This window comes from Nocardia iowensis (assembly GCF_019222765.1).
In the GTDB taxonomy this organism is placed as follows: Bacteria; Actinomycetota; Actinomycetes; order Mycobacteriales; family Mycobacteriaceae; genus Nocardia; species Nocardia iowensis.
The window spans coordinates 7,568,978-7,797,124 of the sequence record NZ_CP078145.1 but is presented as its reverse complement, the minus strand read 5'-3'; the positions used below and the strand labels follow the sequence as shown (position 1 = coordinate 7,797,124).

Here is a 228,147-nt window from a genome sequence, read left to right as displayed (position 1 = left end):
ACCACGGCGCACACGATTCGGCCGCTGCCCTGCTCTGCGACGGCGTCCTGGTAGCGGCGACCGAACAGGAACGATTCACCCGGCGCAAACGGGCCATCGATCAGCCGCCGGTGGATGCGCTGGCCTGGTGCCTCGAGCACGCCGGGATCACCCTCGCCGACCTCGACGCGGTCGCCTTGGGAAGCGATCTGGACGTTCTCGGCGCCTGGATGGGCCTGAGCCCGGAGCAGCGTCGCGCCGAACTGCCGCTGGACGACCCGGACCGGCTCTTCCCGACGGAGCTGTTCGGCTCCGAGCAGCGGCCGCCGGTGATTCCGGTCCGCCACCACCTCGCCCACGCAGCCAGTTGCTTCTGGCCGAGCGGTTTCGAGGAAGCCGCGATCTTGGTCCTGGACAATCGCGGCGAGGACTCGGCGACCACGCTGGCGTACGGCACCCGCGACGGCATCCAGACGCTGGTGTCCTATCCGGTGGAGCACTCGCTCGGGCTGTTCTACCGAATCGCCACCCAGTACGTCGGGCTGTACAGCAAGGACGGCAACGCGGGAAAGCTGATGGGACTCGCCTCCTACGGTAAGCCTCGCTACCCGGTCGCACTGCGGCACTCGGCCGACGGGCCGATCTGGGATGGAGTGCCCGCGGCCACGGCTTCGGGGCGCGAACTGCCGCCGCAGCGCACCCAACAGTTGCTGTCCTACTTCGCCGAGCACGCCTATCCCTACGCGATCGGGTTGTCCGACGACATCACCGCGTACGTGGACTTCGCGGCTTCGGTGCAGTCGGCGGTGGAGGAGACGATCCTGGGATTGGCCGCCGAGCTGCGCGATCGGACCGGCTCGCGCAACATCTGCCTCGCCGGCGGGGTCGCGCTGAACTGCACCGCCAACGGCCGACTGGCCGGTTCCGGCCTGTTCGACAACGTCTTCGTCCAGCCCATGGCACACGACGCCGGCGTCGGCCTCGGCGCGGCTTACGAGGTCGCCCGTCAGATAGCGGCCGACGATTTCGCTCCCCAGCGGATGACTCATGCGTTGTGGGGCCCGGAATTCTCCGACGACCAGATCGCGGCGGCACTCGCCGCGCGCGGGCTCGACGCGCGGCGGCTGGACGAAGACGAGCTGGTGTCGCAGGTGGCCCGCATCGTGTCGGCCGGCGGGGTGGCGGGCTGGCATCAGGGCCGCAGCGAGGTCGGCCCCCGGGCACTGGGCGGCCGCAGCCTGATCGGCGACCCGCGCCGGCGGGAGACGCTGGTGCGCTTGAACCAGGTCAAGAACCGGGAGATGTGGCGGCCCCTGGCTCCGAGCGTGCTGGCCACCAGTTTCGACAAATACTTCACCGGAACGCCGAACCCGTTCATGATCATGGCCGCCTCGGTGCGGGAGGAGGTCCGGTCGCAGATTCCGGCCGTCGTACACATCGACGGCAGCGCCCGTCCGCAGGTGGTGGACGAGGCCGACCAGCCGCGCTACGCGGCACTGCTGCGGGCCTTCGAAACCGAGACGGGCATCCCCGTGCTGGTCAACACCTCCTACAACACCGCGGGCATGCCGCTGGTGAACCGCCCCGAGGAGTCGATCGATGTGTTCATGAACACCGATCTGGACGCGCTTGCCATCGGGTCCTACCTCGTCACCCGGCGCTGACCGGCAGCGGAAACGGGCTGTCACTCATGGGTTCACGGCGATCGGCAAAGCTGGTTCCGGAGGTCCTGCGGGAGCGGAACTTCGCCTGGTACTACCTCGGTGAGGTGACCTCGCTGCTCGGCGACGCGGTCCTGCCGATCGCGCTGACCTTCGCGGTGCTCGAGACCACCGGCTCGATGACCGCGATCGGTCTCGTATTCGCAGCCGGGCTGGTGCCCGAGGCGATCCTGTTGATGGTCGGCGGGGTGATCGCGGACTCGAAGGATCGGCGCAAGGTGATGATCATCTGTGACGTCGGTCGGATGATCGCCCAGGCCGTGCAAGGTGTGCTGCTCCTGACCGGGCATTCCAGCCTGCTCACCTTGATCGCCCTGCAATTGGTGTGCGGCACCGGAATGGCATTCTTCCGTCCCGCGCTGAGCGGACTGGTTCGCCAGATCGTCGGTTCGGAGCGGCTGACCCAGGCCAACGCCCTGGTCAGCTTGGGTGACAACACCGCCCATTCGGTCGGCCCTGCGCTGGGCGGGGTGCTGGTCGTCGCGGTCGGACCCGGCGGCGCCCTACTCGTCGATGCCGTGGCGTCCGCGGTCAGCGCGCTCGCGCTGACCGCGGTGCGCACGGACCGCCCGGCTCCGGACCCGGAGCAACCGTCGAGCTCGATCCTGAAGGATCTGGTCGAGGGCTGGCGGGAGTTCCGTGGCCACGGCTGGCTGGCGGGCTTGGTGCTGTGGATGTCGAGTTTCTATCTGCTCGGCATGCCGGCGATGCTGGTCCTCGGCCCGGTGGTGGCCAGCGAGCGGCTCGGTGGCGTCGCCGCGTGGTCGGCGATCTCGGTCTGCGCCGGCGTCGGTGGCGTGGTCGGCAGTCTGCTCGCGATCCGGATTCAACCGCGATTCCCGCTGCGGCTCGCGGTCCCGGCGATGGCCTGTTACGGGTTGCCGCTGCTCCTGCTCGGCTGGTCCGACCGGTTGTGGCCGGTCGTGCTGGCCGCGCTGCCGGGCAGCGTGGGATTCGCGCTGCTCAGTATTTACCTGACCACCGCGATACAGCGCCATATCCCCGAAGCCATGCTTTCCCGGGTCAGCGTTTACAACTGGTCCGGCAATGTGGTCGTGCTGCCGATCGGTCTTGCCGTGATCGGCCCGCTGGCCGAAATGTTCTCTCCCACAGCCGTACTCGTAGCCACCGGCAGCTGGGTTGTCGCGACCCCGATGCTGTTGCTCGCGGTCGGCTCGATTCGAAATCTTCCCGCATCTCCATCGTCTGCGGACACTAGAGAGGATCCGACAGTGAACAAACCGTTTGAGTCCAACCCTGCGACGGAAATTGAATCCAGGCCTGTCCGAGTGGCGATTGCCGGGGTAGGAAACTGCGCGGCGTCCTTGGTGCAGGGAGTCCAGTACTACCGGGACGCGCCACCGGATGCCCAGGTGCCGGGTCTGATGCATGTCCAATTCGGCGACTATCACGTTCGCGATATCACATTCGTCGCGGCTTTCGATGTCGATGCGAAAAAGGTCGGTGTGGACCTGTCCGAGGCCATTGTCGCGAGCGAGAACAACACCATCGCGATCGCCGAGGTGCCGCCGTTGGGGGTGATTGTGCAGCGTGGCGAGACGAAGGATGGTCTGGGTCGTTACTACCGCGAGACCATTACCGAGTCCGACGCCCGCCCGGTCGATGTGGCCGCGGTGCTGCGGGAGGTCGAAGCCGATGTACTGGTCTCGTATCTTCCGGTCGGTTCTATGGAGGCGGACTACTTCTATGCCCAAGCCGCACTGGATGCGGGGGTGGCTTTCGTCAACGCGCTACCGGTCTTCATCGCCTCGGACCCGGAGTGGGCCGCGAAGTTCGAACGGGCTGGCGTGCCGATCATCGGCGACGATATCAAGTCGCAGGTCGGCGCCACCATCACCCATCGGGTACTGGCGAAACTGTTCGAGGATCGCGGCGTCGCGTTGGATCGCACCATGCAGCTCAACGTGGGCGGCAATATGGACTTCAAGAACATGTTGGAACGCGATCGACTGGAATCGAAGAAGATATCCAAGACCCAAGCGGTCACGTCGCAGGTGCCGCGGGAATTGGGAGCGCGGAATGTTCATATCGGCCCCTCGGATTACGTCGAGTGGCTGGACGACCGGAAATGGGCTTACGTCCGCTTGGAGGGCCGGGCCTTCGGCGATGTGCCACTCAATCTGGAGTACAAGCTCGAGGTGTGGGACTCGCCGAACTCGGCCGGCATCGTCATCGACGCAGTCCGAGCGGCGAAGATCGCCCTGGATCGAGGCATCGGCGGGCCGATCGACTCGGTGTCGTCGTACCTGATGAAATCGCCGCCGCGGCAGGTATCCGATTCCGCGGCCCGGGATGCGGTGGAACGCTTCATCGGCGGTGAGCAGGACGAATGACCGCGCCGTTACACCCCGGCCTGGCGGTGACGGTCGTCGACGACGGCGGTCGCACGCGCGCCCGATTGAGCTCGGGCCCGGACGGGTTGCGCATCGAGGCCGGCGGTGACTCGTGCGTGGTCACCGCTGTGGATCAGGCGCGGGAACCGTTGCGCACGTTGGGGGAACTCGGTGAACTCCGGGTACTCGCGACCGCGCAGCTGTGGCCGGTCGAGCGCTACGACGGCCTGCTGTTGTTGGCGGTCGCCGCGCACTGGCCCGAACTGCTGCTGCCCGATGGGACCCGCCTGCACGTAGTGCTCGGCTACGCGCTGCCGGTCGCCTTGCACCCGGACTGGCTCGGCTGGGCGGAACGGAACTTGGCTGCCCTGATCGAGGCCGATCAGCTCGGCACCGTGGCGGCGGCCGATCTTGTCGCCGTCGAGCCGGAACCGAGCCTGCGGCGCAAGCACAAGCGCCTGTTGCGCATGCACGCCGAGACCGTGGTGGTCGAGGACGGCGACGTGGACGAGTTCCTTTCGCACTGGCAGTCGTTCAGCGCCGAGCGCTACCGCGATGAATCTGCGGCTCGGAGTTCGGCGTTGCGGGACCTGCTCCAGATGAGCGGTAGCCGGATTCGGCGGTTTTCGAATTCCGGAAAGGTTATTTGCCGCTCGGCGGTGTGCACCGATCCGGATGGTCGAGCGCTTTTCGACATAATGGCCAGCTGGGATTCCGAGGCGGCCCGTCTCCGGCCTGGAATCTACGCGGCTGTCCACAATCTTATTGACGCCGGAGAGCGAGGTTTATATTATTCGCTCTGTTACGGCAACTATCCGTACAAAGACATTGTGGTCGGGACCTCTCCGCGATTGACGCTGCCCGATCTCATTTCACGCTGACCCAACGGTCGCATCTCTCTCGATGATTGGAGTTCCCTCATGCTCAAGCGTGCGCTCGACGACGTGCTCGGTACCCAGAACGATGTCGAATGGGGTAATGGGACGAGCCGGCGGCTGCTCACCGACGCAGACAACCGCGGCTTCACCCTGACCGAGACATATGTGCGGCCGGGTACCGAATCCCATCTCCGATACGACAATCACATCGAGGCGTGCTATTGCATCGAGGGTTCCGGTTCGGTAGAGAACGCCGACGGTTCGTTCGCGATCACGGTCGGCACGGTTTACGCACCCGACAAAGGCGAGGAGCACATTCTGCGCTCGGCGCACGGAATGCGCTTGGTCTGCGTTTTCTCCCCGGCGCTGAAGGGGTCGGAACAGCATTCGCTCGACCTTAACGAATATTCCAGTTACTGACCGGTTCTTTCCGCATTCTCCTGAGATAGGCGTTCGATGGCAGAATACATCGACCTGGTGGTTCCCAATATCACGGAATTCAACCTCCGGCATCCCACGCTCGGTACGGACCCCGGTCTCGAGCGCACATTCCTCGAAGTCGGAGACTGGTTCACCGACCAAGCCGTGCTGTGGACCGAGGGCCCGGCCGTCCTGCTGATGGCCGACGGGTTCGATCGGCAGTGGTTCGACGATCTACACGAGGTCCTCGGCCGCCGACCGCCAGCGGTGGTGAGCCCGCGGCGCACCACCGGCCTGCTGCTCAGGGATACCTTGGCCGACGCCGAGGCATTGCGGCGCCTGCAAGACCGGTTGGCCGGGCATCAGGTGGTTCGATTCCGGTCGTTCGGAGCGTCACCCGAGCTCTATCGGCTGGCCGCGATAGTTCGCAGCTGGGGACATCGCATCGAACTGGATGTGCCTACCGAGCAGCACTATTGGGCCAGCCTGTACCTGGAGTCCAAGATGAGCTGCCTCGACCTCGCCGGATACCTTCCCGGCTTCCGGGTGCCTCGCGGTGTCACCGTCGGGACTTGGGCGGAACTCACCGGGGCGGTCGCGCGAATTCTGGCGGAGGCCGACCGGGTGATCGTGAAAGCGATGCACGGAGTGGGCGGTGAAGGATCCGCGGTGATCGACACCACCGACGCGTCCCTGGAAAAATTCTGGCAAGCGACCGAGGCGGATCCTTTCCTGCGTAGCTTCCCGCTGAGTGTTCAGGAATATGTCGAACATGCGCCGGAGTTCGGTTGCCCCGCTGTCGATGTGCTGATCGATGAGGACGGGGTGGCCGAGATGGTCGGCAGTGTGCTCACCGTGGACGAGCATCGCTACCGCAACTTGACCATCGGCGCCGGGGTGCTCGACCGCGGCGTGGAGAAGCGGATCCTCGATCTCGGACATCAGGTCGCGGCGTTGGCCAGCGCTTGGGGCTACCGGGGGTGGTTCGGAATCGACTGCGTGCTCAGCCGGGACGACCTGCTTTATGTCACCGAGATCAATGCGCGACGGACCGGCGCGATCCAAGCCATCGAGTTGCGACGCACGGCCGGCTCGACCGGTTCGGTCGCGTACTCGCACGACACGATTCGGGTTCGAGACGATGCTCCGGTCAGTTACACCGACGTTGTCCGTCCGATATTTCGGGAGCTCTGGCGGGACGGGGTCAAAGCGTTCCCGACCACCGTCCGCGCGCTCGACCACCATGAGCCGATGATCGGCCTGGTGACGGTCGCGTCGACAGCGGCCGAAGCGGAACGAATCGCAACCGGTATTCGCGCCGATCTCGGCGACATCGTGGCCGACCGGGGCGGACCGCTGCATCCGGTGGCCGTGCACAACACGCCCTGACGCTGCGCCAGTGGGGGTTCAGGCTCGGGGTCGGCGCGGCTCGCGTGCGCCCGGCGTGCTTCTCGTATCCGTCCCGAGTACGCGATCGAGGAGATGGTCGACGAGTTCGACTGCCCCCGCTGTGGTGCCGTAACCCTGGAGCATGCCCTGGGCGAGTCCGGCGATCGCCATGGCGATGAGCTCGGCGTCCAGTTCCGGGTCGTTCGGATCCGAGATTGCCGGACGCTGAGCTCGCCGGAGTTGATCTGCGACGATCGTGACCAAAGCTCTTGGTGCGGCGAAGGTTTCCTCCGCGGTGATGCCTCGGCCGACGATCGCTGCCCAGCCGAAGGCGCCGAGCACAAGGGTTTCCTCCCGGCGTTGGTCGTCGAGCGGCAGCAGTTCGGTCAATACCGCGCGGATGGCTTCGCGGGGTTCGGCGTCCGGTCCGAGCGCGGTCCACCGTTGCATGAACCGGGCACCGGCGTCCGCCATGACCGATCGGTGGGTCGCCAGGAGGAAATCCTTCTTGGTGCCGAAGTAGTACTGCACGAGCCGAACCGAGATCCCGGCCTCGGCGGCGACGGTTTGAAAGGTCACCGCTTCCAGGCCGCCGCTGACGATGACTCGCCGAACGGCATCGGTGATCTGGCGTCGCCGCACCTCATGGTCGACCAATCGTGGCACGAGAACTGCCGCCTTCCTCTCCTGTCGAAGAACCTCTAGATGGTACGCACGTATCGCATCCGTGATACGTCGTGATACGGCCATACCACCAGAACGCGGCCGGAGGCGGAGATCGGTGCCAGGTACCGTTGGACGGTGAACCCAGCTGATGCGCGATGCCTCAAAGACGGTGATCTCGACACCCGCGAGGAAAATCTGCGGCTGCTGCTGGTGCGGGCTGCTGACGGCGACACCTCCGCCAAGGAAGCGCTGTGTGCGCTCGTCCGGGACTATCCGGATTACCACCGGTCGCTGTACAGCCGGGCGTTGAACCGGGCGGCGGTCTTCGGCGATAACACGCTGCGGGCACCGCTGCTCGCGTCACTGGCCGATACTCGGTACAACTGCCAGGCATGGGCCGCGATGGGCTGCGCGGCGCTCGGCTTCCGCGACGCGGTTCCCGGCTTGATCGCGATGCTGGACCACCCGCAGCAGATGGCGCGTGAGCAAGCGGTGATCGCGCTGGGCACCCTCGGTGACGAATCGGTCGTCCCGGCGCTCACCCCGGTGCTGCGGGACTCGATCGCAGGAATGCGCGAACGTGCCGCCGAGGCCCTCGGCCTGATCGGCGGCGATGCGGCCCTGGCCGCACTATGGGACGAATTCGAGAACCGCCGGTACTACCGCATCGGCTATATCGCCAGCGCGCTGGCCAAATTCGCCCCGGACGTCATCCCGAGGTTGTCTGCGGCGGCCGACAGCGACGACCCGGACCAGCGATACTGGGCTGCGGTCGCGCTCGGTTCGACCGGTGACGATCGTGCCGTGCCGACGCTGGAACGGCTGATGGCCCACGACCGGGGCGCAACAGTTTTCGACGGCATGGTGAGCGTCGCCGCGAAGAAGGGCCTGCGCACGCTGCGACGCATCCAAGCCGCAATCGCAGCCCGCGAATCCTGAAAGTTCAACTGCCGCAGGCCAGTGGCCGCGCTGGTGAAACCGCTCCGAACCCCAATCTTTATTGGTAGCAGCATCGAATCCAGTAGCAGCGCAGTGAACTCAAAGGGAGGCATATGTTGTCCAAGTCATGGAAGACCCGTACTGGTGCCGCTGCGGCACTGGCGCTTGCCTGCTGGACCGCCAGTGCCGCGGCCGAAGCCACGGCAGCCACGACACCCACCATCAAACCGGACAGCGCCGAAGCTGCTGACCCGGGATCGGGATCCTCCGGCTGGCGGGCTTTGATTGTCACGGTGAAATACACCTGCGACAAAGATGCAGCCGACACGGTCGTGGTCGCCGCCGAGTCCGCCGATGACGAGTATATAAGCGGCGTGGATCGCGTGGCGGCCAAGTGTGACGGTAAGGAACAGACTGTCAAGGTCAAGCTGCCCACCGACGACCCCATGGGTAGGGGGTGGGATCCTGCCTCGAAGGTCAAGGCTGCCGCGGCCTTATTCAAGGACAAAGAGAAAGTGGCCGGGGAACAGGCGACCCTCACGATCGAAAAGCCAGAAGAGTAGACAGAGGTGCAGCTGGTCCGGCGATGCGACGGCCGCATCACCGGACCAGTTGCGGCGTCTACCAGCGGATGCATCTTCGCCGCGGGCGCGGGCTCGAGACCGACCTCACGCGCCTAATTTCGGCACCGGACGTTGAGCGTCTGGGCGGAGTCACCATGGGGGCACTCAACACCAGGTCAGGGCTGGTGTCGCGCGTAGGGCGGGGCCGACGAGGCGCGCTTGCCGTCGGGCAAGCGGTGCCCACGGTGACGGCGATGCCAGGAGAGCGAGTTGAGCCGCGGGTTCGCGCGGCATTCCAAATGTCACCTTTGCACCCCGGCTCGGCACAATGCGGCCATATTCATCGCTGCGCACAATGTGCATGAATATTGAATCCCGGGCTTAACTGGTTTATAGAATGGCTAATTTCCCGGCCTCCTGCGGGCAATTTACCCTACACTTTCGGCTGGGAAGTGGGAATTCGATCGGGCAAGTGAGACCGACTCGTTACCGATCGAAAGTCGGGCAGCGCCTTTCCATTATGGAGTCATAACAACTCATTCCGAGTGCCGAGGTACGCCTGTGCCCACCTCCCGGCGGCCATTTCGGCCTATCGATCGATCAGCACGACCGACGAAGAAAGTTGCCTTACATTGAGATGGACAAATCCATGCCGCAGCGGCGGTTGGATATTTCCGAGTGCAGTCACCACCCTCGTCATCGCGACCGCCATCGGCATGGCGGTGACCATCGGCCCGGTCAGCGCCGAACCCACCGCCGACGGCCTGGACGACGCGATCAGCGACAGCCTCGCGACGCAGCAGATCGAACCCGCCACCGACGAGCCGCCGGTCATCGACCGCATGCGCAGCGACGGTGAATGGGTCTTCGGCGCCGCGACCGTCCCGGAGGACAGCGAGAGCGAGGAGACACCGAAATCGTCGCTGTATGTGGCGAAGCTGGACGACGACGGGGACTGGCAGGTCGCGCTGGAAGGCACCCCCGAGTTCGGCCACATGGTCAGTGACGCACCGGAATCGGTGGTCAGCGGCAGCGAGAAGGCGGCACTTACCGCGCCACAACCACGTTCGGGAAACAGTGCGCTCTCGCTCCCGTGGAAAGAGGGCCAAGCCTGGTTCATGGGCGGTGGGCCGCACGGTATCAGCGGCTCCAGTCGACCGTACAACTCACTGGACTTCAATGGCGGCGACGGCCGGGTTGTGGCGCCCGCATCCGGCCACGTCTACAAGACCTGTGTCCGCAACGGCAGTGCCGAGGTGAAACTGGTCCACAACAATGGTTTCACCACCACCTACTACCACATGACCGACATCATCGGCGCCGCCGACGGCACCGAGATCGCGGCGGGAACTTACCTGGGCCGGGCCAGTACTCAGCTGCCGTGCGGCGGCTTCGCCAGCGGCGCGCATGTGCACATGTCGCTCTATCAGGGCAAGCAGCCGGTGCCCGTCGACGGTGTGACCATCGGCGGCTGGACCTTCCACGAGGGGCCGAACGCCTACGGCGGATTCGCCGAGCGCAATGGTCAGCAGGTGCGGGCCGGCGGCAGGCTGATGAACTACGGCGGCGGTGACAACTCGAACCCACCGAAGCCGCCCACTCCGACGGACCCCAAGCCGCCGACGCCGACCGACCCGAAGCCGCCGACGGACCCGAAGCCGCCGACGGACCCGAAGCCACCGACCACGACGAACCCGAAGCCACCGAACCCCACCCAGGCCAAGGGCACCGTCCGTCCACATCCCGACCGGAATCGGAACGTCAACCTGCGGTCCGGTCCGGGAACGTGGAATTCGGTCGTCGGCGCGGCCCGCAATGGTGATGTCCTGACCATCGTCTGCACGGCGCGCGGTGAGTGGCTCAATGGCAAGTGGGGCGCCACCGACCTGTGGAACAAACTCGACAATGGAAAATGGATCAGCGACGGCTTCCTCGACACCGGAAGCAATGGACCGGTAGCGCCCGCATGTCAGCAGAATGGTCCCCCGAATTCCGCCGACCCAGGCCGCGGTTCGGACAGTGAAATTCCCGACAACGAAGGCACCGAAGGTGAATGGACAGAGAACGACGAAGCCGAGGGCGAATGGTCGGACAGTGAGTGGCCCGACGATGAATGGTCGGACGATGAATGGTCCGAGGAAGAATGGCTGGAAGACGGCTGGTAGCTAGCCGTTTCAGCAGGCCAGCTCGGTGCGGCGCGGAGTGCGGGTCGGCGCGGTAGCGCGTACCGCGGCGGCGATCGCGACCACCGGTGGTATCCAGCGGGACTCGCTGGGGGAGATCTCCCAGCAGGCCGAGCCGTTCGCCAGTCTGGTCGGCGGCAGGGGGATGCTCGCGCCGCCGGTGTGCACGGTCGCGCCCGCGCCGCGCAGCGCCGCTATCGCCATTTCCGCCTTGGTGAGGCCGCGGACCAGGTGGATCTCGCGGCGCTGGGTGCCCGGAATGGCGATGATCGGACCGGACAGGTTGTTCGCTCGGAGGAATCGGCGCACGCCGGCGGCGAGCGCGCCGGTGAGTTCGACGGCCGCGACCTGCTCGTCGGTGATCAGGCAAGTGCCATTGGCTGTTTCGGCGACCGTCCACCCGCGGCTGCGGTAGTCCTGCATAGCATCGGGTGTTGCCGTAGCGCCGGAACTCGGGTACGTCGCGGGCACTGCCTTCTCCTTTCACCAGGTAGTTCGAGATGTCGCGGTCGGTGCGGCCGGTTCCGATCGCCACCGCGAGCCCGACCGCACCTCCGCACCCGTCAGCAAAGCCGTTGCCGCTAAGCGTTTCCCTACAGAATGCTTGTGGTCATGAACCGCACCAGTGATTCTGCTTGGTTCTCGCAGCAGGGACATCGCCCCGCGGGCGCTTCCCCTGTCATCCTTTGGTCGGACCTATCCGCACCGGAGTCATCCCCGGTCGGTACCCCGACCCTGAGGCGTACCGCCGTTCGACGGAGCCGCCGAGACTGTTCGGTGCGGGCTCGCCGCTGACCGCGCACGTATTCTGCGACTGTGACAAGTCAGTCGGCGCATCCGTCCACCCGGTGGCGTGTGGCGTTGCTGACCTGCGGCGTGCTGCTGGCGGCGGGTGGCGCGGGCACGCGGCCGTTCAGCGCGGCGGCGGCAATGCTGGTGCTGGTCGCTGCCGTCGCGGTCTCGGTGCGTGCGATCCGGCCGCGCCCGGCGCGGTCACCCGGCACGCCCCGGGTGCGGCGTGGCATCGCGCTCTGGACGGCGCTGCTGCTCGCGATCGCCGCGTGGGAAGCGTATGCCTATGTGCGTCAACCAGATTGGCTGCACCCCAGCACCGACCACCCGACCCTGTCGACATTGCTGGACCCGGCATTGGAGCAAGGTCCGCTGCGATTCGCGGGCTGGCTGGTCTGGCTGGGCGTCGGCTGGTGGCTGGTGTCGCGATGAGCGACCGTGCGGTGATCATTATCGGGTTCGCCGTGCTGCTGGCTGCCGTACTCGGCGCGCTGATGGTGGCGCGGCTGCGCCGCGCCTCGGTCGCGTCCTTGGCGGATACAGTCGCCTATGCGATGAGTTACCGAGCCGTGCGGATCGTCGCCGTGCTGGGCTGGGCCTGGCTCGGCTGGCACTTCCTGGCGCGGTAGGGCCCGCGACTACCGTGCATTCCTGGCTAGGCTGGGTCCGGCAGTGCGGTCCTGGCTCGGCCGCGGGTGAGCAGCCAGCCGACGGCGGTGGCAATCGGGAACATCAACACGCCGTAAACCGCTGCGGGAACAGCCATTTCGGTGCTGTCCAGGACGCTGATGGCGATCGTGATGGCGATGGTGCTGTTGTGGATTCCGATCTCCATCGAGCAGGCGATCGCCTGGCGGTCCTCGACGCCGAGGCGGCGCGGGACGAAGTAGCCCGCGGACAAGCTGAGCACGCAGAACAGCACGGTGACGGGGCCGACGTCGATGAGATAGTCGATGATGTTGGAACGTTCGGCGATCATCGTTCCCACGATCACCAGCACCAGCGTCAGCGCCGACCCGATGCGCACCGGCCGGTCCATTCGGTCGGCGAACTCGGCCGACAACCGCCGCACCGCCATCCCGATCGCGACGGGGATCAGCACGATCGCGAATACCTGAACCACCTTGCCGAACTGCAAGCCGACCGCGCCGGAGCCGTGCTCGGGTTCGAAGTAGTCGATGGCGAAGTTGGTCACCAAAGGAAGCGTCACTGCGGCGATGACCGAATTGACCGCGGTGAGTGAGACATTCAGCGCGACATCGCCACGGAACAGGTGGCTGAACAGATTAGCCGTCGTGCCGCCCGGTGAGGCGGCGAGCAGCATCATCCCGACCGCGAGCAGCGGTGGCAGGTCGAACAACAGCACCAGACCGAAGGCGACGGCGGGCAACAGCAGCAGCTGACACGCCAGCGCGATCGCGACGGTTTTGGGGGTTCGGGCGATGCGAGTGAAGTCCGCCACCGTCAGAGACAGCCCGAGCCCGAACATTATAACGGCCAAAGCCAATGGTAGAGCGACCGATACAAGCGGAGAATCCATAAAACTTCCTTCAAACTTTCGGCCGCGCCTATGCGCATGGTGCGAACAGCTTAGACGGTTCCCGCGCCGCGCATCGGCAACTCGGCGGTTGTGCGTCCGCGCAGGTCGGGGCCTCGCGGTGGGGGTCGCGTAGCGATTCGGGTCGGCCATCGATGCGGTGCCGCTTTCCGGTGGTCGAGTCCGGGTCGACGCTTTCTGGTCCGGGTCGTGCGACCCGTGTTAGCGTTCGCCTCGAAGCGCGAACTTCGTGGGTAATTCGCCTGTCGCACAGGCTAATTCGGCATGTCCCGGCTACTCGGCCGGGTGGCGCACCGCGTGAGCTGCCATCACTCTCGAATCGACCGGAATCAGCGTAGGAGAATTTTCGATGATCGTTCTGGGTTACAACGGTTTCACCCACAGCAGTGAGATCAGGATTTCTGATCACGGTAGCCAAGATATCGACAGATATAACGTGCTCGGCCATGACGCCGCGGTCTCCGTCACCATCGACGGCACCGTTGTCGCGGCCGTCGAGGAAGAACGGCTCAACCGCGAGAAGAAGACGTCACAATTCCCGACCAACGCCATCGACTGGTGTCTGCGCAAGAGCGGGATCGAGCTGAAGGATGTCGACTACTTCGCCTTCCCGTGGGCGGTCACCGACGAGGTGATCAAATCCATTGTGCTGGATATCTTCACCCTCGCACCGACTCCGACGATGGCCTTCGGGATGACGGCGGAAATCGGTGAGCTCTACACCAAGCTGCTCACGCACGAGGCGATTGCTCAGGATTTCCGGGAGCGCACCGGCTTCGACATCCCCGCGGAGAAGCTGATCCTCGTTCCGCACCACCTGGCGCACTTGATGTGCGGCTACCAGATCCGCGGCGGCGGCGACTCCGCCTTCTTCATCAGCGACGGCCGTGGTGAACGGGAATCGGCGATCGCCGGGCAGATCGTGGGTGGAAAGATCACCCTCTTCGATCAGATGACAATGACAAGCACCAACTCCGTTGGGCTCTTCTACAACAACATCACCCGCTATCTCGGCTTCCTGCCCAACAACGACGAGTACAAGGTCATGGGCCTGTCGGCGTACTGCCAGACGCCGACCGACAAGAGCATTATCGACCGGTTCATTTCCCTCCAGGACGACGGCCGGATCGAATTCACCGTCACCACCGATAATGCGCGGGGCGAACACCCTTATCGCGACTTCTTCGACGATATTTTCGGTGGTAACGACGGCAACCGGGAATCATTCGAATTCCGTGCCAGGGTCGCTCGTGCCGCGCAGGATGTCACCGAGATCGCCACCGCCCACCAGGTCGCGGCCCTGTCGAAGTTGACCGAACTCTCGAATCTGATCATCGAGGGTGGCGTCGCCCTGAACTGCGTGAACAACACGAAGCTGTTGGAGAACAGCAGTTTCGACAGCGTGGATGTGAGCTTCGGCGCCAGCGACACCGGCCTCGCGATCGGCGCCGCGGCATTCGTCGGAAACCAGTACGGCGGCGTGCGGCCCACTCCCACCGGCACCTACCTCGGCCCGGACTACACCCACGAGGAAATGCTGGCGGCGACCCACTCGTACGCGGACCGCATCACCGTCAAGGAGCTGGCTGCGGGCGAGGTCCCGGCCAAGACCGCGGAATTGCTGGCGGAGAAGGTGGTCATCGGCTGGTTCCAGGGAGCCGCCGAATACGGCCCCCGGGCACTGGGCGCGCGCAGTATCTTGGCGAACCCGATGTTCGAGGACATCAAGGACATCATCAATATCCGGGTCAAGCACCGTGAGCCGTTCCGCCCATTCGCCCCGATGGTGCTGGAATCGACCGCCGAGAAGCTTTTCGAAATGGGCAAGCTGCCGACGTCGCCCTACATGACGTTCGTGGTTCCGGTCCGGGAAGAATTCCAGGACAAGATTCCGGGTGCCTGCCATGTCGACGGCACCTCGCGGGTCCAGACGGTGTCCGATGCGCAGAACCCGATTGTTGCCGAGCTGCTGCGGGAGGTCGAGAAGACCACCGGCGTCGCGTGCGTGATCAACACATCGTTCAATGTCGCGGGCGAGCCGATTGTCTGCTCGCCGACCGACGCCATCGAATGCTTCCTCGGCACCGAGATCGATTATCTGGTCCTCGGCCGTTTGCTGATTCAGAAGACGGCGAGCTGAACGTGCGCCGGGCATGCCCGGGTGAATGTCACCCTGGCATGCCCGGTATGGCGAGTGTCGAATATCCGTCAAGACGCCAGCTGCGCGCGCATGCTGGCTTCCATGCGGTCGGCAATGGTGTCGACCGCGGACAGCCCGGCCAGCTCGCGCCGCAGGTCTTGCGCCCTGGTGCGGTAAGACGCGGTGCCGAGCACCTTGTCGACGGCCTTGCGGATCGCCTTCGGCTTCGGCGACCCGGTACGCAGATTGATCCCGGTTCCCGACCAGGCCACCAAAGCGGCCGCGTCCTGTTTGCCCTCACTGTCGCCGCCGACGATCAACGGCACACCGTGCGACAGCGCGTAATGCAGTCCGCCGTAGCCGCCATTACTGACCATCACGTCGACCTTCGGCAGCAGGTACGCATACGGAATGAACTCCGCGACACGGGCATTGGCGGGAACGTCGCCCGTCAACTGCTTTCCGCCGGTCGTCGCGACGGTGATGACGTCCGCGTCGGCGAGTGCGTGCAGCGTCGGCAGCAGCAGCCGCGAGTGGTCGCTGTTGTCGATCGTCCCCTGCGTCACCAGCACCACCGGCTTACCGGAATCCAGATCCGCCCACCAGGCCGGCGGTTCGAAGGTGGCCGGCGGTGGCGGCAGGACGGGACCGACGAAGCTCACCAGCCCCGGCCGCAGATCGCTGCGCGGAAACTCGAACGACGGGCAGGTCAGCTGCAGGATGCCATCGGTGAGGGTGGTCCCGTCCATGAAGTACCCCGGCAGTTCGGCGCCAGAGGCCTCGCGCAGCCGATCGGCGAACACCCGGTGGCACGGCGCGAATATCACCTTGCGAACCAGCATTTCGAGCACCGCATTGCGAATCCTCCCGAAGACATTCGGGATCGGTTGCAGGCCGAGTCCGATCGGCGGGGTATCGCGGCTGGACACATACATCGGCACCACACCCGCGGTGAACACCGCGGGTCGTTCCGACTTGGGTTGTAGCGCCAGCGGGAGCACGCCACAGAACGCCGAGTCGACGAGTACCGCGTCGACCCGGCTCTTCGCCAGCAGTGACTGCAGTGCTCGATACTGATGCGGCATCGGGTTGGAGAAGAGGTTGTCGATGTCGAAACGCAGCTTCGCCAAGCCCTTCTTGGTCGTCCGTTCCGGAAAGGCGGCGTCGAGATCGCTCGCGTCGAAGTCGCATTCGGCGGGCATCACCACATGCTCCAGACCCGCGGCGGCGACCTGTTCCGCGAACCGGCTGCCTGTCAATACCTGCACGCGATGACCACGCCGGACGAGCTCGGTTCCGACCGGCAATAGTGGTGCCAAATGCCCGATAATCGGCGAACTACTCAGAATGAAATGTCCCATTGCCGAAGGATACGCACGGATATCGCGTCGAGGCAGCGGACAATTCGACGGAGCGACCCCGGCGAAATGTCGGCAGCGTAACGCAAAGACGTCGGTCGGATACGCTGGGCACCCACCCGCGGATAGCGGCCTATCATTGGGTCGGTGTTATAAGCCGTCCGCTTGCAGTTAGGGTCATCCTATGTCCAGTGGTTCCAGGCGCGCCTACCGAACCGGGCTGTCTCCCGGCGTGATCATCGATGCCGCCCTGGCCCTGACGGTCGAGCGCGGACTCGACGCCTGGAGCATGCGGGACCTCGCGGCCCGCCTGGACACCTCGCTGTCGGTGATCTACCACCACGTCGGCGACCGGGATCGAGTGTGTGCTGCCGTCGTCGACCGGGTCTACGCGGGCATGGACCTGAACATCGATGAAATGGATTGGCGGAAACTACTTTACGGTGTGCTGTCCGCGATGATCGATCATCTGGCGCACTATCCCGGCGTCGCCGCGTGGCTGCTGCGCAACGGTCCGCAGACCGAGGAACTGGTGCCGGTCCTCGACGCCGGTGTGGCGCGGATGCTCGACGCGGGCTGGGGTGAGGAATCGGCCACCGCCTACTCCGTCGCGTTCAACACCTGCCTCGGCCTGATCGCCCTCGGTGACCAGCAGGTGAGCGGCACCGATCCCGGCTTGGCCGGCCTGCTGCACCTGCTGGAGACGTATCCGTCGGCCGGCTCCGGCGCCAAGCAGATGCAGCAGATGGTCGCCCGGTTCACCACCGACGACGAGGGGCTTGCCGCCACCCGCCGCGACTACTGCCTGTACGCGCTCGACCGCGTGCTCGACGGCCTGGAAGCCCGGCTGAACCAGCTGACGAACAGGACGACCACAGCGCGGTAAGGCGTTGTCGCGGTGGCCGCTTGCGGATTCTCCGCGGGCGGCGGCGGTCCATCGGCCCGGACCCCTTGGGCGAACAAAATAATCGCCGTACGATCCGAACCGGATTCCACGCATTGTCGTGACCGAGCGGATTCTGCGCGTAGCCGGACAACTACTCGGTGGCACATGCCCTTCGCGACGGCATACGCAGCAGCAGATGAGGAATTAGGGTGAGTCGTGCGTTATCGAATTTCTGCCAGGAATAGGAACAGGTGAACCATGGCGATTCACGCAATTGCCCCTTATCCGATTCCCGAAGAGCAGCGGCTGCCGGTGAACAGCATGCCGTGGCAGTTGGATCCCGGACGGTGCGCGCTGCTTATCCATGATATGCAACGCTATTTTCTGGATCCTTTCGCGGATTCGAAATGGGCGCTTATCGAGCGCATCGCGCTGTTGCGCAAAACCTGCGAGGCTGCGGGCATACCGGTGATCTTCACGGTGCAGCCAGGGCACCAGGATCGGTCGGAGCGCGGGTTGTTGTTCGATCTGTGGGGCTCGGGTCCGGACGCACGCGTCGACATCCCCGCCGAACTGGATCCGGCCGGCGCGATGATTCTCACCAAACGCCGGTACAGTGCCTTTCACCGGACCGAGCTGCTGGATCTGCTCGGCGAACACCGGCGCGATCAGTTGCTCGTCTGTGGTGTGTACGCCCACATTGGTTGCCTCGCAACGGTTCTCGACGCTTTCATGAATGACATCCAGGCCTTCGCGGTCGCCGACGCCATGGGTGACTTCTCGCTGCGCCACCACATGACCGCGCTCGAGCACATCGCCACCCGCTGCGGTGTGGTGATCACCTCGGCCGCGGTGCGGCAGGCGCTGGAGCGCACGCCATGACCGAGTCCGATTCGCGGGGCCTCACGGGCCGGGTCGCCGTGGTGACCGGCGCGGCACGCGGCATCGGTGCGGCCGTGGCGGCCGCGCTGAGCGAGGAGGGCGCCGTGGTAGCGGCGCTGGACCGGGACGAGGCCGAGCTCGAAGCGATGGCCGGTCGGGTCGGCTCGGGGGTTTACCCCTATCGCCTCGATGTCGCCGACGAGGCCGAGGTCGAGGCAGTCGGCGCGAAGATCGAGTCCGATATCGGCCCGGTCGCGGTGCTGGTGAATGTCGCGGGCGTGCTGCGCACGGGCGAGGTCACCGAGCTGACGACCGAGGACTGGGCGGCGACGTTCGCGGCGAACACCTCTGGGGTCTTCCACCTGTGCCGGTTCGCGGCACGCACCATGCGCAGCCGGCGCGCCGGTGCGATCGTGACCGTCGGCTCCAACGCCGCCGAGACGCCGCGCGTCGGGATGGCGGCGTACGCCGCGTCCAAGGCGGCGGCCACCCAGTTCACCAAGTGTCTCGGGCTCGAACTCGCGCCGTACAACGTCCGCTGCAACGTGGTGTCGCCGGGTTCGACCAATACCGCCATGCAGCACGCCCTGTGGCAGAGCCCGGACGGATACGCCAAAGCCGTTGCCGGCGACCTGGAATCGTTCCGCACCGGGATCCCGTTGGGCCGGATCGCCGAACCCGAGGACGTCGCGCGGCTGGTCACCTTCCTGGTCTCCGACCACGCGCGGCACATCACCATGCAGAACATCTACGTCGACGGCGGCGGTTCGCTGCGTTGACGCCGAGCCTGATTCGAGGCCGACATGACGCCCTCTCAATTCACCCCCTGGCCACCCGAATTCGCCGCGCGCTACCGCGCCGCGGGGCTCTGGACCGGCACCACCTTCGGTCGCATGCTGGCCGACTCCGCTGTGCTGCACGGCGATCGCACGGCGCTCGTCGACGCCACCGGCAGTTGGACCTATCGGCGCCTCGACGCTGACGCGCACCGGCTGGCCAGTGGCTTCTCGGGGCTCGGCATCCGGCGTGGCGACCGCGTGGTGGTGCAGCTGCCGAACGTCGCCGAGTTCGTCATCGCCTGCTTCGCGTTGTTCCGGATCGGCGCCATCCCGGTCATGGCGCAGCCGACCCATCGCGAGCACGAGATCTCACACGTGTGCGCACACAGTGAGGCGGTGGCGCACATCATCCCGGACCGGCACTTCGGGTTCGATTTCCGGGAGCTGAGCGCCCGGATCAGGGCCCGATGCCCGAGTCTGCGGCACACCATCGTGCACGGGGACGCCGGTGCCGACGTCGCCCTCGCCGATCTGTTCGCGGAACCGGTGCCGATGCCGGATCCCGACCCGGGGGACATCGCGCTGTTGCAGCTTTCCGGCGGCACCACCGCGGTATCGAAGCTGATCCCGCGGACGCACGACGACTACGCCTACAGCGTGCGCGCGAGTCTGGATTTCTGCCCGCTCGGCGTCGACGACGCGTACCTGACGGTGCTGCCGGTGGCGCACAATTTTCCGCTCAGCTCGCCGGGCATCCTCGGCGCGCTCTACGCGGGAGCGACGGTCGTGCTGTCCCCGAGCCCCAGCGTGGACGACGCCTTCGCGCTGATCGAGCGGCACCGGGTGACCGTCACCGCGGTGGTTCCGCCGATCGCGATGCTGTGGCTCGGCGCCGCGGCCACCACCGAGTACGACCTGTCCAGCCTGCGGGTTCTGCAAGTCGGTGGCGCGCGGCTCAAGCCAGCGGTCGCCGTGCAGGTGCAGACGGTATTCGGCTGCCGTCTCCAGCAGGTGTTCGGGATGGCGGAGGGACTGGTGAACTACACCCGCCTGGACGATCCCGACGAGATCGTCACCGAAACGCAGGGGCGGCCCATGTCGCCGATGGACGAGGTGCGCGTCGTCGACGACGACGATCAGCCGGTGCCCACCGGGACACCGGGGCACCTGCTGACCCGCGGTCCTTACACCATTCGCGGATATTTCCTGGCACCGGAACACAACGCTCGCGCCTTCACGTCGGACGGCTTCTATCGCACCGGCGACATCGTGCGCCTGCTGCCGTCCGGGAACCTGGTCGTGGTCGACCGAGCGAAGGACGTGGTTAACCGCGGCGGCGAAAAGGTGGCCAGCGAAGAGGTGGAAGAGCAACTGGCCGCCCACCCCGGTGTGCGTGACGTTGCGATTGTCGGCGAACCCGACGACGTGGTCGGCGAGCGGGTATGCGCGTTCATCGTTCCGCACGCCGAGCCGCCCAAGCCGAAAGAACTGAAATCCTTTCTGCGCGACCGAGGATTGGCCGCGTACAAGATCCCCGAGCGGTACGAGTTCATCGACTCGCTACCGCTCACGGCGGTCGGGAAGGTGAGCAAGAAGGCTTTACGACAACGGCTTACGACTGGGTGACAGTCCGCGTTCGGCATTGCGGCGGTCGGTTCCATGGGTAGAATCAGAAAATTGGAACACTGATCTAAACTGACCGTTAGGGGGCCCATGAGTACAGCGGTTCTGGATTCGGTACCGACCGAGGACGCGCGGCCGAAAGAGCCGAGCGGACTGGGTGTGCTCCTCGCGCCTGTGAAGTTCCGGCTGGCGGTGGCGGCCGCGTTACAGCTGGTCGGGGCGCTGGTCGGGCTCGCGCCGTACATCGCGGTGGTCGAGATCGCCCGGGAATTCCTCGGCAACGACCGGGTGGATCGCGGCGCGGTCTGGCTGTGGGTCGTGGTGGCGGCCGTCGGCTTCCTCGTCCGCATGGTGTGTGCGGCCATTGCCTACACGATCAGTCATATCGCCGATGCCGACGTCGGTTTGCAGATTCGCCGCCGGATGGCCGAGCGGTTGGGCAGGGTTCCGCTCGGCTGGTTCACCGACCGCAGTTCCGGCCGGGTGAAGCGGGTGCTCTCCGACGATGTCGCCTCGGTCCATCACGCGGTCGCGCACGTGGTCAACGATGTGGTGGCCGCCGTCGTCACGCCCGTTGTCGCGCTGGCCTACCTGTTCGTGCTCGACTGGCGGCTCGCGCTGATCTGCCTTGCGCCACTTGTCCTCTGGTTCGGGCTGGTGGCCTACATGATGCGCGACGAAGAGGCCAGGATGGCGCGCTGGAGTGCCGAACTGGACAAGGTGAACACCGCCGTCGTCGAATTCGTCGACGGCATCGCGGTGGTGAAGGCGTTCGGCCAGGCGGGACGGGCGCAGGATCGGTATCGCAAGGCGGGCGACGATCTCGCGCGCTTCCTCGGCGAGTGGGCGGGCCCCATGCGCCGCCTGGATGCCATTGCCTCGCTGATCATCTCGCCCCCGGTGCTGCTGCTCGTAGCACTCGGCGGCGGGGTGTGGCTCGACGCCGATCCCGCCGAGGTCATCGCGTTCGTCATGCTGGCGGTCGGGCTCGGGGCGCCGGTACTGGCCCTCGGCTTCGGCGCCGCGGCGATGCAGGTGGCGACCGACGCCGCCAAACGGGTGGCCGAGCTGCTCGCGACCCCGGAGCTGAGTCGCACGTCCCAGACCAAGACACCCAAGGGTGCCCGCGTCGAGTTCGATGCCGTGCGTTTCTCCTACGACGGACGCACCACCGTGCTCGACGGCATCGACCTCGTGCTGGAGCCGGGCACGGTCACCGCACTCGTCGGTGCGTCCGGTTCGGGCAAGTCGACGCTGGGGCGACTGCTACCGCGCTTCTGGGACGTCGACGAGGGCGCCGTGCGCATCGGCGGCGTCGACGTGCGGGAGATGTCGGAGCGCGACCTCTACCGTCATGTCGGATTCGTCTTCCAGGAAACGTTGTTGCTGCGCACCAGTATTCGCGACAACATCGCCCTCGGCCGGCCCGAGGCCGACATCACCGAGATCGAGGCGGCGGCCAGGGCAGCGCAGATCCACGATCGCATCATGGCGCTGCCACGCGGTTACGACAGCGCGGTCGGCACCGACGCACATTTGTCCGGCGGTGAGGCGCAACGGATTTCGATCGCCCGCGCGATACTGGCCGATACCCCCGTCCTGGTACTGGACGAAGCGACGGCCTTCGCCGATCCGGAATCCGAAGCGGCGGTGCAGGATGCGCTGTCGCAGCTGACCACCGGCCGGACCCTGCTGGTGATCGCCCACCGACTGCACACGATCCGCGGCGCCGACCGCATCGTGACGCTCTCGGGCGGCCGGATCGTCGCGGCGGGACGCCATGATGACCTGATCGCGGCCGGTGGCGCGTACGCACGCATGTGGGACGCGCAGTCGGCCGTTCGGGAGGAAACAGCATGATTCGCAAGCTATTTCGTATCGTAGATCCGGATGACCGACCGCGGTTCGTGCGCTGGATCGGCCTGATCGCCGCCTTCTCGGTGCTACAGGGCATCTGCGTTTTGCTCGTGGTTCCCGTGCTGCGCCCGCTGCTCGAGGGCGATCGGGACGCCGCGGTGCCGTGGCTCACCGCGCTCGCGGTGGCCACGGTCGCGACCTGTGCGGTGTTCTACGCGCAGGCGATGCACGGCCAGCAGATCGCCGACGATCTGCTGCTCGGCATGCACCACCGGGTCGGTGACCATCTGGCCCGGCTGCCGCTGAGCTGGTTCGGCACCGACCGGACGGGTCGGCTCACGCAATCCATGTCGCAGGGAACGCAGAACATCATCGGCGTGCCTGCCCACCTGATGCAGCCGGTAGTCAGTGGTGCGCTGACACCGGCCGTGGTAGCCATCGGCATGTTCGTATTCGATTGGCGACTCGGTGCGGCACTACTCGTTTCGGGCTTGGTGCTGCTCGCCACGCACAACTGGGCGCAGACCGCCATCGCCCGGAGTTTCGGTGCGATCGATCGAGCCGCTGTCGAGTCGGCGAGCCGGGTGGTCGAATTCGCCCAGTGTCAGCCGGTGCTGCGGGCATTCGGTCGCACGGGTGCGGACAACGTGCTGCTCGACGATGCCCTCACCGGACAGCGTCGCGCCTATGACGAAATGAATCGCAACGCCGTCTCCGCACTGATGGCGTTCTCCGTCGTCGTGCAGGCCGCCTTCGTCGCGCTGATCGCCATCGGGGTGGCGCTGGCGTTGGGCGGCTCGCTCGACGCCGCCGAACTGATCGCGCTGCTGGTGCTGGTCACCCGCTTCGTCGGTCCATTGATCGAGATCGTGGATCATGCGGCCGCGTTGCGGATGGCGTCCGAGGACATCGACCGGATCGACGAGGTGCTCGCCGTCGAGCCGCTGCCGGAGGGCGCCACGGTGCATCCGACCACCTCCGGCGGGGTCAGCTTCAAGAATGTGGCCTTCGGATACGGCGATCGGCAGGTGCTGCGGGACGTCAGCTTCGAAGCGAAGCCGGGCACGCTGACCGCGATCGTCGGGCCGTCGGGTGCGGGTAAGACGACGCTGCTGCGGTTGGCGGCGCGCTTCTGGGACGTCGATGCGGGCGTGGTTCAGGTCGGCGGTACCGATGTGCGCGAGCTCGCCACCGAGGCGTTGATGAACCAGCTGGCCATGGTGTTCCAGGACGTGTACTTGTTCGACGACACCATCGAGGCAAACATCCGGCTGGGCCGGCCGGATGCCTCGCTGGACGAAATCCGCGACGCCGCCAGGCTGGCGCGGGTCGACGAGATCGTCGACCGGCTGCCCGACGGCTGGAACACCCGCGTCGGCGAGGGCGGGGTCAGCCTGTCCGGCGGTGAGCGCCAACGGGTTTCGATTGCCAGGGCGCTGGTCAAGCAGGCGCCGATCGTGCTGCTCGACGAGGCGACGGCGGCACTCGATCCGGACAACGAGGCGGCGGTTTCCGCGGCGATGCGCGCACTCGCCGAGCAGCGGACGCTGCTCGTCGTCGCGCACCGCCTGCCCACCGTCGCGTCGGCCGATCAGATCCTGGTGCTCGACGAGGGGCGGATCGTGCAGAGCGGCACGCACGACGAGCTGATCGACGCACCCGGCCGCTATCAGGACTTCTGGCGGGAACGGGAAAGAGCGAAGGGTTGGCGGTTGACAGTATGAAGCCCAATTACGGCCTGCTTGCGGCACTGTACGTAAGTCAGTATTTAGGATTTTCCTTCTTCGGTGTCGGGCTGGTCGCCATCCTGCGGGATCGCGGGGCTTCGCTCGACGAGATCGCGACGCTCGAGTCGCTGCTGCTGATCTGGGTCGCCAAGCCGCTGTGGGCGCCGCTGGTCGACCGGATCGGCTCGTATCGCAGGTGGCTGCTCGTCCTGCAGCCGCTGCTCGCCGGCGTGCTGCTGCTGGCGACGCCGCTGGATCCGGTGCGCGACCTCGGGTTGTTGATGGTGGTCGTCGGAGTGGTCGCGCTGCTGTCCGCCACCCAGGACATCGCGACCGACGCCATCGCGGTGCGGATGCTCGAATCGGAGCAGCGCGGTATCGGCAACGGCGTGCAGACCGCGGGCGGCTACCTCGGTGGCGTGCTCGGCGGTGGCCTGACCCTCGTCGTCTACGACCAGTTCGGTTGGGCGGCGGCCATTGTCACGCTCGCGGTGGCGACGGTGCTGCCGCTGCCGCAGATCCTGCGGTTCCGCGAACCCGCGGCCCGGCCGGTGGCTCGCCGGGCGAGTCTGCGTGCGGTGTTCCGCCGTCCGGGGATGCTGCGCTGGATTCTGCTGGTGCTGCCACCCTGTGTTGTCGGGCTGCACGGCAGCTATGCGTTGATCACGCCGATGCTCGTCGACCTCGGTTGGTCGCTGACCTCGGTCGGCATCACCACCAACGCACTCGGTGGGTTCGTCGGCATCTTCTTCGGTATCGCGGTGGGGGTGCTGGTTTCCCGCTTCCGGCGCCGCTCGATGCTGGTCTGGACGCAGTGCGCACAGGTCCCCGCGATCTTGCTGCTGGCCGTGGCCTGGTTCGTATCATCGTCGCCCGCGGTGCTCATCGCCGCGATGGCCGTGCAGGCCGCGATGGCGGCGACCATCACCATCGTCTTCACCGTCACCATGGATCTGTGCGCGAAAGAAAGCGCGGCAACCGATTTCACGGTGGTCAGCAGTTTCGTGATGATGGTCGGCATCGTCGGAGGCATCATTCTGACCGCGCTCGCCGAGCCGCTGGGATACACCACCACGCTCGCCGGTGCGGCGGCCATCGCGCTCGTCGGAGTGGTCGTCGCGCTGCGGTACTACCAGGACAGCAGTCCCGATGCGGTGGCCGAGCCCGCGGTCGTGCGGCAGGTCTAGCGCCCGAGGTTCCGATCGGCGGCGACCCGGTCGCCGCCGATCGGCGTCAGCGCCTCGGGGTCGGGACCAGGAAGCGGACCACGCTGTCGAACTTCTCGCAGGTCTCCTCGAATTCGCGATCCGGGTCCGACTGCCCGACAATCCCGGCTCCGGCCTGCAGCCAGGTCGTGCCGTTCTCGCGATACACCCCGCGCAACACCAGTGCGGCATCCATCGTTCCGTCATAGCCAACGGTGAGCACCGATCCGCTGTACAACCTGCGCGGACCATCCTCGACGTCCCGAATGCATTGGTAAGCAGCGTCTTTCGGCACGCCCGAGGCGGTAACAGCGGGGAATACGGCACCGAACGCGTCCCACGCGGTGCGGCCGGGAGTGAGCAGACCGGTCACCCGGGAGCTGATGTGCTGGACCGATCCACGCTCGCGCACCACCATGAAGTCCTTGACCGCGATCGACTCCGGCGCGCAGGCGCGGCTGAGATCCTCGACCGCCACCTTGACCGAAATCGCGTGCTCGTAAACCTCTTTGGGATCGCTGAGCAGGTTCGCACGCAGTAACTCGTTGTGCGCGTTGTCATCGGCGTCGAGCGCTCGCGTGCCCGCGAGCGCGTGGGTGGCGGCCCGGCCGTCCGCGCCCACCCCGAGCACGATCTCCGGGCTGAACCCGGTCGCCTCGATGCCACCGAGCCGCAAGAGAAATGAGCGGGCGGGCGTATTGCCGCGTCGGCCCGCGAGGTAGGTGCCGACGAGATCGACCTCACCTTCGACGGTTATCCTGCGCGACAGAATGACCTTTTCCAGGGCGCCCTCGCTGATCATCTGGATCGCCCGTGCCACCTGGCGCCGGTATTCCGCTGCGCCCTGCTCACGGACTCGGATCGGCTCCGACGGTGCGCCGAAAGTCCCTGGCCGTCCGAGTACTGCCGCCACGGCGGCGTCAGCGGCGGCCGGATCTGTCGACCTGATGTGGGCGTATCCGTCGCGCAGCCGGACCTCGGTGCGGGGAATCACCAGATGCAGCACCCGGTGATCGTGGGTCAGCGTGCCGCGAGCCGCTTCGGGGAGCTCGAACGCGGCCCACCCGTACGCCCGCCACTGCGCAACACCCGCACTGTCCAGCAGCTCCTGGATGCGAGCCAGCGGTGCCTCATGCCATGGCAGTTCGGTCTGCCGTGGTCCGGTCAGTCTGATGCCGGTGCGATCGGCGACGACCTCGGCCAGCGCGCCACCGGCGAATGTCCATTCCTGGCCCGCCTCGTACACGACGAATTCGTCGTGTACCCCGGCCGAGGCCAAACGCGCCACCGCGGCCAGAGGTTCGTCCGGCAGTGAAATCGTCCGATCCAGGTAATTCGTAGAGAACGGTGGATTCACCATGATTCCCCATCTGCTCTGTGCTGTGCGCAGCCACGCGGTGACCTCTGTGATCGCGCCGTTGGCAGGCGTGTACAGAACCCTCGAGTCGGCGACGACGTGGGACGCCGAATCGAAATCCTATGGCGGGCAACGAGTTGGTCCAAGGGTCAGTCGGCTGGGCGAAGCCACCGCACGGCGTATCGCGGTCTTCGGCGACGCCGCCGCGGCGGGGACGACGGCTCACCCGGCGGATCCCGGTTGCCGCCGCGCACCGACGTTGTCGACCAAAAGTGCTGTTGCACAGTCGATCTCATCCATAATAGAGCCGTGATCGTGGACCGCTCGACTGGCTCCCGACCTTCGGACGCGGGAATGCCCGACTCGGCCGAGGTCGACAGCGCGATCTTGTCGCGGACGGCCGCGGATATTCCGCGGCCGACCGATCGGCCGGATCTGGTAAGCGCGGCCAGGGTCATGCTGCTCGGCCTCATCGAGGCGCGCCCCGGCGTTCAGGTGATGTACGTCCTCCGGTTCATCGTCGGCGGAATGCTGAGCCAGCCCGCTGATCTCGATATCGGGGTCGGCATCGGCTGCGCCGCGTGGTTCTGCGCGATCGCGTGCGCCTACATCTGGAACGGCTACTCCGACATCGTTGCCGACCGGATCAACGGATCGACCAGGCCGTTGGCCGCAGGCAGGCTGCGGCCCGCTGTCGCACTACGGATTGCGACCTCGCTCGCCGCCGTGAGTGTGCTCTCGAGCATCGCGTGTTCGATCAGCTTGCTGCTGCACACAATCGGCGCGCTGGTGCTGGGGTATGCCTACTCGTTCGGGCGGCACGCACTCAAACGCAGCCCGTACGGTGTCACCGTCACCGTTACGCTGATCGGCCTGCTGACCTTCGACGCGGGCCGGGTCGCGTTCGGCGGATCGGTGACGGTCGGATTCGTTGCCTTCGCGACGAGCATGGTGCTGTGGATGGTGGTCGGCGGCGTGGTCAAAGACCTGGATCACCTGCCAGGCGATATCGCTACCGGCCGTCGTCCGCTCTTCGCGCAGGTCGACTACCGGCACGGTTGCATCGGCGTCGGTGCGGTGGCCGTGCTGCCCGCGGCCTGCCTGGTGTCGGTCGCCGCGGCGACCCCGCTGCCCCTGCACGCCCCGGCGGGCGGGTTGATGGCCGGTGCACTCGTGCTGTGCCTGTGTCTGCGGCGCGGTTCGGGCGCGAATACCGCACGCGCGCGGCGGCGTCCGTACCGCACCTTCATGTACACCCAGTACCTCGTTCACCTGGGGTGCGTCGCCGAGTTTCGGTTGATCGTCTGAAAGACACCGGTTTCATGTCTGAAAGACACCAATTCTATTGTCCCGCAATGGTGATGCTGCGGCGGTATGATGGCATTACTTTCTGGGGGAGAGGTGGATGGAGTCGGAAGATCACCAACGTTTGCTCGTCGCCATCAGCGCTCGCGCTGATGCGATCGTCACTGGCTATATCGCGGAATTACAGGCCATCCGGAGTCCGCTCGCGCTCCCCGACGTGGTGGACGGTGTGGTAGAGCAAGCGCACTCGATCCTGCACAGTCTCGCCGAAGATCGTGCCGTCGAGGCCGTCGAGCTGAGCCGCCGAATCGGTCAAGCCAGGGCAGCTGCCCGCGTGCGTCCGGTGGATTCGATGCGCGCGGCCGCGGTGCTGTTCAATACCGCTCTTCCGGTGGTGCACGAAGTGCTCCGGGAGGCCGACGCCATGGACGACTTCGTCGAGGTCGTCGCCGAATTACACGACGCCATCTACGCCAGGGTGGTGGCCGCGGCTGTTCCGTATGTGAACTTCCTGCTCCGGCAGCTGTACGAATCGCACATCAACGAGCGGCGCCGGGTCGGTCGCGAATTGCACGACCGGGTGGCGCACGCGATCGCGGTCGGGCTACAGCAGCTGGATCTGCGGGAGATCGACCTCTCCCGGCGGGACAGCGTCAATGCGGACGAACGGCTCGAGACGCTGCGGGAATCACTGGTCGAAGCCCTCGTCATCGTCCGCGAACTGGCGGGTGTGCTGCGGCGTTCGCAGACGCCCGACGGGCTCGACGTCGCGCTCTATCGCTACGCCGACACGGTCGCCGCACTGGGGGTCGATATCCGGCTCAGCGTCGACGGCGATCTCGAGTCGATTGCCATCGAGGTCAGGGACGAGCTGTATTTCGTTGTCCGCGAAGCCATCCGCAACGCGGTGGCACATTCCTACACCTCGGAGATCCTCGCCCACGTCGGCATGTCGGACGGCATCTTCGAGGCGATCGTTGAGGATTTCGGCAACGGATTCGACGCGGAGAAACAGTTGCTCGACGAGCGCAGAGGTGGCAGCGGCTTGACGTCCATGCGAGAACGAATGGAGATTCTGGGGGGCACACTGAAAATTGTGAGTACGCCCGGTCTCGGTACACGAGTGACGGCTTCCGTTCGTTTGTAGTCCACAGTAAGGAGGAACGATGACCTCCGAGCGTTCCGAGCGATACCGGGTCGTCATTGCCGACGATCACACGCTGTTCCGGCAGGGTGTGTGCCAGATTCTCGCGGCCGAACCGGATTTCCACATCGTCGGCGACGGCGCGTCCGGCCACGATGCCGTCGCGCTGGCCGCCGAGCACCGGCCGGACGTCTTGCTGCTCGACGTGGAAATGCCGGGCGAGGGCGCGGTGACCACGATTCGGCAGATCCGGGGTGTCTCGCCGGATACCCGGGTGGTTGTGCTGTCCATGCATGCGAGTACCGATCTGGTGCAAGAGCTGACGTCCGTCGGCGCGTCCGCCTATATCGCGAAAACCTCTGGGCGAGAAGAGCTGTGTGCCGGTATCCGGTCGGTGGTCGGGGACGGCCAGATGGTGATGTGGTACGTGCCCCGATGGGCGATGCCCTCCGCGGGCGAGGCGGAAGGTCCCACATTGTCGTCCCGCGAATTGGAAATTCTCAAATTGGTAGCTCGCGCGTTCAGTAATTCTCAGATCGCCGCACAGCTATATGTCAGCGAAGCCACCGTCAAACGACATTTGACCCGTGTTTACGCAAAATTGCGAGCGCGCTCGCGCCTGGACGCCGTCCATCGCGCCGTCGCGCTCGGACTGCTTTCGTCGCCGGGTGGCCGTCGGCAATAGCCGCTGAATTCTCCTCGACTGCCCCGGCGCACAGTGCCGGTCGGCGGTCGATTCGGCATGCCCGCCGCCCCGCGATCGGTGCGGCGGCCGCGACCTGACCCGGTGCGCTCGCCGACGAGCGAGCCGATCGGTACCGGGTGCACGTTTTCCCCGGCTCTGCCGGAAAGCCCGCGCTCACCAGCAATTCGGCTCTGCTGCCAGTCCTAGCACGTCTGCGGAGCCGCCGTGGCGTTTAGCGAATCCATGGCCGATTCCGGTCAGCCGGTGAGCCGAAAGTAGTAACGGTGGATCACCTTATCGCTTGCCTTGTTGATCGACCGGGTGCACCCCTCCCATTACCTATTGCCCAATAGTTCGTCGGTTATGCATGCTGGCGCCTAGCTCAATCGAAATGGGCAACGCAGGAAGGATGGGGCCGGATATGGGTACGGTTACCAGCATCGATTCGACAAGCGTTCTCGCTGAGGGCGAAAGAATCGAAATTCCGATCACCGAGTTACTTTTCGGTGATTCGCCAAGAAAAGCCGAAAACGCCGCCCACATCCAGACCCTTGCCGCGGTGAAGGCCCCGCTCCCGCCGATCATCGTGCACCGGGCGTCGATGCGGGTGATCGATGGCGCACACCGCTTGCGGGCAGCCGAGCTGCGTGGCGACGACACCATCGAGGTCCAATTCTTCGACGGCGACGAGCGCGATGCCTTCGTGCTCGCGGTCCGGCTCAACAGCGCGCACGGCCTGCCGCTCACCCTGGCCGACCGCAAGGCCGCCGCCGCGCGAATCATCGAGTACCACCCGGAATGGTCCGATCGAGCGATCGCTGCGGTCGCGGGCATCTCGGACAAGACCGTCGCCTCGCTGCGCGGCGAGTCGGGCAACGTGCCGCCGTCCGAGCGACTCGGCCGCGATGGCCGGTATCACCCGCGCAACCGGGTCGACGGTCGCATCCGGGCGAGCGAGATCTTCGCCGAGAATCCCACGGCATCGGCTCGTGAAGTCGCGCGTGCGGCAGGCATCTCGGCCACCACCGCCAAGGATGTCCGGGCGCGGATGCGCCGCGGGGAGAATCCGGTGCCCTCGCAGCAACGTGCTCGCGCCGCGGTCGAGACCTCGGTCGCCCCCGTCCCGGTTCTGCCTACCGTCGATCGACGCGCGGTCGTGCGCCGGCTTCGGTCCGATCCATCGATACGTTTCTCCGAGTCCGGCCGCACCCTGCTGCGCTGGCTGGAGGCACCGGGCGCCGACGACACGGAATGGGATGCGGTCACTCGCAACATCCCCGGGCACTGCACCCGCGCCATCGTCGAGCTCGCCCGGCTGTGTGCCGCGGACTGGCAGCGGTTTGCCGAGGCGCTGGAAAGCCGCAGCGACCAAGCCTGTTGACGGTTCGACAACGATTTTTTTACTGGGAGAATCATGGTTTTCAACGGATCTGTGCCCCCGGTCGCGGCCACCGCGACATTCGAATCGAGAATCCCGGACAGCCAGCGCGACCTCGTGCTACTTGTCGCGACGCTGCTCGGCGAGGCTCCGGAGGACATCGATCCGGCGGAGAACCTGATCGAATGCGGTATCGACTCGCTCAATGTCATGCGGGTCGTCGATTCCTGGAACCGGCGCGGTCTCGGCATCAAGTTCGCGGAGCTGTTCGAACGGCCGACGATCGCCGACTGGTGGCAGCTGGTTTGCGCACGGACCCCGGAGATTTCGCCGGAGGCCGTCGTCGCCGCCGTGGTGGACGAATCGGCCCCGTTCGACCTGAGCCCCATTCAGCACGCGTATTGGGTCGGCCGGGGCGACGACCAGCCGCTCGGCGGCGTCGGCTGCCACGTGTACCTCGAGATCGATGGCGGCGGTGTCGATCCCGCTCGCCTCGAGCACTCGGTCCGCGCGGTGGCCGAACGGCACGCGATGTTGCGGGTGCGCATTCTCGGCGACGGTACGCAGCAGATCGTGCCGCGACCGGACTGGCCCGGCCTGCGGGTGCACGATCTGCGCGACTCCGACCGGGCCGCGGCCGAGCTGAGCACACTGCGTGATGCGTTGTCGCACCGCAGACTCGACGTCGAGCACGGCGAGGTGTTCGACGTGCAGTTGTCGCTGCTGCCGAATGGCTCGACCCGCCTGCACGTCGAACTGGACCTGCTGGTCGCGGACGTATTGAGCTTCAACATCTTCCTCAACGACCTCGCCGCGGCCTATCGCGGCGACCCCGAAGCGCTGCGCCCACTGTCGTATTCGTTCCCGCGTTACCGGACGGAGCTGACCGCACAGCGCGCGGCCGCCGTCGAGGGTGACCGGGCGTACTGGACGTCCCGGCTGGCGGATCTGCCTGCCGCGCCGCCGCTTCCGCTCGCCGTCGATCCCGAACGAGTCGTGGGACCGCGGTTCCGCCGGATCGCGCGCTGGCTCGAGCCTGCCGCATACCTTCGTCTCACCGAACGGGCGCGCGAGCACCAGGTGACCGTCGCGATGATGCTCGCGACCGCCTTCGCCGAGGTGCTCGGCCGGTGGAGCGGCACGTCGCGGTTGCTGCTCAATGTTCCTGTCTTCGACCGGAAAACGTTGCACCCGGACGTCTCCGAGATGATCGCCGACTTCACCAACCTCGTCCTGCTCGAGGTGGACCTCGGCGCGCCGGGTTTCGCCGACCGCGTCCGGCGTACCCAGCGGCAGTTCCAGACCGACATCTCACACACGGCGTACTCGGGCCTCGATGTGCTGCGCGACCTCGCGCGCAACGGTGACGGACATGCCGGTGCGCCAGTGGTTTTCGCCAGCAACCTGAACAGCGGGGACCTGCTCAGCCCCGACTTCCGGGAGTCCTTCGGCGAACTCGGCTTCATGGTTTCGCAGACACCGCAGGTATGGCTGGACCACCAGCTGATGGAGATGGACGGCGGGCTGTACCTGAACTGGGACTACGTCCCCGAGCTGTTCGCCGAGGGCGTCGTCGAGGGCATGTTCGACGCGTACTGCGGTGTGCTGGAGTGGCTTTCGTACGGTGACTGGTCGGCGCCGGTGCCGATCGAACTGCCGCAGGACCAGCGGGCGGTGCGCGGCGTAGTCGGCGCGACCGAGGGCCTGGAGTCCGGGCGGCTGCTGCACGAGGCGTTCTTCCAGCGGGCCGAAGCGGATCCCGCGCGTCCGGCGTTGCTGTGGGACGAGGACGGCGAGATGTCCTACGGCGAACTGGCCGACTGGGCATTGCGGGTGGCCGGTGGGTTGGTGGCCGACGGCGTGCGGCCCGGTGACCTGGTCGGCGTGACGGTACCGAAGGGTCCGGCTCAGGTCGCGGCGATCTTCGGTGTGCTGGCCGCGGGCGCTGGCTACGTACCGGTTGGCATCGATCAACCGGCCGTGCGTCGCGAACTCATGCTGGGTGCTGCCGGGGTTCAGCATGTGGTGGCCGACGCGGCGCGGGGCCCGTGGCCCGCGGGCGTGCGGGTGATCTCGCCGACGGAACCGGGTGGCACTCCCTTGCCTGGTCCGGTGGGTGTCGGCGTATCCGGTTCGGCCTACGTGATTTTCACGTCCGGCTCGACGGGTCAACCCAAGGGCGTAGAGGTTTCGCACCGGGCGGCGGTGAACACCGTCGAGGACGTCAACGAACGGTTCGGCGTGGACGCCGACGACCGGGTGCTCGCGGTCTCGGCAGCGGATTTCGACCTTTCGGTCTACGACCTGTTCGGCTTGCTCGGTGTCGGCGGCGCGCTGGTGCTGGTCGGCGAGCAGGACCGCAGGGAGGCCCGCCGCTGGGTCGAGCTGTGTCGACGCCACGACGTGACCGTGTGGAACAGCGCACCCGCGTTGTTCGACATGTACCTGACCACCGCCGAGGCCGAGGCGGGCGAGGTGGCCGATCGGATTCGGTTGGTACTGGTCTCGGGTGACTGGGTGGGCTTGGATCTGCCCGGTCGGTACCGGAGCCGTTGTGCCGGTGGCCGATTCGTCGCGTTGGGCGGCGCCACCGAGGCCGCGATCTGGTCGAACGCCTTCGAGGTAGATCAGGTCGGTCCCGAATGGCGCTCTATCCCTTACGGTTTCCCGTTGCGCAACCAGTGCTATCGGGTGGTGGACACCCAGGGCCGGGATTGCCCGGACTGGGTGGCGGGCGAGTTGTGGATCGGCGGCGTCGGTCTGGCGGAGGGGTATCGGGGCGACGCGGCGAAGACCGAGGAAAAGTTCGTCTGGTGGCAGGGCCGACGGTGGTATCGCACCGGTGACATGGGGCGATTCTGGGCGGACGGCACGCTCGAATTCCTCGGTCGGTTCGATCATCAGATCAAGGTGCGCGGTCATCGAATCGAGCTGGGCGAGATCGAATCCGCGCTCGAAGCCCACCCGCACATCGATCGCGCGGTCGCGACCACCATCGGTACCGGTGCCCATCGCAAACTCGCCGCGGCCGTCACCGCCGCCGAGACCGCCGAGCCCGCCACCGACGAGGTGGAGCTGTGGCTGCGCGATCGGCTTCCGGCGCACATGGTTCCCGAACAATTCGCCGTCATCGCGGTGCTGCCACTGACGCCGAACGGCAAGGTGGATCGTGCCGCCGTCGCCACCGTGCTCGAGCAGCAAGACATCACGACCGGCCAGGAGGCCGAACCGCCGCGGGGGCGCATGGAGCAACTCGTCGCCGAGCTGTGGGTCGAACTGCTGCCGATCGACCGCGCGACGCGAACCGACAACTTCTTCCGCTGCGGCGGCGACAGCCTCATCGGCACCCGTCTCGTCGCGCGGCTGGGCGCCGCCGGGATCGAGGGCGCGGAGCTTCGCGGACTGTTCGCGAACCCGACGCTGGCCGGTTTCGCGGCAACGCTGGAACTCGGCAACGCGAACGTGGTCGGCTTCGAGCCGGACCCGGCGGCCCGCTACGACCCCTTCCCGGTGACCGACGTGCAGCTCGCCTACCTGATGGGTCGGCGACCGGAGTTCACTCTCGGCGGTATCGGCTGCCACTTCTACAGCGAATTCGACGGCAGCGACATCGATCTCGCCCGGCTGCAACAGGCCTGGAACACGCTGATCGAGCGGCACGACATGCTTCGCACGATCTTCGACGGGAACGTGCACCAGTGGGTGCTGCCCAGCGTCCCCGAGTTCGTCATCGAGGTCACCGACGCCGATGCGGCCGACGCCGACACGGCGCTCGCCGAACTGCGTGAAGACATGGCACACCGGACCTTCGAGCCCGGTGAATGGCCGCTGTTCGATGTGCGCGCCGTGCGGTACGGCGACCGGGTCCGCATCGGCGTCGGCCTGGACAACCTGATCGTCGACGCACTCAGCATCTTCATCCTGTTCGCGGAACTGGAACTGCTGTACTGGGATCCGGCGGCACCGCTGCGGCCGGTCGGCATCACCTTCCGCGACTACGAGCTCAACACCCGGCCGAGCGCGGAGGACATCGCCGCGGCGCGCGACTACTGGCTCGACCTGATCGACCGGCTACCACCGCCACCGGAACTTCCGCTCGCCATCGAGCCGGGCCGCATCGAGACGCCACGCTTCGCCCGCCGGGAGACCCACATCGACCAGGCCAGCTGGGCGAGGATCACCGAGCGGACCCGCGAATACGAGATCACGCCGTCGGCGCTGTTGCTGGCGTGCTACGCCGAAGTCCTCGGTGCCTGGAGCACGCAGCAGGATATGACGTTGACGCTCACCACCTTCCAGCGCGACCCGGTCCACCCCGACATCGACAACATCCTCGGCGAGTTCACCTCGCTCTTGCTGGTCGCGTACGAGCCGGAACCGGGCTCGGGACTGGCCGCACGGGCGCGCGGTCTGCAGGAACAGATCTGGCGCGGCCTCGACCATCAGGCGGTGTCCGCGACCTGGGCGCTGCGCGAGATGGGGCGGCGCGCCGGGGTGGCCGAGGTGAGCATGCCGGTCGTGTTCACCAGTGCGCTCGGCGTGCTCGACGGCATGGACACCAGTGGTGCGTCCGCCTTCGCCGAGGTCTCCTGGGAAATCTCGCATACGCCGCAGGTGTCGCTCGACCTTCAGGTTCGCGAATATGCCGACGGCGTCTCGGTCAGTTGGGATTTCGTGGAGGGACTGTTCGCCGACGGCGTGATCGACCAGATGTTCGCCGCCTACTGCGCCGCGCTCGACTGGGTGGCCGGGGGTGACTGGGCAACGCCGCTGCCGCTGCGGCTGCCTCAGCGGAACTCGCTGCCGATACCGCGCGCGGAGAGCGGCAGGCCGTTGCACGGCGGGTTCTTCGAATGGGCCGAGCGTGAGCCGGGCCGGGTGGCCTTGGTGTGGGGCGAGGACGGCGAGTTGTCCTACGGGACGTTGGCCGCGTGGGCGCTACAGGTGGCCGGTGGCTTGGTGGCCTGCGGCGTGCGTCGCGGTGACGTTGTCGGGGTGACGCTGCCGAAGGGCCCGGCCCAGGTTGCTTCGATTCTCGGTGTGCTGGCCGCGGGTGCGGCGTACGTACCGGTGGGTGTCGACCAGCCGGTGGCACGACGGGATCGGATGTTCGCTTCGGCGGGCGTCCGGTACGTGGTGGCCGACGAGGCCAGCGGCGGGTGGCCCGAAAACATGCGGGTGATCTCCCCGGCGGCACCGGACGGTACCCCGTTGCCAGGCCCGGTCGGCGTCGACGTATCCGGTTCGGCCTACGTGATCTTCACGTCCGGGTCGACGGGTGAGCCCAAGGGCGTAGAGGTTTCGCACCGGGCGGCGATGAACACCTTGGACGACATCAACGAACGGTTCGGCGTCGGTGCCGACGATCGGGCATTGGCGCTGTCGGCGGCGGATTTCGATCTGTCGGTGTACGACCTGTTCGGCTTGCTGAGCGTCGGCGGTGCGCTGGTGCTGATCGGTGAGCAGGATCGCCGCGAGGCCCGCCGCTGGGTGGAGCTGTGCCGTCGCCATGAGGTGACGGTCTGGAACAGCGTGCCCGCGCTGTTCGACATGTACCTGACCGCGGCCGAGGCCGACGGTACGGCCGACCAGATCCGGTTGGTGCTGCTGGCCGGCGACTGGGTGGGCATGGATCTGCCCGTGCGATACCGGGCGCGCTCTGCCGCAGGCCGATTCGTCGCGCTCGGCGGGCCGACCGAGACGGCGATCTGGTCCAACGCGTACGAAGTCACCGAAATGGATCCCGAATGGCGTTCCATCCCCTACGGATTCGCCCTGCACAACCAGTGCCACCGAGTGGTGGACACCCAGGGCCGGGATTGCCCGGACTGGGTGGCCGGTGAACTGTGGATCGGCGGAGTTTGCGTCGCACAGGGATACCGGGGCGACGCGGCCAAGACCGCGGAGAAGTTCGTGTCCTGGCAGGGCCAGCGCTGGTATCGCAGCGGTGACGTGGCGCGGTTCTGGCCGGACGGCACGCTGGAATTCCTCGGTCGGCTGGACCATCAGGTCAAGGTACGTGGCCATCGAATCGAGCTGGGCGAGATCGAATCCGCGCTCGAGGCGCATCCGTACATCGATAGCGCGGTCGCGACCACCGTCGGTACCGGCGTCCACCGCAAACTCGCCGCGGCCGTCACCGCCGCACACAGCGGGGCGACCCCGGCCACCGACGGCATGGCGGAGCTGGACCGAGTGCTCGACGGCGGTGTCGATGAGGCACTCACCACCGGTGGCGATGTCGAAGCGGCGATCGTCGAGGCGCGGATCGCGGCATTGCTCGCCGCCGGGCTCGAGTCCGGCCCCGCTCCGGTGGACGACATCGCAGCGGCGCTCGGCGTCGCAGACGACTTCCGCAATCTGCTGGTGCTCTGGCTCGACTGGCTCGTCGAGCGGGACGTGCTCACCGCGCACTCCGGCCGCTTCGGTACCGGAGCACGCTGGGACGAGGCCCGTGATCCGGCCGTCTTGGCGGCGAATGTCGCTGCGGCCGAGGGCACGTGGATGCACTCCGTGGCCGAACGGTTGGCCGTCGCCGATGCTGAAGTCACCGAGATCCTGCGCGGCGATCGGTCACCGCTCACCCTGCTGGAGGATCCGGTGCTCGCGCCGGAGTCGCTGGTCGCCGGGCAGCCGGATGTCGGGGCCGCGATCGGCCGGATCGCCAGAACGATCACCGGGCTCGCCGCCCGGCTCGGCCGTCCGGTCCGCGTCGCCGAACTCGGTTGCCGCACCGGCATGGCCGCGCGCCACCTGCTCGACGGCCTTGACAGCGAGCACATCGAGCTGACCTTGCTCGACCCGTCGCCCCGACTGCTCGACCTCGCCGCGCAGCGGCTCGACGGGCTGCCGCACAGCAGGCAGTTCCGCGCGATGACCGGTGGGGTGCTGCCGCAGGACCTGCGCAACCACTTCGACGTCGTCGTGACAGTCGTTGCGCTGCACCGATACCGCGATCCGGTGGACGGCGCGCTGGAGGCGGCCGACCTGCTCGTCCCGCGCGGTCTGCTGGTCGGCATCGAGCACAGTGAGCTGGCACCGATCGGGTTGCTCACCGCGGCCCTGCTCGAGCGCGGGTTCGGCGGTGGCCGCCGCAGCCCGATGCTGGACAAGGCCCGCTGGGCCGACGTGCTGACCGCGGCGGACCTGTCCGAGATCGACATTGCCGAGCGGGACGATTCCGCGCTGCTGCTGCTCACCGCGCGCTCGGCGGTGGACCGCCCGGTGCTCGATGCGGAGCAGGTGCTGGCCAGGCTGCGCGGCGAACTGCCGACGCACATGGTGCCCGATCGGTTGACCGTGCTGCCGCGGCTGCCGCTGAGCGCCCGCGACAAGGTCGACCGCAAGCGGGTGGCCGAGTTGCTCAGCTCGATCGGTGACGGCGAGGAGGCAGGCGAACCGCCGCGCACCGAGGTGGAAAAGGCCATCGCGGAGCTGTGGGCCGGGCTGCTGCCCGGCGCGGGCGCCGACATCGGCAGGCACACCAACTTCTTCGCCATCGGTGGCGACAGCTTGACGGCAACGCATTTCGCCGAGGCGGTGCGCCGCCAGTTCGGTGTGGTCTTGCGGCTGCGGCAGATGTTCGCCGAACCCACCGTGGCCGCGGTCGCCGACACGATCTCGGCCCAGCTCGACGAATCAATGGAGGACGGCGAGATATGAGTCCCAATCAAGTTATCGCGGAACTGGAAAAGGCCGGGGTGCATCTCTGGGAAGAATCGGGCAAGCTCCGATTCCGCGCCCCGAAAGGGGTGATGACCGGCGAACGCGTCGCGGTCCTCCGGGAGCAGAAGGAGGCGATCCTCGCCGCCCTGCGCAGCGCGGGACTGCCCACCGTCGTCGCCGATCCCGCGCACGCACACGATCCGTTCCCGCTCACCGACGTGCAGACCGCGTACGTGATGGGCCGCAGGCACCGATACGCCTACGGCGGCATCGCCTGCCACATGTACGTCGAAGTCGAGTACGACGAACTCGATCCCGTCCGGGTGGAGCAGGCCTGGAATCGCCTGATCGCGCACCACGACATGCTCCGTGCCGTCGTCTCCGACGAGGGCTTTCAGCAAGTGCTGCCGGAGGTTCCGCATTACCCGATCCCGGTCGCCGACCTGCGCACCGGCACCGACGAGGCCGTCGAAACGTTCCTGACCAAGGTCCGGGACGAGCTCGGTCATCAGCAGATCAGCACCGACAAGTGGCCGCTGTTCGAGTTGCGCCTCACCCTGGCCCCGGCCAGGGCCGTGCTGCACGTGTCGGTGGACTTCCTGCTCGCCGACTGGGCCAGCATCTCGATGCTGCTCGATCAACTCGAACGATTGCAGCGGGACCCGGATTACGCACTGCCGCAGACCGATGTGTCGTTCCGCGACTACGTGCTCGCCGAGCGCGGCATGCGGGACGCGGCCCAGTACCAACTCGACCGCGACTACTGGCTCGACCGCGTCGACGACTTGCCGCCCGCTCCCGAACTGCCCACCTCGTCGCGCGAGGACGACCTGCCGACATTCACCCGCAGGGAGCTGCACCTGGCGCCCGACGACTGGGTCGCCTTCAAACGGCGTGCCGGCGGGGCGGGCGTGACCGCGTCGGGTGCGGTGCTCGCCGCCTACGCCGAGATCATCGGAATGTGGGCGCGGCGACCGGATTTCACGCTGAACCTGACGCTGCTCAACCGGCTGCCGTTGCATCCGCATGTGCCCGTGCTGGTCGGTGACTTCACCTCGGTCACCCTGCTCGAGGTGCGCCCTGGTGGGGCCGCCAGCTTCGCCGAGCGGGCCCAGCGGCTCGGCACGCAACTGTTCGACGACATGGACCACCGGCTGTTCTCCGGCATCGAGGTGATCCGCGAGATCGCTCGTCGGCGCAGCCAGGACGAGGCGCTGATGCCGGTGGTCTTCACCGGCTCGATCGGCCTGGACAGCGGCAACGACGAGGCATCGCTCGGCCGGTTGGGCTACGGCATCAGTCAGACACCGCAGGTGTGGATCGACTGCCAGGCCTTGGAGCGCGACGGCGCCCTGCAATTGAACTGGGATGTGCGCACCGAGGTGTTCCCCGACGGCCTGGTGGACGACATGTTCGCCGCCTTCGAGGACCTGCTCGTCCGCCTGGCCCGCGACGAGGACGTGTGGAATGCGCAAGCGCCGGTGTCATTGTCACCGGAGCAGGCACGGCGCCGCACCGAGGTCAACGCGACGACCGGCCTGATCCCCGACACCCTTTTGCACGAGCCGGTGCTCGCGGCCGCGCGGCGCCACCCGGACCGGGTCGCGGTGATCGACGCCGCGGGCAGCTACACCTATCACCAGCTGTGCGCCCGCGCCCGCGGCATCGCGGACGCCATCGGGCAGGCCGGTGCGGCGCCGGGTGACATCGTCGCCATCGCGGTGGACAAGGGCCTGGATCAGATCGCGGCCGTGCTCGGCGCATTGGCGGCCGGTGGCGTGTACCTGCCCATCGATCCGGGTCAGCCGGTGACGCGGCGGGATCGCATCCTGAGCGACTCCGGTGCCGCGTTCCTCGTCGGCGCGCAGGCCGACACCACCGCGCCGACCTCGGTCCGAGCCATCGGACTCGACGAGATCGCCGCGAACACCGCGACTTTCGAGCTCGCGGCGCGCAACCGCACCCCCGACGACCTGGCCTACGTGATCTACACGTCCGGCTCGACGGGCACGCCGAAGGGCGTGATGATCAGCCACCGGGCCGCGGCGAACACGATCGCCGACATCTCCGAGCGCTTCGAGGTCACGGCCGAGGACCGCGTGCTCGGCCTGGCCAATCTCGGCTTCGACCTGTCGGTCTATGACATCTTCGGCACCCTGGGTGCGGGCGGCACCCTCGTGCTGCCCGACGCGGCTCGGCGGGGCGAACCGTCGCACTGGGCCGAACTGGTTGCGCGCCACGGCATCACGGTATGGAACTCGGTGCCCGCTCAGCTGCAGATGCTGAGCCACTACCTGTCGGCGCACCCCGACCTTGCCTTCCCGTCGCTGCGGTTGGCGCTGCTGTCCGGGGACTGGATTCCGGTCACCCTGCCCGACGAGATCCGGGCCAGGGTGCCGGGTCTGCGGTTGATCAGCCTCGGCGGTGCGACCGAGGCGTCGATCTGGTCGATCCACTACCCCATCGATGCGGTCGATCCGGACGCGTCGAGCATTCCCTACGGCTATCCGTTGCGGAATCAGACCTTCCACGTCTACGACCACGAAATGCGGGACCGTCCCGAGTGGGTAGCGGGGGAGTTGTACATCGGCGGGGTCGGCGTTGCCCTCGGCTACCTCAATGACGAGGAGCGGACCGGGCAGCGTTTCCGACGCCACCCGGTCACCGGTGAAACGCTTTATCGCACGGGTGATTTCGGCCGATACCTGCCGTCGGGGGCGATCGAGTTCCTCGGCCGGGAGGACGACCAGGTCAAGATTCGGGGCCATCGCATCGAGCTGGCGGAGGTGGAGTCGGCGTTGCTGTCGCACCCCGCGGTGTCCGGCGCGGTCGTGCTCGTCGACGGCGGCGAGGCGCTGCGCCGCAGGTTGGCCGCGTTCGTCGCGGCCACCGAGCCGCTGGAGGACCTGCACCTGGACCGCTACCTGCGCGATCTGCTGCCCGGCTATATGTGCCCGTCGGCGGTCCACCCGGTGGCGGCGATACCGGTCACCGCGAACGGGAAGGTCGATCGCGCCGCGCTCGCCTCCGAACTGCGCGGCCTGTCCGGTGTGGCGGCCATGGGCGGCGACGAGCCGGCCGAGGGTCTGGAAACCACGCTGGCACAGCTGTGGGCCGAAGTACTCAAGATCGAGAAGGTCGGTCGGCACGACGATTTCTTCGCACTCGGTGGCAATTCGCTGCTGTCGACGCAGCTGGTGGCGAAGCTGCGCGATCGGGTGCCGGAGGCGGCGGGCATGTACTTCGACACGCTGGTGCGCGAACTGCTCCCGGAGCCGACGGTGGCGGCCATGGCCCGCTATCTGTCGAGCGTTGGTCAGGCGGCGCAGCCGGAACCCGCGCGGCGCAAGATCGTGTCGCCGCTGGTGCATCTCGGCCACGGGACCGCGGACCCGGTTGTGGTGCTCGTGCACGACGGCACCGGCAAGTTCTACAACTTCGCCGCGCTGCCGAACCTGCTCGACCCGGATCGAAAGGTGTTGGGGCTCACCGCCGGTGACGCCGAGACCTATCTGCGCACCGAGCCGGAACTGCTGCTGGAGCGGCGGGCCGCGGCGTACGCGCGCTTCGTCCGCACCGAGCGTCCGGGCCGGGTCCAGGTGGCCGGTTACGGCGCGACCGCGGTGCTCGCGCTCGAGTTGGCTCGCGAAATCGCGGCCGCCGGAACGGAAGTCGACAAGGTGGTGCTGGTCGATCCGTATCGCCTGAGTGATCTCGCCCGCGACGATGCCGAACTCGAGTACCTGTTCGCGAAGGAGATCGGGGTCGCACCGGCGGCGGTGGGCTTCCCGCCGACCCTCGCGCAGGTGGCCGGGCATCCGTGGAGCACGACCTCGGCCGAGCGGATCGCGGCGATCGGCGCGTTGGTCGAGATCGCCACGGACCTGACAACGGCCAAGCGCTACGACATCTTCCGCGCGACGGTAGATGCGTTGCGCGGCTACCGGGTTCAGCCGTACGACGGGCCGGTCGTCGTCGTCGGATCGGCCCCGGAACCGGAGCTGACCGGGTTGGTGGACGAGCTGCGCACCGGTGGCCTCGGCGATGTCACGGTCCATCATCCGTCGCCCGACGAGAAGTTCGCGCTGCTCGCCGCACTCCTGAACGAGGCGCGATCATGACCGCGCGGATCGGGCTGCTCGGCGGCTACGGTGCGGTCGGCGCGCTGATCGCCGAGCGGTTGCACAAGCAGGGGGCAGGCGATCTGCTGATCGCCGGACGGGACGCGACCGCAGGCCGTGCGCTGATCGCCGACCGCCTCGGTGGCGCCGGTGAATTCGCGCAGCTCGACCTGATGGATGCCGACGCGCTCGCGCGCTTCGGCGAACGCTGCACCGTCCTGGTGAACTGCGCGGGACCGACCCGGCTGATCCTGGATCGGGTCGCGCTCGCGGCGCGGCGGGCGGGCGTGCCCTACGTCGACATCGGCGGCGACCACCCCGTGCATGCCCGCCTGGCCGGTGCGCACGACTGGTGCGCGGTGCTTTCCGCGGGCATGATCCCCGGCCTGACCGGTTTGCTGCCGCGGCACCTGGCGCGTGGCTGCGATGTCATCGAATCGCTGACGGTGTACCACGGCGCCCGCGACACCTTCGGGTACTCCTCCGCCTACGACTACGTCGTCGGCATCAGGGACGGCGACGATGTGCCGTTGGCCGCGTGGCGCAACGGTCCGGCCCTCGACGCGGTGCGGCGGCAAACCGATATCCGTTTGCCGCACTTCAGGGAGCCGGTCACCGCGCAGCCGTATCTGTCGCCGGAGGCGCGCCGGAGCGCGACCAACCTCGGGCTCGGGTCGGGTACCTGGTACGCCGTACTCGAAGGCGAGCGGCTGCCCGGCTTGCTCCAGCAGATTCCAGGCAGCGCCGAGTCCGAGGTTCCGTCCCTGACCGAAAAGGTCAGGCAGGCAGCGGAATTCGACGTGCTCGGCCGCGCGCGACACGCCACCATGCTGTTCCAGCTGGATGGCAAGACCGCGGGGCAGCCGGTCACTCGATCGCTGGTGCTGCGTGCCGACAGCGCCGCGGCACTCGTCGCGGCCGCCGCGGTGCCCGCGATCGTCGCGGTGGCCGCGGACCGGATCGGTCCCGGCGTGCATTTCGCGGCCGAAGTCCTCGCGCCCGACCGTGTGGTCGACGACCTGGCCGCCGATCCGGCGGTCGTGCACCTGTCCGAGCACGACACCGCGCTCGACGAGCTCATCGCACTCGATGAAGGAACGATATGAGAGCCACCGACCAGTCCCGTTTCCGGGTGTACCGCCCGGAACCGTCACCGCAGCTGCGGCTCGTGTGTTTTCCGCACGCGGGCGGTTCGGCAAGTTTCTACCGTGGGTGGGTCGAGCATCTTCCCGACGGCATCGAACTTGCGATCGCGATCTATCCGGGCCGCGAGGACCGGTTGGTCGACTCCCACCCGGACACCCTCGAAGGTCTCGCCGACGAATTCGTCGCGGCGCTGCCGGGCGGCCCCATGGTGCTGTTCGGGCACAGCATGGGCGCTGCCGTGGCGTTCGAGGTCGCGCGCCGGACGACCCGGCCGGTCGAACGGCTGATCGTCTCCGGCCATCCGCCGCCGCATCGGCTGCGACCGAACGACGTGCACCTGCGTTCCGAGGAAGGCCTGCTCGATGAGCTGCGCAGTCTCGGCGGTGCGACGACGGCACTGTTCGACCATCCGGAGATCCGCGAGCTCATGCTGCCGATGATCCGCGCGGACTACCGGCTGATCGAGCGATACCAGCCCGGTTCGGTTGCCCCGCTGCACATTCCGCTGTCCGCGGTGATCAGCGACGCCGATCCGGAGATCACCGAGGACGAGGCGCTGGCGTGGCAGGACTGCACGGTGGCCGGCTTCGATCTGCACACCATGCCCGGCGATCACTTCCATCTCGTCGAGAACCAGCGTGCGTTCGTCGGATGGCTCTCGGGGCTGCTGACGACCTCCGACACGCTCTGGCCTTCGACGCCGTGACGACAGCAGAAAGGACGGCGCGATGACTACCGAAGCGATCGATGCCCGCAAACCCGATGTCTTCGACCCGACGGCGGTGGCCGACGAGAGCGAGCTGTTTCTCGCGTCACCGACCTCGACACTGGTCGCCCGCGACGTGATGGCGGCGGCCAACGCGACCCCGCTGGCCGACGCGGCCGAGCACGGCACCGCCCTGCTCGCCGACTGCGCCAGGGACATGACCGCCAAGGACCGGGCGTCCGGCGGACCACTGCTGGTCGGTGCCGTCCCGTTCGCACCGAACGCACCCGCGCGCCTGGTGGTCGCCAGGGATATCCACTGGGGCCCGCCCGCCAGCCGCACGTATACCGGTGGGGCGCCGGAGATTCCGCGCGCGGTGCGGGTGGATCTGATGCCGTGGCCGGATCGGTACATCAACAGTGTCGAACGCGCGCTGGTGAAGCTGGCCGGGTCCGGCCAGCACAAGGTGGTGCTGGCCCGGGCCATCGACGTGATCACCGCCGAACCCGCACGGGCCCGCGACCTTGTGCGCAGCCTGATCCTCGGTGAACCCGACGCGTACGTCTTCGCCGTTCCGGTAGGCACGGTGCGCAACGGCGCGCGCCGGATGCTCGTCGGCGCCAGTCCCGAATTGGTGGTTCGCCGAGTCGGCCGCAGCGTCGTGTCCAACCCGCTTGCCGGGTCGGCCCCGCGCAGTTCGGATCCGGTCGAGGACCGGCGCCGGGCGTGGGAACTGCAACGCTCGGCGAAGGACCTGCGGGAGCACCGGATCGTCGTCGACGCGGTCGCGGATGCGTTGCGTCCGTTCTGCGCCGCGCTCGAGGTGCCCGATCAGCCGTCGGTGATCCACACCAGAACGATGTGGCATCTGTCGACCAGGGTGCGTGGGGTGCTGGCCGATCCGCTGCCCAACGCACTGGAACTCGCCGCCGCACTGCATCCGACCCCGGCGGTCTGCGGCTGGCCCGCGTCCTTCGCGCGGCGGGTGATCGCCGAATCCGAAGCGTTCGACCGGCAGTTCTACTGCGGGTTGACCGGATGGATGAACGAGACCGGCGACGGCGAGTGGGTGCTCGCGCTGCGGTGTGCGGAGGTCGCCGATACCCGGCTGCGGCTGTACGCGGGCGCCGGTGTCGTCGAAGGCTCCGATCCGGCAAGCGAACTCGCCGAAACGAGCGCGAAGTTCCGCACCTTCCTGTCGGCGATCGGCCTGGAGGACGCCGTCGCGATGGATCCGAGCGGGCAAGGGGCGCGCCGATGACCGCCCCGCTGTCACTGACCGGCGTGGGGCGCGACTTCACCCCGTGGCCCGACGATGTTGCCGCCGGGTATCGGGCGGCCGGCTTCTGGACCGGCGCGACGCTCGGCAGTGTGCTCGCTCGGTCCGCCCGCCTGCACGGCGGCCGGACGGCGGTGGTCGATGCGGTGCGCGGCTGGACATATCAGCAGCTCGATCACGAAGCCGACTGTCTTGCAGCCGGTTTCGAGGGTGTCGGGATCGGGCGCGGCGATCGGGTGATCGTGCAGATGCCGAACGTCGGCGAATTCGTCGTCGTGTGCTTCGCGCTGTTCCGGATCGGCGCGATCCCGGTGCTCACCCAGCCCGCCCATCGCGAGCACGAGATCACCCATCTGTGCGCGCAGAGCGACGCGGTCGCCTACGTCATCGCCGATCACTACGCCGGGTTCGACTATCGCGCCATGGCGGAGCGGATCGCGGCGGCCTGCCCGAGCCTGCGGACCACCATCGTGCACGGGGATCCCGGCCCCTACATCGCGCTGGCCGACCTGTATCTGGAACCGGTCGAACGTCCCGAACCGGCGCCGGGCGACATTGCCCTGCTCCAACTCTCGGGCGGGTCGACGGCGGTACCGAAGCTGATTCCACGCACGCACGACGACTACGCCTACAACGCCCGCGCCAGCCTGAGCGCGTGTCCGCTCGGACCCGACGATGTGTACTTGGCGGCGTTGCGGGTGGCACACAACTTCACCCTGTGCGCGCCCGGCATCCTCGGCGCGCTGACCGTCGGCGCCACGGTGGTGCTGTCGCCGAGTCCGAGTGCTGACAACGCCTTTCCGTTGATCGAGCGGCACCGTGTCACCGTTGCCGCGGTGGTGCCGCCGGTGGCCCTGCGCTGGCTCGATGTGGCGGCAACCACCCGGCACGACCTGTCCAGCCTGCGCGTATTGCAGGTCGGGGGTGCGCGATTCAAGCCATCGGCGGCCCGCCGCGTCGGTGCCACCCTCGGCTGCACGCTGCAGCAGGTGTTCGGGATGGCCGAGGGGCTGATCTGTTATACCCGCCTGGACGATTCCGACGAGCTCATCGTCGAGACCCAGGGCCGGCCGATGTCACCGGGTGACGAGGTCCGGATCGTCGACGACGACGACCGGCCGGTGCCCGACGGCACGCCGGGGCATCTGCTCACGCGCGGCCCGTACACGATTCGCGGCTACTACCGCGCGGACGAACACAACCTGCGCGCCTTCACCGCCGCCGGTTTCTACCGCACCGGCGACATCGTGCGCAGGCTGCCGTCCGGCCACCTCGTCGTCGTCGACCGGGCCAAGGACATCGTCAACCGCGGCGGCGAGAAGGTGGCGTGCGAGGAGATCGAGGAGATCCTCATGAACCACCCGCGGGTGCACAATGCCGCGGTCGTCGGCAGGCCCGATGACCTACTCGGCGAACGGATCTGCGCGTTCGTGATCCCGCACGGGCCGCTGCGGCCCCGCGAGCTCACGGAGTTTCTGCGCGACCGCGGCGTCGCCGCGTACAAGATCCCGGACCGATTCGATTTCGTCGAGGAATTTCCACTCACCGCCGTCGGCAAGGTGGACAAGAAGGTGCTGCGGATGCGTGCCGCGCAGGAGGAAGCGCGATGAACGAAAGCTTGTTCTCGGTCCAGGGCAAGGTCGCTCTGGTGACCGGCGGTGCCCGTGGAGTCGGTGCGCTCATCGCTCAGTCGCTCGTCGAAGCGGGCGCACAGGTCTATCTCACCGCCCGCGACGGCATGGCCGCGGAGAAGGCCGCCGCGGCATTGTCGCTGCTCGGTGACTGCCGATCGCTGGTCGCTGACGTGTCCTCGGAAGCGGGCTGCCGGGCGCTGGCCGAGGAATTCGGCACGGAAGAGCAGGCACTGCATCTGCTCGTCAACAACGCGGGGGTATTTCACGCGGCCCCGCTCGACGAGTTCGACGAGACGGGTTGGCGTGACACGCTGGCCGTCAATCTCGAGGCCGTATTCCACATGACGAAATTTCTCCGGCCGCTGCTGGTGGCGGCATCGACACCCGACGACCCGGCCCGTGTCATCAATGTGGGCTCGATCGACGGAATACGCGTGCCCGCCGCGGAAAGCTACTCCTACGGCGCGAGCAAGGCCGCGATGCACCATCTGACAAAGCATTTGGCGAACCGGCTCGCACCACAGATCACCGTCAACGCCATGGCACTCGGGCCGTTCGTCTCCGACATGCTCGAGCGCGACCTGGCGCTGGAAATCGGTGCGCGATTGGCCATGCGCAGGCACGGCGGCATCGACGATATCGCCGGCATTGTCGGTTTCCTCGGTTCACGAGCGTCCTCGTTCATCACCGGCACCGTCATCTCCGTCGACGGCGGAATGGCGGCGGCATGAGGCTGATATTCAACCGTTTCTCCATCAACACAGTCGAAATCGAGGTATGAGGATGTCGGCATCGAAAACCGCGCTCGTCACGGGCGCGTCATCCGGTATCGGGGCGGCATTCGCCCGCCTGCTCGCAGCGGAGGGCTACGCACTGGTCCTGGTCGCCCGGCGCGAGGAAAAGCTGGCCGAACTGGCCACCGAATTGCGGGAAGGCAACGGGGTCAGTTGCGAGGTGCTCGCCATTGATCTGACCGAACCCGGTGCGCCGGAAAAGATCATGGCGAAGATGCACGAACTCGGCCGCGGCATCGATGTGCTGGTCAACAATGCCGGCCTGTGCGCCAATCACACGTTCGCGAACGCGTCGTGGGAGAGCCTCGCGGGTGAGATCCAGCTGATGATCACCGCCGTCACCGAACTCACCCACCGCGCACTGCCACATATGCGCGAGCGTGGCTGGGGCCGGGTCATCAACCTTTCGTCGGTATCAGCGTTCGGGCCGCCAGGGCAGAGCCTGTTGTACACGGGAATCAAGACCTACGTCCTGCACATGTCGCAGTCGCTCAACATGGAACTCGCGCCGCAGGGCATCCACGTCACGGCGCTGTGCCCCGGACAGACCCGCACCGAATTCCACGATGTGATGGGCGTTCGCGAGATCGCCGACGGGATGCCCGGCTTCTTCTGGCAGGACCCCGAGGACGTCGCCGCCGCGGGGTGGAAGGCCGTCTCGAAGGGCAAGCCGGTGTGCGTGCCCGGCGGGGTGAACAAGATCTTCACCTACATGACGCGTCCGATGACGGTGAACATGATCTACCGGTTCGGCCGCGACTTCAATCCCTTCAAGAACACCGCCGCATAGGTCATCATGCTCGACCAATTGACGCTCGACCACCGGATGACGGTCGGTGAATTGCCGACGGCGATAGCCCTCGGCAGCGTCGTCGTCGATATCCGCTCGCAGCGGCAGCGCACGCGCGAGGGCCCGCTGTACGGAGCCCTGGCCATCGGCTCCGATGTGGTCGTAAACCGGCTCGACCCGGCGAGCCCGTCGTGTCTCGCCCTGGCACGCGAGCACACCGGCGGATGGATTCTGGTGTGTTCGTCCGGCGATTGCGCGGACGTCATCGCGGCGGGTCTACGCGGGCGTGGATTGGGAAAGGTGATGAGCCTGGTCGGAGGTTTTCGTGCGTTGTGTGCGGCGAGCAGTCTGACAATCGCCGCGCGCACACCACATTTCGAGCGGAGCGTGGCCATGGTGCTGTGCGGCTGAAGTGGGGAAAGTCAGCAAGAAAAATGCCGGTACGCCGGTAACAGATACCAATGGCAGCCATAGGTGAAAGGTCCACCGCCGCAATGAATGACACGAACAAAAACGAACGTCCGACCATCGCCATGAGCGAGAAATTCTTTTTCGTGGTCGACTCCGCTACCGCGGGTCAGCACGTCGCGATGCTCGCGGTGTTCACACCGCCGAAGGGCGCCGACGCCGACTACGCGACGCAACTGCTCGGACGGCTGCGGGAAATCCGCACCTTCGCACCCCCGTTCAACTACGTGCTGGACCGACCGGCCATGCGCAAGATCAACGCGACGATGAGCATGCTCGCCGACGACGCCGTCGATCTCGACTACCACCTGCGCCATCACCGGCTGCCCGCCCCGGGCGGCCAGCGCCAGCTGGACGATCTGATCGCCGAATTGCACGGGCCTCAGCTGGATTTCGGTAGGCCGCTGTGGGAGTACCACCTGATCGAGGGGCTCGAGGGCGGACGCTTCGCGACCTACGTCAAGTTCCACCACGCGGTGATGGACGGCGTCGGCTGGAATCAGCGCTTCGTGCAGTCGGTCACCGAGGATCCCGGGACGGCGGAGCTGCGTCCGATCTGGACGGTCGGCCCCACCTCCGAGCTGCCCCCGCCGCCGAAACCGGCACCGATGCGGGAGCTGCTGGAGGCGCGAAAGTACATGAAGCGCAATGCGAAGCAGGGTATCGCCGAGGTCGCGGCACCCTATGTGGCGCCGAAGACCGTGTTGAACGGCAGGTTGACGCACCGTCGCCGCGCGACGACGGTCAGCTATCCGCTGGAGCGCATCAGGGGTATCGCCAAGGTCGCGGGCGTCACCGTCAACGACATCCTGGTCAGCAGTGTCGCGGGCGGACTGCGCCGCTATCTCGAAGAGCGGGGCGAGCTGCCGGGCAAACCGCTCATCGCGAGCGTTCCGTTCAATATTCGGGTGCCCGGTGACGACGCCACGCTCAACGCCTACAGCACGATTCTGATCACGATGTTCACCGACATCGCCGATCCGGTCGAGCGATTGCGGGCGGTGGCGCGGTCGAGCACGATCGCCAAGAACGATATTCGCAGCCGCACCCCGGAGGTCGCGGTGATGTACTCGCCGTTGATCGGCGGGAAGTTCGCGCTCAATCAGGCGACCGGTTTGGCAGGCCGGACGGCGCCACCCTTCAGTGCCATCGTCTCGTGCATTCCCGGTCCGGACGCCGATCTCTACCTCGCGGGCGCACATCTCGACGCGATGTTCCCGATCGGCCCGCTGTACCACGGATGCGGGCTCATCGTTGCGGCGCTGACGATTTCGGGGGCATTCGGTATCGGATTCCACTGCTGCCCGGACACCGTGCCCGGTATCGATCGCATCGCCGCGTACACCGGCGCGGCGCTGGACGACCTGGAATCCGAACTGACGGTCAGTGCGAACCTGTAACGAGATGTTGGGACGTCGCCATGTTCGAGGAATTAACCCAGTTCTATGACTGGTTCGCCGCCCGCGAATGCGCCAACGACTATCGGGTGAATGTCCAGTCGCTGGATGCGTTGGACGGTTGGTATACCGATCCGCGGACCGGGAACGTGCACCACCGCAGTGGCAGATTCTTCTCTGTCATCGGTGTCCGGGTGAGTACCGAGAACCGCAGACCGGCGGCCTGGTCCCAGCCGATAATCTTGCAACCGGAAATCGGGATCCTCGGCATCATCGCCAAGCGGATGGGCGACTCGATCTACTGTTTGATGCAGGCCAAGATGGAGCCGGGAAACGTCAATCTGCTCCAACTGTCGCCAACGGTGCAGGCGACGCGGAGCAACTTCACCCGGGTCCATCGCGGCAGCGCCGTGCCGTATCTGGACTACTTCCGCTCGCCGCACCGTGGTCGGCCGGTTTTCGATTCGCTGCAATCGGAACAGGGCTCGTGGTTCCTCGGCAAACGGAACCGCAACATGATCATCGAGGTGGCCGAGGACGTTCCGGTCCTCGACGACTTCTGCTGGCTGAGTGTCGCGCAGCTGGCCGAGCTGATTCGGGTGCCGAACCTGGTGAACATGGACGCCCGCACGGTCTTGTCCGGGATCCCGTTCCTCACCGGCGATTCGGACCGCGCCGGCGCCCCGCTGCACTCGCTCGGTCACATCCTCAGCTGGTTCACCGAGGTCAAGTCGCGCAACCAACTCGACAGGACGGTCGTGCCGCTCGCGCAGTTGCCGGAATGGGAGCGCTCGGGCGGGGTGATCCACCGCCCGGACGGCAGGCATTTCTCGGTGATCGGCGTCGAGGTGCAGGCCAGCAATCGCGAGGTACGGCAGTGGTCGCAGCCCATGTTCCGCCCGGCCGAACGCGGCGTAATCGCCTTCCTCGGCCGACATTTCGCGGGCACATTCCATGTGCTGGTGCACGCGCGAACGGAGGCAGGCACCGCCGACGTCGTCGAAATGTCACCGACGGTGGCGTGCATTCCGGGGAATTACGCCGCCGCGCCGGAAGCGGAACGGCCGCGATATCTGGATCTTGTGCTCGGCGCGTCCGCGACACAGGTGCTCGTCGATGTCGTCCACTCGGAGGAGGGCGGCCGCTTCTATCACGCGGAGAACCGCTATCTCGTCATCGACGTCGGGGACAGCCTGCCCGTGGATGTCCCGCACGACTACTGCTGGATGACCATCGACCAGCTGACCGGATTCATCCGCTATGGGAATCACGTGAATGTCGGCGCGCGCTGTCTGCTCAGCTGCATGACCGATCTAATCCCGCAGGAGGCAACATCATGACCACCCGTGTGTGGGACTACCTCGGCGAGTACGCCAAGGAGAAGGACGACATCCTCAATGCCGTCGAAACCGTGTTCAACTCAGGGCAACTCGTCCTCGGGGCGAGTGTGCAGGGGTTCGAGGCGGAGTTCGCGGCCTACCACGGTCTGCCCTTCGCCACCGGCGTCGACAACGGCACGAACGCGATCAAGCTCGGGCTCGAGGCGATCGGTGTCGGGCCGGGCGACGAGGTGATCACCGTGTCCAATACCGCGGCGCCGACCGTGGTGGCGATCGTCGGTGCGGGCGCGACACCGGTCTTCGTCGACGTGCGGGACGAGGATTTCCTGATGGACACCGATCAGGTGGCCGCCGCGATCACTCCGCGCACCAAGGCGATTGTGCCGGTGCACCTCTACGGGCAGTGCGTGGACATGGCGCCGCTGGAGCGCCTGGCCGCCGAGCACGGCCTGAAGATCCTCGAGGACTGCGCGCAATCCCATGGCGCACGACAGCACGGGCGGATGGCGGGCACGATGTCCGACGTAGCGGCCTTCTCCTTCTATCCGACCAAGGTGCTCGGCGCCTACGGCGACGGCGGCGCGGTGGTCACCGCCGACGAGACGGTTCACCAGAACCTTCGGAAGCTGCGCTACTACGGCATGGAAAAGGTGTATTACGTCGTGCAGTCGCCGGGCCACAACTCCCGGCTCGACGAACTGCAGGCGGAAATCCTGCGACGCAAACTGCGCAGGCTCGACGAGTACATCGACGGCCGCAACCGGGTGGCCCGCCGGTACGAGCAGTACCTCGGCGACCTCGACGGGCTGCGGCTGCCGGTGACGAATCCGGGCAACACCCACGTCTACTACGTCTACGTGGTGCGCCACCCGGCCCGCGACGCCATCATCGAGGCGCTGCACGCGCACGACATATCTCTCAACATCAGCTACCCGTGGCCGGTGCACACGATGAGCGGCTTCGCCCACTTCGGTTGGCGCACTGGGTCATTGCCGGTCACCGAGCGGTTGGCGGGGGAGATCTTCTCGCTGCCGATGTATCCGTCGCTGTCCGAGGCCGAGCAGGATCATGTCATCGAGTCGGTCCGTACGGTGGTCGGGTCGCTATGACGAGGCAGCGAGTCGGTCGCCGGGCCGGGGGCGTCCGGTGATGGAAGGACCGGGGTTCAAGGAATGCGGCATCGAAGGCGCCTTCGAGTTCACCGCGCCCGTCTATCGGGACGGCCGCGGCTTGTTCACCACCCCGTTCCGCGAGTCCGCCTTCCGATCCGCGCTGGGGCGACCGCTGTTTCCGGTGAAAGACATCAGCTTCAACGTCTCCGCGCGTGGGGTGCTCCGTGGCATCCACTACACCACCACGCCGCCGGGACGCGCGAAGTACGTGTACTGCCCGCGCGGTCGAGTCACCGACTACCTGGTCGATTTGCGTGTCGGCTCGCCCACCTTCGGCCAGTGGGACGCAACGGAACTCGGTGGCCCTGGCGGCCGTGCGCTCTACATCCCGGTCGGCGTCGGGCACGCCTTCCTGTCCCGCGCGGACGATTCGGTGATCGTCTACGTGATGTCCGAAGAGTATGTCCCAGAACAGGAGCGCGCTGTCTCACCGCTGGATCCCGAACTGGGCCTGCCCATTCCGTGGGACATGGGGATCGCGCAGTCCAAGCGCGATCTGATCGCTCCCACCCTGGCCCAAGCCGGTGAGCGGGACTTGTTGCCCGACTACCGGGCCTGCCTGAAAGTCGAGGCCGAACTGTGGCAATGACAACCCCGGAACATGTCACGATTCTCGGTGCCAGCGGCTTCGTCGGCTCGGCCGTGCTGCGCGAATTGGCCATGCGTCCCATCCGGATTCGGGCCATCTCCCGCAGGCCCGCGCCCGTGCCCGCCGCCGCCGTCGCCGATATCGAGGTGTGCACGCTCGACCTCACCGCGCCCGGTGCGGTGCGCGCCGCCATCGCGGACACCGACATCGTTGTCCATACGGTCGCGCATATCGCGGGCGCGTCGACCTGGCGGATCGATGCCGGAGACACCGAAGCGGAACGGGTCAATGTGGGTGTGGTCCGCGACCTCATCGACGCCGCGACCGAACACGGCGGCTCCCGCACCCTGCCGCGCGTCGTCTTCGCGGGCACGACAACGCAAGTCGGCGTGACCGAGAAGGAGATCCTCGACGGATCCGAGCCGGACCGGCCCGCCGAGGAATACAGCAGGCAGAAGCTGACCGCCGAGCAATTGCTGCTCGCGGCGACCGACGACGGGGTGCTGACGGCCACCTCGCTGCGGCTGCCGACGATTTTCGGATTCGTCCCGCACGCGGCGGTCAGCGATCGGGGCGTCGTCGCCACGATGGCCCGGCGGGCGCTGGCCGGCCAACCGCTGACGATGTGGCATGACGGATCGGTGCGGCGGGATCTGCTCTTCGTCGAGGATGTCGCTCGAGCCCTGGTGGCGGCGTGCGATCACGTGGACGAATTGTGCGGGCGCGCCTGGCTTGTCGGGTCGGGGACCGGATCTCCGCTCGGCGAGGTGTTCGCCACGATCGCCGATGTCGCGGCCGAGTACACCGGCGCGGCGGTGCCCGTCGTGTCGGTGGCAGCGCCCGACTATGCCGCGCCCGGGGACTTTCGCAGCGTCACGGTCGATTCCTCGGCCTTCCGTGCGGTCACCGGCTGGTCGCCGCGGGTCGACCTGGACGACGCGCTGCGTCGCATGGTCGCCTTCTGCGCCGGTGACCGCGAACAGGTTGCGCCGGTGCTCGTCGAGCAACCGGCGGACTCCCGATGAACGACTTTGTGCAACAGCCATTTTCGACCGATAGAGGAAACATGTGCCGTATTTGTGGTGGAACCGTGCAGGAGTTCATGGACTTCGGCCGCCAGCCGCTCTCCGACGCCTTTCTGACCCCCGAGGAGGTAGCCGACGAGTTCTTCTACCAGCTGCGGGTCGGCGTGTGCGAGTCGTGCGCGATGGTGCAGCAGTTGGAGGAGGTGCCGCGGGAGCGGATGTTCAATGACTCCTATCCCTACGTGTCCTCGGGCTCGAGCCGGATGCGGGACCACTTTTCGCGCACCGCGGCGGGGTTCCTGGAGTCGGAACTGACCGGACCGGACCCGTTCATCGTGGAGATCGGGTCCAACGACGGAACCATGCTCAGCACCATCAAGGCGGCAGGCGTGCGCCACCTCGGCGTCGAACCGTGCGGCGGGGTCGCGGACGTGGCCCGCGCCGCCGGTATCCGGGTGCGCTCGGACTTCTTCGAGGAGTCCGTCGGCGCGGACATCGCCGCGAAAGACGGGCCCGCGAACGTCATCTTCTCGGCGAACACGATCTGCCACATCCCGTATCTGGATTCGATCTTCCGCGGTGTCGATGCGCTGCTGGCCCCCGACGGCGTGTTCGTGTTCGAGGACCCCTACCTGGGTGACATCGTCGAGAAGACCTCGTTCGACCAGATCTACGACGAGCACTTCTACCTGTTCTCGGCGCGGTCGGTGGCGGCGATGGCCCGGCAGTTCGGCTTCGAGCTCGTCGACGTGCTCCGCCTTCCGGTGCACGGGGGCGAGGTGCGGTACACCATCGCGCGGGCCGGTGCGCGCACGCCGACCGATGCGGTCGCCGAGCTCATCGCCGCAGAGGACAAGCACGGCCTGGCCGAGTTGTCGACGCTGCAGAAGTTCGCCGCCGAGGTCGACAAGATCTGTCACGACCTCGTCGACCGGCTCGAGGAGCTGCGCGACAGCGGTGTGCGGGTGGCCGGATACGGCGCCACCGCCAAGAGCGCGACGATGACGAACTACGCGGGTATCGGACCGGATCTCGTGCCGTGCGTGTTCGATACGACCCCGGCCAAGACGGGCCGCCTGATGCCGGGTTCCCATATTCCGGTCCTGCCCGCCGCGCAGTTCGCGGCGTACGGCGCCGAGCGCGTGGTGCTGTTCGCGTGGAACCACGCCGAGGAAATCATCGCCAACGAGCGGGAATTCGCGGCGCGCGGTGGCCGCTGGCTCGTCTACGTACCGGACGTGCGGCTGCTCTGATTCCAGGATTGATCCTTGACTGTGTCTTTACTCTGTGCCGCCGAAGCACTAAATTAGAACAGTGATCTAATACGCGGTCATCTCAGGACGATTGGAGCTCAGAGGATGCTCGGTTCGACGCAACAAGGGGCAGCGCCACCGCCGCGGGCTGCCTCGGCACGCTGGATCGCCCTAACGATCCTGGTCATCCCCGTCGTGCTGGTGGGGATGGACATGTCTGTGCTCTACCTGGCGATTCCGTCCATCGGCAAGGATCTCGCGCCGAGCAGCAGTCAAATGCTCTGGATCATGGACAGTTACGGCTTCGTACTGGCCAGCCTGTTGATCGTGATGGGCAATATCGGTGACCGGATCGGTCGGCGCAGGCTGCTACTCATCGGCGTGGCGATATTCGGCGTGGCGTCGGCGGTCGCCGCCTTCGCGCCGACCACTGCCGTGCTGATCGCGGCCAGGGCCGCGATGGGCATCGGCGGTGCGACCTTGATGCCGTCCACCTTGGCGCTGATCCGCAACATCTTCGAGGACGGCGAGGAACGGACCAAGGCCATCGGCATCTGGACGGCCGCGTTCGTCGGCGGCGGCGCGCTGGGACCGGTTCTCGGCGGTGTGCTGCTGGACTTCTTCAGCTGGGGCTCGGTGTTCCTGATCAACGTGCCGGTGATCGTCGTGTTGCTGGTCCTCGCGCCGTTCTTGGTGCCGGAGTACGCCAACCCGGTGAACTCGCGGTTCGACCTCGTCGGCGCGGTATTGCTGCTGGCGGCGATCTTGTCGAGTGTGTACGCCTTGAAACACAGTGCCGAGATAGCGGGACTCGACCGGGCCAGCGTCGTGTCGCTGCTGGCCGGGCTTGCCCTCATCGCGGTCTTCGTGCTGCAACAACGGCGTACCCCGGTGCCGCTGGTCGATGCCACATTGTTCCGCAACCCGGCATTCCTGGCCGGTGTAGTCGCGGTGACGGTGGGGATGCTGGCGATGATGGGTCCGAACCTGTTCTTCGCGCAGTACCTGCAGTTGATCTTGGATATGGGTCCGTTCGAGTCCGCGCTGTGGATGCTCCCGATGACCGTCGCCGCAGCCATCGGCGCCATGTCGGCGCCGCCACTGCTCAAGGCCATCGGAACCCCGGCGACGCTGTCGGTCGGCTTCGTGATCTCCGGGATCGCCCTACTGGTGCTCAGCGCCAGCCGGGCGTCGGACGGGGTATGGATCCTGTTGGCCGGTGGCATGCTGTTGGGTCTCGGCGCCACCATCGTCATCACCCCGGCCACCGAATCCGTTGTCTCCGAAGCGCCACCGGATCGCGCCGGCGCGGCCTCGGCGATCTCGGAGACCGGATCCGAACTCGGTGGCGCGCTCGGCATCGCGATTCTGGGGTCGATCGGCGCGGCCGTCTACCGCCTGTCGGTGGACGTTCCCGCGGGGCTGCCGGCCGAAGCCAGCGACGCGGCCGAGGACACCCTCGCGGGGGCCCATCAAGTCGCCGGACAGCTCCCCGCGGAGGTGGGAGGTGCGCTGCTGGACAACGCGCGGTCGGCCTTCGCGTCGGGCTTCTCGGTCGCCGCGGTCGCGGCCGCCGCGATCATGTTCGGCTTGGCCGTCGTCGTGCCGCTGCTGGCTCGCCGGTCGATCAAGACCGAAGAAGTGCCGGTGAAAACCGCTCTTTGATCGGTAGCTTTTCTTCCTGGTGTCGACGCTGTGCGTCGGCACCAGGAATTTTGCGTGGGCGCATTCGAGCGTGCCGAGAAATGGTTGTCGAATATCGGCAGCGGTGCGCCGGTGACGCATATCTACCGCGGGCGATGCGTAATCGACTACGCGTCGCGTGCGGAATCGTAATCTCTTGCGGCACAACGTGACTTGGCTATGCTGGCATTAAATATGGCGCGTGCTTGCACATAATTTTTGCTGGCAAGAAGGGAACAAGAATGGCTGCCAAGTCCACCCTGGCCGCAGCTCGGGAAACGACGGAACGTCTGCTTCCAGGGTTGCTCGACGAACTCGACGCGAGCGGCGAATCGATTGCCGATCGCGATGAACGCAGCCTCATTCCGGCGTGGGTTCGAAACGATGGACCGCTCCTCTGCACGCCGCGCGACCTGGGTGGTCTCGGCGCGACGGCGGTCGAGGCGGTGCAGGTGCACATCGCGATCGGCTCGATCGCGCCCGCGCTCGGCGCGGCAACGACCATGCATCATCTGTCCATCGCGGCCCTTGCCGAGTTCGCGGAGCAGGCCACCGAGACCGAGCGGCAAATGATCCGGCAGCTGGCCGTCGACCGGCAGGTGCTCGCCTCCGGTTTCTCCGAGGGCAGGCCGGGCGGTTCCATCTTTCACCCCACCATGCGGGCGACCAAATGCGATGGCGGCTATCTGCTGACCGGTCGTAAGGCGCCGTGCTCGCTGGCGGAATCGATGGATGTGATCGTCGCCAGTGTCGAGCTGGACACGGGCGAGCGGGCGATCGCCTTGGTGCCCGCGAGCGCGGAGAACCTGACCGTGCGGCCGTTCTGGCGCGCTACCACGTTGCGCGGGGCCGAGTCATGCCTTGTCGAACTCGACGGGGTGTTCTGCGCCGAGGAAATGGTGATCAAGAACGCGCTCGACGACACCGGCGAGACCGAATTGCTCGGCTACCAGTGGTTCGGCCTGCTCATCCTCGGCACCTACCTGGGCGCGGCGTACGCGCTGCTGCGGGACACGCTGGCCCGGGAGGGCAATGTCGATCCCAAGGGCGTAGCCGGCATGGCGGGTTTCCTGCCCGCCGTGGAGAACTCGCTGATCGGATTGGCCGCGGAGCTCGACGCGAAGCCGGTCACCGCCGACTCGGCCGCGGAGTTGCTCGCGTTGCGCGAGGCGTTCGACGACTGCATCGATTCCCTCGTCGGGAAGGTCAAAATGGCCGCGGGCGGCATCGCCTATATGCGGAATCCCGATATCGGGTACCTGGCGGAAGTGTGCACTGTCCACCGATTCCATCCGCCATCGATGCGTGACTCGGGTGCGAACCTCGTCGCTTGGCTGCGAAACGAGCGCGAGTTCCGATTCGTGTAATTCTCGGCCCCACATCCGGTTGCTGAATGCTGCCGATCTGTATCAAACTATCGAACGAAAGCATGATTTAGGATGTCGCATAACCTGATCGAACGGCTCGCAGCCAAGTCCCTGCCACGGCTGATCTGTGAGCTCGAGGAGAAGTCCATTTCTCCGTTCTTCCGAACAATGCAGTCCGCCGTCGGAGCCTCCGTGCAGATGGAAGACCGGCAGGTAATGATGTTCGGCTCCAACAACTACCTCGGGTTGGCCGCGGAGACGCGGGTGCTGCATTCGGCGAACCGCGGCATCCACGAGTTCGGCAGCGCGACGACCGGCAGCCGATTGCTCAACGGCACCGTGCAACTGCATGTCGATATCGAAGAGCGACTTGCCCAGTGGTATGGGACCGATGGCGCGCTGGTGTTCACCTCCGGGTATACCGCCAATGTCGGCACGATTGCCGCGCTGCTCGGGCGGGAGGACACCGCCGTCGTCGACGCCTACGCGCACGCTTCGATCATCGATGGCGTACGGCAATCGGGTGCGCGGCTGCGGCGGTTCGAGCACAACAACGTCGACAGCCTGCGCGCGGCCCTCGCCGAGGTCGGCAACACCTCCGGCGACGTACTGGTCATCGTGGACGGGCTCTACTCGATGGAGGGCAGCCTTTCGCCGCTGGCCGATATCGTCGCCGTCACCAAGAGCGCGGGCGCCGCGATCATGGTGGACGAAGCGCATTCGCTCGGCATCTACGGCGAGCACCGCCGCGGCTGGGCCGAGGAATGCGGGGTGCTCCCCGAGGTCGATGTGCTCATGGGGTCGCTGTCGAAAGGGCTCGGCAGCACCGGCGGATTCATCGTCGGTTCAGCGGATCTCATTGCCGGACTGCGGGGCGCGGCGCGCAGTCTGATCTTCAGCACCTCGGCGACACCGGCCAGCGTCGCGGCCGCCAACGAGGCCATCCGCATCGTGATGAGCGAGGAGGGAAAGGTGTTGGCCGCGCGGGTCGAGGACGCGGCGCGCACCCTGACCACCCTGCTCGACGACAAGGGCGTGAAAGTCGAAGGGGCGACCGACCATTGGTCGCCCATCCTGCCCGTTGTCATCGGCGACGACGAACAGGCGATCGCGGTATGGAACGAGATCCTGCGCGGCGGTACCTACGTCGGCATCGCGATGTATCCGGCGGTGCCCAAGGACCGGGCGCTGCTGCGGGTGTGCGTGTCGGCTTCACACGACCGGGATGATCTCGTGAAGGTGGCCGATGTGATCAGCAATGCCTTGGTCACCACGGCGGTCCGGTAACCAGCACAGACGACGGGGCGGCGGCCCGCTATGGGCCGCCGTTTTCGTATTCGAAATTCGACAAGGTGTATTCGCGCTATCGATATTCTGAGAGCTGAAACATGGGACATTACAGGAGTAACGTTCGGGACCTGGAGTTCAACCTGTTCGAGGTACTCGGCCTGAATTCGGTCCTCGATTCCGGCGCCTTCGGTGAGCTGGACGCCGGCACCGTCAAGGAAATGCTGTACGAGGTTCGTCGCCTGGCCGAGGGGCCGCTGGGTGAGCCGTTCGCCGAATCCGACCGAAACCCACCGGTTTTCGATCCGGAAACGCACAGCGTCACCCTGCCCGAGGCCTTCAAGAAGAGCTGCCGCATCGTTCGCGAGGGTGGCTGGGACAAGCTCGTCGTCGCGAAGGAACTCGGCGGTATCGAGGTGCCGCGGGCGGCCATGTGGGCGATCGGCGAACTGATCCTCGGCGCCCAACCGGCGGCGTTCCTCTATGAGATGGCCGGTGCCTCGTTCGCGAACATCTTCTACCACAACGGCACCGAAGAGCAGCAGCGTTGGGCGAAGATCATCGCCGAACAGGGCTGGGGCGCAACCATGGTGCTCACCGAGCCCGACGCCGGTTCCGATGTCGGCGCGGGCCGCACCAAGGCCATCAGGCAGGAGGACGGCTCCTGGCACCTGGAGGGTGTGAAGCGGTTCATCACCTCCGCCGACTCCGATGACCTGTTCCCCAACATCATGCACTTGGTGCTGGCCCGCCCCGAGGGCGCCGAGCCGGGCACCGAGGGCTTGTCGCTGTTCTTCGTGCCGAAGTTCCACTTCGACCGCGAGACCGGCGAACTCGGCGATCGCAACGGCGTCTTCGTCACCAACGTCGAGCACAAGATGGGCCTGAAGGTCTCGGCCACTTGCGAACTCACCTTCGGCGGCAACGGCATTCCGGCCAAGGGCTGGCTGGTCGGCGAGGTGCACAACGGCATCGCGCAGATGTTCGAGATCATCGAGCAGGCCAGAATGATGGTCGGCGTGAAGGCCGCCGCCACGCTGTCCACCGGTTATCTGAATGCGTTGGAATACGCGCGAACTCGGATTCAAGGCCGTGACATCGGCAGCGGCAAAGGCAAAGCCGCGCCCCGCGTTCCGATCATTCGGCATCCGGATGTGCGCCGCAGCCTGGCCATGCAGAAGGCCTACGCGGAAGGTCTGCGCGCGGTGTACCTTTACACCGCCGCGCACCAGGATGTAGCTGTGGCCCAGCAGGTTTCCGGCGCCGACCCCGATCTGGCCGCGCGGGTCAACGACCTGCTGCTGCCGATCGTCAAGGGTGTCGGTTCCGAGCGGGCCTACCAGTTCCTGACCGAATCGCTGCAGACCTTCGGCGGTTCCGGCTTCCTGCAGGACTACCCGATCGAGCAGTACATCCGCGACGCGAAGATCGACTCGCTCTACGAGGGCACCACCGCCATCCAGGCGCAGGACTTCTTCTTCCGCAAGATCGCCCGGGACCGCGGCGGCGCGTTGGGTCACGTGGCGGGCCAGATCCAGCAGTTCATCGAGTCCGAGGCGGGCAACGGTCGGCTCAAGGGTGAGCGCCAATTGCTGGCCACCGCGCTCGAGGACGTGCAGGGCATGGCGGCGGCACTGACCGGACATCTGATGGGTGCGCAGGAGAATCCGTCCGAGCTGTACAAGGTCGGCCTGGGTTCGGTGCGCTTCCTGCTCGCGGTGGGTGATCTGCTCATCGGCTGGCAGCTGCTGCGCCAAGCCGAGGTCGCCGTCGCCGCGCTGGACAACGGTGCCGATGACGCGTTCTATCACGGCAAAATCGCTGTCGCGCAGTTCTTCGCGCGCAACGTGCTGCCGGAGCTGACCGCGGTGCGCGCCGTGCTGTCGAACCTGGACAACGACATCATGGAACTCGACGAAGCCATGTTCTGAATTGAGAATTGCCTGATATGACGGACGCCTTTCTTGCCGAAACCGAACTATTACTTCGTGCCGCCTATGAGAAACTAGATGTGAATTCCGGCAATGAGCCGCTGTCTTCGGCCGCGGCCCGGATCGTGCAATGCGCCATCGAGGCGGTGACCATACTCGATCAGCCGAGCATGGTCTCCGCGGGCGAAATGATTTCCTGTGCCCGTGCGGCCGTCACCGCGGCGACGTACGCGATGCGGGAAGTCGACGGTCGGGATCGACGGCGTCGAGTGCCCGGATATGCCCGGGTTGGCGTCGATGATTCGGCCCTCGGACCCTCCTAACGATGTACTGACCTGCTGATCGATCCTCCGATCGGAGGACGCGGAGTGCCCGCGAGCGGCCGTAATTTGGCCTGCGTACAGGTGCTTTTCGCTGATCGGTAGAGGCAGGCAATGATGGACGTTATCCGGGACAATCCGGTCGCCACGATGATCGTGGTGTCCGAGGCGGGGCTGTGGGTATTGCTGGCCGCCGGGCTGATCGCGGGCTATTTGCTGCGGCTGCGCACGGTGGGTGCGGCGCTGCTCTGGGGCATCCCGCTGCTCGACGTCGCGCTCATCGCCGCGGCGGCGCTCGATCTGCACCGGGGTGCCGAGCCGGGGCTGATCCATGGGCTGGCCGGGGTGTATCTCGGTGTCAGCGTCGCGTTCGGGCCCGCGATAGTGCGCTGGGCGGATGCGCGATTCGCGCACCGCTTCGCCGGTGGGCCCGCGCCGACGAAGCCGGCGAAGGGCACGCCCGAGAAGGTGGCCGCGCTGTGGCGGGAATGGCAGCGCGCCGTGCTCGCGGCGACCATCGCGTCGGTGGCGCTCGGCCTCATCATCCTCACGGTCGCCGCGGGCGACCAGGCAACGAGTTTGTGGTGGTGGGTCGGACGCTCGTGGACCGTGGTCGGCCTCTGGCTGGTCTTCGGCCCGCTGTGGGAGGAGATGTCGTCGCCGCGCTGGACGAAGCAGGCCTAGCGGACTCCGCTGGACACGCCAACGATCGGCGCACTCCTTGTCGCGTGCGCCGATCCAGCACAATCGGTACATGGCCAAGCCCTGTCTGCTGCTCCAGCTGCGGCCCGAGTGCGCCGCGGCCGACGACGAGTACCACGCCATCCTGCGCGCCGCCGATCTTGCCGCCGATGACGTGGTGCGAGTGCAGATGGACCGGGGCTTTCCCGATGTCGAACTCGACGACTACTCGTCGGTCATCGTCGGTGGTGGACCGAGCAATGTCAGCAGCCCGGATGGCGAGAAGTACGACTATCAAAGGCTTTTCGAGCCCGGGCTGAAGAAACTGCTCGCCGAGATCGTCGATCGAGACTTTCCGTATCTCGGCGCCTGCTACGGATTGAGCATCCTGGCGGACGTCCTCGGCGGCGAGGTGAGCGACGAACGATACGGCGAGACAGCGGGCGCGCAAACCATCGAATTGACCGACCAGGCTCGGGCCGACCCGCTGCTGCAAGGCATTCCAGCGTCTTTCCGGGCATTCGTCGGGCACAAGGAGGCGTGCCAAGCGGTTCCGCCCGGCGCGGTGCTGCTGGCCGGTTCGGCCGGCTGCCCGGTGCAGATGATCCGCGTGGGCGAGCACGTGTACGCGACCCAATTCCATCCCGAACTCGACGGCGACGGACTTGCGCTGCGCATCGAAATATACCGCCACGCAGGGTACTTCGACCCGGCCGAGGCGGAATACCTCACCGCACTCGGCCATCGGGAAACGATCACCGCGCCCAAAGAGATCCTGCGCCGATTCGTCACCAGGTACCGAGACGATCGCGACACCGCCGACACCGCTTCGGATTGCCCAGCCAAAGCCTGAGACCATCGGGTGCGGCCGTGATAGCACGAACTTGCCAAGGATCCGCTGCCGATAATTGTCAGCCGGACGACTTGCTGCGCCTGTTGGCGCGCAGGGCGGCGTTGTCGGTGCGCAGGCGGGTGTTGTCGGAATGCAGATCGGCGTTGGCGTCCTCCAGGTCGAGGATGCGGCCGATGCCGGCGAGGTTCACCCCGGCCGCCGCCAGGGTGGCGATCCGTTGCATGCGGGCGAGATCGTCGGTGCTGTAGCGGCGGGTGCCGCCATCGCTGCGCGCGGGAGTGAGCAGGCCGTGGCGTTCGTAGAGCCGCAGCGTCTGCACGCCGATCCCGGCCAGCTCGGCGGCCACCGAGATCCCGTACACCGCCTGCCCCGGCTCGGGCAGGGGCGACCCGTTTCGCGGCTCCTGCGGCATTGCTCTCCTCATGTCTGCGAACTATCAGGTTTTCTATTCTAGATACTTGCACTCTCCTGTCGAGAGTGCTACAACAAATCTATGTCAGATGGCAGAGGTTATCTGACCCCGACTATGAAGAATGGAGTGAGTTGGAGGTGGCGACCATGCTGATGCGTACCGATCCGTTCCGTGATCTGGACCGTTTCACGCAGCAGGTGTTCGGCACAGCGGCCCGTCCCGCGGTGATGCCGATGGACGCCTGGCGCGAAGGTGACGAGTTCCTGGTCGAACTCGACCTGCCCGGCATCGACCCGCAATCGCTGGACCTGGATATCGAGCGCAACGTGTTGACCGTCCGTGCGACACGCCCGGAGCTCGACTCGGGACGGTCGATGATCGCCGCGGAACGTTCCCGTGGCGTATTCAGCCGCCAGTTGTTCCTCGGCGATGGCCTCGACACCGACCACATTCGCGCCGACTACACCGACGGCGTGCTGCGCCTGAGCATCCCGGTCGCGGAGAAGGCCAAGCCGCGCAAGATCGAGATCGAGCACACCGACCGGCGTCAGGCGATCAACGCCTGATCCGTACCGGCCCGACGCTTCTCGGAGGAGGCGGGGTCATGACCGGAATCGACACTCGCTCAGGAACGTTGGCCGACCTCGGGGACGCGCTGCTCGCGCTCGACCCAGACCTCGAGCAATTGTTCGCCGAGGTGGACACGATCCTCTGCGAAGCCAACGCACGGCTGGCGGAGCCGCGCCGAGCGTCGGTTCCGGTGCCGGGCCCGCGACCGCGCGCGAGCCCGCGGGTGTTGCTGCACCCGGACTGGTTGCGCGGTCGTTCCCCCGGCACCGGCCGAGCGACCCAGCGCGGTCCTCCTCCGCCGCGCTGACCAGACCAATTGCACAGTGGGACAGGGGAAGTGAGGTGATGCCCGTATCACGATGACGAATACCACGTCCGCCGGTGGTGCTGCCGCCACCGCCCCGCACCAGGCGCGTTCGAGCACAAGGTGCGACCAGCCACCCGCGCACCGCCACCCTTGTGGCACACCGGGGTAGGACCGGCACCGCCACCGCGGACCTGTCGAAAAAAGTCACGTTCCTCTTCCTCCGGGCGGGCCCGGCAATCGGGCCCGCCCGGTTCACCCGTCCGCAACATCAGTGCGAGGAGGTTCGCCATGACCACGATCCCCGCGGGCAACCCCGCCGACTACGCCGAGCAGCGCATCCCCGTGCACGACCCCGAGGCCGCCGGACTCGACGCCACGGCGCTCACGCCGCTGGCCGAACGCATCCGTCGTGCCTTCGACAGCGCGGACATCGCCGACCGCATCGAGCAGTCGGTGATCACTCCGCTCCCGGATGACGACTACCCCTTCGCCTACTGATACCGACCAGGCCACCGATCCCCGACGTTCACCGGAATGAAAGGCATCCGATGGCAGTCCAGCACGCACACCGCCTTGTCCTCACCCTGCTCACCGGCGTCGCCGCGCTCACCGTCCTCGGCGCTCCGCCGATCGTCCTGCTGATACTTCCGGCCTTGGCGGCCTGTGCGATCCTGGCGATAGTGCTGCGCGACCCGCACCTGGCCCGTTCACCCGCGATCGAGGCGGACATCGATGGGCGTGAGCACCCCGAACCGCTGCTCGATGGCGTCGGCGGCGGCAAGGCATAGATCTTCGCGGTACATCGCGCCGATGAGCTGGACGCCAAGCGGCAGGCCGTCGAATACGCCGACGGGGACTGCCACGGCGGGTGCACCCACCAGGGAACTCGCCGTACACAAGCGCACCGGCCCCATCATTCGCTCGTGCTGTTCGGCATCGGAGGGCACCATCGGCGGCGGTGCCAGTTCGGTCGACACCGGTCCGAGCAGCAAGGGGTAGCGCGTGAAGAACTTCGTCCACGCGCGCTGCACGCCGAGCCGGGCCGCGGTCAACTGGATGTAACCGGCCAAGTCCAGCGGTGGTCTGAGCTGCATGCTCAACTCCATGTGCAGCTGGGTATTCGGTGCCAGCAATGGGCGAATGGCCGGCCAGGCGAGGGAGAACTCGGTGCTGATCAGTCCGGCGTAGACCTCGAGTGCGTCGTCCAATGCGGGGACCGTCACCTCTTCGACGAGATATCCCGCGTCGCGCAAAGCGTCAGCGGCGGCGGTGATCGCGGCCTCGATGTCGGGGTGCACGCCGTGGCCGCCCGGATCGGTGACCACCCCTACCCGCTTGGTCACCACCGGACCGTCGACCGGCACCGGCACCGCGCGCGGGTCCTGCCCGTCGGCGCCTGCCAGAACTTCGCAGACCAGTCTCAGGTCGGCGACCGAGCGGGCGATCGGCCCGTCCACCGGGAGTAATTGGGAGGCCAGCGTCGGCTCGTGATCGCCGAGGCGGTGATCGGCGGCGAATCGGCCGTAGCCGGGCTTGAGCGCGGCGACTCCGTTGAACACCGCGGGGATGCGCAGCGAGCCACCGGAGTCGTTGCCGAGGCCGACCGGTGTCATCCCGGTCGCCACCGCGACAGCGTCGCCGCCGCTGGTGCCGCCGGGTGTTCGTCCGTTCGGATCCCATGGGTTGCGGGTGTCGCCGTAGAGGGTGCTCGTGGTGTGCATGCCGCCGATCGTGAGATCGGGGAGATTGGTCCTGCCGATCGGGATCGCACCGGCGGCCCGTAGCCGCCGCACCGGTGGCGCGTCGGCCGCGGCGACCAGTTCCCGAAACCGCGGCACGCCCATCGTGGTTGCGGACCCCTCGACGTGGATGTTCTCCTTCACGGTGAGTGGCACCCCGGCCAGCGGACCCAATGGCACGCCCGCTGCCCGCTGCTTGTCGACCTCCTCGGCGGCGGCCAGCGCGGTCTCGGCCAGCAAGGTGGTCACCGCGTTCACCGCCGGATTGACTTCGTCGATGCGTGCCAGGTGTTCAGTCATCACCTCGACCGCGGTGACCTCGCCTGCCTTGATCGCGGCGGCTACCTGCGCTGCCGACGCCCGATACATCTCCATGGCGCCGAACATACAGACCTGTATCTGGATACACTACTGAATATGGACCGCCTGACTCGTGAGCAGAGCCGGCAGCAGACCAAGCAACGGTTGCTCGCCGCCGCGGCCGAACTGTTCGCCGAACGGGGGGTCAACGGCACCTCGGTGGAGCAGATCGCCGAGCGCGCGGGTTTCAGCCGAGGCGCCTTCTACGGCAACTTCGCCGACAAGCACGAACTCGCCCTCGATCTGATCGTGCAACGCACCGAGCGCGAACTCGACGAGGTCAGCCAGCTCGACCACAGCACCGGTGAACCGCTGCGACAATTCCACCGCGACCGCGCCCGGCATCACGCCGAATGGCTCACGCTGCGTCTGGAACTCGTGCTGCACGTGCTGCGCAACCCCGAACTGCGGCCCCGCCTGGCCGAACGCGAGCTCTTCGCGCGTGACGCCATCACCTCTGGCATCACCTGCCGTCTGCCCGATCCGCCCGCCGATCCGGCCTTCCTCGCCCTGATCGTGCACGCGCTGGAGGACGGCCTGCTCATCCAGAAACTGCTGACACCCGAGGGGAACCCCGATGATGTGGTGGCGCAGGCTTTCGAATTGCTGATCGCCTCCTGGACCGCCCTCGCCGCGGCGAAACCCCAGGCAGCCGCGGGTGCGGGGGAGACGTAGCGCAGGGGCGACGCGCCCGCGGTCTATCGTGGAGCCGTGGGCGTCATGGGCGAACTGTTCCCGGGTAAGAAGCTGGCCGACGAGGGCAGCGAGGACAGCGATGGGCAAACGCACCACCCCCGCGTCGAGCTCGACCTCGACGCCGGTGTGGTCCGGCTGACCGGCCCCGCCGCACCAACGGCGGAACCGGCCGAAGGCGGCTGAACCCCAGGACTGCCGACGCTGCCCGTAGGCCGGAATATCCGACTCAGGCGCGTTCGTCCTTGATGGCCCGGACCACCTCGGCGATCCGGACATTGATCAGCGCCGTCAGCCGCTGCTCGCACGCGGGCACCGCGATCGGCGTCCACTGATCCGCGATCACGTACCGGCCGTCGTCCTCGAGATCGCGCCACTGTAATCGGCTGCGGGTGATGCCGCGCGGCCCGAACAGCGAACGGCCCTGCACGACGTCGATCGTGCCGACCAGGGTGGCCGGGTGGCGCAGGAACTCGGTCGAGCGTTCCCAGGTCGACCCACCGGCGACGTTGTGCACGATGGATTCGCGGTACCGGTAATCCATTTCGTCGTACTCCGGCTGGGTGAGCAGCTCGACATTCGACCGCGTGCCCGCCGCGACCGGGGGCAGAGCCGCCGCCACCGTGTCGGCCAAAGCCAGTGCGGCACAGGGGGTCACGGTGAAACCCGCGCTGTGACGCACCGTCTCGCCCGGCAGTTGGGTCACCAGGCAGCCCTGCTCGCCCGCGCGTACCGCAAGCATCCGGATACTCGACTCGGGATCCGCACAGCACCGGCCGTTGTGCCCGCGCACTTGGATCGCGATATCCGGATTCGTCAGCATCGCGAAGATGCCGTCGAGCGATTCGTCATTGTGGCGCAACCGCTCTCGCGTCTCAACCTTCTCCCGGAGGAAGTCGCGATAGCCGGGAGTTCGGCTGGTGAAGGTGAGTGGCGCGGGCAGAAAGTCTTGTCGCACACCTTCCCACAGGACCAGGAACTCCAGGTCGGTGAAGGTCAAGGTTCGGCTCATTGCTGCACAACGGCCCGGACCGACGACGGCTCGCCACCGAGTCCTTCTTCCATGTGTTCCTCGGATATCAGGTAGTCGGCCCGCTTGTGTTCGCGGCGCCCGTCGTTCGGTGCCACGCCGCCCATGGGCGGGGCCATGCCGGGTATGCCGGGCGCCGTCGACCCGCTGACACCGGCCAGGCTCATCGGCATCGCGCCGGTGACCGTGGCCCGGGGGAACAGCTTCGACGCCTGGTCGAGCAGGTTGCGCGGCGCCGGTGCGGAGCCGCCGAGCCCGCCGGACGGCTTGGTGCTCGGCCCGCCGGATTTGGCCGGGTCGTGTGCGTCCGGCAGCAGTGACGAAAGAAGCGGTGACAGAGCCGGATTGGTGCTCTTGGTGGTCGGCAGTTGCGGTATCGACTGCAATCCCTGCTGCAGCAGCGAACGAGCCTGGGAGAGTAGCTGATCCTGCGACGACTGCTTGCCGGTGCGTGGGTCGGCTGAGGAATCGGAGCGCACCCGGGATTTCGTCTCCGAACCGGATTTCGAATCCGAGCCCGAACCGGATTTCGAATCGGACGACGATCCTGAACCTGATCCAGACCGTGAATCTTCCGACGAGTCCTCCGAATTCGACCCGCCGGACTCGTCGGATGAGGTCTCCGATTCGGACTCCGAGGACTTCTCCGACTCCTCCTCCGCCGAGCCGTCGGACTCGGACCCCTCGCCCGTCGAAGTCTGCTGAATGGTGAAGTCAGGCGGTGCGCTTCGCGCCTTCGGCAGCACCGGGATCGCGGTGCTTGACGCTTCCAGGCCCGGGATGTACGAACTCTCGAAGCCCGCGATGGCCTTTTGCAGCAGCTGTTCCTCCGCCTCGCTGCCGACTTCGGGCAGCGGGCCGGTCGGCATTGCCGCCTTGGTTTCCGCCAGCCAGCTCGAGGCGTACTGGAGGCTGCTCGCGACCAGTTGCATTCCGCTCGACAGCGATTCGACATTGTCGCGGTAGCCGTTTGCCGCGGTGATGGCGCCGGCGATGCCCTTGCCTGTCCACGCGCCCTTCTTTTCCATCTCGCCGAGTTGGTCGGCGAACTTGGTGAACACCGTGGTCAAGCGCTCCGCCATCCAGCCCCAGGTAGCAGCGGAGCTGGCCGGCAGCGGCGGGTTCATGCCGAGACCCGCCTGAGAGAACCAGGGGAGGTCGTGACCGTACGGGTTCTCCGCTTCGATCGCCTCGGTGGCCTCGCCCGCGGCATCCGGCCGCGGCGGGTCCTGCGGTGGCGGGGTCTTGCCCGGTACGGGTGCGGGGGGATAGCTCGCGGCCCGACTCTCCGCACCGGGCCGCAGCTGATCGAAGGCGGCCTTCGAATCGAATTCGGTGTCCCGGTACAGTTTTCCGGCGGTCACGAAGTGCTCGCCCATCGCACTGAGTATTTTCTTGTGAGCGATCAGGATCTGCCCGAGATCCCGCGACGCCGCATCGAATTTCTTCGCCAGCGCTACACCGGAGTCGAGGTGGCGATTGTCGCTGAACCCCTTGTGCTCCTCGATATCGCCGAGCTTCGCCTCGACCGCGGTCACCGCGTACAGTGCGTCGGCGGCGAAATTCGCCGCATCGCTCGCCGCGTCCGGCGCGAGCCGCAACTCGCCCTCGCGCAACCGTTCGGTCAGTCCGGGCCACGGGTTGACCGGCGAAGGTTCGTTGCCCATCCTCGACTCCTGACTCTCGCGTTGTGCCGCCCCAAATATCGAGCGTCACGTGCGCGAATTCAATCCGAGTCCATCAATTCCGCATCCATAAAAAATCATCGGAGGCAGGAGTCGAGGTGGCGGGCTAGCCGTGGAAGCGGCGAGCTCCCGCGTAGGGCATCGAGGTCATCGGGGACTCCGTGACGCCCGTGCCGTAGGTCGAGGCGTGGATGACCTTGCCGTCGCCCGCGTACAGGGCGGAGTGGCCGCCGCCGTAGAACGACACCAGATCGCCGGGTCGCAAATCCTCCTCGGCCACCGGGGTTCCCGCGGCGAGCTGGTCATAGCTGGTGCGCGGGACCGAGACGCCAGCCTGCTCGTAGGACCACTTGACCAGGCCGGAGCAGTCGAACGCGTCCGGGCCCGCCGAGTTCGCGTAACCGGCGCCGAGCTTGGCACGGGCGGCTTCGACGGCGACTTCGCCGGTGGTCTTCTCCGGCGCGACGCGGGGAAGCACCGGGGCCGGTGACCGGAAGCCGGGAACACCTGCGAGGTCGAAGTGCCCAGGAATGCCGGGGAGCGTGAATTCGGTTCCGGGAGTGGCGAAGTCCGCTCGGGAGGGAGCAGCGGATGGCGCGCTCTCCTGCTGCGGAATCGAGGCGGAGATGCCGGGAAGGCCAGGCGGGATGGCGATTTCGTTCGGCACCTCGAAAGTTCCGATGCCTGCGACGGTTACCGTCTGTGCCGATGCCTCTCCCGCGTTCAACAGGAGGGCGCCGGAGAAAGCTGCTCCCGCGGTGAGTGCCAACCAGAACACCCGGCGGAGCGAGCGGGGATATCGGACGTCGTCGGTCTTCGATGCCATGATCAAGTCCTCCGATGGTCATTTCGAAGGCCTTGGCGGGTCACCTGACGCCGCACGCTATGGCGCACCGGACTTCACCAAGTCTCCGAATAGATTCGAGAACATTCACGGTGATCTGTCAGTCCAAGCGGATCCGATTTCCCATCCTTCGACACAAACGGCGCGGAACAAATTGCGACACACTGGAAAACAATAACGAAACGATAACTAATTATGTCATTTATGCGAAAAGCTGCTGTTGACCTGGGCGAATGTGTCATTCAAACCCGAGTAAATTAATGTGGCTGAGCTCGCGTGGGCGGCTTTGATACCCCGTATTGGTGGCTCTAAACGGCTGATAACGCTTTCTTCCGAGAGTTTTCAGCGATCCCCCGGCTCGGCGAGACCCGGCAGGTCGTCGTGCCTGCGCAGGGCGTCCAGCACTGTCGTGACGGCGGCGCGCGGGGGTACGCCGCGCCGGATCACGGCGGTGATCGTCCGGGTGACCGGGCTGGCGAGGTCCCTGGTCACCACGCGGTAGCGCGGGTCGACGGCAAGGCCGGGCAGCAGGGCGATCGACAGGCCCGCTTCGACGTGTTGCAGCGTCATCATGTAATTGCTGAATCGGCAGATCACCCTCGGCTCGAAACCGGACTCGCGGCAGAGCCGGGTTGCCAGACTTGCCATGTAGGACTTGGGCATATCGAAGACCCACGGTTCATCGGCGTAGGCGGCGAGATCGGCGGGTCCGCGCGCGGCCCGGCCGGGTGGCAGCACGAGCACGATCGGATCGGTGGCCAGCGCCACGATGTCGACGTCCGGGCCGAGTGGCTGTTCGACGAAGTCTGTTGTCGTGATGACGATGTCGGCGTCACCGACGCGTAGCGCACGCATGCTCTCGTGCGGTTCCAGCTCGTGCAGCTCGATGTCCAGGTGCGGGTGGGTGTGCGCCAGCCGGGTCACCGCGGGCACGCACAGCGAGTGGATGGCGCTTTGGAACGCACCGAGCCGGACCAGTCCGACGGGTTCGGCACCGAGGCTGCGCAATTCCGCTTCGACGGTGCCCATGTGGTCGAGGATGGCCCTGGCCCGGCGGGCCAGGATCAGCCCGGCCGGGGTGAGCCGGACCCGTCGGCCGGTCCGTTCCAGCAGCTGCGTATGTGTCTCGGCCTCGAGCACCGCGAGCTGCTGAGACACGCTGGACGCGCTCAGATTCGCCGCCTGCGCGACCGCCCGGACGGTGCCGAGGGAGTCGAGCTGGCTCAGCAGGCGCAGCCGCCAAGGGTTCAGCATGCGTCCATTGTTGTGCGGCTCCGCCGAACAGCACAGCCGGAATTGTGAGATGGACGTGTCGCTCGTGCCGCCCCTACCGTCGGAACATGGCTTCTCCCACCATCACATCGCGATCCACCGAAGACTTCTGGGCCGACGCCGACCGTCACCTCGTGCGCTACGCGGGCACGGGCTCATTCACCCGAGAAATCATCGCCCGCGCCGCCGGAAGCTTCCTGTACACCGAAAGCGGCAGGGAGATACTCGATTTCACCTCGGGGCAGATGAGCGCGATTCTCGGGCACTCGCATCCGGACATCGTGGCGACGGTGCGCCGCCAGGTCGGCGAGCTCGACCATCTGTTCAGCGGCATGCTCAGCCGCCCGGTCGTCGACCTCGCCCGCAGACTGGCGGGCACCGTGCCCGCGCCGCTGGCCAAGGCGCTGCTGCTGACCACCGGCGCCGAGGCGAACGAGGCCGCGATCCGAATGGCCAAGCTGGTCACCGGCAAACACGAGATCGTCTCGTTCGCCCGGTCCTGGCACGGCATGACCCAGGCCGCGGCAAGCGCGACCTACAGCGCGGGCCGTAAGGGTTACGGCCCGGCCGCGCCGGGCAACTTCGCGATCCCGGCGCCGCACCCCTACCGGCCCGACTTCACCACCGCCGCAGGCGAACTCGATTGGCGCAGGCAGCTGGACTTCGCCTTCGACCTGATCGACGCCCAGTCGGTCGGCAGCCTGGCCGCCTGCATCGTCGAGCCGATCCTCAGCTCCGGCGGGGTGATCGAACCGCCGCCCGGCTACTTCGCCGCGCTGCACGAGATGTGCCGGGAACGCGGCATGCTGCTGATCCTCGACGAAGCGCAGACCGGTCTGTGCCGCACCGGATCCTGGTACGCGTTCGAGCGCGACGGCATCGTGCCGGACATTCTCACCCTGTCCAAGACGCTCGGCGCGGGCCTGCCGCTCGCGGCCGTGCTCACCAGCGCCGAGATCGAGCAGGAGGCACACGACCGAGGGTTCCTGTTCTTCACCACCCACGTCGCCGACCCGCTGGTCGCGGCGGTCGGCAATACCGTGCTCGACGTGCTCGTCCGCGATCGGCTCGAGCAGCGGGCGGCTGAGCTCGGCGCATTCCTGCGCCACGGCCTGGCGCGCATTGCCGAGCGACACAACGTCGTCGGCGACATCCGCGGCCGCGGCCTGCTCGCCGGGCTGGAACTCGTCGTCGACCGGGCGACCAAGCAGGGCTCCGACGAACTCGGCGCGCTGGTCACCCGGCGCTGCCTGGAGTTGGGTCTGCACATGAACATCGTGCAACTCCCGGGCATGGGCGGTGTCTTCCGCATCGCCCCACCGCTGACCGCCACCGAGGACGAGCTGTCGCTCGGCCTCGCCATCCTGGACCAGGCGATCGGCGAGGCGGCCGCGCGGATCTGAGCCCGCCGAAAGGCCTCCGGTGCCCGCCGGATCGCCGTGGGAGCGCAGGCCCAAGGAACGTCTGGCCCGACAAGTATGGGCAGCTCGATCGGTAACCGGTGCGCTGTCCACCCCGATGTGCCGAGCAGGAGCCGGTCGGGAAATTGGGGTGTGGAGTGCGTCGTTCTCTGAAAAGCATTGCGGTATCGGTCAGCACGGCCGCCGCGGTGTTGCTCGGCACCGAAATCGTGTGCGGCACGGCCGATGCCGCACCAGCGGACCAGCGGCAGTGCGCGGTCACCGATGGGCGAGAACCGCAGACGGCGACGCCGGAAGAGGTGGGGCTCGACGCGGCCGCGCTACGCAAGGCGGTGGAGTTCGCGGCGGACCCGACTCGGCTCAACGTCCAGGTGTTCCGCAACAACTGTCTGATCGCCGCCGGGCCGCGCAACGACCAGACCGGTGGCGTGCCATGGAATCTGTGGAGCAGTACGAAAAGTGTGGTCTCCATGGTCGCGGGCATCGCCATCGATGAAGGGCGGCTTCGGCTCGACGACCCCATCGACGACTATCTCCCGGCTGGGCTCGGCGACGCGGCGCATCGGGCGATCACCGTCCGCAGCCTGCTCACCGAATCGTCGGGCGTGCAGGTCGCGGTGGCCTCGGAGGGCATCACCGGGTTGGCGCAGGTCGACCCGAACGTGGTCGCGCAGGCGCTGGCGATGCCCATCGAGAAGCCGCAGGGTGTGGAGTGGAAATACAGTCAACGAGCCGTTGATCTGCTCGTCTATGTGGTGCAGCGCGCGGTGGGCACGGACTTTCAGGCGTATGCCCAGCGAAAGTTGTTCGACCCGCTGGGTATTCGGCGGACCGACTACCACTGGGGCCGGGACCGCAGCGGCAACACCTACGGATACGCGCACCTCGTCATGCCGCCCGACGATTTCGCCAAGCTCGGCTTGCTGGTCGTCAATCACGGTGACTGGCAGGGCAAACGGATCATTTCCGCCGACTATCTCCGGCAGGCCAGCCGTCCGACGGCAACCAATCAGTGCTACGGATTCCTCTTCGTGGTCAACGGACCGGGCTGCACCGTCGAGCTGCCGGGCCTGCCGCCGGACGCGGTGAAGATGGGCGGCATGATGCGCCAGGACAACTTCATCGTGCCGAGCCTTGGCCTGCTGGTCAGCTGGACCGGGGTGACCGTTCCCGGTGGCGCGGTGAGCTTTCCGCACGACGTGCTCCGCGGCATCGTCGGCGCCTTCCGCGCACCGCTGCTTCCGGACCCGGGACCCTATGTGCAGCAACCGGATATCAGCCTCGCCGACCCGATGATCTCGAACCCGGACGCGACCTACGGCGCGCTGGGCATCGGTCCCTACGCCTATCCCGGCTGTGGACCGCTCGAGTGCCTCGGCAAGCCGCTCGCGCCGCCCTTCGGCGACTGGCCACCCGGCTGCTTCATCCTCGGCTGTCTGGGGCCGCACCCCGCGACCCCCGGCATCCGATAGCGCCGCTGGGTGAGGACGATCACAGAATTTTGCACTTTCTGAAATTTTGCAGTTTGTGTTAAATTTTGGCCATGCCACCGACCGAGCGGGCGGAGTCACCGATCGGTCTCCGTGCCCAGAAGAAACGCCAAACCCGGCTCGACTTGTGCATGGCCGCACGACGGTTGGCGGTAGAGCACGGGCTCGACGCGACGACCGTCGAGGACATCGCAAAGGTGGTCGGCGTCTCGCCGCGCACGTTCTTCAACTACTACGACACCAAGCTGGACGCGGTGGTCGGCCCGATCGAGGAGATCGGCAACGCGCACGCCCGCGAAGTGTTCATCGGCGGTGGGCCGAGTGGGGTCCTCATCGAGGATCTCACCTGGCTGTTCGCCTCGGCGTTCGAGCCGGAAACGGAAGTGCGCGAGGCGATCTCGCTGGTGATCGAGCTCATCAAAGCCGAGCCGCGGGTATTCGCGGCCTTCATGGCCGCTGGTGTCCGGCAGGAGGCCATTGTCGGTGACCTGTTGTCCGCTCGCGCGGGCGCACCGGTCGCCCCCGAATTCGCCGCGCTCGCAGCGGGAATCATGACCACCCTCACCACCCGGGCCGCGATGACCTCGGCCGCGGATTCGACCAAATCGCTGACCGCGGCGCTGCACGACCACTGCGCGATGGCCGCCCGGCTGTTCGACAAGCCTGACGACGCACAAAGGAGACCCGCCCGATGACCTCGACGGCTGAATCGCCGCCAGTCCCGATTGTCTTGACCCAGAAGCGAATCTGGCTCATCTTCGCCGCGCTGATCGCGGGCATGTTCCTGGCCAGCCTCGATCAGATGATCGTCGGCACCGCCATGCCGACCATTGTCGGCGAGCTCGGCGGCGTCTCACACATGGCCTGGACCGCTACCTCGTACCTGCTGGCCACCACCATCGTGATGCCGATCTACGGAAAATTCGGCGACATGTTCGGCAGGCGTTGGCTTTTCCTGTTCGCGGTCACCGTCTTCACGGCCGCGTCCGTCGGCGCCGCCGCGTCGACCGGTTTCTGGGAGTTCATCGTCTTCCGCGGCCTGCAGGGCGTCGGCGGCGGCGGTCTGATGATCCTGGCGCAGGCCATCATCGCCGATGTGGTGCCCGCGAAGGATCGCGGCAAGTACATGGCCCCGATGGGCGCCGTCTTCGGTATCACTTCGGTGGCCGGGCCGCTGCTCGGTGGCTTTTTCGCCGACACCCTCGGCTGGCGCTGGTGCTTCTGGATCAATGTGCCGATCGGTCTCGCGGCGCTGTTCATCGCGTTCCGCTATTTGAGCGTCCCCAGCCACCGGCCCAAGACCAGGCCGGACTATCTCGGTGTGCTGCTGATGTCGGCCGCGACGACGCTGTTGATCCTGATCACCGACTGGGGCGGCAAGCAGTACGCGTGGGGCTCGACGACGATGGTGACGATGATCGCCGCACTGGTGATCGTGGTCGCGGCCTTCATCGCCGTGGAAGCACGGGCCGAGGAGCCGATGCTGCCGCTGTGGCTGTTCCGCAACCGGACCTTCGTGCTCACCTCCGCGATCGGCCTGCTCGTCGGTCTGGTCATGTTCGCGGCGCTCGCGTTCATCCCGACCTACCTGCAGATGGCCACCGGCGCGTCCGCCTCGGTCTCCGGCCTGCTGTTGATCCCGATGATGGTCGGCCTGATGATCGCCCTGATGGGTTCGATGGCCGCGATCACCAAGACCGGCCGGTACCGGATCTACCCGCCGCTGGGCGCGCTGATCATCATCCTCGGCATGCTGTGGCTGACCCAGTTGACCGCACACACCGCGATGTGGGTCGTCTCGGCGATGCTGTTCGTGATGGGCGCAGGCCTCGGCCTGATCATGCAGATCATCGTGCTCGTCGTGCAGAACGCCGTAGCACCCGATCAGATCGGCACCGCGACCAGCGCCAACAACTACTTCCGGGAAATGGGTGGTGCCATCGGTGTCGCCGTCTTCGGCTCGATCTTCACCAGCCGGCTGACCGAGGGGCTGACCGATGCGTTCGTCTCGCACGGCCCCGAGGTGATGGCGGCGAAACTCGATCCGGGCGCGCTGGTGCCGTCGGTGGTCAAGAACCTGCCCGCGGACCTGCACGACGCGATTGTCGGGGCATACGTACACGCCCTGGTCCCCGGCTTCTGGTACCTGATCCCCGGTGCGATCATCGCCTTCCTGCTCGCGCTGTTCATCCCGCAGCTGAAGCTGTCCGACGAGGCGGGCATGGTCGCCCGCGGCGAAGCGGTAATGGACAAGGCGGAGTCGACCGAGGACGGGAAGCCGGATCCTCGGCTCGTCACCGAACACAGCTGACGGACACACCCGGGCGGTTCGGGCGACAGCCGAACCGCCCGGGTTTCGTCAGTTGTGTCCTGGGCAGGGGTTGCCGGTGTAGTCCGGGTCGAGTGCCTTCTTGACGAGGTAGGCGACGGTCGGCGACTGGGGGAGCGTGCCATGGTCGAAAGTGTCTGTGGGGCACAGGTCTTGGATCCAGACGTTGTCAACCGTCGCGCCGGGACCGGCCTGTAGGAAGGTGGCCTCCGGCGGGGCGGAGGCGTCGTCGAGGGTGCTGGCGATCACGGTGTAGGAGATGCCGGGGTCGGTGTCACCCGCTGCGTTGACGGCGCGCAAGAAATCGCTGCCGACCAGCTGCTGCGCTGCCGCGGTTCCGCCGATCCCCGTCAGTCCGGCGGCGAACCCCGCGGACGCACTGCCGGACGGGAGTCGAGTCGCCACCCCGCGCATGGCCGAGCCGTGATTTGTGCCAGCGAGCGAGATCAGATGGTCGACCTTGGCCGCGCCACCGGCGAAGCGCAGGTACTGGCGCGACAGCAGCGCACCTTGGGAATGGCCGACGAGATCGACCTTCGCCGCGCCGGTGGCCGTGCGCACGCGGTCGACGAAGGCGGCGAGTTCGCCCGCCGACGAGTGGATATCGCCGGTCCCGTACATTCCCGGCAGCGCACCGAGCACGCTCGCGGTGTCGCGGCCGTAATTCAGCGAAAAGACGCAGTAGTCTTCGGCTTTCAGCTGCGGCGCGAGCACGTCCCAATCGTTTTGGTTGCCCCAGGTGCCGTGCACCAGCACGACAGGCCGCGGGTGAACGGCGGCGGGCAGGCAGGTCCAGTCATTGGACCCCTCGGGCGGAATGCTGCCGTCCGGGTTCTTGCCCCAGGCTGGGCCGGGATCGGCGATATCGCTGGCGGCCGCGGTGGATTCGGTAGCGGACCGGTCAGGGACAGCTGGTTGCGGGCCTGCTTGCGCCCCCGGGGCGCAGATGCCGGTCAATAGGCCCACCGCGGCGCTCGCTGCCGCTAGACGCAACTTCGCTGCCATAGAGATTCCTCGGTACTAGATCGTTTCGGGCGTGCCGAGCCGGGACCTCGGCAGACACGCCCGACCCCTGAGGAAACCGTACAGCGCTCGGCTTTGTTGCGTGCGGCGCCGCGTCGGCGACAGCTAACGGCCGGTCGGTGGCCGTCGTTCTCGAGCCGCTGGAGCAATGCGGGCATATCGAGCCGAGGTGTCCGTCACTCGCCCGCCTGCTGCAGGCGGCGCGCCTGCTGCATGGTGGAGATCAGCGCGAGGGTCGACTCGGCACCCTGGTTCTCGTTTCTCCCTGTGGGTTCCAGTCCGTCGCAGCAACCGCCGCTGACCGGGTCGATCAATGGGGTCGAGACGTCGTTCGAGCCGCGGAACCATGCCTCACACAGCAGCACCGCATCCTTCCAGTGATGGTCCTTGGTGTCGTCGTAGGCGCGGGCGCAGGCGTCCGCCAGGGTCGCCACCTCGATGGGTTGCTGGTCGAAACCGGGCCGCTTCTCGCCGGTGGCCCAGCCGTCGACCGGGGTGACCGAGAGGTGGTCGCCCGCTGTCTCCATTTCGAGCAGCCAGCGCAGCATTGCCAAGCCATCGGCGTGCGTGCGTCCCTGGCCAGGCAGCGCGGCGCCGGCCGCCAGCAGCGCTTCGGCCAGCACGGCGTTGGCGTAGTGCAGCCGTGGTTCGGGCCACCGCCAGTCGAGCCGACGGGTCGGCGGACCGATCAACGCGGCGGCGTCGGCCAACAACGCTTGGGCGGTGAGGTTTCCGGGGTCGGATCGCAGCACCTCGGACGCGCCGAGTGCGGCGAACGCCATCGCGCGCGGGAACTGCGAACGCTGCTTCGCGCTGATGGTGAACTGCACCGATGCCTGCTCGGCCAGTTCCGGCCGGCAGGCGACGACGGTACCGAGTGCCCAGAGCGCGCGGCCCCAATGATCCTCAACACTCGGTTCGTCCTGCCAGCTCCGGTCGGCGCCGCGCCGATTGTGGCAACGGCCGTCCTCGGTGCACGCGTCGAGAACGAAGCGCAGGTACACCCGCACCAACGCGTCGAGCTCTTCGGTGGGTTCCGGCTCGCGGACCACGACAACGAGCGCCCGCGCGACATCGTCGACGCAGTAGCCGTTTTCGAGACGGGGGGTGGTGAACTTCGCGTGTTCGAAGATCCCGCAGTCGTCGCTGAGTCGTAACAGATGGGCGTAGGAGATGGTGATCGTATTGCTCATGCCGTGGCCAACTTCGCATCGGCTTGCCGCGTCGCTGCGGCAAGCGCATCGTACTTCCTGCTCACTGCGGGCCAGAGTAGTTCTGGTGCAATGCGTTTCGCTTCGGCGCTCATGCGGGCCGCCAAGCCCGCCTCGGTGAGCACCTGGCGCGGCGTGGCCGCGATGGCGGTCGGCGATTCGCGATCCACCAGCAGGCCCGCGCCGCTCGACAGCACCTCCCGCGCGTGCGGAAAGTCCGTCGATACCACTGGTTTACCCGCTGTGACGGCTTCAATCAGCACGAAAACCGGTTTCGGTAGGCGAGTTCCGCGCACCGACCCGCGAGTCGGTAAAGGTGGCCAACCCGCACTGGGTCGGTGGGTAGGTGCTCAGAACGCCGTAGGACCGAACTGACACAACGTCAGCCTTTCTGATTCGAGCCAGCGCCGACGGTGCCGCTGTCTGCAGCCACTCAATTGGCTGATCGTGTCGCGCTGAAGCGCTTGAGAATCCGCTCCGGAGCACGACACGGGCGGATCGACCACTAGACCTCGATCGTAACACTCAGGTCACACTGGGTCGATGTGATATGGTCGTCGCATCAAGTCCGCCCGTTCGGGACGGCTCTCGGCGATGAATTCGCCAGTAATCGAGGATTTTATGAGAATCGGCGTAATCGCGTCGGTCGCCCACCGTACGCCACCGAAAAACTACGGCCCGTGGGAGAACATCGCATCAACCCTGGCCGAGGGCTTCGTCGCGCGCGGACACGACGTCACGCTGTTCGCGACGGCCGACTCCGAGACGTCGGCGCGACTGGTCTCACCGGTCGCTTCGGGGTACGCGGAAACCGCCGGGGCGGACGCGAAAGTGGCTGAGGCGCTGCATAATTCGGCAGTATTCCAGCAGGCTGGCGACTTCGACGTGCTGGCCAACCACTTCGACTTCATGCCGCTGACCTACAGCCGTCTGGTGCCGACGCCGATGGTCACCACGATTCACGGCTTTTCGTCGCCGAAAATCGTGCCGGTTTATCGGGCATTCGATGACATCGCGCACTATGTGGCGATCAGTGACGCGGACCGGCACTCCGATCTTCGCTATGCGGCGACCATTCATCACGGCATCGACACCGCGCAGTTCACATTCCGGCCCGAGCACGGCGAATATCTGCTCTTTCTCGGGCGAATTCACCCGGACAAGGGAACGCACCTGGCCATCGAGGTGGCCCGGCTGACCGGACTGCCCTTGATCATCGCCGGTGTGATCCAGGACGAGGAATACTTCCGCACGGCGGTCGAACCGCACCTCACCGGCACCGCGGTGACCTATGTCGGACCGGTGGGCCCGGCGCGGCGAGACGAACTGCTCGGCGGCGCTCGCGCGCTGCTGCACCTGATCGGTTTCGCGGAACCGTTCGGCCTCGCGGTCATCGAAGCGCTCGCTACCGGAACACCGGTTATCGCAACGCCATTGGGATCGATGCCGGAAATCATTCGCGATGGCAGCACCGGCTTCCTCGTCACCGACGTGGCCGGTGCGGCGGCCGCGGTAGCCCAGGTCGAGCAGCTCGACCGGCGCGTCGCGCGTGATGACGCGTGCGCGCGCTTCGACGCGGATCGAATGATCGATGACTATCTCGCGCTGTTCGAACGCATCGTGCCCGCGACACCGCAACAGCAGGGCATCGGTTCCCCCGGACTGTTCTCACACGCCGGGCTGTAGCCGGGTTTCGACCATCGGTCAGCGGGAACGTCCGGCACACCAGCCGAAACCGTTCCCATCCGAGGAGTATCGATGTCTACCGATGCCATCGTGCTGTTACGTGAAGACCACAAAGCAATCCGCAAGCTGTTCCGAGACTTCGAGAAGGCGGGCGACACCGCGAAAGCCACCAAGGCCCGCGTCGTCGAGAAGATCATCGAAGCGCTGACCGTGCACACCTATCTCGAGAACGAATGCATGTATCCCGAGGTCCGCAAGCTCGTCCCGGAGCTCGAAGACGACATCCTCGAATCGTATGAAGAGCATCATGTCGCCGACGTGCTCGTGACGGAGCTGGCGACCATGAAGCCCGACGACGAGCACTTCACCGCGAAGACCACCGTGCTGATCGAGAACGTCGACCACCACATCGACGAGGAAGAGAACGAGTGGTTCCCGCAAGTCCGTGAGCACCTGGGGCGCAAGCAACTTCAGGAGATCGGGGCGCGGATGCTCGAGCTGAAGGAGAAGGCGCCCACCTCGCCGGCGCAGCCCTCGGCGGTGAAGAAGGCGGTCGACGCGGTGATCTCCTGACCGGTCCGCACTGATCCGTGGCCGGTTAGGGGCGCCAATTGTATTGTGCGGACATGGGTCTAGCGAAGCTTGCCGAAGAGTTCTGGGACTGGCGGATAGCCACACTGCCGGACTCCAGCGACGATCTGCCGCGGGTGCAGCGGCCGGACGGCTGGCTGCCCGACTGGTCGCCGACGGCGATCGCGGAGCGCAGGACGGTGCTCGCCGAGCTGACCGGCAGGCACCGCGAGCTCGACCTGTCCGACGAGCCGGTCGCGGTGCGGGTCGACGGTAGGCTGCTCGGCTCGGCGCTGGCCAGGGTGCACTGGGAACTGGAGTTGATTCGCGGGTGGGAGCGCAATCCCGAGTTCTATATCCAGCAGAGCCTCAGCCCGATCTATGTGCTTCTGCTGCCGCCACCGCCGTTCGACACCGCTCGGGCGGCGACGATCAGCGCACTGCTGCGGCACGTGCCGCTGGTGCTGGAACAGGCACGGCAGAATCTCGCCGCACACGCGAGCGCACCGTTCGCCCGCAGCGCGGTGCGCCTGCTGGACGAGGTCGGGGGTTCGCTCGAAGCGGCGATGGCCGCGCTGGTTCCCTTCCTGCCGGATGAGTACGCGGCGGAACTACCCGCGGCGACCCGGGTAGCTTCGGAAGCCGTTGCGGCCTACCGGGATTGGCTTACCGAGCAGCTGCCGTCACTGGGCGCTGCCGAACCTGTCGGACCGGAATCGCTGGCCTACTTCTTGCATCGGGTCGCATTGCTGCCGTATTCGGTGCGGCGGCTGCGCGAAATGGGCAGGCAAGAATGGCACCGGGCCGTCGCCACCGAGGCCGTCCTGCGCACCCGGTATCGGGACGCGCCCGCACCGCCACTGCCCGCCGATGCCGTGGAGCATGCCGCTCGCCAGGCTGCCGATGAGCGTGCGGTACGTGAGTTCGCCGAGCAGCGGGGGCTGCTGAGCCAGCCGGATAGCCTGCGGCACTACCGGTTCGCGCCCATCCCGCCGTATCTGGCACCGCTGAGCTGGCTCGGGGTCACCGACGACCTGACCTGTCCTACCCGCAGGGACGAGGACGCCATTCGTTACGTCCGCGACCCGCATCCGGAGCTGCCGTACTTCGACCATGCCGCCGCGTTCGATTCGCGCACCGCGATCGTGCACGAGGGGGTGCACGCCCAGCAGGTCGCGATCGGTTGGCAACACGACAATCCCGCCCGGCAGCGGTTCTACGACTCGGCGCCCAACGAAGGCATCGCGTTTCACTACGAGGAGTTGATGCTCCAGGCCGGGCTGTTCGACGACGCACCGGCCAGCGCGATCTTCGTGGTGAATGCCATGCGGCTGCGGGCATTACGGGTCGAGGTGGACATCGACCTCGCGCTGGGCAATCTCTCCATCGAGCAGGCGGCCGATCGACTTGCGGTCGCTGTGCCGATGGATCGAGAGACGGCGTGGGATGAAGCGGTGTTCTTCGCCGGTAATCCCGGTCAGGCGTTGAGCTATCAGATCGGCAAATTGCAGGTCCAGGACCTGCTCAGTACGGCGGTAAGCGAACTCGGCGACGGCTTCGACCTGAAGGAGTTCCACGACCGGCTCTGGCGCGAAGGGAATGTTCCGCTGGCATTGCAGCGGTGGGAACTGCTCGGCCTGCGTGACCATCTCGACGAGGCGGACCGGCTGGCCGGGTAGGGCCAGCACCGCATGTTCCGGGCCCGGCGCTGCGTTGCGGGTGTGATCGGTGCACTTATCGTGCTCGGCGGGTCGAGTGCCTGTGGGACTGAGGTCGGGACCGCTCCCGCTCCCGGCCAGGGAGACCGCGGCAAGGTCGTGTCCACGACCCCGGTCGCGCAGTTGTCGACCGAGGAGACCGCGGGCTATCTCGCCGAGGGACGCATCAATGCCGCGGTACGCAACGGTGTGGACGCGTATCGGGTGCTCTACCGGACGATTTCGCCGCAGGGAGAGTCGACCACCGCGAGCGGGCTCGTTGTGTTGCCGCGCACGGATTCTCCTCGCTTGCGGGTGGTCGTCTTCGAGCACGGCACCGTGGTGCGCAAGAGTGATGCGCCGTCGGTCAATCGGTGGAACCGTCCCGACCAAGCGCGGACCGTCATGTTCGGAGCAGCCGGGTACGCGGCCGTGGCTCCGGACTACCTCGGTCTCGGCGAGGGGCCGGGGACTCATCCGTACACCCATGCGCCTTCGGAGGTGAGCGCTTCGGCTGACTTGCTTGTTGCCGCGAAAGCCATTGCTGCCAAGCATCATCGTGAATTCGAGCGCGACGTGCTGGTGACCGGGTTCTCCCAGGGCGGCCATGCCGCAATGGCTTTCGGTAAAGCGTTGCAGGCGAATGAGGTTCCCGGCTTCGGTGCCGCGGCGCTGGCCCCGGTCAGCGGGCCCTACGATCTCCAGCACGTCCAAACACCCGCCGGGCTCGACGGTCGGATCGCGCCCGGCCCCGCGGTGTTCTTCTTCGCCTATTGGCTCACCTCGATGAACCGGATCTACCACCTCTACGACGATCCCACCGAAGCGTTCCAGGAACCGTATGCCGAAAAGATCGAGGGACTGTTCGACGGCACCCGCAACGAAATCACCATCGCCACCGCCCTTCCCATCACCCCGGACCTGCTGTTGACGCCGCGATTCATCGAGTGGGCGGCCAAACCCACTGGCGCCGCGCGAAAGGCGATGAGCGACAGCGACACCACCTGCGACTGGGTGCCACACATCCCGGTCCGCCTCTACGCCGCCAGCGGCGACCGCAATGTGCCCTACGCGAACGCCGAGCACTGCCTGCGAGCCATGCGCACCGGCAACGCCACCCTGCACGACCTGGGCGATCTCGACCACGCAGGCTCCGGACGCGCGGCGTTGCCGCAGATTCTGGCCTGGTTCCAGCGGGAGTTTCCGGCCAGTTGAGGCGCGGGGGTCAGGCGTTCGCGGGTAGGTCGGTGCCCGCGCCGCGGCGCCGGATCGCGACCAGGTCGTGGCGGGCGGCGGGGAGGGTGCTCTCGTGCACGCCCTCGATGGTGAAGCCCGCGTCGGCGATCATCACGCGGTCGTCGGCTCCCGGCTGGCCCTCGCTGGTGAGGTAGTCGCCGAGGAACATCGAGTTGGCCAGGTGTAGCGCCAAGGGTTGCAGGGTGCGCAGGTGGATCTCGCGCCCACCCGCCAGCCGCACCTCCACATCGGGGAAGTAGAACCGGAACAGCGCGAGGATGCGCAGGCAGCGGTCCGGTGTGAGCTCCCAGCGGTGGCCGAGCGGTGTTCCCTCGAACGGGATCAGAAAGTTCACCGGCACCGAGTCGGGATCCAGCTCGCGCAGCGCGACCGCGAGATCCACGATGTCGGTATCGGATTCGCCCATGCCGAAGATCGCTCCGGAGCACGGTGACAGTCCCGCGGCCGTCGCCCGGCGCAGGGTGTCCACCCGATCGCCGAAGGTGTGGGTCGAGCAGATGTCCGCGTATCGGGCTTCGCTGGTGTTGAGGTTGTGGCTGTAGGCGTGCGCACCGGCGGCCGCGAGACGCTCGGCCTGGCCATCGGTCAGCAGGCCGAGGCAGACACACACCTCGACCTGCGGGTTGTCCACCTTGATCGCGGCGATCGTGTCCTCGATGCGCCGGATATCGCGCTCGCCAGGGCCCCGGCCGCTGGCCACCAGGCAGACCCGCTTGGCACCGGCTCGGACGGCGTGATCCGCGACTTCCGCGGCCTTGCCCGGGGTGATCCAGGAGTACTTGAGCACCTCCGAGGCTGAGCCGAGGCGCTGCGAGCAATAGCCGCAATCCTCCGGGCACAGTCCGCTTTTCATGTTCACGATGGTGTTCAGCTTTACCCGGCGGCCGAAGAACTTGCGCCGTACGCGCGATCCCGCCGCCACCACGTCGAGCAGTTCCACCGTTTCCGACAGAACGGACAATGCCTCCTCGCGCGTCGGTGCCTCCCGTCGTAATGCCTTGTCCACCAATTGATCCAGCAGTTCAGCAGTCATGAGAGCCAACGTATCAACAAACTTGAACACTGTTCAAGTATTTCCTTGAACGGTGTTCAAGTTCGGTGCTGTGCAGGGAAACCTTGGTTACCGCCAGCCGGTGGCGAACTGCAAGGCGAGGCTGGAGCAGGCCAGGATCACCGCGAGGATGCCGCCGAACAGGAGCGGGCGAGATCCGGCGCTACGGAGTTGCCGCCAACTCAGCGAGGTGCCGATGGCGGCGAGGACCGCGGCGATCAGCCACGCGCTGATGCTCGCCAGGGGAGCGGTCCATGAGCCCGGGACCATCCCGAGTCCGGCAATCACCGATGCGGCGAGAAACAGGGCGACAAAGAGTGGAAATGCCTGCAGAACTGAGCTTTTCGCCGTCGTATCGGCGCGCCGGTTCGCGAGATGCAATCCCAAGCACATCGGAACGATCATCAGGCTGCGGACAAGTTTGACGATCACCGCGAAATGAGCTGCGGCAGGTCCGAAAATGACCCCCGCCGCCAACACGGACGACGTGTCGTTGATGGCCGTGCCCGCCCAGAGCCCGAAAGCCTCCTGGGACAACCCGAGCAGCCGTCCCAACGGTGGATAGACAAGCACGGCAACGACATTGAAGACGAAGATGGTCCCGAGAGCGTAAGCGACCCGATCGCGATCAGGCTTGAGCACCGCCGTGGCAGCGGCAATGGCCGACGCCCCGCAAATCGTGGTACCCACCGCCACCAGAATCGCCGACTCCCGATCCAGCGCAAGCATTCTCCCGACAACCACCGCGGCCACAGCCCCCGCGATCAACGTGCCGACCAGCACCACCGCCGTCTCCCGCCCAACACTCAGCACTGCCCCCACCGGCAACCCGAGCCCGAGCAACACGATGGCAGCGCCCAGCACCCGCTGCCTGGTCAACACCAGCCCTGGCTCGAAACGCCCTGTGTCCGTGCCATACCGGCGCGCCACCGCCCCCACCCCGGCACCCCCGGCCAACGCAAGCACCGGCGCCCCCGCCACCGGCACCATCACCCCCAACAACGTTGCCGCAGTAGCCAACCCAGCCACCAACAACAAACCGGGACCAAAGCGACCAAGGAACCTCACCCCCAAACGATCCCGCCCCACACCCGCCCGAGGTAGCCGCCGAAACAGCAACACCCCATAAGCCAGACGAATGGCTCGCGCCCATGATCAACGGGACATGACGGAGGCCCGACTCGTACTATGCCGCAGCCATGTCCCGTTGATCATGGCGATGGAGGGTCCATACTGGGAGGGTTATGACGCTGCCACCGGGGACGCCTGATCTGGACGTTCTCGATTTGTTGGTTTCGGTTGCTGAGCTCGGGAGTTTGGGGGCGGCCGCGCGGCGGCACGGGATCAGTCAGCCTGCGGCGAGTATGCGGATCAAGGCACTGGAGCGTCGGTTGCGGTTGCGGCTGTTGGATCGCGGACCTACCGGGTCGGTGCTGACGGACCCGGGGCGGTCGGTCGTGGGGCATGCGCGGTTGGTGCTGGAGGCGGCGCGGGCGTTCAGTGCTGGTGTCGCCGCGCTGCATGCCGCCGACGTGCCGAGGCTGCGGGTGGCCGCGTCGAAGACCATTGCCGATCATCGGATTCCGCAGTGGCTCAATGCGTTACGCGTCAGCTGTCCAGAGGTGGCGGTGTCGCTGGAGGTGGACAACACTCGGCATGTCGAGGCGTTGGTTCGGGAAGGTGCGGCCGATATCGGTTTCGTGGAGGGTCCGCATCCGCCGCATGGGCTCGGTAGCCGGGTGCTCGGGGCGGACGAACTGGTGGTGGTTGTCGGGCCCGCGCACCCGTGGGCGCGTCGGCGGAAGCCGGTGACGCTGCGGGAACTGGCGACGACGCCGCTGCTGTGGCGCGAGCCGGGGTCGGGGACCAGGGACACGGTGTGGGAAATCCTCGGCGCCGAATGTCAGCCCGCGCAGCCCGCCGCCGAGCTGGGCTCGGCGGTGGCGATCTCCGCCGCGGCGCGGGCGGCGGTGGCGCCCGCGGTACTGAGCAGGTTGATCGCGGCCGCCGATTTGACCAGTGGCGCGCTCATCGAGGTGCGGGTGGCCGAGCCGGTGGTGCTGAGCAGGAAATTTCGCGCGATCTGGCGACGGCAATCACCGCCGTCGGGACCGGCCGGGATGCTGGCCGAGCATGCCGCGCGGCTCGAATCACATGGCGCTCGTCACTGGTGACCTGGCGATTCAGCACGCCGGATGCGGGTAGGCAGTCCAGGACACGGATCCGAACCAGAAAGGCGGGAATGATGAGCCAGCCCATCACCAGCACTCTCGACACGGAACAGCAGAAGGTCGCGGGGGAGGCCCTGCGGGCAACCGTGATCGACCTGATCGACCTGTCGCTGATCGCCAAGCAGGCCCATTGGAACGTGATCGGCCGCAACTTCCGGTCGGTGCACCTGGCCTTGGACGAGCTGGTTACGGCGGCCAGGGAGTTCACCGATGCCGCGGCCGAGCGGGCGACCGCCGTCGGCGTCAGCCCGGATGGCCGGGCTGACACGGTCGCGAAGGAGACCAGCGCCGTCGGCTTCCCCGAGGGCTGGCAGCAGGACACCGATGTCATCGAGGGGATCGTCGGCAATCTGCACGCCGTGATCCAGCGCCTCCGGGAACGGATCGAGGCGACGGAGAAGGCCGACCCGGTGACTCAGGACCTGCTCATCGGCATCGCCGCCCGGCTCGAGCAGCTGCACTGGATGTGGCAGGCGCAAGTGGCGACGATCTGACGTCGCGCACAGACGGTGTGCAGCGCTAGCGCGACAGTCCGTGCACGCGCGCGATGAGGCGCTCCAGCACCGTGCGCGGCAGCAACCTGCGCACCGCGAACATCACCGGTGCGTTGCTGCCGACGGCGTAGAGGGGCCGCGGCCGATCGGCCTCGACGGCCTGCACGATCGTGTCGGCAACCCGATCGGCCGTGATGCCTTTCCCTTGTGCCTCATCGAGTTTCGCGATGAACTTGGTGAAGTCGGCGGTATGCGGCGAACCGTCGGATAGGTATTTCGTCCGGCGTTCCCGCAGTCCTGTGTTGATCTGTCCCGGTTCGATGGTGGTGATCCACACGCCGAACGGTGACTCCTCGAACCGCGCGGCCACCGCGAACCCCTTCAGCGCCGCCTTCGTTGCCCCATAGGACGACCGATACGGCATCGGGAAGCTGGCGATCATGGACCCCACCATGACCACCCGGCCGTACCCGCGCTCCCGCATGCCAGGCAGCACCGCCTGCGTCAGCGTCACCGGCCCGAGCACATTCAGCCGGAACAACCGCTCCACCGCGTCGGTCGGCAGTTCCGCCAGCGGTCCGGCCTGACTCTCTCCGGCATTGTTGACCAGCACATCGACCTCGCCGAGCTCCGCGACAAATGCCTCGATGGACCCGGTGTCGGTCAAATCGAGCGCCCGGTATTCCACCCCCGCCACCCGAGCCTCGTCACCGATCCCCTCTGGCTTCCGACTCGTCCCGATCACCCGATACCCCCGCCGCACCAGCGCCGCGGCCGTCGCCTTCCCGATCCCCGACGAAGCACCGGTAACAACAGCAGTGCGAGGCATAACCATCTCCTTTAGTCAGCGACTCCAGCCGACGATAGCCCTCCCTCGACCAGCCTCGCAGCTTCGCCACCCCCGATCACGCCACCCGCTGTGCGAAGCCGATCAGGCGGGTGCGGCAAACGTGAGCGCAACGGGGGGTGGCGGGTTGGCGATGGCGTGTTGAATTCTGTGGGTGGGGTCGGTGGACGGGTCGGGGGCTCGGGTTTTCGGGGGCTAGGGTTGGCCGGCGCGATAGGGCGGGACTGCTGTCGCCGGGATGTGTAGGCCGCTGGATGCCGAGGAGATTGTTGTGGTTGTCGACACTGTTCGTGAGGAACAGGCGATCCGTCAGCTGACGGAGCGGTTGGTCGAAAACTTCGGCGGCACTTACTCTGCGGAGTACATCGAGGGAGTCGTGGGGGCCGCGCGCAGGCGGTTCGAGGGACATCCGGTCCGGCAGTTCGTGCCGATCCTGGTTGAGCGGTACGTTCGTCGGGAATTGGAGCCGGTGGGGGATGCGGCGAGCGCGGCTGCCGGGCCGGGAACCGGCAAGGCGCGCAGGGCGATCCCGAAGCACAAGGCCGATTCGGGAGATCGCGGATTGCCGGTCGTGCTCCGCGAAACATGGTCCACCAACAAGCGTTTCGTCTCCGGTGCGGTTGCCGCCGTGGTCGCGGCGCTGGTCGTGGTGACCGTCGTCGCGGTGGTGCTCGCGGTGCGACAGCCCGGCGGCGGACCGGTCACGGCGGCGCCCGCCGCGCCGCTGACGGTGGTGCACGGCGTGGTCGGGTCCGAGAAGATGTCGTTCTTCCAGGACTCGAAGGTCGTCGAGGCGCTGGCGCGCAATGGGTTCGAGGTCGAGGTCGACTCGGCCGGGTCACGACAGATCGCGACCTCGGTCGACCTCGCGAAATACGACTTCGCATTCCCGTCCAGCGAGCAGGCCGCCGAGCGAATTCAGCGGCAGCGCAACGTGAATGCCAAATACATTCCGTTCTCCTCGCCGATGGCGATCGCCACGTTCACGCCGATCGCCGACCTGCTGGCCAAGGCGGGTGTGGTGCGTCCGGGACCGGTGCCGACCTTCGACATGGCGCCTTATCTGCGCATGGTCGGCAACAACACGCGGTGGGATGATCTCGGCGACAACGCCGCGTATTCCGTGCGCAAGAACGTGCTGATTTCTACCACCGACCCGCGCAGTTCCAACTCCGCGGCCATGTACCTGGCGATCGCGGGCTACGTCGCGAACAACAACACCATCGTGCAGGGCACCTCCGCCGAGGAAGACATCCTGCCCACCGTGGCAAGGCTTTTCGTCGGCCAGGGCTACACCCAGAGCAGCAGCGAAGGCCCGTTCGACAGTTACCTCGCGACCGGCATGGGCCCGACGCCGCTGGTCTGGATCTACGAGGCGCAGTTCGTGGACGCCGCGGTGCGCGGCCTGATCAAGCCCGACATGACGTTGCTGTACCCGTCGCCGACCATTCTTTCCCGGCACACGCTGGTGCCGTTCGGCGAGCGGGGCGACCGGATCGGCCGCTTGCTGTCCACCGACCCCGACCTGCAGCGCCTCGCCGCCGAACACGGCTTCCGCACCAGCGACGCCGCCCAGTTCGGCAAAGTCACCTCCGACCACAAGATTCCGGTCGCCAACGACCTCATCGACGTGATCACCACCCCGACTTACGACACGCTGGAGCGCCTGCTCGACGGAGTCACCAAGTCCTACAACTGACCCGCGGACGAACGACGAGCGTGCTGCCGCATTCAGCGCGTGCCGTGGCCCGCGCAGGCGGACAGGGCGGTGTCCTTGGTGGCATTGAACCTATCGATGGTGGCGTTGAGTGTGTCGGTGTCCGCGCGACGGGCCAGCGTGTCGGCGAGGACCCGGCTGTCGTCGCGGTAGGTGTGCAGCACATCCGCGATGTTCGACGGCACCTCTTGCGTCACCTGCTGGTCCACCGCGCTCGCGCCGTCGCGCAACGTGGTGACGGCAACGTCGGCCTTGCTGTTGGCCTCCGGATCGTTGACGCCCTTGACGTTGCTGACCGCGATGTAGTCGTTGAACACCCGGACCGAGTTGCCGTTCGCCTCGTAGAAGGCATCGCACGCCGATCCGGTGGCGCGTTCGATGGCGGCGGCGCGCGCCGCCGATGCGGCGATGGCGGAGGCGGTGACCTCGGAGGTGTGGGCGGCCAGGTCGGTCCGGTTGACCTCGGCGGTGCCGGAAACCTGCTGCGAGCAGGCACCGATGATCAGCACGCCCGCCACGGTCGTCAAGGCGGCGACGGTGAGGCCCGTGCGTTCCAGTCGTCGCATGCCGGTCCCTCTCTCCGCTCGGCAGGTCCGGCCGGGACGGGATGCCGGACATTTCGACCGTACGTCGACGCGGCAGGTGTCGTCATCCGGCTGCACCGATATCGATGACCAACCGATATCTGCGGGCTGTGCCTATCGCACCGGGGCGGCTCGTGGCCCCGGTGCGACAGACCGGTCGGATCAGCTCTGGCCGAGCATGGCGCGCATCTTGTCGATCTCCGCTCGCTGGCTGTCGAGGATGGTGCGGGCCAATGCCTTCGACTCGGTGTTCGTGCCATCGGCGAGCTCGGTCTCGGCCATGGCGACCGCGCCGGTGTGGTGCTCGATCATCATGGTCAGCCACTGGCGATCGAAATCCGGGCCGGACGCGGCCTGCAGGGCATTCATCTGCTCGGCGCTCATCATCCCCGGCATGGCGTGACCGTCGTGGCCGGTGCCCGCGGTGGGAGCGGGCTTGCCGAAACTTTGCAGCAGCGCGGTGATCTGCTGCATCTCCGGCGCCTGGGCCTTCTCCACGTCGGCGGCGAGAGCCAGCAACTGCTGGTTCTGGCTGTGGCTCGGCACCAGCTTCGCCATGTCGACGGCCTGGGCGTGATGGGGGTACATCATCTGCAGGAAGGTGACGTCGGCGTCGTTGAAGTCGGTGCGGGCCGCCGCCGACGTGCTCGACGACGCGGGCGCGGTCGAGGTGCCGTGATCCATTCCGGACATCGGGTCGGAGTCGTTGTCGCTACAGCCCGCGATGAACAGGGCGGCGGCCGCGGTGCTCGCGGTGAGGACGGCGGTGATCCGGGTACGTGTGATGAACATGGTTGTGCTCCTTGCGAATTGGGTTCGATTGGTTTCTGACATGGCAAAGCGGCGACCGTCGCGACGGTCGGCTGCCTGTCAGATCCGCAGAATCGACAACTCGGCTAGGGAGAGCACGGTCCACGGCGGCGACCGTTCGCGCCGTGGGCGCGGATGACGCAGCCGCGCAACACCATTGCCCGGCCGATCAGCCATTCGATACAGCAACACCAGCGCGAGGGCCAGGGCAGCGGCGGCGAGGATGAATACACAGCCGTGCATCCCGCCGTGCAGGCCCCCGCAGCCGTCGCCCGCGCAATCCGCCCCTGCCGCACCGGAACTCCCAGGCATCGCTAGTTGACCGATGGCAACGTCTGTCGGCATCGCCGTCGGACCGAGGTCGCTCCCTCCCGCCCCGGCAGCCTGGTTCAAACCATGGCTGTGCGGCATGGCGCCCGGGCCGAGATCATGGCCGTGCGGCACCGGTTCGAGGGCAGTGCCGGTCCGTAGCGCGAGCATCCGGTCGGTGCCGGTTGCCGCGGCCGCCATCTCGGCGGTGAGTCCGCCACCACCCGCCCCCGCGCTGTGGTCGGAATGCGCCGCCGCGTGACCGGACATCGCGAACACCACTGCGTGCATGGCGACGATCCCGGCCAGCAGCACCAGCACGCCGAGCGCCCTTGCGGGCCCGGTCGCGCGCAGCAGAGGGTGCTGTTCGGCCACGCGGTCAGTGTAATAGCGGCTCATCAGTGCTACGCAATACCCCTTGCTGGTATGGGTACCTACGGGACGGCGATGTCGATAACCAGTCGGGTCGGGTTGGTCAGCGCGGTGACGGTGAACCCGGGCCGGTCGGCATTGACACCGATGAACGACTGTGTGGTGCCCTCGAACACGGTGTTCCGGTACACGCCCGCGATGCCGGGTGCGCTCGGATCGGTCGCGGGGTCGGGTCCCGCGTACGGTGTGACGGCGCTGTCGAACGGATACGCGGACCCGAGGATCTGCACCTCCAGGATCGAGTCACCGGCTACGTCGATGGGCTTGCCGCTGCCGTCCTGCACGGCCCGGTCGGTGTACTGCACGATCCAGCCCGGCGTGCCCTTGCCGCCGAGGTCGTAGACCACGCGGTCGAAGCCGGGCTGGCGGCCGATCCGGACGTCGGTGACGGTGAGGCCCGCGTCGCCGGACGCCGTGCCCCGCTTGGGCAACGCGTCGCGCGGGGCACTCGGCGCTTCGGCGAGGGTTCCGGTGGTCGAAGCCGCGGGGGTGGCGGGGGTATTCGCGGTGGATCCGGCGTCGTCGCCGCAGCCCGCGAGCAATGCCGTCGCAGCGGCGATGGTCAACACCATCCTGTTACGCATGGGGCTGATGGTAAACGGCGAGTGGGGCATCTCGCGGGATTTGCGGGTTTCTCGATGTTTGCCGCCGGGCCTGCCACGCGGTGAACCGGTGGCGAGGCTGCCTCGTTGTTGTGGGTGAGCGGGCGGAAATCGCGCGTCATGATCGATCCGGAGGACCCGAAACATGCTGTCGAACAAGCACTCTCATCGAGCCGCACGGTCATTCGCCGCTGCCTCGGTAGTTCTCGTCGGCTTGCTGAGTGCGTGCGGAAGCACCGATGCGGGACAGCCCACCCCCGTGGTGGCCCCGGCCCCGGCGGCATCCACCTCGGTCGCGGCTCCCGCGGAAGCGCTGCGGAGCCAGGCGCCCGCCAAGACCCAGGGCTGGCTGAAGATCTACCGGGGAATGGCGCCTACCGGCGCAAATGCCATTGAGCTCGGCGTCGCGAACAATATCGCTGCCGGACAGTACGTTACGGCGGCGAACCGTGCGGTGTATCGATTCGACAAGGACACCGCGCAGCCGCCCACCTCGACGTGCGTGGGCGAGTGCGCCGCCAAGTGGCCGCCGTTGATCGCGGAGCGCGGCCAGTCGGTGTCTGTCACGGGCGTCGACCCGCAACTCGTCGGCTTCGTCGAACGAGCCGATGGCGCATGCCAAATCACCATTGCGGGCTGGCCGGTCTACTTGTTCGCCAAAGACGCGAAGTCGGGTGACCTGCTCGGGCAAGGCGTCGGTGGGGTCTGGCACGCGGTGACACCCGTGGGCGGCAAGGCGGCTGCCAACTGAGTCGAATCTCTTGTGCCGCTTATCATCCTGGACGCCGACTCGGCTGCGGCACGGTGTCCGATCACCGGTTTGCCGGGGCCGATGTGACGTGGGGGCAACGATCTAGCACACTTGAGGCGTGGCAGATGTCGAGCACGTACTCAGCCGACTGCGGCGGTATCCGGATGTGGAGGCATTAAATCTCTACGCCGTGGATGCCGCCGATCGGCTGATTCTCGATGTCGCCGATGAAGCGCTCGCCGCCGCTGATAGCGAGAAGGTAGCTATCATCGGCGACGGGTACGGCGCGCTGACCATCGGCGCGATCGCGGCGCACGATCTGCGCGACCTGCGCGTGCACCAGGATCTGCTGACCGGCGAACTCGCCCTGGCCAACAATGCCCGCGCGCTAGGGTTCGCCGATCGCTACACGGCCTACCCGCTCGGCCGTGAGTTGCTCGCCGATGTCCGCGTGGTGTTGCTGCGGCTGCCTCGGGCACTGGCCGGGCTGGCCGAGGTCGCCGACGCCATCGCGCGGTACGCCGATCCCGAGGTGGTGGTGTTCGCCGGCGGCCGGGACAAGTATCTGACCAAGTCGATGAACGACGTTCTGGCCCAATCCTTTTCCGAGGTCAGGGCCAGTCGCGGCCGGCAGAAGTCGCGCACCCTGCTGGTCAGTGGCCCGAAACCGGTCGGCGAGCCGCCGTTCCCGGTACGCGACCGGCTCGACGATCTCGACATCGATGTGGTCGCGCACGGCGCCGCCTTCTCCGGCGCCCGGCTCGACATCGGCACTCGATTCCTGCTGCAGCATCTGAAGTGGATGAAGCCCGACGCGCGGGACGCCATCGACCTCGGTTGCGGCACCGGGATACTGGCCGTCGCGCTGGCCAAGGCGCGGCCGGGCCTCGAGGTGGTCGGCACCGATCAGTCCGCGGCCGCGGTGGCCTCGGCGACGGCCACGATCGCCGTCAACGGCGTCGCGGATCGGGTGACCGCGGTGCGCGACGACGCGATGTCCTCGGTCGCCGACAACAGCGCGGATCTGGTGCTGTGCAACCCGCCCTTCCATGTCGGGGCCGCCGTGCACACCGGGTCGGCGATCAAGATGTTCGCCGAGACCGGCCGGGTACTTCGGCCCGGTGGCGAGCTGTGGACGGTGTTCAACTCGCATCTCAACTATCGTGGCGTCATCGAGCGCATGGTGGGCCACACCGACGTGGTCGGCCGCAACCGCAAGTTCACGGTCACTCGTTCCGTCCGTGGCCTGCACGACGCGCAACAGCGGTAGAGTCCGAATTGTCCGCCTCGGCCGGTTCCCTGGGAACTAGCGCCGGGCAGTAAACGTTGGACTTGGCAGTTGGGTATCGAGCGAAAGCTCGACGAACAGCGGCAACGACCAGAAAGGGACGCAGGTGCGTAGCACAAGCAATCCAGTTTTCCGAAACTTGCCTCGGCAAGAGGGCAGTGGTGGCTACGCCAACTTCGGCTCAGGAGTGACCGGCGCGGGCCAGCTCGGCCAGCAATACGGTAACCAGTACGGCCAGCAGTATCCGCCGCAGCCGTACCAGCAGGCACCGGCCACCACCCGCTCGATGACCATCGACGACGTGGTGACCAAGACCGCCATCACGCTCGGCGTGCTCGCGCTGTCGGCCATCGTCTCCTACGGCCTGAGCAACGCGAACACCTCGCTGGCTCCGCTGTTCGTCATCGGCGGCGGCCTGATCGGCCTGGTGCTGGTACTCGTCGCGACCTTCGCCAACAAGATGGACAACCCGGTCCTCGTGCTGTCGTACGCGGTGTTCGAGGGTCTGTTCGTCGGTGCGCTGTCGTTCATGTTCACCGACATCAGCTTCGGCGGAGTCGGCGGCAGCGCGATGATCGCGCAGGCGGTGCTCGGCACCTTCGGTGTGTTCGCGGGCATGCTGGTCGTCTACAAGACCGGTGCGATCCGCGTGACGCCGCGCTTCACCCGGATGATCGTCGGCGCCATGATCGGCGTGCTGGTTCTCGCGCTCGGCAACCTGGTCGCCAGCTTCTTCATCTCCGGCGGCCTCGGCCTGCGCGACGGCGGCCCGATCGCGATCATCTTCAGCCTGGTGGTCATCGCGATCGCCGCGTTCAGCTTCCTGCTCGACTTCGACGCCGCCGATCAGCTGATCCGCGCCCAGGCACCGGAGCGGGCCGCCTGGGGCGTCGCCCTCGGCCTGACCGTCACCCTGGTCTGGCTGTACGTCGAGATCCTGCGCCTGCTGAGCTACTTCAACAACGACTGAGCGATGGCGGTACACGCCGCCTGAGCTGACAACGGGTGGTTACCGGAGATCCGGCAACCACCCGTTCTGCATCGCACACACGAAAGGGCGGTCACCGGAAAACCGGTGACCGCCCTTTCGGCGTCCTATCTATCTCAGCTGAGACGCTCGATGACCATGGCCATGCCCTGGCCGCCGCCGACACACATGGTCTCCAGACCGAACTGCTTGTCGTGGGTCTGCAGGTTGTTGATGAGCGTGGTGGTGATGCGAGCGCCGGTCATGCCGAACGGATGGCCCAACGCGATGGCGCCGCCCGAGACGTTCAGCTTGTCCTCATCGATCTTCAGCTCGCGAGCCGAGCCGAGCACCTGCACCGCGAACGCCTCGTTGATCTCGACCAGGTCGATGTCGTCGATCGACTTGCCCGCCAAGGCGAGTGCGCGCTTGCACGCCTCGATCGGACCCAGACCCATGATCTCGGGGGACAGACCCGAGACGCCGGTGGAGACGATGCGGGCCAGCGGGGTCAGGCCGAGCTCCTTGGCCTTGGTGTCACTCATGACGACCAGCGCGGCGGCGCCGTCGTTGAGCGGACAGCAGTTGCCCGCGGTGACCGTGCCGTCCGGGCGGAACACCGGCTTCAGCTTGCTGACCGCCTCGTAGGTGACACCGGCGCGCGGGCCGTCGTCCTTCGAGACGACGGAGCCGTCGGGCAGCGTGACCGGGGTGATCTCGCGTTCGAAGAAGCCGTTCTTGATCGCTTCCTCGGCTCGGTTCTGCGAGCGGACACCCCAGTGGTCCTGCTCCTCGCGGGTGATGCCGGTGAAGCTGGCGACGTTCTCCGCGGTCTGGCCCATCGCGATGTAGGCGTCGGGAATCAGGCCGTCCTCGCGCGGATCGTGCCACACGCCCGCGCCGCCCTCCGCGGCCTTCGCGGTGCGCGCCTGCGCCTCGGCGAAGAGCTCGTTCTGGGTGTTCGGCCAGCTGTCGGCGGAACCGTTCTTGTACCGGGACACCGTCTCGACGCCCGCGGAGATGAATACGTCACCTTCACCCGCCTTGATCGCGTGGAACGCCATCCGGGTGGACTGCAGCGAGGACGCGCAGTAGCGGTGCACGGTGGTGCCGGGCACGAAGTCGTAGCCGAGCTGCACCGCGACGATGCGGGCGATATTGAAGCCCTGCTCGCCGCCGGGGGAACCGCAGCCGAGGATCAGGTCATCGATCTGGGCCGGGTCGAGGGCGGGCACCTTGTCGAGCGCCGCGCGGACGATCTGGGTGGTCAGGTCGTCGGGCCGCATGTCGACCAGCGATCCCTTGGCCGCCCGGCCGATGGGGGAGCGGGCGGTCGAGACGATGACAGCCTCAGGCATGAGGACTCCTTTGTCGGTAAGGAACGTGCGAACCGCTGTTGTTACTCGCGGGTTCTTATCGAATCTACGTCGCGGCCCGGGGAACGGAAATCCGGGGTGGCCTCGCCCAGAGCCTCGAGCAGGACCGGAAGCAGTTGCGCCGCGGCAAGTTCATAGCCCGCGGCCGAAGGGTGGAATCCGTCGGCGGAGAAGAGCAGTTCGGGCTGGGCACGGAACTCCGGTGCCAGCAGATAGCCCATCGGCACCGGACGACCGCCCGCGACGCTGGTGGCCACCGTCTGCGCCCGAGCCAGCCGGACACTCCAGTTGTGCACCACCGTGCGCAACGGCTGCGGAATAGCGGTTACCGTGCCGAGATTCGGGCAGGTGCCGACCACGACCACGCTGTCGGCGCTGCGCAGGCGCGCGACCGCGGCGGCCAGCCGGCGCGCGGAGGCGCGGACGGAATGCTTCTTGGTGATGTCGTTGGCGCCGATCAGGATGATCGCGGCGTCCGGTGGTGGACCGGCCACGAACATGGCGTCCACCTGGCCGGACAGTCCCTTGGAGGTGGCGCCGGAGATCGCCTTGGTGCTCAACCGGATTCGCTGCCCGGTGGCCACCGCGAGTCCGCGGGCCAGCCGTACGCCGGGCACTTCGTCGGCGACCACGCAGCCGACACCCGCCGCGGTGGAGTCGCCGAAGATCATCAGATGCAGGTCCGCGTGCTTGCCGGTGCGCCATGGCTCCGGCGTCAGGCAGCCCGCGGTGTAGATGCCGTCGGCCTCAGGCGGTTTCGAGGTGTCCCGGCCGATCACGCCACGCGCCGCGCCTGCCTGCGCCATCAACAGTCGAGACGTCGCCCACCAAGCGCCGCCTGCTCCGGAACCGGCCAAGACCGTCGCGGCACCGGTCACCGCGGCGGTCCGCCAGCCGATGCGTGGTGCGCTCACGACTGCACCTCGCTAACGCTCGGCTCCGTCGTGCGCCCAGGCGCGCTGTATCCCTGGTTCGCTCGCTGACGCTCGCTCACGAATAGAAATGTACCGACTTCACGCAGCTGGGGCAGCCGGAGCGGGAACGTCGAACGAGCCGTAGGCGGGAATGCTCGCCGCGTCGGTGGTGACGGTGACCGCGATGCGGCCGGGGCCGGTGTCCTGGAACTCCGAGTACTGGACGCTGCCGTAGATGCCGGTCACCACGGTGGTCTCGTAGCTGCCCACCGCGCCGGTGGTGGTGTTGCGCCAGGCGACCGTGGTGCGGACCTCGCACAGCGGGGCCAGCGGATAGTCGCCGGGGCCGATCCCCGCGACGGGCAGTGCCCGCACATTGAGGATCGCCCGGCCCGGCCACGCCGGGCTGACATCGGCCCAGGTGCGAATGCTCGTCCCGCACCAGCCGCCGTAGGCGAGCGTGGGCACCTGCGGAAATTCGGTGGTCACCGCGTTTGCCGGGGCTCCTGTCCCGACCAGCGCGGCCACTGCCGCTCCGGCCAGAACAGCGCAGGTCCGGGCACTGTTCGGCTGCCTCATGGGGCGATCCTAAATGCGGGGTTGCTGGTTTCCCGGGTTTGTCGCGGCGGAACCGCTTCCGCGTGGCGTGCGCGGACGCACACCGGAGCCATCTGGAACTATGGGGCGCATGCGCATCGCCGACCATGTCGTGGACCTCATCGGCAATACGCCGTTGGTCCGGTTGAACTCTGTCGTAGGGCCGAACGCCGGATTGGTGGCAGCCAAGATCGAATACTTGAACCCGGGCGGTAGTTCCAAGGACCGTATCGCGGTGAAGATGATCGACGCGGCCGAGAAGTCCGGGGAGCTACGGCCCGGCGGCACCATCGTCGAACCCACCTCGGGCAACACCGGTGTCGGCCTCGCGCTGGTTGCCCAGCAGCGCGGCTACCACTGCGTTTTCGTGTGCCCGGACAAGGTCAGCGAGGACAAGCGCAACGTGCTGCGCGCGTACGGCGCCGAGGTCGTCGTGTGCCCGACCGCCGTGTCGCCGGAAGACCCGGCCAGCTACTACAGCGTCTCCAACCGCCTGGTCGGGGAGATCGACGGCGCGTGGAAGCCGGACCAGTACTCCAATCCCGGCGGCCCGGAAAGCCACTACGAGACGACCGGCCCGGAGATCTGGAACGACACCGACGGCACGGTCACCCACTTCGTCGCGGGCGTCGGCACCGGCGGCACCATCACCGGCGTCGGCCGCTACCTCAAAGAGGTGTCCGGCGGCCAGGTCAAGATCATCGGTGCGGACCCGGAGGGCTCGGTGTACTCCGGCGGCACCGGACGGCCGTACCTGGTCGAGGGTGTCGGCGAAGACTTCTGGCCGTCCGCCTATGACCCGGCCATCCCGGACGAGATCATCGCGGTCTCCGACGCGGACTCGTTCGACATGACCCGGCGCCTCGCCCGCGAGGAGGGCCTGCTGGTCGGCGGCTCGTGCGGCATGGCGGTGGTCGCGGCCATCGAGGTCGCGCGCCGTGACCCGGACGCGGTCGTGGTGGTGTTGCTGCCGGACGGTGGCCGCGGCTACCTGTCCAAGATCTTCAACGACCAGTGGATGAGCTCCTACGGCTTCCTGCGCGAGCGGCTCGACGGCAGCACCGTCGAACCGCTGGTCGGAGATGTGTTGCGCGGCAAGTCCGGTGAGCTGCCCGACCTGGTGCACACCCATCCGTCGGAGACCCTGCGCGATGCCATCGAGATCCTGCGCGAGTACGGCGTCTCGCAGATGCCGGTGGTCGGCGCGGAACCGCCGGTGATGGCGGGCGAGGTCGCGGGCAGCGTCTCCGAGCGCGACCTGCTCTCGGCGGTGTTCGAAGGCCGTGCGCACCTGACCGATTCGGTGGGCAAGCACATGAGCCCGTCGTTCCCGCTGATCGGCGCCGGTGAACCGATCTCCGCCGCGACCAAGGCGCTGTCGGATACCGACGCGCTGATGGTCGTCGAAGAGGGCAAGCCGGTCGGCGTGATCACCCGCCACGACCTGCTCGGCTTCTTGAGCGTAGGCACCCTCGGGCACTGACGCCGGGCTGGCTACTCGAGGCGGCCCGATTGCTCGAACGGGCGCGGTTACTCGAGACGGGCGCGCAGGGCGAGGGCGTCGCGCGGGGCCATGACCTTGGCGTCGTTGTCGAAGTAGCAGAAGACGTCACCGTTGGCGGACCAGGCGCGGATCTTCGCTGCCCACATGTCCAGGCCCTCGTCGGTGTAGCCGCTGACGTAGAGCTCGTCGTGGCCGTGCAGGCGGATGTAGACGAAGTCAGCGGTGACCTCTTCGATCAGCGGGTATTTGCCTGCGGCGTCGGCGATTACCAGCGCGACCTCGTGCTTGGTGAGCAGCTCGGTGAACTCGGGTGTGACGAAACTGGGATGGCGGATCTCCAGTGCGTGCCGCAGCGGCCGGTCGGCGTCGGTGGTCGTGAACGCCGGATCCACCCGATGATCATGCTGGGTCGCGATGTCGGCGGCTTGGCTGGTGGTGCGCGGGAGATGGGTGAAGAACGCGCCGAGCAACTCGGGATCGAACGGGAAGTTCGGCGGCAGCTGCCAGAGGATCGGGCCGAGTTTGGGGCCGAGGGCGAGTAATCCGGACGCCAGGAAGTTCGCCAGCAGCGCGTCGCCGTCGCGTAGCCGCTTCATGTGCGTGATGAATCTGCTGCCCTTCACCGCGAACACGAAGTCGTCCGGCGTCTGGCTCGCCCAGTTCTGGTAGCTCGACGGACGCTGCAGCGCGTAGAACGAGCCGTTGATCTCGACGCTGTTCAGCTGTGCCGACAGATACGCGAGTTCGCGCTTCTGCGTCACGCCCTTGGGATAGAAGACACCACGCCACGGTGGATACACCCAGCCCGACGTGCCGATCCGGATCTCGCCCATGACTCCATCGTGGCAGCCGAGACCGGCAGAACGGGCGCAGCCGGGCGGAACCCGCCGTCAGCCCGCGCATGGCCGGAGCGAATGCGGAGGTACGCAGAATAGGCGCAGCCGGCGGAGCCCGTCATTAGTCCGCGCATGGCCGGAGCGAATGCGGAGGTACGCCTAGGCGGATTTGCCTGCCGTTGCGCGATCTTGCCGCAGCGTCCAGACCCGACCGACCGCCCAGGCGACCAGCACGGCGGCGAGGAACGACAGCAGTGACGCGCTCATCCACGCCTGCTTGGTGAAGTGCAGCCGCTCTTGCACGTCCACCCAGAAGCGGGTCCACGCACCGGCATCGCCCGGATTGATGAGCTGGTAGACCGAGAACCCGGCCAACCACGCGACGATCATTCCCCAGCGCGGCGGTGCGTCGTCGGCGGTGTTCCACTCGCCCTTGGCGCGCAGGAAGAAGTCGGCGACCAGCACGCCGAGCAGCGGCACGAACACCGAACCGATCAGGCCGAGGAAGCCGAAGTAGTTCTGCATGTTCAGCAGCAGCGCGAGCACCGTGATCAGCGTGCCGAGACCGATCGACAGGATGCGCCGGTCCAGCCGCGGCGCGAGGTTCTGGATCGACACGGCGGTGGAATACACATTGGCGAACGACTGATCGGCCTCGCGGAACACGAAGATGAAGAAGAACAGCCCGCCGAGGCTGACCTGAAGGAACGCCGAGTACTGGCCGCCGCCGGTGGCCTGGGCCAAGGCGAAAAGGCCGAGTGCGTAGGCGACGATCTGGGTGAGCGCGTAGGCCCCGCTGGCCGCGCCGAACGCCGATCCGGTGCTGCGCGAGTGGCGCGTGTAGTCGGCGGCGACCGGCACCCAGGAGATCGAAACCGCCAGTGCCGCATCGGTGGCGATCCAGAAGAGGTTCCAGTCGACGCCGAACGGTCCGTCGCCGCGCGGTCCCGGATTGGCCGACAGGTCGGGCAGCCCCGCGCGGAAGAACTGGATATAGAACCAGACCAGCGCGATCACCACGCCTGCCGTGACGAACCGGCGCAACATCCGGACCGAGCCGAGCGGCCAGATCGTCAGCACCGTCGTGAGCACGCCCGCGGCAACCACATACATCCAGTGGGGTCCGCCGCCGAACAGTTCGTCGGCCGCGTCACCGATGACGATCAACTCGAAAGTGCCCCAGCCGATCAGCTGGGCGATGTTCAGCACGGTCGGCAGATAGCTGAGTTTCGCGCCGAACAGTCCGCGCAGCAGGACCATCGATGGTTTGCCGGTTTTCGCACCTGGCACGGCCGCCAAGCCGAGCATCAGTCCACCGACGACCGTCCCGACGATCATCGCGAGAATGCCCGCGGCGATGGAGAGCTGCGGGGCGCCATCGGAATTCGGCGCGAGCACGGTGTAGGCGCCGGAGAAGGCGAACAGGCTGACGCCCAGATTTGCCCAGAATGCGCTCTGGTCCCAGAAGGACAGCACCTTCGGGGCGGGCTCATCGAGGGTGAAGGGTGCCTCGTGCCGTTCGGAGTTGTGCAGGGTCGATGAAGACATGCCCGAAACGCTCTTCCTACGCCGGCATTACCCGGACAGGTTCATGCGGTCGGCGAAGCGCTGGGGTCCGCCCTCTCAGCCCGGCCGTGCCCGAGCTCCCGCGGTGGGGGTGTGGTTCGGGCGAATAGTACACGTGGCAGCTCCGGCGGCCGATCGGATGCGCGTGCTCGCGCGGTGTGCGGGAGATGAGCTTCGAGTTCGCTCGATCGACTATCCAGTAACGCGAACGGATTTCGAGAATCGCACCAGGCGCGGAAATCTCCGCGCTGAACAGGAGATTGGCGATGTGCGTCCGGGATCACACCAACCGTTAACCGCGATAACGGAGACGTAACGGTTTGTTCACTAGCGAGGGCAAGGATTACTAGGTATGACGCGCAGGCAAGTGATCGGATGGGTAGCTCTGCTGGCCTCGGTGCTTGCCGGGGCGGAATTGCTCGATCGGGTGCATTTCCCGGCGCCGCAGATGATTCTAGCGATCGTCGTCGGCGGAGCTCTCGCGTTGGCCGGGCGGTTGCCCGCTCCGATGCCTCGTGAACTATCCATCGGCGTGCAGGCGATGCTCGGTGTCCTGATGGGCAGCTATCTGGAGATCTCGCTGCTGTCCACCATCGGGCTGGCGCTGGTGCCGGTACTCGCGGTCACCGTGGCGACGCTGGTGATCAGTTTGCTGGTCGCGGTGGTGTTCGCGCGAGTCGCCCACGTGGAGTTGCCGACCGCGACACTCGGTCTGCTGGCCGGTGGGTCCGCGGCGGTGGTGGCCTGCGCCGACGACATGGACGCCGATCCGCGCCAGGTGGCGTTCATGCAGTATTTGCGCGTCGCGCTGGTCGCGGTGAGTGCGCCCGCGCTCGGCGCGCTGTTGAACAACAGCAGCGGTAGCTTGACCACCGAGCACGTGACTCTCGGTGGCGCGGTCACCAATCCCGATCTGCCGTACTGGATGATCGTCGGCCGCGGCGATCAGGTCGCCGGATTGTCCATCGCGGTGATGCTGTGCGTCCTCGGCACCAAGCTGGGCAGGCGGCTCAGCCTGCCGAGCCCGGCGCTGATCGGGCCGATGCTGATGACCGCGCTGCTCACCGCGCTCGGCATCAGTCACGGGTACGCGCCGACGAATCTGTTCAAGGATCTGCTGTTCGTGCTCATCGGTTTCGAGGTAGGCACCCGGTTCACCAAAACCGTTGTCACGGAGATGGCCAGGATGATCCCCGGCATGACGGTCACCATCGTCGCCCTGTCGGCCATCGTCGCCGGGCTCGCCTTCGCCGTGGCCACCTTCGTCGACCTCGAACTGTCCGACATCTACCTGGCCACCACACCCGGCGGCATCAATGCCGTGCTGGCCACAGCCGAGTCGATGGACGCCAACCTGCCGTTGATCACCTGTGTGCAGAGCATGCGGTTGCTGTTGATGGTGCTGATGCTGCCCTTGCTGACCAAGGGGATGCGGTGGCTGGCGGCACGACAGCTCGGGCTTCGGGAGCCCGAGCTGGTGATCTGACTTGGTTGGGGCGGAACCGCTAAGCCTTCCGTACCGCGCCGATGATCAGATCCGTCCATTCGTCGGCCAGCGACGCGAGCCGATACCACGCCGCATGGACCCGATCGTCGGAAACCTTTTCGGCGGTGTGCAGCAGATGGCTGGCATGCGCGTGCGCCGCCGCCATGCGATCGACGGTGGCGCCGAGCGAACCGGCGCGCAGGTGGTCGGTGCAGCTGCGGCGGGGCAGCTGAGTGGCCACCCAGGTATCGATGGCGGCGACCAATTCGGCTCGGCGGCAGTCGATTCCGGCGGCAGCCAGCGGATCACCGTGGCGCTGCCGGTGCAGCGTGGCCAAGCTGCGAGCCCAGACGATCAGCGGATGGTCGGTGTTCGGATCACCGTCTTGGCCGCCGAAAGCGGCGACCAGTTCGCGGTGATCCGGCAGTGGCGCGGCGGTGCCGCCGGTGGCGGAGAGAGCACGATCACGCACGAACATCGCGGGCTCCCAGCGGCGTGCGGCTCCCGATATGGGAGATCGACCCTCGATCGACGGGGACGGCTGACAGCGTGTACATCGTGCACCTCCGGGGGTGTCAGGCGGGAGGCATTGCCCTGATGCCGGATCCGAGATAAGCGTGCGCTGTTTACCTTGGCGTGTCGGTGACAGCGAGATGGCACCGCGATGACAGGTCGTAACAATCTTCTCCGCATCCCGTCGGTCCCGGCTGTGAGGAAGACCGACCAGTCCGCGTCGCTCGTCGGCAGCCGATATCGCCCCGCGCGCCGGATCCGTAGCGGTCGCGTCGAATGCTGCAATGTGGCAAATTATCTGCAAACGCGTGATTCGAGTTATGTCGCCGGGGTATAACCGGCTTTGAAGCAGCCTCGGCAAACTGCCATGGCGTAATCGGATAGCGAAGGGATGGGCATGTACACCTCCAGTTTGGCTATCGATTTCCAGAAGGGGTTTTCGGACGCGTGGAGCTCGATCGCCACGTTCGTCCCCAAGCTGGCCGGATTCATCGTCATCTTGCTCATCGGCTGGATCGTTGCGAAGGCCGTGTCGACAATCGTGAACAAGGTGCTCGAGCGGGTCGGCTTCGACCGCCTGGTCGAGCGCGGCGGCCTCAAGCAGATGATGTCGCGCAGTCGCTACGACGCCTCGGATCTGCTGGCGAAGCTGGCGTACTACGCGATCCTGCTGATCGCCCTCCAGCTCGGCTTCGGTGTCTTCGGTCCGAACCCGGTGAGCGATCTGCTCGACGGCATCGTGTCGTGGCTGCCCAAGGCGGCGGTGGCGATCATCATCGTGGTGATCGCGGGCGCGATCGCCTCCGCAGTGCGTGACCTGGTCGGCAACATGCTCGGCGGCCTGTCCTACGGCGCGATGATCGGCCGGGTCGCCGCGGTGTTCATCTGGGGCGTCGGCATCGTCGCCGCGCTGAACCAGATCGGGGTGGCCATGTCGGTCACCATGCCGATCCTCATCGCGGTGCTCGCCACCATCGGCGGCATCCTGGTGGTCGGCGTCGGCGGCGGCATGGTTCGCCCGATGCAGCAGCGCTGGGAGAACTGGCTGAGCGGGCTGGAAGAGGAGATGCCCGCGGTCAAGGGTCACGCGCAGGCGTACTCGCGTGGTCGCGAGGACGCGTCGCGCGAGCAGCTATGGATGGACCAGCAGGCCGCGCGCGGCCAGGGCCAGTCTGCCCAGCAGTGGGACCAGGGCGCGATGCAGGGCGGTGGCGGCGCGTACCAGCAGGGCGGCGGTTCTTACCAGCAGTCCGGCGAGTACATGGGCTACCGCGATCCGGGTGACGTGCGTTAGGAACGCCGCATCCGTCAGGAGTGACAAGTACGTCCGCCGCGGGCTCGACGCCCGCGGCGGACGTGTGTCAGGGCCAGATGTTCAGGCGGGCTGCCGGGATGCGTGCAAGCACACGCTCGCCAGGCGCAGCTGCACCCAGTCGGCGTCCGCCCAGCTGCCGAGGTCACCGGGCGTCGAGCTGGTCATCGCGCCGTGTTCGGCCGCGACCTCACGGACGTGATCGAGGAGTCCGCGCGCGTAACCCGCGAGCAGCACGCTCACCGGAACTCGCGCGGCGCCCTCGACGCCGAGCTCGAGAATGTCGCGGACGGCGGCGGCGTGCTGATCCAGCGCCGCGGACAGCGCCGGTAGCTCCGCGGCGGCGGCAAGCGCCGGTACCCCGTGCGTCTTGTGCAGGCGGTTCAATATCTTGCGTGCCGACACTTCGAGCAACGCGGGGCCCAGCAAAAACATGTTCCTATGCTAGCAACCGGCGTGTCTTTATGAAATTGTGATGCTTGACCCAGTCGGCTTTGTCGGATTAACCGTCCCAGCAAATTCGCCGCGCGAAAATCGTTGTGGGAGAAACGGTTCGCCGGAAGCCGCCCGATCAGGTGCCCGTCGGCTGCGTAGTCAGTCGAGCCGACTCCCCACGGTCAGGAGCTGGTTCGCCTACCGGACCGGGGCTACCTGAAGGCGTTGGCGTCGGTCAGGGCGCGACCGAGCACCAGCTGATGCACCTCCGCGGTGCCCTCGTAGGTGAGCACCGACTCCAGGTTGTTCGCATGGCGCAACACCGGGTAGTCCAGCGTGATGCCATTCGCACCGAGGATGGTGCGGCACTCGCGGGCGATCGCGATGGCCTCCCTGGTGCTGTTCAACTTGCCCGCACTCACCTGTTCGGGAGTCACCACACCGCGATCCTTCAACCGGCCCAGGTGCAGCGCGAGCAGCTGACCCTTGCCGAATTCCAGGACCATGTCCGCGAGCTTCGCCTGGGTCAGCTGGTACGCGGCCAGCGGCTTGTCGAAGACCTCGCGGGTGCGCGCGTATTCGATGGTGGAGGTCAGACAGTCACGGGCCGCGCCGAGCGCGCCGAAGATGATCCCGAACCGCGCTTCGCTCAGGCAGGCCAGCGGCGAGGCCAGCCCACGCGACTCCGGCAACACGGCGTCGGCGGGCAGCCGGACATCGTCGAGGTCGAGTTCGGCGGTCACCGAGGCGCGCAGCGACAGCTTGCGGTGCATCTCGCGCGCACTGAATCCGGCCGTCCCGGCGGGGACCAGGAAGCCGCGGATCACCTGCTTGCCCTCGTCCTCGGTCTGCGCCCACACCACCGCGACATCGGCCACCGAGCCGTTGGTGATCCACATCTTCGAGCCGTTGAGCACCCAGTCGGTGCCGTCGCGCTTGGCTCTGGTCCGCATGCCGCCGGGGTTGGAGCCGAAATCGGGTTCGGTGAGCCCGAAGCAGCCGAGCACGCGGCCCGCCGCCATCTCCGGCAGCCACTGCTGCTTCTGCTCCTCCGAGCCGTACTTGTGGATCGCGGTCATCGCGAGCGAGCCCTGCACCGACACCATGCTGCGCACGCCGGAATCGACCGCCTCCAGTTCCTGGCAGGCCAGCCCGTACATGGTGGCCGACATGCCCGCGCAGCCATAGCCCTCCAGATGCATGCCGAGCAGTCCGACCTCGCCCAGTTGCGGAGCGATCTCGCGGGCCGGGAAGGTCCCTGCCTCGAACCAGTCCGCGATGTGCGGGCGCAGCCGTTGGTTCGCGAAGGTCGCGACGGCAGCGCGGATCTCGCGCTCGTCGTCGGACAGTAGGGAGTCGATCGCGAACAGTTCTTCCACAGTCACCATGCGCTAAGCCTAATTGGGGAGGGGGCCGGTGAGATCGGAGTCATGTCAGGTTCTCGGCACAAAATTTTCGGTCTACACGGCCTAGCTGCGTAACTAGATCGGAGCCGGCGCGGAAACGCCTCTCGGGCGTCGACTGCGGACGACCAGCGGGTTGCCGGAGAATCGCTCCTGATTAGGCTGGGGGCTATGAGTGAGCTGGGGTTCTCCACACGGGCCGTGCACGCAGGATTCGATCCCGATCCGCAGACCGGCGCGGTGAACGTGCCCATCTACGCGAGTTCGACATTCGCCCAGGACGGGGTCGGCGGGCTGCGCGGCGGTTTCGAATACGCCCGCACCGGCAACCCGACCAGGTCCGCGCTGGAAGCGAACCTCGCCGCGCTCGAATCCGGTAGTTACGGCCGGGCCTTCGCGTCGGGCATGGCGGCAACCGACTGTGCCATTCGCGCCACGCTGCGGCCCGGCGACCACATCGTCATCCCGGACGACGCGTACGGCGGCACCTTCCGCCTGATCGACAAGGTGTTCAGCCAATGGGGCATCGAGCACTCCCCCGCGCACGTTTTCGACGTGGACGAGATGCGCGCGGCGATCCGCCCGAACACCAAACTGGTCTGGGTCGAGACCCCGACCAACCCGCTGCTGAGCATCGGCGACATTCCCGCCCTCGCCGATATCGCGCATGCCGCGGGCGCGAAGCTGGTGGTGGACAACACCTTCGCCACGCCGTACCTGCAGCAGCCGCTGCTGCTCGGCGCCGACATCGTCACCCACTCGACCACCAAGTATCTCGGTGGTCACTCCGACGTGGTCGGCGGTGCGCTGATCACCAACGATCCCGAGCTCGACGCCGCGTTCGCGTTCCTGCAGAACGGCGCGGGCGCGGTTCCCGGCCCGTTCGACGCCTTCCTCACCTTGCGCGGCACCAAGACCCTGGCCGTGCGGATGGACCGGCACTGCGACAACGCGGAAACCATGGCCGAGTTCCTGTCCCGGCATCCGGCCATCTCCCAGGTGATCTACCCGGGCCTGCCGGAGCACCCGGGCCACGCGGTCGCCGCCAAGCAGATGCGTCGGTTCGGCGGGATGATCTCGGTGCGGCTGCACGGCGGTCCCGACGCGGCTCGCGACTTCTGCTCGCGCACCAAGGTATTCACGCTGGCCGAGTCGCTCGGCGGGGTGGAGTCGCTGATCGAGCACCCGGCCGCGATGACGCACGCGTCCACCGAGGGCTCCGTGCTGGAGGTGCCCGCGGATCTGGTGCGGCTGTCGGTCGGCATCGAGGACGCCGCCGACCTGCTCGCCGATATCGAGCAGGCGCTCGGAAGCTGAGAGCCGAGATGACGAAACGGCCGCGCCTGGAAATCGGGCGCGGCCGTTCGTGTCTCAGGGGAAGCAGCCGGTCGGGCCGCGCGGGTCGCGCGGCGCCACGGCCGAAGGCGTCAGCTGTGGTAAGGCTCCGCGCTGACCAGGGTGACCTTCATGGTGTTGCCGTTGGGCAGTGTGTACTCGCGGGTCTCGCCGACCTTGGCGTCGATGAGCGCGCCGCCGAGCGGGGAGGCGGGCGAGTAGGTCTCCAGCTTGGAGTCGTTCAAGCCCTCTTCGCGGGTCGCGATGAGGAAGGTTTCGGTGTCGGACTCGTCGCCGTCGTAGTAGACCTTGACGACCGAACCGGGGAGTGCGACGCCGGACTTCGTCGGCGCGACGCCGACCTTGGCGTTGTTCAGCAGCTCCTGCAGTTGGCGAATGCGCGCCTCCTGCTGGCCCTGCTCCTCACGGGCGGCGTGGTATCCGCCGTTCTCCTTGAGGTCGCCCTCTTCACGGCGTTCGTTGATCTCGGCAGCGATGACGGGACGATTGGCGATGAGCGCATCGAGTTCGCCCTTGAGCCTGTCGTGCGACTCCGGGGTCAGCCACGTCACTTGCGTCTCAGTCATCTCGATCACTCCCTAGTAGTTGTTCCCGGCGGGCCGGGATTCCCTGATAACTGCCGCAGTACCCACCCGGTGGGGCGGGCACGACACCAGTCGACGGCTAGAGCGATCCTGGGAAGTTCATCGAACCCCGACAGACCCTGGTTCCGGGCAAAGCTCATAATCCGGAACAGATAGCGCTGGCCGCCAATGCAGCAAACACGGCTCCGAACCCCGGAACCGTGTATCAGGCCATTTTAGCATGAATCACAAACGTGCAGGTCGGAGTTAATTTCGAGGATGGATGGTACGGCAAAAGGGGCAAATCACCCTGCCCGAAGATAGCTGGGCACCTGTCCACTACATCCGTAAATACTGCTGGAGGCGGGTCGCGAGGACGCCTTGACCGTGGTGGTCTGCTCGATCGTGCCGCTGGTAGACGGCGCGATCAAGACCTCTCGACGGCCGACCTCGACACTGTCGCGCGCCATCGCACGGACGAAACATACCGCAGGCTGTTGCGGGTCCTTGCGGGTGACCTTCATCCGGATCGTCATCGTCGAGTCGTCGGTGACGGTGTAGCCCAGCTGCTCGAACTCGATGTCCTTGGGGCCGTACTTCTGGTAGCCGAGGTAAGCGACGCCACACCCGAGCAACACCACGACAACCCCGAGGGCCAGCGGCAGCCACCGGCGATTGACGGCCGGCCTGGTTCCATACCGATCGGTCGGCCTGTGGTTCGTCACCGGAGCCGCGGCATCGCTGCGCTGGATTCCCTGGGTTCCATCGGGCTGGCTCACAAGGTCGCTCCCGGGGGGTACGTCGGAACAAAAGTCGGTCGAATGGAACTATAGGGAACGAAGACCAGACACCCGCGAGCGAGAGCGATGGTGAACGAGACGTGAGTGGCCTTCGCCTCATGGCGGTGCATGCCCACCCCGACGACGAATCCAGCAAGGGTGCCGCCACGACCGCCCGGTACGCCGACGAAGGACACGACGTCCTGGTCGTAACGCTGACCGGTGGCGAACGTGGCAGCATCCTGAACCCCGCGATGGACACCCCCGGTGTCCTCGACCGGATCAACGAGATCCGCCGCGAGGAGATGGCCGCCGCGGCGCGGGCGCTCGGCGTGCGCCAGCACTGGCTCGGTTTCGTCGATTCCGGTCTGCCGGAAGGTGATCCGCTGCCGCCGCTGCCGGAGGGATGTTTCGCGCTGGTCCCGCTGGAAGAGGCCACCGAGGCGCTGGTCCGGGTGGTTCGCGAGTTCAAGCCGCACGTCATGACCACCTACGACGAACTCGGCGGCTACCCGCATCCGGATCACATCCGCTGCCATGAGGTGTCGGTTGCCGCATTCGACGCGTCCGGCGATCCGGAACGGTTCCCCGACGCGGGCGAGCCGTGGACACCGCTGAAGCTGTACTACGACCACGGGTTCACCGCGCGCCGGATGGAGGTCTTCGCCGAGGAGTACGAGCGGATGGGCGAGCCGTTCCCGCTACAGGAATGGCTGGACCGGATGCGCAAGTACGTCCCCGAGCGCGGCGACGTGTTCTCCAGGGTCACCACCCAGATCGACTGCGCCAAATACTTCCCGCAGCGCGACGACGCGCTGCGCGCGCACGCCACCCAGATCGACCCGAACGGCGCGTTCTTCGCCATCCCGCTGGAACTGCAGCAGCGGCTCTGGCCGACCGAGGAATTCGAACTGGCCAAGACCAGGGTCAAGACGGCGCTGCCGGAGACCGACCTGTTCGCCGGCATCGAAGACGAGCAGCGGTGATGCTGGTTCTGCTCGCCCAGACGCCGGGCACGCCGACCGGACCCGAGTTCGGCAAGGCGTCGCCGCTCGGGTTGGTCCTGATCCTGCTGCTGCTGGCAGGCACGGTGCTGCTGGTTCGTTCGATGAACAAGCACATCAAGAACCTGCCCGCGACATTCGAGCCCGACCACCCCGAGCCGGACCAGGAGGCCGACGAGGGGACCGAGCCCGGCATCACCAAGCGGACCGACGAGGTCGAGCCGGACGGCCGGTCCGACAAGACCTGACTTTCGGTCGCTGAGCTGTTGCTTGTTACTTTTTCGCGCGCTGTTTCGTCAATCAGATAGTCGCGGCACGATCCCCGGGTGGATTCGCTGCCGCGTATCTGTTTTCGATCACGAACAGCTGCGAAAGTAGGAATAGGCAATGGCATTCGAAGAACTGCGCGGCGCGTTGACCGGCCGGGTTCTGCTACCAGGCGATGCGGGATTCGACGGCGCGGCGCGGCCGTGGGCGTTGACGGTGACCCAGCCGGTTGCCGCGGTAGTGCAGGCAGCGAACGCGGAGGATGTGGCGGCCGTGGTCGCCTACGCGCGACGAGCGGGCGTGCCGGTGGTCGCGCAACCGACCGGGCACGGCGCGTCGGGTGGCATCAAGGACGCGATCCTGTTGCGCACCGGGCGGCTCGACAGCGTGCATATCGACGCCGAACGGCGGGTGGCGCGGGTCGGGGCCGGAGCGAACTGGGGGCAGGTGCAGGCCGCGGCGGCGGCACACGGGCTGACCGGCTTGGCGGGCAGCAATCCGGTGGTCGGGGTGACCGGATACACCCTCGGTGGTGGACTCAGCTGGTTCGGCCGCAAGTACGGCTGGGCCTCGGATGCCGTGCGCGCCTTCGAGATCGTGGATCCGACGGGGAGTCCGGCGCGGGTCACCGCCGCGAACGACCCCGAGCTGTTCTGGGCGTTGCGCGGTGGTGGCGGTGATTTCGCCGTCGTGACGGCACTGGAGTTCGATCTTTTCCCCGCGCCCGCCCTGTACGGCGGCCGGGTGCTGTGGCCGGGCAACAGGACACGTGCGGTGTTCGAGGCATTCCAGGAGATCACCGCGTCAGCGCCCGACGAGCTGTCGGTGTGGTTCCACCGTCTGCAGTTCCCCGACGCACCGCCCATGGTCGCGCTCGATGCCGCCTACCTCGGCGACGCCGCGGCCGGACGTGCGCTGTTGGCTCGCTTGGACGCGATCGAGGATCCGATTGCCGACACGCGCGGCGTGCTTCCGGTCGCGAGTCTCGGTGACATCACTGCCGAACCCACCGATCCGAGTCCTTCAGTGTCCCGTGCTGAACTGCTCACCGATCTCGGCGACGCTGTGCTGAAAACCCTTGTGGACGAGCCTGTCTCGCCGCTGGTCGATATCCAGATCCGGCACCTGGGCGGCGCGTTGGCGCAGGCCCGCCCGGAAGGTGGGGCGCGTGGCCCGGTGACCGAGCCGTACCTGCTGTATGCCCTCGGTCTCGGTCTCCCGCATCGCACGGCGGCGGTCAAGGCGCGCAATGTTGAGGTCGTCGACGCGATCAGCGGCCACATCAGCGGGTTGAAGCCGTACACGTTCCTGACCCCGGACGAGTCCGCCGCCGCGGCTTTCGACGAGGCGACACTCACTCGGTTGCGCGCCATCAAGCGAGCCCGCGATACGCAGTCGGTGATCCGCGCGAACTATCCTGTGTCGGGTTAGCGCCGAGATCAGGCGCGGCCGAGCAGATCCCAGCGGTTGCCCGCGATATCGCGAAATACCGCGACCCGCCCGTACGGCTCTTGCCTTGGCGCAGTGACGAATTCGACGCCGCACGACACCATTCGGTGGAATGCGGCGTCGAAATCGTCTACCTGTAGGAAGAATCCGACTCGGCCCGCTGTTTGGCTGCCGATCACCTCGGTCTGTTCCGTGCCGTCCGCGCGGGCAAGCAGGAGGCCCGTCTGTGCGCCGGGCGGGCGAACGACGACCCAGCGTTTGGGCCGCCCATCGTTGGTCGTTGCGGGAGTGTCCTCGATGAGTTCGAAGCCGAGCGCTTCGGTGAAGAAGGCGATCGCCGGGTCGTAGTCCTCGACGACGAGGGTGCAGAGGTCGATTCGCATGGTCACGACATAGTAGGCGCGGCCGAACGAAGGTGGCCCGAGGAGCGTGCACGGCGGGGATGTTTGTCTGGTGCGTCGGCGGAAATCGACTGGTCGATCTGCTGAACCCGCAATGTGCGGCTTGCGACATCGGTGTGAATTGAAACGAAGTAGCCGGTTTCGATAACACCGATTGAAAGTGATTGTCAGCTGCACTCCGTGCATAGCGCGCTCTACGGTCGCAACGGTGATGGCGCAACACTTTTCGTGCCCGGAGGGGCGGTCGTTGCGTGCGCTCCCGGCGCATTGCACACTGTAGCGAGATGCATTCGGCTCGCGCATCCGATTAATCCATCGGCCACCGAGAAGCACACTGCTGGCAACCTATTTCGCGGCGAGCAGCTTTCGCAACGGCCTCCGTATGTCGCTCGCCTGTGTTACCAATTCAGCCAGACCGCTCGACCGAAGGAAGCTCATGGACAACGTGATCGGACAGATCGACCGTGCTCTCGACGCGACGAGCGTCATCGTCGCCGCCTTGGACGACGGCACCATGACCGCGCCGACTCCGTGCCGGGAGTGGGACGTGCGCACCGTGCTGAATCACACGGTGGGCGGCATGCACGTCTTCGCGGCCGCGTTGAGCGGCACGGATTCCGGCGCCGATCACGAATCCGATTGGCTCGGCGGCGATCCGCAGGGCGCGTACGCGGCGGCGGCGGAGGTGGATCGGGCGGCCTGGCACCGGCCGGACGCGCTGGACAACACCGTGCACATCTCGCTGGGCGCACTGCCCGCCCAGCTGGCGGCCATGGTGCATCTCACCGAGTTGGTCGTGCACGGCGTCGACCTCGCGGTCGCCATCGACCGGCCCGATCTGGCCGATGACGAGCTCTGCGGCGAACTTCTCGCCACCATGCAGGCCAGGGGCGGCATCGACAAGTTCCGCGCGCCGGGCATCTTCGGCGCCGAAGTGGCTGTCGAGGACGCGGCGCCCGCCCATCGCAGGTTGCTCGGCTACGTCGGCCGCGACGTGCTGGCGCGGACGCCGTAGCGGGTTTCGCTAACGGATCCGCACCATGGTCGAGGCCGCGAGCAGCAAGAGTTCGCGGGCCGCGGCTTGCTGGTAGCCGAGTCGCCCGCCGTGGTGGCGGTGCAGTTCGTGTTGCTCGGCGTGGACCGACGAGGTAGCCGCACCGATATTTCGGAGCGCGTCGTCGTTGCGCCGTGCGATGGTGAATTTGCGCATGGCAATTCCGCCCTTTCCTCCGGATGCAGGTTTATCGGCCCGATTTCATACGCGCCCCACCGTATTTCGGGCACACCAAAGAAACGTGTGCCGTGCACTGTGGGTGCGTGTTCTGCGCGCCGGAATTCGCGGTCGGCACCGAACACCCTCGGCTCGACGGGTATTCGAGCCGACGGAGAGATTCCGACGGTGGTAGCTCTACCGGTCGAGCTACTGGATCCGCCGAACAGCCGCGAATCCACCGTTGTCCGCGCACCGGGCGCGTTTCGAACTGTATCGGGTCGAATTCGACCGGCGCATCCTATTTTTCGGTGAGGCGACGGGCCGGGTGGCGCAGGATGGTCTTGGTCGTCGCGGCCGCGGATCGGCGTGGGTCGGACAGATAGATCTCGTGGTGGCGGCCGTTCATCGTGAGGCCGTGGGCGGACATGAACGCGTCCATCCTGGCCAGTGTCTCCGGTTCGGTCGCGTACGGGCCGACGTGCAGCACCTGAACCGCGTCCCCTTCGGTGATCCGCTCGAAGGTCGCCCCGCGCACCATGTCCGCGGTGACCACATCCGGCATGCGGATCATCAGCTTCCAGTGCCATTGCTCACGGGGCACCGTGAGTGGGGGTTCGTCTGATTCCACCCACCACAGACCCTCCAGCTTCGGTACCACGAAGTCGTGTCCGGCCGACTTCGCGATCTTCTTGGCGCCGTACGCGGCGCGGTACAACGTCTCGACGGCCGAGGTGTACTCAGGGCCCGCCGGGGCGCCTGAACCGGTGACCGTCAGATAGCCGTAGGTGTCGAAGGTGCGCAGCGTCGGTTCTGTCGGTGCGTCGTTGTAGTGCTTGTCGGTCTTGGCCAGGTCGAGTTTCATTCCGCCACCCTGGCCGCTCCAGCAACTAGAGAGTCAAGCGCCACGCCGACTTGCCGGGTGTAGCGCACCACCGGCAGATCCACTGCCTGCTGACCTGGGCACCCCGACTGTGAGACGGTGGAGTCATGAACCGGCTCGGGAACGCGACCTCTCCGTACCTGCGGCAGCACGCGGACAATCCGGTGCACTGGCAGGAGTGGGATGCCCAGGCACTGGCCGAGGCGCGGGAGCGGGATGTCCCGATCCTGCTCTCGGTGGGGTACGCATCGTGCCACTGGTGTCATGTGATGGCGCACGAGTCGTTCGAGGATGTGGCGACCGCCGAGTTGATGAACGAGAACTTCGTCTGTGTGAAGGTGGATCGGGAGGAGCGGCCCGACCTGGACGCGGTCTACATGAACGCCACGGTCGCGATGACCGGTCAGGGCGGGTGGCCGATGACGTGTTTCCTCACGCCGGACGGCGAGCCGTTCTACTGCGGCACCTACTACCCGAAGCTGCCGCGGGGCGGTATGCCGTCGTTCACCCAGTTGCTCACCGCGATCACCGATACCTGGCAGCACCGGCGCGACGAGGTGCACAAGGCGTCCGCCCAGGTGACCGAGGCACTGCAGGCGCAGGCCGCCGGATTGCCCGACTCGGACTTCACCATCACCGCGGAACTGCTCGACCGCGCGGTCGCCGCGGTATTGCGCGACGAGGACCACAAGCACGCCGGATTCGGTGGGGCGCCTAAGTTTCCGCCGTCGGCGCTACTGGAGGGTCTGCTGCGCAGCTGGGAACGCACCGGTGACCCGGCCGTGCTCGCGGCGGTGACCCGGACCGCCGAGGCCATGGCCCGTGGCGGCATCTACGACCAGCTGCGCGGCGGTTTCGCGCGTTACTCAGTCGACGCCGCCTGGGTGATACCGCATTTCGAGAAGATGCTCTACGACAATGCCCAATTGTTGCGCGCGTACGCACATTTGGCGAGACGCACCCCGGAGGGGGAGCGGGAGCCGTTGGCGCGCAGGATAACTCGCGAAACCGCGCAGTTCCTGCTCGATGATCTCGGCACCGAACACGGCGGTTTCGCCTCCGCGCTCGACGCCGACACGCACCTCGAGCCGGGGCGGCCGGGGGTGGAGGGCGCGACCTACGTCTGGACACCCGCCGAGCTGAACGGCGAACTCGGGTCCATCGACGGCGCCTGGGCCGCAGAGGTTTTCGGCGTGACGACCGCAGGGAACTTCGAGCAGGGCACCTCGGTGCTCACCCGATACACCGACCCCGCCGAACACGACCGTCTCGAACGGATCCGGGACGCCCTCCGCACGGCCCGCGACGGCCGCCCCCAACCGGACCGCGACGACAAGGTGGTCACCGCGTGGAACGGCATCGCGATCACCGCGTTGGCCGAGGCGGGTGCCGCGCTTGGTGTGGACGACTGGGTGAGCGCCGCCGCTCGTTGCGCGCGATTCCTGTTGTCCGAGCAGGTAATCGACGGCCGGGTCCGCCGCGCCTCGCTGAACGGGATCGCCGGAACATCTCCCGGCGTGCTGGAGGACTATGCCTGGCTCGTCACCGGCCTGCTCGCCCTGCATCAGGCCACCGGCGAACTCAACTGGCTCGATGAAGCACAACACCTGCTGGACACGGCGATCCAGCACTTCGCCGACCCGAACATCCCCGGCAGCTGGTTCGACACCGCCGATGACGCCGAAACGCTGGTCACCCGCCCCCGCGATCCCATCGATGGCGCCACCCCCGCAGGCGCCTCCTCGCTCGCCGAAGCCCTGCTCACCGCAGCTGCCGCGAGCGACCCCGACCGCGCCGTCCCCTACCGCGCACTGGCCGAGCAAACCCTCCAGCGCGGCGCGGTCGTCCTGGCCCGCGCCCCGCGCTCCGCTGGTCAATGGCTCACGGTCGCCGAAGCCGCCCTCCGCGGCCCCCTCCAGATCGCCATCGCCACCGAGCCAACCAGCGACCCAAGCGAACTCCTCGCCACCGCCCGAACTGCAGCCCCCGGCGGCTCGGTAGTCCTCGCCGCCGCACCCAACTCGGTACCCCTATTGGCCGACCGCCCGCTGATGCACGGCCAGCCAGCCGCCTACGTCTGCCGCGGCTCGGTCTGCGACCTCTCCGTGACAACCGCCGCCGAACTCCGCGCAGCTCTGGAACGCTAGACCCGCCGGCCCGACCCGGGGTCACAGAGACTCTCGACGCGTCACAGCGGTTGTAGTCGCTGTGAGGCGTGCGGAGGGTCTGTGACCCGCCGCCTGCCGGTGACATCCGCCGCCGCGCTTTCGCGCAGCTCTGGAACGCTGGACCCCGGGGAGGCCCGAACCGCGCACAGAGGCTGTCGATGGGCCACAGCGGTTGTAGTCGCTGTGAGGCGTGCGGAGAGTCTGTGATCCGTGGTCCGGCATTGGTGCCGTGGCGGCCAGGGTGCGGAAGGTCTGTGACCCGGTGCCCGCCATGAGTGCCATGGTAGGTCGGTGTGCGAAGGTCTGTGACCCGTACCGCCGTGAGTGCCGTGTCGGGTGAGCATGCGCCAGGCCGGTGACTCAGTCGGTTTCGGTTGCGGCGGTGCGGACTTCGGCTACCGCGCTGCGTTCGGTGTTGGGGTCCGCGGTGCCGCTCGGTGCGGCTGCTTGCGAGCCGTTGACGCTCGGCGTGCTGGTGGGGCGCTGGTGGGTGTCGGTCCAGCAGGCCGTCGGTTTTTTCATGCCGCGCAGCAGGATCGTCTCGTAGAGCGTCCATTTCGCGCGTTCGTGCGGTGCGGCGGCTTCGATGACGGTGCCGCTCACCAGAATTCGCCGGGGAGCCTCTTTGGCCTCGGTGGTGAGGCGCGCGGCCTCGTTGACCGCGTCGCCGATTACGGTGTACTCGAGGCGGGTGTCGGTGCCGACGTCGCCCGCGAAGACCAGTCCATGCGCGACACCGATGCCGACGTCGAGTTCGCCGGTCGCGACCACCTCGTCACGGATCCGGCGCGCGGCGCGCAGTGCGGGAGTGGCGTTGTCGCGCAGGGCGATCGGGGCGCCGAAGATGCACAACGCCGCGTCGCCCTCGAACTTGTTGACCAGCCCGTTGTTCTCCTCGGTGGCGGTGACGACGGTCGCGAGCAGCCGGTTCAGCTTGGCGACGAACTCTTCCGGGGGCAGCCCGGTGGACAGTTCGACCGAGCCGGTCACGTCCACGAACAGCGCGGTCACCTCCCGCACGTCACCGGTCAGATCGACGCCGCCGGCCAGCGCGCGCTCGGCCACCTCGGTGCCGACGTGCCTGCCGAACAGGTCCCGCATCCGTTGCCGCTCACGCAGATTGGCGACCAGCTCGTTGACCGAGTTCTCCAGCCGCCCGATCTCACTGGTGCTGCCCACCGGCACCCGCACATCGAGATCGCCCCTGGTGATGCGGTCGAGCGCGCGACGCAGCGTGCGCATCGGCGTTGCCACCGCGCGGGCAAGGAAGGCGGTGGCCAGCGCACCGACGGCGAGGCCGACCACCGAGAGGTAGATGGCGGTGCGCACCCGGTCGGCCGGATCGGCGACCGGATTGCCCAGCACCACGATCAGCATCAGCAGCGGCAGCGCCGCCGCCACCGCCCAGCTCACCACCACCCGCACCAGCACCGAGGAACTCCAGTGCATGGTCGGGCCGAGCACCGCGGCCACCACCGGAATGGTCGGGCGGATCAGCCGATCCACGATGAGGAAGGTCAGCCCGACCGATTCGAACCCGCCGAAGGTGAACAGGGCCGCCATCACCGCGGGGTCGTTGTCCGGCGTCACCCGCATGAGCGTCACGGTGGCCACGATGACGCCGGTGATCCACACCGCGAACGCGCGAGCGGTGATGATGATCGGCAGGCGCAGCAGCTGCCGCGCCTCCGCCTCGGTCGGTTTGCGGCCCTGATCCAGCCAGCCGAAATGGGAGGACCGGTCCCGGATGGCGAGCGCGACTCCGACCAGGAAGCCGAGGGTGGGATAGATGCCGACCAGTACCGTCGACCGAATCCAATCCGGGCCGAGTCTGCTGAGCGACCCGCTGAGCCACAGCTCGGTAATGATCACCGCGAGACCGCTGAGGTTGGCGGTGATCACCACCGCCGCCAGACCCCCGCGGGCCTTGAGCGCCCAGATGACCAGCCGGGCGATCATGGCGTTCGCCCGCACGCGTGCGCCCGGACCGGCAGCGTCATGCTGCGGCAGGCGTCGATCCTCTGCTGTGCCATCGTTGCTGCCCCGTCTCGTTCCGTTCTCGTTGCCGACTTTATTGCGGGAACGGCGAAAACGGCACAGCCGGGCCGTTGCGTCGGCCGTTCGCCCCGATCAGCGCAGGACGACGAGCCAGACCGCGATGTAGTGGGTGAGGGCGGCGAGCACCGTCGCGGCATGGAAGAACTCGTGATGACCGAAGACGGTCGGCCACGGGTTCGGCCACTTGGTGGCGTAGAGAATGGCGCCGCCACTGTAGAACAGCCCGCCGACCAGCAGCAGGATCAGCGGCGCGATGCCGATCTGGGTGTTCAGCTGGCCGGCGACCGGCACGATCGCCCAGCCGAGCAGCAGGTAGAGCGGCACGCCGACCCAGCGGGGCGCGGTGGGCCACAACAGTTTCAGCGCGACACCGGCCAGCGCACCGGCCCACACCACGATGAGCAGCGTCTGCCCGGTGCGGCCGGGCAGGCCGAGCAGGGCGAAGGGGGTATAGCTGCCCGCGATGAACAGAAAGATCATCGAGTGGTCCGCCCGCTTCATCCGGATCCGGGCCTGCGGGGTCGGCCAGGTCACCCGGTGGTAGACCGCGCTGATGCCGAACAATCCGCACACGGTCAGCCCGTAGACGGCGGTTGACCATCCCGCGGTCGCCGAGATGGTCGCTGCCTTGGCGATCAGCACGATGGCCGCGATGGCCGCGATGCCAACCGCCCAGGTGTGGATCCAGCCGCGCATCCGGGGTTTGCCGAGCGCGGCGGCCAGCGCCTCGCTCGCTGATCCCTGGTCTTCGACCACCCTGGTGTCACCGCCGCCGACAGATTCGGACACGAGCTACCTCCTGGTTCCACTCGCCGGTAACCTACGGAACCGTAGGTTCCGGTCCTCCGTCACTGTACCGGGATACCCGGTCGGTGCCAGGATCCTCGCCCCGGGGCGTAGGGTGGCCGCGTGGAGCTTCCGGTTCAGGTGCGGGGTTTGCCGTATCGCATCTACGAGGCCCGGCTGACCAAGCAGCTGGCCGGCAAACAACATCCCCGGCACGTCGCGGTGATGTGCGATGGTAATCGGCGCTGGGCCCGCGAAAACGGCTTCACCGATGTGAGCCATGGGCATCGGGTCGGCGCGGTGAAGATCGCCGAGCTGGTCGGCTGGTGTCAGGCCGAGGGCATCGAGATGGTCACCGTCTACCTGCTCTCCACCGAGAACTTGCAGCGCGATCCCGACGAGCTGGAGACGCTGTTCGAGGTGATCACCGACGTGGTCGAGGAACTATCGGCGCCGGAACAGAATTGGAGCGTACGGATCGTCGGCTCGCTCGACGGGTTCCCGGAGCTGATCGCGAAACGCCTGCGCACGGCCGCCGAACGCACCGAAGGCCGGGACGGCGTGCACGTCAACGTGGCCGTCGGCTACGGCGGCAGGCAGGAGATCACCGACGCGGTGCGCTCGCTGGTTCGCCAGGAGATCGCCGCGGGGGAGACCGGCGAGGACCTGGTGCAGTCGATCACCGTGAACGCCATCGGCCAGCACCTCTACACCTCCGGCCAGCCGGACCCGGATCTGGTCATTCGTACCTCTGGGGAACAGCGACTCTCCGGATTCCTGCTGTGGCAGAGCGCATACTCGGAGATATGGTTCACCGAGGCATACTGGCCGGAATTTCGGCGTGTGGACTTCCTGCGGGCACTGCGCGACTTCGCCGCACGGCATCGCCGCTTCGGCATCTGACTCCCGGCGGTGCGTCATGAGCGACCTCGACAGCCGCTCCGACGGGCAGCGCGGGGCAGCGCCTGAGGCGGTGCCTTACATCAGCTACGAGGAGTTCGGGCGCCGGTTCCTCGAATACGCCGCTACCGAGCAGCGCATACTCGGCGCGTTCGACCAGTTGACCGGTGCCGCATTCGATTTCGGCCCGATCGGCGTCGGGCCGGGCCGGTTGGCGAAGGCCAGCGCGCAGGTGCAGCTCGGTCAAGCCGAGGTGCGCCGCGATATCGAGGAAGTGATCTCGTTCGCGCTGAAGATCCCGCTGAGCGTGGACATGCTCATTGATCTAGCGCTGGACAAGCATCGCTTCGAGGTCGACGGCAATATCCACCTGCACCTGATCGTGCGCGCCGCCGAGCCGCTACGCGTAGTCATCGACATCGCCACCCCGCGATCCAGCGATGTCCGGATCAACGTCGCCACCGACACCATTCGCGGGCAGCTCCTGCGCATCCTCGCCAGCGTCGACCAGGAGATCCGGCGATTCATCGCCCGCTATATCGCCAAGGAGATCGAGAAACCGCACATTGCCGCGGCCCGCGATATCAATGTGGCAAAACGCCTCGATGAAGCGTGGAAATTGTAAGCGGGATCACAATTTACGCAGTCGCAGTCTATTGATGCTGTGGTCGGCGTCCTTGCGTAACACCAGGGTGGCCCTTGGCCGGGTCGGCAGAATGTTCTCCACCAGATTCGGGCGGTTGGTGTTGTTCCAGATCTCCTGCGCCGCCGCGGTGGCCTGCTCATCGGTGAAGGCGGCGTAGTGGTGGAAATGCGCGTTCGGATTCGCGAACGCGGTCTTGCGCAGCGCGAGAAACCTTTGCACATACCACTTCTCGATGTCCTCGATGCGGGCGTCGACGTAGATCGAGAAGTCGAACAGGTCCGAAACCATCAGCCGCGGCCCGGTCTGCAGCACGTTCAGGCCCTCGACGATGAGAATGTCGGGTTGCCGCACGCAGTGGAACTTGCCGGGCACGATGTTGTAGGAGATGTGCGAATACACCGGCGCGCACACCTCGGGCGCACCGGATTTCACCTCGGTGACGAATCGCAGCAGCTTGCGGCGGTCGTAGCTTTCCGGGAAGCCCTTGCGGTGCATGATGCCGCGGCGGGTGAGTTCCGCGGTGGGATAGAGGAATCCGTCGGTGGTCACCAGATCCACCCGCGGATGGTGATCCCAGCGGGACAGCAGCGCCTGCAGCACGCGCGCCGTGGTGGATTTACCGACCGCGACGCTGCCCGCGACACCGATCACGAAAGGCACCTGCTGATCGGGGTGCGTCTCGCCGAGGAAGGTGGCGGTCGCGGCGAACAATCGCTGGCGCGCGGCGACCTGCAAGTGGATGAGTCGAGCGAGCGGCAGATACACCTCCGCTACTTCTTCGAGGTCGATCTGTTCGCCGAGACCGCGCAGGCCCCGCAGTTCTTCCTCGGTGAGCACCAGGGGAGTCGACTTACGCAGTGTGCGCCACTGTTTGCGGTCGAATTCCACATACGGGCTGGGCTCGCTCATTCGTGCCACTTACCCGACGCTCCACTTCGGCAAACGCGCACACATACCGCGCCGGCTCCGTGTGATTCGGTCTAACTCTCGCCGCATAGCCGAATTCTGCTCTGCGTCAACATCGTGGGAAAAAGGGGGTGCCCATACCGGGTGGTAACCGGGTCGGTGCTGATGCTTTCCGCCGGGCTACCGCATGTCAACGGCACGGGATTGTGCCGCGCGCGGACTGCCGACGAGCGGCTAATGTCGGTCGGATGGAAGCGCATCCACTCGTGACCGAGTACCTGCGGCTCGGCTTGGCATTCGACCGGCTCGAAGACGGGTTCGTCGACGCCTACACCGGCGATCCGGCGTTGCGCCGCGAAGTGGAGAACGCTCCCGCGCCGGAGCCGCGTCAGCTGGCCCGCCGGGCGGCCGAGCTGCGCGGCGGACTGGCCGATGCGGGCCTGACCGCCGAGCGCACCGAATTCCTTGACGTGCACCTGCGCGCGCTGGAATGCTCCGGCCGCAAGTTCGCGGGCGACGACATCGGCTTCGTCGACGAGGTGCGCGCCTACTTCGACGTGCACATCGCGCCCGGTGACGTCGAGGAATACCGGGACGCGCACCGGCAGCTCGACGAGGTGCTCGCCGGGGAAGGCACGCTGGCCGAGCGGATGGCCGCCCATCGCAAGGCCGACGAGATTCCGCCGGAGCGGCTGGCCGACTGCGTCGAAGCGTTCTCCAGCGCGTTGCGCGAGTTGGTCCGGGTGCGCTACCCGCTGCCCGATCACGAGCACGTCACCTACGAGGTGGTCGGCGACAAGCCGTGGTCCGGCTTCAACTACTACCTCGGCAACTACCACTCGCGTGTCGCGATCAACTCCGATCTCAAACAGCACATGGCGCACCTGCCATCACTGATCGCGCACGAGTCGTACCCCGGTCACCACACCGAGCACTGCCGCAAGGAGGCCGGACTGGTCGCCGCCGGACAGGCCGAGCAGACGCTGTTCCTGGTCAACACGCCCCAGTGCCTGATGGCCGAGGGCCTTGCCGACCTCGCACTACGCTCCATCGTCGGGCCCGGCTGGGGCAAGTGGGCCCAGGAAATCTACGCCGACCTCGGCCTGCGCTTCGACGGTGAACGGGCCGAACGACTTTCGACCGCCTCGGCCAAACTGCTCAGCGTGCGTCAGGACGCGGCGCTGCTGCTGCACGACCGGCGGCGCAGTGCGGACGAGGTCGCCGAGTTCCTGCAGACGTGGAACCTGGTCACCCCGGAACGCGCCCGCCAGTCGCTGCGCTTCCTGTCCTCCCCGCTGTGGCGCGCCTATATTTCCACGTATGTGGAGGGCTACCGCCTGCTCGGCGGCTGGCTGGACCAGGCCGCCGACGCGGACGAACGCGCGGACCGCTTCCGCCGCCTGCTGGACGAACCGCTCACCCCGGGCGCACTCCGCCGAGGCTGACCCGCCGCACCCTTTCGGCGGATCCGCGTCCACTACGTGGGGGTGCAGATCCCGAGAAAGGGTGCGGTCGCTGGCGTTTGTGCCGCACGGTGCGATCCCCTCCGGTCCGAGCCGGTCGGCCGAACGTCCGCGGTCATGCTGCCGGGTGGCAGCGGATTCCAGTGCGTTACTGGATGACCGCGCAGCTCTGGCCGGATGAGATGGTGCACATGATCTGGGACAGCTGGCGGAGCAGTCCTTCGATCGGGTTGGTCGGTACCGCGATCAGGCTGAACATAACGACTCCTTCGAGACGTCGGTGTGAACGATGTCACCTGTTAAGCGGTGATATCGGACCGTTATGTTACGTCCCGCAGCGCCCCGAAAACACCTGCCCCCACGGCTCGGGGCAGGCCCGCATGGTGGTGCGGCACAGGGTCATTGCACGCTGCACAACAGGTCTGACCGCTGTGCGGCGTGCAGTAGGTCTGTGGGTCAGGCGTCGAAGGTGATGCGCACCGAGATGGCGTCGCTGGCCAGGGCTTTCATGACCCATTCGGCTGCTGATTCGGGTACGCGGCCGGTGGCCATGCTGCGGGAGCGGGCGACCACGTCGTCGTCGGGAACGAAGGCTGCGGTGCCGGTGTACCAGCGCTTGCCCTGGCGCAGGCGCACTTTCGGGTCGGTGGCGATATTGCGGGCCCAGCCGGAACGGTAGCCGTGCTGGGAGATCAGCCAGGCGCCTTCCTCGTCGAACGCGACGGTGACCGGAACCCGGCGTGGCTGACCGGATTTGGCGCCGGTGGTCTCCAATTCGGAGACGAACCTGGAGCGGATGCCGACCCGGTCGAGCAGGCCGACGGCGGGGTTGGCCAGGTAGCGGCCGACGAAGCGTTCGCGCCGGAATTTGCGCACGGCGGCGGCGGTGCTGCGGTCACGCATGGCGATGCTCCTTGTGCCTCAACGGTTTCCACGGAAGATGACGCAGGTGGTGGTGGCGTGCGCGACCAGGCGGCCCTGTTCGTCGACGACGCGACCTTCCGCGGTCGCGGTGGTGCGGCCGACGTGGATGGTGGTGCCGGTCGCGGTGAGCCGCTGGCCGTCGGTGGGGACGGCGCGAATGTAGTTGATCTTCAGCTCCAGCGTGGTGTAGCCGACGCCCGCCTCCAGGGTGGAGTGCACCGCGCAGCCCATCACCGAGTCGAGCAGGGTGGCGCAGATGCCGCCGTGCGTGGTGCCGAGCGGGTTGGCGAACTCGGGCCGGGTCCGCAGGCCGAAGACGACCTTGCCGTGCTCGAGTTCGTCCACCTCCATGCCGAGCAGGTCGCCGATGAACGGCGGGCGGTTCGCCATCGTCATCGCCGTGCGGAGCAGCTCGAGGCCCGACAGCTGGGCGAGGTCGATCGTGGTTTCCGACATGAATCCGTCCTCTCGGTGAACCGATCGGTCCACATCTGTCATGATTGCAACATGGACCGATCGGTTCACGCAACCGCGCTCGAGGAGGATTGCCGCGTGAAAAGTCGTTCGAGCCGCGCCGGCAACGCCGAAAGCTGCGGCATCCTCGCTCTGCCCCGGCTAGGTGTCTCGAGTCACAATCGAGCGGAGCCCGCCGACTCGACGGGCGCTCGGAACTTTCACGGGACAGGGGTGGCCGGATGACCGTAGGCCCACGAGCCCGGCTGATCGAGAGTGCGATCGAATTGGTCCGCGAGCAAGGTGTGCACGCGGCCGGACTCACCGCCCTGCTCGATCGCAGCAAGGCATCGCGCAATTCGCTGTATCAGCACTTTCCGTCCGGCAAGGGCGAGCTCGTCGCCACCGCCACCAAGATCGCCGGTGCGCGCTTGGGCGCGGTGATCGAGAAGATCACCGCATCGCGTCCGCCGGATCGGTGGCTCGACGCCCTGATCGGCTGGTGGGTCACGGCGCTCGAGGCGAGCTCGTTCCGCACCGGCTGCCCGATCGTCGGCGCGGCACTGGCCGAATCCGAGCCCGGCGTGCAGGCGGCCGCCGGCGCGGCGTTCGCCGAATGGCATGAAAAGCTCGGTGCCGCATTGGCTTCGGCGGGCATGCCGGCGGCGGAGGCGAAGTCCTTCGCGAGCTTCGTGATCAGTGCGATGGAGGGTGCCATCGTGCAGTCGCGTGCGGTGAAATCCACCCAGCCGCTGGATGACGCGCAGAAGCACCTCGCAGTCCTCTTGGCGGGCTACCTACCGGCAGTGGACGGGTAAGGCCCGCGCCGCACACTCTTCGGCGTGACGCACGCGAAATCGCATGCGATTCGGTGTGTGGGAATTCAACGGGTGTGCGGTTCGGAAATTCGGATCTCTGCCGCGATAGCCGCAGTGGCGTGAACCGGGCGGCGGCAAGATAGTGACATGGGACGAACCCCGTGCCGAAGTGTGCACCCTCGGCCCATAGACTGGGGCCGTGACGCAGACGACGGCCTCGGTCAATACTCAGTCTCTCGGTGAGCTCGACCCGGAGCTCGCCGCCGCGATGGCGGGTGAACTCGCCCGCGAGCGCGACACTCTCGAGATGATCGCCTCGGAGAATTTCGTGCCGCGCGCGGTGCTGCAAGCACAGGGCAGCGTGCTCACCAACAAGTACGCCGAGGGTTACCCGGGTCGGCGCTACTACGGCGGGTGCGAGCACGTCGACGTCGTCGAGACCCTCGCCCGCGACCGCGTCAAGGAACTCTTCGGCGCCGAATTCGCCAACGTGCAGCCGCATTCCGGCGCGCAGGCGAACGCCGCGGTGCTGATGGCGCTGATGAACCCCGGCGACAAGTTGCTCGGCCTCGACCTCGCGCACGGCGGTCACCTGACCCACGGCATGCGGCTGAACTTCTCCGGAAAGCTGTACGAGACGCACTTCTACGGTGTGAGCAAAGAAGACCACCGCATCGACATGGACGAGGTGCGCGGCATCGCGCTGGAAGCTCGTCCGAAGGTGATCGTGGCGGGCTGGTCGGCCTACCCGCGGCAGCAGGACTTCGCCGCGTTCCGCTCGATCGCCGACGAGGTCGGCGCCTACCTGTGGGTGGACATGGCGCACTTCGCCGGTCTGGTCGCGGCCGGTCTGCACCCCTCGCCGGTGCCGCACGCCCACGTGGTGTCCTCCACCGTGCACAAGACCCTCGGCGGTCCGCGCTCCGGCGTGATCCTGGCCAAGCAGGAATTCGCCAAGAAGCTCAACAGCGCGGTGTTCCCCGGCCAGCAGGGCGGCCCGCTCATGCACGCCATCGCCGCCAAGGCCGTCGCCTTCAAGATCGCGGCGGGCGGTGAGTTCAAGGACCGCCAGGAGCGCACTCTGTCCGGCGCCAAGATCCTGGCCGAGCGGCTCACCGCGGCCGACGTCAAGGACAAGGGCGTCAGCGTGCTCACCGGCGGCACCGACGTGCACCTGGTGCTCGTCGACCTGCGCAACTCCGAGCTCGACGGCCAGCAGGGCGAAGACCTGCTGCACGAAATCGGAATCACCGTGAACCGCAACGCCGTTCCGTTCGACCCGCGCCCCCCGATGGTCACCTCCGGCCTGCGCATCGGCACCGCCGCCCTGGCCACCCGCGGCTTCGGCGACACCGAATTCACCGAGGTCGCCGACATCATCGCCACCGCCCTCGCAGGCACGTCGGACGTCGACACCCTCCGCGGCCGAGTCACCAAGCTCGCCCAGAGCGTCCCCCTCTACGACGGCCTGGAAGACTGGCGCCTCCTCGGCTGACCCAGGTCTTCACGAATCCATCGGCGGGCTCGCACATCCGGTAATCACCGGCTGCGCGAGCCCGATCCGTATGCGGCCGTAATCACCGAGCCCGTCCCGGTGCGCCCCCAACTGGCTGCGGTCTTCGTGATGGGCAAGATCCAGCGACTGCGCGCGGGCGGCTGCTTCCCGACGGTGCCCCTTCCGCCGGACCAAGCCGAGCACATCTATTCCGGCGTCGAAGCCGTCAACGCACTGCTGGCCACTCGAGCCGTAGCCCACGGCGCGACCTTCGTCGACGTCTACCCGGCGAGCATCGGCCACGACGCCTGCGCCCCGGAGGACATCCGCTGGTCCGAAGGCCTCTTCCCGAACTCGCCCGCACAACCGTTGCACGCCAACGCGGTTGGTCATCACAACGAGGCACTTATCCTGATCGAAGCGATCCGCCGGAACACCTGACCGAGCACCGGCGGTTCACCGGTCGACCCCACACGACCAGCTCCGGAGCTGACGAAGGACCTAGTACAGGCAACGGCGGCGGCGGTTCAGCCCGTGGGCAGTTCAATGCCTTTGGCGGCGGCCAGTGCGGCGAGCTTCTCCATCTCGTCGATGGCGACGGCGACGTAGACGTGCAGTCGGCCGTCGTCTTCGCGGCGCAGCAGATATTCGTAGTCGCTGTCGGTGAGTTCGGCGCCGTCGCGGTCGTAGAAATGCCAGCGGACGTGGATTCGGGTGAGGCGGGCGGTGAGGTCGGCTTGCTCCAGCAAGGTGTGGCCGACGGAGGCGAGGCCGAGCGACTGGTACAGCGGGTAGGACTGTTTCAGACCTTCGGCCATCTCGGAGGTGGAGGAAAGCGTCCCCACGAATCCGTCGCTGATGATCATGCCGGGCGCACCCCATTGCGCGACCGCGCGGTCGGCATCGAACGAGCTCAACGACTCTTGATATTCGACTAGAAACGACTCGATTTCATCCCGAGTGGTAGTCATGTCGGCAACTTACCCAGCGGTGCGGAGGCGAACACGGCTCAGGCGGAATCCATCCTCGCCCTGGCGCGGATGATCGCTTCATCCAGGTAGCGGCCGATGTCGGCGCTGGTGCCGGGGCGGATCATCAACGCACGGTTGGCCGGGACCTCGTAGTAGCGGCCGTCGGAGGTGTCGATCCAGCGAAGCCGGCCGGTGCGAAGCGGTTCGGCGTTGCGTGGTCCGAGCAGGACGGTGGCGGTGCCGCGGGTGACGCAGGATTGGCGCCAGAAGCGGCGGTACCGCTCCTTGACCTCACTGGATGGGGCGGTGCCGAACGGGTCGGGACGTTCATCGTTGAGATCATCGAGCAGGAAACTCTTTTCGCCCGCGGTGCCTGCCGCGGTCTCCGGCAGCAGTCGCACCAATTCGGTCGCGAGTTGGTCGACGCGGCAGCGGTGCAACTGGACTCGGCCGCCGTCGGGTGCCGGTGCCTGTTGCGCGACAACACCCGCCCCCTTGCGCGTGCCGCAGCCGACCGCTCGTATCTCGATACCGTCGCGGGTGTTGTCGTAGCCGAACAGCTCTATGCGCCAGTCGGGTTGGGCGAGCACGGTAATGGTGCGGGACAGCGGGATGCGTTCCTCGCGGGCCAGCTCGTCTCGGAACTGCTGCTGGTATGCCTGATATTCCCGTAGGCCGGGGATGCGGCTGGTGAAGCGGAACGGAAAGGGCAGTCGGTCGAGTCCGGTCCCGTACCAGGCCGCCGCGAACTGCTCCGCCGACAGCGACCACTGCGCCGTCATTTCTCGCCGATCACCGGAGGCACCGTGCGTTCTACCTCGCCGAGCAGTTCCTTGGCATGCTCCTCGGTGCGCAGGTAGCCGGGGGTCTTGTGTTCGTCGTCGTCCTCGCCCCTGCCGCGGATTCCCGGCGCGAACATGCCGGGATACCCGGCCATGCCCGGTGCGCCGGTTCGGACAGGGGTGGCGGCGGGCTGGGCGCTCGCCGCGCCAGGTGCGGTGCCGGGGGCCGGGGCGGGACGCGAGGTACCGGGTTGCGCTTCGCTGCGCGGGCTCCCCGAAGTGCTCGGACCGGGGCTTGGTGTCGCGGACCTGCTCGGAGAACCGTTGAGCGCGGCGGATGCGACCGTCGCCGGTGTCGACGCCGGTGTCGGTAGCGCCGTCGTGATCGGGCTCCCCGCAATGGTCGGGGTGGCGGTCGTCGGGGACTGCGGAGTGGTCGCAGCGGTAGTGGTCGAGGCGGGGATGGTCGATGCGCCGTTGTTCTGGTCCGGCGAAACGGACTGCGGGGCAGTCTCTTCCGGTACCGCCTCGGGCGTGCCGGTCTCCGCCGCGTCGCCGGTGCCCGCGGCCTCGCCGGTGTCCGCCGACTTGTCGGCCGCCGCTGGTGTGCTGGAATCCCCGGTGCCGGAACCGTTGTTGGCGGCACTCGTCCCCGGAACGGCGCCCGTGCCGGTATCCGTACTGCTGTCCCCGCCGGGCGATGGTACGGAAATCGGGTTGATCGGTGGTGGCAGCGTCGGGATGGCGGGGGCGGTGGTGCCGTACGGCTGGATGTACTGGCTGGTCATCTCGTCGCGGGCCTGCTCTTCGTTGGTGTTGCGCAATTCGGGCCCGCGCGGGTTGGTCGAGGTGTCCACCACGTCGGGCACCGCCAGCTTGAACTTCGCCGCCGCGCTCGCCGCCTGCGACAACGGCGTGCTCTGCGCGTTCAGCGTCTCACCGAATTCAGCGACCCGCGTCGCGTAATCCCGGATGCCGCGCACGGCGTTGTCGGCCGCCGCACCCTCCCAATGCTGTTCGATCGCGGTCTTGATGGCCGTCTCGAACTGCTGACCGGCGGTCGTCACCGCCGTCGCGATCTTCGACCAGGCGTCGAACGCGCTGTCCAGCCCGTCCGGGTTCATCTCGTCGGCCGCCTGCTTGATCTCGGCGTGCGTAAAGCTTTGCGCGTTTTCGGGATTGGTGATCGCGCGGCCGTCGGTCTGTTTCATGATCGCTCCCCCGTAGGGTTGTTCAGCTGCCGGTGGGCAGCAATGGTGCGACTGCTTGGGCGATTTCGGTGGCGATATCGCAGGCGGCGAGGTTCTTGTTCGCCGGTGTCTGCGGGACGTTGGTCAGGATGTACAGCGAGCCGGATCGCATCTCGATGTTGATCGTGCACCCGCCGGGAACGTCGGGTCGCGCTTCGTAGCGCAGTGCTTTGCGTGGGCCCGCCGGGATTTCCACTGCCGCAGGGAATTTCTCCCGTATCTGGGGGAGGGTGCCGTTGGTCGTCTCGACGACGAAGCCGTAGCCCGCCTTGGCGACAAAGCGACAGCCCTTCCACGTGACCCCGCCCGCACTGTCCTGCTTGGGCTCCGGCGGCTTCGCGTCCCACTGGTGCTGCGCCAAGAACTGCGGCGTCAGTGCCGTGCACGGGTCGAAGGCGTGCGGGTTCGACCCGGGCGCTGTGCTCAGGGCGGCAGCGGACGATGTCGTGGAGGTGGCGGGAGTCGGTGTGCCTCCGGCCTTGTCCTCAGCGCAGCCTGTCAGCAGCAATAGTCCTGCGGCGATGGCCACGAAACCGATTCGCGGAGTGCTCGTTCCGCCGGCGCCGTCGCTCATACGCTGATCTCCCGTAGCTTGGCGGCGAACCCGGCGTCGGTCCGTACGTAAGTGTCACGGATTGTGGTGAACATGGTCTGGATCTCTTGGGCGACCGCGATGTAGTCGGCGATGGTGTCGAAGGCGTTGTTCGGCCCGCCGAATGCCTTCTCGCGGAAGAGGGTGACCAGTTCGACGGCGGAGGACAATCGCAGGTTGTTTTCGCCTAGGCCCCAATACGATCGCTCACCGAGCTCGCGCGCGTCGGTCTGCACCGCCACGAGCGAATCGATCAGTTCCTGACACGCCCTATCGATATCAACAAACCCCTGCGGATCCATCCGCACCGTCAACGCCCCGGCCTTCGCATCCTCGATGTACCCGGGAAACGGGCTGTCCACCGCCATCACCGTCCCCTTTCGTCAGTGCCTCTGACCCTATAGACGCGCCCCGCCCCGCTCCGGTTCCATCGAAACACAGCCGATTCTCCGGTGTCAGCACATCGGCCTCGACCCGTCCGTACCGGTCGGCACGAAACCGGGCTACGGAAGACGAAACCCGCGCGGCGCCAACGGTTTCAGTTGATCTTGGCGGTGCCGACCAAGCCCGGGTAATCCCGCAGGTCGATGTCGTTCGTGACCTTGTCGATGTACTTCATCATCAGCGAGAACATCCGCGATTCGAAGAACCGATTGCGCAAGGTGATGCCGAGCGCGGTCTTCGGCGCGAGAAACTTTCCCGCGTTCCCGTTGCCCGCGATCTTGGCGTAGCTCCGCATGATCTCGTTGTAGCGGGCGAAGGCCACCGCGTAATCCCCCTCGGCGACGGCGAGTTCGCCCGCGATGACGTACGCGCCGACCACGGCGAGCCCGCTACCGAAGCCTCCCAACGTGTTTCCGTAGGCCGCATCGCCGACCAGCGCGACCCGCCCCTTGGTGTACTGCCCGTTCAGCCGGACCTGGCTGAGCGAGTCGAGGTAGAGGTCGTCGAAGTCGGCCAGCTCCGTGAGCATCCGCGGCACTTCCCACCCCATCTCCGCATAGACCTCCTCGATGATGCGTCGTTGGGCGGCGGTGTCGTCGCGGGAGTAGTCGAGCTCGGGGGAGGCGAACAGGTAGAACTGGGCGGCCTTCGGTCCGCCGCTGAGCGCGAGTTTGCCAGGGATGTTGTGGGCGTAGGCGGTCGCGCGCTCGCGCGGTCCGGCCGACTTCGCCAACCACGGGCTGGCGCCCGCGATGCAGTAATAATGTCCCAGGTACTTGACGAAATCCTGTTCCGGTCCGAATGCCAGCTTGCGCACTCGGGAGTGGATGCCGTCGGCGCCGAAGACGAGGTCGAAAGTGCGTGCCGGGCCGTGCTCGAATTCGACGTGCACCCCGTCGGCGAGTTCGGTGAGCGCGCTGATCGAATCGCCGAACAGATAGCGGCAGTGCTCCGCGGTGCGCTGGTACATGATCGCGGCCAGGTCGCCGCGCAGGATCTCCACGTCGCCGCCGGTGAAGTCGCCGGACATGGTCGCGAGCCGCTTGCCGTTCTCGTCGACAAAGACGGTGTCGGTGGTCCCGGTCCGTCGCTGCTCGATCTCGTCGCGGATGCCCATGCGGTCCAGCACGATCAGCTGCGTGCGGCCCTTGAAGTCGATGGCCTGGCCGCCGGGACGCAATCGGGGAGCCCGCTCGACCACGGTGACGTCGAACCCGTAGTGGTGCAGCCAGTAGGCCAGGGCAGGGCCTGCGACGCTGGCGCCGGAAACGAGGACGGACTGGTTACGCATGAAGACTCCCGATCACTAGATCTGCGTCCACCGGATTCTGTTTCCGATGGACGCAATTCAGCGTATGGTAGACACAGTTTCAGGTCAACCTGCCCTCCGGAAGGATCTGGTCATGCCCACACCGACCACCGTCCAACTGCTTTGGGGCACCCAGCCGAGGCCCAAACGAGGGCCGAAGCCCGCCCTCTCGCTGGCGGGGATCGTGGCCGAGGCGATCGCCCTCGCCGATGCCGAAGGGCTGGCGAACCTGTCCATGCAGCGGTTGGCCGACCGCCTCGGTTTCACCAAGATGTCGCTGTACCGGTATGTGCCGGGCAAGGAGCAGCTCACCGCTCTGATGCTCGACGCCGCCATCGGAACGCCGCCGGATTTGACTGCGGTGCAAGCTGATTCGGGAGTGGAAAGCTGGCGTGCCGGGCTTCGCCTATGGGCCGAGACGCTGTACCAGCGTTACGGCGCGCATCCGTGGGCTATTGAACTGAGCGCCGGTGCTCGTCCATTCGGCCCCAACGAGATGGCATGGATGGAGAGCGCGCTCGTCGCGCTCACCGGCACCGGTCTCACCGGCTCGGAACGGCTCGACACGATCGTGTTGATCAATGGCCACATTCGCAGTCTGACGCAGCAGATCCAATCTCTCGGCGATGACCCGACCGTGCAGTTCACCGCCCATATCACCGAAATGATGGCCGCGGCGGGTGACCGCTACCCCGCGGTCAGCGCCGCCTTCGCCGAGGAGACCGCAGCGGCAGGCACAGCGGCTGATTCGGGCGGCCCGAATGATGCGCTGAACTTCGGTATCGAACGTGTTCTCGATGGCCTAGCCGTCCTCATGGCCCGCCGAATGAACAGTTGAGCCGTCGCGCGGGACTGCCGTTCGGTCCGAGTACGGCCTATCGTCGGAACATGGCCCAGGACCTCGAACTGCAACAAGACGCGATCACCACAGTGCGGGAGTTTCTTTCCGCGCTCGAGCTCGGCGCCGTTTCGGAGGCGTTGGAATTACTGCACCCAGACATCGTCTGGAAGAACACGTCGCTGCCCGATGTAGGCGGCGGTTTGGCGCGCAAGATACTGCTCAACCTGAATCGGGACGCGTTCGGTTTCGCGGTCGAAATGCACCACATCGCCGCCAACGGCGACATCGTGCTCACCGACCGCACCGACATCCTGCGCTTCGGCCCGGTGCGGATCGCCTTCTGGGTGACCGGCACCTTCGAACTACGCGACGGCCGAATCATCCTGTGGCACGACCACTTCAGCTGGGAGAACTTCCTGCGCGGCACAGTCGTCGGACTGTGGCGTGCCGCGCTCGCTCGCGGCGCAACCGCGCCAGCGCTGCGGGACTGAACGTCGCCACGGCGGTAGCTCAGGCTCGAGTTTCCTGCTGGGCGAGCACTTTTCGCCAGCGCTCGGCCGATTCGAGCATGTCCCGGCCGACGAGTCCGAGAAACTCGCTGGTGTGCTGCGCGCGTGCCCCCACCGGTGTCGTGCTGCCGAACAAATCGACACCACGGCGAGTGAGCTCGGCCAGGTCGAAGATCTGTTGCGCGCTGACCAATGTCGCACGGACCCAAATGTTCTCGTCGACGAAATAGCGGTCGCGGCGACTGCGCGCATCGCGTTCACGATGAATAAGCCCCTGCTCCTCGAGTAGGCGGACGGCCGAGGAGATGGTGGCCGGACTGACCTGGAGTCGCTGTGTCAGTTCGGCGGCGGTGTTGCTCCCGTTGTCGGTGGTGTACAGGCAGGTCAGCACGGCCGCCGCGGTCCGCGGAATGCCGGTCTTGACGCAGATCGCGGTGAACTGCGTCAGGAACTCGTGAACCGCCACATCGCCTGCGGCGGGGGCGGTTTCGGCGGTGGTGGACGGCGACCTGCGTCTGCGTGCGCGTTGCTCGGTCGCCTTATGCGCACGGCCGGGGTGATAGCGGCTCGGCCCGCCGTTGCGAGTGACTTCGCGGCTGACGGTGGAGGTCGGCCGGTCGAGTCGGCGCGCGATCTCGGCGTACCCGAGACCTTCCGCGAGCCCGTCGGCGATCTGCTGGCGATCTTCCTCGGTCAACCTGCCACCCGGCATGGGTCGTGCCTCCTGAATACGAGCGCGTCATGGTGACGAGCGGCTGGATCCATATTGCACTCAGCTACATCTCATTGCAACATGCAAGTTGTAGCGGTGCGTTTATCTCCAGCATTATTGCAATCCAAATCTGGCTCTTACCAGCTAGATTCAAGTATTTCTGGATTTCCGTTGTTGATGGTGCCCTGAACGCAACGTAGCGTTTGCGATTATCCAAAAGATAATCGACAAGGAAGATCGCCGTGAATCAACCACTGTCCGATGCCGTCGAACTCCCCACCACCCGCCCGTCCGGCTGTCCCTTCGACCCGCCCACCGAGTTGGCTGCGCTGCGCCCGCTCGTCCGCATGAATTTCCCAGACGGCCATCGCGGTTGGCTCGCCACCGGATACGCGACGGTGCGCGCGGTCTTCGCCGACCCACGCTTCAGCGTGCGCTACGAACTCGGCCACAGCCCGCTCGCCGATGTGGGCCCGATGCCGCCCGCGCCGCCCGGCGACATGCTCGGTGTCGACGCGCCGGAACACACCCGATACCGAAAGTTGCTGGCGGGCAAGTTCACCGTGCGCCGGATGGCCAAGCTCACCGAGCGGATCGAGGCGATCACCGCCGACCATCTGGACACCATGGCGCGCACCGGCGGTCCGGTCGATCTGATCGATGCGTTCGCCTTCCCGGTGCCCGCGCTGACCGTGTGCGAGTTGCTCGGCGTACCCGCCGCCGACCGCGACACCTTCCGTCAGTACGTAGCCGTCGTGAACGACATGAACGCAACCACGGCGGAACGGACGGCGGCCTACATTGCGGGTGAGGGATACCTCCGCAAGCTGGTGGCCACCAAGCGCGCGGAACCGACCGACGACATGCTCAGCGACCTCACCGACACCGATCTCGACGACGACGAGCTCGCCGGCGTCGGCACCCTCTTGCTCGGCGCGGGCCTGGATACCTCGGCAAACATGATCGCGCTCGGCACCTTCGCGCTGCTGACCCATCCCGATCAACTCGCCGAACTACGTGCCCGGCCCGAACTCACCGACCAGACCATCGAGGAGCTGATGCGCTACCTGAGCATCGTGCACACCTCGTCGCGGACCGCGCTCACCGATGTGGAACTGGACGGACAACTGATCAAGGCGGGGGAGACGGTCGCGCTGTCGGTGCAGGCGGCCAACCGCGATCCGGCCAAGTTCGACGAACCGGACATCTTCGATATCCGGCGCAGCGCGGTCGGGCACGTCGGCTTCGGGCACGGCGTCCACCAATGCCTCGGCCAGCAACTGGCCCGCGTCGAGATGCGGATCGCGTTGCCCGCCTTGGTGAATCGCTTCCCCACGCTGCGTCTCGCGGTCCCGGCGGCGGACATCCCGCTGCGGCACGACATGGACATCTATGGCGTGCACCGGCTCCCCGTCACTTGGTAGGAGGCGCCCATGAAGATCATCGTCGACCGGCATCGCTGCATCGGCGCCGGGATGTGCGTACTCCTTGCCCCTGCGGTATTCGACCAGGACGCCGTCGACGGAAAGGTGCGGTTGCTCGATCCCGCGCCGCCACCTGGTGCGCTGGCGAGCACCCGGGAGGCGGAGCAGGTTTGCCCGTCAGGGGCGATCAGCGTTGTCGCGGACGGGGACTCGTAGCACCGGCACTCGTCACCGCACCGCGCAGCGCGACCCGCGCTTCAGCTGTGCCGAGCCGTTCAGCTGTGCTCGTTCAAGTACTCCAGATAGAACGGCCGCAACACCTCGGCGATGTCACCGTCACCGGCGTGCAAATAGTCGTCGAGCAGCGGCAGCACGTACTTGATGTCCACTTCGCTCTCGCCGAGGTTGCCCGCCGCGGCCTCGGCGGCCGGGATCGAGCTGAGCAACCGCCACAGGAACTTCACGTCCCCGTGCCGCACGGCCAGCTTCACCGCTCGATCGTGCAGTTCCTTCGACGACAGCTTCTCCAGGTCCTCGTTACCGGCCATACCAGCGACTCTAACGGGCGCGGCCGGGCCCGGTCTGCCCCCCGCCGGAACCGAGGGACGACAACTCCCGCCGACCGGCAACGATCGGGTTTCCTCGCAGGTGCGGCGTGAGGTTAACGACAAATTCACGGACACGCCTACCGGTGCGGGAGCGGGGAAGCATAGTTCGGCGGTAGCGTCGGTGGTGCGGGCCGCGGCGGTGTGGCTCGTACGGGAGGTCCTGACCGTGACTGAGCTATTCAGTACGAGGGGGCCGGCACCCGGCCCTCGTGGCATCTGACGGCAACGTCAGGTCCATCAGGACGGACCGGTCCAGCGAGATCGTTCGTGCGGGTGCCGCGCGGACACAGAGGAGCCCACCGTGACTGCTTCACGCTCCGTTCCCGCTCCCTCGGCGCAATCCCGTTCCGCGAAAGGCGGAACCGCCGCGAAGGGGGCACACCCCTCGCAATCCCTCGCCAATACCTTCGTTATCGATACGTCGGTCCTTTTGTCCGATCCGTGGGCTTTTACCCGGTTCGGTGAACACGACGTCGTGCTGCCGCTGGTGGTCATCAGCGAACTCGAAGGCAAACGGCATCACCATGAATTGGGCTGGTTCGCGCGGGAAGCCCTGCGCAACCTGGACGATCTTCGCCTGCAGTTCGGCAGGCTGGATCAGCAGGTGCCGATCGGCACCGAGGGTGGAACGCTGCAGGTGGAATTGAACCACACCGATCCCGCGGTCCTTCCGGTCGGATTCCGCACCGACACCAATGATTCCCGAATCCTGGCCTGTGCATTGAATCTGGCGGCCGAGGGCCGCCAGGTGGTGCTCGTGTCCAAGGATATTCCGCTGCGGGTCAAAGCGAGTGCGGTGGGCTTGCAAGCCGACGAATATCACGCACAGGACGTCGTCACTTCCGGCTGGTCCGGAATGGTCGAGCTCGACGTCAGCTCGGCGCAGATCGATCAGCTCTACTCGGAGTCCGTGCTCGATGTGGACGACGCCAGAGAACTGCCCTGCCACACCGGAATCCGATTGCTGGGCAGTAGTTCCAGTGCGCTCGGCCGGGTCACCCCGGACAAGCGGGTCCAATTGGTGCGTGAGCGCGAGGCGTTCGGCCTGCACGGCCGTTCCGCCGAGCAACGCATCGCGTTGGATCTGCTACTGGACGAGAGCATCGGCATCGTCTCGCTCGGCGGCCGGGCAGGCACCGGCAAGTCCGCGCTCGCGTTGACCGCGGGCCTGGAGGCGGTGCTGGAGCGGCGAACTCAGCGAAAGGTGGTGGTCTTCCGTCCGCTCTACGCGGTCGGCGGCCAGGAGCTCGGCTACCTGCCCGGTAGCGAGAGCGAAAAGATGGGCCCGTGGGCACAGGCGGTCTTCGACACGCTCGACGGACTGGCCAGCCGCGAGGTGATGGAGGAGGTGCTCAGTCGCGACATGTTGGAGGTGCTGCCGCTCACCCACATTCGCGGTCGATCGTTGCACGACTCGTTCGTGATCGTCGACGAGGCACAGTCGCTCGAACGCAATGTGTTGCTCACGGTGCTGAGCCGCCTCGGCACCGGGTCGCGGGTGGTGCTCACCCACGACGTGGCACAGCGCGACAATCTGCGGGTCGGCAGGCACGACGGGGTGGCCGCGGTGATCGAAAAGCTCAAGGGGCACCCGTTGTTCGCCCACATCACCTTGACCCGCAGTGAGCGCTCGCCGATCGCGGCGCTGGTGACCGAGATGCTGGAGGAGTACGGCCCCAACGCCTAAGGCGGGTGGTGTGTTTCCCCTCACACTCGGCGGGTAATATCCCGGCGATAGCTGTTCGGTATGACCCGGCGTGTCCCTGGTGGATTCGCCGGGTCATTGTCGAACAGGGGCCTAGGCTGCCAGCGGCGTCGCCGAGTCGGGGACGCCCTCGGTAGCCACTTTCGAGAGGATGGAAATGCACCACTTCGCTCGACGAACGGCTGGATACACTGCCCTGCTCGCCGCCGCCGGCCTGATCGCCACCGGCTGCAGCAAGGATGACGACGACAAGAACGACAGCGCGGCCTCCTCGGCCGCGGCCATGATGACCACCACCACGGTCCCGATGGGCACCACCGAGGAGCACACCTCCGGTGCCGCGGCGGAGACCAAGATCGCGACGCAGCGCGGCGACATCACTGTCTCCGGGCACATTTTCGACAAGTACGTGCAGACCGGCGGCCCGGCGGGCCCGCTCGGCGCTCCGCTGGAAGCGCAGGAAGACGGACCCGACGACGGCAAGTACCAGGACTTCGTCGGAGGCACCGTCTACAAGGCCAAGGATGGCGAGCCGCACATCGTGTGGGGCGAGATCCGCAAGGCTTGGGAAGACAACGGCGGTGCCATGGGCAAGCTCGGCTACCCGGTCAGCGACGAGAAGGACATCGCGGGCGGTAAGGAGAGCGACTTCTCGGGTGGCACCATTACTTGGGTGGACGGCAAGACGACCGTCACGCCGAAGTAGTCGGTTCGGCGTCCGGGACGTTCCCAGCTGGTCCCGGACGCCCGTCCAGTCTCATTCATTAAATCCCCGTATCGCGGGCTCAGCCGCTAGGTTGTCTAGGTGCAAACTCTCTTGACCGATCGCGAGTTGCTCGAATCCCTCGCGCTGGACGTGGAATCCATCCTGCGCCGGCACATCGACGCCGCCGACGGGTGGCAGCCGCACGACTACGTGCCGTGGGACGACGGCCGGAACTTCGCGTTTCTCCACGGTGTCGACTGGGCTCCGGATCAGTCCGAGCTCAGCGATGTCGCCAAGCTGGCGTTGACCGTCAGCGTGCTGATCGCCGACAACTTGCCCTCGTATCACCGCGAGCTCGGCAAGTATCTGCGGACCGGCGCGTGGTGGCGCTGGGTCGGCCGGTGGACCGCCGAGGAGAACCGCCACGAAATCATGATCCGCAACTTCCTCATGGTGACCAGGTCGGTGGACCCGGTCGAGCTGGAGCGGTTGCGGATGGCGCACATGACCACCGGCTTCCGCCGCCCCGGCATGCACCTGCTCGACGTGCTCGCCGCCTGCGCTTTCGAAGAGGTCGCGGCCGCGATCCGGCACCGCAACACCGCGGCGCTCGGCGAAAGCCCGATGGTCACCGCGATCGCCGAGCGCATCGCGCGCGACGACGAGCTGCAGGCGATCGTCTTCGCCGATCTGGTCGACGCGGGCCTGAACCTCGCGCCCGATCAGACAATGCGCGCCATCGCCGACCAGGTCGCGGCTTTCAAAGTCCCCTCGGTGACCCTGGCCGACGGGCGCAGCAGCGATGAGGTGCTCGCCGAAGCCGGGATCTACGACCCAGCCAAGCAGGACGAGTTGGTCTTCAAGCCGATGCTGCAGCGGTGGAACGTCTTCACTCGGACCGATCTCGGCGAAGTGGGCGAAGCGGCCCGCGCCGAACTCGCGCACCTGCGCGACTGAAGTACCCCCGGTCGGCGCGTGGTTTTACCGCGCCGACCGGATTCTTTCCTTTTTCGCGTCGTTGTGATGAAACACACGCGGCATTGCCAGCGATTAGCTGAGTACATCCGCATTACGCGGTATCAGGGAAAGGAAAGAAATCATGATCACAGCAATTGTCAACGGCCTCGTCGACCTCTTCGGTGTCGGTGCGAAGGCGTTTCTCGCGGCACTCGGCATTCTTGTCTGACGCCACCGCACGGGTGTGTCAGCTCTGTGCGACACACCCTCCACTCGTTCGAGCCCCACGTTGGATGAGCATGAGGGTGTCCAACGTGGCGCTCGACAGGCGTCTACCTATTCCGCGTCTTTAACTTTCGCCATCGAAAGCACGTCCAGTCGACGGTCCAGTTCTTCTTCGGTCAGCTTCTCGTCGAGCAGACCGCGGTCGATAACTGTCTGACGAATTGTCTTCTTCTCCTTCAACGCTTCTTTGGCGACCGCCGCCGCCTCCTCGTAACCGATTGCCGAATTCAACGGAGTCACGATGGAGGGGGACGACTCGGCCAAGGTGCGCAGGTGGTCGACATTGGCGACCAAGCCGCGCACACACCGGTCGGCGAAGAGCCGGGAAACGTTGGCCAGCAGCCGAATCGACTCGAGCAGGTTGCGTGCCATCACCGGGATATAGACGTTGAGTTCGAAGGCGCCGTTCGCGCCGCCGAACGCGACGGCGGCGTCATTGCCGATCACCTGGGCGGCGACCTGGGTAACCGCCTCAGGGAGTACGGGATTGACCTTGCCGGGCATGATCGAGCTGCCGGGCTGCAGGTCGGGCAGCTGCAGCTCGGCCAGGCCGGTCAGCGGCCCCGAGCCCATCCAGCGGATATCGTTGGCGATCTTGGTGAGGCTCACCGCGACGGTGCGCACCGCGCCGGACGCCTCGACCAGACCGTCGCGCGCCGCCTGCGCCTCGAAGTGATCCTTCGCCTCACGCAGCGCGTCGATGCCGGTCGAGCGGACCAGCTCCGCAACCACTTTCGCGCCGAAACCGTCGGGCGCGTTCAGGCCGGTGCCGACCGCGGTGCCGCCGATGGGGAGCTCACCGAGGCGCGGCAGTGTCGCCATCACGCGTTCGATGCTCGCCGCGATCTGCCGGGTGTAGCCGCCGAACTCCTGACCGAGGGTCACCGGCACCGCGTCCATCAGGTGGGTGCGACCCGACTTGACCACGGTCCGCCACTCGGTCGTCTTGTCCAGCAGGACAAGTCGCAGGTGCTCGAGCGCGGGCACCAGGTCGGTGATGACCGCCTCGGTGGCGGCGAGATGCACCGCGGTGGGGAAGGTGTCGTTGGACGACTGCGACATGTTCACGTCGTCGTTCGGGTGCACGGTGACGCCGTTCGCCTTCGCGATCGAGGCGATCACCTCATTGGCGTTCATGTTCGAGCTGGTGCCCGAGCCGGTCTGGAACACATCGATCGGGAACTGATCGTCGTGCTTGCCGTCGGCGATCTCGCCAGCCGCGGCGATGATCGCGTCGGCCTTCGCGGGGTCGAGCAAGCCGAGATCCCGATTCACCTTGGCGCAGGCGGCCTTCAGCAGGCCGAGCGCGCGGATCTGCGCGCGCTCCAGGCCGCGTCCGCTGATCGGGAAGTTCTCCACGGCCCGCTGGGTCTGCGCCCGCCACAGCGCGTCCACCGGTACCCGCACCTCGCCCATCGTGTCGTGCTCGATCCGGTACTGCGTCTCCTCGGTCATGATTTCGACCATATGCCGCAGCGGTCCCTCATGGGGCTGCCACGCCTGTAGTTATGCGCACACGTGCGGAGCGGAATAAGAAAAGACGCGCAGGCAAGATGCCCGCGCGTCTTCGTGGAGCTGGTGGGTGGGTCAGGGCAGCGGCGGGACCGCGTGCTCGTCGCCGATGAAATCGACCGAAGAGTACTCGCGCAGCTTGGTCAGGCGGTGGTACGCATCGATCATGCGAACCGTGCCGGACTTGGAGCGCATCACGATCGACTGGGTGGACGCGCCGCCACCGTAGTAGCGCACGCCGCGCAGCAGATCGCCGTCGGTGACGCCGGTGGCGCAGAAGAAGACGTTGTCGCCCGCCACCAGATCCTCGGTGGTGAGCACGCGGTCCAGATCGTGGCCCGCGTCGATCGCCTTCTGCCGCTCCTCGTCGTCGGTGGGGGCCAGCATGCCCTGCAGTTCGCCACCCATACAGCGCATCGCGGCGGCGGCGATGATGCCCTCGGGGGTACCGCCGATGCCGACCAGGATGTCGGTGCCGGAGTCGGGGCGGGCCGCGGCGATGGCGCCCGCGACGTCGCCGTCGGAGATCAGCCGGATGCGCGCGCCCGCGTCGCGGACCTGCTGGATCAGGTCGGCATGGCGCGGCCGGTCCAGGATGCAGACGGTCAGGTCCGACTTGGACAGCCCCTTGGCCTTGGCGACCCGCCGGATGTTCTCGCTGATCGGCACCGAGATATCGATCACGTCGGCGGCGTCAGGGCCGACCGCGATCTTGCTCATGTAGAACACCGCGGACGGGTCGAACATCGCGCCGCGCTGGGCGACCGCGAGCACCGCGATGGCGCCGGGCGAGCCCTTCGACATCAGCGTGGTGCCGTCGACCGGGTCCACCGCGAAGTCGACCTCGGGGCCGGTGCCGTCACCCACCAGCTCGCCGTTGAACAGCATGGGCGCCTCGTCCTTCTCGCCCTCGCCGATGACCACGACGCCACGCATGGACACCGAGTTGACCAGCTGCCGCATCGCGTCGACGGCGGCGCCGTCGCCCCCCTCCTTGTCGCCGCGACCGACCCAGCGGCCGGCGGCCATCGCACCGGCCTCGGTGACGCGGACCAGCTCGAGCGCGAGGTTGCGGTCCGGCGCCTCGCGGCGGCTCGGTGTCGGGGAAGATGCCGTCATTGCGGGGTGCCTCCTGTGCGTCGGTACGTACCGGTCGATTGTCTCACTCGGACTGAGACGGGCGTACACCCTGCTCTCGGGAGCGGGGTGCACGGGCGACGCCCGAGCGGGCGAGTGGATACTGGGAGCGTGTCGTACCAAAAGCCACGCATCCTGAACGACTACCGGGATCTGTTCTGGTCACTGATCCCGTTGGTGTTGATCGCCGTGGTTTTCGCGGGGCTCGCGAGCCAATGTAGTTTCGGCGCAAAGGGTCCGACGCAGGGACAGATCCCGCACTTCGATGTGCAGGCGGCCCTGACCTCCGACGCGCGCACCCTGCCGTTCCCGATCCGGAACCCCGCGGTGCCCGCCGACTGGACCCCCAACTCCGGCAGCCGCGAATCCATCAGCGGCACCGGCGGCGGACCGGTCAGCACTGTCGGCTATATCACTGTGCAGGGCGCCTACATGCGGTTCACGCAGAGCAACGCGACCGAGGAATCGCTGGCCCGTTTCGTCCTCGGCTCCCGCTACGCCAGCGGCACCGAACAGATCGGCGACCAGAAGTGGATCGTCTACTCCGAGCCCGGCTCCGAACCGGCCTGGATCACCGATCTCGGCCAGTCGCGCGTGCTCATCACCGGCGCGGGCAAGAAGGAAGCGTTCACCACCCTGGCCCAGGCCATCACCGCAGCTCAGCCCCTCAAGCCCTGACTCGGGACGGATCGACCCCGCAAGATTAGGGTCGTGCGCCACGGCCGGATGCGCCGAATACTGCTTGCGGGCGGGGATTCCGACGAATTCGGACGGATCTGATGAAGAAGACCTTCGCCACCCTCGCCATCGCCACCATGCTCATGACACCGGCCGCAATCGCAACAGCCACCCCGATCGCACCCCCCACGACCGTCGCCGACACCGGCTCGGCCTCGACCGGTTCCGCAGCCGAATACCTCTGCCGGGTCCTGCGCATGCTCCGCGCCGGATACGTCGACAGCTCAGGCGGCGGCCCAGCCTGCACCTTCCCCTGACCGCCGCGGTCAGCGGTGGCTGACTACGTTGACGATGGTGCCGCTCGGGTCGCGGACGAAGAAGCGGCGGACGCCCCATTGTTCGTCGGTCAGGGGGTACATGATGTCGGCGCCTGCTGCGGTCAATGTGGCGTGCACGGCGTCTACGTCATCTACTTCGACGCTCATGTTCGGCTGGAGCTTCTCCGCTCCGGGGCCGATCAGGAGGACCTGGGCGGTCGGGTTGGACGGCGAGACCATGGTGACGACCCAACCGAGGTCCATCGCCTCTTCGAAGCCGAGCGACTTGTAGAAGTCGCGGCTGCGCTCGATGTCGGTGGTGTGGATGTCCGGCGTGGCGCGGCGGATCGTCATTCGTCGTCCTCGAGGTCGGTGCGCGAGAGCGCGTCCTCGACGCGTTTTCTGGCACCCGCCAGATGTTCCTCGCAGCGGTTCGCCAACGCCTCGCCCCGCTCCCACAGGGCCAGCGACTCGTCGAGGTCGAGGCCGCCTTGCTCGAGCATCTTCACGACATTGACCAGTTCGTCGCGGGCTCGCTCGTAGCCGAAGGTGGCGATCTCGGCCAATTCGGTCTCGGCATCCTTGCCGGGCTCGGCCAAGGTCAGCTCCTCCTTGTTTCGGTGTCGTCCGTCACGTTCTGCCTGGTGCTCGGTGGCTGAGCGCCCAATGCCTTGGTACCCAGCGCGGCCGCGGTCACGGCACCATCGGCGACCCTGATGCGCAGCTGGCTGCCCGCGGGCGCGTCCTCGATCGTGCGCACCACATGCCGCTCGGTGCCCGCGACGCGTTGCACGACAGCGTAGCCACGAGCCATGGTGGCGGCCGGGCCCACCGCGGTCAGCTTCTCCCGCAGGTGGCGGGTCGCGGTGGCCTCGGTGCGAATGAACTGCTCGGCGCAGCGGCGGGCCGACGCCCGCAGGCGCTCGACTTCCTCACGGCGGCGGTCGATTTCGCGCAGCGGGTCGGCGAGCACGGGGCGCGAACGCAGTTGGGTCAGCGCACGGGTCTCTCGGTCGACCCAGCCACGCAACGCGGCGGCGGAGCGGGCGCGCATATCGCGCACACCGGCCAATTCCGCGGCGGCATCGGGCACGACCCGCTTGGCGGCGTCGGTCGGAGTCGCGGCGCGCAGGTCGGCGACGAGATCACTGAGCGGGTTGTCGGGTTCGTGGCCGATCGCGCTGACGATCGGAGTGGTCGCGGCGACGATGGCGCGGCACAGCGCCTCATCGGAGAAGGGCAGCAGATCCTCGACGCTGCCGCCGCCACGGGCCAGCACGATCACCTCGACGGCCGGATCACGATCGAGCTGGGTCAGCGCCTCCAGCATCTGCGGCACCGCGGTCGGTCCCTGCACGGCGGTATTGCGGATCTCGAAACGCACCGCGGGCCAGCGATTTCGGGCCACGGTCAGCACGTCGCGTTCGGCGGCGCTGGCCCGGCCGGTGATCAGGCCGATGGTCTTGGGCAGGAACGGGAGCGGGCGCTTGAGCCGGGGATCGAAGAGTCCCTCGGCCGCCAGCAGCGCCTTCAGCCGCTCGATGCGGGCCAGCAGTTCACCGATGCCGACCGGGCGAATCTCGATGACGCGCAAGGACAGTGTGCCGCGGCCGGTGAAGAAGGAGAGCTTCCCGTAGACCACGACCCGGCTGCCTTCCTGCAGCGGGATCGGGGACTTGCGGATGAGGTCCGGGTCGCAGGTCACCGACAGCGACATGTCGGCGGACGGGTCGCGCAGCACCAGGAACGCGGTGCGGGTGCCAGGTCGCAGATTGATCTGGGTGATCTGGCCCTCCACCCAGATGCTGCCGAGCCGGTCGATCCACTGCGCGACCTTGATGGCGACAGAGCGGACGGGGAACGGCTGCTCGGCGGAACTTCCCGGGGCCGCGGGGGCCTGGGGTTGGTCGGCGGAGTTCGCCGCCCCAGGAGCAGAGGCGCGTTGTGCCGCCGGTGGTGTGGCTGCCGCGGTTTCGCGCGGAGGGCCGGATGTTTCCCGGCCACCCGTCGACGGTGAGATCCGGGGTTCGGTCACTGGGCCCGCACGGTGGCGATCCGATTCGTCAGCATGGTCACGAACGGCGCCCTGGCACGGGTCTGCTGCTCGTAGTCAAGCAGCGCGGTGAGGTCTTCGACGGTCAGCATGCGCAATCGGGCGCGTAGTTGAGCCAGCGTCATGTTGGCGTAGTCGTAGCGGGTGGCTACTTCCGGCTCGCTGATCGCCGGGGCGGGGTCTTCCGCCCGGACGATCTCCGGTTCTGTTTCCGGTTCCGGCTCAGCGGTTTCCAGCTCGGCGATGGTCGGTACCGGTGCGGTGTGGCCGTTGCGCTCGGCGGCGCGGGCGGTGGCTTCGAGCGGTTCGCGGGTGAAGGCGGACGGTTCGGGTTCCTCGGCGGCGTACAGGTCGAAGCGGCTGCTGCGGGCTGTACTGCTGGGGGGTTGCTCGGGGGTCAGGTCCTCGTCGAAGGTTGCCCACTCCGGCTGTTCCTCCGGAGCGTTGGCCAATCGGTCGAAGACCGCGTCGCCCTTGAGCGCCAGGCTGGTCACGAACTGCTGGACATGCATCGTCGTCTGCAGCATCTGGCTGATCGCGGTGATCGGGAAATTCATTGCGGCCGTAGGTAGCCGACGAGTTTCCTCGATGGCGTAAACGGCGGCACCGGCGGCTACCCGGGCCAGGAACGGTGGTCGAAACATGGTCCTAGCCTGCCCGAAATGGTGTGCTATGCAAAGGTCGGGGCTCACCGGACTGATTCTGGCCCATGAAACGGCGCGCTCGGAGCACGCCTCGCCGCCGCGCGAAGAGTTCGCCGGGCGCGCTGCCCGGACAGCGGTTGGTCGGCCGACGCACGTAAGCTGTCGGCATGTCCTCGGCCATACCCTTGAACGTCGGAATCGCCCGCTCAGCGGGTGCCGGAACCGCCGATCCCGTCGGCGGCAAGCGGGTGCTGCTCGCCGAGCCGCGGGGGTACTGCGCCGGCGTGGACCGGGCGGTGGAAACCGTCGAGAAGACCCTCGAAAAGCACGGTGCGCCGATCTACGTGCGCAAGGAGATCGTGCACAACCGCCACGTCGTGGAAACCCTGCGTGAGCAGGGCGTCATCTTCGTCGACGAGACCGATGAGGTGCCCGAGGGCTCGGTCGTCGTGTTCTCCGCGCACGGTGTCTCACCTGCGGTGCACGAGTCCGCCGCCGCGCGCAACCTGCACACCATCGACGCGACCTGCCCGCTGGTGACGAAGGTGCACCAGGAGGCCAAACGCTTCGCCCGCGACGACTACGACATCCTGCTCATCGGCCACGAAGGCCACGAGGAAGTCGAGGGCACGGCGGGCGAGGCGCCCGAGCACGTGCAGCTGGTGGACGGCCCAGCCTCGGTCGACAAGGTCACCGTTCGCGACGAGTCGAAGGTGATTTGGCTCTCACAGACCACGCTCAGCGTCGACGAGACGATGGAGACGGTCCAGCGCCTGCGCGAGCGCTTCCCCGCCCTGCAGGACCCGCCGAGCGACGACATCTGCTACGCCACCCAGAACCGTCAGGTCGCGGTCAAGGCGATGGCACCCGAATGCGATCTGGTGATCGTCGTCGGCTCGCGCAACTCCTCGAACTCGGTACGCCTGGTCGAGGTCGCCCTCAACGCCGGCGCCAAAGCCTCCTACCTGGTCGACTACGCCCGCGAAGTGGATCCCGCCTGGCTCGACGGCGTCCGCACCATCGGCATCACCTCGGGTGCGTCCGTGCCGGAGATCCTGGTCCGCGGCGTCCTGGACATGCTCGAAGAGCACGGCTACGCCGACGTCCAGCCGGTAACCACCGCAAACGAGACTTTGGTCTTCGCCTTGCCCCGCGAGCTGCGCACGGCCCGTCGCTGACGCGATTCGGTCGGGTCGGTTCGGTTCGGTAGGCCAGCCGGGCTGCACAGAGTTTCGGCGCGTGGCACAGACGAGCCTGCGTTGATCGTTAAATGCGTGGCCCTGGTGCGGCTGGGCTGGCACTATCGCCGTCATGCCAGCAGCCGTGACGCCTGATCACCTCGCCGCTCGCACAGCGCGGGCGTTCGAGGCAGCCGTGGCGGCTGGGCGTGATCGCGGGCTCACGGTGAACGACGCGACTGTGCTGTACGACGTGTTCTCCGTCGTCGTGCATCTCGCTCCGGCGCCGGTGGTGGTGCGGGTGCCCACCGTGCTGCCGTCGTATCTCGACCTCGATGCTCAGGCAGCGCGACAGCGGGTCGAGCTCGATGTGGTGGCGTGGCTTGCGGAGCAGGGAGTTCCGGTGATTGCGCCGAGTCCGCTGGTGCCGAGGGAGCCGGTGCAGCGCAACGGCTTCTCGATGACGTTCTGGCAGTTCGTCGAGCAGGACAAGAACGTCGAGCCCGACTACGCGCACAACTCTCGCTTGACCGCCGACCTGCATGCCGCGCTGCGCGGCTACCCGGGCCAGCTGTCGTTCCTGTCTGCTGCCGAACCGGAGATGATCACAGCGGGACTGGCCGACCTCGACAGGCGTCCGGACCTCATCGACCCGGCTGACCTCGACCGCGCGCGGCGGGAATGGGCACTCCTGGAACCTGTCGTCCGCTCGCGCGCGGCATTCGAGGCGGCGTTCCCCGGCATCGATCTCCAGCCGATCCATGGGGACGCCCCCGCGGCCAACATCCTCGCCACCACGGGCGGCGAACTGTACGGCGACTTCGAGCTGGTCACCCTCGGCCCGGTCGAATGGGACCTGGCATCCATGGGTTCCGATTGCGAGGCCGCGTACAACTCGGCCGCGCGGCAACTAGGTCAGCGTCAGCTGGACGAGCGTGTGCTGCGCTTCGTCGACGCCGTAGGCATGTGCCGGGTGGTGGCGTGCCTTGCGCTGGTGCCGCAGTTGCCCATGCTCGCGGAGGCACTGAAACCGTCCATCGAGCACTGGCGGTCTACGCCTTTTGCCGTCGATCTGGGTAACTGAACCGAGACCTATAGGTTCTCGGGCCTGCGGCGTTCGGTGCGGCTCGAATCACGTTCGCGGTAGCGAACATTGGGCTGCGGATGCGGTGGCGGCATTTCACCGCGACGGCGGGGGGCGTTGCCGCGGGGTGGCTCGTTGTCCGTGCGCGGGACCGCGGGGGCGGGGCGGACTGGCCCGCGGGTAGCCGGGCGACCTTCGCGTGGGCGAGCGGGTGCGGCGACCCGAGGCGGGGCGTCGGCCACCGGGGGTGTGGCGCGGCGGCTCGGCCGTGGGGTGTCTTCCTCGGGATCGAGATCGTCCGGCTCGTCCTTGGGGCGCCGTGCGCGGCGCCGTGCCGATTCGGCGAGGGAGGCGGCGCTGGTACGTCCGGAGCGCGGGCGCTTGGCGGCGCGCCCGCCGCTGTCACCGCGCCCGCCGCTGTCACCGCGACGGGACTCCGTGCCGCGGCCGAACGGTTCGCCGCGGCGCTGCATCATGATGCGCGCGCCGCCGATCAGCAGCACGAGCACGGTGGCCAGCATCATCGTGGGGAATCGCTCCACCAGCGGGACGGCCAGGTTCAACAGGATGTCCTTGATGGAGGTCGCGGGCCGGCCGGTCAGCTGCTGGTAGGCCAGTGGGACGGCCACCGACAGCAGCAGCGGCGGCAACACCATGGTGGTGAACAGGCCGCGGTAGCGGACGGTCAGCACGGCTGCCAGACAACCGACGACGTACAGCGCGGCGAAAGTACCGGTCAGGTCGGTACTGTCGCCGTTCGCATCGATCAAGAACCCTAGAAACGTGCAGGCAACCGCGATCAGGACCGCCGCGCCCACCGGGATGCCCGGGACCGTCGGCAGAATCGAACGTTGCGGCGCGGGCACCCGGGTTCGCACACGTTGGGAAGCAGCCACATTATGAACACTAACCTTCGCCGCGCCCGACGGCGTTATGGCACGGCGGTTGCCCGGGGCTAATCGCCGGCCTCGGCGAAGCCCACCGCGCGTGGCCAGGAATCCACCCGATGGATTGCCGGTACCTCCTGTTCCGCGATTTCCAGGTCGTGCAGTTTGCGCGCGGTGACCATGACCCGCGATTCCACCGACGCCACGGTGTAGTTGAAAGCGTCGACGGCCTTACCGAGTTGGGCGCCGAGGCGGTCCAAATGCCTGCCGGTCATGCCGAGCCGGGCGTACAACTCCTTACCTAATTGCTGAACGGTTGCCATATCTCGGGACAGCGCTTCCTGCCGCCAGCCGAACGCGACCGTGCGCAGCAGCGCGATGAGTGTGGTCGGCGTCGCGAGGATCACGTTCCGGCCGAACGCGTACTCCAGCAACTCCGAGTCCGTGGTCAGTGCGGCATCCAGGAATGGATCGCCTGGCACGAATAACACGACGAATTCCGGCGCCGGGTCGAAGGCCGCCCAATACGCCTTGTCGGCCAGCTGGTCGATGTGCCCGCGCAGGTGTTTCGCATGCCTGGTCAGATGCTCGGCCCGCAGATCGGGATCGTCGACCGTGCTGGCATCGAGATAGGCGCTGAACGGCACCTTGGCGTCGACCACGATGTGCCTGCCGCCCGCCAGGTTCACCACCAGGTCGGGCCGGACGCTGCCGGTCCGGTCGCTGGAGCCGTCGCCCCGGGCGGCGCGGGTCACCTGGGTGTCGAAGTCGACGTGCCTCGTCATCCCGGCGAGTTCGACCACTCGCTCCAATTGGATCTCACCCCATCGCCCGCGCACCTGCGGCGCTCGCAACGCGGCAACCAGCTGACTGGTCTGGCTGGTGAGTTGCAGTGAAGTACGCTGCATTCCCGCGACCTGCTCGCGCAGGCTCGAATAGGCGTTGATCCGATGGTGCTCGACCTGTTGGATGTGCTGGTTCAGCGCACCGACCGCTTCACGCAGCGGATCGACCATGGCCCCGATCGCGTGCGAATGTCGCCGCGCCGCATCCTCGTTCGCCGCAGTGAGCGACTGCCGCAGCAGCCGCTCGTTGTCGGTGGCCGCGGCGAGTCTCGCCTCCGCTGCCGTCGCCCGATGTCCGGCGCGCGCGGCATGGCCGAGCCAGCCGAGCCCTACCCCTGCGGCGAACACCAGCATCAGTGCGACGAGCATCGGTGCGGTCATAGCGCAGATAGTGCCGCACCCCACCGACAAGAACTCTTCGGTGGGCAATTACCCAGCGCCGTGTCGGCAAACTTACCCAGCGCCGTGTCGGCAAACGACAGTCAAGGCGCGCAGACAAATCCACGTTGGAGCGAAGGAAACACCTGCGGACACGCCGCACCACGAGACGGCTATCCGACACGGCGGGTCCGGCAATTGAATTCTGTCGGTCCTCTCGCCTACGGTTTCGCGGATGCGGATGCTGCACACCTCGGACTGGCACATCGGGCGCACGTTCCACGGGGTCGATCTGCTTGCCGATCAGGCTCGTTCACTGACCGCGATCGCGGAGCTGGTGGCCGAGGAGTCGGTCGACGTGGTAGTTCTGCCCGGCGACGTGTACGACCGGTCCATTCCGAGTGCCGACGCGATCGCGGTGTGCAACCGGGGATTCGAGGCCATCCGCGCGGCCGGTGCTCGGATCGTCGCCACGTCGGGCAACCATGATTCGCCCGCCCGCCTCGGCGCGGGTGCGAGTTTCGCGGCCGCGGGCGGACTGTATCTGCGCACCACTGTCGCCGATGTCGACCAGCCGGTACTGCTCGATGACGAGCACGGTCCGGTGGCGTTCTACGGCATTCCTTACCTCGAGCCGGAGATCACCCGTGCGGAACTCGGTGTGCCGCAGGCGCGTTCGCACGCCGATATCCTCGACGCGGCAATGCGCCGGATCCGTGCCGACATCGCCCAACGCGACGGCACGCGCACGGTGGTGCTCGCCCACGCCTTCGTCGTCGGCGGCGAGGCGACGGGCTCGGAGCGCTCGATCTCGGTCGGCGGTGTGGAGACGGTGCCGATGGGCGCCTTCGACGGCATCGACTACGTCGCGCTCGGCCATCTGCATTCGCCACAGACCCTCTCGGAGTCCGTGCGCTATTGCGGGTCCCCGCTGCCGTATTCGTTCGCTGAGAGCTCACACCGCAAGGCCGTGTGGCTCATCGAGCTCGATGCCGCAGGGTTGCATTCGGTCGAACGCCGAGACCTACCCGTGGTCCGCGGCCTGACCAGACTCACCGGAACGCTCGACGAGTTGCTTACCGACGCGAGCCACGCGCCCGCAGAGGAGCACTACGTTTCCGCGGTGCTCACCGACTCGACCCGGCCGGTCGACGCCATGCGCAAGCTGCGCGAACGATTCCCGCACGCGGTGCACGTCGAGTGGGTGCGACCGGAGGGCAACCCGGAGCTGCGCTACCGTGAGCGAGTGCACGGCCGCCGCGACACCGAAGTAGCGCAGAGCTTTCTCACCGACGTCCGCGGTGCGCCGAGCGCGGGCGAAATGGCCTGGCTCGAACGGGCACTGGCGGCAGCGGTCGCCGAACCGGATCGGGTGCCGACGGCCACCGACTCGACAGCGGAACTCTCCGCGTGAGGGCGCGGCCTACCGCGCGCCAAGTACCGCGGCCCGCCACGCGTCCAGCACGGCGGCCCATCGCTGGCCGAGCACCGTTGCTTGCCGCTGGCCGAGCACTGCGCCGTGGTGCTCATCTAGTACTGCGCCCCATCGCTGGCCGAGCACCGTTGCCTGCCGCTGGCCGAGCACCGCTGCCTGCCGCTGGCCGAGTACCACGTCGCCGAGCACCGCGGCCCGTCGCTGGCGGAGTACCGCGGCCCGCCGCTCGTCCAGTACCGCGGCCCGCCGCTCGTCCAGCACTTCGCCCCGCGGCGCACGGTGGTGCGGCTGCATGAGGCTGCACCGGCTGGAGATGACCGCGTTCGGCCCCTTCGCCGAGACCGCCGTCGTCGACTTCGACGCGCTCGGCGCCGACGGGCTCTTTCTGCTGCACGGGCAGACCGGCGCGGGCAAGACCACGGTGCTCGACGCGATAGCGTTCGCCCTCTATGGCCGGGTCCCTGGTGCCCGCGGCGAAAGCAAGCGCTTGCACTCCGATCACGCGCCGGAGCAGACGCCGCCGCAAGTGATCCTGGAGGCGACCCTCGGCGGGCGGCGGCTGCGATTGACCCGCATCCCGGAATTCGAACGTCCGAAGCTGCGCGGCACCGGTATGCGCACCGACCCGCCCAAGGCGACCCTGGCCTGGCTGGACGGGCGCGGCGAAAACCTCTCCCGGATACCCGATATCGGGGACGAGATCATCCGACTGCTCGGCATGAGCGCCGACCAGTTCTTCCAGGTGGTGCTGTTGCCGCAAGGCGATTTCGCGCGATTCCTGCGGGCGGACAACGAGGACCGGGAGAAGCTGCTCGAAAAGCTCTTCGACACCGAGCGTTTCGGCAGCGCCGAACAGTGGCTCGCCGACAAGCGCCGCGCCTCGTCCGCCGACCTGGATTCCCGTAAACAAGGTATCGACCGGCTGATCGCGCAGGTGGGGGTCGCGGCCGGAGTCGGCGCGGCCGAGACCGCGGGCCCGCTGGAGGCCGTCAGCTGGTCACAGGACCTGCTCGCCACCGCACGCACCGACCTGACCATCGCGGCCACCGAAGCCGAACGCTGCCAACAGGAGTCGGTCCGGGTCCGCGCGCTCGCAGAGGAACAACGCCGCCTGCACGAGCTGCGCCGCCGAATGTCCACCGCCCGTAAGCAACTCGACGACTACGCCGTCGCCGTCGACCACCGCACCGCCCTGCAGGCCGAACTCGAACTGGCCCGCCGCGCCGAGCCGGTCGCGGCCGCCATCGACGAAGCCCGCGACGCCGTCATGCAGATGCGCCGTCGTGAGGGCGAAACCATCAGCGCGGCACGGCAATTGGCCGCCCGTCTGCTCGAACCCGGTGGTGCCGACCTCGGCGGCGTCGAACTCGTACAGGTCGAGTACGCCGCACCTGACCACCAGGATGCCGACGGAATCCGTGTCGAGGCAGCGAGTGCGGGAAACGGGGAGTCAAGAGTCCGACCGGGGCGTGCGGATAGCCATGGCGCCCTGGTGGCGGCTCAGTCCGACGATCCGCCGGTCATCAGGGACGACGCCGACATTGATGCCGCGATTCGCCGCTGGAGCGCGCAGATCGGCGGGTTGGACGAGGTGCAGGCCGACGCGAAGTCGGCCACCCGGCTCACCCGCGAGTTGGCGGGGCTGCGTGACGAGGACGCGGCCCTCAATACCCAGGTGACCAAACTGACCAGGCTGCGGGAGCAACTTCCCGGCTCCCTCGCGACCCTGGAGGCCCGCCTGCGCGAGGCCACGAACGCGGCCGCCATGCTCCCGACGCTGACCGCCGAATGCGAACGGTTGCAGACCGCTGCCGCCGCCGCGGTCGAACTAGCGTCCCGCAGAACAGGTCTGGACCACGCCAGGGTGGAGTTCGAGGCGGCCCGCGCCGCCCACAACGACGCCAAGGAACGCGTTCTCGACTTGCGCGAGCGCAGGCTGGCAGGAATGGCCGCCGAACTGGCCGGTGGTCTGATCGACGGCGAGCCGTGCGCGGTCTGCGGTTCCGCCGAACACCCCGCGCCCGCTCGTCCCACCGCTACCGCCGTCGCCAAGGACGCCGAAGATGCCGCGGTAGCCGCCGAACGTGCCGCCGAGGACGCCCGCGACCGCGTGCTGGCCCGAATCACCGCTCTGGAGCGCGAGATCGAGGCGCTCACCGCGCGTGGTGGTGACGCCGACCGGGTCGAGTTGGCCGCCGCTCTGCGCGCCGCCACCGACCGCTACGAGGACACCGCCGAACTGGCGGCCCTCGCCGACGGTTTGACCGCCGAACTCGCTCGCTTGCGAACCGACGAGTCCCGCCTGCACGACGAACTCCGCGAATCCGATTCGCGCAGAAGCACAGTCGCCGCGAACATCGCCACCGCGACAACCCGCCTCGCCGAACTCAACGACCGCCTCCGTGCCGCCGCGGGTGCCGACGAAACCATCGACCGCCGCCGCGCCCGACTCACCGCTCTGGTCACCGACGCCACCACGCTCCGCGACGCCCGTGCCGAAGCGGCCGCTGCCCGTGAACAGGTGGCGGTGATCGCCGACCGAGTCGAAAACCTAGCCCGCGCCGCAGGTTTCGTGCCTGAACAGGAGGACACCGAACCTACCTCCGATAGCTCCGATGTCGACCCGGGCGGTTCGGCCACCGCACCGCGCGACGACGTGGCACGGCTGACCGCGTATGCCCGAGTCGTCAACGCGGCCAGTCGAACTCCGCAACGGCAGGCGGAGATCGAAGCTGAACTGGTTTCCGCCGACCGCGCGCGGGCACACGCGCAAGCGGTTCTCGCGGAACCGGAGATCCAGGCGGCGGAAGTCGTCGAACCCGGTGACCTGGCCGAGCTCGAGGCAATGGTCGCGGCCGCACAGGCACAGCTGAACGCCGCCGTCGCCGTGCACGCCGAGGCGGGCAGGCGGGTAGGCCTGCTCGAGGACCTCGGCGGCCAGCTGTGGGCGGCAGTGGATCGAATCGCCCCATTGCAGCGCACCCACGATGAACTGGCCGGTCTCGCCGAGGTGGTCGCGGGCCGCGGCGAGAACAACCGCCGGATGTCGCTGCGCTCTTATGTGCTCGCCGCCCGGCTGGAAGAAGTGGCCCAGGCGGGTTCGCTGCGCCTGCGCCGAATGTCGGGCGGCCGTTACGAATTCGTCCACTCCGACAAGGCGGGCCCGCGCGGCCGTCGCGGCGGACTCGGACTGGACATCCGCGACGACTACACCGGCGCCATTCGCCCTGCCAAAACCCTCTCCGGCGGCGAGACCTTCATGGCCTCATTGTCGTTGGCGCTCGGCCTGGCCGATACCGTCGCCGCCGAATCCGGCGGCCTCGTGCTGGACACCCTCTTCATCGACGAGGGCTTCGGCGGCCTGGACGCCGACACCCTCGACGCGGTCATGGGCGTCCTCGACGAACTCCGCGCGGGTGGGCGCGTGGTCGGCGTCGTCAGTCACGTCGACGAGATGCGCCAGCGCATCCCCAGCCGCCTGCACGTCCGCCGCGGCCGCACCGGCTCCCACCTCGAAGCCACCGTCGCCTGATTGCGTAACCGCCTGGCCGGGAGGCGCAGTCGCTTGTCGCTTGATCGCGTGGCCGTGTCTGACGGTGAAGCGCTGTGCCACAGTCGCTTGTCGCCTGATTGCGTAACCGCGCCAGGCGGAAGCGCTGCGGCACAGGCGCTTCGGAGTTCGTCCGATCGATCGTGGGCATTACCAACATGCGTCCACGGCGTAGAGCGGTCAGCTGTGCGCCGACACCGCACTCGTCACCGGCTGCTCGACCCGTCTATCGCGCAGCAGCACCACCGTGAGCAGGCAACCCACCGCGGCGAGCCCGGCCGCCGCGCCGAATGCCACACCGAGACCGGTGCGATAGGCGACATCCAGGTCGGCGGTGGACCGCTGTGCGACCATCTCGGCGAGCAGCAACACCGCGGTGACACCGAGCCCGGAGCCGACCCGCTGCGCGGTGTTCACGATGCCCGCCGCGATACCCGCGTCCGCGGTGCCGACCGAGGTGACGGCGGGCGCGGTGACGCCGACGAAGGCCGCGGGCAAGCCGATGCCGAGCAGCACCGCGCCGGGCAGCACGTGGATGAGGTAGCTGCTGTGCTCGGGTGTCCAGGCGAACCAGATCATCGCGATCGCCTGCAGACCGAGACCTGCCGCGAGCACGCGCCACGCACCTAGCCGGTCCAATGCGTAGGGCAGGACGGTCCGGGAGATGACGATGTTGACGACGGCCACGGGCAGTACCGCCAAACCGGATCGGGTCGGGCTGTAGTCCTGGGTGTTCTGCAGATACAACGCCAGCAGCGCGAAGGTCGGCACGTGCGCGGCGCCGACAAGGGCGTTCACCGCCGCCGAGCCACTCACCTTGCGTATAGCGAACAGCCGCAACGGCATCAGCGGATGCGAACTGCGGGATTCGATCAGCACGAAGCCGCCGAGCAGCAGCAGACCGACGCCGAGCGAGGCGGCCGCGAGGGTGCGCGTACCGCTGTCCGCCAACGCGCCGATGGCGTAGCCGATGATCAGCAGTGCCGAGGTGCCGACGATGGCGCCGGGCACGTCCAGCCTGCCCGCGGTGTCCTTATGGCGGCGATCGGCGGGCAATAACCGGACGCAGGCCAGGGCGAGCACGCCCACCGGCAAATTGATCAAGAAGATCGACGGCCAGCCGAACGCGTCGGTGAGCGGTCCGCCGACCGCCGTGCCGATGGCCGCGCCCGCTGCTCCCATAGCGCTCCACACGCCGAACGCCCGATTCCGCGCGGCGGGTGTAGTGAAACTCGCGGTCAACAGCGCGAGCTGAGCCGGAATCACCACGGCGGCGCCGACGCCCTGGAGGGCACGCGCGGCGATCAGCAACGCGGGAGTTCCGGCGAAACCGGCCAGGGCAGAGGCGATGGTGAACACCGCCAGCCCGGTGACGAAGACGCGTCGCGGTCCGAACAGGTCCGCGACGCGCCCGCCCAGCAACATGAATCCGCCGAATGCCAGCAGGTACGCGTTGGTCACCCAGCCGAGTCCCGCTTCGTCGAGACCGAGGTCGGCGCCGATGCTCGGCAGCGCCACGTTCAACACTGTCGTGTCCAGGAAGATCACCAGCTCGACGACCGTGATGAGTAGCAGGATCAACCGGTCTTTCGGCCGGAATACGGCTCGTTCCGTCATGACGAGTCCTTTCACTAGAGTCACGCTCTAGTGAGAGTTTCACTGAAGTGTGACTCTAGTCAAGTAGGGTGATGGTCATGAGTGGGAAGGACACCGGTGTGCGGGCGGCAAGGACGACGGCGAACCGCGCGAAGATGCTGGCGGCCGCGCGGGAACTGTTCACCACGCGCGGCTACACGGCCACGACGATGAAAGCGATCGCCGAGGAAGCGGGCATGGCGGTGCAGACGCTCTACTTCACCTTCGCCACCAAGCGCGCGATCCTGTCCGAACTGCTGGACGTCGAGATCGCCGGTGACACCGAACCGGTCGCCACCCTGGACCGGCCCTGGTTCGCCGAAGCGGTGGCGGCAGCGCCCGCCGAGCAGATCCGGCAGCAAGTCGCCGCGGCGGCAACGATTTTCGCGCGGGCCAGCCCACTGCTCGAGGTGATCCGATCGGCCGCGGCGACGGACCCGGAACTCGCCGAATTGTGGCGGACGAACATTGCCCAGCGGCACACGGTGCAGGTGCGCCTCGCCGAGGCGCTGGCCGCTAAAACGCCCCTACGCCGCGGTATCGACGCGGCGCGGGCCGCCGATATCGCGCTGGCCGTGCTCGCCCCCGAGACCTATCACCTGCTGGTCCACGAGCGCGGCTGGTCTGCGGACAAGTGGGCGGACTGGGCCGCCGATTCGCTTGCGGTACAGCTACTTCCCTAGTGGCGTAAGTAGCGTGGGGCCCGCGCCTTCGTGATCGAGCAGCCAACGTTTGATCGGCAGCCCCCAGCGGAAACCGCCGAGCGCGCCGCCGATGCGGAAAATGCGGTGGCAGGGGATGAACAGCGCCGCCGCATTGCGCGCGCAGGCGTTCGCCGCGGCACGAGTGGCATCGGGGCGACCGGAGATGGCGGCGTACTCGGTGTAGGTGATGGGTGCTCCGGCGGGCACCTTGCGCAGGACTTCCCAAGCGTGCGAGAGGAATTCGCCCGACTGCTGGCGCACGGGCACGGCGTCGATCGCGGTGAGATCACCTTCGTGATAGGCCGTGATGACGCGGGTGAGTTCGCCGAGTGAATCCCGTTGGCGCAGTTCGGCCGGACGCAACATCGGGTGGATCAGCGTACGTAGATTCTCCGCGTCGGCGGTCCAGCCGGAAGCCAGTACGACGCTGTCGGCGTCGACCAGGGTGGTGAACGGACCGATCGGCGTATCGACAGTCGCGAAATCCGCGGTTCCGGTGCCGAGGTGGCGCTTCGTCGCGCGAATAACGGTCGGGGCGTTCATGCTTCGGAATTCGCTTTCGAGGAGGCGGCCTTTGCCGCGGCGGTCTTGGATCGGTCGGCGCGATCGGTCAGCGCCGCCTTCCACAGGTGCATGGACAGATACGAGCGCCACGGCGCCCAGCGGGAGGTGTCGGTGAGATCGACGCCGAGCAGCGCGGCACCCTGGCGAACCACCAGGTCGGTGCTCAGCAGGATGTCCGGATCGGCGAGCAGCCGCATGGTGACATAGTCGGCCGTCCACGGACCGACGCCGTCCAGGGCGAGTAGTTCGCGACGCAGGTCGGCGGCGGTGCGCCCCTGGTGCAGCGCCAGTTCGCCGCTGGCCAGCGCTTCGGCCGCGCCGATGATCGAGCGAATCCGCCGCGTCGGGCCGGTGAGCACCTCGGCGCCGCGTTCGGCGATCACCGCGGGGGTGGGGAACAACAGGGGAATCGGGCCGTCGACCCGGTCACCGAGCGCCTCGACCAGCCGGGCGGTGTGCGTCGTCGCCGCCGACACCGAAATCTGCTGCCCGATCATGGTGCGCAGCAACAGTTCCGGCCCATCGAGGCAGCCGGGCACCCGAATGCCCGGCGTGAAAACCGGCTGCCGCGGCTTGACCGGGTCGAGCGCGGTTTCGGCGTCCGGCGGTGAGCCCGCGCCCGCGTCCGGCAGCCGCACGGTATCCGGATCCGACAGCTCCGGCGCCGAAACCCGCTGTCCCGGAGCGACACCCAGCGCTTCATCGATGCCGATGGGGTCGGCATCGAGGTCGAGTAGGTGGCGCAGGCGCGCTACGGTCGGCGCCAGGTCTCGCATGTCGTGCAGGGATAGTTCGGCGCGCACGTGATCGCGCTGGAAGCTGAGCCGGATGGTCGCGTGCCCGTGCGGAGTCCGCAGATTCCTGGTGTAGGCGCGGCTTTCCCACTGCTCCATGCCGGGTGCCACGTGCGAGGAGAGAAACCATTCCAGCCAGGTTCGATCGAGCGGCTCGCGGTAGGGCAGTCGCAGACTCAGCGAACCGTTGACGGCGGGCACCGGGCGGCCGTTCGAATGGGATTTCGCCCGTTGCGCCTCGGCCCGCATGGTGGTCGGGCTGACCGCGAACACCTCGCGCACCGTGTCGTTGAACTGGCGGATGCTGGCGAAACCGGCCGCGAACGCGATATCCGACATCGGCATCGCCGTCGTCTGGATCAGCAGCCGCGCGGTGTGCGCGCGGTGCGCGCGAGCCAGCGCCAGCGGGCCCGCACCGAGTTCGGTGGTGAGCACGCGGGTCAACTGCCGCTGTGAATAGCCGAGAGTGGCGGCCAACGCGGGCACGCCGCCGCGTTCGATCACCCCGTCGCCGATCAGTCGCATCGCGCGGGCCGCCAAGTCCGCGCGGGTATTCCAGAGCGGCGATCCGGGTGCCGCGTCCGGCAGGCACCGGCGGCAAGCCCGATAGCCCGCCTGCTGCGCCGCCGCGGCCGTCGGCAGGAACGACACATTCGCTCGTTTCGGCGTGATCGCCGGACACGAAGGGCGGCAATAGATTCCGGTGGTCCGCACGGCGGTGAAGAACTGCCCGTCGAATCGGGAGTCCTTGGTCGATACCGCCCGGTAGCACCGCTCGAAATCCAACACCGTGATCGTCACGCCAACCACAATGTCAGGTAAGAACCTACTCCGCTAGCGGAAATCTGCCACGAACCCCCTAGCCGCCACCGGGGCAGGCAGAGCGGCGCCCTCATCGCGCCGCCCTGCCGTGCCTCAGCAGCAGCGGTTCGCCGGCTTTCGGTCCGCCTCCGCGTGCCGCTGACGCCAGTACTCGCGCTCGGTCGGAATCTCGCTACCGGGATGGTTGCGCGTCAGATGGGCGACATACCGCTGGTAGTCCTGCCCGCCGAGAATCGAATTGAACCACCAACCGACCGCGCGAACCGCTGTCGCACAGGCACTTCGAGCGGCAGACAGGCGCGAGGGACCGGCCGATCGAGCAGACCGGCCGTCCCGCGCGACAGCACCGACGGTCAATGCGTCGCTTTCGCGTGCGCGGCGCCCGGTGCCCGGACCTTCCCCGATTCGATCAGGGCGTCCCATTCCCGTTGCACCTCCTTCTCGGTCGGCGTCGCGAAAAAGGCCTTCGGCGCGAAGATCTTCGACGGCTCGTCCTCGGTTTCACTGCTCGGCCCGCCGCCCGCTCGCCAGGCCCGCACACAGACCAGTACGCCGACTATCGCCACGATCAGCACCAGCACCGCGAAGATGATCGACAGGCTGCCCTGGATGAAGGTATTGCGTACCACCTTCTCCATATCCTCCGCCGTTTTGGCCGGAGCCACCACCTTTCCGGCGTCGAGAGCGGCGCTGTAGATGCTGTGCTGCTTCCAGTATCCGAGCTTCGGGTCGGCGGAGAAGATCTTCTGCCAGGACGCCGTCATCGTCACCGTCAGATCCCAGACCAGCGGGATGCCTGGAATCCACGCCCACTTGATCAGGCCCTTCTTGATCACGATGGTCAGCACCACGGTGAGCGCGATCGCGGCGAGCAACTGGTTGGAGATGCCGAACAGCGGATACAGCGTGTAGATGCCGCCAAGCGGATCGGTGACACCCATCAGCAGCACCGAACCCCACGCGGCGACCACGATCGCCGAGCACAGCCACGCACCCGGCCGCCAGGACGGATCCTTGAACTTGCTTGCGGGCCCGCCGAGGTTGCCCAGCGAATCCGACAGCATGAACCGTGCGACACGGGTGCCCGCGTCGATCGTGGTGAGGATGAACAGCGCCTCGAACATGATCGCGAAGTGGTACCAGAACGCCTTGAGGCCGGTGCCGCCGAGGAATCGGTGCAGCACCTCGGACATGCCGACGGCCAGCGTCGGCGCGCCGCCGGTGCGTGACACGATGCTGGTCTCGCCGACGTCCTTGGCCGCCTGGTTCAAATCGGCGGCGGTGATCGGATCCCCGGCCAGACCAAGGCTATTGGTGTAGTTGGCTGCCTTCTCGGCGGTACCGCCGGTGAGCCCGGCGCTGGCGTTCATCGCGAAGTACAGGTGCTGGTCGATGATGCTGGCGGTGATGATCGCCATGACCGCGACGAACGATTCCATCAGCATGCCGCCGTAGCCGATCATCCTGGCATGCGACTGCTTCTCCAGTAGTTTCGGCGTGGTGCCCGAGGAGACCAGCGCGTGGAATCCGGAGAGAGCGCCGCACGCGATGGTGATGAACAGGAACGGGAACAGGCTGCCCGCGAAGGATGGGCCGGTACCGCTGTGCGCGAACTCCGAGACCGCGGGCGCCTTCAGCACCGGCATGGTGATCAGCACGCCGACGGCGAGCAGGACGATGGTACCGATCTTCATGAAGGTCGACAGGTAGTCGCGCGGTGCGAGCAGCAGCCACACCGGCAGCACCGAGGCGATGAAACCGTAGGCGATCAGGAACCACGCGATGGTGGTGCCGGACAACGTGAACCAGTCCTGGCCCCAACCGGATCCGGCGACCCAGTTACCGGAGATGATGGCGAGCATCAGCAGCGCGAACCCGATGAGCGAAACCTCGCCGACCTTGCCGGGCCGGAAGAAGCGCAGGTACACGCCCATGAACAGGGCGATCGGGATGGTCATCGCGATGGAGAACACACCCCATGGGCTGCCGCCGTGCAGCGTGCCGTCCGCGCCGGGTGTCGCGGCCAGCGCGTTCACCACGACGATGCCGAGCACCGCGAGCAGGATCATCATGATCACCAGCACGGCGATGATGGCGGCGACGCCGCCGACCACGCCGAGCTCGTCGCGGGCCATCTGCCCGAGGCTGCGGCCGCGGCGGCGGGTCGAGGCCCACAGCACCAGGTAGTCCTGCACCGCGCCGGCGAAGACGACGCCGAACACGATCCACAGCGTGCCCGGCAGATATCCCATCTGGGCGGCGAGGACGGGTCCGACGAGCGGCCCGGCGCCCGCGATGGCGGCGAAGTGGTGCCCGAACAGCACCCGCCGGTCCATCGGCATGTAGTCCTTGCCATTTTCCAGGATTTCGGCAGGTGTTGCCTGGTCGTCACGCGGTTTGGTGATCTTGTGTTCGATGAGCCTGGAATAGAACTGGTAGGCGAGCACGTAGGTGCACACCGCCGCGACCACGATCCATACCGCGTTGACCGACTCGCCGCGGGCGATGGCGATGACCGCCCAGGCGATCGCGCCGACAATGGCGATTCCGGCGAAAATCCCCTTCTTAGCAGGGGTGATAGGCGAACGGTCCACGACACCCACGGGAGGTAGGTCGGGATCTGTCCGGAGGTATTCGATGGTCGCCATGCGAACTACTCTCCCGTGATATCGAGCTGGACTTGCTGAAACGTTGACAACGTAGCTGAACTGAAGCGCGTGTGAGCCGGACTTAGTGAAGTCTGAACATTGGGATACGAATCGGGGGTGCCACCAGGACTCGCACTGTGTGTTCCTACGAGTGCGGCTGGATCCGTCATGCGCGGCGGGTATGGGTGGCCCGCGGGACGCCGGCTGCCCGGTCGGCCGTTGTTCACGGCGTCCGGAGTTCGCGCGGACGAGTGGGCGTGTTCCCTCGCCCGGCGATGTTGCCATCCGTATGCTGCCATGCTGGCTCGGGCATTTGTCGGTCGGTACTCCCCGGCATCCCCACGCCGAGGTTCACGTATCCATCCGCCGACCGTGGAGGAGCTCGTGTCACCGGTTCGCCGTCGCACTCTGCTCGGCTCGGCGCTGGCTGTCCCGGTGCTGACCGCGTGCGCGGCCGCCGACGACGCGCTGACCTTCTTCTTCCAGGCCAGGCCGGAGGAGGCGCGGGTGCGGCTGCGGATCATCGAGGAATTCCAGAAGCGGCACCCGGACATCAGGATTCGCACCATCATGTCCGGTCCGGATCCGCAGCAGCAGCTGCTCACCTACTGTGCGGGCGGCAAGTGTCCGGACGTGATCATGGCCTGGGAGCTGCTCTATGCCGGGCTCGCCGAGCGTGGCGTGCTGCTGGATCTGCGTACCCTGCTCGATCGGGAACCCGAGTACGCGGAAACCTTGCGCCGGGACAGTTATCCGGCGTTGTACGACACCTTCACCTATGCCGGTGGGCAGTACGCGCTACCCGAACAGTGGTCCGGGGTGTTTCTCTATTACAACCGGGACCTGTTCACAGAGGCGGGTCTGACACCACCTACTCGGTGGGGTGACGCCTGGTCGTTCGACGAATTCCTCGATGTCGCAGGCACGCTCACCCGTTCCGGGCGGACCCGGCAGTGGGGCTTCGCCGACGCCTGGGTGCCGTACTACTCGGCCGCCTGCTTCGGCATGAACAACGGCGCGGAGTGGTTCACGCCGTCGGTGGCGCCGAACAGGGCCAATCTCGGTGATCCAAGGTTCGCCGAAGGGTTCCAGTTCTACGCCGATCTCGCGGTGCGGCATCGGGTGGCGCCGAAAGTAGCTGATCGGCTGTCGATTTCGGCGCCTGATCTGTTCCGTGGCGGCCGGGCCGCGATGGTGCTCGGTGGGCATTGGCTGTATTCCGAATTCGCCGGGCAGGACGACCTTTCCATCGACGTCACCGTGTTGCCCGTCGGGCCGCACGGCGGGGCCGGTGCGATCACCGCTGTCGGCAGTACCGGGCTGTCCATCGCGGCCAGCAGTCCGCGCGTCGAACAGGCTTGGGAGTTCGTCAAATTCGCCACCGGGCCGGTGGGGCAGGCCATCATCGCCGCGTCGGGGCTGTTCGTGCCGGTGCTGAAATCCGCGATGAGCTCACCCGGTTTCGCTGCGGCACACCATGACATCCGAAACCGCGACGTTTTCACCGAAGGTCCCGACAACTCCCGACCCCTACCGATCACGCCAGCCTGGGGCAAAGTCTCCGCCCTCCTCGAACGCGGATCCACCCGCGTCCTACGCGGCGCTGCCACCGCCACCTCCCTCAACGGCCAATTCGCTGCGGACCTAGACGCTCTACTAAGAGACCCGTGAGTGGCACATGGCTGCGGAGGAGGGCTCACGACGGTGTGCCGCTCGCCGAAGGGGAGCTGGCGCGGAAGCGGGAGCGCGCTGGGTGGGTGTTTGTGGCGCCCAATGTGGTGGCGGTGGGGGTGTTTCTGTTGTTTCCGTTGGGGTTTTCGTTGTATCTGAGCTTCTATTCGTGGGATCTGTTTCGGCCGATGCGGTTTGTGGGGGTGGAGAACTATCGGCGGTTGGTGGGGGCGGATCCGTTGTTTCTCATCGCCTTGCGGAACAGTGCGGTGTTCACTGTGCTCACGTTGGTGCCGACGGTGGTGATCGGGTTGGGGATCGCCGCGGCGTTGAATCGGAAGTTGGCCGGTATCGGGATCTTTCGGACGGTGGCGTTTTTGCCGCTGGTTGCTTCCACGGTGGCGATGGCGGTGGTGTGGCGGTTCATCTTCACCGACGACGGGGTGCTCGATATCGGGTTGGCCTGGGTCGGTGTGGGACCGGTGCCGTGGTTGACCGATCCGGAGTTGGCGTTGGTCTCGCTGAGTGTGGTGACGGTGTGGAAGAGCGTGCCGTTCGCGACGGTCATCCTGCTGGCCGCGATGCAGGGGGTGCCGGAGCCGCTGTACGAGGCGGCGAAGATCGACGGAGCCGGTGCGCTGCGGCGGTTTTCGGCGATCACGCTGCCGCTGATCCGTGGGCCGCTGTCGTTCGTGTTCGTGATCACCATCATCAATTCGGTGCAGGCGTTCGATCAGGTGTACGCGCTCACCGGAAGTAACGGGGGACCGGAGACCGGCACCTATCTGCTGGGAATCATGTTGTTCCAGCACGCTTTCGGGTTCTACGAGGTCGGGTATGCGTCGGCGTTGGCGTGGGTGATCTTCGCGATTTTGTTGGTGCTCACCATGGTGCAGTTGTGGTTTGCCCGGCGGGAGGCCGTTGACCTGTGAATACCGGCAGGGCGGAGCGGGCGATGGTGCGGCGGGTGCTGCGGGGCGTGGGGATCTATGCGGTGCTGATGGGCATCGCGTGGTGTGCGTTGGCGCCGATTCTGTGGGCTCTGTCCGGGTCGTTGAAGCGGAGCGGGGAGATTGCCGAGCAGACGCTCCTTCCGGCGAGTCCGCAGTGGTCCAACTACGGCAGGGTGTTCGATCTGCTACCGCTCGGGCGGATGCTGGTCAACACCGCGGTCTACGCGGTGTGCGTCACCGCCGGTCAAGTGTTCTTCTGCTCGCTAGCCGGATATGCGTTCGCGCGCTTGCGGTTCCGTGGGCGTGAGGTGCTGTTCGTCGCCTATCTCGGCACGCTGATGGTGCCGCTGACCGTGACGGTAATCCCGCAGTTCCTGCTGATGCGGGCGCTCGGCTGGGTGGATACGCCGTGGGCGATGATCGTGCCCGGCCTGTTCGGCAGCGCCTTCGGCACCTACCTGATGCGACAGTTCTTCTACACCCTGCCAATGGAATTGGAGGAGGCGGCCATCCTGGACGGCTGCTCCACCTGGCAGGTCTACTGGCGAGTTCTGCTGCCGCACACCCGCCCCGCCCTGATGGTGCTCGCCGTGCTCACCTGGATCACCGTCTGGAACGACTTCCTGTGGCCGCTCGTCATGATCCAGCGCAATGAGATCGCTACCGCCACACTGGGATTAGTACGCCTCCAGGGGCAGTATCACACTCAGTGGCCGATTCTCATGGCCGCATCGATGGTCATTCTGCTGCCGCTGCTCCTTGTGTACGCGATAGCGCAGCGCGCGTTCGTTCGCGGTATCGCCATGTCCGGACTCGGGGGCCGTTGACCGTTAGGGGCGTTGCCAGTCGGGGGAGCGGCCGAGAGCCGCCACGAGTCGATCGGTGGGTGGAGCGGAGTCGGGGATGGGGACCGCCTGCGCATAGCCGTTGACGCCGCGCAGTGGGCCGGTGTCGGGTATCGACAGTGCGATGGGCAGCGCCAGGCCGACCAAGTCCTCAGGCAGGTCGGGGTCGACGCCCAAGGCTTTCGCGATATCCCAGCGGTGCACCAGCATGTCGGCGAAGTGGATCGACAGAAGGGACTCGGCCGGAAATTCCGTGCCGAACTTCGGCACACTGATCGCCCGGCCATCGGTGAGGGCAGCGCCGGTAGCGGTGATCCAGCGGGAGATTATCTGCCCGAAGGCTTTTCGGGGATCCGCGTCGAGCACGGCCGACTCGGGAAGCAGTAGTTCGGATACCGCCTCGTGCTCGGAATTCATGTGCTGCAGCAAGTCCCGCACTTGCCACCCGATGCAGGGGGTCGGCGCCCCCAGATCGGCATCGGTCAGCGCCTCGACGATTGGCACCAGATCATGCAGTGCACGAGCGTCTAGCTCGGAGATGTCCATGCTCCAATTTAAGCGCACGATCGTTCGTGCGTCTAGATGGCCGATGGTGCTCGTGCCGCCGAGTCCGAGCTGATCCGCAGGTCGGCGCGCAGTAGTCGGGAGGTATTGGCGCGTGGTCGGGTGGGGAGTGGTTGGGCGTGCGGGTGGGGTAGGTGCGTGACCTGACGTGTGGGTGGGTGGGGGCGCGGTCGGGTGTGCGTGGCGCGCGGCTGAGTCGTGTGCCGGAGGCGAACGACCGGCGCACGCTTCGCCGCGTTCCGGCCTGCGGCGAGGCGCTGCCCGGTGAGACGGCCGACCGGTTCGCCGCGCAGTTCGACGCCGAGCTGCGCAACCGCTACGGCTCCACCGAGGCGCGTGACTGGGGTGCGGTGGCGCGTGGGCGGAGCGGATGGCGCGCGCTGGGTGTGTAAGTGGCGCGGCAGGGAGCGGTGGCGTGTTGTCGGGCGTGCGGGTGGCGTTCGGCCGGGGGCGAGTGGCGCTTGGCGGGGGCGCGGGTAGCGCGTGGCCGGAGGTGTCTATCCGACGCTGGCGCGTGAGCGGCCTAACGGGTGCATCGATGCCGCTAGGCCGTCACTAGCACGAAATATGTTGTGCGCTGGGCTATTCACCCCAATAGGTGCCGAAGCTCCAGAGGTTTCCCTCGGGGTCGCGGACGACGAAGCCGCGTGAGCCGTAGTCTTCGTCGCGCAGGCCGCGGATCACTTCGGCGCCTGCGGCGGTGGCGCGGGTGAACAAGGCGTCCGGGTCGTCGCAGACCACGTAGACCGAGTCGTGGCCCGGTGTGCGTTCGCCGAATGGGCCCGCGTCCTTGCAAGCGGTGCCGAACATGATGCCCCCGCCGAGCGGCCAACGCATTTCGCCGTGCTCGATGATCGACGGGTCGTCCTCGCGGGCGTAGAGCGCGGTCTGCCGGAAGCCGAACGCCTCGACGAGGAATGTGGCCATGGCCCGCCCGTCGCGGAAGGCCAGGGTCGGCCAGACGGCGGTGCGGGTGGTGGCTTCGGTGGTTGCTGGATTCGTCATGTCCCCAGCGTCACCCGGCGGGCCCCGCCGGGTCTTGGACGGATGGAATCTCCTCGGCCAGCCAGGTCGTCGGGCTGGTGCCCGCGAGTTCGGCGAAGTCTCGGTTCAGATGGGCTTGGTCGTAGTAGCCGCAGGCGGCGGCGACCTGGGCGATCGACACGTACGAGGGGGTGTGTTCCAGCATCCGCCTGGCCCGCTCGAAGCGGATGATCCGGGCCGCCAGCTTCGGACTCGAGCCGAATTCGTTGTTGAACCGGCGCGCGAGATGCTGTCTGCTCCAGCCGATTTCCTCGACCAGCCGCCCGATCGAGAGCGTTCCGCCGGACTGGACCAGGGTGCGCCACGCCCACGTCAGCTCGGGACCGACCACGTGATCGGGGCTGGCCATGCGGGTCAGGATTCGATCGCAGGCGGCGAAACGTTCTGGCCAGGCGGGCAACTCCTGCAACTGTTCCCACAGTTCGCTGCCCACCGGGCCGACGACGTCGGCGCATTCCACCGACGTATCCCACAGCGCCCCGGCGGGCACACCGAACAATGCTCGGCTGCCGAGCGGCGTCAGTGCGACCGCGACACCCTCCTGGTAGCCGTCGTGCGAGATCAGTGCCGAGCTCGCCTGTAACCCGCCGAGCGAACATCGGTAGTCCTGCGGGGACTGACGCGGATTCGTTTGTGCGACAACGTCGATCGGCGGCCCGATGCTGATGACGAAGGTCATGTGCGCCGACGGCAGCCCGCGATGCAGGCCTGCCGCATATCCCGCCATGCGGTAGCCCACATAGTGATCGATGAACGGCGCGAGCATCGGGGCCGGCCGCGCCGTCACCACTTCGGTGCTCGGCTGCATATCGGTCACGCTACGCCGCGCCGTGGCTACCGCAAGGCGAATCAGTTGGCGACGTTGACGTGCGTGCGGATTGTGCCCGGCTCGGCGACCAGGTCGAGCAGGCAGGTTGCCAGGTCGTCGCGGGTGATGCGGATGCCGAAGGTCACGTTGCGTTCGATCGCGGTGCGATAGGAGCCCTTCGCCTTGTTGTCGGTCAGCTGTGGCGCCCGGACGATTGTCCAGTCCAGTGCGGTGTCGCGGACCGCTTGTTCGGCGGCCGCCATATCCGCCAGGCTGTGCCGCAGCAGCGGGCGCAGAATCAGCGGTTTGACGACGAAGCGGGTGAACCAATCATCGCCAGGCCCGGCGATTCTGGCGCTGTTGCTGATCAGCACCAGACGTTGGACGCCCGTGGATTCCATGGCCTTGGTGATCGATAGCGCGGCGTCGGTGCAGGTCGATGTCGGTCCGCTGGCTCTGGATCCAATGGTGTCCAACACGGCGTCGGCGCCACGGATCGCCTCGGTGATCTCGGCGGGGTTCATCGGATCGGCCACGACCACCCGCAGCCGAGGGTGGTCCTGCATCGTGTGCTCGCCTCGGGCCACGGCGGTGACTTCGTGTCCTGCCGCCAGTGCTTGCCGAACAAGTCGGCCGCCGGTGTTGCCGGTCGCTCCGAAGATGGTGAGTCGCATTTTCCAGGCCTCTCAAGTTGGTGAGTACTTACTAACCTAGGATGGTGAGTACTTACTAACTTGTCAACCGGAGGACATGTGGGAACTCGCGATCAGATCCTCGACGCGGCGGCGAAGATCATGCGCACCCGCGGCGTCGTCCATGCCACGACCAAGGAAATCGCCAAGGCCGCAGGCTATTCCGAGGCCGCGCTCTACAAGCATTTCAGTGACAAAGAGGACCTCATCCTCAATGTCCTCCGCCACCGCATGCCCGATCCGGTCGGCGCACGCCCCGAACCCGGTACCGCCACCGTCGAAGCCAACCTGGCCGCGATGGCGCGCAGTGCCCTGAGCTTCTACCAGCAATCCCTACCCCTACTCGGCGGCATGCTGGCCGAACCCCAACGCATGGCCGCCCACCGCGACGCCATGCGCCGCCACGGCGCGGGCCCCGGCCACGCCATCACCGGCATCACCGAATACCTCAGTGCCGAGCGAGAACTCGGTCGAATCGCCGCAGACGCCGAACTACCCACGATCGCCGCCCTCCTAGACGGCGCCTGCTTCCACCAAGCCTTCCTCCGCTTCTACGAGTCCGGCCCAGACGCAACTCCCGCCTCGGACGAACTAGCCAGAAGCCTCGCCCAAACCCTCACCCGAGCCCTCGGCCCCGCGATTTCCCCGCCCTGACCCGCCCCTCAGCCCTGACCCGCCCCGCCGTACACGGCACGCACCCAGAAGCTGGCGGCGGCGAACGGGACGGAGCAGGTTCTCGAATAACGCCACGGCCATGTCCCGTCGGGCTCACTGCGGTTGGCCTAGCCGGGGCCGGAGCTCTCGAATGGGACATGACGGGGTCCGCGCTCGCACTTTGCCGCTGCCATGTCCCATCGGCGCGCGGAGGCTTGGCCGGGGTTGGGCTCGTGCAATTCGAGCGGCGTGGCGCAGGGGGTTTCGGGGGTGTCCCGGGCACGTCCTGGTCGGACGGGGGATCCGGCGCGCGGTGAGATGGAGCACTTGGGTTCGGAATTGGGTTGGGGCCCACTCGGGCCGCTGGTTAACGTTGCGGCTTCTGACGAATTGTGGAGGTGTGATGCGGCGGGTCCAATACGAGCGCAGCGGTGGTCCTGAGGTGCTCGAGGTCGTGTCGGTTGAGGTGCCGACGCCCGGCCCCGGTGAACTTCTGGTCCGGGTCGAGGCGATCGGAGTGACCCTGCCAGTGGTGCGGAAGGTGCGCGAGCAGCGCGACCCGATCGCGCTGGGTGGCGAGGTCGCGGGCGAGGTGGTCGCGGTCGGCGAGGGTGTCACCGGATACGCGCCGGGGTACCGGGTGACCGGGCTGGTATTCGGGCACGGATACGCCGACTACGCGCTGCTGTCGGTGGCGATGGCGTCACCGATTCCCGACGGTGCGTCCGCCGTGGATGCGGTCGCGCTCGTGCGCAGCGGTTTGGTCGCACTGGGTGCCCTCGATGCCGCGGATCCGAAGGAGGGTGAGTCGGCACTCATCACCGCCGCGGCCAGCGGGGTGGGGCATCTCGCAGTCCAGCTTGCCCGGGTGCGTGGCGCGTCGCGAGTGGTCGGTGCGGTCTCGGACCTTTCCAAGGCCGATTTCGTGCGCGGACTCGGCGCGGACGAGGTGATCGAGTACGAGCAGGAATCGTGGGGTGACCCCGTCGACTACACGCTCGATGCGGTCGGCGGCGACCTGCTCGGCCCCGCCATCGCCGCTCTGGTGCCCGGCGGACGCTTGGTCGCCTACAGCTCCGGCGGCGGCACCATCCAGGCGTACGACCTGCTCGTCGGCGCCAAGTCGGTCATCGGCTTCCAGATGGCGCAGGTCGCGAAGGGCCGCCCCGCCCTGTACGAGCAGTGGCGCCAGGAACTGTGGCAGTACGTCGCTTCGGGACAGCTTCGCCCCGCGGTCCACGCGGAATTCGTACTCGACGACGCCGCCAAGGCGCACATGGTGATCGAGGAGCGAAGCAATCTCGGCAAGGTCGTCCTGATCCCCTGATCGCGGCTCACTGACCGCGGCGCACCGACGGTGGGTCGCAGATCCGCAGTCCGCAGATCCGCAGCTCGCCGATCGCTGGCTCGTTGACCGTGGCTTGCCGACCGTGAATCGCTGATCGCGGCTCGTCGATCGCGGCTTGTCGACCCAACTCGTCGATCGCGGCGCCGACCGTGGCTCACCCGATCCGCAGCCCGCCGATTCTGGGTCGCCGATCCACGGTCGGCGACCGCACCGGCTGTTACCCGAGTCGATCTCACAGAGGCGTCCTACGCCTCGCAGAGGGCGCAGACCATGTGAGGCGTGTGGACGCTCTGCGAGATGGATGGGGTGAGGTGGCCGACCGTCGGGTCAGGGGCGGCGGGTTCCGGCGTGTCTGGCTCGGTAGGTGGCAGCCTTGCTCAGGCTGCACCGTGTAGTCCGATGCGTTCGCGCCCACAGTGAGGTCAGCTCGCCGCCGAACCGGCGTTCCTTCGAGGCTGTGGTTTCGCAGCTGGCGGCGGTCGCGGCGCGACCGAACCCGCATATCCGGGGGCTGCGGGCGGGCGCGGGTTGGGGGACCGCGCCTGCCGCGTAGACTCCACTTCTCGTGAGTCTCACCCTCGGAATCGTCGGCCTGCCCAACGTCGGAAAGTCGACGCTCTTCAACGCGCTGACCAAGAACGACGTGCTGGCCGCGAACTACCCGTTCGCGACCATCGAGCCGAACGTCGGCGTGGTTCCGCTGCCCGATCCGCGGCTGAACACGCTGGCCGAGATCTTCAACTCCGAGCGCATCGTGCCCGCCGTCGTGTCCTTCGTCGACATCGCGGGCATCGTCAAGGGCGCCTCCGAGGGCGCCGGCCTTGGCAACAAGTTCCTCGCCAACATCCGCGAGGCGGACGCCATCTGCCAGGTGGTCCGCGTCTTCGCCGACGACGATGTGGTGCACGTGGACGGCCGCGTCGACCCCGCCGCCGACATCGAGGTGATCGAGACCGAGCTCATCCTCGCCGACCTGCAGACCCTGGAGAAGGCGGTCGTGCGGCTGGAGAAGGAAGCCAAAGTCAAGAAGGACCGTAAGCCGGTCGCCGACGCAGCGAAGGTAGCGCAGGAGATCCTGAACAGCGGCACCACCCTGTTCGCCGCTGGCAACAAGGTGGATGCCGAACTGCTGAAAGAACTTTCGCTGCTCACCACCAAGCCGTTCCTCTACGTCTTCAACGCCGACGAGTCGGTACTCACCGACGAGGCCAAGGTCGCCGAGCTGAAAGCCTCTGTCGCCCCGGCTGATGCGGTTTTCCTCGACGCCAAGGTCGAAGCCGAACTCCTCGAACTCGACGACGAATCCGCCCTCGAACTCCTCGAATCCATCGGCCAGACCGAACCCGGCCTGCACGCCCTCGCCCGCGCCGGTTTCCACACCCTCGGACTGCAGACCTACCTCACCGCAGGCCCGAAAGAGGCCCGCGCCTGGACAATCCACCAGGGCGACACCGCCCCCAAAGCCGCAGGCGTAATCCACACCGACTTCGAACGCGGCTTCATCAAGGCCGAAGTAGTAGCCTTCACCGACCTGGTAGAAGCCGGCTCCATGGCCGCCGCCAAGTCCGCAGGCAAGGTCCGCATGGAAGGCAAGGACTACGTCATGCACGACGGCGACGTCGTCGAGTTCCGTTTTAACGTCTAAAGGCCACTGAGGAATAGTGCTGCGTCAGCGCGACCGCGCGGCACTGCGGCGTCACGGAAGGTTCTTGCCTTCGCCGTTCACGTGGCCGGACTCGAGGGTGCCCAGGAAGTCGATCGCTCGTTGCCATGTGAGCGTCGCGGCCTCGCGGTTGTAGTCCGGAAGGCTCTCATCGGTGTAGAAGTGGCCCACTCCTGGGTAGGTGAAGACCTGCGCTGATGCTTCGCGTCTGATGGCGGTGGCTTGCCAGGTGGCGATCCGTTCTGGGGGTGCGAATATGTCTGGGGCGGCGATATGCAGTTGTATCGGGAGTCCAGGTCGCGCCCATGTGGGGAAGTCGGCCAGTCCGTGAAGTAGTAGCACTCCCGCCGTGGCGGAGCGGTCGGGAAGGAGGTCGTGAATCACTCCGGCGCCCATGGAGAATCCGATGAGGGCGGTGTCGTCGGGGAGCTCGTCGAGGGATGCATGGGCTCGGCCGACGATTGTGTCCCAGCCGATTTCGTCCTTCAGCTCGAATCCAGCGTCGAGGCTCGACGCTGTCCGGCCTGCATACAGGTCTGGTACATGAACCTCATGGCCGAGAACGCGAAGCCGCTGCGCGGCACGTAACTCGACGGTCCGCCGACCGTACACCGAATGGAACAGCGCTACCGTGACCATTCCGCCATCATTACCGACTGGAGCTCGGATGGCGATCACCGGCATGATCACAGCAACGAGACCGGGAGCTGTTCTGTCAGAACGCGTCTCAGGAAGTTCGGATCGGACAGGTGTGGTTGCAGTAGGCGGTAGCCGTGGTAGTAGGTGAAGATGTAGGGCTCGAGGAAGGGGGTGCCGTACATTCCTTCGAGGTATGCGAGCTCGTCGTCGGCGAGGAGTGCGGTTTCGGCGAGGTAGGTTCGGACTTCTGACCATGGCTTTTGCTGGGCGACCAGGAAGGCGGCGTTGCAGTAGGCGCTCCAGAGGATGTTTCTGGCTCGGTGGATCTTGGCGTAGTCGCTCGAATCTTGTTGGAGCTCATCGACATTGTCGATCAGCCACCGTTGTGCCTGGTCGTCGGGAAAGAGTAGTTGTTGGGCATGTAGGCCAAGTCCCTCGGACACCAGGTAGGCGGGCGAGGGCATGAAGCGGGTTTGGATGTCCGGTCGGTCCGCCAGGTGAAGTTGCTTGATCATGAACTCGCAGATGTGGCCTGGGAAGGCTTCGTGCGCAACGACATAGAACAGATCCGCGAGATTGAACGGGAGTTGTGGATCGATGAACAAGGTTCCTCGCGTGTCGCCGCGATAAAGACCGCGAAATGGTCCGGAGGCGAATTCGCATGTCACTTCGATGTTTTCGGGTAATGGAAACAGTGTTGTGGTGCGGGTAATCGTTTCGGCTACGGCTCGTTGCACCAGCTCGGAAAGTCGCGCCGTTCGGCCTGGCGGCAGACTGTGGTTCGCGCGCCAAGCGTGCATCCGTTGTGCGAGAGACCCTTTCATGTCCGGTAACCCCTCGTCGAGCAGCTGATACGCCTCGTCGAACTGTTCGTCGGGTATCCAATCGACGTCGATCCCGAGCATGCCCCGGACCTGCTCGTGCAGTGACAGCTTTTCGCCGGACAGTTGCCGCGCCATGGTGTGAAGGGCACCGATCTGCTCTGTCAACGCGACGTCATCGGCGACGGAGGCTGCCAGGTCCTCGGCACGGCGAACCAGGTCTGCCGGATTCGGCAACGGCTCGGCGGCCACCTCGGCGCGCCAAGGGTCCGGGCCTCGATAGTCGAGAATCCAGGTCCCACTGGGGTGTTCGGTCACGAGGCGGTCGATTCGCAAGGCAAGTAGGGCGTATTCGCGCAAAACGTCCATATCCCACCATGCCGGAAAGGTCCGCCACTCGCCCATGATTCTGGGTGACCCGCCGGACATGAGGATCGGCAAATAGGCGTCACCTTGGTGGGGGTCTGCTCACCCCTGGGGGAATGTCCTCAGCACTCGGGTGCCTGATATCGGCGACAAATGCGGCGGAAAGTTGAACAAGTCACCGCCAGCGAACCGGAGCCTCCGATGCCGATCTTCAGCACAATCGTCACCTCGGCAGCACGTCGTGCCGTGGTCACGACGGAAGACGATGTGGCACTGGCGGTTCGCGAATACGGCCCCCGAAACGCAGACCTCACGGTCGTCCTCGTGCACGGGCATTGCCTACGCAGTGAGTCCTGGACTTACGTCCGCGACGCGCTGCTGCGCCAGTACACCGGCGCCCGGGTCGTCTGCTACGACCATCGCGGCCACGGCGACTCGGCCGCGGCGTCCAGGCAGACCTACAACCTCGAGCAACTGGGCTACGACCTGCGCGATGTTCTCGACGCCGTCGCCCCGACCGGGCCGATCGTCCTGGTCGGCCACTCGATGGGCGGCATGACCGTGCTGAACTACGCCGGCCAGAACCCGCACGAGATCGGCACCCGCATCGTCGGCGTCGCACTCATCGCGACCGCTGCGAGCGGGCTTGCCGATGCCGGCTTCGGCCGCCTCCTGCGCCACCCGGTCGTTGAGGTATTCCAGGCTGCCGTCCAACGGGCGCCGGTCCTGATGCACCACGCAAAGCTGTTGGCCTGCAAGATTTTCGCTCCGATCATCCGTACCGCCGAATTCGGCGATCGCAAGGTCAGCGCTGGCGTGCTCGCCCTTGCCAACGCGATGCACAACGAAACACCGATCGTGACCATGGCGAGCTTCTTGAGCGCCTTCATGGACTATGACCAAACCGATACGCTGCCTGTGCTTTCGAAGATCCCGACGTTGATTCTGTGCGGCTCCGCCGACCTGATGACACCGCCGTCGCATTCCGTCGCGATGGCCGCCGCCGTCGAGTATTCGGATTTCGCGCTCGTCGAAGGCGCCGGTCACTCGGTAATTCTCGAGCAGCCGAGGCAGGTTGCCATGGCCATTGCTCGCCTACTGGTGCGGGCGGGCCGCACCGCTGAGCCCCATCCGAATCCACGGTTGGGACTCGGTCGTTCCTCGGCCGGGCGACCATCCGAGCTCACCGCCGGGCGACCGGGTCTTCCCGGTCGGATTTGCGTTGGTACTTCCCGTAGCGGGGTCACACGGCGGTGATGAGCTGCCATGTGTACACCGTCCATCCGGCGCGGTGCCGAGGCCGCGCAGTTCGATCGGCACCTGATCAGCGTCCGCTGCCCACGATAAGGTTGCTCCGGCAAACTGTCGGCCGATAGTGTGTGGCGGTACATCAGGGATCGGTTCGCCGGTCGAATCGGGGGAAGTAATGGACGAATACACCGAGCGTCGTGCCGCGCACATCAAACGATTGAATGCCGCGATCTCCGAGGTACGCGGCAGCTCCAGATCGGCGGATGGCGGCGTCTTCGTCGAGACCGATACCTGCGGCAACATCACCGCTTTGCACATCGAGCCGTATGTGCTGGAGGCGGGTGCCCGGCGGCTCGAGTCGCTGATCGCCGATCGACACCGGATCGCGTATACGAATGCCCAAGCCGAGGCCGAGCGGATCTACACCGAGCTCAATCGGGACGCGCCGAAGCGGGATGCGCCACCTCAGAATGGCTCGCCGCACCGTATGGCGCCGCCACCGTCAGTGGCTCCGCCGAGGTGGCCGAGTGCGCGCGGTTCGTCGCGTCACCAGGCAGACGGCAACGAATACGTTCTGTAGATGAGTGCGCGAATTCGCCGTCCGCAAGTTGTCGAAGGCGGCATGCGAAACCCGAAGGTGTGGTGATCCAGTGTTCGATGTCGACCCCGCGAAGATGCGCAAACTCGCGGCCGATGTGCGGGTCCATTCGGATGCCGTCGCGGGCAAGGCCCCGGTGGCGAAAACAGCTCGCGATCAGGCGCGGGACAATTTGACCGGTTCGGCCACCGGGGTCCGAATCCAGGAAACGCTGGAGGCGCTGGACCGGGTAGTGGAGTTCCATGTCGGTCGGCTGCGTGAGCTCGCCGGTGGAATCGAAGTGCAGGCCACGGCATTCGAGCAGCAGGACGAAGCCTTCGCGAGCGGCCTGCGGCAGGTCGGCCAGCGATGAGCGGATACCGCGAGGACCATCCCCTGACTGTCCCGCAGGTACTGGCCTGGAATGTCGGGCCTGCCCGTGAGGTGGCGTCGATCGTCAAACGTGTAGCGACCGAAATCGATTCGGAAATAACCGAATCGGGGCGCAAGGTCGAGCTGTCGTACGAGTACTTCTACGGCAAGTCGGGTGACAGTGTGCGTGTGCGCGGCGCCCAAGACACAAAGGACGGGCTCGGCACCGCAGACATCTACGAGGAGATGTCCACGATGATCGGCTCCGTGTGCGACACCATCGACGGGAAGATCGGCGAGATCCGCGGGTGGCTCCGCGAGGTCGAGGATTCGGACTGGGATCTGTTCTGCCGCCCCGACGGTGAAGTGCTCTCGCACAAGTCGAATTGGGAGACGATGAAGGAGCACTGGTGGTCTCCCGGAACCGCGGTTGCGATGAAGGAGTTCGAAGAGTTCCGGCTGACCCAAGCGATTCGTCAAGCCCTCACTCGGATTCAAGAAGCTGATTTGACCGGCTCGGAGAACCTCGGGCGGCTGCTGGAGAAGTTGGCCGACTCGGTGAAGCAAGGTTTGGCTGGTACACCGACCGACCCGAATCTGGCGAAGATCCTCGCCGATTACCAAACCAAAACCTCGGATGCCAAACCAACCATCTGGCCGACGGACGGCCCGCTGCTCGACATCATCCGAACCGCGATTCCCGATTTCAAAGCCACCTTGATGACCGAGGAGGAGGCCAGAGCGCTGGAAGACCTCTACTCGAAGAAGGGGGTCTTCGCCCTCAAGGACTTCTTCGATATCACCTCGCAGGCCGAGGAAGAGGCCAAGACCCGGTATCCGGACTCGTTTCTGGATGGGCACGGTGACGCCTTCCGGCATACCTACTGGAATGCGTTGATGACGCAGAAGTTCGGGGCGGAGTGGACGGAAACCTACACCACGAGTCATGAGAAGATCGGCGGAAACCCGCCACACCGCGAGGCCATGGATCTGTACAACAACGAGCAGGGCCGAAAGCTCGGTGTGGCCAACCCGGACGCTTCTCCTGCAGAGCTGGCGCAGAAGGTCAAAGAACAGATCGATAATGGGCAGGCCATTGTTCTCGGGACCGGTACGCAGAGTCGGCCACAGATCACCTGGAGCAATACCGTGAACGAGAGCCAGACCGGTCAGCCCGCCGGAGTCGACATTCCACTAACGGGGAAGTGATCCTGATGACCACGGTGAAGTACTTGTTCCTGGCCGCCGTCGCTGTGCCGATGGTCGGCGCGTGCACGGCCAGCACTGATAAACCTGCCGCGCAAAACTGCACTGGCACTTTCGATTTCGCCGACCGGGTCGAGACGCTCGGATCGAACAGCCGGTTCGATGCCGAGCTGCGCGAGGTGGCGGCAGGCACGGAGGGGGCCAAGTTGATCGATATCACCAGGGCGGCCGGTTGGACCGATGGCTGGGAGCGGTTGGTCGAGGTGCGCGCGTCCACCAAGGAGGCGGACCTCAACGATAAGGCCGGGACGCCTGGTCAATGCTGGAAGAATCTTCCGACGACCGGCCACCGCGACGGGCCGGAGCAGGGCTACTACTTGTTCGTCGACAAGGGCAAGCCGGTGCAAGTTGTTTCGTGGAGCGGCAACAAGAAGCCGCTCGAGGTCCGTGGCCGGGGTGCGCTCACCGCCGAAACCCTGCTGGTGCCAGCGCAATGGCACGACAAGCTCGAGCCCGCGCCCTAGGAGTCAGCGCGCTGCGGACCCACTGCTGATGCTGCCGCCGTTCTCCGTAGGCCGCCGGGCACCGCTGGCGATGCCAGCTGGATCACCGCCGCTTGACATCAACCTTTGTTGATGTTCGACGCTTGCTGTCATCACCTGCACGTGTCGAAAGGAATTGTTATGACGGAGAACCCGGTTCAGCTCGCAGTGATCATCGGTAGCACCCGCGTGGGGCGGTTCGGCCCGACGGTCGCCAACTGGTTTGTCGGGCACGCGAAACAGCGGGACGACATCGCGGTCGATCTCATCGATCTGGCCGAAGACCCACTGTCGGTAGACATGTCGAGTGAACCGGAATCGGGGGGCGCGCAAGCGATAAGCGCACGACTGACCGCCGCCGATGCGTTTGTGGTGGTGACACCCGAGTACAACCACAGTTATCCGGCCCCCCTCAAGAGCGCCATCGATGGGCATTACACCCAGTGGCAGGCCAAGCCGATCGGATTCGTCTCTTACGGCGGCGTTTCCGGCGGCTTACGGGCTGTCGAACACCTCCGTCACGTGTTCGCCGAACTGCACGCCGTCACCGTCCGCGACACGGTGAGCTTCCACGGAGCCGCTCAAGTCTTCGACGTGACAGGCAACCCGCTTGATCCGACCGCTCCCGCGGCTGCCGCCGACCAACTACTCGACCAGCTCGTCTGGTGGGGATCCGCTCTGCGCGCGGCCCGAGCCGAACGCCCCTACGCGGCCTGATCATCGCCGGTGGCTGGGAAGCGCCGCGCCACATCATGTTTTACGTCTGCTAGTGGCCGGTGAGGGACGCGGGGAGGGGTTGCCCGCAATTGTCAGGTGACGGAGTCCCGGCGAGGCGGTCGGCGAACCACTGGATGACGCGCGGCGAGACGGCCTTCTCGTTGTCGTTGTCGTGACCGACACCAGGGTTCCACTGGGTGGTCACCCGGCTCCCGGCGGAGCAGTAACGGTCGACAAGGGCGGCGGTGAATTTCGGCGGGACGAGTTGGTCGTCGAGGCCGTGGGCCAGGTAGACCGGTATGCCGGGCGGCATGTCGGGTGCGCGGTTTTCCTCGAAGGCATGCAGCCAGCCGGGGTCGGCGAGTGGGTCGCCTTTGAAGTAGTCGCCCATGCCGGGCACGATGGTGAGGCGGGGGAAGAGTGCGGCGAAAGGTGTTGCGGCGCAGCCTGCCCCGGCCATTTCATGATTGCGCGCGGCGGCTTGGGGGGTGAGGAGGGCGTTCGGGTCGAGTTGGGGATAGGCCTTCGCGTATTGGGTGGTGAGAAAGGGGGTGACGGCCCAGCCGTTGAGGAGTTGGGGTGGGCGCGCGCGGAGGATGCCCGCGATGTCGGAGGCCGCGGCGTTGGCGGCGTCGGCGACCAGATGCAGTTCGGGCGCATAAGTAGGTGACAGGGCGGCGGCGGCCAGCGAGATGAGGCCACCTTGCGAGACGCCGTAGATCACCATGTCGGCGCCTGCCCCGGAACCGGGCAGGTTGTGCGCGGCGCGGGCGGCGTTCAGGGTGTCGCGGCCCTGGTCGGCGGCGACGAGGTAGTGCTCGCCGTCGCCGGTGCCCGCCGCGCCCGCGTAGTCGCTGGCGGCGACCACCCACCCGCGCCCGAGCGCGTCGTTGAGCCAGGGCATGGACGAGGCGATCTCGGATTGCCTGCTCGGCGCGCAATCGGCACCGAGGCTGACGGTGCCGTGGGCGAAGTTCAGGATCGGCCGATTGGTGCCCTCGGTGAGCGGCGTGAAGACCATGCCGGAAGACACCGCCGGGGTGCCGTGCCGATCCTGCGACCAGTACAGGATGCGCCAGCCGCGGCCGTGCACGCCGGGCAGCGACATCGGCGCGGAACGGATCACCGTGCCGGGTGCACCAGGGGAAATACCCTGGGGCACTTCGTAGAAGGCAGCCAGCCGATCCTGCTCGGCAGTCTGCTGGGCGGCCTGCGTGACGATCGTCCCGTACCAGCCGACCGTCGCGACGAGCACGACAAGCTGCGCGGTCACCGCGGCCGGGCGCCACCAACGCAGGGCGCTCGCGCGAGGTAGCGGCACAGTGAGCCGGACGCCGCGCACCACCATCGCCGTCCCGGTGATCAACAGCGCGATGATTGTCCACGCCGTGAAATCCAACCCGGTACGAAACGGCAGCGTCGTCAGAATCACCCCGGCCAGGACCTGCCAGCCCGCCAGAGCCGCGGACGCCACGACGACCTCATCGCGCCGCGTCCCGGCCAGCAGCGCACAGAGCCCGACACCGATCCAACACGCCCCGACCCACATCAACGCCGTCGACACCGACATGGTCATCGCCGCGCCACCGAAGACAGCGAACCCAGCGGCGAGTAGCGCCTCGACACCCAGCAATCGCCGAGCGTGCCCGAGGCCGGGATCGTGACCGCCAGTGTGCTCGGATGCGGCATCCGGTGACTGCGCCCGCCCGGCCAACCACCACCGCGCCGCAGCGGACGCCGCCAGCACCAGCATCGCGACCGCGACAACCACCCGTCCCGCGATCAGCGAGACGCCGAAGGGCGAGTACAGCAGTACTCCCGACACGATCACCGCGAGCCCGGGCAGCCACCACGCGATACCGCGTGCGTCCCAGGTCCGGGCCTTGCTACCGCTCACCCGGGGCCTCCGTCCTTCGGTTACGCGGCAAAGAGCTCGATGCCGACAACTCTACGGACGGCTGACCAACGGTCGATGTGATCTTCGTCGGTGCGCGGCCGGGCTCAGCGGTTCCGCCACCGCCGTCGCGCCCACTTCCGGGCGGCCGGGCTGACGACGAGTACCGGAAGGAACAGGACGAAACCGGCAAGCACGACCGGAATCATCAGGTAGATGAGCAGTTCACCGAGGACCTGCAGGATGGTCGGAATCGCGAAGGGGACCGCCAGCACCGCCAGAGCAATCGCCACCGGATAGGCGCCACCGGAGGCCGCGGCGATCGCGGCGAACGCGAATCCGGCCGCCAGCACGAGTCCGAGCAGGGCGACGAGATAGTTGTCCCACCATGCGGGTTGTTTGGTGTGAATCGAGCGCCTCCCAAGACGTCGTATCCGACCCAGCCGCAGAGCCTAGCGCCACGATGCCGCCGCAACCGTCAAAGGTTCGAATCACGTTGTGCCGGTAGCGAAGCCAGCTCGACCGGCTGGACCGGCGGCGGTGTCGCTTCGCGCGGGGTGTCCTTGCGCGTGTTCAGCCAGGCGCCGACGAACATCAGCCCCGCGCCCACGGCCTGCATCGGCTCGATCGTTTCACCGAGAACGACCCAGGCGCAGGCCAACCCGAAGGCCGGGACCAGGAACATCGCGGTCGCGGCGGTAGCGGGTCCGACCTGACCGACGGCGCGGTAGTAGAGGACGTAGGCAAGCGCCGTCGGCAGGACGCCGAGATATGCCTGGTTGAGCCAGAATTCGACGCCGAGGTCGGACCACGCGACGTCGGGCAACGCGGGCGCGGCGAACAGGCCGAGCGCCACCGTGCCCGCGGCTGTCGCGTACACGGTGACGGTCGGGGCGGCCAGCCGAGCCAGGATCGGCGCGCCGAGCATGGTGTAGCAGGCCCAGCACGCGGCGGCGCCGAGGAAGACGAGGTCACCGAGAAGACGGTTGCCACCGGACGACGGAATGCCCACGAAGAAGACAACACCCCCGGTCACCGCGGCGGCAAGACCGAGCGCCCGCGGGCCGGACGGGCGGACGCGGTCGCGCACGGTCAGGACGAGAACGGTGATGACGGGTGCGGTCATCGGCACGATCACGCTCCCGTCGGCCGCGGGGGCGAGGGACAAACCGAGGAAGAACAGCACGTTGTAGCCGAACACGCCGACCAGGCCGAGCCCGGCGACGCGGGTCGTTTCTCTCGGATCCAGTCGAGGTAGCCGCAGCACGACGACCAGCACCACGGTGCCGATCAAAAACCTTAGGAATCCCGCGACCTCGTGCGGCACCTCGTGCACCGCCAACTTCGAGGAGGCGAACGCACTTCCCCACAAGGCCATAACCAGGACAAGCAACAGTCGGATACGCACTGTGCGATCCTCGTTCCGAGACCTCGGCACCGTATTGAACGCTGGTGCGGGGACAATGGTTCGGTGGCGGAGCGCGAGTGGGTGACGTACCGGCGGATGTCGAACCGTCCGGTCGAGGTGATGCGCGCCCACTTCGAGCGGCACGTCTATCACCCGCACAGCCATGAGACGTATTCGTTCGGGCTCACCCAGTTCGGCGCGCAGAGCTTCGACTGCCGTGGCGCGTCGCGGATCAGCGCGGCGGGCATGGTGATGGCGTTCAACCCGGACGAACCGCACGACGGGCACAGCGCCACTGAGCTGGGTTTCACTTATTCGATCGTCCACATCGGCGCAGAGCTGGTCACCGACCTGTTGTCCGACCAAGCCGGGCGGCCCACCGGCCTGCCCCTCTTCACTGACCCCGTGTTACCCGACCCGGTGCTGTCCTCCGCCTTGAATCGGTTGTGCGCCAGTCTGATCCAGCCCGCCATCGAACTGGCCGCCGACGAGGCATTGGCCGCATCGGTCGCCGCCATGGTGCGCCGCGGCGCCCGCCGACCGCTGGTGAGCTCGTCCGCCACCCTCAACGTCAGCGCGGGAGCCGACCTCGCCCGCCGCGTCCGCGCCGTCCTCGACGACCGTTACCTCGACCCCCTCTCCATGGACGACCTCGTCGGCGCCACCGGCTGCAGCCGCTTCGCCCTCTACCGCGCGTTCCGCGCCAAGTACGGCCTGGCCCCCAGCGACTACCAACGCCAACTCCGCCTCCGCGCCGCCCGCCGCCTGATCGCCGCAGGCCGCCCCGTCGCCGAAGCAGCAACCGAATCCGGCTTCGCCGACCAAGCGCACTTGACCCGCTGGTTCCGCCGCTACTACGGGATCACCCCCGGCATCTACGCCAACGCCATCTAACCCCAGCATTACGTTCGGTCAACCTCGGGACGGTTGACTACTGGATGTCCGGTGGGCGGGGCCAGGGGTTCTCTTCGATGTGTTCGACCGATTGGTTGAATCGCGCGATCAACCTGCTCAACTGGTCGACATCGGTGTGCGGCCAGTCGGCGACCACCGCGCCGATGCCGTCGCGGCTCTGCAGTCGATCGGCGGCCAGTGCTTCCAGGCCCTTGGCACTGGCCTGGATCTTGCGGGCGATGCCGCCTTCGGGGTCGGGGACGCGGTCGACGAGTCCCTGCTTGAGCATCGCGGCGACCTGGCGGTTGATCGTGGAGATGTCGAGTTGGAACGCCTCGGACAGCTCGCGCAGGCTGAGCGGGGCGTCGAACTCCAGTCTGGTCAGGATGAGGAAGGCCGAGCGGTCGAGCTGGAAGCCGGGACGGCGCAGCAGCGACGCGGGGAAGTGCCTGGCGAGCAAGGTCAGCTCGAAGACCAGGCGGGTGAGCGCTGCGTGGTCGGCAGGACCGGAATCGGACATGGGCCTCACTATGTCGTGTGCATCACGGCTATATCAAATTGTGCACCATACACATCGTGTGTAGCGTGCACATTCGTGACTGTTGCTGCCGACGCGTCTTCGACCGTCCCCGATACCGATGACCGCCGGCGTCCCGCGGCGGGCGTACTGATCGCGACCCTCGGTATGGTCGGCGTCGTCGTCTCGCTGATGCAGACGCTGGTCATTCCGATCATCCCGACGCTGCCCGACTTGCTGAACACCTCGGCGTCCAATGCCTCCTGGGTGGTCACCGCGACGCTGCTCGCGGGTGCGGTGGCGACACCGATCAGCGGTCGGCTCGGCGACATGTTCGGCAAGCGGCGGGTGCTGTTCGCCAACCTGATCTCGCTGGTTGCCGGTTCGGTCGTCTGCGCGACGTTCTCCTCGCTGGTTCCCGAGATCATCGGGCGCTCGCTGCAGGGCGCGGCGGTCGGCGCGATTCCGTTGGGCATCAGCATCATGCGCGACGAGCTGCCCGCCGAGAAGGTGGGTTCGGCGATGGCGATCATGAGTGCCACGCTCGGCGTCGGCGGCGCCCTCGGCCTGCCGCTTGCCGCGGTGATCGCGCAGAACGCGGACTGGCACATGCTGTTCTGGACCGCGGCGGGGCTCGGCATCGTCTGTGCCGCACTGGTTTTCGTCTTCGTGCCGGAATCGCCGGTGCGCACTCCCGCGCGGTTCGATTTCGGTGGCGCGCTTGGTCTTTCGATCGCGCTGTTGGCATTGCTCATACCGATCACCAAGGGTGCGGACTGGGGCTGGGCCAGCGCGCCGACGCTGATCCTGTTCGCGGTGTCGCTGGTGGTGTTCCTCGGCTGGGGCGCCTTCGAGCTGCGGCAGCGTTCGCCGCTGGTGGACCTGCGGGTCTCGGCGCGGCCCCGGGTGCTGTTCACCAACGTGGCCTCGATCGCGGTCGGCTTCGCCCTCTACGGCATGTCGCTGACCTTCCCGCAGCTGCTGATGGCGCCGGAGCAGACCGGCTACGGGTTCGGCCTGACCATGGTCAACGCCGGATTGGCGCTCGCACCAACCGGATTCGTGATGATCCTGCTTTCGCCGGTGTCGGCGAAGCTGTCCGCGGCACGCGGTCCGAAGATCACCCTCGCGCTCGGCTCGGCGGTGATCGCGGCGGGTTACCTGTGCGCCGTTGTGCTGATGAACAGCGTCTGGGAGATCATGCTCGCGTCGATGATCGTCGCGGCGGGCGTCGGTCTCGCCTACGCCGCGATGCCCGCGCTGATCATGGGCGCGGTACCGATCACCGAAACCGCCGCCGCCAACGGGCTCAACTCGCTGATGCGTTCGGTCGGTACGTCGACCTCGTCGGCGGTGATGAGCGTGGTGCTCGCGCACATGACCATGCAGCTCGGCCCGCATGTGTTCCCGTCGCGGGACGGATTCCACACCACGTTCCTGATCGCCACGGCCGCGGCGCTGGTCGCGATCGTGCTGACCGCGCTGATCCCGATGCGCAAGGCGCCGGACGCGGCGGCGACGGTCGGGCACGCCTGAGCTGAGAAGCAGTGGGGCCGATCCGGGTTCGCTCGGGTCGGCCCTGCTGTTTCCGAGGTCAGTTGCTGCAGCGGCCGAGGTCGGCCGCTCGCTCGAGCAGCGTCGGCCCTCCGGCGTTGCGGTTCCGCTGCCCCGCGGAGCCCGATGCCGTGCAGACACAGGCGGCGAACAGCAGGGCAGGGTCGTAGTCCACATCTGGTTTCGCCTGGATGTGCTCGGCGAAGAGTCTGGCGAGCAGGAAGCTGCGAATGCTGTGGTTGGCGACCGCTTCCTCGCGCAGTGTCAGCGCCAACACGCTCTGGCCAAGTGTGTCTGGAGAAGTGCTGCTCGGATACCTCGTCGGCCCCTTCTCGTGCCCGACCGAAGATCTGCCCGCTCACACCTCGATCGGAAGCACTCGCTGCCGAGAGTAAGAGACTTGCCGCCGGTCGGCGGTGTGAAATAGGAGATAGCGGCGCGGCGGGACCGGCGGTGTGTCGGTGTCGCCGCGTTATGGAACGTTCGCTGCGAACTCGGCGAAGCGCTGGGCGATGCGGTCCGGGAACTCGCCGTTGACGGCATGCGAGGCATCCGGCCAGACCTCGACCTGCGCGCCGGGAATTGTCCGGGCGGTCTCGGCGGCGCGGGCTGCGTTGTGAACGATGCTGCGCCCGGCCAAGATCGCGAGCACGTGGACCTTGATCCTGGCCAGTTCTTCGACGGTCGGGCGGACCGGCATCGGCTGTGCTGAGGTGAAATCGCGCATGGCAGAGGCGATCAGGCGGCCCTCGGGTATCGAATCGTCTATCGGCACGCCGCCCGAGATGCGGCCGAGTAGCCAGTAGCGCATGCGCATCGGCATGCCAGGGAGGAGGCTGCCCAGCGATACGGCGATCATCTTCCAGGTAAGGGGCGCAAAGGTATTCGCTGGATCGAGCAGGGTTACCGAGGCCGCGTACTCGGGGCGATGCAGCGCCACCTGGATGGCCAGCCAGCCGCCGATGCTGGCACCGAGCAGGTGGGTGCGTCGCAGTCCGAGTCCGGTGAGTGCCTCGGTCAGCCATGCGACCTGGTCGGCCGGGGTGACGAGTTCTTTCTGCTGGGTGCTGGCGCCGGGCTCGCCGATGCTGTCGATCGACCACACGGTGCGGTCCGTCATCAGGCCGGGCAGGTTCGCGGCCCACATCGGCGTCGACGCCTGTCTGCCGGACAGGAGCACCAGGGGCGTGCTGGCCGCGTCGCCGAAGCGATAGGCGCGGACCGGGCCGAAGGAGGTCGACACGGCGACCTGCTCGGCGGGCTGGGGTAGCGCGGCCATGCCGTTGGTGTAAGCGACGGCGAATCGATCGAATCCTGCTTTGGTCGCGAAGTATCCGACCTTCTCGGTGGGTTTTCCGATGTTCGGTGCCAGGAAATACTCGTTGTCGGCCACGGATTTCAGCTTATGCGCGGCGGTGGTTCGTGCAGGTTGATTGCGCGGTGGGTTGAGCTGCGACGATGACCGCGGCATCAGCTGTGTGCTGGTGCCGCGGTCATCGGGGTGGGGAGTGTTTGGTTGTTGTCGCTGGTCACTGTGCTTTGCGCAGGCCCAGGTATTGCAGGGCGGCGAAGCCGCCGACGGTGCCTGCTTGCATGACTGTCCAGATGGAGCCGATCAGGTTCAGGTCCAGAGTGTCTGTGATGAAGAGGGCGGTGAGGCTGGCGAGGACCCAGGTGGTGTTGGCTGCGATCACGAGGCGGGTGGCGGTGGGGTTGATCGTGGGCCGGGTGCCGATGAGGGCGACGGCGAGGCCGTAGAGGGTCAGGAAGATCCCGATCGGGATGCCGATCGCGGTGTCGAGGCCGAGCAGTGATTCAAGAGGTCCGGCCAGGGCGAGGTAGGCCAGGCCGTTAACGGTGGTGATGACGGCGTCCAGGCGCAGGGACAGGCGAAGCAGGGCGGGGCCGGGGGCCATCAGGGTGGACAGGTAGGACGGGGCGGTGGTGGTGGTCATGGCAGGTGTTCCTTCGGTGAATCCGGGTGTGGCGGAGCGTGGTTCGGGGCAGGGTGTGGTGGGACGGGTTCGGTTAGGCGGGTGCGGGTCAGACGGTGGCAGGCTGGGTTCGGGTTAGACGGTGGCGGGGACTTTGTCGAGGAAGCCGTAGACGTTGGCGATGCGGCCGTTGTCGATGATGGCGACGTCGAAGCCGATCACGACTGCGGGTGCGTCGGCGGGTCCGAGTTCCCAGGTGAAGCGGACTTGGTCGTGGTGGGCGTCGACGGGTCCGGCCAGGCGGAAGGTCCAGCCGGGGAATTGTGCTTGGGCGGCGGCGATTGCGGCGTCGATGCCCTGGTGTCCGGTCACGGCCATCAGTGGGTCGGTGTAGGTGGCGGTGTCGGTGAAGACGCGGGCGATAGCGGCTTTGCGTGCGGTGGCCTCGGTGGTGTTCCAGGCTTCGAGGTACTGGGCGACAAGAGTGTTCATGATGTGCTCCTCGAGGGGTTGTGATCTGCGGTTTCGTTGTCGTCGTGGTGACAGGAACTACGTTATGGCCGCGGCGGTATGCCCCGAATCAGTCACCTATAGGTACTTTCGGCATCGGTATACGTATCCGCCACCGCCACCGCCCCCCGGGGAGCCCGCCCTCGGGGAGCCCGCGCTCGGGGAGCCCGCGCTCGGGGAGCCCGCGCTCGGGGAGCCCGCGCCCCCGGGGAGCCCGCGGCCCCCGGCTGGTCACCGGCGACTCTCGCGGCTGGCGCGCGGCTTCGTCGCGGCATTGGGCGATGAGGCCGTGCGCTGGTGATCAATGGGACACGGTGGAGGCTCTACTCGCACAACGGCGCAGCCAGGCCCCGTTGATCATGAGCGGGCGCGGGCGCGGGTGGTAGCCGTGCGAACGGGGCAGCCGCACAGCGAGTTTGCATGGGCCCGCGGCCGCCGCCCTCTGAGCCTGCGGCCACCGGGTGGTCACCGGCGACCCACGCGCGGCGTCGTCGTGGCGCTAGGCGGTGAGGTCGTGCGCTGATGATCAACGGGACATGGTGGAGGCTCTACTCGCACGATGGCGCAGCCAGGTCCCGTTGATCATGAGCGGGCGCGGGTGTAGCCGCGGTTCGGATCGGCTGGTGTCAGTGGTTATTCGCTGTCGTCTGGTGCGACGGCGGCGGCGTAGCGGCGGGCGAGGGTGCGGATGTGGGTGACTAATTCCGGTGGGCCGTCTACTCGGAAGTCCATCATCAGCATGCTCAAGTAGATGGCGATGGTTTCCAAGGCGTCTGCGCCGGTCAGCAGGACACAGGTGTCGGCGTCGACGGCTTCGACTACGCCGACCGCGGGGTTGATGCGGGCGATCACGGTTTCGGCGGGGGCGAGGACGGTGACGCGGGCGTGCACCTTCCAGCCGGTGCTGGCGATGTCTCGCATGACGAAGGCGACCAGGTCGTCGTCGGGGAGTGAGCGGGCGGCGAAACGCCGCGTGCCGGGGTCGGCGCGCTGGATTCTGGCGACGGGAATCGCACTCCAGGAATGGTTTTCGAGCCGGTAGGCAACCAGATACCAGCGCCGCTGCCAATTGATGAGCCGATAGGGTTCGACTTCCGCGCTGTGGTCGGGGTCCGACTGTTCGAGCACGACGGTGGCACCGTCGCGGATGGCTCCGGCGAGCGTGGTCAGGACCGCGGCGGGCACCGGGGCATCCGGTTCCCTTGAGCCGGTAGTGGCGGGTCCGATGGCGGTGGCTTCGCGCAGCGCGGACACCTTGCGCTGCAGGCGTTTCGGCAGAATCTGGTCGAGTTTGGCCAGTGCGCGGGCGACGTTATCGGTGATGTCCGCGATCCCGGTGGCGCCGTCCTCGGCAAGACCGACGGCCACCGCGACGGCCACTGCCTCGTCGTCGTCCAGCAGCAGCGGCGGCATCGTGGTGCCGCGACCGAGCCGGTATCCGCCGATCGCGCCGCGTTGCGCGTGCACGGGGTAGCCCAGCTCGCGCAGGCGTTGGATGTCGTTGCGCAGGGTCCGGTCGGTGATTGCCAACCGCTCGGCCAGTTCCCGACCGGTGTGCGGGCGGTCCTGCAGCAGCGTCAGCAAACGCAGCACGCGAACTGTGGCTGGCGTCACATTTCACCTCTCGAAAATTAGGAACGTAAACAGCCTAATCGAGCCATAGGCTGATGTCAGAAGCAAGAAACAACCACGAGAGGTTCCGACATGAACGCCCCCGACACCGCCACCATCGCCACCCTGACCCCGGTGTGGCGGGACGTGCTCGCCGACTCCTACCGCGCCCTGGCAAACGTTGTCGCCGGTGTCCGCGACGACCAGTGGCAGCTGCCGACCCCTTGCTCGGAATGGAATGTCACGCAGGTGGTGCAGCACGCCGCGGGCGATCAGCTCGCCTTCGCGATGGCCCTCGGCATCGGAACCGGCCCGGCCGACAACCCCTTCGAACCGTCCGGCACCATCGACGGCTCACCGGAAGCCTTGGTGGACAACGCGATCGAGCAGACCGCCGCCGCCTGGGCGACGGTCACCGACACCACCGAAACCGTCCCGACCCCGCTGCCGCACGGCGCACTCGCCACCCCCGTCGCCGCCGTGATGTGCGCGCTGGATGCAGCCGTGCACGCCTGGGACATCGCGATCGCCACCGGCCAGCCGTCACCGTTGACCGACGAACTGGCCGGGTACCTGCTCACCGCCGCCCGCACCGCGCATCCCGCCCCGGGTAGCGGCCAGGACGCGGAAATCATTGAGCCGCTGCGCCAATGGGGCGCCTACGCGGCGATCGTCGGCGGTAGGTCCGACGACACTGCGGTCGCCGAGTTGCTGCGCTACCTCGGCCGCGACCCGCGAATCTGAGGCAGTGGATGGTCGTCAGCGGGCGGTGACGAACCCCTGGGCGACCATCCAGTCACGGGCAACCTCGGCAGGCTCGCGACCCTCGACATCGACCTGACGATTGAGCTCGGTAATAGCCTCATTGGTGAGGCGATCGGAGATGGGCTTCAGGATGGTGGCGACCTGGGGGTGCGCCTCGGCGAAATCCTCGCGCATCACCACTGCCGCATTGTATTTCGGGAAGAAGCGCTGATCATCTTGCAGCAGCACGAGATTCAGTGCGGGAATGCGGCCGTCGGTGGCGGCGACGGAACCGAACCTGCACTGCCTGGCGTCGGCGGTGGCCTGATACACCAGGGCATCCTGGACGATCTGCTTCTGGACCTTGGCCGTGTCGATGTTGTATTTGCGGGCCAGACCGGGGAATCCGTCCTGGCGCACATTGAATTCGGTGCCGACGCAGGTGGCCGCGGCCGCCGGGTCGGACGCGGTCAGCGCGGCGTAGTCGGACAGCGTGCGGACGCCGGTCTCCTCGGCGGTGCGCGCGCTCGTCACCAGCGCGTAGGTGTTGTTCATCGGCGCCATGGCCGTCCACACCATGCCGTGCGCGGCGAGGTCGGCCTCGCGGACGGCCTCGAATTGGCCTGCCTCGTCCGGTATCGGGGTCTCTTTGCCGAGGTAGTTCACCCAGCCGGTGCCGGTGTAGTCGTAGGCGACATCAATCTGACCGTGCAGCTGGGCGTCGCGAAGACTGTTGGAGCCCTGGATGTTCGTCAGGTCCCGCACCTGCGCACCCGCCGCCGTCATGGCGAACTCGATGAGGTAGCCGAGGATGTTCTGCTCGGTGAAATCCTTGGATCCCACGATGATTCGGACGCCGTCGAGTTCGGGAACCGGACGAATGCTGCCCGGCCCCACCCGCAGCGGCACCGCACCACCGGACTCCAGGCCGCAGGCGGCGACCAACAGCAACCCGGCCGCCAGCGCCAGGCCACGCAACCACCGGCTCACTTCAGCCCCCTTGGCCCGAGGAACTGCTCGGCGAGCGCACCGAGCCAGTCGACCAGCAGGGCGAGCGCGACCGCGAGCACCGCGCCGACCACCAGCGTGACATTGTCGCGCAACTTGTAGCCGGTGTCGATCAGGATGCCGAGGCCACCCGCGCTTACCAGGAACGACAGCGTCGCGGTACCGACCGCAAGCACCAGCGAGGTGCGCAAGCCGGCCAGGATATAGGGCACCGCGAGCGGGAACTCGATGCGGCGCAACACCGTTGCCGCCGACATACCTTGGCCACGCCCGGCATCGATGAGGGTTTGATCCACCTCCTGATAGCCGAGAATCGTGTTGCGCAGCACCGGAAGCAGTGAATAGAACGCGATCGGCGCGACACCGATCCAGAAGCCGGTGGTACGGGTGGCCAGGTAGCACAGCACGATCAGGCCGATGGCGGGCGCCGCCGCGCCGATATTGGCGATGCCGACGAAAAGCGGTGCCAGACGGCGGTATCCGGGCCGGGTGAGCAACGTGCCGAGTGGCACCGCGATAACGATCACGATCAGCACCACGGTCGCCGAGATCAGCACATGCTGCCAGGTGACGGTGACGATATTGCTCGCGTTGAGGCTGGCTTGCTGAGTGGTGGTCAGGTCTCGGGCGAACGCCCACACCAGCACACCCGCGGTGAGCAGCAGCACGATCACCGGCTGAACGAACAACCGGATGTGCTCGGCCCGGCGCTGGGCGGCCGGCGCGGACGTCGTCGGCGGGGTTCCGATGGCCGCCGTCACGGCACGTCACCCACTGCGGGACGGCCGGATCCGTGTTCGGCGCGCATCGCCGACAGATGCGACACCAACGTATCGATGGTGATCAGCCCGACATACTCGCCGCGCTTGCCGGTGACGACCGCGTTGGCCGTCTGGTCGGCGAGCAAGGCTTCCAGCGCGTCCTGCAATGTCGATTGCAGCGACAACGGCTCACCGATCGGTGATCCGATGTCGCGCAACGAGTTCGCGTGTGCCAGCTGCTCGGCCGAGGCCCAGCGCAGCGGGCGCCGGTGGTGGTCGAGCACCAGTGACCACGGCCAGTCCTGCTCGGCCAGTGCGGTACGCAGGACGTCGACCGGCTCGTCCTCGACGGCGGTCGGGCATCGGGCCAGCTCGACATCGCGCACCCGGGTGAGGGTGAGTTGCTTGAGCGAGGCGTCCGCGCCGACGAAGCCCGCGACCGTCTCGTCCGCGGGATCGGCGAGGATCGCCGCCGGGGTGTCGTACTGGAGGATGCGGGACTGATTGCCCAGCACCGCGATTCGATCGCCGAGTTTGACCGCCTCGGTGAAGTCGTGCGTGACGAAGACGATGGTCTTGCCCAATTCGCCCTGCAACCGCAGCAATTCGTCCTGCAGCAGGCCGCGGGTGATCGGATCGACCGCACCGAACGGCTCGTCCATCAGCAGCACCGGTGGGTCGGCGGCGAGCGCGCGGGCGACCCCGACGCGTTGCTGCTGCCCGCCCGACAGTTGGCGTGGGTAGCGGTCGCGATAGGTATCGGGGTCGAGGCCGACCAGTTCGAGCATCTCGTCGGTGCGGGCGGCGATCTTCTTGCGGTCCCAGCCGATCAGGCCGGGTACCGTCGCGACATTCTTGGCGACCGTCATGTGCGGGAACAGCCCGGCCTGCTGGATCGAGTAGCCGATGCCGCGCCGCAACTGGTCGGGATTCATCGAGGTGGCGTCGCGGCCGCCGATGGTGATGGTGCCCGAGGTCGGCTCGATCAACCGGTTGATCATCCGCATGGTAGTGGTCTTACCGCAGCCGGAAGGGCCGACGAGCACGACGATTTCACCGGCGGGGATGGTCATCGATACCTGGTCGACGGCCGGTTCACGTTGGCCCGGATAGCGTTTGGTGACGGCATCGAGCACGATCTCCTCGCCGGACACCGCCGATTCGATGCTGCCGGAACGGGTTTCGGTGTCAGTCACGGATTCCCCTCGAGGTGGTGAGACGTCCGACGAGGACGTAGATCCCGTCCAGTACGAGCGCGAGCACGACGATGAGCACGGTGCCGACCAGTGCCTGTGGCACCGCGTTCGGGCTGCCGAGGCGCGCGAGTCCGGAGAAGATGAGGTTGCCGAGCCCCGGTCCCTTGGCGTAGGCGGCGATGGCGAGGATGCCCATGATCAGCTGCGTGCTGACCCGCATCCCGGCCAGGATCGCGGGCCAGGCGAGGGGGAGTTCGATGGCGGTGAGCACCCGGAATCGGTTCATCCCGACGCCACGGGCGGCGTCGGTCACCGCCGGATCGACCGAGGACAGCCCGATGATCGTATTGCGCAGGATCGGCAGCAGCGCGTAGAGCACCAGCGCGGTGATCGTCGGACCCACGCCGAGACCGAGCACCGGAATCAGCAAGCCGAGCAGCGCGAACGAGGGCACCGTGAGGATGGCGCTCGCCAGAGCCGTCGCGAGCGAGGAGCCGAGCGGGCTGCGGTGCACCAGTATCCCGATCAGCACCGCGACGAGGGTCGCCACCAGCACCGACTGCAGCACCGCCGACACATGCAGATAGGAGTCGATGAGCAGCTGATGTCGCCGGTGTACTACGAAAGTCCACAGCGTGTCCAGGGTCGTACCTCCCCGTCGCCCGGTGTTCTGGGAGAGTATCGCGGATTTCGCTCGGCCGGACGGTATTCCGGGCGGCGCGGCGGCCGCCCGGAATCAGGCTCCGATCTCACACCGCCGATCTGATGTCGGTGTGGCCGAAGTCGTTGCCCTTGTAGAGCAGCGGTTTCTTGGTGACGGTGGCGAGTGCGTAGGCGAAGCAGTCGCCGAGGTTGAGCTCGGCTTTATGCCCACTGCCTTTGCCGAAGTCGCGATACGCCGCTCGCGCGATCGCGGCCTGCTCGAGCGTGACGGGAACGAGCTCGACCTGTGCTCGCTCCATCAATTGGTCAGCGCGTCGCGCGAGCACCGGATTCGGATGACGGTCGACCTTGATGGCTACCTCGAAATGGTTGACGACCGACATCGCGACACGTGGCGCCGACCCCAGGATTTCGGTGAACGAGTCGGATTCGGGTTCCTCGTTGAGGATGGCGAGCAGAGCGGACGCATCCACGATCATGCGGGCAGCCCCTCATCATCGTAGAGATCGTCGGTGGTCAGGGGCGGGTACTCGGACTCCCTCATGATCGCGTGGATATCCGCCACGATCGCCCGCAGGTCTTCTAGCCGAGTCTCCTGCTCGGCATCCAGTTCTTTCAACATGCGCTTCAGTGCCTCCTCGACAACGCTGGTTTGCGACATCCCCGTTCGCTCCGCTGCCTCACGCACTAAGGCGTGCACGTTCTCATTCTTGATGTTCAGTCCCATTTTCTACCCTCCTAGAACGGGTTGGTAGAACTCTACCGCTGGTGCGGTTGGAGTGAAAGTGGTTTTTGGCAGGGAACCGTTCGGCGGGCCCGTTCGTCCAATTCAGCAAGGACCAGATCGGCCGCGACGAACCGGGGGAGAAATGTCCGAGCACCAGGCCAGAACCTCGCACCGAGTGCGTTACCGCAGGGAGGGCGCCCGGCACGGCCGGTCGAACCGGCAGGCGGGCCGGTGGCTCGCGGCGGTGCTGCTGGTCATCGCGCTCGTGGTCGCCGGGGTGGTGGGAGCTCGCTGGTGGCAAGAACAATCGGGCGCACCGGCCATCACCGGGCAGCGCGTCACGGAGTTCCCGGCGATCGACCGATCCACGCTCGACCCGACGCAGGCCCGAATTCTCGCGGTGGCGGAGCGCGAGTTTGGCGCGCCGGGGTCGGGCACCAAGTACGCCGAGGGCGTCGTCGAACCCTGGTGCGCGGACTTCGTCAGCTGGGTGATGCGCGAAGCGGGTGCGCCACTGGCCAATCCGAATTCGGGTTCGTGGCGGATTCCCGGCGTCTACACACTCCAGGAGTACTACGCGAGTACGGGCCGATTCGTCCCGTTCGGCGGCTATCAGCCGCGCATGGGCGATGTACTGCTGTACACCGACGCCAGTCCGTTCGGTCAGCACACCAATATCGTGCTGAAGGCCGAGGCCGGTGTCGTGACGACCATCGGCGGCAACGAATTCGGCGAAGTCGGCATGCACACCTTCGCGCCGGCCGACGTCCCGGGCATCGTCGGCTACGGACGATTGTGAAAATCATTGCCAGCCAACGATGGTGGTGACGGGTGCGCGCGACGGGTCGGTGCGCGGGTAGTTCTACGATAGAAGTGGCGGCGCCCGGCAGCGCCGTCGCCGATCCCCGCCCTGCTTCCCCCTCATCGGCAGGACGGGGATCTCGGGTTGAGCGCAGAACGCGCGCTGCCGGACGGACCGGGCACAGTCGGGACGAATGCGGCGTACGCGTGCAAGTTCCAGGCAATGTTGGTCGCGTACCGTGTCGGTTGTCCATCGAGAGGTGAGGGTTTCGGAACATCTGATGCAGCCGACCGACGAACCGAGTAGCGATCCACCCTGGATCGACTATGCCGATTTCGGGGAGCGCTTCGTCACGCACGCGGTGACGAAGGACCGGATCGAAGCCGCGGTGGCCGGGATGACCGGTCGCGGCATGACGATCGGCCCGTTTTCGATCGGTCCGGCCGGCCTCGCGGGTTTCGTCGCCGAGGGCAAGGTGGGCAAGCCGGTGGTGTTGCACAGCGGCCCGCACGTCACCTTCGACGTCACCGTCCCGGTGTCGTTGGCGGTGAAGGTGATGCTCGGCGGCAAGAAGTTGCGGCTGGAAGCACGCGTCGAGATCGACCTGACCTTGCACGCGCGCACCGCCGACCCGCTGCTGATCGTCATCGACATCCCGCCGGTCACCCCACGTGACGTCAGCTTCGTGCTGCGCGCGCAAGCGGTGGAGTCGGTCGGGGAATTGTTGCTCGACCCGATCGCGGGCCTGGTGCAACGCGAAGTCGCCTCCCGGGTGAACGGCATGCTCGCCGACCCGCAGGCGCGACGCAGCCGGGTCTTCGATATCGAGGCCATGGTGAGCGGTACGCCGTCGGCGCATCGGGAGCAGGCGGAGTTCGACTGGATCGGCTACGACGAATTCGGGCACCGGTTCTTCTCGCGGATTGTGACCAGGGAGCGCGTCTTCGATGTGGTGGAGCGGATGGCGGGACGACCGATCGAAGTCGGTCCACTGAAGACCGGGCCGCGCAAGTCGGCGACGGTCACCGTACGGGGGAACGTGCGGGTGCCGCAGCTGGCAGACAAGGCGGACACGCCACGGGCTTTCGACCTGACGCTGCCGGTCAGCCTCGATATCACCGTCGATGTGCTGAAGGCCAACCGCTATCGAGCCGACGTCGAGGTCCCGCTGGTGTTGACCGCGCGTGCGGCCGACCCGTTGCTCGTCGTCATCGATGTGCCGCCGCCCGAGCCGGACGATATCCGGTTGGAGTTCAAGGCACACGGCGTGCGTGCGGCAACGCTTGGTGCCATCGCCGGGATCAAAAAGCAAGTGATTGCCCAGGTCGCCGGGGTTATCAGCAAGGAGTTGGCCGATAATTCCGGCCGGACCATCGACGTCGCCGCCCGCATCGACGGCGTAGGGCCCGCCCCGTCTCCGGCTGGCTAGGCCAGTGAACTGCCACGACAGCAGCGTCGACGGCTAGTTGTCACGCATGTGACCAATGTGAATAGACGTGTCCCGTGGGTCTAGCGGTTCCCAAGTGAATATGGTGAAATAAGTACACGTTCGAGGCTCCCGGCGCGCACTGCATACCTTGGGGAAGGTGCGCCGGGCACGCTGCCATCCATGGTCGGGGTTGCGCGAAGGAGTCCTGCGATGCGTTCCAATTCTGTGTCCCGGCGGGAGCTATTCGGGTATGCCGCCGCGGCGGCCGCGATCGGCGTGACCGCTTCGATGCCGCGCGCCGCCGCCGATACCTTCGGCACGTTGATCGATTACGCGGGCGGAGTCCCGTCGGCCACCGCGATCAGGGACGCCGGGCATCTCGGCGTGATCCGGTACGTCTCCGACCGACGCCCCGGCGCGGAATGGATGGAAGGCAAACCGCTGCGCGCCAACGAAGTGGATCAGTTGCACGAGGCGGGCCTGAACATCGTCTCCTGCTACCAATTCGGCAAGGGCCCCACCGCGGACTGGCGCGGTGGACTGGAGGCGGGCAAGAAGCACGCCCAGCGCGGGCTCGAATTGCACTATGCCGCAGGCGGACCCGACGGTGTGCCGATCTACGCCTCGATCGACGACAACCCGACGCCGGTCGAGTTCGCCACCATGATCGCGCCCTACCTACTCGGCTGGCAGGAGGTGCTCGGCCAGGAGAACACCGGCATGTACGCCAACGCCCCCACCATCGAACTCGCCCGCGCCGCAGACCTGTGTTCCTGGTACTGGCAACACAATTGGGGGTCCAACGGTGTCGTGCACCCCGCCGCGCACCTGCACCAGTTCGAAATCGACAAGCGCTCGCTCGACGGCGTCGGCATTGATCTCAACAATGCCCTCGCCGCCGACTTCGGCCAGTGGTAGCCGCCGCTCTAGGTCTGACAGTGGCTGAGCGGTGCTTCCCGTAGATCGGGCTCGTCGTCCGGCACCACCCGCAGTGTCGGACGGGTGTCCGGTGCCTCGTGGTCGCCGAGCCAGGAGAACATCGACCAGCGGGACAAGCCGGAGAATGCCGAGCCGAGGCTGGTGAACGAGAACGAGGAAATGGCCGACCCGAACGAGCCGACCGAGCCGACCGACAGCACCGAGCCGACGCTGCCGATCGAGAGGATCGAGTAGGCCGACCCGATGGAGAGAATGGAGCCCTCGGATCGGTAGGACAGTATCGATCGGTGCGAGCGCCTGCTCCGGATGGAGCGGCCGGGCCGTATCGAATGTTCGATCGTCGCCATAGTTAGCGGTCTACCACAATCACCGCCCGCGCATGCGTCATCGCGGCGATTCGCCGCCGGGATGTCCTGGAGACGACAAAGGCGGCGACTCAGGAGAGTCGCCGCCTTTACTCGAAACTCAAGCGACGGTGAAGAATCCGAGCGTCGGCAGGAACGAGCAGGTCCGCGGGTCGGCGTCGTCGGCCTTGGTGGTCAGCGAGCCGGCGACGACCGCGACGACTCGGCCGGAACCGGTGTCGGCGATCGCGGACAGGGTGGCCGGGCCACCCGGATTGATCTTGGCCTCGTCGGTCAGCGGCAGGATGCCGGACTGGCGGGTATCCAGGTTCATCCACTGCACCGTCATCGGCGGATTCTGCTCTGCCGTCGGCGCCTTGGTGCCGAGGGCGGTAAACACGAAGCCGGTCTGACCGGCCTGCGGTCCGGGCGGCGGCAGCTGCGCCGGGCCGGGCACGGCGAGCGCGGTGCCGACCGAGTCGGCGGTCGGGCCGATGCAGCCCTTGCCGATGGTCGGGTAGAGGAACTGCGCGATGGCCGGGCCCTCTTGCGGCAGCTTGGGTCCACCGCCGCCGCTGCCGTCCAGGAAGGTGATGATCCGTTCCAGCGTGGACTTGATCTGCGGCGGCAGGTTCAGTGTCGCGAGCAGCGTCCGAGCCTGATCGAGGATGGCCGACTGCGGGCCTGCCGCGATATCGGCGGGACCGGCGATCGAGCCGATGATTGCGGGAGCCAGGGCGGCCAGAGCATCGACCGGGACGCCCTCGGGGACCATCGGCACGGTGTTCGGGGTCGCCGCAGGCGCGGGCGCGGGCGCCGCGACTGCTGTCGTCGGCGCGGCAAGCGTGGCACTCGCCGCGATGGCGAGCGCGGACAATGCAATCCGCGATCCTCGGGTGCGAAGCACTGGTCTAGCCGTCCTTACCTCGGGTACATCTGGGGCCGATGCTGAAAAGCCATCGTTTCGGGGGTCACTCTAGGGACATCACGGCTATGTGTACAGCCGTGCTGCCCTACAGGTGCTGCGGACGATCAGTGTTATCAGACGGTAGCGCGCCCCGGGTGTTACTGGTGTGAAAGGTGATGCAAATGTTATCAGTGATTCAGGGTGAGTCTTTTGATGTGAGGGCGCACGGGGTCGGATCCGCGCTGCGGTTAATCTAGTCGGAGCCGTCCATTCCTGTCGCCGAACACTCGCATTGCCGGGTGCCGGGCCGACGCACCGCACCCGAGTCGAAAGCCTGCGATTTGAACCGTCAACTCCGATGGGCTGTCTCGGCACTCGGTCTGTCCGTGCTGGCCAGGCTGCTCTGGATGCTGTTGTCAGACAACGGCATGAACCTCGTCGACCTGCACGTCTACGTCGACGGATCGGCGGCGCTGGTCACCGACCGGCTCTACGACTTCACCTACGCGGAGAAGACCCCGGACTTCCCGCTGCCGTTCACCTACCCGCCGTTTGCCGCGCTGGTGTTTTTTCCGCTGCACTATCTTCCGTTCACCGTCGTCGCGGTGGCCTGGCTGCTGGCCATCGCCGCCGCGCTGTACGCGGTGGTGCGCATCGCGTTCGAGCTGATCCTGGGTGCGGAGCGGGCGCGCGAGCCGCGGTGGCACACCGCGGCGGTGGGCTGGACCGCGCTCGGCCTGTGGATGGAGCCGGTGCGGACCACGATGGACTACGGCCAGGTCAATGTCTTCCTGGTGCTCGGCGCGATGGTCGCGGTGCGCAGCTCACGCTGGTGGCTCTCTGGTGGGCTGGTCGGCGTCATCGCGGGAATCAAGCTGACCCCGGCGATCAGCGGTCTCTACTTCGTCGCCCGGCGGCGCTGGGGCACCGTGGTGTGGTCGGCGCTGGTGTTCGGCGCGACGGTCGGCATCAGTTTCCTGCTCGCCCCGCATGAGGCGCGGCGGTACTTCGGCACCCTGCTCGGCGACGCCGACCGGATCGGTCCGGTGGGCTCGGTGTGGAACCAGTCGCTGCGCGGCACGCTGAGCCGAATCCTCGGCGACGACGTGGAATCCGGCCCGTGGTGGATCGCCGCGGTGCTGGTCGTTGCGGTGCTGGCCTTCCTGGCCTGGCGCGTGCTCGGGCCGGACGACCGGATGGGCACGCTGATCATGGTGCAGCTGTTCGGTGTGCTCGTCTCGCCCATTTCCTGGTCGCACCACTGGGTTTGGCTGCTGCCGACGGTGCTGTGGCTGCTCTACGGACCGCTGCGGCAGGTGCCCGGCGCCAAGATCATCGCGGGCTACTGGTTGGTGACCACGCTGATCGGCGTGCCGTGGGTGCTGTCGTTCTTCCAGGATTCGATCTGGACCATTCCGCGACCGGCCGTGCTGGCCTGGCTCGGCGCGGTGGACGTGATCGGCGTGCTGGTGTTCTTCGTCTGGGTGATCAACTCCGGTCGGCGCGCGCGCTCAGGCCCGCGGGCGGCGCGGGTGCCCGTTGAGGGCCCCGCGCGCGCCGCCTAGCTTCAGCTGAGTTGCGCGGCCAGTTGGTCGATCTTGCGAGCCAGCTCGACGTCCAGCGCGGTGAGGCCACCCGAATCGTGGGTGGACAGCGCGAACGTCACCTTGCGCCAGCGGATATCGATATCGGGATGGTGATTGGCGGCCTCGGCCGCTTCGGCGACCTGTCGGACGAGCTCGATGCCCGCGAGGAAGGTGGGCGCTTGGACGGTGCGGGTCAGGACGTCGCCGTCCCTGGTCCAGTCCGGAAGGGTGGCCAGTGCCTCGGCCAGTTCGGTTTCGGTCAACAGCGGAGCGCTCACGGCTGCGCCTCGCTGACGCTCGGCGGCTGCGCCTCGCTGACGCTCGGCTCCGCCGTAACCGCTCTTGCGGCTGTGTCTCTGGTTCGCTCGCTACGCTCGCTCATAACCCGGTTCTACTCCTATGCCGGGAGTGATGTCCGTCATTACGCGATCAGTCGAGGGCAACGGGCTCGTGGACGACGCGCGGCGGGCGGCGAAGGTCAGGCGGCGCGCGCCTGTTTGAGCGCTTTTTTCAGGTCCTTGCCGCAGATGCCTGCGGCTTCGCACTTCTTCATACGCATAATGACCACAGGGCATTTCAGGCAGCGCGTCTTTTTGCGACAGCACTTCTTCTTCGGTTTCAGGCGCGAAACCTGCTTAGCCTTGACCTTGCCCATGTCGGTTAGCATACCCTTAGTACAGTGCCTGACGCGTAGCGGTGACCCGAACGCAGGTAGGGTGTATATGGCCGCAATGCCCGGTGAGTTTCCATTCTCCACCTGTTTGCAGGGGTCGGCCGGTACCAACACCTAACAGCAGGAGGATTCAGCGTGTCGTCTGCGCGCGATTTTCGCAACGTAGCCATCGTGGCCCACGTCGACCACGGTAAGACAACGCTGGTCGACGCCATGCTCCGCCAATCCGGTGCCTTCGCCGAGCGAGCCGAGCTCGTCGACCGGGTGATGGACTCCGGTGACCTGGAGCGCGAGAAGGGCATCACCATTCTCGCCAAGAACACCGCCGTGCATAAGCACCACGCCGATGGCTCCGTCACCGTCATCAACGTGATCGACACGCCCGGCCACGCCGACTTCGGTGGTGAGGTCGAACGCGGCCTCTCCATGGTCGACGGTGTTGTGCTGCTGGTCGACGCCTCCGAGGGCCCGCTGCCGCAGACCCGGTTCGTGCTGCGTAAGGCACTCGCCGCGTCGCTGCCGGTGATCCTGGTGGTCAACAAGACCGACCGTCCCGACGCCCGGATCGCGGAGGTCGTCGAGGAAAGCCACGACCTGCTGCTCGACCTGGCCTCCGACCTGGACGACTCCGCCGCCGAGGCCGCCGAGCTCGCGCTCGACCTGCCGGTGCTGTACGCCTCGGGCCGCGAGGGCAAGGCGTCCAAGGAGCGTCCCGAGAACGGGCACGCACCGGACGCGGAGAACCTCGACGCGCTGTTCGAGGTGCTGCTCAACAACATTCCGGCGCCCAAGGGCGATCCGGCCGCGCCGCTGCAGGCGCACGTCACCAACCTGGACGCCTCCGCGTTCCTCGGCCGCCTCGCGCTGGTCCGCATCTACCAGGGCGAGCTGCGCAAGGGACAGAACGTCGCGTGGATGCACGCCGACGGCGTCAAGCAGGTGAAGATCACCGAGCTGCTGCAGACCATCGGTGTCGAGCGTCAGCCGGGTGAGGTCGCGGTGGCCGGTGACATCGTCGCCATCGCGGGCATCCCGGAGATCATGATCGGCGACACCCTCGCCGACATCGACAACCCCGTCGCGCTGCCGCGCATCACCGTCGACGAGCCCGCCATTTCGGTGACCATCGGCACCAACACCTCGCCGCTGGTCGGCCGGGTGCAGGGGCACAAGCTCACCGCTCGCATGGTGAAGTCGCGGCTCGACCAGGAACTGGTCGGCAACGTGTCGCTGCGGGTGCTCGACATCGGCCGTCCGGACGCCTGGGAGGTGCAGGGCCGTGGTGAGCTCGCGCTGGCCATCCTGGTCGAGCAGATGCGCCGCGAGGGCTTCGAGCTGACCGTCGGCAAGCCGCAGGTGGTCACCAAGCAGGTCGACGGCAAGGTGCACGAGCCCTACGAGGAGCTCACCATCGATTGCCCCGACGAGTACCTCGGGGCCGTCACCCAGCTGCTGGCCGCCCGCAAGGGCAAGATGGTCCAGATGGCCAACCACAGCGCGGGCTGGGTCCGGATGGAATTCATCGTCCCGTCGCGCGGTCTGATCGGCTTCCGCACCGACTTCCTCACCGAGACCCGAGGCACCGGCATCGCCAACGCCGTGTCGCACGGCTACGCGCCGTGGGCCGGGGAGATCCGGGCCAGGCACACCGGTGCGCTGGTGTCCGACCGCGCGGGCACGGTGACCCCGTTCGCCATGATCCAGCTCGCCGACCGCGGCCAGTTCTTCGTCGAGCCGGGCGCGGACACCTACGAGGGCATGGTCGTCGGCATCAACCCGCGCGCCGAGGACCTCGACATCAACGTGACCCGCGAGAAGAAGCTGACCAACATGCGCAGCTCCACCGCGGATGTGTTCGAGACGCTGGCCAAGCCGTTGCACCTCGATCTGGAAGCCGCGATGGAGTTCTGCTCGGACGACGAGTGCGTCGAGGTCACGCCGGAGGTGGTCCGGGTGCGCAAGGTGATCCTCGGTGCGACCGAGCGTGGTCGCGAACTGTCCCGCCGGAAGGCTCGGGACCGGGCCGCGCTGTAGTTATCGCGGTAGAGTGCGCACCGTGAGCTCGGGGGCAAGTCGAAGCGCCACCTGGCGCACGTTGCTGATCATCGTTACGGCGTCGTTGACGGTGTTCGCCGGTTGCACGGCGAACCCGCCACCGCCGATCGAGAGCACCGACAGCCCGAAGACCACGCAGGCCAAGCCGGGCAAGAGCACCGTCGTCGTCGCGATCGACACCATCGGCATCGGCTTCAATCCGCACCTGCGTTCGGATCAGTCGCCGGCCACCGCGGCGTTGAGTTCGATGGTGCTGCCGAGCCCGTTCCGGCCGGTGCCGAGCCCGGTGGCGCCCGGCGCCACCGACTGGGTGCCGGACACCTCGTTGATCGCCACGGCCGATGTCACCGCGCAGGAGCCGTTCACCATCACCTACACGCTGCGCAACGAGGCGAACTGGTCCGACGGTGCGCCGATCGCCGCGGAAGACTTCCAATTCCTCTGGCAGCAGATGATTTCGCAGCCCGGTGTTGTCGACTCGGCCGGGTACCGGCTGATCACCGATATCGGTTCCGCGGGCGGCGGCAAGGTGGTGACGGTGACGATGCGCGAGCCGTTCCCGGCGTGGCGGCAGCTGTTCGCCAACCTGCTGCCCTCGCACCTGATGAAGGACTCGCCCGGCGGGTTCCAGGACGGCTGGGTCAAGCGAATCCGGGTGTCCGGCGCGCAATTCGCGATCAAGAACGTCGACCGCGGCCGCGAGGAAATCCTGCTGGAGCGCAACGCCCGCTTCTGGGGCACCCCGGCCGCGCCGGACGAGATCCTGCTGCGGCGCGGCGGAACTCCCGCGCAACTGGCGGAATCGTTGCGCACCAACGACGCTCAGATGACCTTGGTGCACGGTGGGGTCGCGACGCAGGCGCAACTGGCCGCCATTCCGTCGGTGCGCACCGCGATCATGCCGCAGTCACGGGTGTTGCAGCTCGCGCTCAACGGGCGGACCGGGCCGGTGAGTGATATCCGGGTCCGGCGCGCGGTGCTCGCGCTACTCGACCCAGCACTGCTGGCGACGGTCGGCGCGCAGACCGGCGGCTGGGTGGATCCGGTTCGCGCCCAAATACTTTCGCCGTCCGATCCGGGCTACGCGCCGACCGCGCCACCCCGGCTGCCCGCCGAGGAGGCCTTCGCGCTGCTGGCCGAGGCGGGCTATGGCCGCGCGCCGGAACCGCCGCCGGTCAATTCGCCGACCTCGCCAGCGCCGACCCCGCGTCCGGTCGCGAAAAACGGTAAGTCCCTGACGATTCGGATCGGCGCGGTGGAGGGCGACACCACCGCCATCGCGGTTGCCGATACCGCCGCGGACCAATTGCGCAGTGCCGGAATCGATGCCACGGTGCGTGGCATCTCCGCCGACGAGCTCTACGGCCGCGAGCTGGTCGAGGGAACGATCGACGCGATCGTCGGCTGGGAGCGGGCCGGCGCCGATCCGGCCATCGTGCTCGCCTCCCGCTACGGTTGCCCGCCGCCGGAAACCAATACGGGCACCGCCGGTACCTCGCAGCCGAGCACGGATCCGGTGCGCCGCGCGCCTGCCAACCTGTCCGGAGTGTGCGACCCAACGCTGCAACTCCCGATAGATGAGGCGCTGCGCGGCATCGAGACCGGCCGGGTACTCGCCGAGGCCGAGCCCAAGCTGTGGGAGTTGGCCACGGTGCTGCCGATCGTGCAGGACAACGTCGTCGCCGCGGCCGGTCCCCGGGTGGACGGCGCGTCGCTGAGCGGCAGCATCCAGGTCGGCATCTTCGGGGACGCCGGACAGTGGCGAAAGATCCAATGACCGGCGGTCTGCTGCTGGTGCACGCGCACCCGGACGACGAATCCATCACCACCGGCGGCACGATCGCGCACTACCGCAGGCGCGGCGTGCCGGTCACCGTGGTGACCTGCACCCTCGGCGAAGAGGGCGAGGTGATCGGTGACGAATGGGCGCAGCTCACCGCCGACCACGCCGATCAACTCGGCGGCTACCGCATTCTCGAACTGACCAGGGCACTGGCGGCGTTGGACGCCGCGCCCCCGCGCTTCCTCGGCGGCGCGGGCCGCTGGCGTGACTCCGGCATGGCCGGCACCCCGGCGGCGGAGAAGCCGCGGGTGTTCGTGCGATCGGGCGACGCGGCGGTGGACGCGCTGACCGAGGTGATCCTCGAACTCCGGCCGCGTGTGGTCGTCAGCTACGACCCGAACGGCGGCTACGGCCACCCCGACCACATCCGGGCACACCAGATCACCACGGCCGCAGTGCGTTCCGCCGCCGAGCGGGGCTGGGACACGCCGAAGTTCTACTGGACCGTCACCGATGCGGACATCCTGCGACAGCACACGGCCGCGCTGGCCAAGCGCACGGTGGACGGCCTGCCGGGCAGGTTGCCGCCCGGCTGGCGCCTGCCCATCGAGGGCGAGCTCGCGAGCGTGCCGAGCCACACCGTGACGACCACCATCGACGTCTCCGACGCGCTCGCCGCCAAGCGTGCCGCATTGCGCGCGCACGCCACCCAGGTCACGGTGGCGCCGTCGGGGCGCGAATTCGCGTTGTCCAACAAAGTTGCTCAACCGGTACTCCCGGCCGAGTGTTACGTGCTCGTGCGGGGCCGCCGGGGGCCGGTCGGGCCGGATGGCCGCGAACATGATCTCTTCGCGGGCCTGGAATAACGAACTTCTATTCAATGGCGGCGGTTGCGTTCCGCACTTCCTGTCGCATTCGAGGTTTAACTCCGAATGTTGTCTGAGCACCGCCTGAGCTGCGGATATGCGTAGCCTGAGGGTTGCTGTCGCCTCGATAATGTACGCCGGGTACCGTTCCCGTGATCTCGAATTCATCGATGTGGAGGGCGAAGCGGTTCATGACAGCGGTCGGCGACAAGGCTCACCTAAGCATCGAAGACGAGGGTTACCACAAGAGCCTCAAACCGCGACAACTGCAGATGATCGCCATCGGCGGCGCCATCGGCACCGGTCTGTTCCTGGGTGCGGGCGGCCGACTCGCCAACGCGGGACCAGGGTTGTTCCTCGTTTACGGTGTCTGCGGCTTCTTCGCGTTCCTCATCCTGCGTGCACTCGGTGAGCTCGTGCTGCACCGGCCCTCGTCCGGATCATTCGTCTCCTACGCGCGTGAGTTCTTCGGCGAGAAGGCCGCGTTCGTGGCCGGGTGGATGTATTTCCTCAACTGGTCGATGACCGGCATCGCCGACACCACCGCGATCGCGCAGTACTTCCACTACTGGTCCGGGTTCAGCAGCATCCCGCAGTGGTTGCTCGCGCTCATCGCGCTGCTCCTGGTGCTCAGCATCAACCTGATCTCGGTGAAGTGGTTCGGCGAGATGGAGTTCTGGGCCGCGCTGGTGAAGGTGTTCGCGCTGAGCGCGTTCCTGATCATCGGCACGATCTTCCTCATCGGCCGATTCACCGTGCAGGGCCACCCGACCGGGCCCGCCGTCATCGCCGACAACGGCGGACTGTTCCCGACCGGGGTGCTTCCGCTGGTCGTCGTGGTCTCCGGGGTTGTGTTCGCGTACGCCGCGGTCGAACTGGTCGGCACGGCGGCGGGCGAGACGGAGAACCCGGCCAAGATCATGCCGCGCGCCATCAACTCGGTGATCGCCCGCATCGCGATCTTCTACGTCGGCTCGCTGGTGCTGCTCGGCCTGCTGCTGCCCTACACCGCGTACACCGCCAAGGAAAGCCCGTTCGTCACCTTCTTCACCATGCTCGGCGTGCCCGGCATCGGCAGCGTGATGAACCTGGTCGTGCTCACCGCGGCGTTCTCCAGCCTCAACGCCGGGCTGTACTCCACCGGGCGCATCTTGCGGTCCATGTCGATGAACGGCAGCGCGCCGAAGTTCACCGGCGTGATGGGCCGCAACGGCGTTCCCTACGGCGGCATCTTGTTGACCAGCCTGATCGCGCTGGTCGGCATCGCGCTGAACGGCGTGGTGCCGGACCGGGCGTTCGAGATCGTGCTGAACATGGCCTCGCTCGGCATCGTCGCCTCCTGGGCCACCATCGTGCTGTGCCAATTGCAGCTGTGGCGCTGGTCCCAGCAGGGCAAGGTGGAGCGGCCGTCCTTCCGGATGTTCGGTGCGCCCTACACCGGGCTGCTCACCTTGGTGTTCCTGTTCTTCGTGGTGGTGTTGACCGGCTTCGACTATCCGGTGGGCACCTGGACTGTCGCCTCGCTGGCGGTGATCATTCCGATGCTGATCGTCGGCTGGCTCGCGGCGCGTAAGCGAGTGCTGGCCATCGCTGAGCAACGGATGGGCTACACAGGTGAGTTCCCGGTGGTCGCCAACATCCCGATGGACGGGGAGAAGTGATCATGCGAGTCCCGTCCGCGGCAGCGCCGGAATAGACTCGCTGCCATGTACAACTGGTCGGTCCAGGACGCGATTGTCGCGTTCGTCGACAGCATGAAGCCGAACTGGCAGGCGCAACACGAGCTGTACCTGAGGGTGCTGTACGGGTTCGTCGATATGCAGAGTCACCTGCTGACCCTCCTCGGCTTCCCGCCGGTGCCGTGAGGGCCGCCGTCGACGACCACGCACCCGTGGCATCCACCTACGGTGATTCGCCGTCCGCATCGGCCGCGCTGGGCCCGCTCATTCTGGTGATCCTGGTGATCGACGCCTTCATCACCCTCGCGCTGGAAGTCCTGTATCTTCCGACCTACCTCGGCGGCACCGCGTTCCCCTTGGCGGGACTGCTGGCCGGGGTGGTGAACCTCTTGCTCATGCTAGGGGTGCGTGCCGTCTCCCAGCGCGTCGCGGTGATGTTCTTGCCGTTGGCTGCTTGGACTTTCGGCTTCCTGATCTGCGCGAGCACCGGGCCCGGCGGCGACATCATGCTGGCCAGTGATTGGCGCACAGTGCTTTTGCTGTTCGGCGGATTGGTGCCGCCGTTGGTGTACATCTATGTGCGGGTGAATTCCGGGTTGTTCAGCAGACGTTGAGTGCCCCTACCGCGGCGGCGGTTGGCCAAGACCATTGAGCGCGGTCGCGATGCGGCTGACACCGGTCGCATTGTCGACGTCCATGGCCTGCATCGACTGAGCGGCCGCGACGATCTGCTGTGCGGTGGTGGCGAACTCGTTGATCGTGCCTTCCACCTCAGCCTTCATCGAATTGGCGTAGGCCACCAGCTTGGGTCCGGTGGCAAAGCCCTTGTTGCCATCGGCGGCCGGTTGCGCCGAGTCGAACAGCGGGCCCAGGGCCGCACGCGCCTCGCGCGCTTCGGTCTCTATCGCGCCACCCGAGGAGTGCACGTGCTCCGGCTTGATGACGATCTCGTCACCGCTCATGATCAGAATCTCCCCTCCCAGAAGGTCAACCACTACCGCAGGGCAGTCCGCTGCCGTCCAACCCCAGGTAGGGGTCGCTCGGCGTAGACGTCACCAAGAAGAGTCCGATCGCGAAGAAGCTGATAGCGGCTACGGCGAGCGCAGTTCCCAGCGCTGCTCGCAACCGCCGCCACCGGTATTCACCGCGCATCAGAAATCGAGAGTGGAACGCAAGACAGCCGAACGCGACCGCGCTCGCCACGGCGGCGAGAGTGGTCGGCACCGAAACGTCCGGTAGCGGCGCGACGACGCGGCATCCGGCGGCGACGATCGAGTCCTGCCAGGCTTGCCGCCTGTCGTGCCGAATCCACAGCGCGACAACGGCTATTGCCAGCGCACCGACACCAGCGGCGCCGATGCCACTGACGGCGGCTTCGCGATGCCAGGCGATCGTCACCAAGTTTCCTTCGGCCGTACGACGGTAATGTTCTGGCGCCCTTCGCCCTGCTCGACCATGGGCAACCGGTTTTGCAGACTTTGATTCGATGCACCCGGTGTGTGCTGTGTATACAGCACCTCACCGTCGGGCATAACCGCCGTCACGATCGCGGTGTGGTGACTCACGCCGTCGGGGTGGCCGCCCGGCCCGTCGTTGTAATCGAAGTAGACGATGTCGCCTGGCCGCGCATCGGACACCGAAACCTGGGTGCCGCCGTTCTCCAAGAAGAATTTTCGCTGCGAGTCGGAGTTGTACCAGCTCTCGGTGTGTGTCTTTCCTTCGATAAATGGAACGCCCACATCTCCGGCCGGCGAGGTGCCCCAGTTGTCGCTGTCGAGGGTGCCCCAGCTCCAGAAATCCATCTTGTCCTTCAGCCCGCCGGCTCGGAGCGCATGCGAGGCGAAGTTCGCGCAGTTGTTGTTGAACACATCGATGCCGGTATCGTTGGCATGCGCCAATGCCCAGCTGACCGCATTCACCGGGTCATAACCGCGGCCGTCGTCGCGAAGGCTCTTCTTCACGTCCTCGGGTATCCCATCCAGTTTGGCGAGTTCGACCGGCACCGCGCGCATCAGGTCCTTTTGTTGCTGGGGCGTCAACGACTGCCACCACTCCCTGACCTGCATCGGGCTCAGGCCGTCCGGCAGCGTGTTACGCAGCGCCTCCAGTGCCTTGTGCACCGCGGTGCTCTGATGGGCCTGCGCCTGCGCTTTGGTGACATCGTCGGGGTCGACCGATACCGCGGCGATGGCCTCGACGCACGCTTGATCGGCCTGCGTCGCCGCTTCGATGGCGTCGTCGATCATCCGCTGCGCGTTCATTTGCGAAATGTAGAGCGAGGGCTCGAACGGTATGTCCGGCGGAATGACGACTCGGCCGTTCGCGTCCACGGAAAGCTGGGCGGCGGTGGCGTAGTTCACGGCGGCGCTCAGTTGGCGCTGGGCGATAGCGACGGCATCCTGCAATACATCCAGCGCCGACATCGCACCGCGGGACATGATGCTCGCATTCACCATTCGGTTGGCGACCCTGGTCAACACGCCCCGGGCCAGACTCCCGGTCTTATCCGGCCAACTGTCCTCCAGCGGCTTTACTCCGTTGGCATGAATATTGTCCGCGGTTCGCTCTGTCTGCTTGGATATCGCAAGCAAGTCATCCGCCGCCGATTGCCATAAATCTGGTTTGGCGTCGCGAAGCTCCGCGAATGTAGCCATCGAATCCCCTCCAGCGCCCCGAATCCCGCCCCGAGCGCCCATATCGTAACGAATCCCCCGCGCGTCGGTGACCCCCTGATTTTGGGGGCGCGGGCCTACCCGCGCTCAGCCGCCTGAGCGGTGCCGAGCAGGCCGGGGGTGGTTGCTTCGATGAGTGACCAGGCTTGGTCGAGTGCGATGTCGAGGACGACGTAGCGCTTCTTGCCCGCGGCAGTGGCCGCGATCAGGGTGGCGACGCCCGCGCGGCGTTGGAAGAAGGTCTGCCGGACGGTCCAGCCGATCACGCCGGGGGCTTCCAAGCAGTCGCGGTCGCGGTCCAGTGAGCCGGATCGGGTGATGAGCCAGGTTGGGCTGGTAGTGGTTTCGGGAAGGACGGTGTGGCCGAGGCCGCGATAGCGGTCTTCGGCCAGCGCGATCGCGATCGGAACCAGCAGCACGGGCACGGCCCACCACCACGGCGAAAAGTCCGCTCCGGCAAGGGAAAAGGCGAGCATGACGAGCGCGGCCACGGCGATGGGTACGAGGGTTCGGGTGTGGCGCCTGCGACGGGCGACCGGTCCGTGGGTGCGCAGCGGTGCGCTGCCCGGGGTCGGTCCCGCGACGTGCGGGTCTGCCTTGTCCAGCAAGGCATCGACCTTGTCCTGGAACTCATTCGGCGCGAGCAGGTGGCTCAGCGTGTGCTCGATGGCGGTGCGTGGCGCCTGGGGCAGGATCTTCTGGCGCGGGTTCTCGCCGGTCATGATGGCTTCGAGTTCGGCGGCACCGGCCAGCCGGAGCAACAGCGGCTCGTTCACCGTCGCGCCGCGAAAGCGAGCCAGATCCAGGGTGATCTGGCGGGTGGTGAACAAGCCGTGGCGCAGATGCAGCGTCCGGCCGTCATCGAGGACGCGCAGTCCGAAATACGTTGTCAGATAACGGGCGCAGGCGGCCAGGCTGACCACCAGCACGATCACCAGGACCAAGGCGATGGCGCCGACGGCGATGAGTACCGCGCCACCGTTCTCCACCCATTGCACCGCATTCGAACGGAACAGCACCTGGCCGACGCCGTATTGGAACGCCAGACCGACGATCGGCGCGACGATCGCGAAACCCGTCAGAGACAGTGGTGCGTAACGAACCCAGCTCGGGTTCCAATGCGCGATCTCCCGGGATGGCGGCTGCTCGGGGCTATCGGCAGTGCCTGTGCCGGTCGGATCGACCTCCGAAACTGTTTGTCCGGCAACGCTTTGCGGTGTACCCGAGGTGTGGGCGAGCAGAGCGGCGCGCAGTTCGGGTACCAGTCGCGCGTCGAGCGCGTCCAATTTGAACTGTTCACCCGAATCCGCTTGCTGCCCGGTGCCGATGGCAAGCACCGCGAGCCCGAGCAGCCGGTGCAGCACGTCGGCTTCGATGTCCACCGACCGGATCCGCGACCGCGGCACCGACAGCTTCTTGCGCTGAATCAGCCCGGTGCGTAGTTCGACATGGGTCGGCCCCACCCGATAGGTGGTGGTGAACCAGCGAGTGAGCGCGAACCCGACGATCAACGCCAGCGGGATGACGCTCCACACGTGATTGCCGCTGCTGGTGCCGAGGATCACCGACCCGATCAGCACGGGGATGAACTTCACCACCTCGGTGACCGGATGCACCAACAGCATTCGCTTGTCCAGCCGCGACCATGGCTGATCGGTCGCCGCCGGGAGTGGCTCCATCGTCACGTCGCGTCCCCCCGATGCTGCGCGGCGATCCGGGTCAGCCGGGTCACCGTCTGCTCGGCCACCGGCAGATCGAGCGCGGAGATCTGCACCGCACCCGCGGACGAGGCGGTGGTCACCGTCACGGTGGCCAGCCCGAGCAGCCGCTCCAGCGGACCGCGCTCGGTGTCAACGGTCTGCACCCGCGAGATCGGCGCCACCCGGCTCTCCTGGGTGAACCAGCCGACCCGGGTATACACGGCCTCGTCGGTGACCTCCCACCGGTGCACCGCGTACCGCCACCACGGCACCACCCCGATATTCAGCACGGCGAGGACCAGCGCCACCAGGAACACCACGAGCTGCCAGCCCCGATGCCCGGAGTCGAGCAGCACCCAGACGATCAGCGCCGCGAACGGAGCCACCCAGACCAGTGCGCCCTGCACGGTCCACAGGAGTTTGGCCTTCGGACTGGGACGCCAGGCGGGGTCGGCCATGATCGTGCGCGGCTGTGACATGCCTGTCATGGTTCCATGAAGTCCGGCCCGTGGTCGCGCCGATTGTGTGCGGCGCGGCGCGGACCGATGGAATACGCCCGGGCTGCACGCAGTTGTCAACGCTCACATGGTGCCTCGCTGTCACGGGCCCCGTGGTGAGTGCGGGTCCCGCGCCCGGTGGGTGCTGGTCACTACGCTCACTCATCAGCAGTGGAGGGAGACAGTTCAGGATGTGTAGCGCATGATCGAAGGCGTGACCGAGCTACCGAACCCGAGTGTCCCGTCCGCAGCGCCTTCCCCATCGGCCATGCGCCGGGCGCTGCGACGAGCCCGCGACGGTGTCACGTTGAACGTGGACGAGGCCGCGGTGCTGTTGCACGCGACCGGCGACGACCTGGTCGATCTGAGCCACAGCGCCGCCCGGGTGCGTGATGCGGGCCTGGAGTCGGCGGGCCGCCCCAAAACCATCAGCTACTCGCGCAATGTCTTCATCCCGCTGACCCGGCTGTGTCGTGACAAGTGCCACTACTGCACCTTCGTCACCGTGCCGGGCAAGCTGCGCGCCGAGGGCAAGGGCATGTTCCTCGAACCCGACGAGGTGCTCGACATCGCCCGTCGCGGCGCCGCGCTGGGTTGCAAGGAGGCGCTGTTCACCCTCGGCGACCGTCCCGAGGACCGCTGGCCGGAGGCCGCGCAGTGGCTCGACGAGCGCGGTTACGACTCCACCCTGGACTATCTGCGTGCCGTCTCGATCATGGTGCTGGAGGAGACCGGGCTGCTGCCGCACCTGAATCCGGGTGTGATGTCGTGGGAGGAGATCTCCCGGCTCAAGCCGGTCGCGCAGTCGATGGGCATGATGCTGGAGACCACCGCCGCCCGGCTGTTCACCGACAAGGGCAACTGCCACTACGGCAGCCCGGACAAGGACCCGGCGGTCCGGCTGCGCGCCATCACCGACGCGGGCCGGCTCTCGGTGCCGTACACCACCGGCATCCTGGTCGGCATCGGTGAGACGCTGCATGAGCGCGCCGAGTCCATCATGGCGATTCGCAAGCAGCACAAGGCTTTCGGGCATATCCAGGAAGTGATCATCCAGAACTTCCGGGCCAAGAACGACACCGCGATGCGCGATGTCCCGGACGCGGGTATCGAGGAGTTCCTGGCCACCATCGCGGTGACCAGGCTGCTGCTCGGCCCGGATGTGCCGGTGCAGGCGCCGCCGAATCTGGTGTCGCACGAGGAATGCCGGGCGTTGATCGATGCGGGCATCGATGACTGGGGTGGCGTGTCGCCGGTGACGCCGGACCACGTGAACCCGGAACGGCCGTGGCCGAATCTGGACACGCTGCGCGAGATCACAGAGGCGTCCGGATATCAGCTGGTCGAGCGGACATCCGCGCACCCGAAGTACGTGCGGGCGGGCAGCCCGTGGATCGATCCGCGAATCGGCGCGCACGTCGCCGCGCTCAGCGATCCGGTCACCGGATTGGCGAACCCGGATGCGATGCCGGTCGGCCTGCCCTGGCAGGAACCGGACCAGTCCTGGGAATCCGCGGGCCGCGTCGACCTCAACACCTCGATCGACACCGAGGGGCGCAACACCGAGAGCCGCAGCGATTCCGCGCTGGGGCAGGACGTGGTCGGTGCCTTCGGGGACTGGGACACCATTCGGGAACAAGCCCGCGACCTGGCCGTTGTGGCGCCGGAACGGCTCGACTCCGATGTCCTCGCCGCGTTGCGGGCGGCCGAGCGCGACCCGGCCGGGCTCACCGACGCCGAATACCTGGCCCTGGCCACGGCCGACGGCGCGAACCTGGAGGCGGTGGCCGCGCTGGCCGATCAGCTGCGCCGCGACGCCGTCGGTGACGACGTCACCTACGTGGTGAACCGGAACATCAACTTCACCAACATCTGCTACACCGGCTGCCGCTTCTGCGCGTTCGCCCAGCGCAAGGGCGACGCCGACGCGTTCACGCTGAGCATGGACGAGGTCGCCGACCGGGCCTGGGAGGCGCACGTCGACGGCGCCACCGAGGTCTGCATGCAGGGCGGCATCGATCCCGACCTGCCGGTCACCGGCTACGCCGACATCGTGCGGGCGGTGAAACAGCGGGTGCCGTCCATGCACGTGCACGCCTTCAGTCCGATGGAGATCGTCAACGGCGCCTCCCGTGGCGGCGAAAGCATTCGTGACTGGCTGGTGGCGCTGAAGGAAGCGGGCCTGGACACCATCCCCGGCACGGCCGCGGAGATCCTCGACGACGAGGTGCGCTGGGTGCTCACCAAGGGCAAGCTGCCGACTTCCGCGTGGATCGAGGTGATCACCACCGCGCATCAGGTGGGGCTGCGCTCCAGCTCGACGATGATGTACGGCCACGTGGACAACCCGAAGCACTGGGTCGGACACCTGCGCGTGCTGCGCGGAATCCAGGATGAGACAGGCGGTTTCACCGAATTCGTGCTGTTGCCGTTCGTGCATCAGAGCGCGCCGCTGTACCTGGCGGGCGCCGCGCGACCCGGCCCGACCAACCGGGACAATCGGGCCGCGCACGCGCTGGCCCGGATCATGCTGCACGGCCGCATCGAGAACATCCAGACCAGCTGGGTGAAGCTCGGCACCACCGGCACCAGAGTCATGCTCAACAGCGGCGCCAACGATGTCGGCGGCACGCTGATGGAGGAGACCATCTCCCGAATGGCCGGTTCGCAGCACGGTTCCGCGAAGACCGTCGCGGAACTGGTCGACATCGCCGCGGGCATCGGACGTCCGGCACGCGAACGGACCACGACGTACGGCGTTCCGCGGCACAAGGTTTCGGCGCTACCACTTTCGGTGGGCTAGCGGCGTAGGCTGGCGTCCGCCGGGGTGACGGAAGGTGCAGGCCTGGTCCCGGTGGACCTCGTCCGGAATGCCGGGAAACCGGCGGACCGACAGCGAAGCTTCCGAATGGATGGAGTCGGACCCGCAAAGACGTGGGACGGTTCGAAATAGGCAGGTCCGGACTATGGTTTCGCACTACTTCAGTGGCGTACGAAACATCTGAAGTTAGGCAAGGCTGACCCGGAGTAGCGTGGGGTGTCCGGATAGGGTTTCGCTGGGCGGACTATCCCCGCAAGGTGAGGACAGACTAGGAGAGCGGCAGTGCCGTACATCATCGCTGAACCGTGCGTTGACGTGAAGGACAAGGCATGCATCGAAGAATGCCCCGTGGACTGTATCTACGAGGGTGGTCGCATGCTGTACATCCATCCCGACGAATGCGTGGACTGTGGTGCATGTGAGCCGGTGTGTCCGGTGGAGGCGATCTTCTACGAAGACGACACCCCGGACCAGTGGAGCGGATACGTGAACGCCAACGTCGACTTCTTCGACGAACTCGGTTCGCCGGGCGGTGCGACGAAGGTCGGCAAGGTCGACTACGACCCGCCGTTCATCAAGGAACTACCTCCCATGGCGAGTGAGTAGCTCTGCCGTGTCCGCACGTGGCCGGGTCAGCAGTCTGCTCCCCGATTTCCCCTGGGACACCATCGCTTCGGTGAAGGCGAAGGCCGCGACACATCCCGGTGGGATCGTCGATCTGTCGGTCGGTACCCCGGTGGACCCGGTCGATCCGCTGATCCGCGCCGCGTTGAGTTCGGCGTCCGCGGTGCCCGGCTACCCGGCCACCCACGGCACGCCCGAACTCCGCGCGGCCGCGGTCGACGCGCTGAAGCGGCGCTACGGGATCACCGGACTGGACCCGGCGGCGGTGCTGCCCGCGATCGGTACCAAGGAACTGATCGCCGGTTTGCCCCGGCTGCTCGGCCTCGGCGCGGACGACCTGGTCGTCATCCCCGAGGTCGCCTACCCGACCTACCAGGTCGGCGCGCTGCTGGCGGGTGCGCAAGTCGCGCGCGCCGACGGGTTGACCCAGCTCGGTCCGCGCACACCGGCGCTGATCTATGTGAACTCGCCGTCGAACCCGACCGGTCGCGTGCTCGGCGTCGACCACCTCCGCAAGGTCGTCGAGTTCGCCCGCGAACGCGACGTGATCGTCGCCTCCGACGAGTGCTACCTCGGCCTCACCTGGGACGGCCGAGCCGTCTCCATCCTCGACCCCGAGGTCAGCGACGGTGACCACACGAACCTGCTTGCCGTGCACTCCCTTTCGAAGACCTCCAACCTCGCGAGCTACCGCGCCGGTTTCGTCGCGGGCGACCCCGCCCTCGTCGCCGAACTGCTCGAGGTCCGCAAACACGCGGGCATGATGGTGCCCTTCCCCATCCAGGCCGCCATGACCGCCGCCCTCAGCGACGACGCACACGAAGCCCAACAGCGCGAGCGCTACCGGGTCCGCCGCGAAGTCCTCCGAAAAGCTCTGCTGGAAGCCGGTTTCCGCATCGACCACTCCGAGGCAGGCCTCTACCTCTGGTCGACCCGCGGCGAACCCTGCCACACCACCCTCGACTGGCTCGCCGACCGCGGCATCCTCGCCGCCCCCGGCGACTTCTACGGCCCCACCGCCACCGAGCACGTCCGCATCGCCCTCACCGCCACCGACGAACGCATCGCCACCGCCGCCAACCGCTTGACCACCCGCTGACCTCCTCCGCTACGACACGCGCACGGGGCCCGTGCCTGGCAACGGGCGCGGTGGGGCGGGGGAGCGTTAGCCTGGGGTATGGACGCTGTGACGGTTGTTCCTACTCCGAGTAATGAGCCGGTGCATTCTTATGGGCCGGGCAGTCGGGAGCGGGAGCTGCTGGTTGCGAAGCTGGCGGAGATTTCTGGGCAGACTGTGGATGTGCCGCTGGTGATCGGGGGGAAACATCGGCCTGGGATCGGGGAGCGGCACGACATTGTCGCGCCGCATCGGCGGCGGCAGGTGCTGGGGACCTATACCGACACGACGCATTCGGAGGCGCAGGGGGCGATTGATGCCGCGATGGCGGCGGCGGCCGGGTGGCGGACGTTGCCGTTCGACGAGCGGGCGGCGATCTTCTTGCGGGCCGCTGATCTGCTGGCGGGGCCGTGGCGGGAGACGGTGGCCGCGGCGACCATGCTCGGGCAGTCGAAATCGGCTCAGCAGGCCGAGATCGACGCGCCGTGTGAGCTGGTCGATTTCTGGCGATTCAATGTGGCGTTCGCGCGGCAGATCCTGCAGCAGCAGCCGGAGTCGAGTGCGGGGGTGTGGAACCGGCTGGACTATCGGCCGTTGGAGGGGTTCGTCTACGCGATCACGCCGTTCAACTTCACCGCGATCGCCGGGAACTTGCCGACCGCGCCCGCGCTGATGGGCAACACGGTGGTGTGGAAGCCGTCGCCGACGCAGACATTGTCCGCGTTCTACACCATGCGACTGCTGGAGGCGGCCGGGCTGCCACCGGGTGTGATCAACATGGTGACCGGTGACGGCGTGGCCCTGTCGGAGGTGGCGCTGGCAGATCCTCGGCTCGCCGGAATCCATTTCACTGGTTCCACCAGGACATTTCAGTATCTGTGGCAGCAGGTGGGCGCGAATATCGGCCGGTACCACGGCTATCCGCGACTGGTCGGGGAGACCGGCGGCAAGGACTTCATCGTCGCGCACCCGTCGGCCGATCCGGATGCGTTGCGGGCCGCACTGATTCGTGGCGCCTACGAGTATCAGGGTCAGAAGTGCTCGGCAGCCTCCCGCGCGTACATCGCGCGTTCGGTATGGCGCAAGATGGGCGACGATTTTCTGCATCTCACCGACGAGCTGAAGTATGGCGACGTGGCCGACCTGTCCAATTTCGGTGGGGCACTGATCGATCAGCGCGCCTTCGACAAGAATGCCGCCGCGATCGGTCGCGCCAGGGCTGCCGGGCTCACCATCCCGGTCGGCGGCGCCTGTGACGACAGCGAAGGGTGGTTCGTCCGTCCGACGGTGCTGCTGGCCGACGATCCGCACGACGAGTCCTTCGGCACCGAGTATTTCGGACCGATCCTGTCGGTGCACGTCTACGACGATTCCGAACCGGGCTCGTACGCCGCGATATTGGCCGAGGTCGAGTCGGCGGCGCCGTACGCGCTGACCGGCGCGGTCTTCGCGCAGGACCGCAAGGCGATCGAACAGGCCGACGCCGCACTGCGCTTCGCGGCGGGCAACTTCTACGTCAACGATAAACCGACCGGTGCGGTGGTCGGCCAGCAGCCGTTCGGCGGCGCCCGCGCCTCGGGCACCGACGACAAGGCGGGCTCGCCGCTGAACCTGCTGCGCTGGGTGGCGCCGCGCACGATCAAGGAAACCTTCGTCCCACCAACCGAGTACCGCTACCCCCACATGAGCTCGTGAATCCGCTGCGCCCGCTCATTCTCGCGGCCTCGGCGTCGCCGCGAATGAAGCGTGTGCTCACCGGTATTCCGGTGACCGCCGAGATCGTGCGGCGGTTCGTGGCCGGGGAGACCAGGGACGATCTCATCAGGGTGGCGCAGACACTGTTGGACAGTGGCCGGATGGTCAGCGTGGACTTCCTCGGCGAGAACACCACCGACCGAGCGCAGGCCGACGCGATGGTGGCCGAATACCTGTCGCTGATCAATGATTTGGCGGCGCTGGAGCGGTCCCCGCGACCGGGGATCGAGGCCCCGCCGGTCGAGGTGTCGGTCAAGCTGTCCGCCCTCGGTCAAGCACTGCCCGTGGACGGTCCCGCGATCGCCACCGAGAATCTGCGCATCCTGTGCACCAAGGCGGCGCAGGCCGACGTGTGGGTGACCGTCGACGCTGAGGATCACACCACAACCGATGCCACGCTGGCGACGGTCCGCGAGCTACGCCGTGAATTCCCTTGGCTCGGTGCGGTTGTGCAGTCCTATCTGCGGCGCACGGAGCGTGACTGTCGCGAGTTGTCCGGTCCGGGATCGCGAATCCGGTTGTGCAAGGGCGCCTATCGCGAACCGCACGAGGTCGCATTCCAGCGTGCGGCCGAGGTGACCGACTCCTACCTGCGTTGCCTGGAGATTCTGCTGCGCGGCGCGGGGTACCCGATGGTGGCCTCGCACGATCCGGTGCCGATCGCCGCTGCCGAAGACCTGGCGGTCGAAACCGGTCGAGGCCCAGGCCGATTCGAGCTGCAAATGCTGTACGGCATCCGCGAGGCCGAGCAATTGCGGCTGGTCGGGGCGGGGTATGCGGTGCGTGTCTATGTGCCCTACGGCAGTCAGTGGTACGGCTACCTCACCAGGCGGCTGGCGGAGCGGCCCGCCAACCTCACCTTCTTCCTGCGCGCACTGGTCAGCAAATCCTGAGGTAAAGCAGTGGCAGGGCGCGTGCCCTGCCCACCGGTCCGCTGGTGTCCCTTCTCCGAAAGTCCCTACACCAGTGGCTTTCCCAGCCGCATCCGCCTGCGCAGATCGAACAGGTAGACGTTCAACGGGAACATCCGCGCCTGCTTGGGCAGCCGCGTGTGTACCACGGAAATACCCCGCAACAGCCGGTCGAATCGGCGCTGGTCCCGTTCGGTCCAGGTCATCCGCATCTCGTCCCGGACATGCTGTGGCAGCAATCCCGCCACGATGAACCGCTGGAGCTTGGCGAAGGTGAATTGGATTGGCCGCGGCATCATTTCGAGGTCGATGAGGGCGTCGAAGTAGTCGCGCAGGGCGGGCTCGATCCGGTGCTGCGCGAGGTTCTCCTCCCACCACGGCAGGAACTCCGCGCGGCTGGCGGGCCACATCTCCTGCCGCATCTGCAAGGTGGTGCCGAGCCGGGCGCTGTACTGGTAGAGCGCCTCGGAGGTCGCCGGATCCAGCGGACCGTGCATGCGGGTGTACAGGTCGTCGAGGCCCCAGTAGATCGTGGCCGCCACCCAAAGCTGCAATTTCGGGTCGAAGGCGTTGTATTTGACCGGGCTCTGCGGCCCGGAGCGAACCGGCCGGTGCGAGTGGTTGACGGCTTCGCGGTAGACCGCGCATTCCTCGTCTGACCCCATCATGGCGACCGCGATGTAGGTCAGCGTGGTGCGCAGCCGCTTGACCGGATGCAAGGTGACCTTGCCGCTGTCCACGGTGCTCTCCAGCACGCCGCGGCCGACCGGGCGCAGGCTCAGCTGCATGATGACGTTGGCGGTGCCGCCGAGGAAAGCCGCGATGCCGTCCATGTACTCCTGGATGGTTTCCGGCGTGAATGACTCGGCGGACAGCTCGGCCCGGCTCGGATCCGACTCGTGCGTGGCGGCGCGCAGCGGTGCGGTCATCGTCGACCTCGTCTTTCTGTTTCCGGACGCTCGCAGAGAGCACGCGGTGAGAAGATTTGTATCTCACCTTCTCATTGCCTCTATGCTCTGTCAATGATGCTGTGCAATGCTTTTTGTGTCATCGTTTCGGCGACCGGATAGGCTGGCAGACATGGCGAAGCTGAGCAGATTGCTGCCGTTGGTGCGGAGCACGGGCCCGGAGGACGGCAATCAGGCACGGGTGCTCGACGCCGCGCTGCTGGCGTTCCTGGACTTCGGCATCAAGCGCACCAGCATGGTCGAGGTGGCCCGGCGCTGCGGACTCTCGCTCGCCACGCTCTATCGGCGCTTCGCGAGCAAGACCGATCTGATCGAGGCGGTCGGGCTGCGGCAGACCCGCGAGTTCGTCGAGCAGGTCGACGCCGCCCTACAGCGGCAGGTCGATCGCGACGCGAGCGCGGAGGCGCAGATCGTCGAGCTGTTCGCCGCGTTCATCACCGGCCTGCGGGACAACCAGCTGCTGCACCGGCTACTGGCCACCGAACCCGAGCTGGTGCTGCCCTATCTCACGACCAAGGGTGCGCCGGTGCTCGAGCTCGGCCGGGACTATCTGGCCGAATTCATCGCGCGGCTACAGCAGGAAGGCAAGCTGCCCGCCTACGACCCGGAGCCGCTGGCCGAGATGATCGCTCGCACCGCGCTGTCGCTCGCGCTGACGCCGCAGACCGTCATTCCGCTGCACGACGACGCCGCGATCCGGCAATTCGCCAGAGACCACGTGGTGGTGTCGTTTCGGGTGCCATGAGGGTGCTCAGGGGAACGGGACGAGATCGTCCGCCAGGTACGGCAGCGCGGCCATGATGTCGGCGGTTTGTTCTTCGGCGGTCCCGTGCGTGTGGGCGACCACCACGAAGCCGCGGCCGTACGACGCCGAGGCGACCTCGGGCACGCCGACATCGGACCAACCCCATTTGGTGCCGAGGACGTACGGCAATCGGGCAGTTCCCCAGTCTTGTTCGGTGCCGTCGGCAGCGGTGGCGCCCGCGGCGGCCATCCATTCGAAGATGGGTGAGCGGGGGTCGGTGCGCAGCTTGGCGATGAGGAAATCGGCGACGTCGGCGGTGCTGGTGAAGGCGAAGCCCCAACTGTCTCCGCTATCGGTCGCGGTGAGGTGGTATTCCGCCGCGATGGTGTCGGTCGCGTCCGGGTATTTGGCTTCCACGGCGCTCGCCGCTCCGTCGTCCGAATAGCGGATCATCCGCTCGGCCAGGTCGCGCTCCGCGTCGGAGCCGTCGCCGTGGCGCAGGGTGTAGTCGGCGAGGTAGAGCTTGACCAGCGAGAGCGCGGTGCGTGACTCGTGCTCGTTGGCGGTGCTCCCATGGAAGCCCATGCCGGAGCGAACCGAGATCGCGGTACGTGGTGGCACCGCATCGGGATCGCTCGTCTCGGCGCTTGCGTTCGGCGGGGTAAGGGCGAAAAAGAGCCCAGCGGCAACGATCGCCACAGTCCGACGGCCCATGGTTTCCTCCTGGGTCTGCCCCCTTCGGGTGGAATGCCCGACTCCTTCGAGATCACACTGTTCGACGGCGAAATGCCCGGACCGGTTTGTCAGACCAGGCGAAGCCCGAGGCGGCGGCGGATGCGCAGGTCCAGCAGGTAGGCGTTGATCGGGAACATGCGCGCCTGCCGGGGGAGCCGGGACTGAGTGGCGCCGAGGGTGCGCATGATGCGGTCGAGGGCGCGATCGTCGCGCGCAGTCCACGTGCAGCCCATTTGGTCGCGGAGGTGCTGGGGGAGCAAGCCGATGACGAAGAAGCGGTGCATGCGGCCGAAGGTGAGTTGTACCGGGCGGGGCAGCATCTTCAAATCGATCAGGTCGTCGAAGTAGTCGCGGATCGGCGGGTCGATCGTGGTGGTGGCCAGATTCTTGTCCCAGTACGCGGCGAAGGCTTGCCGATCGACGGGCCACATGTCCGGCCGCACCTGCAGTGTGGTGCCGAGGCGGGCGCTGTAGCGGTAGAAGGCGTCGGCGGTGGGCTCGTCCATCGGGCCGTGCATGCGCTCGTACAGGTCCTTCGCGCCCCAGTAGAGGCACGCGGCCACCCACAGCTGGAGGTTCGGGTCGAATGCGTTGTACCGCACCGGACTTGCCGAGGTCGAACGCACCGGCCGGTGCGAGCGATTGACGGCTTCGCGGTAGTCCTCGCGCTCCGCGTCGGTGCCGAGCATGGCCACGGCGAGATAGGTGACGGTGGTGCGTAACCGCTTGACCGGGTGCAGCATGACTTTTCCGCTGTCGACGGTGCTTTCCACGACGCCGTAGCCGACGGGGCGGTTGCTGAGCTGCATGATGACGTTGGCGGTGCCGGCGAGTAGGCCGGCGATGCCATCGATGAACTGGGTGATGTCGATATCGTCCGACGGCTCGGCGACGTGCGTCGTTGCGCGAAGTGGCGTGGTCATCGTTGACCCCTAGCTCAATGAGAAGGTTGTACATGAACTTTGTCACCGCCTCACCCGCTGTGTCAACCGTCACATCGCAGCGT

219 protein-coding genes and 1 pseudogene (1 of these 220 running past the window's edge) are annotated in these 228,147 nt (G+C 67.0%); 126 read left to right on the top strand and 94 right to left on the bottom strand.

The features are described from left to right. The 6 genes and pseudogenes from KV110_RS35985 to KV110_RS35965 form a co-directional block, all read left to right on the top strand. A protein-coding gene (locus KV110_RS35985) for a carbamoyltransferase family protein (RefSeq protein ID WP_218471598.1) crosses the window boundary here: on the top strand, positions 1-1,643 show its 3' portion. It extends 31 nt beyond the left edge of the window; 1,643 of the gene's 1,674 nt are visible here — the last part of the coding sequence; its start codon lies off the left edge, out of view; the stop codon is at positions 1,641-1,643. A 26-nt stretch (positions 1,644-1,669) separates the two neighbouring features. Next, positions 1,670-2,926: pseudogene (locus KV110_RS41705) on the top strand (MFS transporter); the annotation flags it as partial. A 42-nt stretch (positions 2,927-2,968) separates the two neighbouring features. Next, positions 2,969-4,054, top strand: coding sequence for an inositol-3-phosphate synthase (locus KV110_RS41700; RefSeq protein WP_246634826.1), 1,086 nt, complete (start codon positions 2,969-2,971; stop codon positions 4,052-4,054). After that, on the top strand, positions 4,051-4,935 hold the full coding sequence (locus tag KV110_RS35975) for a GNAT family protein (RefSeq protein ID WP_218471596.1): 885 nt from the start codon (positions 4,051-4,053) through the stop codon (positions 4,933-4,935). Before KV110_RS41700 ends, KV110_RS35975 begins: the two co-directional genes overlap by 4 nt. A 39-nt stretch (positions 4,936-4,974) precedes the next feature. Next, the gene (locus tag KV110_RS35970) at positions 4,975-5,352 is read left to right on the top strand and encodes an ectoine synthase (protein ID WP_218471595.1); all 378 of its coding nucleotides are present in this window, start codon (positions 4,975-4,977) and stop codon (positions 5,350-5,352) included. A gap of 36 nt (positions 5,353-5,388) precedes the next feature. Beyond that, the gene (locus tag KV110_RS35965; protein ID WP_218471594.1) at positions 5,389-6,741 is read left to right on the top strand and encodes an ATP-grasp domain-containing protein; all 1,353 of its coding nucleotides are present in this window, start codon (positions 5,389-5,391) and stop codon (positions 6,739-6,741) included. Positions 6,742-6,759: 18 nt separating this feature from the next. On the opposite strand, the gene KV110_RS35960 is transcribed toward KV110_RS35965, so the two are convergent. Beyond that, on the bottom strand, positions 6,760-7,407 hold the full coding sequence (locus KV110_RS35960) for a TetR/AcrR family transcriptional regulator (protein ID WP_218471593.1): 648 nt from the start codon (positions 7,405-7,407) through the stop codon (positions 6,760-6,762). Positions 7,408-7,542: 135 nt separating this feature from the next. Between KV110_RS35960 and KV110_RS35955 the strand changes: the two genes are divergently transcribed. The 3 genes from KV110_RS35955 (at position 7,543) to KV110_RS35945 (ending at position 11,074) form a co-directional block, all read left to right on the top strand. After that, positions 7,543-8,346, top strand: a complete 804-nt coding sequence (locus tag KV110_RS35955) for a HEAT repeat domain-containing protein (protein ID WP_218471592.1) — start codon at positions 7,543-7,545, stop codon at positions 8,344-8,346. 113 nt (positions 8,347-8,459) lie between these two features. Further along, positions 8,460-8,909, top strand: a complete 450-nt coding sequence (locus KV110_RS35950) for a hypothetical protein (protein WP_218471591.1) — start codon at positions 8,460-8,462, stop codon at positions 8,907-8,909. Between the two features lie 632 nt (positions 8,910-9,541). Next, entirely contained in the window at positions 9,542-11,074 is a 1,533-nt protein-coding gene (locus KV110_RS35945; protein WP_218471590.1) for a M23 family metallopeptidase, read from the top strand. 9 nt (positions 11,075-11,083) lie between these two features. On the opposite strand, the gene KV110_RS35940 is transcribed toward KV110_RS35945, so the two are convergent. Then, positions 11,084-11,563 carry a hypothetical protein gene (locus KV110_RS35940; protein WP_218471589.1) on the bottom strand — a complete coding sequence of 160 codons (480 nt, stop codon included), beginning with the start codon at positions 11,561-11,563 and terminating at the stop codon, positions 11,084-11,086. Between the two features lie 345 nt (positions 11,564-11,908). On the opposite strand from KV110_RS35940, the gene KV110_RS35935 reads away from it, so the two are divergent. Then, entirely contained in the window at positions 11,909-12,316 is a 408-nt protein-coding gene (locus tag KV110_RS35935; RefSeq protein WP_218471588.1) for a hypothetical protein, read from the top strand. Beyond that, complete coding sequence (locus tag KV110_RS35930) at positions 12,313-12,513, top strand: DUF6186 family protein (RefSeq protein ID WP_218471587.1); 201 nt, start codon at positions 12,313-12,315, stop codon at positions 12,511-12,513. Before KV110_RS35935 ends, KV110_RS35930 begins: the two co-directional genes overlap by 4 nt. A gap of 26 nt (positions 12,514-12,539) precedes the next feature. On the opposite strand, the gene KV110_RS35925 is transcribed toward KV110_RS35930, so the two are convergent. Then, entirely contained in the window at positions 12,540-13,424 is an 885-nt protein-coding gene (locus tag KV110_RS35925) for a bile acid:sodium symporter family protein (protein ID WP_218471586.1), read from the bottom strand. A 367-nt stretch (positions 13,425-13,791) separates the two neighbouring features. Here KV110_RS35925 and KV110_RS35920 point away from each other — a divergent pair, with 367 nt between their 5' ends. After that, positions 13,792-15,582 (top strand): carbamoyltransferase family protein, encoded by a 1,791-nt coding sequence (locus tag KV110_RS35920; protein ID WP_218471585.1) that lies wholly within the window; start codon positions 13,792-13,794, stop codon positions 15,580-15,582. A gap of 68 nt (positions 15,583-15,650) precedes the next feature. Here KV110_RS35920 and KV110_RS35915 read toward each other — a convergent pair whose 3' ends face one another. Then, positions 15,651-16,943 carry a glycosyltransferase gene (locus tag KV110_RS35915; RefSeq protein WP_218471584.1) on the bottom strand — a complete coding sequence of 431 codons (1,293 nt, stop codon included), beginning with the start codon at positions 16,941-16,943 and terminating at the stop codon, positions 15,651-15,653. Between the two features lie 181 nt (positions 16,944-17,124). Here KV110_RS35915 and KV110_RS35910 point away from each other — a divergent pair, with 181 nt between their 5' ends. From KV110_RS35910 to KV110_RS35880, 7 genes are all read left to right on the top strand, one after another. Continuing rightward, positions 17,125-17,826 carry a TetR/AcrR family transcriptional regulator gene (locus KV110_RS35910; protein ID WP_218471583.1) on the top strand — a complete coding sequence of 234 codons (702 nt, stop codon included), beginning with the start codon at positions 17,125-17,127 and terminating at the stop codon, positions 17,824-17,826. 258 nt (positions 17,827-18,084) lie between these two features. Next, positions 18,085-18,708 carry an isochorismatase family protein gene (locus KV110_RS35905; RefSeq protein ID WP_218471582.1) on the top strand — a complete coding sequence of 208 codons (624 nt, stop codon included), beginning with the start codon at positions 18,085-18,087 and terminating at the stop codon, positions 18,706-18,708. Next, positions 18,705-19,487 (top strand): 2,3-dihydro-2,3-dihydroxybenzoate dehydrogenase, encoded by a 783-nt coding sequence (locus KV110_RS35900; RefSeq protein ID WP_218471581.1) that lies wholly within the window; start codon positions 18,705-18,707, stop codon positions 19,485-19,487. The genes KV110_RS35905 and KV110_RS35900 overlap by 4 nt, the downstream gene beginning before the upstream one ends. A gap of 24 nt (positions 19,488-19,511) precedes the next feature. Beyond that, a complete protein-coding gene (locus tag KV110_RS35895) occupies positions 19,512-21,113 on the top strand; it encodes a (2,3-dihydroxybenzoyl)adenylate synthase (protein ID WP_218471580.1) in 1,602 nt (533 codons plus the stop codon). Positions 21,114-21,200: 87 nt separating this feature from the next. Next, positions 21,201-22,970, top strand: a complete 1,770-nt coding sequence (locus tag KV110_RS35890; RefSeq protein WP_218471579.1) for an ABC transporter ATP-binding protein — start codon at positions 21,201-21,203, stop codon at positions 22,968-22,970. Further along, positions 22,967-24,691, top strand: a complete 1,725-nt coding sequence (locus KV110_RS35885) for an ABC transporter ATP-binding protein (RefSeq protein WP_218471578.1) — start codon at positions 22,967-22,969, stop codon at positions 24,689-24,691. Before KV110_RS35890 ends, KV110_RS35885 begins: the two co-directional genes overlap by 4 nt. Continuing rightward, positions 24,688-25,881 carry an MFS transporter gene (locus KV110_RS35880; RefSeq protein WP_218471577.1) on the top strand — a complete coding sequence of 398 codons (1,194 nt, stop codon included), beginning with the start codon at positions 24,688-24,690 and terminating at the stop codon, positions 25,879-25,881. Before KV110_RS35885 ends, KV110_RS35880 begins: the two co-directional genes overlap by 4 nt. A 46-nt stretch (positions 25,882-25,927) precedes the next feature. Here the strand turns inward: KV110_RS35880 and KV110_RS35875 are convergent, their stop codons facing one another. Next, the gene (locus KV110_RS35875) at positions 25,928-27,259 is read right to left on the bottom strand and encodes a salicylate synthase (RefSeq protein WP_218471576.1); all 1,332 of its coding nucleotides are present in this window, start codon (positions 27,257-27,259) and stop codon (positions 25,928-25,930) included. Between the two features lie 351 nt (positions 27,260-27,610). Here KV110_RS35875 and KV110_RS35870 point away from each other — a divergent pair, with 351 nt between their 5' ends. The 26 genes from KV110_RS35870 to KV110_RS35745 all read left to right on the top strand — a co-directional run bounded on the left by KV110_RS35870 (position 27,611) and on the right by KV110_RS35745 (position 65,269). Beyond that, positions 27,611-28,564, top strand: coding sequence for a UbiA family prenyltransferase (locus KV110_RS35870; RefSeq protein ID WP_218471575.1), 954 nt, complete (start codon positions 27,611-27,613; stop codon positions 28,562-28,564). Between the two features lie 97 nt (positions 28,565-28,661). Further along, on the top strand, positions 28,662-29,708 hold the full coding sequence (locus tag KV110_RS35865) for a sensor histidine kinase (RefSeq protein WP_218471574.1): 1,047 nt from the start codon (positions 28,662-28,664) through the stop codon (positions 29,706-29,708). Positions 29,709-29,727: 19 nt separating this feature from the next. Next, positions 29,728-30,390 carry a response regulator gene (locus KV110_RS35860; RefSeq protein WP_218471573.1) on the top strand — a complete coding sequence of 221 codons (663 nt, stop codon included), beginning with the start codon at positions 29,728-29,730 and terminating at the stop codon, positions 30,388-30,390. Between the two features lie 421 nt (positions 30,391-30,811). Further along, a complete protein-coding gene (locus KV110_RS35855; RefSeq protein WP_218471572.1) occupies positions 30,812-31,771 on the top strand; it encodes a ParB/RepB/Spo0J family partition protein in 960 nt (319 codons plus the stop codon). Positions 31,772-31,804: 33 nt separating this feature from the next. Continuing rightward, positions 31,805-39,430: a non-ribosomal peptide synthetase gene (locus tag KV110_RS35850; protein ID WP_218471571.1), complete on the top strand. Its 7,626-nt coding sequence runs from the start codon at positions 31,805-31,807 to the stop codon at positions 39,428-39,430. Then, a complete protein-coding gene (locus KV110_RS35845) occupies positions 39,427-43,554 on the top strand; it encodes a non-ribosomal peptide synthetase (RefSeq protein ID WP_218471570.1) in 4,128 nt (1,375 codons plus the stop codon). Before KV110_RS35850 ends, KV110_RS35845 begins: the two co-directional genes overlap by 4 nt. Further along, positions 43,551-44,660: a saccharopine dehydrogenase NADP-binding domain-containing protein gene (locus tag KV110_RS35840; RefSeq protein WP_218471569.1), complete on the top strand. Its 1,110-nt coding sequence runs from the start codon at positions 43,551-43,553 to the stop codon at positions 44,658-44,660. Before KV110_RS35845 ends, KV110_RS35840 begins: the two co-directional genes overlap by 4 nt. Next, a complete protein-coding gene (locus KV110_RS35835; RefSeq protein ID WP_218471568.1) occupies positions 44,657-45,406 on the top strand; it encodes a thioesterase II family protein in 750 nt (249 codons plus the stop codon). The genes KV110_RS35840 and KV110_RS35835 overlap by 4 nt, the downstream gene beginning before the upstream one ends. Positions 45,407-45,428: 22 nt before the next feature. Beyond that, positions 45,429-46,667: an isochorismate synthase gene (locus KV110_RS35830; RefSeq protein ID WP_218471567.1), complete on the top strand. Its 1,239-nt coding sequence runs from the start codon at positions 45,429-45,431 to the stop codon at positions 46,665-46,667. Further along, entirely contained in the window at positions 46,664-48,295 is a 1,632-nt protein-coding gene (locus KV110_RS35825) for a (2,3-dihydroxybenzoyl)adenylate synthase (RefSeq protein WP_218471566.1), read from the top strand. Before KV110_RS35830 ends, KV110_RS35825 begins: the two co-directional genes overlap by 4 nt. After that, positions 48,292-49,050 (top strand): SDR family oxidoreductase, encoded by a 759-nt coding sequence (locus tag KV110_RS35820; RefSeq protein WP_218471565.1) that lies wholly within the window; start codon positions 48,292-48,294, stop codon positions 49,048-49,050. Before KV110_RS35825 ends, KV110_RS35820 begins: the two co-directional genes overlap by 4 nt. A 52-nt stretch (positions 49,051-49,102) precedes the next feature. Next, a complete protein-coding gene (locus KV110_RS35815) occupies positions 49,103-49,903 on the top strand; it encodes an SDR family NAD(P)-dependent oxidoreductase (RefSeq protein WP_218471564.1) in 801 nt (266 codons plus the stop codon). 6 nt (positions 49,904-49,909) lie between these two features. Beyond that, positions 49,910-50,314: a rhodanese-like domain-containing protein gene (locus KV110_RS35810; protein ID WP_218471563.1), complete on the top strand. Its 405-nt coding sequence runs from the start codon at positions 49,910-49,912 to the stop codon at positions 50,312-50,314. A gap of 83 nt (positions 50,315-50,397) precedes the next feature. Then, positions 50,398-51,771 (top strand): wax ester/triacylglycerol synthase family O-acyltransferase, encoded by a 1,374-nt coding sequence (locus KV110_RS35805; RefSeq protein WP_218471562.1) that lies wholly within the window; start codon positions 50,398-50,400, stop codon positions 51,769-51,771. Between the two features lie 20 nt (positions 51,772-51,791). After that, positions 51,792-53,108: an NDP-hexose 2,3-dehydratase family protein gene (locus KV110_RS35800; protein WP_218471561.1), complete on the top strand. Its 1,317-nt coding sequence runs from the start codon at positions 51,792-51,794 to the stop codon at positions 53,106-53,108. Next, positions 53,105-54,217, top strand: coding sequence for a DegT/DnrJ/EryC1/StrS family aminotransferase (locus tag KV110_RS35795; protein ID WP_218471560.1), 1,113 nt, complete (start codon positions 53,105-53,107; stop codon positions 54,215-54,217). The genes KV110_RS35800 and KV110_RS35795 overlap by 4 nt, the downstream gene beginning before the upstream one ends. Positions 54,218-54,257: 40 nt before the next feature. Next, positions 54,258-54,869, top strand: coding sequence for a dTDP-4-dehydrorhamnose 3,5-epimerase family protein (locus KV110_RS35790; protein ID WP_218471559.1), 612 nt, complete (start codon positions 54,258-54,260; stop codon positions 54,867-54,869). After that, the gene (locus tag KV110_RS35785; RefSeq protein WP_218471558.1) at positions 54,866-55,894 is read left to right on the top strand and encodes an NAD-dependent epimerase/dehydratase family protein; all 1,029 of its coding nucleotides are present in this window, start codon (positions 54,866-54,868) and stop codon (positions 55,892-55,894) included. Before KV110_RS35790 ends, KV110_RS35785 begins: the two co-directional genes overlap by 4 nt. Continuing rightward, positions 55,891-57,147: a methyltransferase domain-containing protein gene (locus KV110_RS35780; RefSeq protein ID WP_281427707.1), complete on the top strand. Its 1,257-nt coding sequence runs from the start codon at positions 55,891-55,893 to the stop codon at positions 57,145-57,147. The genes KV110_RS35785 and KV110_RS35780 overlap by 4 nt, the downstream gene beginning before the upstream one ends. A 105-nt stretch (positions 57,148-57,252) precedes the next feature. Continuing rightward, on the top strand, positions 57,253-58,812 hold the full coding sequence (locus tag KV110_RS35775) for an MFS transporter (protein ID WP_218471556.1): 1,560 nt from the start codon (positions 57,253-57,255) through the stop codon (positions 58,810-58,812). A gap of 260 nt (positions 58,813-59,072) precedes the next feature. Next, complete coding sequence (locus KV110_RS35770) at positions 59,073-60,197, top strand: acyl-CoA dehydrogenase family protein (RefSeq protein ID WP_218471555.1); 1,125 nt, start codon at positions 59,073-59,075, stop codon at positions 60,195-60,197. A 72-nt stretch (positions 60,198-60,269) separates the two neighbouring features. Further along, the gene (locus KV110_RS35765; protein WP_218471554.1) at positions 60,270-61,484 is read left to right on the top strand and encodes an aminotransferase class I/II-fold pyridoxal phosphate-dependent enzyme; all 1,215 of its coding nucleotides are present in this window, start codon (positions 60,270-60,272) and stop codon (positions 61,482-61,484) included. 101 nt (positions 61,485-61,585) lie between these two features. Further along, a complete protein-coding gene (locus tag KV110_RS35760; RefSeq protein WP_218471553.1) occupies positions 61,586-63,415 on the top strand; it encodes an acyl-CoA dehydrogenase in 1,830 nt (609 codons plus the stop codon). Positions 63,416-63,432: 17 nt separating this feature from the next. Further along, positions 63,433-63,738: a hypothetical protein gene (locus tag KV110_RS35755; RefSeq protein WP_218471552.1), complete on the top strand. Its 306-nt coding sequence runs from the start codon at positions 63,433-63,435 to the stop codon at positions 63,736-63,738. Between the two features lie 111 nt (positions 63,739-63,849). After that, positions 63,850-64,419 (top strand): hypothetical protein, encoded by a 570-nt coding sequence (locus tag KV110_RS35750; RefSeq protein ID WP_218471551.1) that lies wholly within the window; start codon positions 63,850-63,852, stop codon positions 64,417-64,419. Positions 64,420-64,489: 70 nt separating this feature from the next. After that, positions 64,490-65,269: a glutamine amidotransferase gene (locus tag KV110_RS35745; RefSeq protein WP_218471550.1), complete on the top strand. Its 780-nt coding sequence runs from the start codon at positions 64,490-64,492 to the stop codon at positions 65,267-65,269. A gap of 58 nt (positions 65,270-65,327) precedes the next feature. Here the strand turns inward: KV110_RS35745 and KV110_RS35740 are convergent, their stop codons facing one another. Then, complete coding sequence (locus KV110_RS35740) at positions 65,328-65,681, bottom strand: MerR family transcriptional regulator (protein WP_218471549.1); 354 nt, start codon at positions 65,679-65,681, stop codon at positions 65,328-65,330. Between the two features lie 146 nt (positions 65,682-65,827). Between KV110_RS35740 and KV110_RS35735 the strand changes: the two genes are divergently transcribed. The 4 genes from KV110_RS35735 (at position 65,828) to KV110_RS35720 (ending at position 67,346) form a co-directional block, all read left to right on the top strand. Further along, a complete protein-coding gene (locus tag KV110_RS35735; RefSeq protein WP_218471548.1) occupies positions 65,828-66,247 on the top strand; it encodes an Hsp20/alpha crystallin family protein in 420 nt (139 codons plus the stop codon). A gap of 38 nt (positions 66,248-66,285) precedes the next feature. After that, positions 66,286-66,558, top strand: coding sequence for a hypothetical protein (locus KV110_RS35730; protein WP_218471547.1), 273 nt, complete (start codon positions 66,286-66,288; stop codon positions 66,556-66,558). Positions 66,559-66,846: 288 nt separating this feature from the next. Then, positions 66,847-67,056, top strand: coding sequence for a hypothetical protein (locus tag KV110_RS35725; protein ID WP_218471546.1), 210 nt, complete (start codon positions 66,847-66,849; stop codon positions 67,054-67,056). Between the two features lie 50 nt (positions 67,057-67,106). Beyond that, entirely contained in the window at positions 67,107-67,346 is a 240-nt protein-coding gene (locus KV110_RS35720; protein WP_218471545.1) for a hypothetical protein, read from the top strand. Here KV110_RS35720 and KV110_RS35715 read toward each other — a convergent pair. Next, complete coding sequence (locus tag KV110_RS35715) at positions 67,266-68,672, bottom strand: amidase (RefSeq protein WP_218471544.1); 1,407 nt, start codon at positions 68,670-68,672, stop codon at positions 67,266-67,268. The two genes, KV110_RS35720 and KV110_RS35715, sit on opposite strands and share 81 nt — an antisense overlap. 42 nt (positions 68,673-68,714) lie before the next feature. On the opposite strand from KV110_RS35715, the gene KV110_RS35710 reads away from it, so the two are divergent. Beyond that, the gene (locus KV110_RS35710; RefSeq protein ID WP_218471543.1) at positions 68,715-69,332 is read left to right on the top strand and encodes a TetR/AcrR family transcriptional regulator; all 618 of its coding nucleotides are present in this window, start codon (positions 68,715-68,717) and stop codon (positions 69,330-69,332) included. Positions 69,333-69,368: 36 nt separating this feature from the next. After that, positions 69,369-69,536, top strand: a complete 168-nt coding sequence (locus tag KV110_RS35705) for a hypothetical protein (RefSeq protein ID WP_218479554.1) — start codon at positions 69,369-69,371, stop codon at positions 69,534-69,536. A 43-nt stretch (positions 69,537-69,579) separates the two neighbouring features. On the opposite strand, the gene KV110_RS35700 is transcribed toward KV110_RS35705, so the two are convergent. From KV110_RS35700 to KV110_RS35685, 4 genes are all read right to left on the bottom strand, one after another. Then, positions 69,580-70,362 carry an ESX secretion-associated protein EspG gene (locus KV110_RS35700; protein ID WP_218471542.1) on the bottom strand — a complete coding sequence of 261 codons (783 nt, stop codon included), beginning with the start codon at positions 70,360-70,362 and terminating at the stop codon, positions 69,580-69,582. After that, positions 70,359-72,047, bottom strand: a complete 1,689-nt coding sequence (locus KV110_RS35695; protein WP_218471541.1) for a hypothetical protein — start codon at positions 72,045-72,047, stop codon at positions 70,359-70,361. The genes KV110_RS35700 and KV110_RS35695 overlap by 4 nt, the downstream gene beginning before the upstream one ends. A gap of 124 nt (positions 72,048-72,171) precedes the next feature. Further along, a complete protein-coding gene (locus KV110_RS35690; protein ID WP_218471540.1) occupies positions 72,172-72,891 on the bottom strand; it encodes a C40 family peptidase in 720 nt (239 codons plus the stop codon). 360 nt (positions 72,892-73,251) lie between these two features. Then, positions 73,252-74,163, bottom strand: a complete 912-nt coding sequence (locus KV110_RS35685) for a LysR family transcriptional regulator (protein ID WP_218471539.1) — start codon at positions 74,161-74,163, stop codon at positions 73,252-73,254. An 86-nt stretch (positions 74,164-74,249) separates the two neighbouring features. Here KV110_RS35685 and KV110_RS35680 point away from each other — a divergent pair, with 86 nt between their 5' ends. From KV110_RS35680 to KV110_RS35665, 4 genes are all read left to right on the top strand, one after another. After that, the gene (locus KV110_RS35680; RefSeq protein ID WP_218471538.1) at positions 74,250-75,584 is read left to right on the top strand and encodes an aspartate aminotransferase family protein; all 1,335 of its coding nucleotides are present in this window, start codon (positions 74,250-74,252) and stop codon (positions 75,582-75,584) included. A gap of 155 nt (positions 75,585-75,739) precedes the next feature. Continuing rightward, the gene (locus tag KV110_RS35675) at positions 75,740-77,074 is read left to right on the top strand and encodes a serine hydrolase domain-containing protein (RefSeq protein ID WP_246634178.1); all 1,335 of its coding nucleotides are present in this window, start codon (positions 75,740-75,742) and stop codon (positions 77,072-77,074) included. A gap of 71 nt (positions 77,075-77,145) precedes the next feature. After that, positions 77,146-77,787: a TetR/AcrR family transcriptional regulator gene (locus tag KV110_RS35670; protein WP_218471537.1), complete on the top strand. Its 642-nt coding sequence runs from the start codon at positions 77,146-77,148 to the stop codon at positions 77,785-77,787. Next, on the top strand, positions 77,784-79,403 hold the full coding sequence (locus tag KV110_RS35665; protein ID WP_218471536.1) for an MDR family MFS transporter: 1,620 nt from the start codon (positions 77,784-77,786) through the stop codon (positions 79,401-79,403). The genes KV110_RS35670 and KV110_RS35665 overlap by 4 nt, the downstream gene beginning before the upstream one ends. Positions 79,404-79,451: 48 nt before the next feature. Here KV110_RS35665 and KV110_RS35660 read toward each other — a convergent pair whose 3' ends face one another. The 3 genes from KV110_RS35660 to KV110_RS35650 form a co-directional block, all read right to left on the bottom strand. Continuing rightward, a complete protein-coding gene (locus KV110_RS35660) occupies positions 79,452-80,426 on the bottom strand; it encodes an esterase/lipase family protein (RefSeq protein ID WP_218471535.1) in 975 nt (324 codons plus the stop codon). A 194-nt stretch (positions 80,427-80,620) separates the two neighbouring features. Continuing rightward, positions 80,621-81,637 (bottom strand): glycosyltransferase, encoded by a 1,017-nt coding sequence (locus KV110_RS35655; protein ID WP_218471534.1) that lies wholly within the window; start codon positions 81,635-81,637, stop codon positions 80,621-80,623. Further along, positions 81,634-81,918 (bottom strand): glycosyltransferase, encoded by a 285-nt coding sequence (locus KV110_RS35650; protein ID WP_246634177.1) that lies wholly within the window; start codon positions 81,916-81,918, stop codon positions 81,634-81,636. Before KV110_RS35650 ends, KV110_RS35655 begins: the two co-directional genes overlap by 4 nt. A 358-nt stretch (positions 81,919-82,276) precedes the next feature. On the opposite strand from KV110_RS35650, the gene KV110_RS35645 reads away from it, so the two are divergent. From KV110_RS35645 to KV110_RS35630, 4 genes are all read left to right on the top strand, one after another. Continuing rightward, complete coding sequence (locus KV110_RS35645) at positions 82,277-83,341, top strand: glycosyltransferase family 4 protein (protein WP_218471532.1); 1,065 nt, start codon at positions 82,277-82,279, stop codon at positions 83,339-83,341. A gap of 72 nt (positions 83,342-83,413) precedes the next feature. Further along, complete coding sequence (locus KV110_RS35640) at positions 83,414-83,914, top strand: hemerythrin domain-containing protein (RefSeq protein ID WP_218471531.1); 501 nt, start codon at positions 83,414-83,416, stop codon at positions 83,912-83,914. Between the two features lie 53 nt (positions 83,915-83,967). Then, positions 83,968-85,590, top strand: a complete 1,623-nt coding sequence (locus KV110_RS35635; RefSeq protein ID WP_218471530.1) for a DUF885 family protein — start codon at positions 83,968-83,970, stop codon at positions 85,588-85,590. 138 nt (positions 85,591-85,728) lie between these two features. Beyond that, on the top strand, positions 85,729-86,823 hold the full coding sequence (locus KV110_RS35630) for an alpha/beta hydrolase (RefSeq protein ID WP_218471529.1): 1,095 nt from the start codon (positions 85,729-85,731) through the stop codon (positions 86,821-86,823). A gap of 10 nt (positions 86,824-86,833) precedes the next feature. Here KV110_RS35630 and bioB read toward each other — a convergent pair whose 3' ends face one another. Both bioB and KV110_RS35620 read right to left on the bottom strand, forming a co-directional pair. Beyond that, the gene (bioB, locus tag KV110_RS35625) at positions 86,834-87,898 is read right to left on the bottom strand and encodes a biotin synthase BioB (protein WP_218471528.1); all 1,065 of its coding nucleotides are present in this window, start codon (positions 87,896-87,898) and stop codon (positions 86,834-86,836) included. A gap of 87 nt (positions 87,899-87,985) precedes the next feature. Continuing rightward, positions 87,986-88,984, bottom strand: a complete 999-nt coding sequence (locus tag KV110_RS35620; protein ID WP_218471527.1) for a YeiH family protein — start codon at positions 88,982-88,984, stop codon at positions 87,986-87,988. 176 nt (positions 88,985-89,160) lie between these two features. On the opposite strand from KV110_RS35620, the gene KV110_RS35615 reads away from it, so the two are divergent. Together KV110_RS35615 and KV110_RS35610 are read left to right on the top strand one after the other, a co-directional pair. Next, complete coding sequence (locus KV110_RS35615) at positions 89,161-90,090, top strand: LysR family transcriptional regulator (RefSeq protein WP_218471526.1); 930 nt, start codon at positions 89,161-89,163, stop codon at positions 90,088-90,090. Between the two features lie 71 nt (positions 90,091-90,161). Next, positions 90,162-90,641, top strand: coding sequence for a Dps family protein (locus tag KV110_RS35610; protein WP_218471525.1), 480 nt, complete (start codon positions 90,162-90,164; stop codon positions 90,639-90,641). 25 nt (positions 90,642-90,666) lie between these two features. Here the strand turns inward: KV110_RS35610 and KV110_RS35605 are convergent, their stop codons facing one another. Next, positions 90,667-91,470, bottom strand: a complete 804-nt coding sequence (locus KV110_RS35605) for an SDR family oxidoreductase (RefSeq protein ID WP_218471524.1) — start codon at positions 91,468-91,470, stop codon at positions 90,667-90,669. A 289-nt stretch (positions 91,471-91,759) separates the two neighbouring features. Here KV110_RS35605 and KV110_RS35600 point away from each other — a divergent pair, with 289 nt between their 5' ends. Further along, a complete protein-coding gene (locus KV110_RS35600; RefSeq protein ID WP_246634176.1) occupies positions 91,760-93,187 on the top strand; it encodes a three-helix bundle dimerization domain-containing protein in 1,428 nt (475 codons plus the stop codon). Positions 93,188-93,219: 32 nt separating this feature from the next. On the opposite strand, the gene KV110_RS35595 is transcribed toward KV110_RS35600, so the two are convergent. The 4 genes from KV110_RS35595 to KV110_RS35580 form a co-directional block, all read right to left on the bottom strand. Further along, on the bottom strand, positions 93,220-93,771 hold the full coding sequence (locus tag KV110_RS35595) for a hypothetical protein (protein ID WP_218471522.1): 552 nt from the start codon (positions 93,769-93,771) through the stop codon (positions 93,220-93,222). Between the two features lie 180 nt (positions 93,772-93,951). Further along, the gene (locus KV110_RS35590; RefSeq protein WP_218471521.1) at positions 93,952-94,581 is read right to left on the bottom strand and encodes a DUF305 domain-containing protein; all 630 of its coding nucleotides are present in this window, start codon (positions 94,579-94,581) and stop codon (positions 93,952-93,954) included. A gap of 78 nt (positions 94,582-94,659) precedes the next feature. Continuing rightward, positions 94,660-95,283, bottom strand: a complete 624-nt coding sequence (locus KV110_RS35585; protein WP_218471520.1) for a DUF6153 family protein — start codon at positions 95,281-95,283, stop codon at positions 94,660-94,662. A 59-nt stretch (positions 95,284-95,342) separates the two neighbouring features. Beyond that, entirely contained in the window at positions 95,343-95,924 is a 582-nt protein-coding gene (locus tag KV110_RS35580) for an AMIN-like domain-containing (lipo)protein (RefSeq protein ID WP_218471519.1), read from the bottom strand. Positions 95,925-96,087: 163 nt separating this feature from the next. Between KV110_RS35580 and KV110_RS35575 the strand changes: the two genes are divergently transcribed. From KV110_RS35575 to KV110_RS35565, 3 genes are all read left to right on the top strand, one after another. Beyond that, the gene (locus KV110_RS35575; protein WP_218471518.1) at positions 96,088-96,693 is read left to right on the top strand and encodes a hypothetical protein; all 606 of its coding nucleotides are present in this window, start codon (positions 96,088-96,090) and stop codon (positions 96,691-96,693) included. Between the two features lie 118 nt (positions 96,694-96,811). Next, positions 96,812-97,963, top strand: a complete 1,152-nt coding sequence (locus KV110_RS35570) for a class I SAM-dependent methyltransferase (RefSeq protein ID WP_218471517.1) — start codon at positions 96,812-96,814, stop codon at positions 97,961-97,963. Positions 97,964-98,087: 124 nt separating this feature from the next. Further along, positions 98,088-98,951 (top strand): Bax inhibitor-1/YccA family protein, encoded by an 864-nt coding sequence (locus KV110_RS35565; protein WP_218471516.1) that lies wholly within the window; start codon positions 98,088-98,090, stop codon positions 98,949-98,951. A 134-nt stretch (positions 98,952-99,085) separates the two neighbouring features. On the opposite strand, the gene KV110_RS35560 is transcribed toward KV110_RS35565, so the two are convergent. The 3 genes from KV110_RS35560 to KV110_RS35550 form a co-directional block, all read right to left on the bottom strand. Then, complete coding sequence (locus tag KV110_RS35560) at positions 99,086-100,306, bottom strand: acetyl-CoA C-acetyltransferase (RefSeq protein ID WP_218471515.1); 1,221 nt, start codon at positions 100,304-100,306, stop codon at positions 99,086-99,088. Between the two features lie 41 nt (positions 100,307-100,347). Further along, positions 100,348-101,238, bottom strand: a complete 891-nt coding sequence (locus KV110_RS35555) for an SGNH/GDSL hydrolase family protein (protein ID WP_218471514.1) — start codon at positions 101,236-101,238, stop codon at positions 100,348-100,350. Positions 101,239-101,337: 99 nt separating this feature from the next. Then, complete coding sequence (locus tag KV110_RS35550; protein WP_218471513.1) at positions 101,338-101,817, bottom strand: hypothetical protein; 480 nt, start codon at positions 101,815-101,817, stop codon at positions 101,338-101,340. Positions 101,818-101,926: 109 nt separating this feature from the next. On the opposite strand from KV110_RS35550, the gene KV110_RS35545 reads away from it, so the two are divergent. Continuing rightward, entirely contained in the window at positions 101,927-103,318 is a 1,392-nt protein-coding gene (locus KV110_RS35545) for a cystathionine beta-synthase (RefSeq protein ID WP_218471512.1), read from the top strand. 47 nt (positions 103,319-103,365) lie between these two features. On the opposite strand, the gene KV110_RS35540 is transcribed toward KV110_RS35545, so the two are convergent. Further along, on the bottom strand, positions 103,366-104,172 hold the full coding sequence (locus KV110_RS35540) for a DUF72 domain-containing protein (protein ID WP_218471511.1): 807 nt from the start codon (positions 104,170-104,172) through the stop codon (positions 103,366-103,368). 162 nt (positions 104,173-104,334) lie between these two features. Then, positions 104,335-105,723 (bottom strand): purine-cytosine permease family protein, encoded by a 1,389-nt coding sequence (locus KV110_RS35535; RefSeq protein ID WP_218471510.1) that lies wholly within the window; start codon positions 105,721-105,723, stop codon positions 104,335-104,337. Positions 105,724-106,093: 370 nt separating this feature from the next. On the opposite strand from KV110_RS35535, the gene KV110_RS35530 reads away from it, so the two are divergent. Continuing rightward, positions 106,094-107,227: an AbrB family transcriptional regulator gene (locus KV110_RS35530; protein ID WP_218471509.1), complete on the top strand. Its 1,134-nt coding sequence runs from the start codon at positions 106,094-106,096 to the stop codon at positions 107,225-107,227. Between the two features lie 19 nt (positions 107,228-107,246). On the opposite strand, the gene KV110_RS35525 is transcribed toward KV110_RS35530, so the two are convergent. Continuing rightward, a complete protein-coding gene (locus KV110_RS35525) occupies positions 107,247-107,705 on the bottom strand; it encodes a DUF4254 domain-containing protein (protein ID WP_218471508.1) in 459 nt (152 codons plus the stop codon). Between the two features lie 432 nt (positions 107,706-108,137). Here KV110_RS35525 and KV110_RS35520 point away from each other — a divergent pair, with 432 nt between their 5' ends. Beyond that, positions 108,138-109,034: a mechanosensitive ion channel family protein gene (locus KV110_RS35520; RefSeq protein WP_218471507.1), complete on the top strand. Its 897-nt coding sequence runs from the start codon at positions 108,138-108,140 to the stop codon at positions 109,032-109,034. 81 nt (positions 109,035-109,115) lie between these two features. Here the strand turns inward: KV110_RS35520 and KV110_RS35515 are convergent, their stop codons facing one another. Together KV110_RS35515 and KV110_RS35510 are read right to left on the bottom strand one after the other, a co-directional pair. Then, a complete protein-coding gene (locus KV110_RS35515; RefSeq protein WP_218471506.1) occupies positions 109,116-109,487 on the bottom strand; it encodes a DUF6401 family natural product biosynthesis protein in 372 nt (123 codons plus the stop codon). A 212-nt stretch (positions 109,488-109,699) separates the two neighbouring features. Beyond that, on the bottom strand, positions 109,700-110,875 hold the full coding sequence (locus KV110_RS35510; RefSeq protein ID WP_218471505.1) for an acyl-CoA dehydrogenase family protein: 1,176 nt from the start codon (positions 110,873-110,875) through the stop codon (positions 109,700-109,702). Positions 110,876-111,061: 186 nt separating this feature from the next. On the opposite strand from KV110_RS35510, the gene KV110_RS35505 reads away from it, so the two are divergent. Continuing rightward, the gene (locus KV110_RS35505; RefSeq protein WP_218471504.1) at positions 111,062-112,207 is read left to right on the top strand and encodes a cystathionine gamma-synthase; all 1,146 of its coding nucleotides are present in this window, start codon (positions 111,062-111,064) and stop codon (positions 112,205-112,207) included. A gap of 110 nt (positions 112,208-112,317) precedes the next feature. Here the strand turns inward: KV110_RS35505 and greA are convergent, their stop codons facing one another. Together greA and KV110_RS35495 are read right to left on the bottom strand one after the other, a co-directional pair. After that, positions 112,318-112,812, bottom strand: coding sequence for a transcription elongation factor GreA (greA, locus tag KV110_RS35500; RefSeq protein WP_014988087.1), 495 nt, complete (start codon positions 112,810-112,812; stop codon positions 112,318-112,320). Positions 112,813-113,114: 302 nt separating this feature from the next. Then, positions 113,115-113,588 carry a DUF4307 domain-containing protein gene (locus KV110_RS35495; protein ID WP_246634174.1) on the bottom strand — a complete coding sequence of 158 codons (474 nt, stop codon included), beginning with the start codon at positions 113,586-113,588 and terminating at the stop codon, positions 113,115-113,117. Positions 113,589-113,707: 119 nt separating this feature from the next. On the opposite strand from KV110_RS35495, the gene mca reads away from it, so the two are divergent. The 3 genes from mca to KV110_RS35480 all read left to right on the top strand — a co-directional run bounded on the left by mca (position 113,708) and on the right by KV110_RS35480 (position 116,290). Next, positions 113,708-114,574, top strand: coding sequence for a mycothiol conjugate amidase Mca (gene mca, locus KV110_RS35490; RefSeq protein ID WP_218479297.1), 867 nt, complete (start codon positions 113,708-113,710; stop codon positions 114,572-114,574). Continuing rightward, the gene (locus KV110_RS35485) at positions 114,574-114,840 is read left to right on the top strand and encodes a hypothetical protein (protein ID WP_218471503.1); all 267 of its coding nucleotides are present in this window, start codon (positions 114,574-114,576) and stop codon (positions 114,838-114,840) included. The genes mca and KV110_RS35485 overlap by 1 nt, the downstream gene beginning before the upstream one ends. A 139-nt stretch (positions 114,841-114,979) precedes the next feature. Then, positions 114,980-116,290: an FAD-binding oxidoreductase gene (locus tag KV110_RS35480; RefSeq protein ID WP_218471502.1), complete on the top strand. Its 1,311-nt coding sequence runs from the start codon at positions 114,980-114,982 to the stop codon at positions 116,288-116,290. A gap of 8 nt (positions 116,291-116,298) precedes the next feature. Here the strand turns inward: KV110_RS35480 and KV110_RS35475 are convergent, their stop codons facing one another. Continuing rightward, positions 116,299-116,691 (bottom strand): VOC family protein, encoded by a 393-nt coding sequence (locus tag KV110_RS35475; protein WP_218471501.1) that lies wholly within the window; start codon positions 116,689-116,691, stop codon positions 116,299-116,301. Positions 116,692-117,145: 454 nt separating this feature from the next. On the opposite strand from KV110_RS35475, the gene KV110_RS35470 reads away from it, so the two are divergent. Further along, entirely contained in the window at positions 117,146-117,724 is a 579-nt protein-coding gene (locus KV110_RS35470) for a TIGR03086 family metal-binding protein (protein WP_218471500.1), read from the top strand. 9 nt (positions 117,725-117,733) lie between these two features. Here the strand turns inward: KV110_RS35470 and KV110_RS35465 are convergent, their stop codons facing one another. Both KV110_RS35465 and KV110_RS35460 read right to left on the bottom strand, forming a co-directional pair. Continuing rightward, positions 117,734-117,919, bottom strand: coding sequence for a hypothetical protein (locus tag KV110_RS35465; RefSeq protein WP_218471499.1), 186 nt, complete (start codon positions 117,917-117,919; stop codon positions 117,734-117,736). A gap of 301 nt (positions 117,920-118,220) precedes the next feature. Next, positions 118,221-118,784 carry a GyrI-like domain-containing protein gene (locus tag KV110_RS35460; protein WP_218471498.1) on the bottom strand — a complete coding sequence of 188 codons (564 nt, stop codon included), beginning with the start codon at positions 118,782-118,784 and terminating at the stop codon, positions 118,221-118,223. Between the two features lie 125 nt (positions 118,785-118,909). Between KV110_RS35460 and KV110_RS35455 the strand changes: the two genes are divergently transcribed. Further along, complete coding sequence (locus KV110_RS35455) at positions 118,910-120,949, top strand: thioredoxin domain-containing protein (RefSeq protein ID WP_218471497.1); 2,040 nt, start codon at positions 118,910-118,912, stop codon at positions 120,947-120,949. A gap of 381 nt (positions 120,950-121,330) precedes the next feature. On the opposite strand, the gene KV110_RS35450 is transcribed toward KV110_RS35455, so the two are convergent. Together KV110_RS35450 and trhA are read right to left on the bottom strand one after the other, a co-directional pair. Further along, positions 121,331-122,944 carry an adenylate/guanylate cyclase domain-containing protein gene (locus KV110_RS35450; protein ID WP_246634173.1) on the bottom strand — a complete coding sequence of 538 codons (1,614 nt, stop codon included), beginning with the start codon at positions 122,942-122,944 and terminating at the stop codon, positions 121,331-121,333. Positions 122,945-123,100: 156 nt separating this feature from the next. Then, positions 123,101-123,724 carry a PAQR family membrane homeostasis protein TrhA gene (gene trhA, locus KV110_RS35445; protein ID WP_218479292.1) on the bottom strand — a complete coding sequence of 208 codons (624 nt, stop codon included), beginning with the start codon at positions 123,722-123,724 and terminating at the stop codon, positions 123,101-123,103. A 213-nt stretch (positions 123,725-123,937) separates the two neighbouring features. Between trhA and KV110_RS35440 the strand changes: the two genes are divergently transcribed. Further along, entirely contained in the window at positions 123,938-124,717 is a 780-nt protein-coding gene (locus KV110_RS35440; protein WP_218471496.1) for an isoprenyl transferase, read from the top strand. Positions 124,718-124,733: 16 nt separating this feature from the next. Continuing rightward, complete coding sequence (locus tag KV110_RS35435; protein WP_218471495.1) at positions 124,734-125,339, top strand: hypothetical protein; 606 nt, start codon at positions 124,734-124,736, stop codon at positions 125,337-125,339. Between the two features lie 6 nt (positions 125,340-125,345). On the opposite strand, the gene coaA is transcribed toward KV110_RS35435, so the two are convergent. Continuing rightward, complete coding sequence (coaA, locus tag KV110_RS35430) at positions 125,346-126,278, bottom strand: type I pantothenate kinase (protein ID WP_218471494.1); 933 nt, start codon at positions 126,276-126,278, stop codon at positions 125,346-125,348. A 236-nt stretch (positions 126,279-126,514) separates the two neighbouring features. Between coaA and KV110_RS35425 the strand changes: the two genes are divergently transcribed. Then, positions 126,515-127,711, top strand: coding sequence for a DUF885 domain-containing protein (locus KV110_RS35425; protein ID WP_218471493.1), 1,197 nt, complete (start codon positions 126,515-126,517; stop codon positions 127,709-127,711). Between the two features lie 474 nt (positions 127,712-128,185). Here the strand turns inward: KV110_RS35425 and KV110_RS35420 are convergent, their stop codons facing one another. Further along, the gene (locus tag KV110_RS35420) at positions 128,186-128,632 is read right to left on the bottom strand and encodes a nitroreductase/quinone reductase family protein (protein ID WP_218471492.1); all 447 of its coding nucleotides are present in this window, start codon (positions 128,630-128,632) and stop codon (positions 128,186-128,188) included. A gap of 18 nt (positions 128,633-128,650) precedes the next feature. Beyond that, positions 128,651-129,109: a PaaI family thioesterase gene (locus KV110_RS35415; protein ID WP_218471491.1), complete on the bottom strand. Its 459-nt coding sequence runs from the start codon at positions 129,107-129,109 to the stop codon at positions 128,651-128,653. A 239-nt stretch (positions 129,110-129,348) separates the two neighbouring features. On the opposite strand from KV110_RS35415, the gene KV110_RS35410 reads away from it, so the two are divergent. The 3 genes from KV110_RS35410 (at position 129,349) to KV110_RS35400 (ending at position 131,860) form a co-directional block, all read left to right on the top strand. Continuing rightward, positions 129,349-129,924: a TetR/AcrR family transcriptional regulator gene (locus tag KV110_RS35410; RefSeq protein WP_218471490.1), complete on the top strand. Its 576-nt coding sequence runs from the start codon at positions 129,349-129,351 to the stop codon at positions 129,922-129,924. Between the two features lie 199 nt (positions 129,925-130,123). Next, a complete protein-coding gene (glyA, locus tag KV110_RS35405; RefSeq protein WP_218471489.1) occupies positions 130,124-131,419 on the top strand; it encodes a serine hydroxymethyltransferase in 1,296 nt (431 codons plus the stop codon). Positions 131,420-131,518: 99 nt separating this feature from the next. Further along, the gene (locus KV110_RS35400; protein WP_218471488.1) at positions 131,519-131,860 is read left to right on the top strand and encodes a GDSL-type esterase/lipase family protein; all 342 of its coding nucleotides are present in this window, start codon (positions 131,519-131,521) and stop codon (positions 131,858-131,860) included. A gap of 86 nt (positions 131,861-131,946) precedes the next feature. Here the strand turns inward: KV110_RS35400 and KV110_RS35395 are convergent, their stop codons facing one another. The 6 genes from KV110_RS35395 to KV110_RS35370 all read right to left on the bottom strand — a co-directional run bounded on the left by KV110_RS35395 (position 131,947) and on the right by KV110_RS35370 (position 136,749). Further along, positions 131,947-132,390, bottom strand: coding sequence for a hypothetical protein (locus KV110_RS35395; RefSeq protein ID WP_218471487.1), 444 nt, complete (start codon positions 132,388-132,390; stop codon positions 131,947-131,949). Positions 132,391-132,428: 38 nt separating this feature from the next. Beyond that, a complete protein-coding gene (locus KV110_RS35390; RefSeq protein WP_218471486.1) occupies positions 132,429-133,172 on the bottom strand; it encodes an ESX secretion-associated protein EspG in 744 nt (247 codons plus the stop codon). Continuing rightward, complete coding sequence (locus KV110_RS35385; protein WP_218471485.1) at positions 133,169-134,383, bottom strand: PPE domain-containing protein; 1,215 nt, start codon at positions 134,381-134,383, stop codon at positions 133,169-133,171. Before KV110_RS35385 ends, KV110_RS35390 begins: the two co-directional genes overlap by 4 nt. Positions 134,384-134,405: 22 nt before the next feature. Next, the gene (locus KV110_RS35380) at positions 134,406-134,996 is read right to left on the bottom strand and encodes a DUF3558 domain-containing protein (RefSeq protein WP_218471484.1); all 591 of its coding nucleotides are present in this window, start codon (positions 134,994-134,996) and stop codon (positions 134,406-134,408) included. Further along, the gene (locus KV110_RS35375) at positions 134,993-135,382 is read right to left on the bottom strand and encodes a hypothetical protein (protein WP_218471483.1); all 390 of its coding nucleotides are present in this window, start codon (positions 135,380-135,382) and stop codon (positions 134,993-134,995) included. The genes KV110_RS35380 and KV110_RS35375 overlap by 4 nt, the downstream gene beginning before the upstream one ends. A 170-nt stretch (positions 135,383-135,552) precedes the next feature. Next, positions 135,553-136,749 carry an FAD-dependent monooxygenase gene (locus KV110_RS35370; RefSeq protein WP_218471482.1) on the bottom strand — a complete coding sequence of 399 codons (1,197 nt, stop codon included), beginning with the start codon at positions 136,747-136,749 and terminating at the stop codon, positions 135,553-135,555. 112 nt (positions 136,750-136,861) lie between these two features. On the opposite strand from KV110_RS35370, the gene KV110_RS35365 reads away from it, so the two are divergent. Together KV110_RS35365 and KV110_RS35360 are read left to right on the top strand one after the other, a co-directional pair. Further along, positions 136,862-137,605 carry a TetR/AcrR family transcriptional regulator gene (locus tag KV110_RS35365; protein ID WP_218471481.1) on the top strand — a complete coding sequence of 248 codons (744 nt, stop codon included), beginning with the start codon at positions 136,862-136,864 and terminating at the stop codon, positions 137,603-137,605. A 50-nt stretch (positions 137,606-137,655) separates the two neighbouring features. Next, complete coding sequence (locus KV110_RS35360) at positions 137,656-138,099, top strand: limonene-1,2-epoxide hydrolase family protein (protein ID WP_218471480.1); 444 nt, start codon at positions 137,656-137,658, stop codon at positions 138,097-138,099. Between the two features lie 19 nt (positions 138,100-138,118). Here the strand turns inward: KV110_RS35360 and KV110_RS35355 are convergent, their stop codons facing one another. Beyond that, the gene (locus tag KV110_RS35355; protein WP_218471479.1) at positions 138,119-138,829 is read right to left on the bottom strand and encodes a GbsR/MarR family transcriptional regulator; all 711 of its coding nucleotides are present in this window, start codon (positions 138,827-138,829) and stop codon (positions 138,119-138,121) included. Between the two features lie 242 nt (positions 138,830-139,071). Here KV110_RS35355 and KV110_RS35350 point away from each other — a divergent pair, with 242 nt between their 5' ends. Beyond that, complete coding sequence (locus tag KV110_RS35350) at positions 139,072-140,253, top strand: cytochrome P450 (RefSeq protein WP_218471478.1); 1,182 nt, start codon at positions 139,072-139,074, stop codon at positions 140,251-140,253. 9 nt (positions 140,254-140,262) lie between these two features. Further along, the gene (locus tag KV110_RS35345) at positions 140,263-140,469 is read left to right on the top strand and encodes a ferredoxin (protein ID WP_218471477.1); all 207 of its coding nucleotides are present in this window, start codon (positions 140,263-140,265) and stop codon (positions 140,467-140,469) included. Between the two features lie 59 nt (positions 140,470-140,528). Here KV110_RS35345 and KV110_RS35340 read toward each other — a convergent pair whose 3' ends face one another. Continuing rightward, complete coding sequence (locus KV110_RS35340; RefSeq protein ID WP_218471476.1) at positions 140,529-140,801, bottom strand: hypothetical protein; 273 nt, start codon at positions 140,799-140,801, stop codon at positions 140,529-140,531. Positions 140,802-141,162: 361 nt separating this feature from the next. Between KV110_RS35340 and phoH2 the strand changes: the two genes are divergently transcribed. The 3 genes from phoH2 to KV110_RS35325 all read left to right on the top strand — a co-directional run bounded on the left by phoH2 (position 141,163) and on the right by KV110_RS35325 (position 144,229). Then, on the top strand, positions 141,163-142,548 hold the full coding sequence (gene phoH2, locus KV110_RS35335) for an RNA 5'-3' helicase PhoH2 (RefSeq protein WP_218471475.1): 1,386 nt from the start codon (positions 141,163-141,165) through the stop codon (positions 142,546-142,548). 175 nt (positions 142,549-142,723) lie between these two features. After that, the gene (locus KV110_RS35330; RefSeq protein ID WP_218471474.1) at positions 142,724-143,272 is read left to right on the top strand and encodes an LGFP repeat-containing protein; all 549 of its coding nucleotides are present in this window, start codon (positions 142,724-142,726) and stop codon (positions 143,270-143,272) included. A 99-nt stretch (positions 143,273-143,371) separates the two neighbouring features. Then, complete coding sequence (locus tag KV110_RS35325) at positions 143,372-144,229, top strand: acyl-ACP desaturase (protein WP_246634172.1); 858 nt, start codon at positions 143,372-143,374, stop codon at positions 144,227-144,229. A 336-nt stretch (positions 144,230-144,565) separates the two neighbouring features. Here the strand turns inward: KV110_RS35325 and KV110_RS35320 are convergent, their stop codons facing one another. Both KV110_RS35320 and glpX read right to left on the bottom strand, forming a co-directional pair. Continuing rightward, positions 144,566-145,969: a class II fumarate hydratase gene (locus KV110_RS35320; RefSeq protein WP_218471473.1), complete on the bottom strand. Its 1,404-nt coding sequence runs from the start codon at positions 145,967-145,969 to the stop codon at positions 144,566-144,568. Positions 145,970-146,101: 132 nt separating this feature from the next. Then, the gene (gene glpX / locus KV110_RS35315) at positions 146,102-147,145 is read right to left on the bottom strand and encodes a class II fructose-bisphosphatase (RefSeq protein WP_218471472.1); all 1,044 of its coding nucleotides are present in this window, start codon (positions 147,143-147,145) and stop codon (positions 146,102-146,104) included. A 129-nt stretch (positions 147,146-147,274) separates the two neighbouring features. Here glpX and KV110_RS35310 point away from each other — a divergent pair, with 129 nt between their 5' ends. Together KV110_RS35310 and KV110_RS35305 are read left to right on the top strand one after the other, a co-directional pair. Further along, positions 147,275-147,841, top strand: a complete 567-nt coding sequence (locus KV110_RS35310) for a DUF4245 domain-containing protein (protein ID WP_218471471.1) — start codon at positions 147,275-147,277, stop codon at positions 147,839-147,841. A gap of 101 nt (positions 147,842-147,942) precedes the next feature. Beyond that, a complete protein-coding gene (locus KV110_RS35305; protein WP_218471470.1) occupies positions 147,943-148,158 on the top strand; it encodes a hypothetical protein in 216 nt (71 codons plus the stop codon). A gap of 9 nt (positions 148,159-148,167) precedes the next feature. Here KV110_RS35305 and KV110_RS35300 read toward each other — a convergent pair whose 3' ends face one another. The 4 genes from KV110_RS35300 to KV110_RS35285 are packed head-to-tail and all read right to left on the bottom strand — an operon-like array spanning position 148,168 to position 150,855. Next, positions 148,168-148,512, bottom strand: coding sequence for a VOC family protein (locus tag KV110_RS35300; protein WP_218471469.1), 345 nt, complete (start codon positions 148,510-148,512; stop codon positions 148,168-148,170). Beyond that, on the bottom strand, positions 148,509-148,757 hold the full coding sequence (locus KV110_RS35295; protein ID WP_218471468.1) for an exodeoxyribonuclease VII small subunit: 249 nt from the start codon (positions 148,755-148,757) through the stop codon (positions 148,509-148,511). The genes KV110_RS35300 and KV110_RS35295 overlap by 4 nt, the downstream gene beginning before the upstream one ends. A gap of 2 nt (positions 148,758-148,759) precedes the next feature. Then, positions 148,760-150,193: an exodeoxyribonuclease VII large subunit gene (xseA, locus tag KV110_RS35290; RefSeq protein WP_218471467.1), complete on the bottom strand. Its 1,434-nt coding sequence runs from the start codon at positions 150,191-150,193 to the stop codon at positions 148,760-148,762. Continuing rightward, complete coding sequence (locus KV110_RS35285) at positions 150,190-150,855, bottom strand: lipid droplet-associated protein (protein ID WP_218471466.1); 666 nt, start codon at positions 150,853-150,855, stop codon at positions 150,190-150,192. The genes xseA and KV110_RS35285 overlap by 4 nt, the downstream gene beginning before the upstream one ends. A 167-nt stretch (positions 150,856-151,022) precedes the next feature. Here KV110_RS35285 and KV110_RS35280 point away from each other — a divergent pair, with 167 nt between their 5' ends. Together KV110_RS35280 and KV110_RS35275 are read left to right on the top strand one after the other, a co-directional pair. Continuing rightward, complete coding sequence (locus KV110_RS35280) at positions 151,023-152,033, top strand: 4-hydroxy-3-methylbut-2-enyl diphosphate reductase (RefSeq protein ID WP_218471465.1); 1,011 nt, start codon at positions 151,023-151,025, stop codon at positions 152,031-152,033. Between the two features lie 133 nt (positions 152,034-152,166). Next, entirely contained in the window at positions 152,167-153,117 is a 951-nt protein-coding gene (locus tag KV110_RS35275) for a phosphotransferase (RefSeq protein WP_218471464.1), read from the top strand. Between the two features lie 8 nt (positions 153,118-153,125). On the opposite strand, the gene KV110_RS35270 is transcribed toward KV110_RS35275, so the two are convergent. Continuing rightward, positions 153,126-154,013: a DUF6542 domain-containing protein gene (locus KV110_RS35270; protein ID WP_218471463.1), complete on the bottom strand. Its 888-nt coding sequence runs from the start codon at positions 154,011-154,013 to the stop codon at positions 153,126-153,128. A gap of 59 nt (positions 154,014-154,072) precedes the next feature. After that, positions 154,073-155,230, bottom strand: a complete 1,158-nt coding sequence (locus KV110_RS35265) for a DNA recombination protein RmuC (protein WP_218471462.1) — start codon at positions 155,228-155,230, stop codon at positions 154,073-154,075. A gap of 232 nt (positions 155,231-155,462) precedes the next feature. Here KV110_RS35265 and KV110_RS35260 point away from each other — a divergent pair, with 232 nt between their 5' ends. Next, the gene (locus KV110_RS35260) at positions 155,463-156,641 is read left to right on the top strand and encodes an exonuclease SbcCD subunit D (RefSeq protein ID WP_218471461.1); all 1,179 of its coding nucleotides are present in this window, start codon (positions 155,463-155,465) and stop codon (positions 156,639-156,641) included. A gap of 9 nt (positions 156,642-156,650) precedes the next feature. Here the strand turns inward: KV110_RS35260 and KV110_RS35255 are convergent, their stop codons facing one another. Next, positions 156,651-156,956, bottom strand: coding sequence for a hypothetical protein (locus KV110_RS35255; protein ID WP_218471460.1), 306 nt, complete (start codon positions 156,954-156,956; stop codon positions 156,651-156,653). On the opposite strand from KV110_RS35255, the gene KV110_RS35250 reads away from it, so the two are divergent. Then, positions 156,955-160,194 carry an AAA family ATPase gene (locus KV110_RS35250; RefSeq protein WP_218471459.1) on the top strand — a complete coding sequence of 1,080 codons (3,240 nt, stop codon included), beginning with the start codon at positions 156,955-156,957 and terminating at the stop codon, positions 160,192-160,194. The two genes, KV110_RS35255 and KV110_RS35250, sit on opposite strands and share 2 nt — an antisense overlap. Positions 160,195-160,392: 198 nt before the next feature. On the opposite strand, the gene KV110_RS35245 is transcribed toward KV110_RS35250, so the two are convergent. Then, on the bottom strand, positions 160,393-161,829 hold the full coding sequence (locus KV110_RS35245) for an MFS transporter (RefSeq protein WP_218471458.1): 1,437 nt from the start codon (positions 161,827-161,829) through the stop codon (positions 160,393-160,395). 77 nt (positions 161,830-161,906) lie between these two features. On the opposite strand from KV110_RS35245, the gene KV110_RS35240 reads away from it, so the two are divergent. Beyond that, entirely contained in the window at positions 161,907-162,530 is a 624-nt protein-coding gene (locus KV110_RS35240) for a TetR/AcrR family transcriptional regulator (protein ID WP_218471457.1), read from the top strand. On the opposite strand, the gene KV110_RS35235 is transcribed toward KV110_RS35240, so the two are convergent. From KV110_RS35235 to KV110_RS35220, 4 genes are all read right to left on the bottom strand, one after another. Next, positions 162,519-163,094, bottom strand: coding sequence for a methylated-DNA--[protein]-cysteine S-methyltransferase (locus KV110_RS35235; protein ID WP_218471456.1), 576 nt, complete (start codon positions 163,092-163,094; stop codon positions 162,519-162,521). The genes KV110_RS35240 and KV110_RS35235 overlap by 12 nt on opposite strands. After that, positions 163,091-164,710 carry a DNA-3-methyladenine glycosylase 2 family protein gene (locus tag KV110_RS35230; protein ID WP_393537796.1) on the bottom strand — a complete coding sequence of 540 codons (1,620 nt, stop codon included), beginning with the start codon at positions 164,708-164,710 and terminating at the stop codon, positions 163,091-163,093. The genes KV110_RS35235 and KV110_RS35230 overlap by 4 nt, the downstream gene beginning before the upstream one ends. A 114-nt stretch (positions 164,711-164,824) precedes the next feature. Beyond that, positions 164,825-165,028: a YbdD/YjiX family protein gene (locus KV110_RS41695; protein ID WP_246634822.1), complete on the bottom strand. Its 204-nt coding sequence runs from the start codon at positions 165,026-165,028 to the stop codon at positions 164,825-164,827. 56 nt (positions 165,029-165,084) lie between these two features. After that, the gene (locus KV110_RS35220) at positions 165,085-167,379 is read right to left on the bottom strand and encodes a carbon starvation CstA family protein (protein ID WP_218471453.1); all 2,295 of its coding nucleotides are present in this window, start codon (positions 167,377-167,379) and stop codon (positions 165,085-165,087) included. Between the two features lie 384 nt (positions 167,380-167,763). On the opposite strand from KV110_RS35220, the gene KV110_RS35215 reads away from it, so the two are divergent. Genes KV110_RS35215 through KV110_RS35205 form a run of 3 tightly spaced genes read left to right on the top strand, consistent with a single transcriptional unit; the run spans position 167,764 to position 170,830 of the window. Beyond that, positions 167,764-169,050, top strand: coding sequence for an ABC transporter substrate-binding protein (locus KV110_RS35215; protein ID WP_246634171.1), 1,287 nt, complete (start codon positions 167,764-167,766; stop codon positions 169,048-169,050). Positions 169,051-169,106: 56 nt separating this feature from the next. Continuing rightward, positions 169,107-169,982: a carbohydrate ABC transporter permease gene (locus KV110_RS35210; RefSeq protein ID WP_218479287.1), complete on the top strand. Its 876-nt coding sequence runs from the start codon at positions 169,107-169,109 to the stop codon at positions 169,980-169,982. A gap of 23 nt (positions 169,983-170,005) precedes the next feature. Further along, complete coding sequence (locus tag KV110_RS35205; protein ID WP_218479285.1) at positions 170,006-170,830, top strand: carbohydrate ABC transporter permease; 825 nt, start codon at positions 170,006-170,008, stop codon at positions 170,828-170,830. Positions 170,831-170,833: 3 nt separating this feature from the next. On the opposite strand, the gene KV110_RS35200 is transcribed toward KV110_RS35205, so the two are convergent. Next, complete coding sequence (locus KV110_RS35200; protein WP_218471451.1) at positions 170,834-171,394, bottom strand: TIGR03086 family metal-binding protein; 561 nt, start codon at positions 171,392-171,394, stop codon at positions 170,834-170,836. Positions 171,395-171,546: 152 nt separating this feature from the next. On the opposite strand from KV110_RS35200, the gene KV110_RS35195 reads away from it, so the two are divergent. Next, positions 171,547-171,804: a hypothetical protein gene (locus KV110_RS35195; protein ID WP_218471450.1), complete on the top strand. Its 258-nt coding sequence runs from the start codon at positions 171,547-171,549 to the stop codon at positions 171,802-171,804. Positions 171,805-171,994: 190 nt separating this feature from the next. Here the strand turns inward: KV110_RS35195 and KV110_RS35190 are convergent, their stop codons facing one another. Genes KV110_RS35190 through KV110_RS35180 form a run of 3 tightly spaced genes read right to left on the bottom strand, consistent with a single transcriptional unit; the run spans position 171,995 to position 173,938 of the window. Further along, entirely contained in the window at positions 171,995-172,417 is a 423-nt protein-coding gene (locus KV110_RS35190; RefSeq protein ID WP_218471449.1) for a VOC family protein, read from the bottom strand. Positions 172,418-172,427: 10 nt separating this feature from the next. Then, positions 172,428-173,264 carry a helix-turn-helix domain-containing protein gene (locus KV110_RS35185; RefSeq protein WP_218471448.1) on the bottom strand — a complete coding sequence of 279 codons (837 nt, stop codon included), beginning with the start codon at positions 173,262-173,264 and terminating at the stop codon, positions 172,428-172,430. 41 nt (positions 173,265-173,305) lie between these two features. After that, positions 173,306-173,938, bottom strand: a complete 633-nt coding sequence (locus KV110_RS35180; RefSeq protein ID WP_218471447.1) for an NAD(P)-dependent oxidoreductase — start codon at positions 173,936-173,938, stop codon at positions 173,306-173,308. A 78-nt stretch (positions 173,939-174,016) separates the two neighbouring features. On the opposite strand from KV110_RS35180, the gene KV110_RS35175 reads away from it, so the two are divergent. The 3 genes from KV110_RS35175 (at position 174,017) to ychF (ending at position 177,603) form a co-directional block, all read left to right on the top strand. Continuing rightward, positions 174,017-174,610, top strand: coding sequence for a TetR/AcrR family transcriptional regulator (locus KV110_RS35175; RefSeq protein WP_218471446.1), 594 nt, complete (start codon positions 174,017-174,019; stop codon positions 174,608-174,610). A 403-nt stretch (positions 174,611-175,013) separates the two neighbouring features. After that, positions 175,014-175,937, top strand: a complete 924-nt coding sequence (locus KV110_RS35170; RefSeq protein WP_218471445.1) for a quinone oxidoreductase family protein — start codon at positions 175,014-175,016, stop codon at positions 175,935-175,937. A 586-nt stretch (positions 175,938-176,523) separates the two neighbouring features. Next, positions 176,524-177,603 (top strand): redox-regulated ATPase YchF, encoded by a 1,080-nt coding sequence (ychF, locus tag KV110_RS35165; protein WP_218471444.1) that lies wholly within the window; start codon positions 176,524-176,526, stop codon positions 177,601-177,603. Between the two features lie 51 nt (positions 177,604-177,654). Here ychF and KV110_RS35160 read toward each other — a convergent pair whose 3' ends face one another. Then, complete coding sequence (locus tag KV110_RS35160) at positions 177,655-178,260, bottom strand: dienelactone hydrolase family protein (RefSeq protein WP_218471443.1); 606 nt, start codon at positions 178,258-178,260, stop codon at positions 177,655-177,657. 47 nt (positions 178,261-178,307) lie between these two features. Beyond that, positions 178,308-179,522 carry a DUF885 domain-containing protein gene (locus KV110_RS35155; RefSeq protein WP_218471442.1) on the bottom strand — a complete coding sequence of 405 codons (1,215 nt, stop codon included), beginning with the start codon at positions 179,520-179,522 and terminating at the stop codon, positions 178,308-178,310. A 126-nt stretch (positions 179,523-179,648) separates the two neighbouring features. On the opposite strand from KV110_RS35155, the gene KV110_RS35150 reads away from it, so the two are divergent. The 6 genes from KV110_RS35150 (at position 179,649) to KV110_RS35125 (ending at position 184,112) form a co-directional block, all read left to right on the top strand. Continuing rightward, entirely contained in the window at positions 179,649-180,704 is a 1,056-nt protein-coding gene (locus tag KV110_RS35150; protein ID WP_218471441.1) for an alpha/beta fold hydrolase, read from the top strand. Positions 180,705-180,873: 169 nt separating this feature from the next. After that, positions 180,874-181,278, top strand: coding sequence for a hypothetical protein (locus KV110_RS35145; RefSeq protein WP_218471440.1), 405 nt, complete (start codon positions 180,874-180,876; stop codon positions 181,276-181,278). Between the two features lie 70 nt (positions 181,279-181,348). Continuing rightward, positions 181,349-181,648 (top strand): hypothetical protein, encoded by a 300-nt coding sequence (locus KV110_RS35140; RefSeq protein WP_218471439.1) that lies wholly within the window; start codon positions 181,349-181,351, stop codon positions 181,646-181,648. After that, positions 181,645-182,856, top strand: coding sequence for a DUF6973 domain-containing protein (locus KV110_RS35135; RefSeq protein ID WP_218471438.1), 1,212 nt, complete (start codon positions 181,645-181,647; stop codon positions 182,854-182,856). Before KV110_RS35140 ends, KV110_RS35135 begins: the two co-directional genes overlap by 4 nt. A 5-nt stretch (positions 182,857-182,861) precedes the next feature. Further along, positions 182,862-183,377 (top strand): hypothetical protein, encoded by a 516-nt coding sequence (locus KV110_RS35130; RefSeq protein WP_218471437.1) that lies wholly within the window; start codon positions 182,862-182,864, stop codon positions 183,375-183,377. A 159-nt stretch (positions 183,378-183,536) separates the two neighbouring features. Continuing rightward, positions 183,537-184,112 carry an NADPH-dependent FMN reductase gene (locus tag KV110_RS35125; RefSeq protein ID WP_218471436.1) on the top strand — a complete coding sequence of 192 codons (576 nt, stop codon included), beginning with the start codon at positions 183,537-183,539 and terminating at the stop codon, positions 184,110-184,112. 49 nt (positions 184,113-184,161) lie between these two features. On the opposite strand, the gene KV110_RS35120 is transcribed toward KV110_RS35125, so the two are convergent. From KV110_RS35120 to KV110_RS35110, 3 genes are all read right to left on the bottom strand, one after another. Further along, a complete protein-coding gene (locus KV110_RS35120) occupies positions 184,162-186,009 on the bottom strand; it encodes a lipase family protein (protein ID WP_218471435.1) in 1,848 nt (615 codons plus the stop codon). Positions 186,010-186,113: 104 nt separating this feature from the next. Continuing rightward, positions 186,114-186,359 (bottom strand): hypothetical protein, encoded by a 246-nt coding sequence (locus tag KV110_RS35115; protein ID WP_218471434.1) that lies wholly within the window; start codon positions 186,357-186,359, stop codon positions 186,114-186,116. A gap of 125 nt (positions 186,360-186,484) precedes the next feature. Beyond that, positions 186,485-187,414 carry a DMT family transporter gene (locus KV110_RS35110; protein ID WP_218471433.1) on the bottom strand — a complete coding sequence of 310 codons (930 nt, stop codon included), beginning with the start codon at positions 187,412-187,414 and terminating at the stop codon, positions 186,485-186,487. Positions 187,415-187,477: 63 nt separating this feature from the next. Here KV110_RS35110 and KV110_RS35105 point away from each other — a divergent pair, with 63 nt between their 5' ends. Continuing rightward, entirely contained in the window at positions 187,478-188,308 is an 831-nt protein-coding gene (locus tag KV110_RS35105; RefSeq protein WP_218471432.1) for an AraC family transcriptional regulator, read from the top strand. Positions 188,309-188,345: 37 nt separating this feature from the next. Here the strand turns inward: KV110_RS35105 and KV110_RS35100 are convergent, their stop codons facing one another. Beyond that, on the bottom strand, positions 188,346-188,828 hold the full coding sequence (locus tag KV110_RS35100) for a MarR family winged helix-turn-helix transcriptional regulator (protein WP_218471431.1): 483 nt from the start codon (positions 188,826-188,828) through the stop codon (positions 188,346-188,348). Positions 188,829-188,903: 75 nt separating this feature from the next. Here KV110_RS35100 and KV110_RS35095 point away from each other — a divergent pair, with 75 nt between their 5' ends. Continuing rightward, positions 188,904-190,361, top strand: a complete 1,458-nt coding sequence (locus KV110_RS35095; RefSeq protein WP_218471430.1) for an MFS transporter — start codon at positions 188,904-188,906, stop codon at positions 190,359-190,361. 58 nt (positions 190,362-190,419) lie between these two features. Here KV110_RS35095 and KV110_RS35090 read toward each other — a convergent pair whose 3' ends face one another. From KV110_RS35090 to KV110_RS35070, 5 genes are all read right to left on the bottom strand, one after another. Beyond that, positions 190,420-190,656 carry a hypothetical protein gene (locus KV110_RS35090; protein WP_218471429.1) on the bottom strand — a complete coding sequence of 79 codons (237 nt, stop codon included), beginning with the start codon at positions 190,654-190,656 and terminating at the stop codon, positions 190,420-190,422. 195 nt (positions 190,657-190,851) lie between these two features. Then, on the bottom strand, positions 190,852-191,772 hold the full coding sequence (locus tag KV110_RS35085) for an alpha/beta fold hydrolase (protein ID WP_246634169.1): 921 nt from the start codon (positions 191,770-191,772) through the stop codon (positions 190,852-190,854). A gap of 136 nt (positions 191,773-191,908) precedes the next feature. Then, positions 191,909-192,334, bottom strand: coding sequence for a hypothetical protein (locus tag KV110_RS35080; RefSeq protein WP_218471427.1), 426 nt, complete (start codon positions 192,332-192,334; stop codon positions 191,909-191,911). Between the two features lie 114 nt (positions 192,335-192,448). Then, positions 192,449-192,805 (bottom strand): nuclear transport factor 2 family protein, encoded by a 357-nt coding sequence (locus KV110_RS35075; protein ID WP_218471426.1) that lies wholly within the window; start codon positions 192,803-192,805, stop codon positions 192,449-192,451. A gap of 651 nt (positions 192,806-193,456) precedes the next feature. Next, positions 193,457-194,437, bottom strand: coding sequence for a helix-turn-helix transcriptional regulator (locus KV110_RS35070; RefSeq protein WP_218471425.1), 981 nt, complete (start codon positions 194,435-194,437; stop codon positions 193,457-193,459). 90 nt (positions 194,438-194,527) lie between these two features. Between KV110_RS35070 and KV110_RS35065 the strand changes: the two genes are divergently transcribed. Beyond that, positions 194,528-195,178 carry a TIGR03086 family metal-binding protein gene (locus KV110_RS35065; protein ID WP_218471424.1) on the top strand — a complete coding sequence of 217 codons (651 nt, stop codon included), beginning with the start codon at positions 194,528-194,530 and terminating at the stop codon, positions 195,176-195,178. Positions 195,179-195,193: 15 nt separating this feature from the next. On the opposite strand, the gene KV110_RS35060 is transcribed toward KV110_RS35065, so the two are convergent. From KV110_RS35060 to KV110_RS35035, 6 genes are all read right to left on the bottom strand, one after another. After that, complete coding sequence (locus tag KV110_RS35060; RefSeq protein WP_218471423.1) at positions 195,194-196,168, bottom strand: glycine betaine ABC transporter substrate-binding protein; 975 nt, start codon at positions 196,166-196,168, stop codon at positions 195,194-195,196. Beyond that, positions 196,165-196,947 carry an ABC transporter permease gene (locus tag KV110_RS35055; protein ID WP_218471422.1) on the bottom strand — a complete coding sequence of 261 codons (783 nt, stop codon included), beginning with the start codon at positions 196,945-196,947 and terminating at the stop codon, positions 196,165-196,167. The genes KV110_RS35060 and KV110_RS35055 overlap by 4 nt, the downstream gene beginning before the upstream one ends. Next, entirely contained in the window at positions 196,944-198,143 is a 1,200-nt protein-coding gene (locus KV110_RS35050; protein ID WP_218471421.1) for an ABC transporter ATP-binding protein, read from the bottom strand. The genes KV110_RS35055 and KV110_RS35050 overlap by 4 nt, the downstream gene beginning before the upstream one ends. After that, a complete protein-coding gene (locus KV110_RS35045) occupies positions 198,136-198,786 on the bottom strand; it encodes an ABC transporter permease (protein WP_218479284.1) in 651 nt (216 codons plus the stop codon). Before KV110_RS35045 ends, KV110_RS35050 begins: the two co-directional genes overlap by 8 nt. Positions 198,787-198,892: 106 nt before the next feature. Then, positions 198,893-199,285, bottom strand: a complete 393-nt coding sequence (locus KV110_RS35040) for a type II toxin-antitoxin system VapC family toxin (RefSeq protein ID WP_218471420.1) — start codon at positions 199,283-199,285, stop codon at positions 198,893-198,895. Next, positions 199,282-199,533 (bottom strand): type II toxin-antitoxin system VapB family antitoxin, encoded by a 252-nt coding sequence (locus KV110_RS35035; protein ID WP_218471419.1) that lies wholly within the window; start codon positions 199,531-199,533, stop codon positions 199,282-199,284. Before KV110_RS35035 ends, KV110_RS35040 begins: the two co-directional genes overlap by 4 nt. A 142-nt stretch (positions 199,534-199,675) precedes the next feature. Between KV110_RS35035 and KV110_RS35030 the strand changes: the two genes are divergently transcribed. From KV110_RS35030 to KV110_RS35020, 3 genes are all read left to right on the top strand, one after another. Beyond that, complete coding sequence (locus KV110_RS35030; RefSeq protein WP_218471418.1) at positions 199,676-200,332, top strand: CHAP domain-containing protein; 657 nt, start codon at positions 199,676-199,678, stop codon at positions 200,330-200,332. 283 nt (positions 200,333-200,615) lie between these two features. Beyond that, on the top strand, positions 200,616-201,764 hold the full coding sequence (locus tag KV110_RS35025; RefSeq protein WP_218471417.1) for a hypothetical protein: 1,149 nt from the start codon (positions 200,616-200,618) through the stop codon (positions 201,762-201,764). A 210-nt stretch (positions 201,765-201,974) separates the two neighbouring features. Next, entirely contained in the window at positions 201,975-202,682 is a 708-nt protein-coding gene (locus KV110_RS35020) for a DUF1906 domain-containing protein (RefSeq protein ID WP_218471416.1), read from the top strand. 8 nt (positions 202,683-202,690) lie between these two features. Here the strand turns inward: KV110_RS35020 and KV110_RS35015 are convergent, their stop codons facing one another. Beyond that, positions 202,691-203,050, bottom strand: coding sequence for a hypothetical protein (locus KV110_RS35015; RefSeq protein WP_218471415.1), 360 nt, complete (start codon positions 203,048-203,050; stop codon positions 202,691-202,693). A gap of 118 nt (positions 203,051-203,168) precedes the next feature. Further along, entirely contained in the window at positions 203,169-203,954 is a 786-nt protein-coding gene (locus KV110_RS35010) for an Rv1157c family protein (RefSeq protein WP_218471414.1), read from the bottom strand. 299 nt (positions 203,955-204,253) lie between these two features. Between KV110_RS35010 and KV110_RS35005 the strand changes: the two genes are divergently transcribed. Further along, entirely contained in the window at positions 204,254-205,519 is a 1,266-nt protein-coding gene (locus KV110_RS35005; RefSeq protein WP_218471413.1) for a mannosyltransferase, read from the top strand. Between the two features lie 2 nt (positions 205,520-205,521). Here the strand turns inward: KV110_RS35005 and KV110_RS35000 are convergent, their stop codons facing one another. Both KV110_RS35000 and KV110_RS34995 read right to left on the bottom strand, forming a co-directional pair. Beyond that, positions 205,522-205,818: a 4a-hydroxytetrahydrobiopterin dehydratase gene (locus KV110_RS35000; RefSeq protein ID WP_218471412.1), complete on the bottom strand. Its 297-nt coding sequence runs from the start codon at positions 205,816-205,818 to the stop codon at positions 205,522-205,524. A gap of 200 nt (positions 205,819-206,018) precedes the next feature. Further along, positions 206,019-206,195, bottom strand: a complete 177-nt coding sequence (locus tag KV110_RS34995) for a hypothetical protein (RefSeq protein ID WP_167768842.1) — start codon at positions 206,193-206,195, stop codon at positions 206,019-206,021. Between the two features lie 153 nt (positions 206,196-206,348). On the opposite strand from KV110_RS34995, the gene typA reads away from it, so the two are divergent. The 6 genes from typA (at position 206,349) to KV110_RS34965 (ending at position 213,210) form a co-directional block, all read left to right on the top strand. Then, complete coding sequence (typA, locus tag KV110_RS34990; protein ID WP_218471411.1) at positions 206,349-208,247, top strand: translational GTPase TypA; 1,899 nt, start codon at positions 206,349-206,351, stop codon at positions 208,245-208,247. A gap of 13 nt (positions 208,248-208,260) precedes the next feature. Then, positions 208,261-210,045: an ABC transporter family substrate-binding protein gene (locus tag KV110_RS34985; RefSeq protein WP_218471410.1), complete on the top strand. Its 1,785-nt coding sequence runs from the start codon at positions 208,261-208,263 to the stop codon at positions 210,043-210,045. Beyond that, positions 210,042-210,917 (top strand): N-acetyl-1-D-myo-inositol-2-amino-2-deoxy-alpha-D-glucopyranoside deacetylase, encoded by an 876-nt coding sequence (gene mshB, locus KV110_RS34980; RefSeq protein WP_218479282.1) that lies wholly within the window; start codon positions 210,042-210,044, stop codon positions 210,915-210,917. The genes KV110_RS34985 and mshB overlap by 4 nt, the downstream gene beginning before the upstream one ends. 191 nt (positions 210,918-211,108) lie before the next feature. Then, positions 211,109-212,578 (top strand): amino acid permease, encoded by a 1,470-nt coding sequence (locus tag KV110_RS34975; protein ID WP_218471409.1) that lies wholly within the window; start codon positions 211,109-211,111, stop codon positions 212,576-212,578. A 45-nt stretch (positions 212,579-212,623) separates the two neighbouring features. Beyond that, the gene (locus KV110_RS34970) at positions 212,624-212,782 is read left to right on the top strand and encodes a hypothetical protein (protein ID WP_218471408.1); all 159 of its coding nucleotides are present in this window, start codon (positions 212,624-212,626) and stop codon (positions 212,780-212,782) included. A gap of 26 nt (positions 212,783-212,808) precedes the next feature. After that, positions 212,809-213,210 (top strand): hypothetical protein, encoded by a 402-nt coding sequence (locus KV110_RS34965; protein WP_246634167.1) that lies wholly within the window; start codon positions 212,809-212,811, stop codon positions 213,208-213,210. 6 nt (positions 213,211-213,216) lie between these two features. Here KV110_RS34965 and KV110_RS34960 read toward each other — a convergent pair whose 3' ends face one another. The 5 genes from KV110_RS34960 to KV110_RS34940 form a co-directional block, all read right to left on the bottom strand. Further along, positions 213,217-213,558 carry a hypothetical protein gene (locus tag KV110_RS34960; RefSeq protein WP_218471406.1) on the bottom strand — a complete coding sequence of 114 codons (342 nt, stop codon included), beginning with the start codon at positions 213,556-213,558 and terminating at the stop codon, positions 213,217-213,219. Between the two features lie 25 nt (positions 213,559-213,583). Next, a complete protein-coding gene (locus tag KV110_RS34955) occupies positions 213,584-213,994 on the bottom strand; it encodes a hypothetical protein (protein ID WP_218471405.1) in 411 nt (136 codons plus the stop codon). Then, positions 213,991-215,250: an amidase domain-containing protein gene (locus KV110_RS34950; RefSeq protein ID WP_218471404.1), complete on the bottom strand. Its 1,260-nt coding sequence runs from the start codon at positions 215,248-215,250 to the stop codon at positions 213,991-213,993. Before KV110_RS34950 ends, KV110_RS34955 begins: the two co-directional genes overlap by 4 nt. A gap of 95 nt (positions 215,251-215,345) precedes the next feature. After that, complete coding sequence (locus KV110_RS34945; protein ID WP_218479280.1) at positions 215,346-216,947, bottom strand: PH domain-containing protein; 1,602 nt, start codon at positions 216,945-216,947, stop codon at positions 215,346-215,348. A gap of 2 nt (positions 216,948-216,949) precedes the next feature. Continuing rightward, a complete protein-coding gene (locus KV110_RS34940) occupies positions 216,950-217,447 on the bottom strand; it encodes a PH domain-containing protein (RefSeq protein ID WP_218471403.1) in 498 nt (165 codons plus the stop codon). Positions 217,448-217,667: 220 nt separating this feature from the next. Between KV110_RS34940 and KV110_RS34935 the strand changes: the two genes are divergently transcribed. From KV110_RS34935 to KV110_RS34915, 5 genes are all read left to right on the top strand, one after another. Further along, positions 217,668-220,268 (top strand): bifunctional FO biosynthesis protein CofGH, encoded by a 2,601-nt coding sequence (locus KV110_RS34935; RefSeq protein WP_218471402.1) that lies wholly within the window; start codon positions 217,668-217,670, stop codon positions 220,266-220,268. A gap of 300 nt (positions 220,269-220,568) precedes the next feature. Further along, a complete protein-coding gene (fdxA, locus tag KV110_RS34930) occupies positions 220,569-220,892 on the top strand; it encodes a ferredoxin (RefSeq protein ID WP_014987978.1) in 324 nt (107 codons plus the stop codon). A 7-nt stretch (positions 220,893-220,899) separates the two neighbouring features. After that, a complete protein-coding gene (dapC, locus tag KV110_RS34925) occupies positions 220,900-222,009 on the top strand; it encodes a succinyldiaminopimelate transaminase (protein WP_218471401.1) in 1,110 nt (369 codons plus the stop codon). Positions 222,010-222,087: 78 nt separating this feature from the next. Then, a complete protein-coding gene (gene pruA / locus KV110_RS34920; RefSeq protein WP_218471400.1) occupies positions 222,088-223,722 on the top strand; it encodes an L-glutamate gamma-semialdehyde dehydrogenase in 1,635 nt (544 codons plus the stop codon). 44 nt (positions 223,723-223,766) lie between these two features. Further along, complete coding sequence (locus KV110_RS34915) at positions 223,767-224,675, top strand: proline dehydrogenase family protein (protein ID WP_218471399.1); 909 nt, start codon at positions 223,767-223,769, stop codon at positions 224,673-224,675. A gap of 65 nt (positions 224,676-224,740) precedes the next feature. Here KV110_RS34915 and KV110_RS34910 read toward each other — a convergent pair whose 3' ends face one another. Further along, positions 224,741-225,622 carry an oxygenase MpaB family protein gene (locus tag KV110_RS34910; RefSeq protein WP_218471398.1) on the bottom strand — a complete coding sequence of 294 codons (882 nt, stop codon included), beginning with the start codon at positions 225,620-225,622 and terminating at the stop codon, positions 224,741-224,743. Positions 225,623-225,773: 151 nt separating this feature from the next. Here KV110_RS34910 and KV110_RS34905 point away from each other — a divergent pair, with 151 nt between their 5' ends. Then, a complete protein-coding gene (locus KV110_RS34905) occupies positions 225,774-226,406 on the top strand; it encodes a TetR/AcrR family transcriptional regulator (protein ID WP_218471397.1) in 633 nt (210 codons plus the stop codon). Positions 226,407-226,412: 6 nt separating this feature from the next. On the opposite strand, the gene KV110_RS34900 is transcribed toward KV110_RS34905, so the two are convergent. After that, positions 226,413-227,120: a hypothetical protein gene (locus tag KV110_RS34900; RefSeq protein ID WP_246634166.1), complete on the bottom strand. Its 708-nt coding sequence runs from the start codon at positions 227,118-227,120 to the stop codon at positions 226,413-226,415. Positions 227,121-227,209: 89 nt separating this feature from the next. Beyond that, positions 227,210-228,064 carry an oxygenase MpaB family protein gene (locus tag KV110_RS34895; protein WP_218471396.1) on the bottom strand — a complete coding sequence of 285 codons (855 nt, stop codon included), beginning with the start codon at positions 228,062-228,064 and terminating at the stop codon, positions 227,210-227,212. Positions 228,065-228,147 lie beyond the last annotated feature (83 nt).

What these genes read in the sequence shown, in the direction of transcription:
- KV110_RS35975 (WP_218471596.1), top strand. Translation starts at nt 4,051, where the DNA reads ATGACCGCGCCGTTACACCCCGGCCTGGCGGTGACGGTCGTCGACGAC.
- KV110_RS35970 (WP_218471595.1), top strand. Translation starts at nt 4,975, where the DNA reads ATGCTCAAGCGTGCGCTCGACGACGTGCTCGGTACCCAGAACGATGTC.
- KV110_RS35965 (WP_218471594.1), top strand. Translation starts at nt 5,389, where the DNA reads ATGGCAGAATACATCGACCTGGTGGTTCCCAATATCACGGAATTCAAC.
- KV110_RS35950 (WP_218471591.1), top strand. Translation starts at nt 8,460, where the DNA reads ATGTTGTCCAAGTCATGGAAGACCCGTACTGGTGCCGCTGCGGCACTG.
- KV110_RS35930 (WP_218471587.1), top strand. Translation starts at nt 12,313, where the DNA reads ATGAGCGACCGTGCGGTGATCATTATCGGGTTCGCCGTGCTGCTGGCT.
- KV110_RS35925 (WP_218471586.1), bottom strand. Translation starts at nt 13,424, where the DNA reads ATGGATTCTCCGCTTGTATCGGTCGCTCTACCATTGGCTTTGGCCGTT.
- KV110_RS35920 (WP_218471585.1), top strand. Translation starts at nt 13,792, where the DNA reads ATGATCGTTCTGGGTTACAACGGTTTCACCCACAGCAGTGAGATCAGG.
- KV110_RS35915 (WP_218471584.1), bottom strand. Translation starts at nt 16,943, where the DNA reads ATGGGACATTTCATTCTGAGTAGTTCGCCGATTATCGGGCATTTGGCA.
- KV110_RS35910 (WP_218471583.1), top strand. Translation starts at nt 17,125, where the DNA reads ATGTCCAGTGGTTCCAGGCGCGCCTACCGAACCGGGCTGTCTCCCGGC.
- KV110_RS35905 (WP_218471582.1), top strand. Translation starts at nt 18,085, where the DNA reads ATGGCGATTCACGCAATTGCCCCTTATCCGATTCCCGAAGAGCAGCGG.
- KV110_RS35900 (WP_218471581.1), top strand. Translation starts at nt 18,705, where the DNA reads ATGACCGAGTCCGATTCGCGGGGCCTCACGGGCCGGGTCGCCGTGGTG.
- KV110_RS35895 (WP_218471580.1), top strand. Translation starts at nt 19,512, where the DNA reads ATGACGCCCTCTCAATTCACCCCCTGGCCACCCGAATTCGCCGCGCGC.
- KV110_RS35890 (WP_218471579.1), top strand. Translation starts at nt 21,201, where the DNA reads ATGAGTACAGCGGTTCTGGATTCGGTACCGACCGAGGACGCGCGGCCG.
- KV110_RS35885 (WP_218471578.1), top strand. Translation starts at nt 22,967, where the DNA reads ATGATTCGCAAGCTATTTCGTATCGTAGATCCGGATGACCGACCGCGG.
- KV110_RS35880 (WP_218471577.1), top strand. Translation starts at nt 24,688, where the DNA reads ATGAAGCCCAATTACGGCCTGCTTGCGGCACTGTACGTAAGTCAGTAT.
- KV110_RS35875 (WP_218471576.1), bottom strand. Translation starts at nt 27,259, where the DNA reads ATGGTGAATCCACCGTTCTCTACGAATTACCTGGATCGGACGATTTCA.
- KV110_RS35870 (WP_218471575.1), top strand. Translation starts at nt 27,611, where the DNA reads ATGCCCGACTCGGCCGAGGTCGACAGCGCGATCTTGTCGCGGACGGCC.
- KV110_RS35865 (WP_218471574.1), top strand. Translation starts at nt 28,662, where the DNA reads ATGGAGTCGGAAGATCACCAACGTTTGCTCGTCGCCATCAGCGCTCGC.
- KV110_RS35860 (WP_218471573.1), top strand. Translation starts at nt 29,728, where the DNA reads ATGACCTCCGAGCGTTCCGAGCGATACCGGGTCGTCATTGCCGACGAT.
- KV110_RS35855 (WP_218471572.1), top strand. Translation starts at nt 30,812, where the DNA reads ATGGGTACGGTTACCAGCATCGATTCGACAAGCGTTCTCGCTGAGGGC.
- KV110_RS35850 (WP_218471571.1), top strand. Translation starts at nt 31,805, where the DNA reads ATGGTTTTCAACGGATCTGTGCCCCCGGTCGCGGCCACCGCGACATTC.
- KV110_RS35845 (WP_218471570.1), top strand. Translation starts at nt 39,427, where the DNA reads ATGAGTCCCAATCAAGTTATCGCGGAACTGGAAAAGGCCGGGGTGCAT.
- KV110_RS35840 (WP_218471569.1), top strand. Translation starts at nt 43,551, where the DNA reads ATGACCGCGCGGATCGGGCTGCTCGGCGGCTACGGTGCGGTCGGCGCG.
- KV110_RS35835 (WP_218471568.1), top strand. Translation starts at nt 44,657, where the DNA reads ATGAGAGCCACCGACCAGTCCCGTTTCCGGGTGTACCGCCCGGAACCG.
- KV110_RS35830 (WP_218471567.1), top strand. Translation starts at nt 45,429, where the DNA reads ATGACTACCGAAGCGATCGATGCCCGCAAACCCGATGTCTTCGACCCG.
- KV110_RS35825 (WP_218471566.1), top strand. Translation starts at nt 46,664, where the DNA reads ATGACCGCCCCGCTGTCACTGACCGGCGTGGGGCGCGACTTCACCCCG.
- KV110_RS35820 (WP_218471565.1), top strand. Translation starts at nt 48,292, where the DNA reads ATGAACGAAAGCTTGTTCTCGGTCCAGGGCAAGGTCGCTCTGGTGACC.
- KV110_RS35815 (WP_218471564.1), top strand. Translation starts at nt 49,103, where the DNA reads ATGTCGGCATCGAAAACCGCGCTCGTCACGGGCGCGTCATCCGGTATC.
- KV110_RS35810 (WP_218471563.1), top strand. Translation starts at nt 49,910, where the DNA reads ATGCTCGACCAATTGACGCTCGACCACCGGATGACGGTCGGTGAATTG.
- KV110_RS35805 (WP_218471562.1), top strand. Translation starts at nt 50,398, where the DNA reads ATGAATGACACGAACAAAAACGAACGTCCGACCATCGCCATGAGCGAG.
- KV110_RS35800 (WP_218471561.1), top strand. Translation starts at nt 51,792, where the DNA reads ATGTTCGAGGAATTAACCCAGTTCTATGACTGGTTCGCCGCCCGCGAA.
- KV110_RS35795 (WP_218471560.1), top strand. Translation starts at nt 53,105, where the DNA reads ATGACCACCCGTGTGTGGGACTACCTCGGCGAGTACGCCAAGGAGAAG.
- KV110_RS35790 (WP_218471559.1), top strand. Translation starts at nt 54,258, where the DNA reads ATGGAAGGACCGGGGTTCAAGGAATGCGGCATCGAAGGCGCCTTCGAG.
- KV110_RS35785 (WP_218471558.1), top strand. Translation starts at nt 54,866, where the DNA reads ATGACAACCCCGGAACATGTCACGATTCTCGGTGCCAGCGGCTTCGTC.
- KV110_RS35780 (WP_281427707.1), top strand. Translation starts at nt 55,891, where the DNA reads ATGAACGACTTTGTGCAACAGCCATTTTCGACCGATAGAGGAAACATG.
- KV110_RS35775 (WP_218471556.1), top strand. Translation starts at nt 57,253, where the DNA reads ATGCTCGGTTCGACGCAACAAGGGGCAGCGCCACCGCCGCGGGCTGCC.
- KV110_RS35770 (WP_218471555.1), top strand. Translation starts at nt 59,073, where the DNA reads ATGGCTGCCAAGTCCACCCTGGCCGCAGCTCGGGAAACGACGGAACGT.
- KV110_RS35765 (WP_218471554.1), top strand. Translation starts at nt 60,270, where the DNA reads ATGTCGCATAACCTGATCGAACGGCTCGCAGCCAAGTCCCTGCCACGG.
- KV110_RS35760 (WP_218471553.1), top strand. Translation starts at nt 61,586, where the DNA reads ATGGGACATTACAGGAGTAACGTTCGGGACCTGGAGTTCAACCTGTTC.
- KV110_RS35755 (WP_218471552.1), top strand. Translation starts at nt 63,433, where the DNA reads ATGACGGACGCCTTTCTTGCCGAAACCGAACTATTACTTCGTGCCGCC.
- KV110_RS35750 (WP_218471551.1), top strand. Translation starts at nt 63,850, where the DNA reads ATGATGGACGTTATCCGGGACAATCCGGTCGCCACGATGATCGTGGTG.
- KV110_RS35745 (WP_218471550.1), top strand. Translation starts at nt 64,490, where the DNA reads ATGGCCAAGCCCTGTCTGCTGCTCCAGCTGCGGCCCGAGTGCGCCGCG.
- KV110_RS35740 (WP_218471549.1), bottom strand. Translation starts at nt 65,681, where the DNA reads ATGCCGCAGGAGCCGCGAAACGGGTCGCCCCTGCCCGAGCCGGGGCAG.
- KV110_RS35735 (WP_218471548.1), top strand. Translation starts at nt 65,828, where the DNA reads ATGCTGATGCGTACCGATCCGTTCCGTGATCTGGACCGTTTCACGCAG.
- KV110_RS35730 (WP_218471547.1), top strand. Translation starts at nt 66,286, where the DNA reads ATGACCGGAATCGACACTCGCTCAGGAACGTTGGCCGACCTCGGGGAC.
- KV110_RS35725 (WP_218471546.1), top strand. Translation starts at nt 66,847, where the DNA reads ATGACCACGATCCCCGCGGGCAACCCCGCCGACTACGCCGAGCAGCGC.
- KV110_RS35720 (WP_218471545.1), top strand. Translation starts at nt 67,107, where the DNA reads ATGGCAGTCCAGCACGCACACCGCCTTGTCCTCACCCTGCTCACCGGC.
- KV110_RS35715 (WP_218471544.1), bottom strand. Translation starts at nt 68,672, where the DNA reads ATGGAGATGTATCGGGCGTCGGCAGCGCAGGTAGCCGCCGCGATCAAG.
- KV110_RS35710 (WP_218471543.1), top strand. Translation starts at nt 68,715, where the DNA reads ATGGACCGCCTGACTCGTGAGCAGAGCCGGCAGCAGACCAAGCAACGG.
- KV110_RS35700 (WP_218471542.1), bottom strand. Translation starts at nt 70,362, where the DNA reads ATGAGCCGAACCTTGACCTTCACCGACCTGGAGTTCCTGGTCCTGTGG.
- KV110_RS35695 (WP_218471541.1), bottom strand. Translation starts at nt 72,047, where the DNA reads ATGGGCAACGAACCTTCGCCGGTCAACCCGTGGCCCGGACTGACCGAA.
- KV110_RS35690 (WP_218471540.1), bottom strand. Translation starts at nt 72,891, where the DNA reads ATGGCATCGAAGACCGACGACGTCCGATATCCCCGCTCGCTCCGCCGG.
- KV110_RS35685 (WP_218471539.1), bottom strand. Translation starts at nt 74,163, where the DNA reads ATGCTGAACCCTTGGCGGCTGCGCCTGCTGAGCCAGCTCGACTCCCTC.
- KV110_RS35680 (WP_218471538.1), top strand. Translation starts at nt 74,250, where the DNA reads ATGGCTTCTCCCACCATCACATCGCGATCCACCGAAGACTTCTGGGCC.
- KV110_RS35670 (WP_218471537.1), top strand. Translation starts at nt 77,146, where the DNA reads ATGCCACCGACCGAGCGGGCGGAGTCACCGATCGGTCTCCGTGCCCAG.
- KV110_RS35665 (WP_218471536.1), top strand. Translation starts at nt 77,784, where the DNA reads ATGACCTCGACGGCTGAATCGCCGCCAGTCCCGATTGTCTTGACCCAG.
- KV110_RS35660 (WP_218471535.1), bottom strand. Translation starts at nt 80,426, where the DNA reads ATGGCAGCGAAGTTGCGTCTAGCGGCAGCGAGCGCCGCGGTGGGCCTA.
- KV110_RS35655 (WP_218471534.1), bottom strand. Translation starts at nt 81,637, where the DNA reads ATGAGCAATACGATCACCATCTCCTACGCCCATCTGTTACGACTCAGC.
- KV110_RS35645 (WP_218471532.1), top strand. Translation starts at nt 82,277, where the DNA reads ATGAGAATCGGCGTAATCGCGTCGGTCGCCCACCGTACGCCACCGAAA.
- KV110_RS35640 (WP_218471531.1), top strand. Translation starts at nt 83,414, where the DNA reads ATGTCTACCGATGCCATCGTGCTGTTACGTGAAGACCACAAAGCAATC.
- KV110_RS35635 (WP_218471530.1), top strand. Translation starts at nt 83,968, where the DNA reads ATGGGTCTAGCGAAGCTTGCCGAAGAGTTCTGGGACTGGCGGATAGCC.
- bioB (WP_218471528.1), bottom strand. Translation starts at nt 87,898, where the DNA reads ATGACTGCTGAACTGCTGGATCAATTGGTGGACAAGGCATTACGACGG.
- KV110_RS35615 (WP_218471526.1), top strand. Translation starts at nt 89,161, where the DNA reads ATGACGCTGCCACCGGGGACGCCTGATCTGGACGTTCTCGATTTGTTG.
- KV110_RS35610 (WP_218471525.1), top strand. Translation starts at nt 90,162, where the DNA reads ATGAGCCAGCCCATCACCAGCACTCTCGACACGGAACAGCAGAAGGTC.
- KV110_RS35605 (WP_218471524.1), bottom strand. Translation starts at nt 91,470, where the DNA reads ATGCCTCGCACTGCTGTTGTTACCGGTGCTTCGTCGGGGATCGGGAAG.
- KV110_RS35595 (WP_218471522.1), bottom strand. Translation starts at nt 93,771, where the DNA reads ATGCGACGACTGGAACGCACGGGCCTCACCGTCGCCGCCTTGACGACC.
- KV110_RS35590 (WP_218471521.1), bottom strand. Translation starts at nt 94,581, where the DNA reads ATGTTCATCACACGTACCCGGATCACCGCCGTCCTCACCGCGAGCACC.
- KV110_RS35580 (WP_218471519.1), bottom strand. Translation starts at nt 95,924, where the DNA reads ATGCGTAACAGGATGGTGTTGACCATCGCCGCTGCGACGGCATTGCTC.
- KV110_RS35575 (WP_218471518.1), top strand. Translation starts at nt 96,088, where the DNA reads ATGCTGTCGAACAAGCACTCTCATCGAGCCGCACGGTCATTCGCCGCT.
- KV110_RS35560 (WP_218471515.1), bottom strand. Translation starts at nt 100,306, where the DNA reads ATGCCTGAGGCTGTCATCGTCTCGACCGCCCGCTCCCCCATCGGCCGG.
- KV110_RS35550 (WP_218471513.1), bottom strand. Translation starts at nt 101,817, where the DNA reads ATGAGGCAGCCGAACAGTGCCCGGACCTGCGCTGTTCTGGCCGGAGCG.
- KV110_RS35545 (WP_218471512.1), top strand. Translation starts at nt 101,927, where the DNA reads ATGCGCATCGCCGACCATGTCGTGGACCTCATCGGCAATACGCCGTTG.
- KV110_RS35540 (WP_218471511.1), bottom strand. Translation starts at nt 104,172, where the DNA reads ATGGGCGAGATCCGGATCGGCACGTCGGGCTGGGTGTATCCACCGTGG.
- KV110_RS35535 (WP_218471510.1), bottom strand. Translation starts at nt 105,723, where the DNA reads ATGTCTTCATCGACCCTGCACAACTCCGAACGGCACGAGGCACCCTTC.
- KV110_RS35530 (WP_218471509.1), top strand. Translation starts at nt 106,094, where the DNA reads ATGACGCGCAGGCAAGTGATCGGATGGGTAGCTCTGCTGGCCTCGGTG.
- KV110_RS35525 (WP_218471508.1), bottom strand. Translation starts at nt 107,705, where the DNA reads ATGTTCGTGCGTGATCGTGCTCTCTCCGCCACCGGCGGCACCGCCGCG.
- KV110_RS35520 (WP_218471507.1), top strand. Translation starts at nt 108,138, where the DNA reads ATGTACACCTCCAGTTTGGCTATCGATTTCCAGAAGGGGTTTTCGGAC.
- KV110_RS35515 (WP_218471506.1), bottom strand. Translation starts at nt 109,487, where the DNA reads ATGTTTTTGCTGGGCCCCGCGTTGCTCGAAGTGTCGGCACGCAAGATA.
- KV110_RS35510 (WP_218471505.1), bottom strand. Translation starts at nt 110,875, where the DNA reads ATGGTGACTGTGGAAGAACTGTTCGCGATCGACTCCCTACTGTCCGAC.
- KV110_RS35505 (WP_218471504.1), top strand. Translation starts at nt 111,062, where the DNA reads ATGAGTGAGCTGGGGTTCTCCACACGGGCCGTGCACGCAGGATTCGAT.
- greA (WP_014988087.1), bottom strand. Translation starts at nt 112,812, where the DNA reads ATGACTGAGACGCAAGTGACGTGGCTGACCCCGGAGTCGCACGACAGG.
- mca (WP_218479297.1), top strand. Translation starts at nt 113,708, where the DNA reads ATGGCGGTGCATGCCCACCCCGACGACGAATCCAGCAAGGGTGCCGCC.
- KV110_RS35485 (WP_218471503.1), top strand. Translation starts at nt 114,574, where the DNA reads ATGCTGGTTCTGCTCGCCCAGACGCCGGGCACGCCGACCGGACCCGAG.
- KV110_RS35480 (WP_218471502.1), top strand. Translation starts at nt 114,980, where the DNA reads ATGGCATTCGAAGAACTGCGCGGCGCGTTGACCGGCCGGGTTCTGCTA.
- KV110_RS35475 (WP_218471501.1), bottom strand. Translation starts at nt 116,691, where the DNA reads ATGCGAATCGACCTCTGCACCCTCGTCGTCGAGGACTACGACCCGGCG.
- KV110_RS35470 (WP_218471500.1), top strand. Translation starts at nt 117,146, where the DNA reads ATGGACAACGTGATCGGACAGATCGACCGTGCTCTCGACGCGACGAGC.
- KV110_RS35465 (WP_218471499.1), bottom strand. Translation starts at nt 117,919, where the DNA reads ATGCGCAAATTCACCATCGCACGGCGCAACGACGACGCGCTCCGAAAT.
- KV110_RS35460 (WP_218471498.1), bottom strand. Translation starts at nt 118,784, where the DNA reads ATGAAACTCGACCTGGCCAAGACCGACAAGCACTACAACGACGCACCG.
- KV110_RS35455 (WP_218471497.1), top strand. Translation starts at nt 118,910, where the DNA reads ATGAACCGGCTCGGGAACGCGACCTCTCCGTACCTGCGGCAGCACGCG.
- trhA (WP_218479292.1), bottom strand. Translation starts at nt 123,724, where the DNA reads ATGCGCGGCTGGATCCACACCTGGGCGGTTGGCATCGCGGCCATCGCG.
- KV110_RS35435 (WP_218471495.1), top strand. Translation starts at nt 124,734, where the DNA reads ATGAGCGACCTCGACAGCCGCTCCGACGGGCAGCGCGGGGCAGCGCCT.
- KV110_RS35425 (WP_218471493.1), top strand. Translation starts at nt 126,515, where the DNA reads ATGGAAGCGCATCCACTCGTGACCGAGTACCTGCGGCTCGGCTTGGCA.
- KV110_RS35420 (WP_218471492.1), bottom strand. Translation starts at nt 128,632, where the DNA reads ATGCGTGACCGCAGCACCGCCGCCGCCGTGCGCAAATTCCGGCGCGAA.
- KV110_RS35415 (WP_218471491.1), bottom strand. Translation starts at nt 129,109, where the DNA reads ATGTCGGAAACCACGATCGACCTCGCCCAGCTGTCGGGCCTCGAGCTG.
- KV110_RS35410 (WP_218471490.1), top strand. Translation starts at nt 129,349, where the DNA reads ATGACCGTAGGCCCACGAGCCCGGCTGATCGAGAGTGCGATCGAATTG.
- KV110_RS35395 (WP_218471487.1), bottom strand. Translation starts at nt 132,390, where the DNA reads ATGACTACCACTCGGGATGAAATCGAGTCGTTTCTAGTCGAATATCAA.
- KV110_RS35390 (WP_218471486.1), bottom strand. Translation starts at nt 133,172, where the DNA reads ATGACGGCGCAGTGGTCGCTGTCGGCGGAGCAGTTCGCGGCGGCCTGG.
- KV110_RS35385 (WP_218471485.1), bottom strand. Translation starts at nt 134,383, where the DNA reads ATGAAACAGACCGACGGCCGCGCGATCACCAATCCCGAAAACGCGCAA.
- KV110_RS35380 (WP_218471484.1), bottom strand. Translation starts at nt 134,996, where the DNA reads ATGAGCGACGGCGCCGGCGGAACGAGCACTCCGCGAATCGGTTTCGTG.
- KV110_RS35375 (WP_218471483.1), bottom strand. Translation starts at nt 135,382, where the DNA reads ATGGCGGTGGACAGCCCGTTTCCCGGGTACATCGAGGATGCGAAGGCC.
- KV110_RS35370 (WP_218471482.1), bottom strand. Translation starts at nt 136,749, where the DNA reads ATGCGTAACCAGTCCGTCCTCGTTTCCGGCGCCAGCGTCGCAGGCCCT.
- KV110_RS35365 (WP_218471481.1), top strand. Translation starts at nt 136,862, where the DNA reads ATGCCCACACCGACCACCGTCCAACTGCTTTGGGGCACCCAGCCGAGG.
- KV110_RS35360 (WP_218471480.1), top strand. Translation starts at nt 137,656, where the DNA reads ATGGCCCAGGACCTCGAACTGCAACAAGACGCGATCACCACAGTGCGG.
- KV110_RS35355 (WP_218471479.1), bottom strand. Translation starts at nt 138,829, where the DNA reads ATGCCGGGTGGCAGGTTGACCGAGGAAGATCGCCAGCAGATCGCCGAC.
- KV110_RS35345 (WP_218471477.1), top strand. Translation starts at nt 140,263, where the DNA reads ATGAAGATCATCGTCGACCGGCATCGCTGCATCGGCGCCGGGATGTGC.
- KV110_RS35340 (WP_218471476.1), bottom strand. Translation starts at nt 140,801, where the DNA reads ATGGCCGGTAACGAGGACCTGGAGAAGCTGTCGTCGAAGGAACTGCAC.
- KV110_RS35330 (WP_218471474.1), top strand. Translation starts at nt 142,724, where the DNA reads ATGCACCACTTCGCTCGACGAACGGCTGGATACACTGCCCTGCTCGCC.
- KV110_RS35320 (WP_218471473.1), bottom strand. Translation starts at nt 145,969, where the DNA reads ATGACCGAGGAGACGCAGTACCGGATCGAGCACGACACGATGGGCGAG.
- glpX (WP_218471472.1), bottom strand. Translation starts at nt 147,145, where the DNA reads ATGACGGCATCTTCCCCGACACCGAGCCGCCGCGAGGCGCCGGACCGC.
- KV110_RS35305 (WP_218471470.1), top strand. Translation starts at nt 147,943, where the DNA reads ATGAAGAAGACCTTCGCCACCCTCGCCATCGCCACCATGCTCATGACA.
- KV110_RS35300 (WP_218471469.1), bottom strand. Translation starts at nt 148,512, where the DNA reads ATGACGATCCGCCGCGCCACGCCGGACATCCACACCACCGACATCGAG.
- KV110_RS35285 (WP_218471466.1), bottom strand. Translation starts at nt 150,855, where the DNA reads ATGTTTCGACCACCGTTCCTGGCCCGGGTAGCCGCCGGTGCCGCCGTT.
- KV110_RS35280 (WP_218471465.1), top strand. Translation starts at nt 151,023, where the DNA reads ATGTCCTCGGCCATACCCTTGAACGTCGGAATCGCCCGCTCAGCGGGT.
- KV110_RS35275 (WP_218471464.1), top strand. Translation starts at nt 152,167, where the DNA reads ATGCCAGCAGCCGTGACGCCTGATCACCTCGCCGCTCGCACAGCGCGG.
- KV110_RS35265 (WP_218471462.1), bottom strand. Translation starts at nt 155,230, where the DNA reads ATGACCGCACCGATGCTCGTCGCACTGATGCTGGTGTTCGCCGCAGGG.
- KV110_RS35260 (WP_218471461.1), top strand. Translation starts at nt 155,463, where the DNA reads ATGCGGATGCTGCACACCTCGGACTGGCACATCGGGCGCACGTTCCAC.
- KV110_RS35250 (WP_218471459.1), top strand. Translation starts at nt 156,955, where the DNA reads ATGAGGCTGCACCGGCTGGAGATGACCGCGTTCGGCCCCTTCGCCGAG.
- KV110_RS35255 (WP_218471460.1), bottom strand. Translation starts at nt 156,956, where the DNA reads ATGCAGCCGCACCACCGTGCGCCGCGGGGCGAAGTGCTGGACGAGCGG.
- KV110_RS35245 (WP_218471458.1), bottom strand. Translation starts at nt 161,829, where the DNA reads ATGACGGAACGAGCCGTATTCCGGCCGAAAGACCGGTTGATCCTGCTA.
- KV110_RS35240 (WP_218471457.1), top strand. Translation starts at nt 161,907, where the DNA reads ATGAGTGGGAAGGACACCGGTGTGCGGGCGGCAAGGACGACGGCGAAC.
- KV110_RS35235 (WP_218471456.1), bottom strand. Translation starts at nt 163,094, where the DNA reads ATGAACGCCCCGACCGTTATTCGCGCGACGAAGCGCCACCTCGGCACC.
- KV110_RS35220 (WP_218471453.1), bottom strand. Translation starts at nt 167,379, where the DNA reads ATGGCGACCATCGAATACCTCCGGACAGATCCCGACCTACCTCCCGTG.
- KV110_RS35205 (WP_218479285.1), top strand. Translation starts at nt 170,006, where the DNA reads ATGGTGCGGCGGGTGCTGCGGGGCGTGGGGATCTATGCGGTGCTGATG.
- KV110_RS35200 (WP_218471451.1), bottom strand. Translation starts at nt 171,394, where the DNA reads ATGGACATCTCCGAGCTAGACGCTCGTGCACTGCATGATCTGGTGCCA.
- KV110_RS35190 (WP_218471449.1), bottom strand. Translation starts at nt 172,417, where the DNA reads ATGACGAATCCAGCAACCACCGAAGCCACCACCCGCACCGCCGTCTGG.
- KV110_RS35185 (WP_218471448.1), bottom strand. Translation starts at nt 173,264, where the DNA reads ATGCAGCCGAGCACCGAAGTGGTGACGGCGCGGCCGGCCCCGATGCTC.
- KV110_RS35180 (WP_218471447.1), bottom strand. Translation starts at nt 173,938, where the DNA reads ATGCGACTCACCATCTTCGGAGCGACCGGCAACACCGGCGGCCGACTT.
- KV110_RS35170 (WP_218471445.1), top strand. Translation starts at nt 175,014, where the DNA reads ATGCGGCGGGTCCAATACGAGCGCAGCGGTGGTCCTGAGGTGCTCGAG.
- KV110_RS35160 (WP_218471443.1), bottom strand. Translation starts at nt 178,260, where the DNA reads ATGGTCACGGTAGCGCTGTTCCATTCGGTGTACGGTCGGCGGACCGTC.
- KV110_RS35150 (WP_218471441.1), top strand. Translation starts at nt 179,649, where the DNA reads ATGCCGATCTTCAGCACAATCGTCACCTCGGCAGCACGTCGTGCCGTG.
- KV110_RS35145 (WP_218471440.1), top strand. Translation starts at nt 180,874, where the DNA reads ATGGACGAATACACCGAGCGTCGTGCCGCGCACATCAAACGATTGAAT.
- KV110_RS35135 (WP_218471438.1), top strand. Translation starts at nt 181,645, where the DNA reads ATGAGCGGATACCGCGAGGACCATCCCCTGACTGTCCCGCAGGTACTG.
- KV110_RS35130 (WP_218471437.1), top strand. Translation starts at nt 182,862, where the DNA reads ATGACCACGGTGAAGTACTTGTTCCTGGCCGCCGTCGCTGTGCCGATG.
- KV110_RS35125 (WP_218471436.1), top strand. Translation starts at nt 183,537, where the DNA reads ATGACGGAGAACCCGGTTCAGCTCGCAGTGATCATCGGTAGCACCCGC.
- KV110_RS35100 (WP_218471431.1), bottom strand. Translation starts at nt 188,828, where the DNA reads ATGTCCGATTCCGGTCCTGCCGACCACGCAGCGCTCACCCGCCTGGTC.
- KV110_RS35080 (WP_218471427.1), bottom strand. Translation starts at nt 192,334, where the DNA reads ATGACCACCACCACCGCCCCGTCCTACCTGTCCACCCTGATGGCCCCC.
- KV110_RS35075 (WP_218471426.1), bottom strand. Translation starts at nt 192,805, where the DNA reads ATGAACACTCTTGTCGCCCAGTACCTCGAAGCCTGGAACACCACCGAG.
- KV110_RS35065 (WP_218471424.1), top strand. Translation starts at nt 194,528, where the DNA reads ATGAACGCCCCCGACACCGCCACCATCGCCACCCTGACCCCGGTGTGG.
- KV110_RS35040 (WP_218471420.1), bottom strand. Translation starts at nt 199,285, where the DNA reads ATGATCGTGGATGCGTCCGCTCTGCTCGCCATCCTCAACGAGGAACCC.
- KV110_RS35035 (WP_218471419.1), bottom strand. Translation starts at nt 199,533, where the DNA reads ATGGGACTGAACATCAAGAATGAGAACGTGCACGCCTTAGTGCGTGAG.
- KV110_RS35030 (WP_218471418.1), top strand. Translation starts at nt 199,676, where the DNA reads ATGTCCGAGCACCAGGCCAGAACCTCGCACCGAGTGCGTTACCGCAGG.
- KV110_RS35025 (WP_218471417.1), top strand. Translation starts at nt 200,616, where the DNA reads ATGCAGCCGACCGACGAACCGAGTAGCGATCCACCCTGGATCGACTAT.
- KV110_RS35020 (WP_218471416.1), top strand. Translation starts at nt 201,975, where the DNA reads ATGCGTTCCAATTCTGTGTCCCGGCGGGAGCTATTCGGGTATGCCGCC.
- KV110_RS35015 (WP_218471415.1), bottom strand. Translation starts at nt 203,050, where the DNA reads ATGGCGACGATCGAACATTCGATACGGCCCGGCCGCTCCATCCGGAGC.
- KV110_RS34995 (WP_167768842.1), bottom strand. Translation starts at nt 206,195, where the DNA reads ATGGGCAAGGTCAAGGCTAAGCAGGTTTCGCGCCTGAAACCGAAGAAG.
- mshB (WP_218479282.1), top strand. Translation starts at nt 210,042, where the DNA reads ATGACCGGCGGTCTGCTGCTGGTGCACGCGCACCCGGACGACGAATCC.
- KV110_RS34975 (WP_218471409.1), top strand. Translation starts at nt 211,109, where the DNA reads ATGACAGCGGTCGGCGACAAGGCTCACCTAAGCATCGAAGACGAGGGT.
- KV110_RS34970 (WP_218471408.1), top strand. Translation starts at nt 212,624, where the DNA reads ATGTACAACTGGTCGGTCCAGGACGCGATTGTCGCGTTCGTCGACAGC.
- KV110_RS34960 (WP_218471406.1), bottom strand. Translation starts at nt 213,558, where the DNA reads ATGAGCGGTGACGAGATCGTCATCAAGCCGGAGCACGTGCACTCCTCG.
- KV110_RS34950 (WP_218471404.1), bottom strand. Translation starts at nt 215,250, where the DNA reads ATGGCTACATTCGCGGAGCTTCGCGACGCCAAACCAGATTTATGGCAA.
- KV110_RS34945 (WP_218479280.1), bottom strand. Translation starts at nt 216,947, where the DNA reads ATGGAGCCACTCCCGGCGGCGACCGATCAGCCATGGTCGCGGCTGGAC.
- KV110_RS34940 (WP_218471403.1), bottom strand. Translation starts at nt 217,447, where the DNA reads ATGTCACAGCCGCGCACGATCATGGCCGACCCCGCCTGGCGTCCCAGT.
- KV110_RS34935 (WP_218471402.1), top strand. Translation starts at nt 217,668, where the DNA reads ATGATCGAAGGCGTGACCGAGCTACCGAACCCGAGTGTCCCGTCCGCA.
- pruA (WP_218471400.1), top strand. Translation starts at nt 222,088, where the DNA reads ATGGACGCTGTGACGGTTGTTCCTACTCCGAGTAATGAGCCGGTGCAT.
- KV110_RS34915 (WP_218471399.1), top strand. Translation starts at nt 223,767, where the DNA reads ATGAAGCGTGTGCTCACCGGTATTCCGGTGACCGCCGAGATCGTGCGG.
- KV110_RS34910 (WP_218471398.1), bottom strand. Translation starts at nt 225,622, where the DNA reads ATGACCGCACCGCTGCGCGCCGCCACGCACGAGTCGGATCCGAGCCGG.
- KV110_RS34905 (WP_218471397.1), top strand. Translation starts at nt 225,774, where the DNA reads ATGGCGAAGCTGAGCAGATTGCTGCCGTTGGTGCGGAGCACGGGCCCG.
- KV110_RS34900 (WP_246634166.1), bottom strand. Translation starts at nt 227,120, where the DNA reads ATGGGCCGTCGGACTGTGGCGATCGTTGCCGCTGGGCTCTTTTTCGCC.
- KV110_RS34895 (WP_218471396.1), bottom strand. Translation starts at nt 228,064, where the DNA reads ATGACCACGCCACTTCGCGCAACGACGCACGTCGCCGAGCCGTCGGAC.